The following is a 228,349-nucleotide window of genomic DNA, read 5'->3' on the forward strand; positions in this document are numbered from 1 at the left end:
CGGCGGTGGTCTGCGGGTTGGTAATGACGTCGACCTTTTTGTCGGCCGCGGCGTCGATTTTCGCCTGGCGGTCTGCCAGCGCTTTATCAACGGCTTTGGCGACGATGGCGTCGATCTGTTCCTGAGTAAATTCTTGCGCCATTACGGAAATTGGGCACAGTGCGGCGACAACCGCCAAGGCTAAAGGCAGTTTTTTCACAGTATTCATGGTTATCTCGCTTTAATAATTAATATATTTCAGATAATAACCATCCCATTCTGGCTAAAATAAATAACCAAAATAAGCTGATTTGTTTTTTTTAGGGTACAGCAACGCCGGAGAGTAATATTCTCGCTGACGTTATTCCATATTAATTAACGCTGGTACAGATGGATTAATTCTTCTGAGAACTCGCGGGCCAGCAGCGAATTCATCAGATGATCCTGGGCATGTACCATAATAAGCGTCATAGGCTGACGCGCTTCACCGGCATCCTGCTCGATGAGCTGGGTCTGCATCTGATGCGCCCGGCGGGCGTAACCGTCGGCCTCATTTAAGAGTAAACGCGCTTCGTCGATATTTCCGGTTCGGGCCGCATGCAGCGCTTCAAAACATAATGAGCGTGACTGTCCCGCATTGACGATAATTTCCATTACCGCATCTTCTAATTCAATCATGTGTATTCCTGAGGTCTTTATTATTTAATAATGCAGTGAAAGTCCTTTTTCTGCATTATGACGCTGTCATCATATTATCTCTCCGGGGCGGAGAGGAATTAGCTAACGGTTTCTGCCACCGGAACGCTATTTTTGGTTTTCTCAACTTCGGTTTTCATTAAGGAACGTTCATAGGCGCGCAGGAACGGCAGGTAAATCACCGCCGACATCACCATGCAGATAAGGCACATCACTACCGGGCTCAGCGTCCAGTTGGCCGCCCACGAGGCGCCAATCGGTGCCGGCGTGGTCCACGGAGTGAGAGACACCACCTGGCTCAGCCAGCCAAGACGCGTCGCGCCGTAAGCCAGCACCGCGTTGACCATCGGTACGCAGACGAAGGGGATAAACATCATCGGGTTCATGATGATCGGCGCCCCGAACAGGATCGGCTCGTTGATATTAAAGAAGCTCGGCACGATGCCCATCTTGCCGATGGTGCGCAGATGAGTGGCCCGGCTACGCAGCAGCAGGAAGGCCAGCGGCAGGGTCGAACCGACGCCGCCAATCAGCAGATAGTGATCCCAGAAACCCTGCAGATAGACGTGCGGCAGCACCGTGCCGGCCGCCAGCGCCGCCTGGTTTGCCGACAGGTTGGCCATCCAGAACGGGTTCATAATGCCGGTGACAATCAGCGAGCCGTGGATCCCGGCGAACCAGAAAATCTGGCACATCAGAACGGAGAGCAAAATCGCCGGCAGCGAGTCGGAGGCGGAAACCAGCGGCTCCAGCAGATGCATGATCGCCTGCGGCAGGATCATCCCGGTCTGCGCTTCGATAAACAGGTTCAGCGGATGCAAAGTACCAATCACCACCAGCACCGGGATCAGGATTTCAAATGAACGGGCGACGCCGGTCGGCACCTCTTTCGGCAGACGGATGGTGATGTTGTTTTGCTTCAGCCACGCGTAGACGCGGGTGGAGTAGATGGCGGTGATCAGGGCGGTAAAAATGCCCTGGCCGGACAGATACTGAGTGGAAATTTTACCATCGGCATAGGGCGCGGCGACCAGCAGGAAGGCCATAAACGCCAGCAGACCGGACATCACCGGATCGAGCTGAAACTGACGACCGAGGCTGGCGCCAATGCCGACCGAGATAAAGAAGGTCATTACGCCCATGCTGAGGTTAAACGGCAGCATCAGCTGTTCGCGGTAGTGCTGGGAGAAATCGAGCCAGCCGCGGGCAAAGCCGTTGGTGGTATCGGGTGAAAACGGCGGAAAGATAAATACCAGCATGAAAGAGCCGATGATCATAAACGGCAATGCGGCAGTGAAGCCATCGCGGATAGCGATAACATATTTCTGCTGCCCAAGGCGTCCTGCCAGCGGAGTAATAGATTGCTCGATCACGGCAATCATGGACTGATACAGAGAACTCATTTCAACACCTCTCAGTGCGCCGCTGGGATCAGCGACAGAGCATAATTCAGGACGTTGTCTCCCCGCTGCATGCCGTAGTCCATCGTATCAATGGGCTGAACCGGAATGTTCAGGGAAGCCGCTTTGTCAGACAGGGTTTTCAACATGTATTTCACCTGGGGGCCAAGCAACACCACCTGATACTGCGGAAACTGGATGTCAAATTCGGAAACGCCATAGGCGTCAATCTGCACCGGCAGATCACGTTCATTCGCCGCCTCCACCATCTTTCTGACCAGCAGACTGGTGGACATTCCGGCAGAACAGCACAGCATAATCTTGTACATCGACGACCATCCTCAAAATGTAAAAAGTTATTGCGTGGATGATTTGATATCAGACGGAAACCGGTTTCCATTTATAAAAAGCAGAACTGTGATAGTGGTCAAGATCTCCTGCTTATGGGGCGGATTTATTGGATTTGGCTCACATTATTCTGTCGATTTGGCGATGTTTTGCGCTGAAATGGAAAATCGGTTTCCAAACAAATGGCGAAATGGATATACTGCGCTGGTCATAATTGAAGCGATTCAGGTTTACGGGATTTTAGCGGGGCGCGGCGCCCGCGCAGGGGAAAATGATGTCGACAATCAATGATGTTTCACGACTTGCCGGGGTTTCCAAAGCCACGGTGTCGCGAGTGTTGAGCGGCTCACGTGGCGTGAAGGAGGCCAGTCGTCAGGCGGTGCTGCAGGCGGCGGAAACGCTCAATTACCGGCCAAACATGATAGCCCAGTCGTTGCTTAGCCAGTCCACCGGCTGCATCGGCGTCATCTGCGCCCAGGACAATATCAATCAAACCACCAGCTATCTCTACGCCCTGGAAAAACAGCTCAGCCAGCACCAGAAGCACCTGCTGCTGCGCTTCGCCAACACCAGCAGCGGCGTGATGAACTCGCTGGAGGAGTTGACCTGCGGGCTGTGCGATAACGTGCTGATCATCGGCGCGCGTTTTCCTCTGAATATTAACCGCCCGGACGTGGTGCTGGTGGACTGCCTCGACAGCGAGGGCGAAAACAGCATTCAGTTCGATCACGCCTTCGCCGCTGAAACCGCCTGTCACTATCTGATAAGCCAGGGCAGAAGGCAGATTGCGCTGATCCATCCCCAGAGCAGCGGCTTCGCCGATCAGGTGCTGCTGGGCTACAAGCACGCGCTGGAAAAAAACTTTTTGCCGTTTAATCGCAATCTGGTGTTTCTGGATAACACCTCGCCGTCGGTGGCGGTGCAGGAGCTGGTCAATAACGCCACGACGCTGAACTTTAACGCGCTGCTGGTGAGCGATGAACAGCAGGCGCAGCGCGTGGTGCCGCAGCTGCAGGCGTTTAACCGCGCCGTTCCGCAAAATGTGATGGTGTTTAGCCTCGCCGGATCGTTACAGCTGCCCGGTATCCCGACTATCCCGGCGATTGAATATTCCATGGACGCGATGGCGTCGCGGATCGTCAACTGGTTGACCGAGAAAACGGACAACCCGGGCGGCAGCCCGCTGCGCGGCGATTTAATTATTCCGAAGCACTAAACGCAGCACTCACCGAGATCTCCCGCCGTCTGTCCACGACAGGACGGCGGTCATGCCGAGATGGCTATTTGGCCGGACAGACGATTTTGTCGATCGCGGCCTGGTAGCTTTTCTGGTTATTGCGCTCTTTCGCCAGCGTTGCTTCGCGGACCGCGTTCTTGTTGCCGTCGGTCGCCAGCACGTTATTGGCAAAATCGTTGTCGCTGAGGTGGCTTGCTGGCGCGCATTTTTCCTTCACCGCTTTAAGCACCTGCTGCTTTTGCTGTTCGAACTGCAGGCTTTGCAGCGGTGATTCAGCCCACGCCGACGTGGCGCTCAGGGCGGTGACCAGGCATACCATCCAACATGCTTTCATCAGGCTTCTCCTTCCGTAATCGCTTCCGTCAACTATATGCGCAGGCGGGCAAACACGCAAATAGCGGTTAATTTAACTTGTTGAAAAGGCGTTTGTTATCATCGCCTCAGGCGGCTCTCACCCGCCGCCGCGAGTCGATGGCGATCAGCACCACCGAGGCCAGGATCAGCAGCGTGCCCAGCCAGTCCGGCAGCGTGAAGGTGATCCCCAGTAGCAGAAGCGACAGCAGGGCGCTGCTCAGCGGTTCGGCGCAGCTGAGGATCCCGGCTTTGGCGCCGCCAATCTTCTGCGCGCCGTTAAGATAAAGGCTGAAGGTCAGTGAAGTACCGATCACCACCAGGTAGAAAAAGGCTAACAGCAGGCTGCCGTTAACCACAAAATCGGTGCCCTGGCCGCCGTAAAACGGCAGCAGCATCGCGCCGCCGAACAGCATGCTCCATCCCACGATCGGCAGCGTCCCGTAGCGGGCAATCAGCGTCGAGGGATAGGTGGTATAAAACGCGGCGGCAAACGCCGAGGCGATCCCCCAGAACAGCGCCGCCGGCGAAATCGACAGCGTCGTCGGGTTGCCGTGGGTCACCAGCAGAAAGGTGCCAGCCAGCGAGGTGCAGATAGCTCCCAGCACCAGCGGAGTGGGGCGCGCTTTACGGGCGAGGGCGAACCAGGCGACGATGATCGTCGGGGACAGGAACTGCAGCACCGTGGCCGTGGCGGCATTCGATTTTTCAATGGTCATCAGAAAGGTGAACTGCACGGTTAACGCGCCAAACAGCGAGAAAAACAGCAGGCTGAAGGCGTCGCGGCGGTTTTGCAGCACGCGGAAAATGCGGTCGCCGTGAACAAAGCCGAGCATCAACAGGATCAGCCCGGCGAACAGCAGACGCGTCATGGTCAGAAACGGCGACGACATCTGGCTTTCCTGCATAATAAACTGCGCGCACACCCCGGAACTGCCCCACAGCACGGCGGCAATCAGTACGTTCAGCATCCCTTTTTTGCTGGAGCCCATCTTTTCCTCTGGCGAAATATGACAAAGGGGAATCATAGCATGCGCCCGCCCGGGGCGGCGGGGCAGGAAATGGTAGTCGGGCGCGGCGGTACAACTATTTTGCAGGCCCGGTAAGGCGAAGCCGCCGCCGGGCATTAACCGACAATCGCGCTCTAACTTAAATCGACATTTTTACTGCCGAACAGCCAGGTGAGCGCAAAGCCGCACAGGTAGGAGACCGCCAGTCCGCCGGCGTAGACCGCCATCCCGGCGTAAATCCCGCTGCCGGAGGTCATCAGCGGCAGCGCCACCAGGCCGGACGGACCAAACACCGTGTTCAGGCCGACCGGCAGCCCCAGCCAGGCGATCAGCCCGACGAAGAAGCCGCCGCAGGCGCCGCCGAGGCAGGCGGTGACAAACGGCTTCATCCGCGGCAGGGTGACGCCGTAGATTAGCGGCTCGCCAATCCCGAGGAAGCCCGGAATAATCGCCCCCTTAATCTGGGTTCGCAGCAGCGAATCGCGCTTCGCCCGCCAGAACAGCGCCAGCGCCGCCCCCACCTGCCCGGCCCCGGCCATCGCCAGGATTGGGAACAGCGAGTTAAAGCCCTGGGCATCCACCAGCGCAAAATAGACCGGGACAAACCCCTGATGGACGCCGAACATCACCGCCAGCAGGAACAGACCGGCCAGCACTGCCGAGCCAAACGGATTGCCGTTAAGATGCAGGAACAGCCACGACATGCCGGTAAACAACCAGCCGCCAATCGGCATGATCACCGTAAAGGTCACCGCGCCCATGATCAGCAGCGTCACCGCCGAGGTGAGGATCATATCGAGGTTGGCCGGCATGACCCGCCGCACCTGGCGTTCAACCCACGCCCCAAGGATGGCGGCGATCAATACGCCGATGATATTGCCGCGCGGATCGATACCGTGGCCGAAGAAGGTGGAGATCCCGGCGTAGACGCCGCTGGTCGCCTCCGGGTTGTAGCCCAGCACGAACAGCGAGGCGATAATCGCGCCGTTCACGCCGGAGCCGCCGAACGCCTTCTGGGCGTTATAGCCAATCAGGATACTCAGGAAGGTGAACATCCCTTTGCTGAATACCTTCATATAGCCAATCAGCGCCACCAGGCTGGCGTTCGGATGGGCGTTCTCCAGCACGAAAACCTGTTCCGCCAGGGTGGCGAAGCCCAACAGCAGCCCGACGGCGATAAAGCCGGGGATCAGCGGCGTAAAAATGGTGGCGAATTTGGCGAGAAACTTCTGCACCGCGCTGGTCTGCTTGCCCTTCAGCGCCTGTTTTTTCTCCGCCGCGACGTCGGCCAGCGTCGGCGCGGCGGGCGCCTCCTCCAGCAGGCCGTTCATCATCTCGGCGGCGGTTTGCGCCTTGCCGGGGCCGAGCACCACCTGGAACTGCTCGTCGCTGACGATCACCCCCATCACACCGTCAATCTGGCGGATGGCGGCGGTGTCGGCCAGGCCTTCATCGCGCAGGGTCAAGCGCAGGCGCGTCATGCAGTTGCCTGCCTGCGCGACGTTAGCGGCGCCGCCTGCGTGGGCGAGGATCCGCGCTATCATCTCTTTCGTTATTTTTGCCATTGCCCGTTACCTGTCTGTCGGCGCTCAGGTGTTGCTGAGCGCCTTGCGGATATAGCCGTTGTTCTTCGCCAGCAGCGACTGCGCCGCTTCGGCGCTTAAGTCCGCCAGCACCATCACGATTGCCGTTTTACAGTGGCGGCCGCAGGCCTCCAGCGCCTTCTGGGCAGTGGGACGATCGCAGTCGGTCGCCTCCATCACGATGGACACCTGGCGCTCAATCAGCTTGGCGTTGGTCGCTTCGACGTCGACCATCAGGTTGCTGTAGACCTTGCCGACGCGGATCATCGCCCCGGTGGAGATCATGTTCAGCACCAGCTTCTGCGCGGTACCGGCTTTCAGGCGGGTCGAGCCGGTCACTACCTCCGGGCCGACCACCGGGGTGATGGCGACGTCCGCCAGCTGAGCCATTTCGCCATGCGGGTTACAGCTGACGATGGCGACAAAGGCATTCTGACGATGGGCATACTCCATGGCGCCAATGACGTACGGCGTGCGTCCGCTGGCCGCCAGCCCCACCAGTACATCGCGGTTGCTGAAGTTCAGGTTCTGCAGATCCATCGCCCCCTGCGCTTTGTTGTCTTCCACGTTTTCCACGGCGCTGAGAATCGCTTTATGTCCGCCGGCGATGATCCCCACCACCTGCTCCGGGCGGGTGCCAAAGGTCGGTGGGCATTCGCTGGCATCGAGGATCCCCAGACGCCCTGAGGTGCCAGCGCCGATATAAATCAAGCGGCCACCGGCCTGCAGCGCCGTCGCGACCTTATCCACCACCTCGGCAATCTGCGGCAGATAGGGCGTAATCGCCTGGGCCACCTGCTGGTCTTCCTGGTTTATCACCGTCAGCATCTCGAGGGTGGAAAGGGTGTCAATGTTGGCGCTGTTGGCGTTGCGTCGCTCGGTCAGCAGTTTGCTCAGGTCAATACTCATAGGAACCTCGTTATTCTCAGTCGTGCGCAGTATAAGGAATTATTTATTCCTTGCCTGTGAAGAGTATCACGATTAGTTCGAGGAGAATAATATGAGAATGGTAGAGATGGCGGGAAATAGTGCGGTAATAAATGTGGAATATTTTATTACCGCACCTGCGTTTAGCGCGCGCCGCGCGGCTGGCTGAGGCCCATCAGCAGCGCCAGCAGGTAGCAGATCGCCATCGCGAGGCTCATCTTCAGCATCGTTTCGCCGCCGAGGCCCGCCAACGGCGCGGCGATGCCGCCGAAAACAAACATCAGGGTGCCCATCAGCGCGGACGCGGTCCCGGACTGGGCGGCGTCGACGGCGCTCATCGCTTCCGCGCCGGCGACGGTACTGATGCCGCTCATCAGCGACACGGTAAAAAACAGGCCGACCAGCGCCAGAAGCGGCAGCTGCAGCCAGGCAAACAGCAGCATGATCGCCGCGCAGCCCACCGCCAGCGTCAGGCCGCCGCGCAGCAGGCCTTCGGCGCTGAAGCGGCGCGCCAGACGGGAAAAGATCATCGCCGCGATAATCAGCCCGATACCGTTCAGACCAAACAGCAGGCTGAACTGCATGGCGCTCATGCCGTATTCGCTCTGCATTACGAAGGAAGAGGAGCCGATGTAGGAGAACAGCCCGGCCATCATAAACGCCTGAATCAGGCAGAAGCGCAGAAAACGACGATTCTTCAGCACCGGCTGGCCGGGCCGCTGGCGGGCGGCATGGGTCGCCGCAGCCGGGCGCGTTTCCCGCAGGATAGTCAGGCTCATGACCAGCAGCGCGCCGCCAATGGCGGCCATCGTCCAGAAGAGAATTCGCCAGTCGAAGGCGGTGATCACGTAGCCGCCCAGCACCGGGGACAGGACCGGCGCAATGCCGTTCACCGTCATCAGCAGGGCGAAAAACTGGGTCAGCAGGGTGCCCTGGTATTTATCGCGGGCGATGGAGCGCGACAGCACCGAGCCGCCGGCGCCGGCGAAGCCCTGTAAAAAGCGCCAGACAATCAGCATGTTGATATCCCGGGTCAGGGCGCACATCGCCGAAGAGAAGATAAACAACAGCAGGGACAGCGCCAGCGGTTTCAGGCGGCCAATCCGGTCGCTCAGCGGGCCGAAAAACAGCTGACCCAGGCCGAGGCCAATCAGCGCGGCGGTCAGCGACAGCTGGGTCTGGGTGCTGGTGGCCTGCAGCTGCTGAGTGATCTCCGGCAGCGCCGGCAGATAAAAATCCGTGCACAGCGGCCCAATGCCCGACAGCAGGCCGAGGATCAGCGCCCAGGAGAGGGAAACACGTGGCATAACGATTCCTTACAGAAGCCGGGCGCGGTCGCCCGGCGGGTGAAATTAACTGGCGCCGCCGCCCAGCGACTGCCAGAGAGTGATCCGGTTATTGAGGTCGGTCTGCTGCAGGGACAGCAGCGTCGTCTTCGCCGACCACAGCGTGCGCTGGGCGGTGAGCACCGACAGATAATCGCCGACCCCAGCCTGATAGCTCTTCATGGCGATATCCAGCGAGGTCTGCTCGGCGGCGACATACTGTTGCTGAGCATCGAGCTCTTCATTTAGCGTTTCCCGGCGCGCCAGCGCATCGGCAACGTCCTTAAAGGCGCTCTGAATCGATTTCTCGTAGGTGGCGATCAGCCCCTTCTTCTCCGCTTCCGCATAGCGCAACTGTGCCAGGTTGCTGCCGCCGGTGAACAGCGGCAGGCTGATGGAGGGGGCGAACGACCACACCTGCATCCCGTGGCTGAACAGCGACGACAGCGAGTCGCTGCCGACGCCGGCGCTGGCGGTCAGGGAAATCGACGGGAAGAAGTTCGCCCGCGCCGCGCCGATATCGGCATTGGCGCTCTTCAGATTATGCTCCGCTTCCTGAATATCCGGCCGGCGCAGCAGCACCGATGATGACACCCCCGCCGGCACCAGGGCGATGCAGTTATCCCCGAGACTGTCGAGGGTGCCGGGCAGCAGGCTCTCCGGCACGGTTTCCCCCGCCAGCAGGTTAATAGCGTTTTTATCCTGCGCCACCAGCGTGCGGTAGCTGGCGACGCTGGCGCGCGCCTGCTGATAGACGCTTTCCGCCGAGCTTAAATCGCCGGCGGAGGCGGTGCCCACCGCCATCTGACGGGCGACGATGTTGCGCGAGTTTGCTGCGCTGTCCATGGTCTGCTGCGCCAGCGCCAGATTGCTGTTATCCGTCGCCAGGGTCACCCAGGCGGTGGTCAAATCGGCAATCATCGTCAGCCGGGTATTCTGCGCGGTGAATTCGCTGGCAAGCCAGGTTTCGCGCGCCGCGCGCGACAGGCTCTGGTTCTTGCCAAACAGATCCAGCTCGAAGCTGGAGACCGCGCCGTCGGCCTGCGAAGCGGAGCTCAGGCCGCTGGCCACCGTTTTGCTGCGCGTATGGCTCAGCTCGGCATCGACGGTGGGGAACAGCGACGCCCGCGTCTCGCCGTACTGGGCGCGCGCGGCCTCGATATCGGCCAGCGCCTTTTGCACATCGCGGTTGCTGTTCAGCGCGATACTGACCACTTTTTTCAGCCGCGCGTCATTGACCACTTTCTGCCAGTCGCCGACCACCGCCGTCGATTCGCCGTGCGCCCCGGGGAGGGTAGCCGGCACCGGCGCGGCCGGGCGATCATAATGCGGATCAAGCGAGACGCAGCCCGCGGTCAGGAGCGCGATAAACATAAAACTCAAACGAAACATACCTTACTCCTGAGAAGGACGTTGGCGGGTGAAGAAGCGTTTCACCAGCACGAAGAACAGCGGTACGAAGAACACCGCCAGCAGGGTGGCCGTCAGGGTGCCGCCGATGATGCCGGTGCCGATCGCCACGCGGCTGTTGGCCCCGGCGCCGGTGGCGATGGCCAGCGGCAGCACCCCGGCGATAAACGCCAGCGAGGTCATGACAATCGGGCGCAGACGGGTCTGCGCGGCGCGGATCGCCGCCCGGGAGAGCGAATAACCCTCATCCACTGCGGATTCAGCGAACTCCACGATCAGGATGGCGTTCTTCGACGACAGGCCGATGGTGGTCAGCAGCGCCACCTGGAAGTAGACGTCGTTGCTTAAGCCGCGCAGCGTCGCCGCCAGCGCCGCGCCGAGCAGGCCGAGCGGGATGACCATGATCACCGAGAACGGCACCGACCAGCTCTCATACAGCGCCGCCAGGCACAGGAACACCACCAGAATCGAGATGGCGTACAGGCTCATCGCCTGGCCGCTGGCCAGCTTTTCCTGCAGCGAAATGCCGCTCCACGCCCAGGTGGAGCCTGCCGGCAGGCTGTCGGCCAGCTTTTCCATCTTGTCCATCGCCGCGCCGGAGCTGAAGCCGGCGGCGTTTTCGCCCTGGATCTCAAAGGCGGCGGAGCCGTTGTAGCGCACCAGGCTTTCCGGACCGTATTGCCAGTGGGTGGTGGCGAAGGCGGAGAAGGGCGTCATGCTGTTATCGCTGCCGCGAACGAACCATTTGCCGAGGTCGGAGGGCACGGCGCGTGCGTTGCTCTCGCCCTGGATGTACACCTTCTTCACCCGGCCGCGGTCGATAAAGTCATTCACGTAGGTACCGCCCCAGGCGCTGGAGAGGGTATCGGTCACGTCGCTCAGCGACAGCCCCAGCGAGACCGCTTTGTTGTTATCGATATCCACCTGCAGCTGCGGCATCTGCGGCAGGTCGTTGGCGCGCACCGACTGCAGCTCGCCGCTCTGGTTGGCCGCCGCCAGCAGCTGACTGCGCAGCTTCATCAGGCTGTCGCGGTCGGTACCGCCGCTGGCCATCAGCTCGAAGGTGAAGCCGTTGCTCTGTCCGAGACCGTCCACCGACGGCGGGGTCATGGCGAACAGGGTGGCGTCGCGGATCGTCCCCAGCTCTTTATTGGCGCGCAGGGCGATGGCCTGGGCGGTATTGTCGTCGCCTTTGCGCTGCGACCAGTTGTTCAGCGACACGAAGGCCATCCCGGCGTTCTGACCGCTGCCGCTAAAGCTGAAGCCGTCGACGGTGAAAATGACGTTGGTATTGGCTTTCTCTTTGGTCAGGAACCAGTCGGTGACCTGGCGACGCACCTCGGCGGTACGCACCGCGGTGGCCCCGGCGGGCAGGGTGTACTGGACCATGATCTCGCCCTGGTCCTCCACCGGCAGAAAGCTGCCCGGCAGTTTCCACATCGCCAGCGCCATCGCCCCGCAAATCAGGACGTAAGCGCCCATCATCACCGCGCCACGGCGCAGGCCGCCGAGCACGCGGCGCTGGTAGCCCGCTTCCGTGCGCCCCCACAGGCGGTTAAACGCGCCGAAGAACCCTTTGGTATGAGGCCTGGAGTGGCTAAGCAGCGCGCCGCACAGCGCCGGGGTGAGGGTCAGGGCCACCACCACCGACAGCATCATCGCCGAGATAATGGTCACCGAGAACTGGCGATAAATGACCCCGGTCGAGCCGCCGAAGAAGGCCATCGGCAGAAAGACCGCCGACAGCACCAGGGCGATCGCCACCAGCGCGCCGGAGATTTCGCCCATCGATTTTTCGGTGGCTTCCCGGGCGGGCAGCCCTTCGTCGCGCATAATGCGCTCGACGTTCTCCACCACCACAATGGCGTCGTCCACCAGCAGGCCGATCGCCAGCACCATGGCGAACAGCGTCAGGGTGTTAATCGAGTAGCCGAACAGCGCCAGCACGCCGAAGGTGCCGAGCAGCACCACCGGGACCGCTACCGCCGGGATCAGCGTGGCGCGGAAGTTCTGCAGGAACAGATACATCACGCAGACCACGAGGATAATCGCTTCGAAAAGGGTCTGAATCACGTCTTCGACCGAGATTTTGATGAACTCGGTGCTGTCCTTTGGATAGGCGATATCGTAGCCCTGCGGCATCTGACGCTGGAATTCGGCGATTTTGCTTTTCACCAGGGTCGCGGTGTCCAGCGCGTTGGCGCCGGGGGCCATCATCACCGCGATCCCGGCGGCCGGGTGGCCGTTGAGATTGGCGGTAGCGGTGTAATCCTCGCTGCCCATCTCCACCCGCGCGACATCGCTCAGGCGCACCACCGAGCCGTCGGCCTGGCTTTTCACGATGATCGCTTTGAACTGGTCAGGGGTTTGCAGCCGCGACTGCGCGCGCACGGTGGCGGTCAGCTGCTGGGCGCTGGACGATGGCAGGGCGCCGATTTTACCGGCGGAGACCTGCACGTTCTGCGCCTCAATCGCCGACTGGACGTCGGAAGGCATCAGCGAGTAGGAGGCGAGTTTAGTCGGGTCCATCCAGACGCGCATCGCGTATTCGGCGCCGAACACCTGCAGGCTGCCGACGCCCTCTACGCGCGCCAGCGGGTCCTGCAGGTTGCTGACCAGCCAGTCGGAGATATCGGAGCTGGTGGCGCGGTCGGTTTTGTCATACACCGCGAGGATCAGCAGGAAGCTGCTCTGCGATTTTTCCACCGTCACGCCGGACTGCTGGACTTCGCTCGGCAGCCGCGATTCCGCCTGCTGGACTTTGTTCTGCACCTGCACCTGGGCGGTGTCCGGGTCGGTCCCCTGCTCAAAGGTGACGGTGATGCTGACCGAGCCGTCGGAGCTGCTGGTGGAGCTGAAGTAGAGCAGATGGTCGAGGCCGGTAAGCTGCTGCTCGATCACCTGGGTGACGCTGTTCTCCAGGGTTTCGGCGGAGGCGCCGGTGTAGGTGGCGGAGATTTTCACCGCCGGCGGGGCGACGTCCGGGTACTGGCCCACCGGCAGAGTGCGGATCGCCAGCACGCCGGCGAGCATAATCAGAATGGCGATCACCCAGGCAAAGACCGGGCGACGCACGAAGAAACGGGAGAACATCAGGCGTTGCCTCCGTTATTGTTGACGGCAACGGCCTTCACCGTCTGGCCTGGGGCCACTTTACCCGTGCCTTCGACGATCAGCTTGTCGCCCGCTTTCAGGCCGCTCAGCACCAGCCATTTATCGCCGTAGGTGTCGCCGGTTTCCACGGCGCGCTGCGCAACTTTGTTGTCGGCATCGACCACCAGCGCCGTGGCGTCGCCTTTGGCATCGCGGGTAATCCCCTGCTGTGGGGCGAGGATCGCGTCGTTCATGATGCCTTCATCGATGCGCGCGCGGACAAACATCCCCGGCAGCAGGACGTGCTGCGGGTTGGGGAAGATGGCGCGCAGGGTTACCGAGCCGGTGGATTCATCGACGGCGACTTCGGTGAGCGCCAGACGCCCTTTTTCGCTGTAGGTGCTGCCATCTTCAAGGATTAACGTCACGCTGAGGGTATCGCTGTTGCTGGCCAGGCTTTGTTTGCGTAAACGCAGGAGATCGACGCTGGATCGCGTCAGATCGACATACATGGTGTCGAGCCCGCGGATCGTCGCCAGCGCGGTATCCTGATCGGCGGAGACCAGCGCCCCCGGCGTGACCGACGAGATGCCGATGCGTCCGGCAATCGGCGCGGTGACGGTGGTCCAGTTCAGGTTGATGCGCGCGCTCTCCAGCGCCGCTTTCTTCGATGCCACGCTGGCCTTGTCCTGGGCGCAGGTGGAGGCGGCGTCGTCGGCATCCTGGCGGGAGACGCCGTTATCCCGGACCAGCGACGCGTAGCGCTGAGCCTTCTGGCAATCGGAGACCACCAGCGCCTGGGCCTGTTTCAGCGCCGCCGCCGCTTCATTCCAGGTCGCGCGATAGCTGGAGGGATCGATCTGGTAAAGGGCCTGCCCGGCCTTCACCATATCGCCTTCGGTAAACAGGCGCTTCTGGATGATGCCGCCCACCTGCGGGCGTACTTCGGCGCTGAGCGAGGCGGTGGTGCGGCCGGTGAGCTGGCTGACTACCGGAACCGGCTGGCTTTGCAGAGTGACCACGCCCACTTCCGGCGTGGGTTGCTGCGGGGCAGATGTCTGCGCATTATCGCATCCGCTGAGGAGAAATAATGCTGTCGCGATGGGAGCTATGATGTATTTCATTATATTTTCTCAAGATATAAGACGTCCGCCCCGTTTATTTAAAAACGAGGGAATAGGTTGGGCGCTGAGGCATTTTCGGCTAAGCGAAAATGACAAAAAAGGAACACAGATGTTCCTGAACGTGATTGTTATCGTGTCTCCGCTGAAGCCAACCTCTTCGGCCTTCAGGAGGTGAAAAGCGCATCTCCTCTGGTTTTGTGGTGAGAATGATCATTCTCATTTTTTCCCATTATACGATCCGCCGCGATAATGGAAAGGTTTTTTTGCTTACTTTTAGAACGCAAAAAATTAAGGCAAATAATCATGGAGAAAATAAGAATTTTTTGTGAAAGTGGAGAGGAAAAATAACCTTTCGGCACCGCGATACTGGAGATAGTTAATGGCGTTAATTATTACAAAAAGCATTAATCCCGACGACCAACAAGAATTGTTTACCGGTCTGCGGCACTATAATCAGCAGTATCTTGATGTGGCGCAGTTTGGCGATCTGGGCGTTTACTCCCGCGATGCGCAAGGGGTGATGCAGGGCGGGCTGATTGCCAAACGCAAGGGTAACTGGCTGTGCATTGAGTATCTGTGGGTCAGCGAAGCGACGCGCGGACGCGGACTGGGGAGCGAGCTGATGCAGGAGGCGGAGCGGCAGGCGCAGGCGCAGGGCTGCAGCCATCTGCTGGTGGATACCTTTAGCTTCCAGGCGCTGCCGTTTTATCAGAAATTAGGCTATCAGCTGCAGATGTCGCTGCCCGACTTCCCGCATGCGGGGATGCAGCGTCACTATTTGTCGAAGGCGCTGTAACGATCCTGATATCGCCGGGCGGTCAGGTACCGTACCTGTGATTGTGCCGGATGGCGGCATAAATGCCTTATCCGGCCTACACAGTTCTCCCGTCGTTTCGCCCCAAACAGGACCGGCAAGCGCAGCGCCGCCGGGCAGGATATCAGGCACGGCACCTGTATTCTTGCCGGGTGGCGGCTGCGCCTTACCCGGCCTACGGTTCGTGCTGTGCCCGCCATGATGCCGAGCGGCCTGTTGTTGATATACCCACTTGCGCGACTGAAACTGCCGGTGCTGGCGGCCTCAAAATCGCTGAGACGTTCCCGGAAGGCCGGGGCAGCCCGCATGGATGCGGGCTGAGGGCCGTGTTTTGCATGGACGCTGCCTCGGCCCGACCCGAAGCCTGCAGGGATAAGTCGAAGGTACCGCGTAGCGGCGATTTTGCTGGCCGGAGCCCGGGGGTACAGGGGGCGGCGGCGACTGGCCGCCCCCTGTGCGCTCCCTGCGCCATGCCAGGCATAACGCAGAAGAAATATCGGGAGCGCAATCTGCCCGGACATAACACGGGAGTGCTGGCCCTGCTAAGCGCAGTGCGAGCAGGGAAATTTACGGTTGTGCCGTTATTTCTGTAGCCCTGCTAAGCGCAGTGCGAGCAGGGAAATTTACGGTTGTGCCGTTATTTCTGTAGCCCTGCTAAGCGTAGCGCGAGCAGGGAAAATCCCGGATGGCGGCGCGTGGCGCCTTATCCGGGCTACAAAAGCGTCAAAACCACGCCTTAACCCCCGACGCCATGGCCCATTAACGCCAGCGCGTGGCTGACGATGGTCTGGCGGTCGACCGCCTGTAAACGCGGATCGCTGTGGATGCGCGAAAACGGCACCAGCACCAGGCTAATCACCGTGGTAAACAGCAGCTCCGGCGACAGCGCCGGGTTAATCTTGCCCTCCCGCTGCCAGCGGCGCACCGCCTCCAGCATCACCTGAAAACGCTCCTCGCCGAAGCGGGCGTCCATATGCTGACGCAGGATCGGCATCTCGCCGATGATCTCCTGCATCCACAGCGGCGCGAACCAGGCGTTTTTCTCCGCCATGTGCGCCAGCGTCTCGACCATCATCGTCAGCGCCAGCACCGGGTCCTGCGGATGGTCGACAAAGATGCGGCTGATGTGGTTACGCAGCGGCATAAAGCGCTCCTCGATCAGCTGCGTCACCAGCGCATCCCGCGAACTGAAATAGTAATGCAGCATCGCCGGCGTCACCCCGGCCTCTTTGGCGATGGCATTCAACGACACGCGGGCCGCGCCGTCGCGGGCAAACAGCGTCAGGGCGATGTCCATCAGCTGTTCGCGGTTGGCGGTACCCGGTTTTTTGCCGCGCGGCCGCCCCGGGCGGCGGGGGGTATCCTGATCCTTTTGTGCTGTCATGATATGGCGATCTCTTGACCCGACTCATTCTTTCACTAAATATTAATTATGCATTTAATTAATTTCAAGCGAGTGTTGTGATGACTTCTCAAGTCGCGAACCCACCGGTGCAGTCGATACGCCTCCTGTTTAGCGCCTTGCTGCTGGTGATGCTCCTCTCCGCGCTGGATCAGACCATTGTCTCCACCGCGCTGCCGACGATTGTCGGCGAACTGGGCGGGCTGGACAAGCTTTCCTGGGTGGTTACCGCCTATATCCTCAGCTCCACCATCGCGGTGCCGCTGTACGGTAAATTCGGCGATCTGTTCGGCCGCAAAATCGTGCTGCAGGTGGCGATTGGGCTGTTTCTTGTCGGCTCCGCCCTCTGCGGGCTGGCGCAGAACATGACCCAGCTGGTGCTGATGCGCGGCCTGCAGGGGCTCGGCGGCGGCGGCCTGATGGTCATCAGCATGGCGGCGGTGGCCGACGTCATCCCGCCCGCCAGCCGTGGCCGCTATCAGGGGCTGTTCGGCGGCGTTTTTGGCCTGGCGACGGTGATCGGCCCGCTGATCGGCGGCTTTTTGGTGCAGCACGCCTCCTGGCGCTGGATCTTCTACATCAACCTGCCGCTGGGCCTCTTCGCGCTGCTGGTGATCGGCGCGGTATTCCACAGCAGCAATAAACGCAGCCAGCATGAGATTGACTGGCTGGGGGCGATTTACCTCAGCATGGCGCTGCTGTGCATCATCCTGTTTACCTCGGAAGGGGGCAGCGTTCATGCGTGGAATGACCCGCAGCTGTGGTGCATTCTGGCCTTCGGCATCGTGGGGGTCATCGGCTTTATCTACGAAGAGCGAATGGCCGCCGAGCCGATTATTCCGCTGTCGCTGTTCCGCAACCGCAGCTTCCTGCTGTGCAGTCTGATCGGCTTCGTCATCGGCATGTCGCTGTTTGGATCAGTCACCTTCCTGCCGCTCTATCTGCAGGTGGTGAAGGAGGCGACCCCCACCGAGGCCGGGCTGCAGCTGATCCCCCTGATGGGCGGCCTGCTGCTGACCTCGATTATCAGCGGGCGGATTATCAGCCGTACCGGTAAATATCGCCTGTTTCCGATCCTCGGTACCCTGCTTGGCGTGACCGGCATGGTGCTGCTGACCCGGATCACCATTCACTCACCGCTGTGGCAGCTGTACCTGTTTACCGGCGTGCTGGGGGCCGGTCTGGGGCTGGTGATGCAGGTGCTGGTCCTGGCGGTACAGAACGCGATGCCGGCGAAGCTTTACGGCGTCGCCACCTCCGGCGTGACCCTGTTCCGCTCGATCGGCGGCTCCATCGGCGTGGCGCTGTTTGGCGCGGTGTTCACGCACGTGCTGCAGAGCAACCTGCAAAAGCTGTTGCCGGAAGGCGCGGTACTGCCGTCGGGAATGAATCCGGTGGCGGTGCAGCACCTGCCCGCGGATATCCGCCTCGACTATCTCGACGCCTTCGGCGCGGCGATCCACGCGGCGTTCCTCATGGCGGCCTGCATTATGGCGGTGGCGTTTGTCCTCTCCTGGCTGTTAAAGGAGGCGCCGCTGAAAACCGCGACGCACTAAGCGGCCCCGGCGATGCGCAGCAGCGCCTGACGCAGCGCCGGCGCGGCAAAATCGATAAATTTTCGCAGCTTAAGCGGCGCCAGGTCCCGGGCGGTATACAGCAAATGGACCGGCGCCGGCTCCGGCTCGACGCGCTCCAGCAGCAGACGGAGCTCACCCTGTCGCAGGCCGTCCAGCGCCTGATAGTGCAGTAAGCGAGCTACGCCCACCCCCAGCCGCGCGGCATCGGCAGCGCTCTCCGGCGTGGTGACCGATAACGCCGGCGGCAGGTTAATCAACTGGTCCTCGCGCTCAGCGGCGCGAAAGCGCCAGCCGCGATAGGGCATCGGCGATTCAATGCGGATGATCGGCAGCGCCGCCAGATCGCGCGGCCGCTGCGGCTCGCCGTATTTCGCCAGCAGCGCCGGATGGGCGCAAGCCACGATGCGCATCCTGCCGAGGCGGGTGGCCACCATGCTGCTGTCCGCCAGGTCGCCTATCCGCACCGCCAGATCGATATGGTCGCCCACCAGGTCGGCGTTACGATCGCTGAGCAGCAAACGGACGTGAATCTGCGGGTAACGGGCGATAAATTCAGCAATCACCGGGAGAACGTGCTGGCGTCCAAACATTGTCGGCGCAGAGATCACCAGCTCGCCTTTCGGTTCCTGATACTCGCCAGTCGCCTGGCGTTCGGCGTTTTCCACCTCCTCAAGGATCCGCCGCGCGGCAGCGACATAATCGACCCCGGCGTCGGTGAGCGTCAGTTTGCGGGTGGTCCGCGCCAGCAGGCGCACCCCCAGCGCGTTCTCCAGCTCGCCGATATGGCGGCTGACGGTGGTCAACGGCATATTCAGCGCCCGCGCCGCCGCCGACATACTCCCCAGCTCGGTCACTTTCACCAGCAGCGCCATCGCGCTTAATCGATCCATTATTCTCCCGATTTTTGGAAAGATGATTGCCACTAAACCAGTATTATCATTTTTCGCAGTACAGTCCATGATGGCGCCTGACAACAGGAGGCGCTATGGCAGCAACCTTTCTCGATATCGCCATCACCCCGGACGTGATGGATGTGCAGCATGAAATGGGCAGCGACCAGCTGTGGCAAACGCCGCACAGCCGACGCCAGGCCGACCGCTTCGGCGACAGCGAAGCGGGGATGATCGCCACCCGCGACAGCTTTTATCTGGCGACGGTGTCGCAGAGCGGCTGGCCCTACATTCAGCATCGCGGCGGCCCGCCGGGGTTTCTGCATCTGCTGGACGATACCACCCTGGCGATGGCGGATTTCGGCGGCAACCGTCAGTACATCACCACCGGCAACCTGCGCGGCAGCGACCGGGCCTGCCTGTTTTTGATGGATTACCCGCGCCGTGCCAGGCTGAAAATCTACGCCACCGTCGAGGTCGTGGCGGCAGAGAACCACCCGCCGCTGCTGGCGCAGGTGGCGCCGGCCAACTATCGCGCCCGCATCGAGCGCCTGTTTCTTTTTCATCTGCAGGCGTTTGACTGGAACTGCCCGCAGCACATTACGCCGCGCTACAGCGCGCAGCAGGTGGCGGAGTACAGCCAGAACCTGCAGCAACGTATTCATGACCTGGAGCAGGAGAATCAGCGCCTGCAGCAGCAATTAGCCCGCAGAGGAGAGTCAGCATGACCGAACAACGTCCCCCGTTACCGCCGTTTACTCGCGACAGCGCTATCCAGAAGGTCCGCGCTGCGGAAGATGGCTGGAACAGCCGCGATGCCGAAAAGGTCGCTCTGGCCTACACCATGGACAGCGAATGGCGCAACCGCAGCGAGTTTGTCCACGGCAGGGGGCAAATTGTCGAATTCCTGCAGCGAAAATGGCGTAAGGAGCAGCAATATCGGCTGATTAAGGAGCTGTGGGCATGGCAGGAAAATCGCATCGCCGTGCGCTTCGCCTATGAGTGGTGCGACGACAGCGGCAACTGGTTTCGCTCGTACGGCAATGAAAACTGGGAGTTTGATCAGCACGGGCTGATGCAGACGCGCTACGCCTGCATCAACGACCTGCCGATCGCCGAAAGCGAGCGCCTGTTCTACTGGCCCCAGGGGCGTCGCCCGGACGATCATCCGGGGCTCAGCGACCTGGGGCTGTAAAACCGGCGCTGCGCGACGGATTAATCGGCTTTCGGGAAGTCGACCACCGTGTCGTTAACCCGGTTCACCATATTGGTGAACAGGATCGCGCTGATGGCGCTGATAATCTCAATCACCTGCTGGTCGCTAAAACCGGCGTTGCGCAGCGCGGCGACGTCGGCTTCCGGCAGCGTGCCGGTGGTGGTCACCAGCGTCTGCGCAAATTTCACCAGCGCATCAAGCTGTGCCTCTTCCGCATACTCCCCGCGGCGCAGGGCGTGGATCTGTTCGCTGCTGAAGCCGGCTTTTTTCGCCATCAGCGTATGTGCGGCCAGGCAGTAGTCACAGCCGGTGGCTTCGCTGACCGACAGGTTAATGGCTTCCAGCTGTTGGGCGCTGAGGCTGCCTTTATGTAGCATCGCATTGTGCGCCAGCGCCTGCTGCAGCGCGGCCGGCGAGTGGCCGCCGATGGTCAGGTAGGCATTCGGCACTTTGCCCATCGCTTTTTTGATCCCGGCGAAAATATCGGCGGCTTTGCCGGTGGCGTCTTGTTCACGGATATCAGCTAAACGGCTCATGGTTAACTCCTGTTGTTTTCGAGGGTGTGTGTTGGCATTGGGGTCATCTTAGGCGGTTGCCGCATGCTAGACTGGCGGTCTTCGTCTCACCTTTTTGTCTTATCGTCTCAGGAGAAGCATGGACAGTCTCAGTCATCTGCTGGCGCTGCTGGCGCCGCGCTGCGAAGTGAACCTGCACTGTCGCTTCGGCGGCCGCTGGCAGGCCGGGCACCAGCAAATGCGCAGCGGCGTGGTGCCATGGCACGTGGTGCTGCGCGGCGAGGGGCGGCTCAACGTCGGCGGCCAGACCCATCACCTGCGCGCGGGAGATGTGGTCCTCCTGCCGCACGGTTCGCCGCACCTGATGGAGAGCCTGGTGGAGTGGGGCCAGGTGCTGCCGGTGGCGCATCGCTTTAACGGCACGGTGACGGAAATGCGCGCCGGCCCGGCGGAGGGGGCGCTGGAGATGCTGTGCGGCGAATTCTATTTTGGTCCGCACGTCAGCTGGCTGTTCACTGAGGCGTCGACGCTGATCCATCTCCATACCGATGCGCGCGAAGACTGCCCGGAGCTGCAGCCGTTGCTTAACATACTGGTCCGCGAAAGTCTGGCGCAGCGTCCCGGCGGCAGCGCTATCGTGCGCAGCCTCGGCGATACGCTGCTGGTGCTGCTGCTGCGCATGCTGCTTGGCGAGCAGCAGCCGCCAGGCGGGCTGCTGCGTCTGATGAGCGATGAGCGCCTGATGCCGGCGGTGCTGGCGGTGATGGCGACCCCGGAGCAGCCGTGGACGCTGGAAACCATGGCCGCCCGCGCCTTTCTGTCGCGGGCCACCTTTGCCCGCCATTTTGCCCGCGTTTATCACCTGACGCCGCAGGCGTGGCTGTCGCAGCTGCGAATGGCGCTGGCCGCCCGGCTGCTGCGCCTGGAGCGTCAGACCAACCTCGAGGTCATTGCCGAACGCTGCGGCTTTCAGTCGCTGGCGTCCTTCTCGAAGCGCTTCAAAATGCGCTATGGCGTGACGCCGGGCGAGTGGCGACGGGGCTAGCGCTTCGCGCCTGGCGAAGATGATTTTATTTCCGGTTGCGTGGTTTGCTGTTTATTACCCCACCCGAAAGTCGCTATAGTTTTGCACGAAAAAAACAACGACAGTCAGGACGGACAGGGTGAAGAGGATGAGATTACGTTTACGTGCCGCCGCCGCGGTAATGCTGGCGGGTCTGGCGCTGGTCGGCTGCGACCAAAAGGGTAATGAAGCGAAGCACATTAAGGTCGGCGTGATTAACGGCGCTGAACAGGATGTGGCGGAAGTGGCGAAGAAAGTGGCCAAAGAGAAGTATGGTCTGGAGGTTGAGCTGGTGGGGTTCAGCGGCTCGCTGTTGCCTAACGAATCGACCAACGCCGGGGATCTGGACGCCAACGTCTTCCAGCATCGGCCTTTCCTTGAGCAGGACAACAAAGCGCATAACTACCATCTGGTGGCGGTAGGCAATACCTTCGTCTTCCCGATGGCCGGCTATTCGCGCAAGATAAAGTCAGTCGCCGAACTGAAAGACGGCGCGACGATCGCCATCCCCAACGACCCGACCAACCTCGGGCGGGCGCTATTGCTGCTGCAAAAAGAGAAGCTGATTACCCTCAAAGCCGGTACCGGCCTGCTGCCGACGGCGGTGGATATCACCGACAACCCGCATCACCTGAAAATTATGGAGCTGGAAGGGGCGCAACTGCCGCGCGTACTCGACGATCCTAAAGTCGACGTGGCCATCATCAGCACCACCTACCTGCAGCAAACCGGGCTGTCGCCGGTTCGCGATGGCATCTTTATCGAAGATAAAAACTCGCCCTACGTGAACATCATCGTGACCCGTGAAGACAATAAAGACGCCGAAAACGTGAAAGAGTTTATGCAGTCGTACCAGTCGCCGGAGGTGGCGAAGGCGGCAGAGACTATTTTCAACGGCGGCGCGGTGCCGGGCTGGTAAGCCAACTTACAGGGAGAGGCGCGTATGGTACGCCAACGGCAGGCCGATCTGCTGCTGATTGCCGCGACGGTGATTGCCGCCTGCGGCTGGATTTTTTCCCGCGAGGCGATCGCCGGCATGCCGGTATTCGCGTTCCTTGGGCTGCGCTTTTTCTTCGCCGCGCTGCTGCTGCTGCCGTTTTGCCGCGGGTTTCGCCCGCAAAAGCAGCACTGGCCAAAGCTCATCATCAGCGGGCTATGGTTTGCGCTCAACCTCTGCCTGTGGATCTACTCGGTCTCCACGACGGCATCGCTCGGCGAAGGGGCGTTTATCATGAGCCTGTCGATGATGTTCGTCCCGCTGACCGCGTGGGTGATGATGAAGGTGCGTCCGCCGCGGGCCTGGTGGGAGTGCCTGCCGATCGCGGTGGTGGGCCTGGGCCTGCTCAGCCTGCACATGCCGATAGTCTTCCATCCCAGCCAGGGCTGGTTTTTGCTGACGGCGCTGGTGCAGTCCATCTGGTTCTGTTACACCAGCCGCTGCGCGCGCGAAGTACCGCTGATCCCCCTGACCACCGTGCAGCTGGCGATCACTGGTATCGTCGGGTTGACCCTCTCCGCTGCCGTTGAACGCTGGGACCAGCCGATGACCCTGCCGACCTTCGGCTGGCTGGTGGCCAGCATTGTCATCGCCACCAGCCTGCGCTTCGGTCTGCAGATGAAGGGGCAGAAGTACGCGGCGGTGGCCAGCGCGGCGATCATTATGGTGCTCGAACCGCTGCTGACGGTCATTGCCGCCGCGCTGTGGTATGGCGAACAGCTGCCGCTGCAGAAGATTATCGGCGGCGTGCTGATCCTGGTTGCCCAGCTGTGGTTCCGCTGGCGGATGCTTAAGCCGTAGCCTGCCCGGTGCGCGGTTGCGCCATCAATTGCAGCAGCGGCACCAGCGACAGCCCGTCCGGCATTTCGCCGCGGGCGATCAGCTGGTTTATCTCCTCAAAGGTAAACCAGCCGGTTTCCATCACTTCATCCTGATCCGCATCCATCCCCACCCAGCGTAAACCGGTGGCCAGCCAGGTGATAAACAGCTGGTCGCTGCTGCCGTAGGAGGGGTTGAAGCGAATGATCTCCTCGACGCGTTGCGCCTGCCAGCCGGTCTCTTCCCGCAGCTCGCGCAGCGCGGCCGCCGCCGGATCTTCCCCTTCGTCAACGCCGCCTGACGGAATGGCCCACACCACCTTGTCGATCAGGTAGCGGTAGTGGCGAATCAGCAGCACTTTGTCATCCTGGATAGCTACAATCCCCACCGCCGGGCGCGGATAGTGAATGGCGTAAAAGTCGCGGCGCTCGCCGGGGGCGATATCAATACCCACCTTGCGCATGCTGAACCACGGCGTCTCGGCGATGACCTGCGGGTCGTGCATATCGGCGGCGGTCAGTTTTTTCTTCATCCTGCCACTCCTGTCAAAAATGGAGCCTTCAGAACAACATAGCCGGAGGCGGATAGCAATCGCCGCAGGTTGGCCCGATTTCATCGATCCTTGCCCAAATGCCCCTATTGCGCCAGGCTGGTACTCAGTACGATGTTCGTCAAATCACCCCCCTGAGGAACGCCAACATGAACATCACCCATATCCGTAACGCGACCCAGATTATTGAATACGCCGGGAAAAAGTTTCTGATCGATCCGATGCTGGCGGACAAGGGCGCCTGGCCGGGTTTTCCTGGCACCGCGCGCAGCGAGCTGCGCAACCCGCTGGTGGCGCTGCCTTTTTCCCGCGATAAAATCATCGACGTTGACGCGGTGATCGTCACCCATACCCATGACGATCACTGGGACGAGGCGGCGATCGCCGCGATCCCGAAAACCCTGCCGGTGTTCGTCCAGCATGAAGCCGACGGCGCGTTGCTGCGCAGCCAGGGTTTCCAGGATATCCGCCTGCTGACGGCAGACAGCGAATTTGCCGGCGTGCGCCTGCTGAAAACCACCTCCGGCCAGCACGGCAGCGATCGCACCTACGCGGTGCCGGCGATGGCCGAACGCCTGGGCGAGGCCTGCGGCGTGCTGTTTCGCCATCCGCAGGAGAAGACGCTGTGGCTGGTGGGGGATACCATCTGGCGTGATGAAATTGCAGCCGACCTGCTGAAGCTGCGCCCGGACGTGGTGGTCCTCAACGCCGGCTACGCCCACGTCATCGGCTTTGGCCCGATTATCATGGGCAAAGAGGATCTCCTGAACGTACACTTCACCCTGCCGGAAGCGAAAATCATGGCGATTCACCTGGAAGCGGTCAACCACTGCCTGGTGAGCCGGGAAGAGATGCGCCAGTATGCGCTGGATAATCAGATAGCCGAGGTAGTGTGTATCCCGCAGGATGGGGAAACCGTGGTTTATTAACGTGCGCAAGGGGAAGGAACGATGAAACTCACCGACGTGGCGATTGTTGCCGTAGAGGGCTTTAGCCCGTTTCATTACGCCGTTCCCTGCATGCTGTTTGGCGATTCGGTCTCTGAAAGCAAACGCTTTAACCTGCACATTTGCGCCGAGCGGCCGGGGCTGCTGCGCGCCCGCGACGGCTTTGCGCTGTACGCCAGCGGCGATTACGCCGTGCTGGAACAGGCGGATATCGTGGTGGTGCCTTACTGGGGCGAGGTTGACCGGCGCCCGCCGCAGGCGCTGCTTGATAGCCTGGTGCGGGCCCGGAATAACGGCGCAGAAATCGTCGGTCTGTGCCTCGGCGCGTTCGTCCTGGGCTACGCCGGGCTGCTGGACGGGAAACGCGCGGCGACCCACTGGGAGTTTGAGCAGGATTTTCAGCGTCGGTTTCCGCAGGTGCGGCTGGATATCAACGCCCTGTATGTCGACGACCAGCGGATCATTACTTCGGCGGGCACCGCGGCGGCGCTGGACTGTTGCCTCTACATCATCCGCCAGCGTTTCGGCAGCCTCGCGGCCAACCAGATCGCCCGGCGGCTGATTGTTTCACCTCACCGCGAGGGCGGCCAGGCGCAGTTCATCGCCCAGCCGGTGCCGAAAAACACCCGCGATGCGCGAATCAACTGCCTGCTGGATTATCTGCAGCAGCATATTGCCGAGCCGCATAATCTCGATTCGCTGGCCCGGGTGGTGGCGATGAGCCGCCGCAGCCTGACCCGCCACTTCGCCCGGGCGACCGGGATGAGCATTACCGACTGGCTGACCGCCGAACGCCTGCGCCGCAGCCAGAGCCTGCTTGAGGCGGGCGATCTGCCGGTTGAGCAGGTGGCGGAGGCGGTGGGTTATCTCTCTGCCGTCACCTGGCGTCAGCAGTTTAAAGCGCGCTTTGGCGTCAGTCCGACCGAATGGCGGCGCACTTTTCGCCGCGGCGCTTAGCCGGCGAGGGTCGCGCTGTCGATCACGAAGCGGTATTTCACGTCGCCCTTGACCATTCTTTCCCAGGCTTCGTTGATCTCATCGCCGCGGATCAGTTCGATATCGGCGACGATGCCGTGTTCAGCGCAGAAGTCGAGCATCTCCTGAGTTTCCGCGATCCCGCCAATCATCGACCCGGCAATCGACCGGCGGCGGATGATCAGATTGAACACTTCCGGCGACGGATGCGGCGTGGCCGGAGCGCCCACCAGCGTCATGGTGCCATCGCGCTTCAGCAGCGTGGTGAAGGCATCGAGATTATGCGGCGCCGCCACGGTGTTGAGGATGAAATCGAAGCTTTTGACGTGGGCCGCCATTTCGTCTTCGTTACGCGACACCACCACCTCATCGGCGCCCAGCGCTCTGGCCGCATTACGCTTGGATTCGGAGGTGGTAAAGGCCACCACGTGAGCCCCCATGGCGTGGGCCAACTTGATTCCCATATGCCCAAGGCCGCCGATGCCGACCACGCCGACTTTTTTACCCGGCCCGGCGTGCCAGTGGCGCAGCGGCGAGTACGTCGTGATCCCGGCGCACAGCAGCGGCGCGACGGCGGCCAGCTGCGCTTCGGGATGGGTTATCCGCAGCACGTAGTGTTCTTTAACCACGATCTGCTGTGAATAGCCGCCCAGGGTGTGGCCCGGCGCGTCCTGGGTCGGTCCGTTGTAGGTCAGCACCATATGGTCGCAGTAGTTCTCCAGCCCCTCAGCGCACTCCTCGCACTGTTGACAGCTATCGACCATGCAGCCGACGCCCACCAGATCGCCGACGGCGTAGCGCGAGACAGCGTCGCCGACCGCGGTGACCCGGCCCACAATTTCATGCCCCGGCACGCAGGGATAGAGCGTTCCCGCCCATTCCGATCGCGCCTGGTGGAGATCGGAGTGGCAGACGCCGCAGTAGGCGATGGCGATCTGCACATCCTGCGGCCCCGGTTCGCGGCGGGTGATGGCCATTGATTCCAGCGGCTGGCTGGCGGAGTAGGTACCTATAGCGTTGATCAGCATAGCGAAACCTCTTGATCGAATAGAGCGGGAGATGGATGCGGGTGGTCAGTGGCATCGATAAGGGTAGCCTGGACTGGGAGAGATGCGAGGGGGAAAGCGGCATCAGGCACGGCGTAAGCGAGCGAGTCACCGGAGCCGCAATTTATAAGACAGGTTTATCATTTAAGCGACTAAGCCGTATAAATATTTACGAAAATTATTGTTTTTTAGTGATGGAAAATCGAGGTAAACCGCTTATGCCGATAATAATGCTTACACTCTTTTTATTATGGAAACGACTTGGTTTTTATTCATGATTGCGCGTGTTGATACTATTACCGCTGAAAATCATGCCCTTCAACCTGACTTAATGACACAACACGATGTCGAAACCTGACGCCAACGGCCAGAATTCCCGGTCATTACCCTCTTTTTTTTATGGACGACGGACAAAACCGTTACCTGCGGTGGAATCTTTATTATCCGCGTTCCGGCCTGTCAGCACCCCTTTTGAACTGGCGCAGTCAAACTATTACCATTTTCCCTTGGCCCAAAGCGAATCCGGCTTCATTCTCCTCGAAGAAGGCGTGGCTTCAGTTTGCTTTGCGGAAAATCAACTGGTGATATCGACGATCCTCGCCCCGGCAATATTGGGATTAATTGATAATTATGGCGTGTTTAACGGGCTCCCGGATAAACGCCACTGTTCTCTGTTTGCTGAGACGGATTTAAGCGGGCGCTGGATAGCGCATCAGGCCGCGGTCAATATCCTGAATGAGAAAAACCTGTGGCAGGAGATGGCCCATATCCTGACGCAGCGGTTGATGGTGTTGAGCATGCGCGAGCAGGAGCTGCTGGGGGTGGACTCTTACCAGATGGTGCGCATCCTGTTAATGGAGCTGGCGGTCTATTCGGAGACGTATCGTAGACAGATCAATGTATTAAGGTTTATCCAGCGGCGTACCAACCTGTCGCGTAGCCGCATTATGTCGATTCTGTCGGAGCTGCGCAAAGGCGGTTATATTATTATCCACCGCGGGGTGTTGATGACTATCGCCCAACCGCTTCCCGCCAATTTTTGAGCCTGGCAGGCGAAGGGCGTGATTTGTCGCCCCCCACCTGCTGGTCCGCTTAGGGCTCAATCGCCGTCAGGTAGTCCAGCCGCAGCGGCTCAGCCAGCAGACGCTCCATCTGCATAACAAACGCCTGAAAATAGGGCATCTCTACATGCGCATCAAGGGCGTCCTGCCCACGCCACGCTTCGCGCATGTAGAAAGTGTCCGGCGCGTCGCGCAGCTGGAAAAGCGCGTAGTCGAGATTGCCCGGCTCCTGTCTCGTCGGCAGGAGCAGCTTCTGCAGGGCCTGGCGCAGCGCGGCCGTTTGGCCTGGTTTCGCCTTGAGCACGGCGAGCAGGGTTATCATCTTAAAATCCCTCCAGCACAATCTTGCCCACCGCGCGTCCGGTTTCCAGCTGGCGATGCGCTTTCTGCAGATTGTCGGCAGTGATGGCGCCGTAGTGTTCGCCGAGGGTGGTTTTGATCGTGTGGTTGTCGATCAGGGCCGCCACGCGGGTCAGCAGCTGATGCTGGGCGATCATGTCATCCGTCTCAAACATTGAGCGGGTGAACATAAATTCCCAGTGCAGGGAGAGGCTTTTGGCTTTCAGCGGCACCACGTCCAGGGTCTCCGGATCATCAATCAGCGCCAGCTTGCCCTGCGGGGCGAGGGCGTCAATCAGCGCGTTGAAGTGCTGGTCGGTGTTGGTCAGGCTGGCGACATGGGTCACCGCGTTGATGCCGATTCGCGCCAGCTCGTCGGCGAGCGGCTTGCTGTGATCGATAACATGGTGCGCGCCCGCCTCGCGGACCCACCGTTGACTCTCCGGACGCGAGGCGGTGCCGATCACCGTCATGGCGGTCAGTTTGCTGGCCAGCTGGGTCAGGATCGAGCCCACGCCGCCCGCCGCGCCGACTATCAGCAGCGTGTCGCCCGCGTTACCGCCTTCCGTGACGCCGAGACGGTGAAACAGCAGCTCCCAGGCGGTGATCGCCGTCAGCGGCAGCGCGGCGGCGGAGGCGTTATCGAGGGTGCGCGGTTTGTGCGCCACCAGGCGCTCATCCACCAGCTGATATTCACTGTTGCTGCCGGCCCGGCCCAGGGCGCCGGCGTACCAGACCTCATCGCCTGGCGCGAACAGCGTCACTTCCTCGCCGACGGACTGCACCACGCCAACGGCGTCCCAGCCCAGCACCCGCGGCGTGTCGCCCTGGAAGCCGGCGCGCACTTTGGTGTCTACCGGATTGACCGAGACCGCCTTCACGGCAACCAGCAGGTCACGCCCGTGGGCGGAGGGGACCGGCAGGTCGATCTCGGTTAAAAAAGGGATATTGTCGCCGTCAGCGGCGGCTTGAGTAATGGCGATAGCTTTCATAACTGCTCCGGTCTGTGAATCGGGTGAATAAAGCGATGACGCGATAGTAGACCGGTGCCGGGAGGGGAAAAACGGGTTAACGGCAATAACAGTTATATGCAGAAAGTGAAAATCAGCCCACCTGATAGAAATCGAGCATCACCCCATCCTGAGTACGCCCGCCAGCGCAGATAAACAGCGAGGTGGTTAGCCAGCTGAGCGCGGGGGTATCAACCTCGAAGGTGGGGACGGTGCGAAAATAGATATCTTCCGGCGGAATAGTGCTAAAAAAGCGCATATCGTCGGCGAACAGTTGGTCATGATAGTGGGCCGGCACCCGGCGGATACCGTTGTTTTCCACGTACACCGTCCCTTCCTCCACCTGCAGGGCATAGCGGGCGGATAGCCTGCATGTGCCGTCGGGCCCGATAATCTGGCTATCGACGCCGCCGGGCAGCACGTGGCCGCGCAGTTGACCCGAGACGCTGCCGCCGAGAATCGGGATCAGCTGGCGCTTGCCGGTCTGCGGACTGCGGGAGACTATCACCGGTTTATCAACCTGGATGGTAATGGAAAAACAGTGTCTCAGTTCGGGGGTCATCATGGCTCTCCTGTTTCGGTTGGCAACGACACGCGGCCTTTGCGTCAGTGTAACGGGTTTGCAGGAGACAAAATAACGCAGGGTTTGGATGAAAATGATTGGCTGAGATGATGGGTTTTGCGACTCAGTTTGGTTGGGCGTGGCAGTGGGCGAGCAGAGGCAAACTGGCGGAAGATCACAGGAGTTGAACCTGCCCGGGACCGCTGGCGGCCCCAACTGGATTTGAAGTCCAGCCACCTCACCGGAGATGACGATCTTCCGCGCCTCGATTGCTACATGGAGGCGGGGCGCATTATAGCTACTTTCAGCCGTTTACCACATACCTGAACGCACTTTTTTACTGTTAAAACTGGACTTTGCAGAACAGTCTGAGACAAATCCGTTCAAAATCCATGAGTTACACTTTTTCATACTCTTTTCAGGCTAACGCGATCGCAAAATACATGAAACATATTCCGATAATGACCTAATTCATCTTCCTGCGGCAAAGGCTGATAAAAAATGTAACCCGTACCCATCTGTGGTGCCGCCAAGGGAATTGTGCCCATATGAAAGATCCTGTTTTGTCCGTCAAAGAGAAAATTGGCTACGGCATCATGGGCGACGGCGCCACCCTCCCCATTATTCTCGCCTTGTTCACCCTCGTTCCGGCGGAGAGGGTTTTTTTATTCCATTTTTGTACAAAAAGTAACATTCATTTCAGTCTGGTGACTCAGGCCGCAGACGCTATTCCTGAACGGTGATAGCGTATGCTGCCGCTGAGAGGAGCCCGCCATGGACTTAGAAAATATCTTTCGTGACGTGAAGCTAAGCAAAACGGAAATGACCGTGCTGCGCTTTATCCAGAACGACCCGGAGCTGTGTATCCGCCAGGGGATCCGCGCCGTGGCGGAGCAGTGCTACAGTAACCCCTCTTCGCTGGTGCGGTTGGCGAAAAAGCTTAAGTTCAGCGGCTGGCTGGAGCTGGTCTATTTCATCAAGTTCAATATCACCATGCCGAAGCTCGATGTCACCAACGATATCGACTATATGAGCATTCAGCCGGCGGAGGCGCTGACGCCGCTGCTGGCAAGCCTCGCGCAGCAGCGCATCCTGATCCACGGCAGCGGTTTTTCGCAGTTGATTGCCCAGTATATTTATAACAAGTTTCTCGTCACTGGGGTGAATGCCAGCCTGGCGCTGTGGCCGGATTACGAAATCCTTGAGCAGAAAAACGCCGCTCGCTTCGACTCCATCTGGATCATTTCTAAATCCGGGCGCAGCAGCTCGGCGCTCAACTGGGTGAAGGCCCTGGAGGGGAAGGAGATCAACCTGGTCTGCTTTACCGGTGATTATCAGAGCCCGCTGGCGCAGGCTGCGGATACGGCGTTTATCATTCACGATCCGCAGAAGTTCGACGATGATATTTACTGGAGCAACCCGTTTTTCGGCTACTGCATCCTAGGCTTTGAGCGGCTACTGAAGATGTGGTTTACCCGCGCACCTGGCAATAGGTAGCTCCGCTAAGCGCAGTGCCGCCGGGCAATATATCAGGCGCCGCGCCGCCATGTTGCCGGGTGGCGGCTGCGCCTTACCCGGCCTACGCCTCCAGGTCCGGTCAGTGATTTACCGCCAGGCGGCGAACTGCTTATCGTCGAGATAAGCTTCGACCAGGGTTTTCGCCAGCGACCAGGAACCGATCAGCGGGTGCGCCATCAGCGCCCGCACCGCCAGCGACTTATCCTGCTGCAGGATCGCCGCTACCGCCAGCCGCTCATACTCTTTCACGCAGGAAATCATATTCTTCTGCGCCGTCGGCACCTTCGTCGGCGTGACCGGCTTGAGGCCCTCCCGGCTCAGGTCGCAGCTGATCTCAATCACGTCGTCAGGGCGCAAAAAGTCGAGCGTGCCATTATTCTGGATCGACACCACGATCCGCTTGGTGGTGGTGCTGTTCACCGCTTCCAGAATATCCAGCGCCACCCCGGCATAGCCGCCGGTGTCCGGCTCTTCGATAAACTGCCGCAGCGTCAGCGGCTCGCGGGTATGAAATTTCTCCTGCCGGGATTCGTTCTGCATATAGCTGTTTTCCCGGCGCAGGTAGTGCTGCATCCAGATATTGAAGGCGGCTTCCGGCTGCGTTCTGGCATCCACGGTGCGCAGCGCCTGGCGCATCTCCTGATTGATACGGGCGATCTGCTCCCCGCGCGTTTCGCCTGCCCCCTGAATCGCCTTCAGCGCCTCGTCGCGATAGTAGTAATAATAGAGATATTCGTTGAGTAACTGGTTATCGCACAGCCGCACCAGCTCGGGTGAGAAGTACTGCATCGCGGTCTTCTGGTACAGCGCCGGGCTGGCGATCAGCCGCTCGGTCACCGCTTCCCCGCGCACGGTGAAGTGGGTAAACCAGGAGAAATGGTTCAGCCCATAGCATTCCACGCTCAGGTCGCGCTCCTCACAGCCGAGGATCGCCGGCAGTTCACGAATCAGCTCGGAAGGCGCATCGCAGATCCCATAGACCCGACGCTTAAAGCCGGACTTGACGATCGCTTCCGTCACCAGGCCTGACGGGTTGGTAAAGTTAAACAGAATGGCGTCTTCGGCGGCATGGGCTTCGATCAGCCGGCAATAGTCGAGGATCGCCGGGATCGAGCGCATGGCCATCGCGAAGCCGCCGGCGCCGGTGGTCTCCTGGCCGAGGGTGTTATGTTGCAGCGCAATGCGCTCGTCGCGAATGCGGCTTTCATCGCCGCCGACCCGCAGGGTGGTAATAATATAATTGGCGTTTTGCAGCGCCGCGACCGGGTCGGTGGTGGTCGTGAAATGAATATCCGGGCGAATGGTCGTAAATACATAGCGGGCAATTTCGCCGAATATCGCCAGATTATCCGCAGAGTTATCGAGAAAAACCACCTCCGTTAAACCAATGCGGTGAGCATTATAGGCCAGAGATTTCGCTAAAAATGCAGAGCGAACGCCGCCCCCGCCTAATACGGTTAATTTCATACAAACTCCTCATTAATTTTCTGCTAACCAGTTATCAACCCGGGAACGTACCTGTCCCACTTTTACGCCATAAATAACCTGAACTTCATTACGATTGCGCACCACGCCGTTGGCGCCAGTATTTTTTAATTGCGCGTCATCAACTTGCGCCATATCGCGCACGGCTACGCGCAGACGTGTAAAACAATTATCGACGGAGAGAATATTCTCCTTGCCCCCGAGGCCGCGGATAATGTCATCGGTAACCGACTGCGGCTGTGCGACTTTCTGGCGGTACTCCGCTTTGCTGTAGAGCTTCACGTTCTCGTCATCTTCCCGGCCCGGCGTTTTCAGATTCAGCTTCACCACCAGGGTGCGGAAAATCACGTAGTAGACGGCGAACTGGCCGATCCCGATAAGGACATATCCCGGCCAGCGCGTTAAGGAGACCGGCAGCGGCAGGTTATAGATCAGAAATTCGATCAGGCCCGATGCGCCCCAGGGGCGTACGGTGAAGAGGTCGCAAATGGCCTGCGAGGCGGCGGTTAACGTCGCATGGATCACCCACAGCAGCGGCGAGACAAACAAAAAGGTGAACTCAATCGGCTCGGTGATGCCGGTCAGCATGGAGGTGATAATCGCCGGCAGCAGAATCGCCTTAGCCATTACTTTTTTCTCCGGCTTCGCGGTGTGGTAGAACGCCAGCGAGGCGCCGGCGAGGCCGAAGATAGTGGTCATCCCTTGCTGTGAGAAGCGTAGGGCCTCATTCATCACCGGGGTCAGATCCGGGTGGCGCATATAGGCGAGGAAAATGGCCTGGGTACCCGAAACCACCTGGCCGTCCACGTTCAGGGTGCCGCCAATCTGGGTGAGCTGGAAGGGGGACCAGACAAAATGGTGCAGGCCGGTCGGGATAAGAAATTTTTCAAAGAAACCATAGACGAAGACCCCGGCGACCCCGGCATTTTTCATAAAGCCGGTGAGGGCGGAGATGCCGTGGGTCATAAACGGCCAAATCCAGGTAAAGGCGATGGCGTAGAAGATAACCACCGGCGTCATCGCCACCAGCGTCAGCTTGGCGCCGCCGTACATCGACAGCGCGCCGGGCAGGTCAATGGTAGAGACTTTATTGTGCACCCACGCGATGGTGCAGCCGAGAATAATGCCAAGGAAAACGCCCATATCCACCACCACAAAGCCCAGCAGCTGGGTTTGCCCGGTGCCATAATATTCACCGTTAATTTTTTCGGCGAGTCCGTGGGTGTGTTCCAGCCAGGAGTGGTTGGCGCCAAGAAACATAATGAAGCACATCACCGCAACCAGCGCGACTTCGGTTTTTTTATCTTTTGCCAGACCATAGCTAATGCCGACGCAAAATAATAAGCCGAGGTTGCCAAATAAAGGCCAAAAGGTGTCGCCGAGCATCTGCCCAAGCTGGTGCAGGAAACTGGTTTCAGCAATTAATGTCGGATTAGTTAATACTGAACTGAGGGCCAGAATTAAGCCAATGACCGGCAAGAACAATACGGCGCCGATCATGGCCCGGGAGAATTTTTGCATATTCTCCAGAATACGCTGACGTATTTCAGGCATGATTGATCCTTTTATATTTTTGTAGGGACAGGGAGCGGTTTTTTATCGACTTCCAGTATTTTGGTTATAGCAACTCTGATATTTGAAGGGAACCAGTAGCGGTAAATAGGCACAGATAGCCGCTTATTGCACACAGGTTTCAGAATGCCTGCAGACCCTCTCCCTGACAGGGAGAGGGCGTAGCCAGAGCGGCGTTTTTGCTGAGAAGCCTTCCCTCTCCCGTGGGGGAGAGGATGATGGGATATCGCTATGGCGTGACGGGAGCGGGCGCTGGCGCGGCGGGGGCGGTATTGACCTCGCCGTTGCGCATCGTTTGCGCCACCTGCTGTTTCTCCATGTTCACGGCGCTAAGCTGTGCGTTGACCGTCGGCTTGAGCGGGGCATCGGCCTGCACGCTGCCGCTGGCGGTCAGCTGGAGATTGCCATCCCCGCTGATGGGGAGCGAAGGCCAGCCCCAGGCCTGCAGAATATTCAGCGGCACGCCGCGGCCGTTCAAGCTCAGATTGACCTGGCGCTGCGGCAGCTGGGATACCGCGGCGGTAGCCTGCAGGATACCGCGCTCGGTGAACGCGCTGAGCTCAGTGATATTGAGCGTCGACGCCGTGGCGCTCAGCTTGAGTGAAGGGCGGCGCACGTCAATTCGGTTAAAGGTTGCCGCCGCGGCGTTCAGCGTCGCACTACCGTTCCACACCCCCCAGCTGCCGTTTTTCACCAGCTGAAGCTCGCCGCCATAGCCATCGAGAGCGGTAATTTGCCATGGGAAGGCAGGGTCCACATCGATGATCAGGTTGCGGCTGGCGCTGAATTTTTTCAGCGTCAGGCTTTGCAGCCAGGCCGGCAGCGGCGTCATCCACAGCGGCTTCCAGTTCGCCGGCAGCGTGTACTCCAGCCCGGCGAAGGCGGTGTCGTCGAGCACCAGCGCGTTACCGGCGCGCAGCCAGTTGCCGGAGGTTCGCACCATGCCGCCCTCCCAGCGCGAGGAGAACTGGCGCAGGGCAATACCCTGGGGTGAAAATTCGGCATTCACGATCGGGTCGAAAAAGTGCAGCGAGCCGTAGATAAATTCGCTGGCATTCATCGACAGCGTGCCGTCCTGGCTCTGCCAGTCGCCGTGACTGAGCGTCAGGTTGCGCAGGTTCAGGTCGAGGTCGGTTACCGCCCAGTCCGGCCCCTGCAGGCGGGCGTCGGTGATATCCAGGCGGCCAATCTGCAGAGAGGGGACCGTGGTTAACGGCGCGAAAAAGTCTGCCAGCGAGGCGGCGCTCTGCAGTCGGATCTCATTTAGCTGAAGGTTATCCACCAGCCAGCTGCCGTCGGCGCTGCGTTTCGCATTGCCGGTTAAGGTGCCGCGGGCGACATCGGCGCCGAGGGTGGAGAGGGTGACTTCGCCCTGATCAATCTTGCCCTGAATCAGGACGTTGCTGGCTTCGACGCCGTTGAGCGTCATTGAACCCGCGCTCATCTGGATCTGCGCCGTTTTCCCCAGCACATTGCCTGCCTCCGGCGCCCATGGGCTGACGCCGCCGGTGACGCGCTGCGCGCTGAGCGCCCAGCCGGTTTCCGGACTATTGAAAGCCATATTGCGCAACATCAGCCGGTCGGCAGCGAACGGCAGGTCGGCAGAGTGGGGGGACAGATTCAGGGTGCCGTCGTTAAGGACAATCTCATCCGCATGCAGCGGGTCGCTAAACTGGCGGGTGCTGAAACCAATATCGACCGTTTTCGCCACCAAGGTTGCCGGCTTGCCTTCCCGGCCAAAGGCGACGTTTTGCAACTGCACATGCAGAGGGGAGGAGAAATCATGATCCATCGCATCGAAGGAGACCTGCCAGCCGGTGCCATTGCTGAGCCAGGCGCTGGCCTGGCGGGCGCCCCAGTGGGTTTGCAGCAGGAACCACGCGCCAACCATGACGAGCAGCAGAGCGACTAGCAGCCAGAGAATCAGCTTTCCAAGAAATTTCATGGTCTTCCATTCTGTGAGATGCACATAACCGTGTTATGCCCGATTTAGGCGCACTTCTCAAGGCAGGCGTGGTTTATTTCCGTGACGGAGCAGGCGGTGGAGGACAACAGGGGGAGCGTCCCGGCCGATGGCACGACCGGGGGCGCGTTAAATCAGGCTTTTTCCGGCGGGAAAATTAAATTCAGAACAATCGCCGTGATACCGCCGGCGGCGATGCCGGAGGAGAGCAGATTCTTCAGCCAGTCCGGCGCGAACTGCAGGATCAACGGCTGTTGCGACACGCCGAGGCCCACCGCCAGCGACAGGGCGATAATCAGGATCGCCCGGCGATTCAGCGGCTCGCGGGAGACGATGCGCACGCCGGACGCGGCGATGGTGCCGAACATCACCAGCGTGGCGCCGCCGAGCACCGGCTCAGGGATATGCTGTACGAAACCGCTCACCGCCGGGAACAGCCCGAGGACGATCAGCATCAGCGCTACCACAAAGCCGACGTAGCGGCTGGCGACGCCTGTCAGCTGGATCACGCCGTTGTTCTGGCCGAAGCAGGAGTTCGGGAAGGTGTTGAAGACCGCGGAAACAAAGGAGTTGAGGCCGTTAGCCAGCACGCCGCCTTTCAGGCGTTTCATATACAGCGGACCGGAGACCGGCTGCTCGGAGACATCGGAGGTGGCGGTGATATCGCCGATGGTTTCCAGGGAGGTGATCATAAACACCAGCATCAGCGGCAGCAGCAGGCTCCAGTCGATGCCGAGGCCATAGTACAGCGGCGTCGGAACGGTGATGAGGCTGCTGTTGGTCGGGGCGGTGTTGGCCGGCAGCATATCGAGGAACCACGCCGCCAGATAGCCCGCCGCCATGGCAATCACCAGCGAAGCGATGCGCAAATAGGGATTACGCTGGCGGTTGAGAATGATGATCAGCGCCAGCACGATGCCCGCCAGCAGCAGGTTCTTCGGCGCGCCGAAGGTGTGGTCGGCCATCGCCGCGTAGCCGCCGCCGATGGAGGTCAATCCGACCTGAATCAGCGACAGGCCGATAATCATCACCACCACGCCGGAGACCAGCGGGGTAATGATGCGACGCGCCAGATGCAGGACGCGGGAAAGGACCATTTCCGTGCAGCTGGCCAGCATCAGGGTGCCGAACAGGGCGGCCATCATTGTCGGGACGTCGGCGCCGCCGGTTTTCAGCGCGGTGCCGCCCATGATGAGCGGGGCGACAAAGTTGAAGCTGGTGCCCTGGATGGAGAGCAGTCCGGAACCGACCGGGCCCCAGGCTTTGATCTGAATAATGGAGGCCACGCCCGAGGCGAACAGCGACATGCTGATGATATGTTGAGTATCTTGCGCCGGGAGACCGAGAGCCTGGCAGATTAACAGCGCCGGGGTGATCACCGCGACAAACATCGCCAGCAGGTGCTGGAAGGCGGCGAACAGGGTTTGCGGTAGCGGTGGGCGATCTTCGAGGCGGTAGATTAATTCGCTGGCTGGTTTATGCGCAACCGGTTGCGCATTTTCTGACTCTGCGGTGTTAACGGACATCACAAGCAATCCCAAGGTGGCAAAGCGGGAATTTTATCGGACTGTAGACCAAAAGCAAACGTTTGCCAGCGTTTGCTCATAAAAATTTATGCCGTGAATATGCGCAACGAGATAATTAACATTTTGTATGCTAAATCGCATCATTCAGGATACAAAATATGTTTTTCTGTCATTTTTTCCGCCGTTCTGCGTAAAATCCCCCTCTGACTCCTCATGATGAGAAGCTAAAGACACCAGGAATATCGTCGCGTGTGAATGGATCATGCGCCATAAGGAGCTTTTTATGTTTCATCTCGATACCTTATCGACGCTCGTTGCCGCAACGCTTGTGCTGTTACTCGGCAGAAAACTCGTCCAAACCGTTCCCCTCCTCAAGCAATACACCATTCCTGAACCTGTTGCCGGCGGTCTGCTGGTGGCGCTGGCGCTGCTGGTGCTGAAAAAAAGTATGGATATCGAAATTGATTTCGATATGAGCCTCAAAGATCCGCTGATGCTGGCGTTCTTCGCCACCATCGGGCTTAACGCCAACCTCGCCAGCCTGCGGGCGGGCGGCAAGGTGCTGGGTACCTTCCTGATTGTGGTGGTTGGTCTGCTGCTGCTGCAGAACGCCCTCGGTATCGGCATGGCGAAGCTGCTGGGGCTGGATCCGCTGATGGGTCTGCTGGCTGGCACTATCACCCTTTCCGGCGGCCACGGCACCGGCGCGGCGTGGAGCAAGCTGTTCATTGAGCGCTATGGTTTTGCCAATGCCACGGAGGTGGCGATGGCCTGCGCGACCTTCGGCCTGGTGCTCGGCGGTCTGATCGGCGGCCCGGTGGCGCGTTACCTGGTGAAGCACTCTTCCTCTCCTGACGGGACGCCGGACGATCAGGTGGCGCCGACCGCCTTTGAAAAGCCGGACGTGGGGCGGGTGATCACGTCGCTGGTGCTGATCGAGAGTATCGCCCTGATCGCCATCTGTCTGACGCTGGGCAAGGTGGTTGCGCAACTGCTGGCGGGCAGCGTCTTTGAGCTGCCGACCTTCGTCTGCGTGCTGTTTATCGGCGTGATCCTTAGCAACAGCCTGGCGCTGGCGGGGTTGTATCGGGTGTTCGATCGCGCGGTGTCGGTGCTGGGCAACGTCAGCCTGTCGCTGTTCCTCGCCATGGCGCTGATGAGCCTCAAACTGTGGGAGTTGGCCTCCCTGGCGCTGCCGATGATTATTATCCTGGCGGTCCAGGCGTTGGCGATGGCGCTGTATGCGGTATTCGTCACCTACCGGATGATGGGCAAAAACTACGATGCCGCGGTGCTGGCGGCGGGCCACTGTGGGTTTGGTCTGGGGGCAACGCCGACGGCGATTGCCAATATGCAGGCGATTACCGACCGTTTTGGCCCGTCGCACATGGCCTTCCTGGTGGTGCCGATGGTGGGGGCGTTCTTTATCGATATCGTCAACGCGCTGGTGATTAAGCTGTTTCTGCTGCTGCCGGTGTTTGGCTGATAAAAACCCGGAGGCGGTGCGCTACCTGATTATGCGGTCTGCGGGCTGTGTAGCCCGGGTAAGGCGTTTACGCCGCAACCCGGGGATACCCCGGGATTTATGCGTTGGCGCGGCTTCTCCCCGGCTCGCGCTGCGCTTAGCCGGGCTACGGGGTGTGCGGCCTGCTGGTTGTATCCCGGCCAAGGCGTTTACGCCGCCAGCCGGGAATACCTCAACAATCTTACGCTTCGTCGTGCTCTTCCCACGCCAGGGCGCGTTTCACCGCTTTCTTCCAGCCGCTGTAGCGATAGTTGCGCTCGGTGGTTTCAATTCCCGGACGGAACTCGCGCTCGATCACGGCTTTCTCCTGCAGCTCATCCAGATTCTGCCAGAAGCCGACCGCCAGCCCGGCCAGATAGGCGGCGCCCAGGGCTGTGACTTCGCGCACTTCCGGACGCTCCACACGGGTGCCGAGGATATCGGACTGGAACTGCATCAGGAAGTTGTTGGCCACCGCGCCGCCGTCCACGCGCAGGGCGTGCAGACGGATACCGGAGTCAGCCTGCATTGCTTCCAGCACGTCGCGGGTCTGATAGGCGATGGACTCCAGCGTCGCACGGATAATGTGGTTCGAGTTCACGCCGCGGGTGAGGCCGAAAATCGCGCCGCGGGCATACGGGTCCCAGTAAGGCGCGCCAAGACCGGTGAACGCGGGCACGACATACACGCCGTTGGTGTCCTTCACTTTGGTGGCGAAGTACTCGGAGTCGAACGCATCGCTGATGAGCTTCATCTCGTCGCGCAGCCACTGAATGGAGGCGCCAGCCATAAACACCGCCCCTTCCAGAGCGTAGTTCACCTCGCCGCGCGGACCGCAGGCGATGGTGGTCAGCAAACCGTGAGTGGAGGTCACCGCTTTTTCGCCGGTGTTCATCAGCATAAAGCAGCCGGTGCCATAGGTATTTTTCGCCATCCCTTCCTTGACGCACAGCTGGCCGAACAGGGCCGCCTGCTGGTCACCGGCGATCCCGGCGATAGGAATACGGGTCCCGCCTTTACCACCGATGTTAGTCTGGCCGTACACTTCGGACGACTTGCGCACTTCCGGCAGCATGGCGCGCGGAATATCCAGCGCGTCGAGCATCTTGTCGTCCCAGTCCAGGTCGTGGATGTTGAACAGCATGGTGCGCGAGGCGTTGGTGTAGTCGGTGACGTGCACGCGACCCTGGGTCATCTTCCAGATAAGCCAGGTGTCCACGGTGCCAAACAGCAGCTCACCGCGCTTCGCACGCTCACGGGAACCTTCGACATGGTCGAGGATCCATTTCACCTTGGTGCCGGAGAAGTAGGGGTCCACCACCAGGCCAGTGGCCTTGCGGATATACTCCTCCATCCCGTCACGCTTGAGCTGCTCGCAGATCTCTGCGGTGCGGCGGCACTGCCAGACGATGGCGTTATAGATCGGTTTGCCGGTCTCACGCTCCCACACCACCACGGTCTCACGCTGGTTGGTGATACCGATGGCCGCGATCTGATCGGAGTTGATATCCGCTTTGGCCAGCGCTTCGACCAGCGTCGAGCTTTGGGACGCCCAGATTTCCATCGGGTCGTGTTCGACCCAGCCTGGCTTAGGATAAATTTGTTCGAATTCTCGCTGGGAGACGCTGACGATATTGGCATCATGATCCATCACAACGGCCCGGGAGCTGGTAGTGCCCTGGTCAAGCGCAACGATATATTTTTTGTCGGTCATAGTCGGTGTCCCGTAGTCAGATTACAGCGAAGCTTTATGTTGAGTGGTGGAAGAGGAGGGGCTCTGTTGCTCTTCGTCCACGCAGGTGTCGCAAGGCAGGTGGCGGCCAATCAGCTTACGATAGCTGAACGCGCCCAGCGCCGCGCCGACCACCGGTGCGCACAGCGGCACCAGGAAATAAGGTATATCTTTGCCGCCGGTGAAGGCGACATCACCCCAGCCGGCCAGCCAGGCGAAGGCTTTCGGGCCGATATCACGCGCCGGGTTCATGGCGAAGCCGGTCAGCGGGCCCATGGAGGCGCCAATCACCGCGATGAGCAGGCCGATCAGCAGCGGCGCCAGCGGACCGCGCGGCACGCCGTTGCCATCGTCGGTCAGCGCCAGGATGACGCCCATCAGGATAGCGGTAATCACCATCTCTACCGCGAAGGCCTGCACAAAATTGATATGCGGGTTCGGGTAAGTGGAGAAGATGCCAGCCAGATCAAGGCTCTCCACGCTGCCGCGTACCATATGGTGGGTGGTTTCATAATCGAGGAAAAGATTGTAATAAAGCCCGTAAACTAATGCCGCAGCGCAAAAGGCGCCAGCGAATTGCGAAATAATAAAAGGAACCACTTTGCGGCCATCGAAGCAGGCGAACAGCCAGAGCGCGATGGTCACCGCAGGGTTGAGGTGCGCACCGGATACCCCGGCGGTCAGGTAGATCGCCATGGCGACGCCCAGACCCCAGATGATGCTGATTTCCCATTGTCCGAAGCTGGCTCCCGCGACCTTGAGCGCAGCCACGCACCCAACGCCGAAAAAGATCAACAACCCGGTACCGAGGAACTCTGCGATGCACTGGCCTTTTAAGGTTGATGTTTGGCTCATAATCGAATCCTGAAGCGTGATGATGATTATTGTATGTAGGGTGGTCACAGACGACCATATTGCCATGTAGGCATAGTGTTAATTTATCGTTAACGAGCAAAAACGAGAAATATCGAACTTCAAATGTGTGTACCACGTCAAGAAAATGAGCGTTTTCGCGCCATTCGCGCGCATTGAGCGCGCTGCCGGAGCGTTTCACCTCGCATTTTGTTAACCATAAAATTAACAATGGCTCATGAAGTACGAGCGAACTGCGCTGAAAGTACCAGGTAAAGACTGAAAAGTGTTGCAAACCGCAATCTGCGCGGCTTGCCGCTGGACAGGGGAGGCGGGGATTCATACAATCGACGATAACACCGCTATGTGCGCTAATTTTCGTTAAGGCGGGACCGCGTATACGAAACACCAGTTTCTATCAACGCCTTGCAAGTTCAGGAGAGGTATGACGATGTCATTAGAAGTGTTTGAGAAATTAGAATCTAAGGTTCAGCAGGCGATTGATACCATCACTCTGTTGCAGATGGAAATCGAAGAGCTGAAAGAAAAGAACAACACCCTGGCGCAGGAAGTTCAGAGCGCGCAGCATGGTCGTGAAGAGCTGGAGCGCGAAAACAGCCAGCTGAAAGAGCAGCAGCAGGGCTGGCAGGAGCGTCTGCAGGCGCTGCTGGGCCGCATGGAAGAAGTCTAATCGCTTCGCGCCCTCTCCCGCCAGGGAGGGGGTGTTCCTTATCCCTTCCTTTATTCTCGCAAGTTATAGCCAATCTTTTTTTATTCTTTAATCATTGAATCGCTTTCTGGCACGCTTAGCCCATCACAACACGACATAAAGAGAGCGGTGCGATGAATAAGTGGGGCGTAGGGTTAACTCTGTTGCTGGCATCCGCCAGCGTTCTGGCAAAAGACATTCAGCTATTAAACGTATCTTATGATCCAACGCGCGAGCTGTACGAACAGTACAACAAAGCGTTCAGCGCGCACTGGAAGCAGGAGACCGGCGACAACGTGGTGATCCGCCAGTCGCACGGCGGCTCCGGCAAGCAGGCGACCTCGGTGATTAACGGTATTGAAGCGGATGTGGTTACGCTGGCGCTGGCCTACGACGTCGACGCGATCGCCGAGCGCGGCCGTATCGATAAAAACTGGCTGAAGCGCCTGCCGGATAACTCCGCGCCCTATACTTCCACCATCGTGTTCCTCGTCCGTAAGGGCAATCCGAAACAGATCCATGACTGGAACGACCTGATCAAACCGGACGTGTCGGTCATTACCCCGAACCCGAAAAGCTCCGGCGGCGCTCGCTGGAACTACCTGGCGGCCTGGGGCTATGCCCTGCATCAGAACCATGGCGACCAGGCGAAAGCCCAGGAGTTCGTCAAGGCGCTGTATAAAAACGTGGAAGTGCTGGACTCCGGCGCGCGCGGTTCGACCAATACCTTCGTAGAACGCGGGATCGGCGATGTGCTGATCGCCTGGGAAAACGAAGCGCTGCTGGCGACCAACGAACTGGGCAAAGACAAGTTTGAAATCGTGACTCCGAGTGAGTCGATTCTGGCTGAGCCGACCGTTTCGGTGGTCGATAAAGTCGTGGATAAGAAAGGCACCCGCCAGGTGGCGGAAGCGTACCTGAAGTATCTCTACTCGCCGGAAGGCCAGGAGATTGCGGCGAAGAACTTCTACCGTCCGCGCGATCCGAACGTGGCGAAGAAATATGCTAATGAATTCCCGAAACTGAAGCTGTTCACCATCGATCAGGAGTTCGGCGGCTGGACGAAAGCGCAGAAAGCGCACTTCTCCAACGGCGGCACCTTCGACCAGATTAGCCAGCGTTAAACCTCTCCAGCCCCGCTCCGGCGGGGCTTGCTGCCATCGCCCTGCAGTGGCTGTGCTTGCGCAGGCCTACAGGCTGCCAGCGTAGCCCGGGCAACGCGCCAGACGCCATCCGGAAAAGCGCCCCGCCCGTCATCTGTTTTCATTTAGTCATCAAATTACGTTACTCTTCCGCTTCAGGCTTAACAGGGAATGAAAATGAGAAGAGTAAGATACTTTTTGCTGGCGCTGCTGGTGGCGATCCTCGCGGCGCTGGCCGGCGGCTACTATTGGCTGCACTCTGGCAACCCGGACGCGTTGCGCAAGATTGTTCTGCAGCAGTGCGTTCCCCATCAGCAACAGCAGCAAAACCCGTCGCCGTGCGCCGAAGTGAACCTCAAGGGCGGCTATGTGCTGTTTAAAGACCGTAACGGCCCGCTGCAGTATTTGCTGATGCCGACCTACCGCATTAACGGCACCGAAAGCCCGCTGCTGTTGGATCCGCTGACGCCCAACTTCTTCTGGCAGGCCTGGCAGGGGCGTGAAATCATGAGCCAGCGCCACGGCGCGCCGGTTCCGGATAACGCGGTATCGCTGGCAATCAACTCGCGCAGCGGACGCACACAAAACCATTTCCATATTCATATCTCTTGCCTGCACCCCGATGTGCGCGCGCAGTTAGATAAGGATGCGGCGGCGATCAGCAGCCGCTGGCTGCCGCTACCGGGTGGGCTTGAGGGCCATGAATACCTGGCGCGCCGGGTGACGGAGGCGGAGCTGGCCCAGCGCAGCCCATTCCTGATGCTGGCGGAAGAGGTGCCGGAGGCGCGTCAGCATATGGGACGCTTCGCGCTGGCGATGGCCCAGCAGAGCGACGGCTCGCTGGTGCTGCTGGCGACGGAGCGTAACCTGCTCTCCCTGAACCGGGCGTCGGCGGAAGAGATTCAGGATCATCGCTGCGCCATCCTTAACGCAAACCACTAGTTCTGGCGTTTACCTGTCTTACCTGTCGTCGTATTCTTGCTGAAAAAAACGACAGGAGACAGGCATGTCGCTCTGGCTTACCCACCCGCTGTTCCTCCCTTCACTGATTGTCGGCGTCACCATTGTGCTCTGGGCAACATCGCTGCTGCCGGAGTTTATCACCGCGCTGCTGTTTTTCGCTGCGGCAATGATGGCGAAAATCTCCCCGCCGGAGGTGATCTTTGGCGGCTTTGCCTCCTCGGCCTTCTGGCTGGTGTTCAGCGGCTTTGTGCTCGGCATCGCGATCCGTAAAACCGGGCTGGCGGACCGGGCGGCGCAGGCGTTGTCGGCGCGGCTAACCGACTCCTGGCCGCGGATGGTCGCCAGCGTGGTACTCCTGAGCTACGCCCTGGCGTTCGTGATGCCTTCCAACATGGGGCGCATCGCGCTGCTGATGCCGATCGTGGCGGCGATGGCCCGCCGGGCGGGCATTGCCGACGGTAGCCGCGGCTGGTTCGGCCTGGCGCTGGCGGTGGGATTCGGCACCTTTCAGCTGTCGGCGACCATTCTGCCCGCCAACGTGCCGAATCTGGTGATGAGCGGCGCGGCGGAAGGCTCGTACGGTATCCACCTGAATTATGTCCCCTATTTACTGCTGCATACGCCGGTGCTTGGCTGGCTGAAAGGGGCGGCGCTGGTGGCGCTAATCTGCTGGCTGTTTCCTGGTAAGCCGCATCCGCCGCGCGACCTGGCGCCGCTGCCGGCGATGAGCCGCGACGAGAAGCGTCTGGCGTGGCTGCTGGCGGTGGTCCTCACGCTGTGGGTGACCGAGAGCTGGCACGGCGTTGGCCCAGCGTGGACCGGCCTGGCGGCGGCGGTGGTAACGCTGCTGCCGCGGGTGGGCTTTATCAGCGGCGAGGAGTTTGCCAGCGGCGTGAATATGCGCACCTGCATCTACGTCGCCGGGATTCTGGGGCTGGCGATCACCGTCACCCAAACCGGGATTGGCGGCGTGGTGGGCAATGCGCTGCTGGAAGTGATGCCCCTGGATAAAGACAATCCTTTCACCAGCTTTCTCGCTCTGACCGGGATAACCAGCGCGCTGAACTTTATTATGACCGCCAACGGCGTGCCGGCGCTCTACACCACGTTTGCCCAGAGCTTTGCCGACGCCACCGGCTTCCCGTTGCTGAGCGTAATTATGATTCAGGTGCTGGGCTATTCCACGCCGCTGCTGCCGTATCAAGCGTCGCCGATCGTGGTCGCGATGGGGTTAGGCAAGGTCCCGGCGAGGGCGGGGATGCTGCTGTGTCTGGCGCTGGCGGCGGTGAGCTATTTGATTTTGCTGCCGCTGGACTACGCCTGGTATCAGCTGTTGGGGAAACTGTAGCGGCAAAAAAAGCCCGGCTTGCGCTGTGCGAAGCCGGGCTTCAGAGATTTATCAGTCATCCCGGTCGCGTGTCGCCGCCGGGAAAAGCGGATTAGGCTTTTTTCGCCGCTTCTGCAGCTTTCACGATCACCGCGAAAGCGTCTGCTTTCAGGGAAGCGCCGCCAACCAGCGCGCCGTCGATGTCCGGCTGGGTGAACAGCTCTGCTGCGTTGCCAGCGTTAACGGAACCGCCGTACTGGATGATCACTTGCTCAGCGATTTTGGCGTCAGCTTTAGCAATGTGGTCACGGATGAATTTGTGCACCGCCTGAGCCTGAGCCGGGGTCGCGGATTTGCCGGTACCGATAGCCCATACGGGTTCGTAAGCGATAACCACACCTTCGAAAGCGGCAGCGCCCTGCGTTTTCAGTACCGCGTCGATCTGACGCGCGCAAACTTCTTCCGTTTTGCCCGCTTCGTTTTCCGCTTCGGTTTCACCGATGCACAGTACCGGAGTCAGACCCTGCTCTTTCAGCACGGCGAATTTCTTCGCGATCAGCTCGTCGGATTCTTTGTGGTAGGTACGACGCTCGGAGTGGCCGATGATGATGTACTGCGCGCCGATATCTTTCAGCATTTCGGCGGAGGTTTCACCGGTGAAAGCGCCGGACAGGTTCACGTCAACGTTCTGCGCGCCCAGGTGGATGTGGCTGCCTTCTGCCGCACGCTTAGCCAGGTCCAGATACATTTCCGGCGGGGCGATGGCAACTGCACAGCCGCTTACGCCAGCCAGCTCGGTACGCAGGTTCGCAACCAGTTCGTTTACCATGTGGCGGCTGCCGTTCAGTTTCCAGTTACCCATCACTAAAGGATGTCGCATTTTAATTCTCCACGCTACTTAAGCGAATTAAGGAATATAGCCGCCCCCAGAGGGCAGCATGGTCTGTGAAACAGTATAGAGACTCGTCACTGGAAAGGCTTTGCTTTTTGTCATTTATTGTTACCTTCCAGCGTTTCAGATAGCGCCAGCTTAATCGGTTCAATAGCGAAGGTCAGACCCTTTTCGCCATGATCTGCCACCACATAGCGCACGGCGCCCTCGGTGTCGGCGAAGTAGCGTTTGCCTTTGCCGGCGGTCAGGAGTTTCTGCAGTTTTTGCTGGCTCTGCGCCGGGCTAAGGGTGGGCACGAAGGCGCGGATCATGGCGCTCATATACTCCAGCGCTTTGGCCTTCGCCGCTTTTTGCTCCGGCCCCTGGATCGGTAGCCAGGTGATCTGCATGGATTTGATCTTCAGCGTGCCGCGCTCCAGCGCGGTGGAGGCATAGAGATTTTCGTTTATCTTGCTGGCGGCGCGGGTCAGGTTAGCCCGATCGCGGCTGGTTGATATGGAACGGAATTCATTCAGAGGCAGCTTCGGGTTATCGGCGTTAAATTTTTCCCGGAACTGGCTGATCGACAAGTCAAAGCTCGGCGCGCCGGCGAGCAGGTAGGGGGCAGCGGTCGTCGATTCGCTTTCTGCGGACAACGCGTGCGGGCCGACGGCAAGGCCCATCAGCCCACTGAAACACAAGATTGTCCACTTCTTCATGCCCGTCGTTCCTTTTTTTGCCTGCTGACGATTAAATCGGGAAGCGCGGCGCTTGTCAAAAAGTCACGACGCCAGGGTAAACTACGCAGACGATGATGATAAGGAAAAACGCATGACCCTACAGCAGTGGTTATTCTCAATTAAAGGGCGCATTGGCCGCCGCGATTTCTGGATCTGGATTGCCATCTGGCTGGTGACCATGAGCGCTCTGTTCACCCTGGCAGGGAGCAATCTGCTTAATCTGCAGACGGCGGCGTTTATTATCGTCTGCCTGCTGTGGCCGACGGCGGCGGTGGTGGTGAAGCGACTGCACGATCGCGGCAAATCCGGACTGTGGGCGCTGCTGATGATTTTGGCGTGGATGCTGCTGGCGGGGAACTGGGCGATGCTGCCGCAGGTCTGGCAGTGGGGCGTCGGGCGCTTTGTGCCGACGCTGATTATCGTCATGATGCTGATCGACCTGGGGGCGTTTGTCGGCACCCAGGGCGAGAATAAGTTCGGCAAGGAGACCCAGGACGTGCGCTGGAAAGCAGACGCCTGATTACCAGTAATGCTCCGCCGTCATGTGGCCCGGCCGGCGACGCAGATGTTTGGTCATCTGCCGGGTCTCTTTTAACAGCTGTTGGGTATCGCGCACCATCTGCGGGTTGCCGCACAGCATCACATGGCTGGTGTCGTTGGTCATCGGCAGGCCGACCGCCTCCTCCAGCGCCCCGGTTTCAATCAGGAACGGCACCCGGCCGGTCAGCGAGCCTGCCACGGTTTCGCGACTGACCACCGTCTGGATGCGTAATTTGCCGGCGTAGCGCTGCTCAAGCTCGCGCATCAGCGGCAGATAGCTCAGGTCCGCGGCGTAGCGCACGGCATGGACCAGCACCAGATGGTTAAAGCGCTCAAGATCTTTGCCTTCCTGGAGAATCGACAGGTAAGGCCCAAGCGCGGTGCCGGTCGCCAGCATCCACAGGGTATCGCAATCCGGTACTTCCTCGAGGACGAAGAAGCCAGCCGCTTCGCTCACCACCTGGACCTCATCGCCCGGCTTCAGCGCCGCCAGACGCGGGCTCAGTTTGCCTTCCGGGACGGTGACCAGATAGAACTCGAGATCGGGATTGCCGGGAGCGTTGACGTAGGAGTAGGCGCGCTGCACGCGTTCGCCGTCGATTTCCAGCCCGAGCTTGGTAAATTGCCCGGCGGTAAACGGCTGAACCGGCGCCCGCACGTATAAACTGAACAAGGCGTCCGTCCAGTACTCCACTTTTGTCACTTTGCCGCTAACCCAGTCCGCCATCGTCTTCTCCTGTTGCCAAGCGATGCTTTATCTTCGGCCCAGACGGGCAAGATTTCCACCCCGCAGGCGCAAGAAAGCTCTATTGATCAAATATAAACGAAGAACAGGACAACCGCCCGCGGACGGTTGCCTGGAGGAGAGAAAGCGGTATTACAGGATGTGCTGCTGGACGTCCGGATCTTTACGGTCGAGGTAATGAATCGACTGGATCCGACGGATGGTGCGCGACTTGCCGCGGATCAGCAGCGTCTCGGTGGTGGCCATATTGCCCTTACGGGTGATGCCGTCCAGCAGATCGCCTTTGGTGATGCCGGTGGCGGAGAAGACGACGTTATCGCTGCGCGCCATTTCATCAAGGCGCAGCACTTTACCCGCTTCGATGCCCATGGTTTTGCAGCGCGCCAGCTCGTTTTCACCGATGCGACGATTCTCTTCACTGTCGCCCTTCACGTGGTGACGAGCCAGCAGGCGGCCCTGCATATCGCCGTCGAGCGCGCGGATCACCGCGGCGGAAACCACCCCTTCCGGCGCGCCGCCGATGCCGTACAGCACGTCGACTTCGCTATCCGGCATGCAAGTGAGAATGGAGGCCGCGACGTCGCCATCGGGAATGGCGAACACGCGCACGCCCAGTTGCTGCAGCTGAGCAATCACCGCGTCGTGGCGCGGTTTCGCCAGCACGGTGACGGTCAGCTCGCCCAGCGGCTTGTTCAGCGCGCGGGCGATATTGCGCAGGTTCTCTTCCAGCGGCAGACTGAGGTCGATAGCGCCTTTAGCGCCCGGGCCGACAATCAGCTTTTCCATATACATATCCGGCGCGTTGAGGAAGCAGCCTTTATCGCCGACCGCCATCACCGCCAGGGCGTTAGCCTGGCCCATCGCCGTCATCCGGGTGCCTTCGATGGGATCGACGGCGATATCCACCGCATCGCCCTTGCCGGTGCCCACTTTTTCGCCGATATAGAGCATCGGCGCTTCATCGATTTCGCCCTCGCCAATGACGATGGTGCCGTCGATATTGACGAGGTTAAGCATAATGCGCATGGCGTTCACCGCGGCGCCGTCGGCGGAGTTTTTATCGCCGCGGCCCAGCCATTTATAGCCCGCCAGCGCGGCGGCTTCGGTGACACGCGAAAATTCGATGGCCAGTTCTCGTTTCATAATCCACTCATTGTGTAGAAAAATTGCCCGCAGCGCGGCAAAAGCGCGCTACGCGTTGGAATAGCGTTCGGTTTCCGGCATCCAGCGCTCGATCAGCGCCTGGGCCTGCAGCGGATAGCGTTCATGAATGTGGCGCGCAATGCGCTGAACGTCGGGGATCATCGCCTGATCGCGCAGTAAATCCGCCACTTTAAACTCGGCGTTGCCGGTCTGGCGGGTGCCGAGCAGCTCGCCGGGACCGCGAATTTCAAGGTCTTTCTGGGCGATGACGAAACCGTCGTTGCTGTCGCGCAGCACCTGCAGACGCTTCTGCGCCGTTTTAGAGAGCGGCGATTTATAGAGTAGCACGCAGTGGGAAGCGACCGCGCCGCGCCCGACGCGCCCTCTGAGCTGGTGCAGCTGCGCCAGACCCAGACGTTCCGGGTTTTCGATAATCATCAGGCTCGAGTTCGGCACGTCGACACCGACTTCAATGACCGTCGTGGCTACCAGCAGGTGCATTTCGCCCTGCTTGAAAGCCTGCATCACCGCCTGCTTTTCCGCCGGTTTCATCCGCCCGTGCACCAGACCGATATTCAGCTCCGGCAGCGCCAGCTTGAGCTCCTCCCAGGTGGCTTCCGCCGCCTGGGCCTCCAGCAGATCGGACTCTTCGATGAGGGTACAGACCCAATAGGCCTGGCGGCCTTCGTGGGTGCAGGCGTTGCGCACGCGGTCGATAATATCGCTGCGCCGGGTGTCCGGGATAGCGACGGTGGTCACCGGGGTTCGGCCCGGCGGCAGCTCGTCGATAACCGAGGTATCGAGGTCGGCGTAGGCGGTCATCGCCAGGGTGCGCGGGATCGGCGTGGCGGTCATGATCAGCTGATGCGGATGGAAACCCTGCTGCTGACCTTTCTCCCACAGCGCCAGCCGCTGGTGTACGCCGAAGCGGTGCTGTTCGTCGATAATCACCAGCGCCAGGCCATTAAACTGCACCTGTTCCTGGAAGATGGCGTGGGTGCCGACAATCATCTGCACCTCGCCGCTGGCGATCGCGTCCTGCTGTGCCTGGCGGGCTTTGCCTTTCTGTTTGCCCGCCAGCCAGCCGACTTCAATGCCCAGCGGTGCAAACCAGCTGCGGAAGTTATTGGCGTGCTGCTCGGCGAGCAGTTCGGTGGGCGCCATCAGCGCCACCTGTTTGCCGTGGGCGATAGCGCGCAACGCGGCCAGGGCGGCGACCAGCGTTTTACCGGAGCCGACGTCGCCCTGCACCAGGCGCATCATTGGCACGTCCAGCGCCATATCGCGCTCGATCTCGGCGGTGACCCGCGCCTGCGCTCCGGTGGGCTTAAAGGGCAGGGAGGCCAGCAGCTGATTTTTCAGGGTATCGTTGGCGCCGAGCGGCAGGGCGTGATAGCGCTGGGCGCCTGCCCGCAGCGCCAGCATGCTGAGGTTGTGCGCCAGCAGCTCTTCCAGAATCAGGCGCTGCTGCGCCGGGTGCTTGCCGCTTTCCAGCTCGCTAAGCAATAACGATGGCGGCGGACGATGCAGGGTGCGCAGCGCCTCCGGCAGGCTCATCATCCCCTGCGCCAGCTCCGGCGGCAGGAGTTCGCCGATAGCGCAGGTCTCCAGCAGCTCGAGCGCCTGATCGGTGAGCTTGCGCAGGGTCGCCTGCTTAATGCCCTCGGTAGTCGGATAGACCGGCGTTAGGGTCTCCTGCAGCTCCGGGGTGCTCATATCGCCCTGGACGCGATATTCCGGGTGGATCATTTCGGCGCCGTACTTCCCGCGTTTGGCTTCACCGTAGGCCAGCACGCGTCGACCGGTCGCGAGGCTGTTTTTCATCGCCGCGTTGAAGTTGAAAAAGCGCATGGTGAGGATGCCGGTGCCGTCGCTGATCTGGCAGGTCATCATTCGGCGGCCGCCGAAGGTGATATTGCTGTTGAGCACTTCGCCTTCCACGGTGGCATAAACGCCGGGAAGCAGATCGGCTATCGGATAAAGATGGGTGCGATCTTCGTAGCGCAAAGGCAGGTGCAGCAGCAGATCCTGTACCGTATGCAGGCCGATCTTCGCCAGCTTGCTGCTCTGCGCAGCCCCGACGCCGGTGAGTGAACTGAGCGGAACGGCATCTAACAGGCGGCCTGACATCGGGTTTACCTCGCAGCCTGCATGGTGGCCCACCACGCGGCATCGGCTTCCACTTCGCCCTGCTCGTTAACGTGGGGGTAAGGCAGCCCTTTTTGTCTCGCGACGCGGGCCAGCACCGGATAGCCGCCTTCAAACAGCAGGCGCTGTTGCTCTTCCGGCGGCAGCATGCTGTTGGCGCGTTGGTACATCCCGGCATTCTGTCGCTGCCGCTGGGCTTCATACAGGATCAGCGCCGAGGCGACGGAGACGTTCAGCGACTGCACCATGCCGATCATCGGGATAATAATGTCCTGATCCGCCAGGGCCAGCGCTTCCTGAGTGATGCCGGTTTTCTCCTGACCCATCAGGATGCATGTTGGGCGCGTATAGTCGATTTCACGGAAATCGATGGCTTTGTCGGAAAGATGGGTGGCGAGGATTTGCATACCCTGGCCTTTGAGGTGGCCGACGGCATCTGCGATGGTACGGTGGGTTTTCACCTGCACCCAGCTGTTGCTGCCCGCGGCGGCGGAGGCCATGGTGCGCATCCGGCTGCTCGGCCAGACCGCGTGCACCTCGTGTACGCCAACGGCGTCTGCGGTCCGGATGACCGCAGAGACGTTATGGGGCTTATGGACCTGCTCCATGCAGACCGTCAGGTCAGGCTGACGCCTGGCGAGCATCTCGCAGATACGCGCATAACGCTGTGAATTCATTACTCTTAATCCTTCGAATTACCTCTTTAGCCGCTGCGGATCACGCGGCCCATCCCTGGGCCTCGCCCCTGACGGGGGCGCTGCAGGCAGCGTTCAAATCTGCTCCCGGCAGATTTGTCATTCGCTTGCCGCCTTGATGCAATTCGAATGTTTTGTCTAAAAGCTAATTTCGGTTACGGGTGACTTTAATCACGTCCGGCATGACGCGTATTTTGCGCATGATATTCGCCAGATGCACGCGGTCGCGGGCGGTCAGGCGGATAAAGGCGCTGTATACGCGGCCATCTTTCTCTTCCGTATTCAGGCTCTGGATATTGGAAGAGGCGGTGTTGATCGCCGCCGTCAGGTTAGCCAGTGCGCCCTGGTGGTTAAACATATCCACCTTGATCTCTGTAATGAACTCCTGAGCGGTCTCTTTATCCCACTCAACCGCCATAAATTTCTCCGGCTCTTTCTGGTAGCCGCGGATGTTACGACAGGATTCATGATGGATAACCAGCCCTTTGCCGGGACTGACGTGGGCGATAATCGGGTCACCGGGGATCGGGCGACAGCATTTGGCGAAAGTGATCAGCACGCCATCGGCGCCTTTGATCGGCAGATGGCCGTGGTTTGAGGCATTGGCCGGCACCGGCGCCGCAGCGGCTTCGCCCTGCTGCAGGTTTTTCGCCACCACCACGCTCATGGCGTTGCCCAGACCGATCTCCGCCAGCAGATCGTCAAGCGAGGCCAGCTTCATCCGGTCGAGCTCGCGCTGGATATTCTCCGGCGGGATCTCGGCGAGTTTGCGGCTACCGCCCAGCGCGTGGTTGAGCAGACGACGGCCAAGGCTGACCGAGTCATCGCGCTTGAGGTTTTTCAGCAACTGACGGATCTTGGCGCGCGCCTTCGAGCTGACGACAAAGTTCAGCCAGGCGGCATTCGGACGTGCGCCCGGCGCGGTAATAATTTCGACAGTCTGACCGCTGGAGAGCGGCTGCGACAGCGGATAGGGCTGGCGGTCGACGCGCGCGCCGACGCAGGCATGGCCGATATCGGTATGCACCGCATAGGCGAAGTCCACCGGCGTGGCGCCAGCGGGCAGTTCGACAATGCGCCCTTCCGGGGTGAAAACGTAAATCTCATCGGGGAACAGATCGGATTTAACGCTCTCGATAAATTCAAACGAGCTGCCGGCGCTCTGCTGCAGCTCCAGCAGGCTCTGCATCCAGCGCTGGGCGCGGATTTGCGCGGTGGTGCTGCTTTCGCCGCCGTGCTCTTTATAAGCCCAGTGCGCCGCGACCCCCATCTCCGCCATCTGGTCCATGTCTTCGGTACGAATTTGTACCTCGACCGGGACGCCGTGGGGGCCGATCATCGAGGTGTGCAAAGACTGATAGCCGTTCGCTTTCGGAATAGCGATATAATCTTTGAAACGACCTGGACGCGGTTTATAGAGGCTGTGCATCTGGCCAAGCACGCGGTAGCAGACATCGGCATCATGGACGATAACGCGGAAGGCGTAGATATCCATGATCGAGTGAAAACGCTGCTCTTTAAGCACCATTTTACAGTAGATCGAGTACAGATGCTTTTCACGACCGCTGACGCGGCAGGGGATCCCCGCTTCCTGCAAACGCCCTTCGATTTCCGAGAGAATCTTTTGGATCATCTCTTTACGGTTGCCGCGCGCCGCTTTGACCACCTCTTTAATGACGCGGTAGCGGTTCGGGTACAGCGCCTCAAAGCCCAGCTCTTCGAGCTCGGTTTTGATGTGATGGATACCTAAACGGTGCGCCAGCGGGCTGTAGATTTCCAGCGTTTCGCGGGCGATGCGGCGGCGTTTATCCGGGCGTAGCGAGCCCAGTGTACGCATGTTGTGGGTGCGGTCGGCAAGCTTGATGAGGATGACGCGGATGTCCTGCACCATCGCCATGATCATTTTGCGAAAGTTTTCGGCCTGTGCCTCTTTCTTATCGCGGAACTTGAGCTTATCAAGTTTCGATACCCCCTCAACCAGTTCGGCGACGCTTTTACCAAAAAGCTGTTCCATGTCCTGGTAGGTGGCGGGAGTATCTTCAATCACATCATGCAGCAGCGCGGCCATCAGCGTTTCGTAGTCGAGCTTCATCTCGGCCAGAATACAGGCTACCGCGACCGGGTGCGTGATATAAGGTTCACCGCTTGAACGTGTCTGACCCTCGTGAGCGTCACGTGCAACGAGATACGCCTGCCGCAGACGTTTGATCTGGTCTTCCGGCAGGTAGTTTTGAATCAGCTGATTCAGGCTTTCAAACAGATACAAGGGCGACCCGCTGTGTGATTAACGACGACCTTCAGCAATCGCGGTAACGGCTTGTAATTCAGCGGCTTCCTGCTCTTGCTGTTCCTGGCGCTCACGTACGTCGAGGATCTGGTTGTTGATCAGACCTTCTTCGATTTCGCGCAGTGCGATTACGGTGGTTTTATCGTTTTCTTCCGGTACCAGCGGATCCTTTCCGCCTACCTGCATCTGACGAGCGCGACGCGCGGCGACCAGTACCAGGTCAAAACGGTTACCAATTTTCTCTACAGCGTCCTGAACAGTTACGCGTGCCATACTTAAAATGCTCCACAGGTGAAGAAATGACTGGGCATGATACTGAATGTGGGTTCAGTCTGCCAATAGTTTGGTGATTAAAGCGCCATGTCGCTGCTTTTGGCGGCTCATGCGCAGACGTTCAGCGCGGATGATATTTTTCAGGTCGCTCAGGGCGGTGTCAAAATCATCGTTCACAATCAGGTAATCATATTCGGCGTAATGGCTCATTTCCGCAACGGCCTGGGCCATTCGCTTCGCGATCACCTCTTCGCTGTCCTGGCCGCGGCCGCGCAGTCGACGGTCCAGTTCATCTTTTGACGGCGGCAGAATAAAAATGCTGCGTGCGCCAGGCATGCTTTTACGGATCTGCTGCGCGCCCTGCCAGTCGATATCGAGGAAGACATCAACGCCGGTCGCCAGCACCTGCTCGATCGCTTTACGCGACGTGCCGTAATAGTTGCCAAAGACCTCTGCATGTTCCAGAAACGCGTTTTCGCCAATCATCGAGCGGAATTCGTCGTGATTCACGAAGAAATAATGTTCGCCGTGTACTTCACCCGGACGCGGCGCCCGCGTGGTATGGGAAACCGATACCTGGGTGTCATACAACGGTTGGGTTTTTAATAAAGCCTGAATCAGGCTGGATTTACCCGCGCCGCTAGGGGCGGAAACAATATAAAGCGTGCCTTGAGCCATGAGTGTCTTTTGTATGTGGTTATCGAAAGAGGTCCTACATACGAGCCTATTATACACGTCGCCGCGGCGTGACGCAGTCCTTGTCACACTTTTTGCCGCTGTTTCTTTCATTTTGCCTGCCGTTTTCCTGAATTCGCCAGCCGTTGCTGCAACGAGGTGTAAATCCTGGAAGGCGCTTCGCAGGGTGAAAAAGCGCCCGTCGCGGTTTCCGGCATTCTGCCGCAGACTCTCCGCCAGGTGATGAAGGAGGGGACAGCAATGCGTAAAGGAGGAGGGTGGCTGGCGATAGGGATGTTCTCCGCCAGCGCGCTGGCGACGTGTCCGGACTGGCCGCCGGCCAAAGGCAGACAGGAGATCGCACGTCTACATCAGCAGATTGACGCCTGGAACGAGGCTTACTGGCGACAGGGCGCCAGCGAGGTGAGCGATGACGTTTACGACCAGCTCACCCTGCGCCTGGCGCAGTGGCGGCAATGCTTTCCGGGCGCGACGCCGGAGGATGACGATCTGCCTCCGCCGACCGGCGATACGCGTCATCCGGTCGCCCATACTGGCGTGCGCAAGCTGGCGGATGGGGCCAGTGTGGCCCGCTGGATGAAAAGTAAAGCCGACCTGTGGGTACAGCCTAAAGTGGACGGCGTGGCGGTCACCCTGGTCTATCGCCAGGGGCATCTGGTTCAGGCTATTAGCCGCGGGGATGGCCTGCGCGGTGAGTTGTGGACCGCCCGAGCGCGGCAGATCCCGGCGCTGGCGAAGCTGACGACCGGCGAACTGGCCAACAGCGTGCTGCAGGGGGAGCTATTTCTGCGTCGGGAGGGGCATATTCAGCAGCAGGCTGGCGGAATGAACGCGCGGGCGAAAGTCGCCGGGTTGATGATGCGGGCTGACGCGGCGGCGGCGCCGCTCAGCCAGCTGGACGTTTTTATCTGGGCCTGGCCAGACGGTCCCTCGGATATGCGCCGTCAACAGCAGCTGCTGGCGCAGGCGGGGTTCGGCTACAGCGGACAATACACCCATTCGGTAACGCGCGTTGAGCAGGTGGCGGAGTGGCGCCAGCGCTGGTATCGCTCGCCGCTCCCCTTCGTCAGCGATGGCGTGATTGTGCGTGAAGGACGCGAACCGTCGGGGCGCGTCTGGTCACCGGGAAGGGGCGAGTGGCTGGCAGCCTGGAAATATCCTCCGGCATCGCGGGTGATGGAGGTGCGGGCGATCCATTTCAGTACTGGCCGCAGCGGCAGACTCAACGTAGTGGCTGAGCTTGAGCCCCAGCGGCTGGATGACAAACGCGTGCAGCGGGTTAACGTTGGCTCTGTGAGCCGCTGGCAGGCGCTGGATATTGGGGTTGGCGATCAGCTGCAGATCAGTCTGGCAGGCCAGGGTATTCCACGGATCGACGCTGTTGTCTGGCGGACGGTCGAGCGCCATAAACCGAAGCCGCCGACGGCGAAATTCAATGCGCTAACCTGCTATTTCGCCACCCCCGAGTGCAGCGAACAATTTCTTTCCCGGCTGGTCTGGTTGTCATCAAAGTCGGCGCTGGATATCGATGGCGTAGGGGAAAGCGTATGGCGCGTTATTCAGCAGCAGCACCCGATGGAGCATCTTTTTTCCTGGCTGGCGCTCACGCCGGAGCAGCTGCAGGCGATGCCGGGGATCTCGGCTGCCCGCGGGCAGCACCTCTGGCATCAGTTTGATCTTATTCGTAAACGGCCTTTTATACGCTGGGTGCTGGCGATGGGGATCCCGGTGCCCCAGGGGGCGCTGGCGCAGCCTGGCAGTGAAAACTGGCGCCTCCTCACGGCAAAGAGTGAAGCGCAATGGCGCACGCTGCCGGGCGTGGGGGCGATCAGAGCCCGACAGTTAGTGGCTTTCCTGCATGACCCTGACGTGGCGGCGCTGGCGCAATGGCTTAGCAGGCAGCGCATCCCCGGGTTTTGAGGCGGTTAGTGGGCGTCGTGGGTGTAGTGGAAGACCGGTAGCCCGAGCTTCCAGCGCAGCGCCAGCATGCGGGCGGTAAAGCCGAACAGCAGCGTGGCCAGGACCACCACATCGTGGCTGCTGACGTAGTGTTGCAGCGCTATATAGAGTACCGCTGCGGCAAACGAGATCCCGGCATACAGCTCTTTCTGGAAGACCAGCGGAATGCGCTTGCAGAACATATCGCGCAGTACGCCGCCGAAAACGCCGGTGATGACCGCAGCAATAGAGGCGATAACCGGGCCTTCGCCCATATCCAGGGCGATCTGCGCGCCGATGATGGAAAACACGATCAGCCCCAGCGCATCCAGCACCAGGAAAAGCCGGCGAAGGTGCGGCATTACCGGGGCGGCAATTGTGGTAAGGACGGCGGCGACGGCGACAATGATGACGTATTCCGGATGCTTCACCCAGCCGAGAGGATAGTGTCCCAGCAGGATATCGCGAACAGAACCCCCGCCCAGCGCGGTCGCGGTGGCGATAATAATGACGCCAAACGTATCCATCCGCCGACGACCGGCAGCCAGCGCTCCGGTCATGGCTTCCGCGGTGATACCGATTAAATACAGAACATGAAGCAGCATAGATCCCCCCAGACAGTGGCCGGCAGGTTAACGATTTGTGCGCAGGATCACGATTGATATTTTCTAAAGTGAAGTCGTTAGGCCAGGAAAAAGTAATGACAACATGGCTTACATTGGCTTTATTTGGCGGTTAAGTATTATTTTTTGAATTTTTACAGATTAGAAAAAGTAATGTTTTATTCCCGATCGGTTATCTATATTGAAAACGCTAAGAATACCTAATGTTTAAGTCCCGACCTTTATCCTTTTATTTTCTTTCTCGAGGAGATGAGAAAATGCGTGTCGCCGCCGGGAACAAACATTATCTGACTCGCCTGATGGCCGTAGTATTAACCGGGATTCTGGCCGGTCTCTCCGGTATGGCGCTGGCGCTGATTTTACATGCCATTCAGCACCTGGCTTTTGGCTACAGTCCAGCGCATATCGTCGGTTCGGTATCATTTTTACAGGGCGTCACGGCGTCGCCCTGGCCACGTCGCATCGCGGCAATCGTGGCCGGCGGCATCGTCGCCGGATTTGGCTGGTGGCTGCTTGGTCGCTATGGGCAGAAGCGGGTTTCCATTGCCGCGGCGGTGGCTAACCCTTCCGTCCCCATGCCCGCGGGCACCACGACGATCCACGCTCTGCTGCAGATCGTCACCGTAGCGCTGGGGTCCCCGCTTGGCCGCGAAGTGGCTCCTCGGGAAATGGGCGCGCTGGGAGCGGGGATGGTGGCGCGTAAGCTGCGCCTGCTGGAGGATGAAACCCGTACGCTGATTGCCTGTGGGGCGGGCGCGGGCCTGGCGGCGGTGTATAACGTCCCGCTGGCAGGGGCGTTGTTCACCCTCGAGGTCATGCTGCTGTCGTTTAGCTGGGAAAAAACGCTGGCGGCGATAATGACCTCGGCGATTGCCGCCTGGACGGCCACCCTCGGGTTAGGGGATGAATCGCAATACCATTTTGTTTCCAGCGCGCTTCCGCACACCTTTCTCTGGTGGGCGATTCTGGCGGGCCCGATTCTTGGCGCCGGCGCCTGGCTCTTTCGCAAAGCGACCAGCGCAGCGCGTTCACGCGTGCGAAGTAACTGGCAGATGCCGGTGTTCTGTCTGCTGGCGTTTTCGCTTCTGGCCGTCCTTAGCCTCTGGTTCCCTGCGCTACCGGGCAATGGCAAGGGGCCGATGCAGTTGGCGCTCAGCGACGGGCTGCCTCACTCCATGGTCGCGATCCTGTTAGGGCTGAAGCTGGTGGTGATCCTGGCGGTGTTGCGCGGCGGCGCGGAAGGCGGGTTGTTAACCCCGGGGCTGGCGGTGGGCGGGCTGGCCAGCCTGCTGCTCTGCGCGCTCTGGCAATCAGGGTTCCCTGGCGGAGATGAAAGCAGTTTCGCCCTGGTGGGGGCAGCCGCTTTTCTCGCCGCCTCCATGCAGATGCCGCTGACGGCGGTGGTGCTGGTGATGGAGTTCACCCACATGGATCACAGCTATCTGGCCCCGACGCTGCTGTGCGCGGCAGGGGCGTTTTTGACCTGCCGGGTACTGGATAAAAAATAGTGCTTTTGAAATGAATGAAAAAAGGCCGGTAAACCGGCCTTCAGAAAGGTATCTGAGATTACTCGATATTCTGGATCTGCTCGCGCATTTGCTCGATCAGCACTTTCAGCTCAATCGCAGAGTTGGTGACCTCGGCATTGATCGATTTTGACGCCAGGGTGTTCGACTCACGGTTGAACTCCTGCATCATAAAGTCGAGACGGCGACCCACAGCCTCTTTCTTTTTCAGAATGTTGTAGGTCTCTTTTACGTGGGCTTCGAGGCGGTCCAGCTCTTCGGCAACGTCGATACGCTGCGCCATCAGCACCAGCTCTTGCTCGAGACGGTTATTCTCCAGCTGCACTTCCGCATCTTCCAGCTTGGCGACCAGACGCTCGCGCTGCCACTGGAGAATTTCCGGCATATGAGCGCGAACTTTCGCCACTTCGCCGCTCACGCCTTCAAGACGCTGCTCGATAAGCGCTTTCAGCGCCTGGCCTTCCGTTTCGCGAGCGACGATGAAGTCATCCAGCGCGCCGTCAAGGGCTGCCAGAATGTCGGCGGCGATGGCGTCAAGATCCTGTTCTTTGGCGGCCATCACGCCCGGCCAGCGCAGGATATCAACCGGATTGATTTCCCCTTCATCGCTCTGCATTTTAACCCAGTTGGCGGCGTTAACCAGCTGTTTAGCCAGCTTTTCGTTGAGAATCAGTTCGCCCTGAGCGCTGGGGTCTTGTTCAAAACGCAGGGTGCATTCGACTTTACCGCGAGTCAGGCGGGCGCGAATGCGCTCGCGTACCACGGGCTCCAGGCTACGGAACTGCTCCGGCAGGCGGAAGTACGTTTCCAGATAGCGCTGGTTTACCGAGCGCAGCTCCCATGCGGCGCTACCCCAGTCACCCTTGATTTCACGGCGGGCATAGGCGGTCATACTGCGGATCATAGACGTTCCTGTTTTCGTAATAATGAATGCAAGGATTATAGCTATGCCGGCGGTGACTTAACAGGAATAGTGATGAAATACTTCAAGACTGATTTTTTAAGGGACATAGCTTCGGTGTATTTAATGCGATTACTTTGCTTAGTGAAATGTATCCTTTTATAGCGGATAGGAAATAAGCTTTGATTCTTTCGCGGCTTAAGCATCATTATGCTGTTAATTTTTATCAAATGAATTCTGTCTATTCGCAGTAAAGCTATCTCTCCCTGCTTTCAGGCAGAATAAAAAAGAGTGAAAAACCGTAGGCCTATTTTTATTATTGAATGTGAGTATGATCATCCACATGTTTTTGTATCGTCTTAAAGCTATATCGTGGTATTTTTACAAAGTATAACCGCCAAAAATGTTATGGGGTATTACTTTTAACTATTATGTATGCTTTTTCTGAATTCAATATGACAAAAGTATTAATATCTCTGTTGGGTGCATTCTCTTCATGAATAGAATCAATTTAATTATATTTATTTGTTTTGTAATGGCAATGATTTAACTTTATGTAGTATTGTCCGGCAGCAAGATCGCGAGTATAGTCATTTTAGATGAGTTCTATAAAAAGGATTTTAATATGGACACTATCTTTGATAAAGTCATTAGAGAATTTTTCCCAAATACAAATATACCCTTTTGGAAAAAATGGCTTTTCAGGTCCGCTTTCGGCAATAAGAAATTTACTCGCATAATATATAACGATCGGTTAGTTAATCAAAGTGGAGTCGAATGGGTTAATTCGGTCGTCGATCTCCTTGAATTGCAATGTGCAACCGAACAACATCAATTTAATAACATACCCGAAAATGGGGCCGCGGTTGTTATTTCAAATCATCCAACAGTCATCGATGGTCTTGCTTTAATACATACGGTCTCCCGGGTGAGGAAAGATATAAAAATAATTGCCAACCACATTTTGCCAATTATATTTCCACAGGTGGCAGAACTGACCATTGGTATTGAAAATATGGCCGGTAAGATGAGCCATAAAAAATTTAGAGAGATGAACAATCATCTGCGAGAGGGAGGCGTATTAATTATATGTCCAGCGGGTAAACTGGCTAACTGGTCTCTTTCAGGTTTACAGGAGCATAAGTGGAACCCCGGTTTTGTACAGCTGGCGATGAGAAATAATGCGGCGCTGGTGCCTATTCATATCACGGGTAAAAACAGTAACGTTTATTATCTTACTGCAACGATCTGGCGGCAACTGTCAAATATAATGGTTATTCGTGAAGCTCTCCGCCATCGTGGAAAGACCATGGGAATCAATATCGGACAGCAAATAACCTTATCTTCATTGCAAAAATACAATGAAGATCTTTCTGCAGCAGCTAATGTATGTTTGATGCACCTCCAGAGCATAGGGAAGAATGGAGCAGCTCTTGTCGATACGATTTCGCCACAAGGACTAAAAGAAGATAGAGAGGATTTAATAAGTGCGATAGATGCGTGCGAAATATTAATACAGTTTGATGATGGAAGAAAATTATTGATTTATCGCTGCGATACTGGCCGTTTCTCACCAATTATTGATGAGTTAGGACGCTTACGCGAACGCTGTTATCGCGATATTGGTTCAGGGTCCGGTAAAGATAGAGATAATGATATTTTTGATGAAAGTTATTATCACATTATATTGTGGGATCCTGCTGAAACAGAAATTCTGGGGGCGTACCGTCTCGTTCCTGTTGGCGAGCAACTCGCCCGCCATGGAATAGCTGGCCTCTATAGTAATAGCTTATTTAAATATCATGATAGCGCCTATTTGTGCTTAGAGCAGTGTGTAGAAATAGGTCGTGGCTTTATCCAGAAACCTTATCAAAAAGGTAATGTTCTTGATTATTTATGGCAAGGTATATTCGATTTTATAAAAAGATACCCCAACTATAAATATTTATTAGGTGTGTTGACTATCCCAGGATCTTTTCCTGAAGAGGTACAGAAACTGATTGTGAGTTTTTATAATATGTACTTTCCCACCACGACTGATTTTTGTACACCAATAGCCCTGTTCACGGTAGAAACTACACAAAGCGATAGTCCTTTTAGCGGAAACGATTTTAGCGAAGACTGGAGTATGTTAAATCATCTTCTGAGAGAAAAAGGTTATAAGCTGCCCTGGCCTTTTAAACAGACTGCTAAATGGTTCTCTCCAGGTGGGTCGTCGATTATTTCATTTACTAAAGATGAGGCTTTTAACTCGATAGCTGGTTTAAATCTGAGCGCTATTGATAAATTGAATGAAGTATACGTTAAACATTATTTAAAAGACTGAGTTGACGATGACTAACGGGTACTGGAGTAATAATGCTTTAATCCAGCCGTCAGTAATAAGGGAAATGATATGCGTATGGATACGTTTTAATGCAAAAGCCAGTAACTAAATGTTTTGTCATGATTTCGATGCTAGTACTCTCGGGATGTGATAACAAACCGGATAACATGCTATCCGGTTATTCACATGGTGAATTTGTATACCTTTCTTATTCTGGAAATGAAAAAATAGAACGAATCTTCATTAATAAGGGTGATAATGTCATTCCAGGACAGGAGTTAGTGAAGATTGACTCCTTCGATGCACAAAATTTTTTCCTGCGTGCTGAAGAAAAACTTTCAGCTGAGAGCGCAATATTACGAAATCTGGAATCGGGAGAGCGGCCAGAAGAGCTGGATATTATACGGTCACAGCTAAAAAAAGCCCAATCGGCAGAATCACAGGTAAAGCGGCAGCTTGGGCGATATCGTCATCTTTATGCCAGCCATGCCATATCGCGGGCGGAATGGGAGGATATCAGGGATGAGTTAACGCAAAAAGGCGCACAGGTTGAAGAGTTAATTAATCAACTCAAGGCACGGCAACTACCGGCCCGTCAGGATGAAATTAGCCAACAGCTCTCGATGGTGGCCGCGGCAAAACTCGAACGTGATAAAGCGCTTCGGGATGTTCAGCAAACGACGATTGTATCTCCAATAAATGCCAAAGTTTTTGATATTATATATCGTGTTGGGGAGCGTCCTTCAGCCGGCAGACCAATAATCAGTCTGTTACCACCTGAGAATATAAAAGTACGCTTCTTTATACCTGAGGCGATGCTCGGTAAATTTAATATCGGGACGAAGGTAAGACTTTTATGCGACGGTTGTGCAGAACCTATTCCTGGCGTTATTAATTATATTAGTCCTGAAGCAGAGTTTACGCCCCCGGTTATTTACAGTACGAAACGCCGTGAAAAACTTATTTTTATGGCCGAGGCGATCCCTGTGCTGGAGCAGGCTGAACGGATGAAAATCGGCCAGCCGTTTGATGTGGAGATTATTGGCAATGAATAATCTTTGTATTGATGTGAAAAATCTCAATAAACATTTTGGCGAACATCATGTCGTAAAGGATTTCTCATTACAGGTGGCAAAAGGCGAGATTTATGGTTTTCTTGGTCCGAACGGTAGCGGAAAAACGACATCGATACGGATGATGTGCGGTTTGATTACGCCCGATTCAGGTGAAGGTTTTTGTCTGGGTATGGACATCTTCACTCAGCGGGAAAAAATAAAACAAAAGATAGGCTACATGACTCAGTATTTCTCGATGTGGGGAAATTTAACTATTCGGGAAAACTTATTTTTTATTGCACGATTATATGGCCTCGACCAGCGTAAGGCCCGGGTTGAAGATGCGCTTACAGAATTAGGTCTTACTTCCCGACAGCACCAGCTGGCTAAGGAACTTTCTGGCGGCTGGAAGCAAAGAATGGCCCTCGCCGCCTGCATGTTGCATGAACCTGTTTTGCTGTTTCTGGATGAACCGACCGCTGGCGTGGATCCAAAAGCGCGACGGGAGTTCTGGCAAATGCTGCATCAGCTCTCTGACAAAGGGATCTCAATACTGGTGAGTACGCATTATATGGACGAGGCTGAGCGCTGCCATAAAGTTGCTTACCTCTCTTATGGCCGGCTACTGGCGAATGGCACTATTGCATCGATTATCGCTTCGCAGAATCTTATTACCGTGAGAACCAGCGGCGCTGGGCTGACGGTGCTTGAAAGCCAGCTCCAGCGCTTGCCGGATATTGAACAAACGGTCATTTTTGGCAATCAGCTTTATGTTACTTCCAGAGATGAAGCGAAGTTAGCATCCGCGCTATTTGCTTTTAAACAACAGGGTTATGAGTTCTGCCAGGTCGATACCAATCTGGAAGACGCATTTACCTATCTGATGAAAAACAATTGTGAAAAAAATTAATTTAAACTTCTCTCTAACCCGCTGGTTCGGTGTGGTTATTAAGGAGATCCACGAATTACGTCGTGATAAAGTCAGTATCAGCATGGTACTCCTTACCCCTATTTTTCAGCTGATCATTCTTGGCTATGCGATAAATATGGACCCGCATCATCTTCCTACCGCATTACTGAATTACGATAGCGAACGCATGAGTCAGGTTTTTGTGACAGGAGCGCAAAATACCGGATATTTTTCGATGATACCTGTCGATTCTGAAGAGGCAGCTCAGAAAGCATTTGTTCGAGGTGATGTCACTTTTATCGTAACAATCCCTGAGGGGTTTACGCGCAAGATGCTGCGTGGAGAAAAACCTCAGCTGCTCATTCAGGGGGATGCTATCGATCCGATGACCACGGGAAATGCGTTAAGTGCTCTGGTGCAGGTTGCGAAATCGATGTTTCAGCAAGACTTGCCGGGTGAAATGCGTGTAGAGCAAAAAGAGGATGATTTTGAACTTATTATCCATCGCATGTTTAACCCGGAGGGGATCACCCAGTTTAATACGATTCCCGGTATTATGGGGTCGATACTCAGTACAACCTTGATCCTGATGACCGCTCTGTCGATTACTCGTGAGAGAGAAAACGGTGCGTTAGAAAATTTACTGGTTTCTCCTTTGACCGGGCTTGAGGTCATTGTTGGTAAGATAACACCTTTTGTTATCATTGGCCTGTTTCAGGCGACGTTAATTCTGATTGCCGCCGTTCTGTTATTTGATATTCCTCTTCATGGCAGCGTTTTCCTGCTTTTTTTAGTGTTGTTGATTTATGTCTTCCTCTGCCTGTCAATCGGCATTGGTATTTCTGGCATAGCGCAAAACCAACTGCAGGCGCTGCAAATGTCGTCATTTTATTTTATCCCTTCCATTATGCTGTCTGGCTTTATCAGTCCTTTTATTAGTATGCCCGACTGGGCGAAAGCCATTGGCTCCTGTTTGCCGCTGACCTACTTCATCCGGTTGGTAAAGGGCATTATGCTGAAAGGGTATTCTGCGACGGCATTATTACCCGATCTGTTGCCGCTGATTGGCCTGGCGGTGATAGTGATCGGCGTAGGGTTGAAATCTTATCGGAAAACGCTGGACTGACATTATGTGCGCGCCCGGCAGGTGTTGGCATAGGCTTTTCGCCATGAAATTCGTATAATGCGGCCTTACATTCGTTTCAAGCCGGAGATTTCTATCATGCGTCCAGCAGGTCGTAGCGCCAACCAGGTGCGCCCCGTTACCCTGACCCGTAATTACACAAAACACGCTGAAGGCTCTGTGCTGGTTGAATTCGGTGATACCAAAGTGCTGTGCACCGCCTCCATTGACGAAGGCGTACCGCGTTTCCTGAAAGGACAGGGACAGGGGTGGATCACCGCTGAATATGGCATGCTGCCGCGTTCAACGCACACGCGTAACGCGCGTGAAGCGGCAAAAGGCAAACAGGGCGGCCGGACGATGGAAATTCAGCGCCTGATCGCCCGTGCGCTGCGCGCGGCGGTTGATCTGAAAGCGCTGGGCGAGTTTACCATCACCCTCGACTGCGATGTGCTGCAGGCCGACGGCGGCACCCGCACCGCGTCTATTACCGGTGCCTGCGTGGCGCTGGCCGACGCGCTGAATAAGCTGGTGGCGGCCGGCAAGCTGAAAACTAACCCGATGAAAGGGATGGTGGCGGCGGTCTCTGTTGGGATCGTTAATGGCGAAGCCATCTGCGATCTGGAGTACATCGAAGACTCTGCCGCGGAAACCGATATGAACGTGGTGATGACCGAAGATGGTCGCATCATCGAGGTGCAGGGTACGGCAGAAGGCGAGCCGTTCACCCATGAAGAGCTCCTCACTCTCCTGGCGTTAGCCCGAGGGGGGATCGAATCCATTATTACGACGCAGAAGGCGGCGTTAGCAGATTAGTTTTTAAGGCGACTGAGAAGTCGCCTTTTTTTTGACCGTAAAAAAGTAAGATGAGGAGCGAATCCATGAAGCCGTATCAGCGCCAGTTTATTGAGTTTGCGCTTAGCAAGCAGGTTCTTAAGTTTGGCGAGTTCACGCTGAAATCCGGGCGTAAGAGCCCCTATTTCTTTAACGCCGGCCTGTTTAACACCGGGCGCGATCTGGCTCTGCTGGGCCGTTTTTATGCCGAGGCGCTGGTGGATTCCGGGATTGAGTTCGACCTGCTGTTTGGCCCGGCCTACAAAGGGATCCCGATTGCCACCACCACCGCGGTGGCGTTAGCCGAACACCATGACCGCGACCTGCCTTACTGCTTTAACCGTAAAGAGGCAAAGACTCACGGCGAAGGCGGCAATCTGGTCGGTAGTCCACTGCAGGGCCGGGTCATGCTGGTGGATGATGTGATCACCGCCGGTACGGCGATTCGCGAATCCATGGAGATCATCCAGGCCAACGGCGCGCAGCTGGCGGGTGTGCTGATCTCCCTGGATCGTCAGGAGCGCGGCCGCGGCGAAATCTCCGCCATTCAGGAAGTGGAGCGGGATTACGGCTGCCAGGTTATCTCGATCGTCACCTTGAAAGAGCTGATCGCTTACCTGGAAGAGAAACCGGAGATGGCGGAACACCTGGCGGCAGTTCGCGCTTATCGCGAAGCCTACGGCGTGTAACGAAAAAGCCCGGTAAGCAGAGCGCTACCGGGCAATGCAAAAAAACTACTGCAGCTGTGCGGCGACCAGCGGCCAGCGGGCGTCGAAATCATCCGTCGGACGGTATTTGAACTCGCTGCGCACAAAGCGCGACAGCATGCCCTCGCAGAAGGCCAGCAGCTGGCTGGCCAGCAGCGTTTCGTCGAGAGTGTAGCCTTCGCCTTCGCGCATTTTTTTCTCGCGCATCACCTGACGCAGCTGCACTTCGATGCGTTCAAAAAGCTGGTTGATACGGCCCTGCAGCCGATCCTGTTCGAACATCAGCGCGTGTCCGGTGAGGATGCGCGTCAGCCCAGGATTACGCTCGCCAAACCCAAGAATCAACAGAACAATCAGGCGCAGGCGCGCGGATGTGTCCTTCTCATCTTTCAGAATCAAATTGATGCGCGTAATCAGACTGTCTTCAATGAACTCGATCAGGCTGTCAAACATGCGGGTTTTGCTGGGAAAATGGCGATACAGCGCGGCTTCAGAAACGCCGACGGAAGCCGCCAGTTTCGCGGTGGTAATACGTTGGCTACCATCGCTGGATTCCAGCATTAGCGCCAGAGATTGAAGTATTTCTTCGCGACGATTCCGTTTCGCAGTTTGCTTTTCTGCCATGTTTTAAAATACCCCTGAAAATAAGCACTTGTCAGGCAGACATCCACAACGCGACCGCAAACCAGAGTTTGCGGTGATGTTATTGCATTATGCGCGTTGGGATGCAGATTCCGTGTTGCTGGGCTTATTTACGCCCTGAGTGACCGAAGCCGCCTTCGCCGCGGTCGGTGGCATCGAAAGATTCCACCAGGTTAAATTCCGCCTGCACGACCGGCACAAAGACCATCTGCGCGATACGTTCGCCCGGCTCGATAATAAAGCTCTGCTGACCGCGGTTCCAGACGGACACCATCAGCTGCCCCTGGTAATCGGAGTCGATAAGGCCCACCAGGTTGCCCAGCACCACGCCGTGCTTATGACCCAGGCCCGAGCGCGGCAGGATCACCGCCGCCAGAGAGGGATCGGCGATATGAATCGCAAGGCCGGTCGGCAACAGCGTGGTTGCGCCCGGCGCCAGCTCTACGGCGTCGTCGAGACAGGCTCGCAGGTCAAGTCCGGCGGAGCCGGAGGTGGCATAGGTCGGCAGCGGAAATTGCTGGCCGACACGCGGGTCCAGAATCTTAACGTCGATTTTTTTCATCATAACGGGTCACGATCTCGTCGAGTAATAATTGGCCCAGGAGTTCCTTGCGCTCAAGTGGTAAGCGCTTTTCCCCATCCTGCCAGAAAAGGTGTAATGCGTTGCTATCGCTGTTAAATCCCTGATTAGGCTGGGAAACATCGTTGGCGCAAATCAGGTCGAGGTTTTTGCGGGCACGTTTTTGCCGCGCATATTCTTCCACATTATTCGTTTCGGCGGCAAACCCAACGACGTAGGGGCGATGCGATTTTAGCGCTGCAACCCCGGCGACGATATCCGGGTTTTTAACCATTTTTATTGTTAATTCATCACCTTGTTTTTTTATTTTATCTTCGGCGATGGCGGCGGCGCGGTAATCCGCCACCGCGGCGCAGCCAATAAAAATGTGCTGCTGCTGAGCGCTGGCCAGGACGGCCGCTTCCATTTCCAGCGCGGTAGTGACATCAATGCGCTGCACAAAGGGCGGTGTCGGTAGCGAGACCGGTCCGCTGACCAGGGTCACGTTCGCGCCGCGCTGTGCGGCGGCGGCGGCAATCGCGAAGCCCATCTTACCGGAGCTGTGGTTTGAGATGTAACGTACCGGATCCAACGGCTCACGGGTCGGGCCCGCGGTAATCATGAGGTTGAGATGTTGCAAATCTTTGACAGGGGAGGCGAAATGCTGTGCGACCATCTCCACGATGGTTAACGGATCGAGCATTCGCCCCGGGCCGACGTCGCCGCAGGCCTGGCTACCGCTGTCCGGTCCCCACAGCAGCAGGCCGCGGGATGCGAGCGTCTGCAGATTATGCTGGGTGGCCTGCGCGCGATACATCTGCTGGTTCATGGCTGGCAAGACGGCAACCGGGGAAGGGGTGGCGAGACAGATCGTCGACACCAAATCATTGGCCATGCCTGCCGCCACGCGGGCGATCAAATCGGCGGTCGCCGGGGCGAGGATCACCAGGTCGGCCCATTTTCCGAGCTCAATATGGCCCATGGCCGCTTCCGCCGCCGGATCGAGCAGGCTGTCGGAAACCGGATAGCCGGATACCGCCTGCAGGCTGAGTGGGGTGATGAACGCTTTTGCCGCCTCCGTCATTGCGACACGCACTTCCGCGCCGCGTTCACGTAGTCGCCGTACCAGTTCCGGGGTTTTATACGCCGCGATACCGCCGCTGACGCCCAGGACGATTTTTTTACCCGCCAGAGTCATCATGATGTATTCCTGTTGCCGTAGACCAGAATCCGCGCATCTTATCACAATCCTGCCGCCGTCGTGCCTCTGACGGGCATTCACTTTGCGAGCGGCTACGCAGGGTGAAAAGCGGCGGGTCGGCAGCGTCGTCAGGTTGTGCCAGGATAGGCTGATTCACGCAGGAGGGCGCATGGACGGAACGGAAAATCTGATGCCACGGGAGAAGATGCTGCAATTCGGCATCGAGGCGCTGACGGACGTTGAGCTACTGGCGCTGTTTCTGCGCATTGGCACACGCCGTCAGGATGTGCTGAGCTACGCCCAGGCGTTATTGCAGCGTTTTGGTTCGCTCTACGCTCTGCTTTCCGCTGATAAAGCGCAACTGGTTGCCGTTGACGGGCTGGGGCTGGCGAAATATGCGCAACTGAAGGGGATTGCCGAGCTGGCGCGGCGCTATTTTAGCTCGCAGCTGGTTGAGGAGGCCGCGCTGGTCACCCCCTCGATGACGCGGGAATTTTTGCAAAGCCAGCTGACGGAAGAGGAGCGCGAGATCTTTATGGTGATCTTTTTAGATAATCAGAACCGCGTGTTGAAACATAGCCGCCTTTTTTCTGGTACTCTTAGCCACGTTGAGGTGCATCCGCGAGAAATTGTACGCGAAGCCATCAAAGTGAACGCCGCCGCCGTGATCCTTGCGCATAATCATCCCTCCGGTAGTCCGGAGCCGAGTCAGGCTGACAGGCTGATTACCGAAAGGGTGGTAAAGTGTTGTCGATTCATGGAGATACGTGTGCTTGACCATCTGGTTATCGGCCGCGGTGCGTATGTATCTTTTGCCGAACGTGGCTGGATTTAGCCCCGAACTGGCGATCCTTCGGGATCTTTGTCTGTTCGGGACTTGAGCACATCGCCGAGTCAGCGTATACTACGCCACCTTTGAGAATCTCGGGTTTGGCATTTGGGCCTGGCAGTCGAGAGTTCACATTGAACTGCGATGACCAGGCTGTAAAGCCTGACGAGGCGCCAATACCCCATACGAAGCTCGAGCTAATTTGATTTTTGGAGAATAGACATGTCCCGAGTCTGCCAAGTTACTGGCAAGCGTCCGGTGACCGGTAACAACCGTTCCCACGCACTGAACGCGACTAAACGCCGTTTCCTGCCGAACCTGCACTCTCACCGTTTCTGGGTTGAGAGCGAGAAGCGTTTTGTCACCCTGCGCGTATCTGCTAAAGGTATGCGTGTAATCGATAAGAAAGGCATCGATACAGTTCTGGCTGAACTGCGTGCCCGTGGCGAAAAGTACTAAGTACTTAGAGGAAATAAATCATGGCTAAAGGTATTCGTGAGAAAATCAAGCTGGTTTCTTCCGCTGGTACTGGTCACTTCTACACCACCACGAAGAACAAACGTACCAAACCGGAAAAAATGGAACTGAAAAAGTACGATCCGGTTGTACGTCAGCACGTTATCTACAAAGAAGCTAAAATCAAATAATTTTAGCTTCCTTGTATAAAAACCCCGCTCCGGCGGGGTTTTTTGTTTTTAAAACTCCCCCATATAGCTTTCACACACTCCCTTTTCAGCCACCTGTCCGTGAAGCACAATACGCCGGGTAAATGGAGGAAAATCATGCCTGAATTACCAGAGGTTGAAACCAGCCGCCGCGGCATTGAGCCGCACCTGGTTGGCGCAACCATTCTGCACGCCGTCGTGCGCAACGGACGGCTGCGCTGGCCGGTTTCTGAAGAGATTTATCGCCTGAGCGACGTTCCGGTGCTCAGCGTGCGTCGTCGCGCCAAATACCTGCTTCTGGAACTCCCGAACGGCTGGATCATTGTCCATCTCGGGATGTCGGGAAGCCTGCGCATCCTGAGCGAAGAGCTGCCTGCGGAAAAACACGATCACGTTGATCTGGTTATGAGTAACGGTAAAGTCCTGCGCTATACCGATCCGCGCCGCTTTGGCGCCTGGCTGTGGACCAAAGAGCTGGAAGGCCACCCGGTGCTGGCGCATCTGGGGCCGGAGCCGCTGAGCGACGCCTTCAACGCCGATTATCTCCAGCAGAAATGCGCGAAGAAGAAAACCGCGATCAAACCCTGGCTGATGGATAACAAGCTGGTGGTGGGCGTCGGCAATATCTACGCCAGTGAATCGCTGTTCTCCGCCGGGATCCACCCTGACAGACTGGCGTCCTCACTGTCGCGGGACGAGTGCGAGCAGCTGGTGAAGGTGATTAAGCTGGTCCTGCTGCGTTCGATAGAGCAGGGCGGCACCACGCTGAAGGACTTCCTGCAAAGCGATGGCAAGCCCGGCTATTTTGCCCAGGAGCTACAGGTATATGGCCGCAAGGGCGAACCCTGCCGGATCTGCGGCACGCCGGTTGTCGGGACCAAGCATGCCCAGCGGGCGACCTTTTATTGCCGCCAGTGTCAGAAATAGTCACCGGAACAGGAATGATTGTCGGCAAGGTCAGCGGACCTGCGGGTGCGCATCTGGTGGGCCGGGGACGTTTGTAGGCCAGGTAAGCGCAGCGCCAGCTGGCATAAAGACAGAGACAGAGCCGGTGTGGATGGCCCGGCGGCGCAGCGCCAGCCTGGCTCATGCCCCAGCAGATGCGTTACTTCAGCTTATTCAACAGCGCCTGGTGGACGTTGGCTGGCAGGAAGTGAGAGACATCGCCCTGGTGACGCGCGACTTCTTTGACCAGCGAAGAGGAGATAAACGACCACTCTTTGCACGGCATCAGGAACACGCTCTCAAGGGTGGGCATCAAATGGCGGTTCATATGGGCCAGCTGCATCTCATATTCGAAATCCGCCACCGCCCGCAGGCCGCGGATCAGGATATTGGCCTGCTGCGCGCGCGCGAAGCTGGCCATCAGGTCGCTAAAGCCGACCACCTGAACATTCACCAGGTGGGCCGTCGCCTGCTCCGCCAGCGCAATACGTTCATCAAGGCTGAACATCGGCTTTTTACTCGGGCTGGCGGCGATAGCCAGCACCACTTTATCGAACATACTCGCCGCGCGGGTGACGATATCGATATGGCCATTGGTGATGGGATCGAAAGTACCCGGATAGATCGCTTTTGTGCTCATGATGACTCTTTCTCCGAGTAGCCGTGGCTCAGCGCCCACAGCTCGGTATATTTCGTAAACGTATACTGCGCGTTGACCATCGCCAGTAACCAGCCCTGCTTACCGTCCAGCACCCCACCGCGCAGCAGCAGCGTTTTCAGGAACGCGCCCAGCGTGTGGCTGAATATCCCCGCCATCGAAGTCTTCTTGCCCTTCTGGTGGCGTTCTAGCGCCCATGCGGCGGCATACGCCAGCTGTTTTTGCTGAAAGCCAGCGAAGTCGCGGCACGTCAGATGCAGGAGATCGCCGGTCAACGGAATGACCTCGGCGCCCAGGCTATCCAGCGATTCATGGACCAGATTATCGTTATAGCGGTAACGGGCGCGTTCGTACAGGCGCAGGACGCGATCGGGGTACCAACCGCTGTGGCGCATAAAGCGTCCGAGAAAATAGTTACGGCGGGCGATGCTGTAGATGGCGCCGCGCTGCGGGGCTGCCAGTACCGTAAGAATAGCCTGCCTGAGTTCCGGCGTGACGCGCTCATCGGTATCGATCATCAACACCCAGTCGCCGGTGGCGTAGTCCTGCGCGCGCTGGCGCTGAATGCCATAGCCTCGCCAGTCGGTATGGGTATAGACCTGCGCCCCGAGGCGGCGAGCCAGCTCGACGGTGCCGTCGGTACTGCCGGAGTCGAGGACGATAATTTCATCCGCCCAGCTAACGGAGTCCAGACAATCCGGCAGCAGGTCCGCTGCGTTTTTGGCGATCATCACCACGGAAAGCCGGTTCGACATTAATGACTCCGCTGCGGCAGGTAAGGTTGCAGTAACTGTAGCAGACGCGACAGCGCGCCCTGGTTCTGGTGCAGCACTTCCACCGCGTGACGGCCATACCACAGGCGGTAGTCTTCATCGGTCAGCAGCGTGGAAACCTCTTTGACCAGCGAGTTAGCGTCGGTGACGGTGATCAGGCCATCGTCCTGCTGCAGCTTGGCGCAGATATCTTTGAAATTGAAGGTATGCGGCCCCATCAGCACCGGAATGGCGTGCGCCGCCGGCTCGAGCGGGTTATGGCCGCCGCGCTCCACCAGGCTGCCGCCGACGAAAGCGAGGTCGGCAATGCCGTAGAGCAGCATCAGTTCGCCCATGGTATCGCCAATGACCACCTGGGTACTGGAGGAGGGGATCTCGCCGGTGCTGCGCAGAGTGAAGCTCATTCCGGCTTTTTGCACCATGTCGCGGGCGTCAGGGAAGCGCTCCGGATGGCGAGGAACAAGGATCAGCAGTAGGTTCGGAAAGGTCTCCAGCAGCTTTTTATGCGCCTGGAGGATAATTTGCTCTTCGCCATCGTGGGTGCTGGTGGCAATCCAGACTTTGCGGTGCGGCGCCCATTGCCGGCGCAGCGTCACCGCGCGGGCCGCCAGCTCTGGCGTGACGGAGATATCGAATTTCAGGCTGCCGGTGACCGCCAGCTGGTTGCGCTTCAGTCCCAGCGCGAGGAAGCGGTTGCCATCTTCTTCATTCTGCGCGGCGATAAGCGTAATACGGCTCAACAGGCGGCGCATAAAGCCGCCCAGTTTGGCATAGCCTTTGGCGGAACGTTCGGACAGGCGGGCGTTGGCAATCACCAGCGGGATCTTACGCTTATGCAGCGCGGCTACCATATTCGGCCACAGTTCGGTCTCCATGACGATCACCAGCTTCGGCTGAACGGTGTCCAGGAAGCGGTTCATGGCGCCGGGCAGATCGTAGGGCAGATAGACGTGATGGACATCTTTGCCGAAGGCCGACATGGCGCGCTCGGAGCCGGTCGGCGTCATGGTGGTGACGGTGATCGGCAGAGAAGGGTAGCGGTGGCGCAGGGCGCGAACCAGCGGGATGGCGGCTAAGGTCTCGCCGACGGAAACGGAGTGCAGCAGAATGCCATCCGGCTCTACCTTGTTCTGACAGAAGCCATAGCGTTCCGCCCAGCGTTTACGGTAGGCAGGAGCCTTACGACTGCGCAGCAGCAGCCGCAGCCACACCAGCGGCTGAATAAGGTAAAGTAGGGTGGTATAAAGCAATTCCAAACTATTTATCCGTTCTCTGTTTTGGCGGGCAAATTCTAAGCATTTAGCCCGCGTAAAGCTATCTCTTTGGCGGAAACAGCGGGTTTTTGGTCTATCCCGCGTGGCGATAACGCTTAATACGCAGATAACGGCGTCCCAGGCGCCAGCGTAAACGGAAAGTACAGGCGTTTTTCCAGATTAACCGCCAGATACCACGGTCGAAGAATTCTTTAATGATAACATGCTTTTTCGACTCATCTTTCATACTGTCGAAGGTGTGGATGATCCCCAGGCCTTCTTTGGCGATCTGCCAGCGACAGGCGGCGATATGGCGCACTTTGTCCGGGTAACGCTGGTTGATCGCCTCCAGCATCTCCAGAATTTTCATGTAATGGCGCGCCGAACGCATCAGCGTGTCGTCGTTGTCCGGCTTATGCGACACCGACTCAGAGTGGATGTAGTAATCATAGAATTGCTGACTGGTGTACTGCACGCGCTCCGCGGCAAGCAGCGCCTCTGTGGTCCACGGGATATCCTGATGGCGCAGGCCGGGTTCGAAATGGAAGTGATGCTGGCGGATAAAATCGTGGCGATAGATATTGAGCCAGGTGACGTGCAGAAATTTCCGCGAGTCCAGGGCCTGCTTGAGCCAGACATGGCCCGGCAGCACACTGGTCGAGGGCAAGCGATCCAGCGGAAAGATCGGGTGGCTCTCGCGGCGCTTTTCGTACACGTAGGTGCCGTTGCAAGTGGCGACATCGAGATGTGCTTTCTCCGCCATCTCCAGCAGCGTGCGATACATGCCCGGATAGAGTTTATCGTCGATGTCCGGAAACGCGAGGTACTTGCCGCTGGCAACCGCCAGGCCGGTATTGCGCGCGACCGAGACGCCCTGGTTTTCCTGCTCCAGCACCTGGACGTTCTGCAGCCGATCCCGCCATTCGGCGATCACCGCCAGGCTGTTGTCCGTCGACCCATCGTTCACCAGGATCAGTTCATAGCTGTCCAGCTGCTGCTGTTCAATGCACTCAAAGAATTGCGCAAGAAATTTCTCACCGTTGTAGACGGCAGCCACGATGCTCAGTAAAGGCGTTTGACTCATAAATCTTCGATCCTGGTTAACTAACGGCGTCAGATGCGCTGCAGCTGACGGTACTGCTGACAAATGGACACGACGCTGAATTTTTCCAGCGCGGCATCGTCGATGGCCGGCGGGTTATGGTAAATGCTTTGCATCGTCTGAGCCAGCGCCGGACTGGTGAGATCCGCCAGACCGCGGGCAAGTTCGCCGGTGAGGATCTCGGTGACGCCGCCGGGGCAGCGGGTGCTGGCGACCGGGGTATGCAACAGCAGCGCCTCCACCACCACATTGCCGAATCCTTCGCTATCCGAGCTCAAAACCAGCATCCGCGCGCCTTTGATCCACGGTAAGGGGTTTTCCTGAAAACCTTTGAACCACACCCGGTCGTCAATCTGCAGCGTTTTGGCCAGCTGGCGCAGGCGCTGCTCTTGCTCCGGTTTCCCCTGGCCTAACAGCACCAGCGGCGCGTCGATGCCGCTTTGCGCGTAGGCTTCGAGCAGGCGGTCGTGGCGTTTGCCGGGATGGAAGCGGCCGACGTGAATCAGGTAGTCGCCGTCCGGGCGCTCGCTGTCGGCTTCCGCCCCGGCGCGCAGGGCGGCGATATCGAAGGGGTTATAGATGGTTTTCAGCTGCGCCGGGCGCAGGGCGAAGGCTTCCACCAGATCGCGCCCCACGGCGTCGGAAACTGCCACCACGTTGCGCCCCTGGTAAATCCGCTTAATTTTCTGCTGCTTCATCCAGCGGTCAAAGCCGGTACGGTGACCAAGATAAGAGGCCGAGAAGACGCCGTGCAGGCAGAACCAGACGTTGCGCTCGCGCAGCGCCCGGCTGCGGGCGACGATGCGGTCGGTTTTGTGCAGGTTGGAGAGCACAAGGTCAAATTGTCCCTGCTGCTCGGCCCGGATGACCGCGGCGTCCAGCTGGCGGGCGCGGCGGGACAGCTCGGTCAGCTTGCGCCACGGTTTGCGGCAGCGATCGGCCACCACCTGGTAGTCGAGCCCCTCGGGCAATGGGTACTCGCAGACGTCGCGTAGCGAAATGAGCGAGACCCGATCGCCGTCGCGCAGGAACTGCGCCGCCAGGGTGAGAACCACTTTCTCCGCGCCGCCGCCGGGCAATCCGTCAATCACAAATAAGATGCGCATCGTTATTTCACCAGATCCTGATAAAGGGAAAGCAGCTGGGTTGAGAGGCGCTCGCTGGTGCAGGCCATGATGCGCTCGCGGGCGCGGTCGCCTTCCGCGGAGCCCAGCGCGCGGGCAGGCAGGGCCATCACCGCCTGCTGTAGCGCCGGGATATCCAGGGCGTCGCAGACGTAACCGTTGTGGCCGTTGACGATAAACTCCGCCCCGCCGCAGCCGGTGGTGGTGATCACCGGCAGACCGCAGGCCATTGCCTCAAGGATGACGTTGGGGAACGGATCGTAGAGGGTCGGTAGCAGCAGGCCATCGGCCATCTGATAGAACGGCAGCGTCTCCGACTGCATGCCGAAGAAGCGCACCCGCGCTTCGCAGCCGAGACTCTTCGCCAGCGCCTGATAGCGCGGCTGATCTTTATCTTTGCCAACCACCAGCAGATAGCGATCGGTCGGGGCGATGGCGCGGATCGCCGCCGCCAGCCCTTTACGCTCAAAGCCGGAGCCGACGTAAATCAGGCAGGTCGCCTGCAGCGGCAACTGCCATTTGGCGCGTAAGGCGGCAAAGGTTTCTTCGCCCGGCGGCAGGAAACGCTGGTTATCAATGGCGTTATAGATAACGTGGATCTTGTCCGCCGGCAGGCCAAAGTCTTCGATGATCTCGCGTTTGATCATCTCGGCGTTGCAGATCACCCCGCGCAGATGCGGGTCTTCGTACATCTCCCGTTCCGCTTGCATCACATAACGGTGGTAGCGGTCGGCAAACAGCAGGCGGCTTTTCCAGGCCGGTAAAATGCGCGAGCGCTGTTGCAGCCAGCGGCGATGAACGCCGTCGCCGGCGCGGTAGAGATCGCAGCCGGGAATACGCTCATGGCTCTGCACCAGGTCGAAAGATTCGCGCTGCCAGAGCGCCCGCGCGGCGTTGGCAAACCCGCGCTCGCGGCTGATGCGCCCCCATTTACGTGGGTTACAGATATGGATCTGCCAGTCCGGTTTCACCGGCCCCTGCCATTCGCGGGTGATGACGTTCAGTTGCAAATGACTGCTGTCGAGGGCTTCCAGCGCGCGGGAGACAAACCGTTCTGCGCCGCCGTCCGGGCGGTACTTCTGCCGCACCAGAGCCAGCCTGAATTTACTCATGCCAGTACCTTTTTCGCCGCCGCGATCACGGCGTCGGTAGGAATTAAATCGAGATAACGTTCGTCGGTGTTGGTGTTGATGGCGTCCGGGTCGGGCAGCGGACCGAAGTCGCCTGCCCAGATCACCTCGCCTTTCGCCTGCCATGGACGCCAGAAGGTCAGCTTCGAGGGGCCGAACAGGGCGACCAGCGGGGTGCCGAGAGCCGCAGCCATATGCATCGGCACCGAGTCGACGCCGATAAACAGCCGGGCGTGATCGATCACCGCCGCCAGCTGGCGCAGCGTTAACTGGCCGGCTAAAGAGTGCAGCCGCGCCTGCGGGCAGCCGGCGATGATGGTCTCCACCATCTTCTTCTCTCTATCGTCGGGGCCGGAGGTGAGTACCACCGGGTACCCTTCGGCGGACAGCGCGTTGATCAGCGCGCTCATCCGATCTTCGCGCCAGCATTTGAAGAACCAACGCGACGTTGGCTGGATGACGATGTAGTTATCCCGGAAGTCCTCCGGCAGCAGGGCGCGGCTGGTGGCCCAGTCTGCTTCGCTGTAGCCCATCCGCGCCGGGGCGTCGTTCAACTGGATACCGAGCGGAGCGAGGATAGAGAGATTCTGCTGTACCGTATGCAGCTGATTATGCTGTTGGGTAGCGGCCAGCGCGGTGTGGCAATAGCGCCAGAACGGGTGGCGACGCTTCGGAAAATCAAAGCCGATCCGCGTCGCGGCGCCGGTCAGTTTGCTGATAATCGCGCTCGGCCACTGGTCGGCAAGGTTGAGCACCATATCGTATCGCTGCTGGCGCAGCGTCTGAATGAGCTGCCATTGCATCTTCAGTTGATGCTTTTTCCCCTGCTTTTTCCAGCGGCGGTCGAGACCATAAATATGGTGGATATCGGGGTTGGCGGCGAGCATATCCCGGGTCTCTTCATACAGCAGGACATCCACGCTGGCGGCGGGATACTGCTGTTTCAGCGCGTGAATAAGCGGGGTGATCAGCAGCATGTCGCCATGATGGCGCAGCTTAATGACCAGGATCCGCGCCGGGTTCAAGGGGCTGCGGGAGAGGGTTTCAGGCGTCATACTCTGTTCTTCATCCAGGATAAGGGTTCCGATTCTAGGGGATCAGACAGATTGAGAGAAGCGTTGTATTGCTCTACCATGACCCGATACGTATGGCCTGAGGACGTTTTCGTGCACAATCCCGCATTTCTCATCACGATTGATACAGAGGGCGATAACCTCTGGCAAAAACATGACAGCATCACCACCGAGAATGCGCGTTATCTCCCGCGTTTTCAGCAGCTTTGCGAAAAGTATGGCTTTAAACCGGTCTATTTGACCAATTATGAAATGGCCATCGACCCCTTTTATATCGAATTCGCCAGAGACGTGATTGCCCGCGGCACCGCGGAAGTCGGTATGCATCTGCATGCCTGGAACAGCCCGCCGACCGAGCCGCTGACCGCCGATGACTGGCGGCATAAGCCTTATCTCATTGAATACAGCGATGCCATGATGCGTGAGAAGGTCGACTATATGACGCGTCTGCTGGAGGACACCTTCCAGACCAAAATGGTTAGTCATCGCGCCGGGCGCTGGGCCTTTGACGAGCGCTATGCGCGTCTGCTGGTGGAGTACGGGTATCAGGTGGATTGCTCGGTGACCCCGCGGGTGAACTGGAAGACCGCCAAGGGGGCGCCGCAGGGCGATGGCGGGACCGATTATCGTCGCTTCCCGCAGCATGCCTATTTCCTCGATGAAAATGACATCAGCCGCGAGGGCCGCTCGCCGCTGCTGGAAGTGCCGATGAGCATTCAGTACAAGCACTCCGCGTGGATGAACAGCGTGAAGCAGGGCTACGACCGCCTGCGCGGCAAAGTGCGTTCCCCCTCCGTGCACTGGCTGCGTCCGATGGGCGGCAACGTGGAGACGATGAAAAAAGTCGTCGAACAAACGTTGACGCAGGGCAATGACTACGTGGAATATATGCTCCACTCTTCAGAATATATGCCCGGCGGCAGCCCCACGTTCCAGAATGAACGGGATATTGAGCGTTTATACGCTGACCTTGAAGCCTTTTTTAGCTGGCTGGCGCCGCAGGTGAAGGGCATGACGTTGGCAGAATATTACCAGCGGAAAATCACACAGCGCTAACACAGCTCAAGGTACCGTATGCGTATCCTTAAACAATTGACGCGGAAAAAGAACGCTTTTTTCCGCGGTATAAAATTTAATTTAATTAACTATCGATACAGAAATAAGCCGGCGCGCAAACCCTTCGACCCGGCCCCCGTGCGCCGCGTGCTGCTATTGCGCCTGGACGATAAAGTCGGCGATATGGTGGTGACCACCGGCTGCGCCAGAATACTGGCCGAACGGGGATATCAGGTTTCGGTGTTAACCGGACCAATATGCTGCGAAATATTAGCCGGCTCAGAATTCATTGAGCAAGTATATTTATATCGACCACGCATGTCCTTAAATACGTTACGGGCGGCGGGTTTTGATGCGGTTATCGATTTTGATGACGTGACCAGCTATGAACGCTTTAAATTACTCGCCGATTTACGGGCGACCAGCGTGATTGGCTTTAATAAAGAGCCCTATAAACTTTACGATCATTCGATCGCTTTTTTTGACAGCAACAGCCATATTTCCCTGCGCTATCAGCAGGTGGTGAAGCTTTTTGGCGTCGTTGACGACCAGCCATACGACTATCATCTCCCCGGCTGTCGCCATGAGCGGGAGAAAGTGGCGCGCTTGCTTTCCCAGGCCGGAGAGGTCGCACTGCGCATCGCCATTAACCCTTTTACCGCCTCCGAGGATAAAGACTTCTGTCGTCATCAGGTGGCGACCCTGGTCGAGCGGCTACATGCTCTGCCTTACCGGGTCTGTATCGTGATGGTGGGTCGCAGCGAGAAAATTCAGCAGCTGGGGCTGGATATGGCGCTGTACGTCGCCGACAGCACCATCAACTCCGCCGTGGAGGTGATTCGCAGCTGTGATTTAGTCATTACGCCGGACACCTCGATCGTGCATATCGCCCGCGCTTTCGATAAACCGATGGTGGCGGTCTATAACAAACGCAAACTCAAGGATACCGGGCTGCCCGGCTATCATATCTGGGCGCCGGGCTATGACAAAGCGAGGCAGATCGTTTGTGAAGAAGCGAATGTCGCCGATGTGGCGATTGAGTCGGTATGGCCGGTGATTAAAGAGCAGGCCGACCGGCTGGTCGCCGCCCGCAGTTAATAGAAAAGTGAATATAAAAAAGGGCCGTCAGCGGCCCTTTCTTGTTAACGCTTTTCCGCCAGCCCTTTGCTGAGCGCAATGCCCAGCGGCAGCCAGAACAGCACCCAGGTTTCCCGGGGGTTGCTGATGATAAACATCCCCTGCGAGGCCATAAATACCAGCGCGTAAAACAGGATCGCCAGACTGTAGCGGCTGTCGGAGCGGCGCTTGCGCCACGCCTGCCACAGTCCGCAGGCAATGACCGCCAGCAACAGCAGTAAACCCACGATGCCGCCTTTCAGCAGGGCGCCCATATATACGCTGTGGGTGGTGGTGATGTGTTCGCCGCTGTAGTTGATGAAATCCAGTTCATAGCTGAAACCGCGTCCCAGCCAGGGCTGGCTGGCCATCTCCGACAGCGTATGGTGCCAGATGCTCAGGCGCAGCCCGCTTTGGGTGCCCAACTCTTCGAAACGGGCGAGCAGCATGTCGCCCACCGGCGTCATGACCAAAAGCAGAGCCACCAGCACGGCCAGCGCCGCGGCGATCAGCAGGTTGCGGCGGGTGAAGACGTGCAGGTGCAGCGTACAGCCGACCGCCAGCACCAGGGCGATGATCGGCCCGCGGCTTTGGGTCAGCAGCATCATCACCAGCATGATGGCCACTGGCAGATAGAGCCAGTGGCTGGCTTTTTCTTTCAGTAGCATGCCGCAGATTAAGATGCCGATGCCGCAGTATCCGGCAAGGTCGATAACGTTTGTTGGCCCGGGGTTCTCAGGGGAGACCGCCCGTTCGGTGAGGACCAGGGTGTGGTCGAACATTAGCGTCCACAGCGAGAGCGCGGTGATCCCGCCAACCACCGCCAGCATGGCCAGGCGGCGGGTTCGTTCGTCGCTGAGCAGCATCGCCATCAGCAACAGATAGCCCGTCAGGTACACGCCGTGGGTGATCGGCGAGTCGATATGCTGCGGCGTATGGCCCCACAGGTTACTGAGGGCGTAATAGATAAAGAAGACCGCCAGCAGCGCCCAGGTCTGCCACTGTTCGCGTAACACGCCGGCCAGCGCCTGGCGGTTTTCCGGGCGTACCAGCGAGAGCAAGAGCAGCAGGATCGATAAATGCAGCAGGTTATTGGTCCGGGTGGACATGCAAAAAATCGCGCTGAAAAATAAAAACAAAGGAAAAACAATCGAGTAACCCTGTCTGGCGTAGTTACTCATTTTTAAAGTACTCATTAAACGCAACCTTTTCGAAAATAGTGTCCGGCACAGCGCTTTCTGGTGAAAAATTAATGACCCGGATCTGGCGTTGCTGCAGTACCTGCGCGGCATGCGCAAAGGAGGGCATGACGAGGGTATCCACTTTTGTTGCCAGGTACGAAGGCAATTTTTCTTGTTGTGTTTCGTAGAATCGCGGCTGGTTGAAGTTAGTCATATCCAGACCGCTCACCAGGATAGTGCTGAAGCCCAGCCAGGCGAGGATCTGCAGCGCCCAGTAGACCACCGTGCCGGCATCAAAGACGCCCTGGCGAATATCGGTGCTAAAACAGATATCCGGGCGCTGGGGATGAAAGCACATCGCCGGATTCTGCTGGTAAGTGCGCTTTATCGCTTCGCTGGCGACTTTCGGCTGGTAAATCTTATAGCAACCGTCCTCAATCAACGCCAAACGGCAGCGCAGCGCGTCCGCATGGCGATCGACGATTTTGGCGATCCCATGCATGGTGGTGAACAGAAGAATGTCCGGCTGACTGACGATGGCGCGGATAATGTCCGGCTTCTTATCGAAAAACTCCATGTCGACGATGGTATAGAGCGAAAAGTGCAGTCGGTCGGCAAGATGCCAGGCGCCATTGACGCCCATCACCGGGATCGTTTTCGACAACAGGGAAAAATCGATATTGCGGGTCGAAGGACCGGTGGCGGTCAGCAGGACTTCGCCTTGCATGCTGTTTTTCAGCGCGCTCAGGCTGACCAGCGGCACCGTTTTCCCTTTATAACGCAACGCGCTGATTTCGCCGCTCGGCGCGCGGGTGATGCGGGTAAAAGGCCACAGATTTTCATTGTGACGATAAGCGCGAGGGCGGGTGTAGCGATAGATCTGCTTAAACAGGGATCCCATCAGAGCAGCCCCTGATTTTGCAGAAGAAGATGAACCCGGCTGGCGGTAATATCGCCGGTGCTGGCGCTGTTTTCCGGCCGCACGATGTGCTGGTTTTTACCGTATCCGCCAATCAGCCCCGGATCGGTCGGGCCGTAGAGCGTGAAGTTTGGTTTATCCAGCGCGGCGGTCAGATGACTCAGGCCGGTATCGACCGAGACGACGGCCCGGGCGCTGGCCAGAACCTGCGCCACCTGCTCAAGGCTCATGCGCGGTAGCACTTCAACATACTCCCGGCCTTCCGCCAGCCGCTTCGCCCGCGCCTCTTCGTGCGGGGCGCCCCACGGCAGCTTAATGCGGACGCCGCTGTCGGCCAGCAGATCGAGCAGTTCCTGCCAGCGGTTTTCCGGCCAGTGCTTATCGTCGCGGGTGGTGGCGTGCAGAAACACCAGATAGGGGGCGGCAGCGTTAGCCTCGTGCTGCAGGAAATGGCGCGCAATGGCGTAATCCCCCTGGGTTTGGGGTTTCGCGTAGCCGAGGCTTTTGGCGAACAGCTCGCGGGTACGCTCCACCGCGTGCTGCTGTTTCGCAATGTGGTGGCGGCGGTTGTAAAACAGGCTGGCCAGCGGCTCGCGGGCCGTTTGCCAGTCCATACCATGCTTGACGCCGTGCGCCAGACGGGTGACCAGCGCAGCGCTTTTCACCAGCCCCTGGGCGTCGATAATGGCGTCATACTTGACCGCCTGGACGGCCTCGCGAAAGGCTTTACGCTCCGCTTTGATCGGCGCGGAGAACCAGGCTTTACGCCAGCGGCGGATCGCCACCGGGATCACCCGCTCGACGCTGTCATGCCAGGAGGGGATCTGCGCGAAGCCTTCTTCCACAACCCAGTCGAAGCGGATGCCGGGGATGGCCTGCGCGGCGTCGGTCAGCGCGGGCAGCGTGTGCAGCACGTCGCCCATCGATGAGGTTTTTACAATCAATACCCGCATCCGCTACGCTTCCTCGTGCCCGGTTTTTTCCGTCAGCAATTCGTTCAGCTCTTGCAGGACGCGCTCTGGCGTAATGTCGATCAGGCTCTGATGATAACCTTCCGCGGCATCGCCTTTGCGCACCTTGTGGTAGCCGGTAATCAGGCGGATCACGCGCGCTTTATGCGACAGCGGCGGGGTAAAGTCCGGACTGCTCGGGCCATACAGCGCCACCAGCGGGCGGTCCAGCGCCGCGGCGACGTGCATCAGCCCCGAATCGTTAGTCACCACCGCTTTACAGGCGGCAATCAGGATCACCGCCTGCTCCAGCTGGGTTTCACCCGCCAGATTCCGGCACCAGGCCTGCTGCTCGCTGCTGAGGGCGGCGATGATCTCTTTGCCGGCCTCGTTATCTTTTGCCGAGCCAAATAGCGCAATCTGATAACCATCGTCGATGAGCTTTTTCGCCAGCGCAGCATAGTGATAGTGCGGCCAGCGTTTTGCCGGGCCGAACTCCGCGCCGGGGCAAAAGCCGATGATCGGCCGATCGTTGGACAGGTTAAAGGCGCTGCAGGCCTGCGACTTTTCCCCTTCGTTGACCTGCAGCTGCGGCCATAGCAGCGGCTGCGGCAGATCTTTGGCGCAGCGCATCACGCCGTTGTCGTAGGCCAGCGCCACGTAGCGTTCCACCATCAGCGGCCAGGCGTCTTTGTCCAGCACCCGGGCGTCGTTGAGCAGGCCGTAGCGCATCTCGCCGCGCCAGCCGGTGCGCAGCGGGATGTTGGCGAAGAAGGGGACTAATGCCGATTTAAACGAGTTTGGCAGCACGTAAGCGCGATCGTAGCGACGCTCGCGCAGGCTGTGGCCGAGCTTGCGGCGTTCGCCGATAGCCAGCGCGCCGTGGCCCAGCGGCATCGGGATCGCTTCGTTCACTTCCGGCATGCGCGATAACAACGGACGACACCAGGCTGGCGCCATCACGTCGATAATCGCCTGGGGATAGCGCGCCCTGAGCGTACGATAAAGACTTTGCGACATCATCATGTCGCCCACCCAAGACGGGCCTACCACCAGAATTTTCATGTTATCTCTTACGCATCCCGATTCAGCCAGGCCATATACTCCGTTACGCCTTCGGCAACGGTTTTGAACGGTTTGTCATAGCCCGCTTTACGCAGGTTAGTCAGATCCGCCTGGGTGAACGCCTGGTAGCGGCCTTTCAGTTTGTCCGGGAATGGGATGTACTCGATGCTGCCTTTTTTGTGGTACGCCAGGGTCGCGTCGGCGACGGCCTGGAAGGATTCCGCGCGGCCAGTGCCGAGGTTGAAGATGCCGGAAACGCCGTTTTCCCAGAACCACAGGTTGACGTCAGCCACGTCGCCGACGTAGACGAAGTCGCGCTTGAAGCCGTCGCTGCCTTCGAACAGTTTCGGACTTTCGCCATTATTCAGCTGGGTGTTGAGGTGGAAAGCGACGCTTGCCATGCTGCCTTTGTGGCCTTCGCGCGGCCCGTAGACGTTGAAGTAGCGGAAGCCGACGATCTGCGAATTGGCTTCCGGCAGGATCTGACGAACGTATTCATCGAACAGGAATTTGGAGTAGCCGTAGACGTTTAGCGGCTGCTCATACTCGCGAGACTCGATGAAATCGCTGGTGCGCCCACCGTAGGTGGCCGCCGAAGAGGCGTACAGGAACGGAATTTCGCGCTCCAGGCAGTAGTGCAGCAGCTCTTTGGAGTACTGATAGTTGTTGTCCATCATGTACTTGCCGTCCCACTCCGTGGTGGAAGAGCACGCGCCTTCGTGGAAGATAGCGTCAATGTCGCCGAACTCTTCGCCTGCCATAATCTGGATCAGAAAGTCTTCTTTATCCATGTAGTCAGCGATGTTCAGGTCAACCAGGTTCACAAACTTGGTGCCGTCTTTCAGATTGTCGACAACCAGAATGTCGGTAATGCCCTTGTCGTTCAGCGCTTTAACGATGTTGCTGCCGATAAAGCCTGCGCCGCCGGTTACGATGATCATAACTGTACCTTTGAAGTTGAGAGCCCGGAGACAATCCGGACATGAATGCTCATATCATATCACCACATGAGCAAGCCTACAGCCATTCGCAGAATAAGGTGCTGGGCTGACGTGATTTATGCTGCAAATAATTCATTCAGGCCTGCATCATCTCGTATCAGCGTATAGCTTTGGGTAATATGTGCCAAATTTTGCCGAATCTGGAGAGTTGCAATGCGTGGTGATTTCTACAAACAGTTAACTAGCAATCTGGAGACCGCTCGGGCCGAAGGCTTGTTTAAAGAAGAGCGCATCATCACCTCGGCGCAGCAGGCGGACATTACCGTCGGCGACAGCCACGTGATTAACTTCTGCGCCAATAACTATCTGGGTCTGGCCAACCACCCGGCGCTGATCGACGCGGCGAAATCCGGTATGGACAGCCACGGCTTCGGGATGGCCTCGGTACGCTTCATCTGCGGCACCCAGGATACGCACAAGCAGCTGGAGAAGAAGCTGGCGGATTTCCTCGGTATGGAAGACGCGATCCTCTACTCCTCCTGCTTCGACGCCAACGGCGGCCTGTTTGAAACGCTGCTCGGCCCGGAAGACGCCATTATCTCCGACGCCCTGAACCATGCCTCGATCATCGACGGCGTGCGCCTGTGTAAAGCGAAGCGCTTCCGCTATGCCAACAACGATATGCAGGAACTGGAAGCGCGTCTGAAAGAAGCCCGCGACGCTGGCGCGCGTCACGTGCTGATCGCCACCGACGGCGTCTTCTCGATGGACGGTGTGATCGCCAACCTGAAAGGTGTTTGCGACCTGGCGGATAAATACGATGCGCTGGTGATGGTCGATGACTCCCACGCCGTCGGCTTCGTCGGCGAAAACGGCCGCGGCTCCCACGAATACTGCGATGTGATGGGGCGCGTCGACATCATCACCGGCACGCTGGGTAAAGCGCTGGGCGGCGCCTCCGGCGGCTACACCGCCGCACGCAAAGAGGTGGTCGAGTGGCTGCGCCAGCGTTCCCGTCCGTATCTGTTCTCCAACTCTCTGGCGCCGGCCATCGTGGCCGCCTCCATCAAAGTGCTGGAGATGGTCGAAGAGGGCGCAGACCTGCGCGATCGCCTGTGGGCCAACGCGCGTCTGTTCCGTGAAAAAATGACTGCGGCAGGCTTCACCCTGGCGGGCGCCGACCACGCCATCATTCCGGTGATGCTGGGTGAAGCGGTGGTGGCGCAGAACTTTGCCCGCGAACTGCAGAAAGAAGGGATCTATGTCACCGGCTTCTTCTATCCGGTGGTACCGAAAGGCCAGGCGCGTATTCGCACCCAGATGTCGGCGGCGCATACCCCTGAACAAATTGAGCGTGCGGTGGAAGCCTTTACCCGCATCGGCAAACAACTGGGCGTCATCGCCTAATAAGGGTGTGAGATGAAAGCGTTATCCAAACTGAAAGCGGAAGAAGGCATCTGGATGACCGACGTACCGGAACCGGAAGTCGGCCATAACGATCTGCTGATTAAAATCCGCAAGACCGCCATTTGCGGGACCGACGTGCACATCTACAACTGGGATGAGTGGTCGCAGAAGACCATTCCGGTGCCGATGGTGGTCGGGCACGAATATGTCGGCGAAGTGGTGGGGATTGGCCAGGAAGTGCGCGGCTTTAAGATTGGCGACCGCGTCTCCGGCGAAGGGCATATCACCTGCGGCCACTGCCGTAACTGCCGCGCGGGCCGTACCCACCTGTGCCGCAACACCATCGGCGTGGGCGTCAACCGCCCGGGCTGCTTTGCCGAGTATCTGGTGATCCCGGCCTTTAACGCCTTTAAAATTCCCGACAATATCTCTGATGACCTGGCGTCCATCTTCGACCCATTCGGCAACGCCGTGCACACCGCGCTCTCCTTCGATCTGGTGGGGGAAGACGTGCTGGTCTCCGGCGCCGGTCCGATCGGCGTGATGGCGGCGGCGGTGGCGAAACACGTCGGCGCGCGTAACGTGGTGATCACTGACGTTAACGAGTACCGTCTCGAGCTGGCGCGCAAAATGGGCGTCACCCGCGCGGTGAACGTGGCGAAAGAGAACCTCAACGACGTGATGGCCGAGCTGGGGATGACCGAAGGTTTCGACGTGGGTCTTGAGATGTCCGGCGCGCCGCCGGCGTTCCGCAGCATGCTGGATACCATGAACCACGGCGGCCGTATCGCGATGCTGGGTATCCCGCCGTCGGATATGTCCATCGACTGGACCAAGGTCATCTTCAAGGGGCTGTTTATCAAAGGGATCTATGGTCGCGAAATGTTCGAAACCTGGTACAAGATGGCGGCGCTGATCCAGTCTGGCCTGGATCTTTCGCCGATCATCACCCACCGCTTCGGCATTGACGACTTCCAGAAGGGCTTTGACGCCATGCGCTCCGGTCAGTCCGGTAAAGTGGTTCTGAGCTGGGAATAACGCCTCCGGTCTGTTGTAAACATCAGCAAAAAAGGCGCCTGCGGGCGCCTTAATTTAGATTTGGATAACATTTTTAGCCTGCTTAATATCAAGCGCACAATTTCTACATCGATTTTACGGTTATTCGCTTATACAGTGTGTTTAGTCGCGGTTTAACTTTGAAACGATCATGCTTAAACTCTCCGTATGCTTACTGACCTGTAACTCTGCACGTCTGCTCATGGAGGTGCTGCCCCCGCTGCTGAAGGTGGCTGATGAGTGTATTGTCGTCGACTCCGGTAGCACCGACGAAACGGTCTCTATTTGTCAGCAGTTTGGTCTCACCGTCCATCATCATGCCTATAAAGCCCACGGCGCGCAGATGAACTATGCCATCGGGCTGGCCAGCCATGACTGGGTGCTGTGCATGGACAGCGATGAAATTCTTGATAACGACGTCGTGGCGGCCATTCAGGCGCTAAAAGCGGGGGAAGAGCCTGACCCGGCCTGCGCCTGGCGTTTGCCGCGCTACTGGTTTGTGCTCGGCACGCAGGTGCGGACGATCTACCCTATTTCCTCGCCGGATTACCCGGTGCGCCTCTTTAACCGCCAGCAGGCGCGGTTTAACGACCGGCCGGTGGATGACCAGGTGGTCGGACACGCGCGCTCCGTCAGGCTGCCGGGCTTTGTACGCCATGACACCTTTTATTCGCTGCATGAAGTGTTTAATAAGCTGAACAGCTATACCACCCGGCTGGTGAAGCACCAGCAGATCACACCTTCGCTGACGCGGGGGATCGTCAGCGCCATTGGCGCTTTCTTTAAGTGGTATCTGTTCAGCGGGGCGTGGCGCTATGGCAAAGTCGGCGTGGTCACCGGCCTGTACGCCACGTTTTACAGCTTTCTCAAATATTTTAAGGCGTGGTACGCCCACGAAGATAACCAGGCGCCCGTCGCGCAAAAGCGAACGGACCCCTGAGTGGTCTAGCTGCCGGGATTGTCCCAGCCCTGCCATTTGAGGCGATAGTACTGGACCAGCGCGCTCTGGCTGATGCTGTCGCTGAGGATAGTGAAGAAGCGGCTGGCGTTCACGGGCTCCAGCGGGCGCTTCGGCTTGCAATACTTCACGCCGTGGAACGGATTACGCGGCTTCTGCTGCTGCGGCGTTTGTTGCGCAGGCGGCTGAGCGTAGTTTGGCGTCGAGTTGTCGACCTGCGGCTCGTTGAGCAGGCTGCTCGGGCGCACCAGCGTGATATCCGGCGGCAGGTTATAGACCATCTGCTGCAGCACCCGCACCGTCGTCGGATGCGGATGGCCAATGGCTATCGCCGAACCGTTACGCCGCGCCAGGGCGATGGCGCGGTTGAACTGAGTGCGTATATCGGCTTCATTCTGCGTATCGTCCAGAAACACCTTACGCTTAATCACCTTCACCCCGGTGCCCTGCGCGGCGCGCATGGCCTGGGTATTGCCGATGGTCACGCTGTCGAGAAAATAGAGATTGTAGCGCTCCAGGGCCTGCATCACCTTCTGCATGCCAAACAGGTTGGAGGTCATCGCGCTGCCCATATGGTTATTCAGCCCGACGGCGTAGGGGACTTTGCCATAGGCCTCGCGGATGATGCGCTCGATCTCCTCGCTGCTCATTTCGGGACGCAGGGTGTCTTTTTCCAGCGGCTGTTTGCTGAGCGGCGCCATCGGCAGGTGGATGAGCACTTCATGGCCCAGATTATGCGCTTTCGTGGCCATTTCCCGGGCGTGCGGCGCGTTCGGCAGCACGGCGACGGAGATAGTGGACGGCAGCGCCAGCACCTGATTTTCGGTCTGCGGGCGGTAGCCAAAATCGTCAATAACGATGGAGAGTTTGCCAGCGAACGCTGGCGCCGCCAGAGCCAGCGAACCGGCTACGGCAAGAGCAATTGCGCGAAATTGAAGCAAAACTTATCTTCCCAACCACGGCTGTGGATTGACCGCCTGACCCTGGCGGCGAATTTCGAAATAGAGCGACGGACGGCCCTGACCGCCGCTGCTGCCTACGAGCGCGATAGGCTGACCGGCACGCACCTGCGTACCGACGCTGACCAGCGCGCTTTGGTTATAGCCATACAGGCTCATGTCGCCTTTGCCATGCTCGACCACCACCACCAGACCATAGCCCTGCAGCCAGTCGGCCAGAATGACCCGACCATCGGCAATCGCTCTGACTTCGGTGCCTTCAGACGCGGCGATAACCATCCCTTTCCAACGTAGTTCACCTTGCAGCTGTTCGCCATATCGATGAAGGAGCGGACCGCGAACCGGCCAGAACGCCTGACCGCGCGGCGAGCCCAGCCCACCGGTGCGTGACATCAGCGAACGCTCGCTTTCCGTTGGTTTATAGGTGGTGCCTTTGCGCGATGCTTCCTGCTGGCGGTCGCGCACCGCCTGCGCATCGCGAGCTTCCCGATCGGCACGGGCTTTGGCGGCAGCCTCCGCCTGGGCGATACGACCGCGTAGGCGCGATTCGTTAGCCCGCAATTCACTTAACTGTTGCTGACCCCGCTGAATGGAGGACTCCAGGCCGGAAAGGGTCTTTTTCCGTTCGTTACGCGCCTGCTCCAGCTTCGCCTGCTGGGCTTTTTGCTCGTAGACCAGCGTCTGCTGCTGGCTCTGCTTCTCTTCGAGCATCGACTTTTGCACCGCCATCTCTTCGCGCGTTTTCTTCAGTTCCGCGATGGTTTCCTGGCGGGCCTGGTTGAAATAGCTGAAATAGACCTGCATCCGCTGATTGCGCTGACCCTCTTCACCGCTCAGCACCATCTGGATGCCGGTATGCGGCCCCTGGCGGAACGCCGCGTCAAGCTGCGCGGCGAGGTTACGCTCCTGAGACGCGCGCTGGCGCTCCAGCTTCGCGAGAGAAGCGTTCATCTCGTCAATCTGCTTATTGAGCTGGTTCAGGCTGTCCTGGGTTTCGCGCAGTTTGCGGGCCGCGGCGGCGATCGCCTCTTCCTGCGCTTTGAGCTGAGCGAGCAGGCTTGCGCGCTGCTGCTGCTGTTGCTTAATCGCCCGCTGCCTGGCGGCGATGTCGGCCTGGATGGACTTTAGCTGATCGCGATCGTCGGCGTGCGCAGATGACGCGCACAGTAATACGCCAGCGCTGAGCGCGCTGGCGTAAAGGACGGATCGAACTGCCGTTGCGATCCATGTAGTTGAATACGTCGCCTTTCCCCTCATGGGGAAGGATTATTCCACGATGAACAGCGGCTTGCCAGTCATCTCTTGCGGGATTTCCATTCCCATCAGCGACAGCATGGTCGGGGCGATGTCGGAAAGTTTGCCGCCATTGACCGCTTTGACCGCTTTGTTACCGACGTAGATCAGCGGAACCGGCAGGTTGGTGTGGGCGGTGTGCGCCTGACCGGTGGCCGGGTCGCGCATCTGTTCGGCGTTACCGTGGTCGGCGGTGATCAGCAGCTGGCCGCCAACGGATTCCACCGCCTGCGCCACCTGATCGATACAGTGATCCAGCGCTTCAACGGCTTTCACTGCCGCTTCCATCACGCCGGTATGGCCAACCATATCGCCGTTCGGGTAGTTACAGATGATGGTGTCGTACTGGCCGCCTTTGATGGCCGCGACCAGTTTTTCGGTCAGCTCGGCGGAGCTCATTTCCGGCTGCAGATCGTAGGTCGCCACTTTCGGCGAGTTAATCAGAATCCGCTCTTCGCCTTTGAACGGCTCTTCTACGCCGCCGTTGAAGAAGAAGGTGACGTGGGCGTATTTCTCGGTTTCGGAGATGCGCAGCTGGGTTTTATCGTGCTTCGCCATCCACTCACCGAAGGTATTGGCCAGCGAGGCGGGCGGGTAGGCGCAGGCCACTTTGATGTCGGCGGCATATTCGGTGAGCATCACGAAGTCGAGGTTAACCACTTTCTTACGCGCAAAGCCGTCGAAGTCGGCGTTGACGAAGGCGCGGGTGATTTCGCGTGCGCGGTCAGCACGGAAGTTCATGAAGATCAGCGCATCGCCATCTTCCATCGCGGCATCGGCCTGGCCGGCGGCGCGGATCACGGTCGCTTTCACGAACTCGTCGTTTTCGTCACGGGCGTAGGCAGCCTGCAGGCCGGCGACGGCGGTCTCGGCCTGGAATTCGCCTTTCGCCAGCGTCATCAGATCGTAAGCCTGCTCAACGCGATCCCAGCGGTTGTCGCGGTCCATGGCGTAGTAGCGGCCAATGAGCGACGCGATGCGGCCTTTGCCCAGCGCGGCAAATTTGGCTTCGAATTTTGCCAGCGTTTTTTCCGCGCTGCGCGGCGGGGTGTCACGACCGTCGAGGAAAGCGTGCAGGTAGATCTTCTCAGCGCCGCGCTCTGCCGCCAGCTCCACCATCGCCATGATGTGATCTTCATGGCTGTGAACGCCGCCCGGCGACATCAGACCCATGATATGTACCGCTTTACCCGCGGCAACCGCTTTATCGACCGCGGCGGTCAGTACCGGGTTGGCGAAGAAGGTGCGTTCTTTAATTTCCACATCGAGACGGGTCAGGTCCTGATAGACGATACGACCGGCGCCCAGGTTGACGTGGCCCACTTCGGAGTTCCCCATCTGACGGTCCGGCAGGCCAACTTCCAGGCCGGATGCATCGATCAGGGTATGCGGACGTTTGGCCCACAGGGCGTCCATTACCGGCGTTTTAGCGCTGTAAATGGCGTTATCCTGTTGGTCTTCGCGATAGCCGTAGCCATCCAGAATCACCAGTACCATAGGTTTTTTAGTAACCGACATTGCGACAACCTCATGCTCAAAGACAGAAATTTTGCGTAATTTTACTACAGCTGAATCGTTTAAATCCCCGTGAAAGATCAAAGAAAGGGAGCGGCCGGGCCGCGGCGTGTCAGCGAAAACGGCTTTTTTTCGCCGCCGCCCGCAGAAAATACATTACATCGCGCTCACTGGCTGTAATTGCCGCAAGGCACAGGTATACTCCTTTCCTGGTTTTTTTCTCACTTAGTCGGGAGTTGTAACCCCCCATGCAAGAAATTATGCAATTCATCGGCCGTCACCCTGTTCTGAGCATCGCGTGGATCGCGCTGCTGGGGGCGGTGCTGTTCACCACCTTCAAGGGCCTGATGTCGAAAGTTAAAGTCATCACCCGTGGTGAAGCGACGCGTCTTATCAATAAAGAAGACGCGGTGGTGGTCGACCTGCGTCAGCGTGACGATTTCCGTAAAGGCCATATTGCCGGCGCCATCAACCTGCTGCCCAGCGATATCAAAGCGAATAACGTCGGCGAGTTGGAAAAACACAAATCGCAACCCATTATTGTGGTAGACGGTTCCGGCATGCAGGCGCAAGAGCCAGCCAGCGCGCTGAACAAAGCCGGGTTTGAAAAAGTCTTTGTACTGAAAGAGGGCATTGCTGGCTGGAGCGGCGAAAACCTCCCTCTGGTACGCGGCAAATAACTTACCTCGCGTGGTGATGCCGCCGCGTTTTCCCCTTCGCGCCTGACGTGAGGGGAACACAGGCTGCGGCGTAAAACCCTCAGGGTAATAACAGGAGTGAAGTCATGGCCAATATTGAGATCTACACCAAAGCGACCTGCCCGTTCTGCATCCGCGCGAAAGCGCTGCTGAACAGCAAAGGCGTAACGTTCCATGAGTTGCCGATCGATGGCGATGCCGCGAAGCGTGAGGAGATGATCCAGCGCAGCGGACGGACGACGGTTCCGCAGATTTTTATTGATGCGCAGCACATTGGCGGCTGTGACGACTTGTATGCGCTTGATTCACGTGGTGGACTTGATCCCCTCTTGCGCTAATTTTTGCGCGCTTTCCCTGCCGGAAGCGCGTATTTAAGGACAACACGAAAGGGTTTTACTATGTCAGAACAAAACAGCACCGAAATGACCTTCCAGATCCAGCGTATCTATACCAAAGATATCTCTTTTGAAGCGCCGAACGCGCCGCAAGTTTTCCAGAAAGACTGGCAGCCGGAAGTTAAACTTGATCTGGATACCGCCTCCACCCAGCTGGCTGAAGGCGTTTATGAAGTGGTGCTGCGTGTAACCGTGACCGCCGCGCTGGGCGAAGAGACCGCGTTCCTCTGCGAAGTACAGCAGGGCGGTATTTTCTCCATCGACGGCATCGAAGGCACCCAGATGGCGCACTGCCTTGGCGCATACTGCCCGAACATTCTGTTCCCGTACGCGCGCGAGTGCATCACCAGCCTGGTTTCCCGCGGTACCTTCCCGCAACTTAACCTTGCGCCAGTGAACTTCGATGCGCTGTTTATGAACTATCTGCAGCAGCAGGCTGGCGAAGGTGCAGAACAACATCAGGATGCCTGATGAACGCACTTAATGCTGCAATGACTGTGATCGGTGCCGGCTCTTACGGCACCGCTCTTGCCATCACCCTGGCAAGAAATGGCCACCACGTTGTGCTCTGGGGCCATGACCCGAAACATATCGCGACGCTGCAGCACGATCGCTGCAACGCCGCGTTCCTTCCCGATGTGCCTTTCCCGGATACGCTGCATCTTGAAAGCGACCTGGCCACCGCCCTGGCCGCCAGCCGCGATATTCTGGTGGTGGTGCCAAGCCATGTGTTTGGTAAAGTGTTACGCCAGATTAAACCGCTGATGCGTCCTGACGTGCGTCTGGTATGGGCGACCAAAGGTCTCGAGGCCGAAACCGGTCGTCTGCTGCAGGACGTGGCGCGTGAAGCGCTGGGCGATGATATCCCGCTGGCGGTGATCTCCGGGCCAACCTTCGCCAAAGAGCTGGCCGCCGGCCTGCCGACGGCGATTTCGCTGGCGGCGACGGATCCGCAGTTTGCCGAGGACCTGCAGCACCTGCTGCACTGCGGCAAGAGCTTCCGCGTCTACATCAATCCGGACTTTATCGGCGTCCAGCTCGGCGGCGCGGTGAAAAACGTCATCGCCATCGGGGCGGGGATGTCGGACGGCATCGGCTTCGGCGCCAATGCGCGGACGGCGCTGATTACCCGTGGCCTGGTGGAAATGTCTCGCCTTGGCGCGGCGCTGGGCGCCGACCCGGAAACCTTTATGGGCATGGCCGGTCTCGGTGACCTGGTGCTCACCTGCACCGACAACCAGTCCCGTAACCGTCGCTTCGGCATGATGCTCGGCCAGGGGATGGACGTGCAAAGCGCCCAGGAAAAGATTGGCCAGGTGGTTGAAGGCTACCGCAATACCAAGGAAGTTCGCGTTCTGGCACAGCGTTTAGGTGTCGAAATGCCAATAACCGAGGAAATTTATCAGGTATTGTATTGCGGAAAAATTGCGCGCGAGGCAGCATTGACCTTATTGGGTCGCGCCCGCAAGGACGAGCGCAGCAGCAATTAGCTTTCCTTTGTCACCTGAATGACCCTGCCAGCGCAGAACTGGCAGGTCATTACCATATCGCCTGGAGTATGCAATGCCGTGTGAAGAACTGGATATCGTCTGGAATAATATTAAAGCCGAAGCCCGGGCTCTGGCGGACTGTGAGCCAATGCTCGCCAGTTTTTACCACGCAACGCTACTCAAGCATGAAAATCTGGGCAGCGCGCTGAGCTATATGCTGGCCAATAAGCTGGCTTCCCCGATTATGCCGGCTATCGCCATTCGCGAAGTGGTGGAAGAAGCCTACGCCGCCGACCCGGAAATGATCGCCTCGGCGGCCTGCGATATTCAGGCGGTGCGCACGCGTGACCCGGCGGTGGATAAATACTCGACGCCGTTGCTCTATCTGAAGGGTTTCCATGCCCTGCAGGCCTATCGTATCGGCCACTGGCTGTGGACTCAGGGCCGGCGTGCGCTGGCGATTTTCCTGCAAAACCAGGTGTCCGTCTCTTTCCAGGTGGATATCCACCCGGCGGCGAAAATCGGCCGCGGGATTATGCTCGACCACGCCACCGGTATTGTGGTTGGCGAAACGGCGGTGATTGAGGATGACGTCTCTATACTGCAGTCGGTCACCCTCGGCGGTACCGGTAAAACCAGCGGCGACCGTCACCCGAAAATTCGCGAAGGCGTGATGATTGGCGCCGGGGCGAAAATCCTCGGCAATATCGAAGTCGGGCGTGGGGCGAAGATTGGCGCCGGTTCGGTGGTATTGCAGCCGGTTCCGCCGCACACCACCGCCGCAGGCGTGCCGGCGCGTATCGTCGGCAAGCCGGAGAGCGACAAGCCGGCGATGGATATGGATCAGCATTTCAACGGCATCCACCACACTTTCGAGTACGGCGACGGGATTTAACGTCTTGCCCGGTGGCGCTGCGCTTACCGGGCCTACGGTCTCTGCCCGCCAGCATGTCGCCCGGATAAGGCGCGGTGCGCCGCCATCCGGGAAGGGGTCAGTTAGCTGCGCAGCACGGCGCCTGGATACCCCAGCTGCCGCCAGGCCTCGTACACCACCACCGACACCGCGTTTGACAGGTTCATGCTGCGGCTGTCTGGCATCATCGGAATCCGAATTTTCTGCTCCGGCGGCAGGGCATCAAGGATGCTGGCCGGCAGACCGCGGGTTTCCGGACCAAACATCAAGAAATCGCCATCCTGATAGCTCACCGCGCTGTGCGCCGGCGTACCTTTGGTGGTCAGGGCGAACAGACGCTGCGGCTGCGCGCTGGCGATAAACGTCGCGTAATCGGCGTGGCGCTGCACGGCGGTGAACTCGTGATAGTCCAGTCCGGCGCGTCTCAGGCGCTTATCGTCCCAGGTGAAGCCCATGGGCTCAATGATATGCAGACTGAAGCCCGTGTTGGCGCACAGGCGGATAATATTCCCGGTGTTCGGCGGGATCTCTGGTTCGAATAACACGATGTTCAGCATACTGCCCCCTTAATTGCGGGGGGCAGAATAGCAGATATTTGGTCAACCCTCACCCCGGCCCTCTCCCTGAGGGAGAGGGGGAGGGGGAGAGCAAAACGGCGCAGCTTATGCCGCGTTATGCTGCTTCAGCGCATCGAAGGTCTGCAGCGCCTCCGCGTTCTGCACCAGCGAATCACGGCTAATGTCCGCGATGGTTTTTGCGCCGGTCAGGGTCATCGCCACCTTCATCTCTTTCTCGATCAGATTCAGCAGATTCGCCACCCCCTGCTTGCCGTGGGTCGCCAGGGCGTACAGGTAAGCGCGGCCCAGCAGTACGCTGTCGGCGCCCAGGGCGATCATGCGCACGACGTCGAGACCGTTGCGGATGCCGCTGTCGGCGAGAATGGTAATGTCGCCTTTCACCGCGTCGGCAATCGCCGGCAGGGCGCGGGCGGAGGAGAGCACGCCGTCAAGCTGGCGGCCGCCGTGGTTGGAGACCACAATGCCGTCGGCGCCGAAGCGCACCGCGTCGCGGGCGTCCTCCGGGTCGAGGATCCCTTTGATCACCATCGGTCCGTCCCAGAAATCACGGATCCACTCGAGGTCTTTCCATGAAATCGACGGATCGAAGTTATTCGCCAGCCAGCCGATGTAATCCTCCAGGCCGGTCGGCTGGCCGAGATAGGCGGAGATATTCCCCAGATCGTGCGGACGGCCGTTGAGGCCAACGTCCCATGCCCATTGCGGATGGGTGACCGCCTGCCAGTAGCGGCGCAGGGCGGCGTTCGGGCCGCTCATGCCGGAATGGGCGTCGCGGTAGCGGGCGCCGGGAGTCGGCATATCGACGGTAAAGACCAGCGTTGAACAACCCGCCGCCTTCGCGCGCTCCAGCGCATTACGCATAAAGCCGCGGTCGCGCAGAACATACAGCTGGAACCACATCGGCCGCTTGATGGTCGGGGCGACCTCTTCGATCGGACAGACTGAAACGGTGGAGAGGGTAAACGGAATGCCTTTGTCATCCGCTGCGCCGGCGGCCTGCACTTCGCCGCGGCGGGCGTACATTCCGCACAACCCCACCGGCGCCAGCGCCGTCGGCATCGCCAGCTTCTCGTTGAAGAGGGTGGTCTCGAGGCTCAGATCCGACATATTGCGCAGAATACGCTGGCGCAACGCCACGTCGGAAAGGTCCTCGACGTTGCGGCGCAGGGTATGTTCGGCGTAAGCCCCGCCGTCGATATAGTGGAACAGGAACGGCGGCAGGATACGCTGGGCGGCGGCGCGATAGTCGCTGGCGGCGGAAATAATCATCACGAATTCTCCCTGGAATTATCAATAGCATCGCCGGGCAGGCGGGTAATTCGCGCCTGGCGGGCCTGGTCTTCATCAAAACGTTTAATGGTGGCGTGGACAAAACCTAAGTGGGCCATCATCGCCTGGCGCGCCGCCTCGGCGTCGCCGGCGACAATCGCCTCCATGACGGCCTGGTGCTGTTCGGTCAGGCGGGCAAAAACCGGCGGCACTAGATACATCCGCTGACGGCTCTGCTTGACGGAGGAGTGCAGCAGGTCGAAAAAGCCGCGCATGGTTTGCAGGAGCACCACGTTATGCGAGGCTTCGGCGATGGCCAGATGAAAGCGGACGTCCGCCTGCGAGGCGATATCCGGGTCTTCGCTCTGGGTCGCTTCAAAGCACAGGCGTATTTTTTCTTTATCGGCGTCGGTGGCCCGCATCGCCGCGTGCCACGCGGTGCTGGCTTCGATGGCGTGGCGGGCCTCGAGGATGTCGAAGCTGTAGTCAGGGTCATCGGCCAGCAGCGTCTTCAGCGGCTGGACGATGTTTTGCTCCGACCACGGCTCATGCTGAAAGCGGACGAAAGTGCCGCCGCCGCGACGGCTCAGCAGCACCCCTTCATTGACCAGCATCGCCAGCGCTTCGCGCAGGGAATTGCGCGAGACGCCGAGCTGAGCGGCGAGCTGGCGCTCGGCGGGCAGTCGCATGCCCGCCTCCAGCTGTTGTTCTTCAATCAGCGCCCGGACGCGACGCGCCACGTCGTCGGCCAGGCGTTTAGGCATCACTATCACGGTATCATCCAGGTTAAAACGTAGGCCTGCAGCGTAGTGATCAGACCCACCATGCAGGTGAAGATCAGGCTGTGTTTGACGGTAAAGCGGAACAGATCCGACTCTTTACCCACCAGGCCTACCGCGGCGCAGGCGATGGCGATCGACTGCGGGGAAATCATCTTGCCGGTGACGCCGCCGGTGGTATTGGCCGCGACCAGCAGGATATCGGAGACGCCAATCTGCTGCGCCGCCGTTGCCTGCAGCGCGGCGAACAGGGCGTTAGACGAGGTGTCCGAACCGGTCAGGAATACCCCCAGCCAGCCCAGGAACGGCGAGAAGAAAGTAAACGCGTGGCCGGTATGGGCCAGCGCCAGGGCCAGGGTCGACGACAGCCCGGAGTAGTTGGAGATAAAGGCGAACGCCAGCACCATGCCGATAGAGTAGATCGGCAGCGCCAGGTCCTTCAGCGTTCCGGCGAAGGTGGTCAGCGCGTCTTTCGGCTTCATGCGCAGCCAGACGATGGACAGCAGGGCGGCGAACAGAATGGCGGTGCCGGTTGCCGACAGCCAGTCAAACTTATAGATGGCGGCGTAAGGCGTCGCGGCGCTGACCACCGGCGGCATGCGGGCGACCATTTTGTCGAGGAACGGCACCGAAATATTGATGACGAAGTCATACATCGCGCCGCCCGGTGCGAACAGCGCTTTGAACGGCGGCACGCTCCACAGGGTCACGGTGGCGGTCAGGAACAGGAACGGCGACCAGGCGCGGATCACTTGTCCCGCGGTGTAGCGCGTGCGGGCCAGCGTCATATCCACCTGCGAGGCGCCGATATCGCCAAAGCGGAAGATGCGCACCGGCTGCCAGCGTTTGAGGAACAGGGTCAGGCAGACCAGGGAGACCAGCGATGAGATGATGTCCGGCAGCTCCGGGCCAAGGAAGTTAGAGCTGAGGTACTGGGCGATAGCGAACGAGCCGCCTGCGACCATCACCGCCGGCCAGGTCTCTTTGATGCCCCGCCAGCCGTCCATAATCGCCATGATCCAGAACAGCACGATAATGGTCAGGAACGGCAGCTGGCGGCCCACCATCTGGCCGATGGCGAAGCTGTCGATACCGGTCACCTGACCGGCCACCAGGATCGGGATGCCCATCGCGCCGAAGGCCACCGGCGCGGTGTTGACGATCAGGCACAGGCCTGCGGCATACAGCGGGTTAAACCCGAGGCCGACCAGCAGCGCCGCGGTAATCGCCACCGGCGCGCCAAATCCCGCCGCCCCTTCGAGAAAGGCGCCGAACGAGAAGCCGACGATCAGCATCTGCAGGCGCTGGTCAGGCGTAATCGACAGGATCGACGAGCGGATAATGTCGAACTGTCCGGTCTTCACCGAGATTTTATACACGAAGACTGCGGCAATAATAATCCAGGCGATGGGCCACAGTCCGTAGAAAAAGCCATACACCACCGAGGCCAGGGCGCGGTCCACCGGCATTTTATAGAACAGCAATGCGACGGCCAGGGCGATCGCAACGGTCCAGGTAGCGGCGAGATAGCCTTTCAGTTTGAGCTTTATCAGCGCAAAAAAGAAAAACAGAATCGGTAGCGATGCGATAAGACTGGATAACCAGATATTACCGGCGGGATCGTAGTTTTGTTGCCAGAGATTCATGCAGGGTCTCCATCGGGCCGCCAGGACGGGTGGGCTGAGTCTGCGCTCTTTGCCGACCCGTCGTAGGTAAAATTGGCCCGGCCAATTAGGGATAGCAGGGTTGATGACAACGAATGGTTAACCAGATGTTACTCTTAGGCAACGGGTTTGTGATGTATTTTGATGGATTTGTGAACTGCCGGGGGGTAGATAAAATTATTGGTTGGACCAATCGGCCGGGCAGGGAACGAAAAAGGGGGGTAGGACAGAATAACCCTCTCCGAACGGAGAGGGCTGGGGATCAGAATTCGCTGCGGGCGAAACCGGTCATCTCTTTCAGGCCCATTTCCCGGCCCAGGGCGGTCATCGGATGGACGACCACCAGGCCGCGGACGCTTTTCTTCAGCTTGCCCATATCGGCCTGCTCTTTTTTGGTAATCGCGCGGCGGAACGGCAGGCTCATCAGCTTCTGCGCCTCTTTGCTCAGCTTCTGGCTCTGGACGGAACGCAGACGTTCAATCTCCGTTTCCAGAGTGGCTTTTTCTTTCTCCAGCTCCGCGTATTTATCGGCAGCTTCCACCAGCGACAGCTCGGCCTGCTGGTGGCGGATGGCGTCGAGACGATCGCTCAGACGTTTGATTTCATTCTTTTCGACTTCTTTCATGGTGATTTGATCTGTTAATAAAGGGGCTTCATTCGCCTATAGTATGTGCCGTGACCGCTATTGTTGATAGCTATTTATCAAAAATTCGCCGTTTATCGCCGTCAGAATACGATACCTTAATCTGCTAATAATTTGAATTTTATAATTATTCCTTCCGATACCCGCGCTAATTTCATTTCTGTGAAGCCTGTCGGCAGATAAGCACGTTTTCCTTAACCCACGCCGGTGAATTGGCTAATGCTTAATCAGATTATTCCCAAAAGGAGGACGTGATGGCAAAGATCGGCGACGGCGTACCACGTTTAATCGACAAAGCGGTTGATTTTATGGCTTCCAGTCAGGCGTTTATGGAGTATTTGAAAAAGTCTCCGCGGCTGCAGCATGTACCGCGAGATATCCCTCAGGATAAGGAAGCGTTGTTTCTGCAGCGTCTGGAATATTATCGTCAGCTTTACCGGCCGACCTGCGACCAGACGGAGCCGGAGTCAGAGCGTTGATTTCTGGAAGGCTTTTTTTAAGCTGATTCGTGAAATCAGCTCAGTCAGGGACAACACCATCGTTGAACGCACCATCTGCTGGTAACGCAGTTTCTGCATTGCCAGCAGTTCGGCGTCGCTGTCATCAAACTGCGGCGTTGGCGGCAGGGCGGCGACGCAGTGCAGTTCGCCGAACGGACCGATAATTTCGTCGTCGGTAAAGCTGTACTCATTGCCGTCGTGATTAAGCTCTTCGCGCAGGGCCATCAGCAGCTCGGCGTCTTCATATTCGGCACGACTTATCACCCCAAGGCCATAAATCAGCTTCAGGCGTACTGAGAGATCGCCGAGCGGCCCGCTGCCCTCCAGCAAGGGCTCGACGGCGTATTTCACCGCGTAGTCGTCTTTACGGAACACCTGAAGCACCAGAATATTGACCGCTTCCGTTAACAGCTCGACGGTGGCGATCAGGAAGCTTCGTACGGTTTTGCCAGCATTCAGACGCTCAAGCACACGGTTTTCAAATGCTTGTGTTTCTTCCATCATTGCCTGCATATCTGACAGGAGTCGTAATGGGCGCGACGTCGGCCGCGCCAGGTTGTGCATCATTTTACCGCGTTATAGTCGTTAACGGCCTCCGCGACGACATCGCTTGCCGCGTCAAGGCCGGAAATCTGCGCCAGCGCGGCCTGCGGCCCTTTGTCGGCGATCAGTGTCGCCAGCTCCTGCGCCTGCGGATCGTCTTCGCTACGGAAATGCATCGCCGCCGCAATCCCTTTCACCAGATTGCGGTGCGGCAGGCCGTATTCCAGCGTACCCAGCAGCGGCTTAATTAAACGGTCGCCGGCGCTCAGTTTGCGCAGCGGCTGACGGCCTACGCGCTCGACATCGTCTTTCAGGTACGGGTTCTCGAAACGGCCAAGAATTTTCTGGATATAAGCCGCGTGCTTCTGCGGGTCAAAGGCGTAGCGTTTGATCAGCACCGCGCCGCTCTCCTCCATCGCGCCCTGCACGACGGCCCGAATTTTCTCGTCGAGTATCGCGTCGCGAATCGTCTGGTGGCCCGCCAGTTTTCCGAGGTAGGCGGTTATAGCATGCCCGGTGTTCAAGGTGAAGAGCTTGCGTTCGACAAATGCCATCAGGTTATCAGTTAATTCCATTCCCGGGATGGTCGGCAGTTCGCCCTTGAACTGGGTTTTATCGACGATCCATTCGCTGAAGGTTTCCACGGTGACTTCCAGCGGGTCATGGGTAGCGGACGCCGATGGCGGCACAATACGGTCAACGGCGGAGTCGACGAAGCCGATATGGGTTTCCACCCAGGCCTTATCTTCCTCCGCCAGGGCGTTAAATACGTGGCCTTTTAACTGCGTGGTGCCGCGCACCATGTTTTCGCAGGCGATAATGTTCAGCGGGCGTTCGGTGCCCTGCGCCTTGCGCTTCGCCAGCCCTTTGGCGATGGCCGGGGCGATGCGCTCAAGAACGACGGGACCGACGGCGGTGGTCACCAGGTCGACGCTGGCGATCAACTCCACTACCTCGTCGCCAATGCTGCTGACGGCATTCACGCCGGAGACGGTATCCACCTGCTCATTTTCGCCAACGACGTGAACCTGGTAGCTATGACGGGCATTCAGGGCATCAAGTACGGTCTGATTGACATCGGCAAACGTCAGGTCGATGCCCGCGTCAGCCAGCAGTTTACCGATAAAGCCACGTCCGATATTACCTGCGCCAAAATGTAATGCTTTCATAGTATTAACCTTCAATTAATGTTTTTACCTGAGAGGGCTGGGGTGAGGCTTTTTCCCTCACCCCAACCCTCTCCCAAAGGAGAGGGTTGGATAGCGCTGATTATTTATTCAGCAGCGCCAGTACGTCGTCGACGCTGGTGGTTTTCGCCAGGCGCTCAATCACCGTTTCGTCATCCAGCGCGTTGGTCAGGCTGGTAATCACCTGAATGTGCTCGTTGTTGCGGGCGGCGATGCCGATCACCAGGCGGGCAACATCGTCTTCATCTTCCCCAAAGCGCACCCCTTCCGGGTACTGGCAGAAGACGACGCCGGTTTTCAGCACGCGGTCTTTCGCTTCGATGGTGCCGTGCGGCACCGCGATGGACTCGCCGAGATAGGTCGAGGTCAGTTTTTCGCGGTCCAGCATCGCCTGCACATATTCCGGCTCGACGTAGCCGCCTTTCACCAGCTGCTCGCCGGCGAAGCGAATGGCTTCTTCTTTGGTGGCCGCTTTGCGACCGAGGAAGATGTTATCCGCACCCAGCTTGAACAGGTTTTTGTCCGTATCATCAAAGCTGTCTTTCAGGCTATCGGTGACTTTAACTTCGTTGTCGATGTGGCGCTGGGCCGCCACCAGACGCTCGGTCAGGCTGGTGTACAGACCGCTGTCGAGGAAGTTGGTCAGCGAAATATGCTGCGCCTGCGGTACCTGGCGCATGGCGCGCTCGGTCAGGTCGCGGTGGGTGATCACCAGGTCAACATCCGGCGGCAGGTTATTGATGGCGCTGTTGGTGACCGAGATGTTGCTCAGGCCGGCATCCTGCACTTTCTTGCGCAGTACCCCGGCGCCCATGGCGCTGGAGCCCATCCCGGCGTCGCAGGCGACGATGATTTTACGCACATGGCTCAGGTCGTTGGTGACATTGCCAGCCGCCAGCGGGTTGGCGCCTTTGGATTCCGCTTTCATGTCATGCATACGACGGGTCGCGGCTTCGATATCGTCTTCTTCTTTGACTTTGCTGGTCTTGAGTAGAACCGCAGAGACGACGAAGGAGACCGCCATCGCGGCGATAATGGCTGCGATGTTCGCGAAGTAGGCCCCTTTCGGCGTCATCGCCAGCACCGCCAGGATAGAGCCCGGGGAAGCCGGAGAGACCAGACCGCCGTTGAGGATGGTCAGGGTGAAGACACCGGTCATCCCGCCGAGGATAACGGCCAGGATCAGACGTGGGTTCATCAGCACGTACGGGAAGTAGATTTCATGGATACCCCCCAGGAAGTGGATGATAGCCGCCCCGCCTGCAGACTGTTTAGCGCTGCCGCGGCCAAAGAACATGTACGCCAGCAGAACGCCCATCCCCGGACCCGGGTTAGCTTCAATCAGGAAGAAGATGGATTTACCCAGCTCGTGGGACTGCTGAATACCCAGCGGCGAGAAGATACCGTGGTTGATGGCGTTATTGAGGAACAGGATTTTTGCCGGTTCCACGAAGATAGACGCCAGCGGCAGCATGTCGTGCGCCACCATGAAGTTAACGCCAGCCGCCAGAATTTTCGACAGAACTTCTACCGCCGGGCCGATGCCGAGGAAGGCGAGAATGGCGAGGATCATCCCGATGATGCCGGCGGAGAAGTTATTCACCAGCATTTCAAAACCGGATTTGATCTTACCGTCTACCCAGTTATCGAATTTCTTGATGCAGTAGCCGCCCAGCGGGCCGGCGATCATGGAGCCGAGGAACATCGGCATATCCGCGCCGACGATAACGCCCATGGTGGTGATCGCCCCGACCACGCCGCCACGTTCGCCGCCGACTAATTTACCGCCGGTGTAACCGATCAGCAGCGGCAGCAGGTAGGTGATCATCGGACCGACCAGCTTCGCCAGCGTTTCGTTTGGCAACCACCCTGTCGGAATGAAAAGCGCGGTGATGATACCCCACGCGATAAACGCGCCGATATTCGGCATCACCATATTGCTGAGAAAACGACCAAAGCTTTGCACTTTGATCTTGATATCGGATGACATAAAACACCCCTTCTTCTGTTTTGCGTATCGCGCAGGCTAAAAGCCCGAGGTTTGTTGTTAATGTGGCGGCAGAGGTAGCCGGGCCCTGATTGATAGTGCGAAATCTGGCACTGAATCGTTTAGCTGTCCAGCCAGCGCCCTTAAGTGTGAGTTAGATCACATGAATATAGGGGGCGGAGCGGGTTTTGTAGTGATTGCGATCACATAATGGCTGTGTAAAAAAACAACAGACCGCCGTTTTTGCCGCTAATCTGCGTTTTTGTGTGATATTTGTCACAATTTTGTTTCGTGTTTTTGTTGTTTGTTTGTGATTTTGATCACAAAGAATTTCACGGTGGATTTTTGCCGCTGTGATCTCGGCCCGGTTTTGCGGCCAGGGCGAGGCGGCGCTGTAACTAAGCAACCATGTTTGTTAAATAACTTTTTTCCGCCGGATGGCAAAAATGAAAGGGGTGAATTATGCTCAAATCAGCGGTCCGGATATCAGTGGGCCGTGATTAAAATTTATATAAATTATTAGCGTAAAGCCGAGGGAATTATGTTTCTCAATTATTTTGCGCTGGGCGTTCTGATCTTCGTTTTTCTGGTCATTTTTTATGGGATTATCATTATTCACGATATTCCTTATTTGATTGCCAAAAAACGCAACCACCCCCATTCCGATGCTATTCATGTCGCCGGATGGGTCAGTCTTTTTACGCTCCACGTCATCTGGCCGTTTTTATGGATATGGGCCACGCTGTACCGGCCTGAGCGCGGTTGGGGCATGCAGCATAAGGCGAATACGGACCCCGACGAACCTGAAAAAGAGACGGATATACAACAGCTTCGCCAACGACTGAGCGACCTTGAACATCAGGTGGCGGCCATCCAGCGGCCACAGTCCACCGCTGCGGCGGAGAAATAAACTATGGATCTGTTGATCATTTTGACCTACGTGGCCATCGCTTGGTCGATATTTAAAATCTTCAAAATACCGGTTAATAAATGGACGGTTCCCACCGCGGCGCTGGGGGGCGTATTTATTGTTAGCGCGCTTATTTTATTAATGAACTATAACCACCCTTACACCTTTCTGGCGCAAAAGGCGGTAATATCTATTCCTATTACGCCGCAGGTGACCGGGGTCGTCAGCAGCGTCACAGACAAAGCGAATCAGCGCGTCGAAAAGGGCGAGGTGTTATTTACCATTGACCCGGCGCGCTACCAGGCGCGGGTCGATCGCCTGCAGGCCGACCTGGTGACAGCGCTGCACAGTATTAACACCCTCAAGGCGCAGCTCTCTGAAGCCCAGGCCAACACCACCCGCGTGTCGGCGGAACGCGATCGCTTATACAAGGACTATCAGCGCTACCTGAAAGGCAGCCAGGCGCGGGTGAATCCGTTCTCGGAAAGCGACATCGATAACGCCAGGCAGAATTATCTGGCCCAGGACGCGCTGGTCAAGGCGTCGGTGGCGGAGCAGGCGCAGATCCAGAGCCAGCTGGATAGCATGATCAACGGCGAACAGTCGCAAGTGGCCAGCCTGCGCGCCCAGCTGGCGGAGGCGAAATATAATCTCGATCAGACCACCGTGCGGGCGCCCAGCGATGGGTATATCACTCAGGTGTTGATCCGTCCGGGGACCTACGCCGCCTCGCTGCCGCTGCGGCCGGTGATGGTGTTTATCCCTGAGCAAAAACGGCTGATCGTCGCCCAGTTCAGGCAAAATTCGCTGTTAAGGCTGGAGAAGGGCGACGACGCGGAAGCGGTGTTTAATGCCCTGCCCGGACAGGTGTTCCACGGTAAACTGGTGAGCATTTTACCGGTGGTGCCCGGGGGGACCTATCAGGCGCAGGGGGCGTTGCAGTCGCTGACCGTGACGCCGGGCAGCGATGGCGTGCTGGCGACCATCGAGCTCGATCCGAATGCCGAAATTGATGCGCTACCCGATGGCATCTACGCTCAGGTGGCGGTCTACTCCGACCATTTCGCTCACGTTTCGGTGATGCGTAAAGTGCTGCTGCGCATGACCAGCTGGATGCACTACCTCTATCTCGACCATTAATGCGATCGGCGGCAGGTTGAGCGGGAGGCTCACCTGCCTTTTACCTCGCCCTGAGCCATACTCATATCTTTGTTGGCGATAAGGAGCAGGCTATGAAACTGATCGGCAGCTACACCAGTCCCTTTGTGCGCAAAATATCGGTGATCCTGCTGGAAAAGCGCATCCCTTTTGAGTTTGTCAACGAATCCCCCTACAGCGAAAGCAACGGCGTGGCGCGCTATAACCCGCTGGGCAAAGTGCCGGCGCTGGTGACGGATGACGGCGAATGCTGGTTTGACTCCCCGGTTATCGCCCAGTATCTCGAGCTGCTGGGCGTGGCGCCGCCGATGATCCCCGCCGATCCCAGAGCCGCTCTCAGGATGCGCCAGCTAGAGGCGCTGGCGGATGGGGTGATGGAGGCCGCCCAGGCGCTGGTGCGCGAAAAGGCTCGCCCCGCGGCCCAACAGTCAGAGCAAGAGCTGCTCCGCCAGCGGGAGAAAGTGGCGCGCGGCCTCGACAGGCTGGAAGCCTGCGCGGCGGACGGGACGCTGCGCGGCGACGAGGTCAATCTGGCGACCATCTCCACGGCCTGCGCCATCGCCTACCTGAACTTTCGCCGGGTGGCGCCGGGCTGGTGCGCCACCCGGCCGCAGCTGGTGAAGCTGGTGGATGCGCTGTTCCAGCGCGCCAGCTTTGCGCGCACCGAACCGCCGCGGACTTGACCCAGACAGGTAACAGTTTGCGCAAGGAGGCGTTACAATCGCCGCTGATTGTTGACTCCCTCTCCCGTCGGGAGGGGGGAAAATAACTTACCGCCAGGCCCATTGATGACTACCGAAATTCGTGCGCTTTATACCCGGCTTCCGGCCATTGACCGCTTACTCCGCGACCCCGCTTTTTCCTCCCTGCTGACGCAGCACGGCCATTCGCAGGTGGTGACGCAACTGCGCCAGATGCTGGACGAGGCGCGGGAACAGATCCGCCAGTGTCAGACACTGCCTGACTGGAGCCATGACTGGCTGAGCGCCTGCGCGCAGCGGCTGACCGCCAGAAGGCAGAGCGCCCTGCGTCCGGTGTTTAATCTCACCGGTACGGTGCTGCACACCAATCTCGGGCGCGCCATCCAGGCTGAGGCGGCGGTGGAGGCGGTCGCCAGCGCGATGCGCGCGCCGGTGACGCTCGAATATGATCTCGACGACGCCGGGCGTGGCCATCGCGATCGCGCCATTGCCGATCTGCTGTGCCAGATCACCGGCGCGGAAGATGCCTGTATCGTGAACAACAACGCGGCGGCCGTTCTGCTGATGCTGGCGGCTACCGCCAGCGGCAGGGAGGTGGTGGTCTCCCGCGGCGAGCTGGTGGAGATCGGCGGGGCGTTCCGCATCCCCGACGTGATGCGCCAGGCGGGTTGTCAACTGCACGAAGTGGGCACCACCAACCGCACCCATGCCAAAGACTATCGCCAGGCGGTGAATGACAATACCGCCCTGCTGATGAAGGTCCACACCAGCAACTACAGCATTGAAGGCTTTACCAAAGCCGTCGACGAAGCGGAGCTGGCGGTCATCGGCCGCGAGCTGGACGTCCCGGTGGTGGCCGACCTGGGCAGCGGGTCGCTGGTGGATCTCAGTCAGTATGGCCTGCCGAAGGAGCCGATGCCGCAGGAGATGATCGCCGCCGGGGTGAGCCTGGTCAGTTTCTCCGGCGACAAACTGCTCGGCGGCCCGCAGGCCGGAATTATCGTCGGCAAACGCGCGCTGATTGCCCGCCTGCAAAGCCATCCGCTGAAGCGGGCCCTGCGCGCGGATAAAATGACCCTCGCGGCGCTGGAAGCCACGCTGCGCCTCTATCAGCATCCGGAAGCGCTGCGGGACACCTTACCGACGCTGCGCCTGCTCACCCGCCCGGCGGACGAAATCCGCCGGCAGGCTGAACGCATGCAGCCTGCCCTGGCGGCACACTATGCTGATTTTGCCGTCAACGTGGCAGCCTGCCAGTCGCAGATTGGCAGCGGCTCGTTACCTGTCGACCGTCTGCCTGGCGCGGCGTTGACCTTTACCCCGCATGACGGCCGCGGCAGCCGGCTGGAGGCGCTGGCGGCCCGCTGGCGCGCGCTGCCGTGCCCGGTGATTGGCCGCATTTATGACGGTCGGCTCTGGCTGGACCTGCGCTGTCTGGAAGATGAAACCCGGTTTATGGAGATGTTGTTACGATGATTATTGCCACCGCTGGACATGTTGACCACGGCAAAACGACGCTGCTGCAGGCGATAACCGGCGTGAATGCCGATCGTCTGCCGGAAGAGAAAGCGCGGGGAATGACGATCGATCTCGGCTATGCCTACTGGCCGCAGCCGGACGGGCGGGTGCTGGGGTTTATTGACGTGCCCGGGCACGAAAAGTTTTTGTCCAACATGCTGGCGGGGGTGGGAGGGATCGACCATGCGCTGCTGGTGGTGGCCTGCGATGACGGCGTGATGGCGCAAACCCGCGAACACCTGGCGATCCTGCAGCTGACCGGAAAGCCGACGCTGACGGTAGCGCTCACCAAGACGGACCGCGTGGCGGCCGCCAGGGTGGCGGAGGTTCAGGCGGAGGTCGAGCAGACCCTGCGCGAACTGGGCTTTGACGCCGCCGCTTTCTTCCCCACCGCCGCGGTGGATAACATCGGTATTGCCGAACTGCGCAGCCATCTGCTGCAGCTTGCGGAGCGCCCCCATCCACAGCAGCGGCGTTTTCGCCTGGCGCTGGATCGCGCCTTTACCGTCAAAGGGGCGGGGCTGGTGGTCACCGGGACGGCGCTCTCCGGCGAAGTTCGGGTCGGGGATACTTTGTGGCTCACCGGCGTCAACGCGCCGATGCGCGTCCGCGGCCTGCATGCCCAGAATCAAGCGGTTGAGCAGGCGCACGCCGGGCAGCGCATTGCGCTGAATATTGTCGGCGATGCGCAGAAAGAGGCATTGCACCGCGGTGACTGGCTGCTCTCTTCACCGCCGCCGGAGCCTGCAGAGCGGGTGATTGTCGAACTGCAGTGCCATACGCCGCTCAGCCAGTGGCAGCCGCTGCATATTCACCACGCTGCCAGCCACATCACCGGCCGGGTGTCGCTCCTGGAGGGCGGCCTGGCGGAGCTGGTGCTGGATACTCCGCTGTGGCTGGCGGATAACGACCGGCTGGTGCTCCGCGATATCTCCGCTCGCTTGACGCTGGCCGGCGCACGGGTGGTGACGCTGGATCCCCCGCGCCGCGGCAAGCGTAAACCGGAGTATCTGCAGTGGCTTCACGCCCTGGCGGCGGTCGGCGCTGACGATGCGCAGGCCTTGGAGCTGCATCTGCAGCGGGACGCCGTCCGGCTTGAGCGCTTCGCCTGGGCGCGGCAGCTGAGTGAAGCCGGAATGGCGGCCTTGATCCAGCGACCGGACTATCTGCAGGCCGGACAGCGCCTGCTTAGTGCGCCGCTTGCCGCCCGCTGGCAGCGAAAATTGCTGGATGCCCTGGCGCGCTACCATGAGCAGCATCGCGACGAGCCGGGCCCTGGCCGGGAGCGCCTGCGCCGCATCGCGCTGCCGATGGAAGAGGAAGCGCTGGTGCTGCTGCTGATTGAGCAGATGCGCGAGAGCGGATTAGTCCACAGCCATCACGGCTGGCTGCATCTGCCCGAGCATAAAGCCGGGTTTACCGACGAGCAGCAGGCGGTCTGGCGGAAGGTGGAGACCCTGTTCGGCGATGATCCCTGGTGGGTGCGCGATCTCGCGCGCGAGGTCCATGTTGAAGAGTCCCTGATGCGCGCGGTGCTGCGCCAGGCGGCGCAGCAGGGGATGATTACCGCGATCGTCAAAGATCGTTACTACCGCAACGATCGCATTGTGCAGTTCGCCCAGCGGGTGCGCGAGCTGGATCAGCTGCGCGGCTCAACCTGCGCGGCGGATTTTCGCGATACCTTAAACGTAGGGCGGAAGCTGGCGATCCAGATCCTCGAGTATTTCGATCGGATTGGCTACACCCGTCGTCGCGGCAACGATCATATCCTGCGCGATAAGGCATTGTTTCTTTAATCATTAACGCCTGCTCCCCGGCGGGCTTCGTGCCGGAGAGCAGGCGAAAAGAACGTGCCGCTGCGTGAAACCGCGGAGGCGATCTCGCGTGAGCTGGGTTTCCCGGTGCGTGAAGCGTCAGGCAAATGACCACATCCTGCATGCCATCTGACTAAAAACAGCGCTGATTCCATTCAGGATCAAAGCGCGGGCAGGGATTATTCTGGCACCCTGCGGTTTTATCCCCAGGGAGCAGAGGATGAACCGGTTGCTTATTGCCAATGCCCAGCAGTGTATTGGCTGTCGTACCTGTGAAGTGGCCTGCGCGGTGGCGCACCAGCAGGCGCAGGATCTCTCCATGCTGTCGACAGGCCATTTCACGCCGCGTATCCGGGTGGTGAAAAGCGGCGAGATATCAACGGCGACGGCCTGTCGGCAGTGCGAGGATGCGCCTTGCGCCAGCGTCTGCCCGCAGGGGGCGATTCGTCGGGAGGAGGACGTCTGGTGGGTCGATCAGCGCCGCTGCATCGGCTGTAAAAGCTGCATGGTGGCCTGCCCGTACGGCGCAATGACCGTCACGGTGGTGAACCAGCAGGCGCTGAAATGCGATTTATGTCACCACCGCGCCGAGGGGCCGGCCTGCGTAGCCGCCTGCCCGACGCAGGCGCTGCGGGTGATGGCTCCCGCGGAGCTGGAGGCGCTATGCGCGCAAAAACGCCAGCGGCTGGCGCTGGCGTGAGCGGGTCCGCTAACGGGCGTTTCCCGTCAGCGGCGTCAGGGATTAGGCTTCCTGTTCGCGCCAGGCGAATTCAACCTCTTCGGCGAGAATTTTCACCCCGGCCTCGATTTTTTGCGGGTCCGGCACATAGTTCATGCGCATGCACTGGTGGGTATGCGGCCACGGTTTATCGAGTCCCGGGAAGAAGAAATCCCCCGGCACCATCAGCACGCCGCGCTTTTTCAGCCGCTGATACAGCAGCTCGGTGGAGATCGGCAGATCCTTAAACCACAGCCAGAGGAAGATCGCCCCCTCCGGTTTGTGAATAAGGCAGCGCTCCTCCGGCAGATAGCGGCGAATAATGGCGATGGTCTCCTGCACCCGCTGGTAATAGAAGGGTTTGATCACTGTCTCTGACAGGCGCAGCAGATCCTGACGTTTAATCATTTCACACATCATTGCCGGCCCGATACCGCCGGGCGCGAGGCTGATAATGCCGTTCATGTTGCTGATGGCGGTGATGATTTTCTCGTTGGCGATGATAATCCCGCAGCGACTGCCCGGCAGGCCCAGCTTGGACAGGCTCATACACAGCACGATGTTCGGATTCCACAGCGGTCGGGCGTCGCTGAAAATAATGCCCGGGAACGGCACGCCGTAGGCGTTATCAATCACCAGCGGGACCCCATGCTGATTCGCCAGCGCATCCAGTTTGATCAGCTCTTCATCAGTGATGACGTTGCCGGTCGGGTTGGTGGGACGCGAGACGCAGATCATCCCGGTCTCTTCCGTCACCTGCAGATGCTCAAAATCAACGTGGTACTTGAACTGGCCTTCCGGCAGCAGTTCGATATTCGGCCGGGTGGCAACGAACAGATCCTCTTCCAGGCCGGCATCGGCATAGCCGATATATTCCGGCGTCAGCGGGAACAGCACCTTACGGGTGGTGCCATCTGCCCGACGGCCTGCGAACAGATTAAACAAGTAGAAAAATGCGCTCTGACTGCCGTTTGTTAGCGCAATATTCTGTGGTTCGATCTCCCAGCCCAGCTCGTCGCGCAGCATCTTCGCCAGCAGGCTCAGCAGCTCGCTTTTGCCCTGCGGACCATCATAATTACAAAGCGCATCAAGGGCTTTGCCATTATCCAGCATGTCGGAGAGCAGCTGCTGGAAGTAGTCATTCATCTCCGGGATCTGAGCGGGGTTGCCGCCGCCCAGCATAATAGCGCCCGGCGTGCGCAGACCGTCATTAAGGTCTTCCATCAGGCGGGTAATGCCTGAATGACGGGTGAATTTGTCGCCGAAAAGGGAAAATGTCATCGCGAATCGTCTGTCGGTGGTTCTGGAAAGTGGCTAACCATAACGCCAGCGCCAGCGTGGTGCAAATCGAAGGGAAGGGGGGTGTTTTTGTTTTTATCCTGTGAATCGATTTTTTATCAGCGTATTGTGCTGACTGGCTCCCCGCCGGGCAGGGAGTCACTCCTGCTTTACTGCTGTTGTCCGGCCCAGATGACCATCACTTTGTCTTCACCGCTCTCGCGCACGAATCCGTAACCCCGCGGCATCGACAGCGTTGTCTGTTTGCCCATACCGATCGCCGGATGGCGCGCGCGGAACTGGCCGATCTTCTGCCAGTGGGTAACGCTGCGGGCCGCTTTACCGTTGACATCCTGCCAGTTCATCTCTGAACGGGTGCCCTGCAGCGGGTCCGAGCCGGTGGGGCCGAACGGGCGCGACGACTCGTCACCATAGAAGATCTGCACGGCGCCAGGGGCCAGCAGCAGCAGCTCTGCCGCCGTGGTGCCGCCTTCGCGGAACAGGCGCGTATCGTGCGAGGAGAGGTAGCTCAGGACGTTAAAGCTCTGCAGCTTGTCCGCCATTTGCTGCCAGGTGAGGTCAATGTTGGCCATGCAGTTAGCCGCTTTCGCCGCCTGGTCCTGGTAATCGAAATTGATCATCGCATCAAAACCGTGGCGATAGTAATCGCTCTCCATCACCCCGTGTCCCCAGGCTTCGCCGGTCATCCAGAACGGCGCCGCATCCAGCGCTTTATCCGGATTAGCTTTCTTCCACTCCGCCAGCGCGGCGGTGGCCTGGGTTTTTAACTGCTGCCAGGCGTCCATCTCCACATGTTTAGCGGTATCGACGCGGAAGCCGTCGATGCCGTAGTCGCGCACCCACTGGCTCAGCCAGTGCGTCAGGTAGTCGCGCGGCGTATAGCCCGGGATCGCTTTCGCCGCAGTGTCCGGTTTATGGCTGTAGAAGTTCGGCAGGCCCGATGCCTCCTTCGATTCGGTTTTCAGATCCGGCAGGAAGGCCAGCGACATGGTGAGATCGTCATAGCCCGGGTTGTCGTAATCGCCGATATCGGTGCGGATCCACTTCTTGCCCCACCATTTCTCCCACCCGGCTTTATCGCTGAAGTTGATATAGTCGTTAAAGCTGTGCCAGGTCTGGCCCGCGCCGGGCTTCCAGTCCGTCCAGCGCTCGCCGAGGGTTTTTTTCAGCTCATCCCCTTGCAGATACAGAGAGCCGAACTGGAACTCCTGCATGTCGGCCAGGGTGGCGTAACCGGTATGGTTCATCACCACGTCGAACAGAATACGTATTCCGCGCTTATGCGCTTCATCCACCAGCCGACGGAGATCGGCTTCGGTCCCCATATTGGCGTCCAGTTTCGACCAGTCCTGGGTGTAATAGCCGTGGTAGGCGTAGTGTGGAAAATCGCCTTTCGTCCCGCCGCCGACCCAGCCGTGGATCTGCTCGAGCGGGGAGCTGATCCACAGGGCATTGACCCCCATCTGCTGCAGATAATCCAGCTTGCTGGTTAATCCCTGCAGGTCGCCGCCGTGGAAGGTGCCGATCTCCTGCATGCCGTCTTTGTGTCGGCCATAGCTATTGTCGTTGGCCGGATTACCGTTCACGAAGCGGTCGGTCAGGACGAAGTAGACGGTGGCGTTGTGCCAGTCGAACGGCGCCGGCGCGGCCGTCTCGGCGCGCTCGAGCAGCAGCAGACCATTGCTGCCGAAGGCGGGCTGCAGCGTGATTTTGCCGCCGCTGACGGTCGCGACATTGCCGCTGTAGAAATCGCGAACTTTGCTGCCCTCGGGGAAGGTTTTACTGACGTCGAGGGTGAGAGGTTTTCCATCCCACTTCGGACACTGGCGGATCTGCGGCGCCGCGGCGCTGGCCTCTTTTTCTTCCAGCGAAATCATCATCGTCGGCGTGCCGGAGCGGGTATCCACTTCCAGGGTATACAGACCCTGGCGGAAGATGCGCCATTGCGGCGGCGTGCCGCGACAGGGTTCCATGGAGAGCATCTGGTTGAGCTTAATGCCGCCGGAAGGCTGCCAGCACTGTTGGTCAAAATTTAGCTGCAGGGGACGTGTACCCTTCTCAACCACTTTCTGGCTGATGAAGCGACCCGTCCCTTCTTCGGTAAAAGCAGGGAAGTCGGCGGTAGTCCAGGCGGCAAAGGCCATCCCAGGCACGAATAACGTGGCAAGCGCAGCGAGTTTCATTGCGGGATCCTTGAGCGGTTTTTAGCTAGTGTGCCTTGTTGTCGCGCGAGTGAACTCCTCCCGGCGGACGTTTTACCAGGAGGATGAAAAGGGGTGAGTGACACCGCTCAAAAAATAGGCTAAAAATGAGACGAAGCTAGCATTTTCGCGCTAGCGATGCGGCGCAGAAACCGATTTCAGATGACAGCAATTCGGAATTGGACTATTTCTGTTGATGCTCTCAGTGCGTATTTTTGATACTATTAGCGATTCAGCTATCGTTTTTTTGTGAAAAACAAGGTGTTGGAATGCATATATCCGACCAGGAGACCTGATGATATCGAATCCCATACGACGATATGGGGCCGCCATACTTATGTTACTAACCTGCGTCTTTTCAGGTAGTGTGTTGGCAACAACGCACACAGCAACAAAGAGTCATAAAGCCCCAACGGTTAAGAAGATAAGTAGTACTAAGGTAAGCAGTAAACAAGAGTATTCTCGCAATAGTGTAAAGAGCAGTTCACTTCCTGACTTGCGAAAATACCCTTCCGGAACACCAAGGAAAAAAGCGTTTCTCCGGACGGTCATGCCTTATATTACCAAGCAGAATCAGGCGATTACTGCGGATCGTAACTGGCTTGTATCCAAGCAGTACGATGCTCGCTGGTCGCCGAGCGAAAAGGCGCGCCTGAAAGACATCGCGACACGTTATAAGGTGAAGTGGTCAGGCAATACGCGTCATGTGCCCTGGAACACGCTACTTGAGCGTGTCGACATTATTCCGAACAGCATGGTCGCGACCATGGCGGCGGCGGAAAGTGGCTGGGGTACTTCCAAGCTGGCGCGTGAGAACAACAATCTGTTTGGCATGAAGTGCGGCGCTGGTCGCTGCCGCGGCGCGATGAAAGGCTACTCGCAGTTTGAGTCGGTGGAGCAGTCGGTGCAGGCTTACGTCACAAACCTGAACACCCACCCGGCCTATTCCTCTTTCCGCAAATCGCGCCTGCAGCTGCGCAAGGCGGATCAGGAAGTAACGGCTAGTACCATGATTCATAAGCTGAAGGGCTATTCGACCAGAGGGTCGAGCTACAACAACTATCTCTTCGCGATGTATCAGGATAACCAGCGGTTAATTGCCGCGCACATGTAATGTGCTTATCTACGTGATTATTCATGCCCGGCGCGCAAGCCCGGGCATTTTTCTTTGCTCTCTACATCATGACTTCACTGTGCCGGTCACGGTACTCCTTCGGCGTCACGTCGTACTCTTTCTTAAACACCGAATAGAAATATTGCAGCGACGGGTAGCCGCACATCTGTGAAATTTCATTGATCGACAGGCTGGTGGATACCAGCAGGCTGCGCGCCTTTTCCAGTTTCTCGCTGTGGATCACCGTGTGGATGGTCTCCCCGACCTCCTCTTTAAAGCGTTTCTCCAGGTTGGAACGTGAAATGCCGACGGCGTCGAGCACCTGCTCCACCTTGATGCCTTTACAGGCGTTGTTGCGAATGTAATGCATCGCCTGAATCACGGACGGATCGTTTAACGACCGGTAGTCGGTGGAACGTCGTTCAACGACGCGCATCGGCGGGATCAGCTGGCGCTGCAGCGGGAGCGCCTCGTTATTCAGCAGCCGGTGGAGCAATTTTGCCGCCTGATAACCCATCTGGCGGGTGCCCTGGGCGACGGAGGAGAGGGCGACGCGCGAGAGGTAGCGGGTCAGCTCCTCATTATCGATGCCAATAACGCACAGTTTCTCGGGCACCGGGATATGCAGCAGCTCGCAGGCCTGCAGGACGTGGCGGGCGCGCGCGTCGGTGACGGCGATAATGCCGGTTTGCGGCGGCAGCGTTTGCAGCCAGTCGGCGAGCCGGTTTTGCGCGTGCTGCCAGTTTTCCGGCGCCGTCTCCAGCCCCTGGTAGACCACGCCGCGGTACTTCTCCTTCGCCACCAGCTGGCAGAAGGCATACTCACGCTCTACCGCCCAACGTTTACCGCTGGAGGTGGGCAGTCCGTAAAACGCGAAGCGGTGTACCCCTTTTTCCTTCAGATGAAGAAAGGCGCTTTCCACCAGCGCGGTGTTGTCCGTGGCGATATAGTGGACCGGCGGGTACTGCTCTGGCTGATGATAAGAGCCGCCGACGCCGACGATGGGGACGTTGACATCGGCCAGTAGCTTTTCGATTTCGGGATCGTCATAGTCGGCGATAACGCCATCGCCTAACCACTCTTTGATGTTTTCGATTCGTGCCCGAAAATCCTCTTCAATAAAGATATCCCACTCCAGCTGAGAGGCCTGCAGATACTCGCCGACACCCTCAACCACCTGGCGGTCATAAGCTTTGTTGGCGTTAAATAACAGCGTAATACGGTGACGCTTTTCAAACATAGATGATGTTCCTGCTCTAACCCCGGTCATACCCCTTCATTCATGATGTTGCCGATGGCCTGGCTTTCTCATTCACCCCAGCCACGTACGCGATACGCGGCTGGGATGCGCCGTCTGCAACCCGAATGCTGTTGGGTATACACTACCGGCTAATGCCCGAGATATTTCAAGCGCCTTATGGCGAAGTTTGGTGGTAGCGCAAAGAATTCAGACATTCTTCAGAGAGCGCTTCCTTACGCGCGCCGCTTGGTGGCGGAGTCCATCCACACCGCCAGCAGCAAAATGGCGCCTTTGACGATATATTGCCAGAAGGTGGCAACGTCCATCATGCTCATGCCGTTATCCAGGGCCGACATAATAAACGCCCCCATTACCGCCCCGGCGACACTGCCTATACCGCCCGCCAGGCTGGTACCGCCGATGACGCAGGCGGCGATGGCGTCCAGTTCGGCGATGTTGCCCGCCGAGGGGGAGCCCGCGCCAAGGCGCGAGCTGAGGATCAGTCCGGCAATGGCGACCATCAGGCCGTTAATGGCAAACACCGCCAGCTTGGTACGCTCGACGTTAATCCCGGACAGACGTGCCGCCTCCAGGTTGCCGCCGATGGCGTAGATGCGGCGGCCAAAGGCGGTGCGAGTGGCCATGAACAGGCCTGCCAGCAGCAGGGCGGCGAGGATCAGTACCGGCGTCGGCACGCCGCGATAGTCATTGAGCAGCCAGATTGCGCCCAGCACAATCACCGCGGTAATGGCCTGGCGGCCAACGGTCGCGGTGGAGGACGCGGTCGCCAGACCTAACGCCTGACGGCGCATCCGTCCGCGCCACTGCCAGATAATGAACGCCGCCATGCCGACAACGCCGATGCCAAAGCCAATGCCATCTGGCAGGTAGCTTTGGCCGATCTGCGCCATCGCCGGACTGGTGGGCGAGACGGTGGTCCCGTTGGTGATGCCGATCAGAATGCCGCGAAACGCCAGCATCCCGGCGAGGGTGACGATAAACGAGGGGACCTTGCGATAGGCCACCCACCATCCGTTCCATGCGCCGAGCAGCAGCCCCATCACCAGCGTCACCAGAATGGTGAGCGGCAGCGGCCAGCCGAGCCAGACGTCAAAGATCGCCGCGGCGCCGCCCAACAGCCCCATCATCGAGCCGACGGACAGGTCGATTTCTGCCGAAATAATCACAAACACCATGCCGACGGCGAGGATGCCGGTGATGGCCGTCTGGCGCAGCAGGTTGGAGATATTGCGCGCGCTCAGGTAGGCGCCATCGGTAACCCAGGTGAAAAACAGCATAATGACGACGATCGCGGCGATCATCACGAAGACCTGGAGGTTCAGCCCCTTCAGCGCCGGCAGGGCGGTGGGGGCGGTTGGGGTAAGTTTGATTTCAGACGACGTGTTCTTCGACATGGCGTTCGCTCCTCAGCGCGGCTTCCATCACCTGTTCCTGGGTCAGATGTTGATTAACCAAATTGGCTTTTAGCCTGCCTTCGTGCATGACCAGCACCCGATCGCTAAGACCAAGCACCTCGGGCAGTTCGGATGAAATGACAATGACCGCGATGCCCTGCTGCACCAGCTGGTTAATCAGTTTATAAATTTCATACTTCGCCCCGATATCGATGCCGCGGGTGGGTTCGTCGAGGATCAGAATGCGCGGATTTAGCAGCAGGCAGCGGGCCAGAATCGCCTTTTGCTGGTTGCCGCCGCTCAGGCGGCCAATCGCCAGCTCCGGCGAGGAGGTTTTAATTTTCAATCGCTGAATGGACTGCTCAATACAGTGCTGCTCGGCGGCGTCGTCAAGGCTGCTCATCGCGCCGGTGAACTGGCTGAGCGCCGCCAGGGTAATGTTCTTACCCACCGCCATCACCGGCACGATGCCGTCTTTTTTGCGGTCTTCCGGCACCATGGCGATACCGTGGCCAATGGCCTGCTGACAGTTAGTGATGCTGACCGGCTGGCCATCAATGAAGATCTCCCCCTGCCAGCGCCCCGGCCAGACGCCGAACAGGCACTGCACCGCCTCGGTCCGTCCGGCGCCGACCAGCCCGGCGATGCCGAGGATCTCCCCGCGATGCAGGGAAAACGAGACGTCGTTGACCCGTTTAATATGACGGTTTACCGGGTGCCAGGCGGTTAAATGTTCGACCCGCAGGATCTCCTCGCCGTGGGCGTGCGGTTCGCTGGGATAGAGCGCGGTGAGCTCCCGGCCAACCATCATGGTGATGATGTCGTCTTCGCTCATGCCGCTGGCGTCGCGGGTGCCGATATGCTGGCCGTCGCGGATCACGCAGATCGTATCGGAGATCGCTTTGACCTCATTGAGCTTGTGCGAAATATAGATGCAGGCGATATCGTGGTTTTGCAGATCGCGAACGATCGCCAGCAGCGTCGCGGTCTCTTGTTCGGTTAAGGAGGCGGTTGGTTCGTCGAGGATCAGCAGGCGCACCTGTTTATTCAGCGCCTTGGCGATCTCCACCAGCTGCTGCTGACCGAGGCCGAGGTCGCCGACGCGGGTGTCGGGCGAAATGGGCAGATTGACCTGCGCCAGCAGCTTCTGGCAGCGCAGCGTCATGGTTTCATAATCCAGCAGGCCGTGGCGGGATATTTCGGCGCCGAGGAAAATGTTCTCCAGCACGGTGAGATGTTTCACCAGCGCCAGCTCCTGATGAATAATGGCGATGCCTTTGCGTTCGGTATCGCGAATATGGTTTGCCTGCAGCGTTTCGCCAGCAAAAATAATCTCGCCCTCATAGCTTCCGTGCGGATAGATACCGCACAGCACCTTCATCAGCGTCGATTTTCCCGAACCATTTTCACCGCATAACGAGACCACCTCGCCAGCGTTCAGGCGCAGGCTGACATTATCCACGGCCTTAACGGCGCCGAAGGTTTTGGTGATGTTCTTCATTTCGAGTAGCCAGGCCATAAAGACTCCGCAAAAGTGATATCCGGCGGGATGAAAATGACGCCCCGTAGCGGGGCGTCAGCCATTACAGTTCACTCTTTTTATGGAAACCGTCTTTAATCACCGTGGCGTCGATATTCTCTTTATTCACTTCAATTGGCGTTAACAGGCGCGAAGGGACATCTTTTAAGCCGTTATTCAGCGTGGTGTCAGACTTCGGCTGCTTATCGTTGCCCAGCTCAACGGCGATTTCGGCGGCGTTGGTGGCCAGGGTGGTAATCGGTTTATAGACGGTCATCGTCTGGGTACCGGAAATAATGCGCTTCACGCCCGCCAGGTCAGCATCCTGACCGGAGATCGCCACTTTGCCTGCCAGCCCCTGGGCGGTTAAGGCCTGGATGGCGCCGCCGGCGGTTGCGTCATTGGAGGCCACCACCGCATCGATTTTGTTATTATTCGCCGTCAGCGCGTTTTCCATTATTTTCAGCGCGTTTTCCGGCAGCCAGCCGTCAACCCACTGATCGCCGACAATCTTAATTTTGCCCTCATCGACATACGGCTTGAGGATCTTCATCTGGCCGGCGCGGAACAGCTTGGCGTTATTATCCACCGGCGAGCCGCCCATCAGAAAATAATTACCCTGCGGCACTTTGTCGACCAGGCTTTGCGCCTGCATTTCGCCGACTTTTTCATTGTCGAAAGAAATATAGAAATCAATATCGGCATTATTAATCATGCGATCATAGGCCAGCACTTTAATACCTTCCTGCTTGGCCTCTTTAATAACGTTACTGAGCACCTGACCGTTATAAGGAATAATGACCAAGACATCGACGCCGCGGTTGATCATGTTTTCAATTTGCGACATCTGCGTTTCTTCATTGCCATTGGCGGACTGGACAAAAACTTTGGCGCCTAAGGATTCCGCTTTATTGACGAAAATATCGCGGTCTTTCTGCCAGCGTTCCAGACGCAGATCGTCGATGGCCATGCCAATCTTCACTTCTTTCGCCATCCCCGCCATGCTGGCGAGCAGGAGGGAGCTGGCGCAAAGCGTAAGGCAAAGGTTCTTTATCTTCATAATAACGATACCTTTTTTGTAAGGGTAGGTAAGACGAACGGAAAAATAATGTTTGATACATGAGGTTGCGGATACGTTACAGATTCTTAACGCGGAAAGCAGGGCTGGCAATTACCGGTTCTTATTTTGCAGTTATGAAATTTCGTTTAATGCGCAAATTATGACGGCGATCGTATTTTATTCATGCACACTCTTATTATTGCACTGGACCTCTCTGACAGGACGGCAGAAGAACGCGCCGATATTATTTTTTGCGAGCTGGCGCACGTTTGTGGATTCTCTCAATGGCGGTGTGAAATAACGTAATTGAGGAAAATGAAAGCGAAATTCTATATTGGCTTAAACCCGTCATACTTCAAGTTGTAGGTGTGTTGGTGACATTCGTTGCTTCGCCCCCTGGTTATCGGGGACTCGCGCTCCTGCCGCCTTCCTGCAACTCGAATTATTTAGGGTACCTGATTGGTTATTCGCCGCATCTCTGAATATGGAGTTCTCTATGCAGACCTATTTCGATCAACTCGATCGCGTTCGTTACGAAGGCCCGAAATCCGCTAACCCGCTGGCTTTCCGTCATTACAACCCGGATGAACTGGTGCTGGGCAAACGGATGGAAGATCATCTGCGTTTTGCGGCCTGTTACTGGCACACCTTCTGCTGGAATGGCGCCGATATGTTTGGCGTGGGCTCCTTCGACCGCCCATGGCAGCAGCCTGGCGACGCCCTGGAGATGGCCAAACGCAAAGCCGATGTGGCGTTCGAATTTTTCCATAAACTCAACGTGCCTTACTACTGCTTCCACGACGTTGACGTCTCGCCGGAAGGGAGTTCGCTCAAGGAGTACAGCAATAACTTCGCCCGGATGGTCGAGGTGCTGGCGGAGAAGCAGCAGCAGAGCGGCGTCAAGCTCCTGTGGGGGACCGCAAACTGCTTCACCAACCCGCGCTACGGCGCCGGCGCGGCCACCAACCCGGACCCGGAAGTGTTTAGCTGGGCGGCCACCCAGGTGGTTACCGCCATGAATGCCACCCATCAGCTGGGCGGCGAAAACTATGTCCTGTGGGGCGGTCGCGAGGGCTATGAAACCCTGCTGAATACCGACCTGCGCCAGGAGCGTGAACAGATAGGCCGCTTTATGCAGCTGGTGGTGGAGCATAAGCATAAAATCGGCTTTAAAGGCACACTGCTGATCGAGCCCAAACCGCAGGAGCCTACCAAGCATCAGTATGATTATGATGCCTCTACCGTGTACGGCTTCCTCAAGCAGTTTGGTCTGGAAAAAGAGATTAAACTGAACATTGAAGCCAACCATGCGACCCTTGCCGGCCACTCGTTCCATCATGAGATCGCGACGGCCATCGCGCTGGGGCTGTTCGGTTCCGTCGACGCCAACCGCGGCGATCCGCAGCTGGGCTGGGATACCGACCAGTTCCCGAACAGCGTCGAAGAGAACGCGCTGGTGATGTATGAAATTCTCAAAGCGGGCGGCTTCACCACCGGCGGCCTCAATTTTGATGCGAAAGTGCGCCGTCAGAGCACCGACAAATACGATCTGTTCTACGGCCATATCGGCGCGATGGATACCATGGCGCTGTCGCTGAAGGTCGCGGCGCGGATGATCGAAGACGGTGAGCTGGATAAACGCGTGGCCAAACGCTACGCCGGCTGGAACGGCGAGCTGGGGCAGCAGATCCTTAACGGGCAGATGACCCTCAGCGACATTGCCCAGTACGCCGCTCAGCATCAGCTGGCGCCGCAGCATCGCAGCGGTCAGCAGGAACAACTGGAAAACCTGGTCAACCATTATCTGTTTGACAAGTAATCATGCGGCGGCGCCCGGCGTGACCGGGACCGCCACCAGGATGCTCTGTTCGCGCCACGCTCAGCCGTGGCGCGCGTTTAAGGAGAGGTAGTATGTATATCGGCATCGATCTGGGGACATCGGGCGTCAAAGCCATTCTGCTCAATGAGCAGGGTGATGTGGTGGCATCGCATACCGAAAAACTCACCGTCTCGCGTCCGCATCCGCTGTGGTCGGAACAAGATCCCGAGCAGTGGTGGCAGGCTACGGACACGGCGATGAAAGCCCTGGGCGCGCAGCATAGTCTGCGCGACGTGAAGGCGCTGGGGATCGCCGGGCAGATGCACGGCGCCACCCTGCTGGATAAATCGCTACAGGTGCTGCGTCCTGCCATTTTATGGAATGACGGCCGCTGCGGCGAAGAGTGCCAGCTGCTGGAGGAAAAAGTCAGCGCTTCCCGGCAGATCACCGGCAACCTGATGATGCCGGGCTTTACGGCGCCGAAGCTCTTGTGGGTGCAGCGCCACGAGGCGGCGGTGTTCAGCCAGGTCGATAAAGTGCTGTTGCCGAAGGATTATCTGCGTCTGAGGATGACCGGCGAGCTTGCCAGCGATATGTCTGACGCCGCCGGTACCCTGTGGATGGACGTCGCCCGACGCGACTGGAGCGATGAGATGCTCGCCGCCTGCGATCTCAGCCGGGACGCGATGCCGGCGCTGTTTGAAGGCAGCGACGTCACCGGGCAGCTGCGTCCGGAGGTGGCGCAGGCGTGGAATATGCCACAGGCGCTGGTGGTGGGGGGCGGCGGCGACAACGCCGCCGGCGCGGTCGGGGTCGGCATGGCCGATGCCGGTCAGGCGATGCTGTCGCTGGGCACTTCAGGTGTGTATTTCGCGGTCAGCGAAGGGTTCCTCAGCAAGCCTGAAAGCGCAGTGCATAGCTTTTGCCATGCGCTGCCGGGCCGCTGGCATCTGATGTCGGTGATGCTCAGCGCGGCTTCCTGTCTGGACTGGGCGGCGAAATTAACCGGTCTCGCCAGCGTGCCGGCGCTGATTGCGGCGGCGCAGTCAGCCGACGAGAGCGCTGGTCCGGTGTGGTTCCTGCCCTATCTGTCGGGCGAACGCACGCCGCACAACAACCCGCAGGCCAAGGGCGTCTTCTTCGGCCTGGCGCATCAGCATGGGCCGGCAGAGCTGGCGCGGGCGGTGCTGGAGGGGGTGGGCTATGCGCTGGCGGACGGCATGGACGTGGTTCACGCCTGCGGCATCAAGCCGCAGAGCATCACCCTTATCGGCGGCGGGGCGCGTAGCGCTTACTGGCGACAAATGCTGGCGGATATCAGCGGCCAGCAGCTCGATTACCGTACCGGGGGCGACGTCGGTCCGGCGCTGGGGGCGGCCAGGCTGGCGCAGCTGGCGGTGCACGGCGAAGCCGACCGCGCCGGGCTGTTGACGCCGCTGCCGCTTGAGCAAGCGCATCGCCCGGACGATCGCCGAGTGGCCCACTATGCGCCACAGCGGGAAACCTTCCGCCAGATTTATCAGCAGCTGAAACCGCTGATGTCATAGCCTCAGTCCGTCCGGCAACACCGGGCGGATTACTTCCCTGAATGTCCCGGCTACATCCATCCAAAAAAGCGTATTTGTTTATTCCGAAATCTCCGTTTGGCCGTGCGTAACCTGAGGCATCGCCGGGGGAGTCGGTCATAATCAGCCCCTGTCGACCAGGGAGGTGAGATGAACACAAAACGCAATATTGCCAGGGTGATGATGGCAGCAGGATCGCTGGTTTATCTGCTCGGTATCTGGCGAACCTGCCCGTTGTTTAGCGGTAAAGGTTATTTTCTCGGCGTACTGGTGATGGGGATGTTTGCCGTCCTCGCCCATCAGCGCGCCAGACGGTGGCAGGAACAGGACGACGGTTTTATTGCCTTATGCCGGTTGGTGCTGCTGCTATCGGTCGGCCTGCTGCTGGTGGGCGCCTGGTATGTGCCGGCAGGCTGGCATGAAAAAGCCGTCTATATCGCGGCATGGTTTGTCTGCTTATATGGCGCATCGGCAACCCCCAAACGGATCCGCGTCGCCTGCGCGATGCAAAAAACGGAATAAGCGCCACCCGTGGGCGCGTAAGAGGTAAAAGTAATGGAAAACAAGCACGCGACGTATTCTCCGGCCTTTCATTTAATCTCCTGGATTGCCCTGATCGGCGGCATCGCCACCTATCTGGTCGGCCTGTGGAATGCGGATATGCAGTTGAATGAAAAAGGCTATTATTTTGCTGTCCTGGTGCTGGGGCTGTTTGCCGCAGCGTCTTATCAGAAGACGGTGCGCGATAAATATGAAGCCATTCCGACCACCGCGCTGTACTACACCACCTGTCTGGTGGCCTTCGTCATCGCCGTTGGCCTGCTGGTTATCGGGTTGTGGAACGCCAGTCTGCTGCTCAGCGAGAAAGGGTTCTATGGACTGGCGTACTTTTTGAGCCTGTTTGGCGCCGTTGCGGTGCAGAAAAACGTGCGTGATGCCTGGGACCCGACCCGTGTAAGAGAGCCTCTCAGCGTGCCGGAAGAGGGGCCTGAACTGTGAGTCAGGCCCGCTCTCGGCGGTAGGTCGTTAACTGACCAGCCGCCGGCTATCAACCCGCTGCACCAGGCCGGACAGCAGCAGGCTGCCGAGCAGGGCGGCGCTGAAAATCCACACAATATCCAGCAGCGGCCAGCGGCTCAGTTCCAGATGGCTGGCGCGCAGCGCATGCACAATCAGGGCATGGAAGCCGTAAATTCCCAGAGAATGACGTGCAATACATTCGATACCGGGCAGGGGACGCGCGTTCAGCCAGTTTTTGGCGAGCGTCAGCAGGGCGACCGCGCAAACGAACACCGCCGGCCCGCAGTAGAGATACCAGGTGTCGCCGAAGTCCCCGCGCCAGCGTAGCTCATGCAGCGTGCCGCGGGAGATGACCCACACGGCGGCGAGGAACAGCGCGGCGCAGAGCGGGGTCAGCCATTTTTTATCGGTATCCAGGGTGCCAATGGCCCTGCCCAACACGCCGTAGAGCACGTAATAAAAGGTGTCGCCATTGATATAGAGGTTGACCGGCAGCCACTCAATCCCGGCGGCTTTGACGCCAACCATGTTGGGGTTGGCCAGAATGCCGAGGATCGCCATCAGCGCCAGCAGCATTTTGCCGTTGACGGATTTAACCTGAATAAGCGGCGAGAGCAGATAGATAACGGCGATAGCAAAGAAAAACCACAGGTGGTAGAAGACGGGCTTCTGCAGCAAATTCTTTAACGACAGCTCGACGTTGATATGGGTAAACAGCGCGATATACAGCAGAGACAGCGCGCTATAGAACGCAATGCACAGGCCAATCCGCCAGAAATGGCGCGGCTGGGCGCTGCGTTCCCCAAAAAACAGATACCCCGAGATCATAAAAAACAGCGGCACGCTGACGCGGGAGGTGGAATTGAGCAGATTGGCGATATCCCATTGCAGCAGGGTAATCGTATGCGGATGAGTGATATACCAGCTGGTACTGTGGATCATCACCACCATCATGCAGGCAATGCCGCGCAGGTTGGTGATCCAGTGTATCTTTTCTTGCATCAGTCCCTCAAAGTCTACTGGCGATATAAGGTCTGACCCGCCTTATGCCCCGGTGTCGCACGAGATTAGTCTGAGTTTTTGATCACAGACTTGTCGCTGTTTCATGATATTCGCAAAATACCTGTAATACTGGATCTTTGCGATAACAACTTGCTGACAAGGCGGTGGAGGAGAACGTGGTGAAAGGTGTCGTTTCCATAATGCTGGCGCTGCTCCTTGCGGGCTGCAGCGAGACCGTTTCCCCGCCGGCGCAAAAGGCGCAGCGCGCGCATATTACACCGCAAACTACGCTCAATATGGCGCAGCTTTGCAAGGATCAGGCCGCTATCCGCTATAACACGCAAACGCAGTTAGTTGACGTGAACCATCTTGAACAATTCCAGGCGAGCTATGAGCTGTCGGGTCGTACCGGCAAGAATGAACGTTTCATCTGTTCCTTTGACCCCGACGGCCAGTTTATGCATCTTTCGATGCGCTGAATCGACCCCGCCTGGCGTAAATTTCGTCCGTTTTCCTGAAACTACGCCGTTTCGTACTGTATATCTCGCAGCCAGCGGGTATACTGACTCCTTCCTTTAAATCCACACGTATCCAGCACGAAATCATATGCAAAAGTTTGATACCAGGACCTTCCAGGGCCTGATCCTGACCTTACAGGATTACTGGGCTCGTCAGGGCTGCACCATTGTTCAACCACTGGACATGGAAGTCGGCGCCGGCACCTCTCACCCGATGACCTGCCTGCGCGCGTTAGGGCCGGAGCCGATGGCGACCGCCTACGTACAGCCTTCCCGTCGTCCAACCGATGGCCGCTATGGCGAAAACCCGAACCGTTTACAGCATTACTATCAGTTCCAGGTGGTGATTAAGCCTTCTCCGGACAACATCCAGGAGCTGTACCTCGGGTCGCTGAAAGAGCTGGGTATGGACCCGACCATTCACGACATTCGCTTCGTCGAAGACAACTGGGAAAACCCGACGCTGGGGGCCTGGGGTCTGGGTTGGGAAGTGTGGCTCAACGGCATGGAAGTGACGCAGTTCACCTACTTCCAGCAGGTGGGCGGCCTGGAGTGTAAGCCGGTGACCGGCGAGATCACCTACGGCCTGGAGCGTCTGGCGATGTACATCCAGGGCGTCGATAGCGTCTACGACCTGGTCTGGAGCGATGGCCCGCTGGGTAAAACCACTTACGGCGACGTGTTCCACCAGAACGAAGTGGAGCAGTCCACCTATAACTTCGAATACGCCGACGTCGATTTCCTCTTCTCCTGCTTCGAGCAGTATGAGAAAGAGGCCCAGCATCTGCTGGCGCTGGAGACCCCGCTGCCGCTGCCGGCCTACGAGCGTATTCTGAAAGCGGCTCACAGCTTCAACCTGCTGGATGCGCGTAAAGCCATCTCCGTCACCGAGCGTCAGCGCTATATCCTGCGCATTCGCACCCTGACGAAAGCAGTGGCGGAAGCGTACTACGCTTCCCGTGAAGCGCTCGGCTTCCCGATGTGCAACAAGAATAAATAAGAGGCGGCCATGTCTGAGAATACTTTTCTGGTGGAAATCGGCACTGAAGAGCTGCCACCAAAAGCGCTGCGCAGCCTGGCGGAATCTTTTGCTGCGAACGTGACCGCGGAGCTGGATAACGCCGGCCTCGCGCACGGTAAAGTGGAATGGTTTGCCGCCCCGCGTCGTCTGGCGCTGAAGGTGGCCAACCTGGCGGCGGCGCAAGCCGATCGCGAAGTGGAAAAACGCGGCCCGGCCGTTGCCCAGGCGTTCGATGCCGAAGGCAAGCCAAGCAAAGCGGCCGAAGGCTGGGCGCGCGGCTGCGGTATTACCGTCGATCAGGCCGAACGTCTGACTACGGACAAAGGCGAGTGGCTGCTGTATCGCGCCCATGTGAAGGGCGAAAGCACCGAAGCGCTGCTGCCGAACATGATTGCCAGCTCGCTGGCGAAGCTGCCGATCCCGAAACTGATGCGCTGGGGCGCGTCTGACGTCCACTTCGTGCGCCCGGTTCACACCGTCACGCTGCTGCTGGGCGACAAGGTGATCCCGGCTACTATCCTCGGTATCCCGTCCGATCGCGTGATCCGCGGCCATCGCTTTATGGGCGAGCCGGAATTCACCATCGACCATGCCGACCAGTACCCGCAGATCCTGTTGGAGCGCGGTAAAGTCATCGCCGATTACGAACAGCGTAAAGCCAAAATCAAAGCCGATGCGGAAGAGGCGGCGCGTAAGATTGGCGGTCAAGCCGATCTGAGCGAAAGCCTGCTGGAAGAAGTCACCTCGCTGGTGGAATGGCCGGTGGTGCTGACGGCGAAGTTCGAAGAAAAATTCCTCGCGGTGCCGTCTGAAGCGCTGGTTTACACCATGAAGGGCGACCAGAAGTACTTCCCGGTTTACGACAACGCCGGTAAGCTGCTGCCGAACTTTATCTTCGTCGCCAACATCGAGTCGAAAGATCCGCAGCAGATCATCTCCGGTAACGAGAAGGTGGTCCGTCCGCGTCTGGCCGACGCCGAGTTCTTCTTCAACACCGACCGTAAAAAACGTCTGGAAGACAACCTGCCGCGTCTGGAAACCGTGCTGTTCCAGCAGCAGCTGGGTACGCTGCGCGACAAGACCGATCGCATTCAGGCGCTGGCGGGCTGGATTGCCGAGCAGATTGGCGCTGACGTGAACCACGCGACCCGCGCGGGCCTGCTGTCCAAGTGCGACCTGATGACCAACATGGTCTTCGAGTTCACCGACACCCAGGGCGTGATGGGGATGCACTACGCCCGCCACGATGGCGAAGCGGAAGATGTGGCCGTGGCGCTGAACGAACAGTATCAGCCGCGCTTTGCCGGCGACGCGCTGCCGTCTAACCCGGTGGCCTGCGCGGTGGCGATTGCCGATAAGATGGACACCCTCGCGGGTATCTTCGGTATCGGCCAGCACCCGAAAGGCGATAAAGACCCGTTTGCGCTGCGCCGCGCCGCGCTGGGCGTCCTGCGTATCATCGTCGAGAAGAACCTGAACCTCGATCTGCAAACGCTGACCGAAGAAGCGGTGCGTCTGTACGGTGAGAAGCTGACCAACGCCAACGTGGTTGATGACGTGATCGACTTTATGCTGGGCCGCTTCCGCGCCTGGTATCAGGACGAAGGCTACGGCGTCGACACTATCCAGGCGGTACTGGCGCGTCGTCCAACCCGCCCGGCGGATTTCGATGCGCGCATGAAAGCCGTATCGCACTTCCGTACCCTGGAAGAGTCCTCTGCGCTGGCGGCGGCGAACAAACGTGTCTCCAACATCCTCGCGAAATCCGACGAGACGCTGAACGACATCGTTCACGCTTCCGTGCTGAAAGAAGCGGCGGAAATTAAGCTGGCGGGCAATCTGGTGGTGCTGCGCGACAAGCTGCAGCCGTACTTCGCCGCAGGCCGCTATCAGGATGCGCTGATTGAGCTGGCCGCTCTGCGCGAGCCGGTGGATGAGTTCTTCGAAAACGTGATGGTCAACGCCGAAGACAAAGATGTCCGCATCAACCGTCTGACGCTGCTGTCCAAACTGCGTGAACTGTTCCTGCAGGTGGCGGATATTTCTCTGCTGCAGTAAGCGTATCGGTAATAATAAAAAACCTGCCTCAGGGCAGGTTTTTTTATACCTGAAATATAAGTAGTCGAACCGCTAATAATTCAGTCATTGATATTTTCATTATTTGCATTGATCAATAAAAATATTTTAAGAATATATAAACATAATTCCGCAAGTTATTTACGCTAGAATGGCGGCGGGTGCTTGAGACTGTGTGTCTCAGGTATTCAGCGGGAGACAGACAGAGAAAAGCCCCACCTGATAGTCATCAAAGTGAGGCTCCCCTAATGCATGAACACCATAAACGTAGCCTCTTACTTGTTGAAAATCAACACGGGAGGCGAGGAGTGCTGCGAAACTATCTGTTGTTTGGCTTAATAGTGATTTGCTTCACTGTTTTATTATTGACCTGGATGGTTCGTGATTCGCTATATGAATTACCGCTCAGGCAGGGAAATAGTGAGCTGGTGGCATTCTTAGCCTGTGATAGTAAACAGTAAGAGCATCTGGTGGGGATCTATCCCCACTATGCTTGCAGTGTCAGGCATTCTCAATGCACCCTTTCATTGTTCACCAAATAAATCATTTGCCTCCTGATATCAGGAGGCCTTTTTATTTTTAAACGATTGTTGAATTAAACGGGCTTGAAATTCATAGCGGAGTGTGGCTATCCTATGCCCCGACGAATCCCTCGTCTCACTGGAGCGCGCCCTACAAATGAACAAACACGACTGATGAACTTCACGCCTTACCTCGCAGACGTTGCGGGTAGGGAAGTATTGATTTCATTCAGGAGTGCTTATGGCTCATTGCGACCACATCCCCGCTTTTGTTTTACATCAGGTCACCTGTCAGTTTGCGACGGGGCAGACCCTGTTTGGTCCTCTCAACGTCTCGCTGGAACCGTCCCTTTGCGGTCTGGTCGGCCGGAACGGCGTCGGTAAGTCGCGTCTGTTGCGCCTGCTGGCGGGCCTTGATTCTCCTGCCGGTGGCCATATCGAGCGCGCGGCTTCCATTGCCTGGGTGGCGCAGCAGCCGACGCTTACGCCGGAGACCACCCTCGCTACGCTGCTGGGCTATGCGCCGGTCTTTGACGCCTTGTTCCGCCTTGAGCAGGGCCATGGACTGGCCGACGATTTCGAGCTATTGGATGGCCACTGGGATCTCCCCGATCGGCTGAGTTTAGCTTTCCGCGATGCCGGTCTCCCGCCGTTCTCTGCCGATCGTCCCGCTTTTTCACTCAGCGGCGGCGAGCGGATGAAGGCCCTGCTGTGCGGCGCCTTTGTTTCGAGCGCCGATTATCTGCTGCTGGATGAGCCCACCAACCATCTGGACAGTGAGGGGCGAGAGTGGCTCTATCAGCAACTGGAAAACTGGCACGGCGGAGCTTTGATCGCCAGCCACGATCGTCAACTGCTGGCGCGGATGCCGAGGATCATCGAGCTGACGCCGACGGCGCTGCGCAGCTACGGCGGCAACTATGACGAATATCAGCGGCAGCGCGAGGCGGAGCAGCAGGCGGCGCGCGCGGCGCTGGACCATGCGACGACCGAGCGGCGACGCACCCGCGCGCGAATGCAAAAAGAGCATGATGCTGCCCAGCGGCGCTCGGCGCAGACACTGCGTACCGTTGATACCCTGAATATCGCCTCTTTCGAACGCGTGAAGTACAAAGGCGCGGCAAAAGAGCGTCCGGGAACGCTGCGCCGTCAGCATCGTGAACAGAACAGCAGTCTGAATGGCGCTGTGCAGCAGGCGCGAGAGCGGGTGGAAGAGGATACGCCGGTGATGTTCACCCTGCCAGGCAGCGAAGTGGCGGCGGGCAAGCAGGTGCTGGTCGTGGAAGCATTGCAGCTCGCCCATTCCCCCGCTGCGCCGCTGGACTGGCGCGTGGATGGTCCGATGCGCGTCGCGCTGCGAGGGCCGAACGGCTGCGGCAAAACTACCTTGCTGAAAACGCTGCTGGGGCTGGAGCAGGCCGCCTCAGGCGATGTCCGGCTGTCGGTGAGCGCCGCTTATCTGGATCAACATCTGACGCAGCTGGATCTGTCGTTATCGGTGATAACGCATCTGAGCCTGGACGATACTCCGCTGGATGAGGGGCTGCTGCGGACCCGTCTGGCGCAGCTGCAGCTGGGCGCCGATAAGGTCAACCTGCCGCTGGCGGCGCTCAGCGGCGGCGAACGCCTGAAAGCGGCCCTGGCCTGCGTGCTCTGGCGACGCGATCCTGCCCAGCTGCTGTTGCTCGATGAGCCGACCAACCATCTCGATTTAGCGTCGACACAGGCCATTGAGTGTGCGCTGGCGACGTTTCCCGGCGCGTTGGTGGTGGTGTCGCATGACGAGGCGTTTCTGCAGGGGTTGAAACTCACCCACAGCCTGACGTGGGGGGAAACGGGCTGGCACGATACCCGACTCTGAATGCCCGGCAGCCGCCACCGTATGCTGGCGGCGGCTGGCGACAGATAAAAAAAATCCCCGCCATCAGGCAGGGATTCTCGATTCTTAGCGGCTTGAACTTACAGAGAAGTTACGTTGCCAGCTGCCGGGCCTTTAGCGCCGCTTTCGATGGTGAAGGAGACTTTCTGACCTTCGTCCAGGGATTTGTAGCCATCGTTCTGGATAGCAGAGAAGTGTACGAACACGTCTTTAGAGCCATCGTCAGGAGTGATGAAGCCGAAGCCTTTGTCAGCGTTGAACCATTTTACGATACCAGTCATTTTACCGGACATAGTGAATTACCTTTAAAAAAATAAGTGAGCCTTGCGGCGTAGCGGTCTGGACTACAGATTTAAAGCGATAAAGGGAAAGTTCACTACGGGGGTATCTTTGGATAACCTTAGAAGGACTGCTCTATTCGACTGCTCTGTGGTCTGTACATCAAACCTGCGAGCATTAACGCACGTTCAGCACCTGATAGCAAACTTTTTTTTACGGCGCAGCGGCAAAAGCTCCCTTACTGGCCCTTGCCGCTGCGCGCTGGATTAATCGAGTAACTGTCTTGAAAGCTGCGGATTGGCCTGAATCAGGCGCATTAATTTCAGCTCTGTGGGGGACGGTCTTACCCGTCTCGACTCCCACTCTCTTACCATGGCGACGCTCACGCCCATGGCGTTGGCGAAGTCGTCAATCTTAAGTCCAGTGCCTTTACGCAGCTGTTCAAATTCACTAAACACAGTGGACTTACGGTTTGAGGTAAGTGTCTGATTATCGTCCTTAAAAACGATGTGTTCCAGGCTGCTCAGCAGTTCAAACACGGGATCTTTATATTCCATTGAGAACTCCTTTTATCACACAGCGGAAGAGATTTTTCTAAAGCTCTTTAAGAATAGTCAGAAAAAGGCGTAAAGGATGGTAACGTCCGTGATTATTTGCCAGCAGGTTATCGAATCGGCCCCGTCAGCCAAACGGCAACGGGGCCTAAGAGAATGATTACTAACGCGATGGCGTGGCTTCGAAAATTTTTGTAAACGGATAAGAAAAAAGCGGCAAAGCCGGCGCGGGCCGCCGGCTTATCGATCAGGCTTTCTGCAGACCTCTCGCGTCCTCTGTCGCCACGGGCGCTGATTTACTGACCCGGTATTTAATCAGCAGCGCGATGGCTGACAGGAACGCCGGGATGGCCAGCAGAGTGAAAATGGTCTCAAAAGAGAGCTGGGCCTGCATCAGGAAGGCGCCGCTGAACGCACCGAGGATCCCGCCGAAGCGGCCGATACCCAGCATCCAGGCGACGCCGGTGGCGCGCCCTTGCGTCGGGTAGAAGCCTGCCGCCAGCGCCGGCATCGACGACTGCGCGCCGTTCATAATACTGCCGGCGATAAACACCATCACTCCCATCAGCGCCAGGCTGCTGGTGGAGAAGCCGACCAGACAGACGAAAACGCCGGTCAGCAGCCAGCCGACGGCCACTACCTTATTGGGGTTGATCTTGTCCATCAGGGCGCCGAGGATCAGCACGCCAATTCCGCCGCCGAGCGGGAACAGAGCGGTGATAATTGAGGCCTGACTCATCGATGCGCCGGTTTCACGGATCAGCAGCGGCAGCCAGCTGGTCAGGAGATAGAAGATCAGCAGACCCATGAAGTAGGTCAGGCACAGCATCACGGTACCCACTGCGTAGCGCGGGGAGAAAATGACGCCGATAGCCGACTTCTCTTTCACCTGGCCTGCTTCGCGCAGCTCAAATTCCACCGCCTCCGGCAGCGGCGCGATACGCCGCAGGATGGCGGCAATGCGCTGCGCCGGCTGACGCTTCACCACCAGATAGCGGGCGGATTCCGGCAGCAGGAAAATTAAAGCCACCGCCAGCAGGAGAGGCATCACGCCGCCCAGCACCAGTACGCTCTGCCAGCCATAGTGCGGGATCATCCAGGCGGATAAAAAGCCGCCCAGCGACGATCCCATCGGAAAGCCGACGAACATCAGGTTCACCAGCAGCGCCCGACGGCGCTCCGGCGCATATTCGCTCATTAACGTGGCGGCATTGGGCATCGCTGCGCCAAGGCCCAGGCCGGTCAGAAAGCGCAGCAGCGTCAGTTGGTTAAGGCTGGTGGCAAAGGCGGTGAGCAGGCTGAATCCGCCGAACACCACGATCGACATAATCAGCACTTTCTTGCGGCCGATACGATCAGCCAGCGGTCCCGCGGTTAACGCGCCGACGGCCAGGCCCACCAGCGCGGCGCTCATCACCGGGCCGAGGGCGGATTTTTCCACGCCCCACTCCTGGACCAGGTCGGAGGCGATGAATCCGATGATCGCGGTGTCGAACCCGTCCATCGCGACGGTGATGAAGCAGAGCGCGAGGATCATCCACTGGTAGCGGGTGAAGGGGTGCTCGTTGATAAAGGCCTGAATGTCGATGGTTGTCTTAGTCATACGGCTTTCCTGGCAGACTGAGCGAGGGACAGAGGTTTGTTATTATCGTCGCCTTCGCGTCATTGAGTTTGATTTGTGCGATAATCGAACGCATCGCCGTTAATCGCTCATTCATCAAATCATTGAAGCGCTGACCAGGCAATCCGGGCGCGCGCCAAAGCGTGCGATTATCGTCCGCTTCCGGGCGAGGCGCCGGTTGATGGATTTTTTGTTTAAAGAATATCAATAAGTTACGTGATATGCGTCGGCCTGATTTAAAGCGCATATTTGTGATGCGCATAACAGACGCGCCAGGCGGCGATAGCGGCGTATGGAATGGCGTTTTTCCTGCGTAAGATTAGCAGTAAAGGGTATCCTGCGAGGCCGAGCTGGACTATCCTTGTCAGCGTCTGGCACGTGTGTGTCTTTGTGCGCTTTTTTTGGCTGAAAGGAGTAAAAAAATGGCGACAGGAAAGTCCTGCTCTCGCTGGTTTGCGGCTATGGCGGCCTTATTAATGGTGGTTAGCCTGAGTGGGTGTTTTGATAAAGAGGGCGATCAGCGCAAAGCGTTTATCGACTTCCTGCAGAATACGGCGATGCGTAGCGGTGAACGACTGCCGACGCTGACCGCCGATCAGAAAAAACAGTTTGGGCCATTTGTCTCTGACTACGCGGTGATCTACGGCTACTCGCAGCAGGTGAGCCAGGCGATGGACGCTGGTCTGCGCCCGGTGGTGGATAGCGTCAATGCGATCCGCGTTCCGCAAGACTATATGACCCAGCGCGAGCCGCTGCGTCAGGCGAACGGCGCGCTGGGCGTGCTCAGCCAGCAGCTGCAGAATGCCAAAATGCAGGCTGATGCCGCGCATGGCGCTCTGAAGCAGGCTGACGATCTCAAGCCGGTCTTCGATCAGGTATACGCTAAGGTCGTCACCGCGCCAGCCGACGCGCTGCAGCCGCTGATCCCGGCCGCGCAGATCTTTACCCAGCAGCTGGTTCAGGTGGGGGATTTTGTCGCTCAGCAGGGGACCCAGGTGAGCTTTGTGGCCAACGGCATTCAGTTCCCGACCTCGCAGCAGGCCAGCCAGTATAATGCGCTGATTGGGCCGCTGGCGGCGCAGCATCAGGCGTTTAATCAGGCATGGACGGCGGCGGTGAACGCCACCCGCTAATGCCCCGTCTGGCTGACGTGAGCTGCGGCGAACGGGCTGGATGACGGACAGAATGCAAAAAGAACCCGGGGAGGGCGATGGCCGCCGCTACCCGGGTTTTTTTATGGCTTATTTTACCTGCGGATTGACGCAGTTTTTCTCGACCTTGCCGTTCAGGGCATCGATCAGGTTATCCACCGCGCAGGCCGCCATGTTGTAGCGCGTCTCATGGGTGGCGGAGCCGATATGCGGCAGCGCGACGACGTTCGGCAGGCTCAGCAGCGGCGAATCTTTAGCCAGCGGCTCGTGCTCGAAGACATCAAGGCCGGCAGCGTGAATCTCCCCCGCCTGCAGGGCGGCGATCAGCGCCTGCTCATCGACCACCGGGCCGCGCCCGGCGTTAATAAAGATGGCGGAAGATTTCATTTTGGCGAACTGCGCCTGACCGAACAGATGGTGGGTCTCTTCGCTCAGGGGCAGGATCAGGCAGACAAAATCGGCTTCCTGCAGCAGGGTATCGAGATCGCAATAGCGGGCGTTGAAGCGCTCTTCTGCCTGCGGATGCTGGCGGCGCGCGTTGTACAGGATCGGCATGCCGAACCCGAAGTGGGCGCGCTGCGCCAGCGCCATGCCGATGCGGCCCATGCCGACGATACCTAAGGTTTTATGGTGTATGTCGGTGCCGAACCAGTCTGGCCCAATGCTCTTCGTCCACTCGCCCGCTTTGACGCGCTCCGCCACTTCCACCACCCGGCGGGCGGTGCTCAGCACCAGCGCCATGATCGTGTCGGCGACGGTCTCGGTCAGCACGGTCGGGGTATGCATCAGCAGCACCCGGCGGGCGTTCAGCGCCTCGACGTCGAAGTTGTCATAGCCAACGGACACGGTGGAGGTCGCACGCAGCTTCGGCATCTTCTCCAGCAGCGCGGCGTCAACCTTTTCGCTGGAGCCCAGCAGGCCCTCAGCCTGGGCGAAGGCCTCAGCGTGCTGCGAAACGGTCTCCGGCCGCAGGTTTTTCACCTGAGTGACGGAAAAGTGCTCCTCCAGACGCTGTAGCAGGTCGTCGGGAAGCGTTTTATAGAGAATGACAGACGGCTTCATGCGAATCTCCGTAGTGTGAGTCGTTCAGGCGTGATGAGCGCCAAGTGGAAGGTTTTGATTATTAGCAGGCTTAACAATCAAAGTCAGCCATACTGAGGCGAAAAGCGCCACCCCCATAAAAATATAGGAAGCTGCGGGGCTGCCGGTGGCGCCGTTCAGGTAGCCGACAAACCACGAGCCGCAGAAGGAGCCCAGGGCGCCCATGCTGTTGATCAGCGCCATCGCGCCGCCGGCGACGTTGCGTGGCAGCATTTCCGGAATAATGGCGAAGAAGGGGCCGTAAGGCGCATACATTGCCGCACCAGCCACCACCAGCAGGGTGTAAGAGACCCAGAAGTGGTTGGCGCCGACCGCCCAGGAGCCGATGAAGGCCAGTCCGCCAATCAGCAGCAGCGGCCAGACGAACAGTTTACGGTTCTGCATTTTATCGGAGGCCCAGGAGACCACGATCATGGCGATAGTCGCCGCCAGGTACGGAACCGAAGAGAGCCAGCCCACTTCCACCATCCCCATATTTTCGCCGCCGCTGCGGATAATCGACGGCAGCCACAGTACAAAACCGTACACGCCGATGCTCCAGGCAAAGTACTGAGCGCAGAGCAGGATCACGTTGCGGGAGCGGAAGGCCTCGCCATAGTTACGCACCGCTTTGATGCCCTGCTGTTCACGATCCAGTTGTTCCTGCAGCGCGGCTTTTTCACTCTCCGCCAGCCAGGATACCTGCGACGGTTTATCTTTCACCAGCACCCACCAGCAGAAGGCCCAGATCACCGCCGGCACCCCTTCGATGATGAACATTTCCCGCCAGCCGAAGGCCTGAATCAGGTAGCCGGAGACCACCGACATCCACAGGACCGTCACCGGGTTGCCGAGGATCAGGAAGGTATTGGCCCGCGAGCGCTCGGATTTGGTGAACCAGTTGCTGATATAGATCAGCATCGCCGGCATCACCGCCGCCTCGACGACGCCGAGGATAAAGCGAATGGCCGCCAGCGCCGGGATATTATGCACAATCCCGGTCAGGGAGGCGCAGCCGCCCCACAGGATCAGGCAGATAAAGATCAGTTTGCGAACGCTGCGGCGCTCCGCATAGATAGCGCCGGGGATCTGGAAGAAGAAGTAGCCGAGGAAGAACAGGGCCCCCAGCAGGGAGGAGATCCCCTTGGTGATGCCCAGGTCTTCGGTAATGCCTGCCGCGGAGGCGAAGCTGAAGTTGGCGCGGTCGAGGTACGCCAGGCTATACGTGATAAACACGATAGGCATGATGTACCACCAGCGTTTCGTTGCATTTGTTGAGCTATTCATAGGCTTGCCTCTGTCAATGAGGTGACATACGTCCGTCGAAACGGACGCTGCTGTGCCGCGCTGCAGGTAGGGTACAGGACGGCTGTTATTGTTGCGTATAAATGTTATTCGCCCAGCGCGTCGCGGGTGGGCAGCCCCTCGCTGTCGCCCTGGACCTGAATGGCCAGCGAACCGATTTTATTGCCGCGGTTCACCGCCTGAAGCAGGGTTTTGCCTTCCAGCAGGGCGCTAATCACCCCGACGGCAAAGCCGTCGCCGGCGCCGACGGTATCGACGACGTTTTCGACTTTAATGGCATCAACCGTTCCCTGTTCGCCGCTGGCGCTCTTGAACCAGGCGCCGTCGCAGCCGGTTTTAATGACCACCGCCTTGACGCCGCGCGAGAGATAGAAATCGGCGATCCCCTCCGGGGTCTGCTGGCCGGTGAGGATGACGCCCTCTTTTAAGCCTGGCAAAACCCAGTCAGCCTGGAAGGCGAGACGGTTGAGTTTCTCCACCATCTCGGCTTCGCTTTTCCACAGCACCGGCCGCAGATTGGGGTCGAAAGAGAGGGTTTTGCCCTCGGCTTTCATGACCTTCGCCGCATGCTCCAGCAGCGCATATGAGCTTTCAGAGAGCGCGGCGGCCACACCGCTCAGGTGCAGATGACGGGCGCTGGTGAAGTAGTCGGCGCGAAAATCGTCCGGCGACAGATGGCTGGCGGCAGAACCTTTACGGAAATATTCCACAATGGGATCGGTTCCATTTTCAACTTTCGATTTCATCTGGAAACCGGTAGCGAAGCGGTTGTCGATGGCGACAGCGTGGCTATCGATCCCCTCTTTCGCCAGCGATTGCAGTACGAAGCGGCCAAAGCTGTCGTTGCCGACGCGGCTGACCCAGCCGACCTTCAGACCCAGGCGCGCCAGGCCGGTGGCGACGTTCAGCTCAGCGCCGGCGACACGTTTCATAAAATGCTCCACCTCGGCCAGATCGCCGGTTTCGGTGGCGACAAACATGGCCATAGCTTCGCCGATGGTGATGACATCTAAATTTTCCACGGCTTATTCCTCGCGTAACAGGTTGACGTAGCGGCGGGTCACGGCCGTCAGGTCATGGCCAGTCAGCGGAAACTCGATTCCACGCGGCGCGTCGGCGGGAAGATTATCGAGCAGGGCCAGCCAGCGGTCGGCGGCCTGATCCGGCGGCACAGCGCGGAACTTCTCCTGATGAGGCTCCGCCGCTTTTACATGAATATAGCTGACCGCCGGCGCAAGATGGCGGGCGGCCTCTTCCGGCGAATCGCCGACCCACAGCCAGTTGCCCATATCAAACGTTAAGGTGATCGGCAGCTGATGGACCCGACAGGCGGCTTTGAAGCGCTGCATCGGCGCCAGCTGGCCGCAGTCGGTCTGGTCATTCTCCACCACCAGCGCCATGCCGCTGTCGCTGAGGATATGGCGCAGTTCGTCGAGCTGCTGGTTGTGGCGGAAATGGCCAAGGGAGAGCTTCAGCCACAGGGCGTTAAGAGTCTGCGCTTCCGCGAGCAGCGTCGGGAGATGCGGGTTAAGCTCGCCGTTGTCGGCGAACAGCGCCTGGGGCGCGGAGTAGCAGGCCAGCAGGCCGTGGCGCTCAATGGTGGCCGCCAGCGTCGGCAGGGCGTTGAGCTCTTCGGCGCTGAACAGCTCGCGGCGGATTTCGACGCCGTCCGCGCCGGCGTCGGCGATAAACGGCAGGACGGCGGCCTGGCCGCCTAAGGATTTAACATGGTCATTACCATACGCAGCGGTAACGACAATAATTTTTCTGGCCATCGCGCTCTTACTCCCGGCGTTTGTTGCTTAATCTCCTTATTACGCTAGATGGTATCGGTTCCATAAGAAAGGGCGAGATGTTTAATTTATGATCGGCATCACGAAGGATCGTTAACGGGAAGTTGATCCGCGGACGATAAGCTCGCCGGAGAAGACCCGCTCGCAGATGGGGTCGTTACTGCCAGCAATGCGCCGAATCACCTGTTCCACCGCCGCGTAGCCGATCTGCCACGTCGGCTGTTTGAGGGTGGTGATGCCGACGCCAGCCAGCTCCGCCCACTCCAGTTCGTCGAAGCCCAGCAGGCCGATATCGCTGCCCCAGATCAGGCCGACGCGCTTCAGGGCGCGGGCCACCTGCAGCGTCAGTGCGCCGTTGGCGGAGATCACCGCTTTGCGCATCCCGCGGTGGCGGGCGTGGAACTGGCGCAGGACGTTGTCCATCATCGCGCCGTCGTTGAGCTGCACTTCGGCGTTTTCGGCCACCACGCCGTGGTGGCGGGTGAGCGTGGCGCGGAAGGCGCTCAGGCGCTCGCGGCGGGTATTGACTGACCCCAGTGGTTCGCTAAGAAACAGGATGGCCTCAAAGCCTTTCTCCACCAGGTGTTCGGTGGCGGTGGTGGCGGCCTGGGCGTTATCAAGCCCGACCACATCGCAGGCGAAATCGGGGATTTTACGGTCAATCAGCACCATCGGCAGGGCCGACTGCTGCAGGCGGTTCAGGCCATCCTCCCGCATGCCGACCGCGTTGACGACGATGCCTTCCACCTGGTAGCTGCGCAGCAGGTCGAGGTAGTGCAGCTCCTGATCCAGCTCGTTATTGGTGTTACACACCAGCAGAGTGAAGCCCTTTTCCCGGCAGGCCGCTTCAATGCCGCTCATAACGTTGACCGAATAGGGGTTGGTGATATCGGCGATGATCAGGCCGATGAGGCGGGTTCGGCCGTGCTTGAGGCCGCGGGCCATCAGGCTGGGGCGGTAGTCGAGTTCGGCAATGGCTTGTTCAATACGTGATAACAGATCGTCGGAAAGCAGATGCTTCTCGCCGTTAAGATACCGTGAAATGCTGGTTTTGCCGGTCTTTGCGGCTTTCGCCACATCGCTAATGGTTGCACGCGCCGCTTTCGCCATGGTGGCTTCCTTTGCTGAAAATCTGCCAACACCTTAGCGCGAAAAATAGCGATATCAAGTATTTTGCCCGGCAGAGGCGCGGCCGGGCAACATGAGGATGCGCTTATTGCAGCGGGCTGAGGGTGATTTCCACGCGACGGTTCTGCGCCTTGCCTTCCGCCGTGCTGTTGCTGGCGATGGGGTTCGCCGGGCCCATGCCGGTGGTGCGAATGCGGTTGGCCGCCACGCCCTGGGTGATCAGCGCGCTGGCGACGCTGTCAGCACGCTGCTGCGACAAACGCATATTCAGGTCTTTACTGCCGGTGCTGTCGGTGTAGCCGACGACGTTAACGGCGGTTTTCTCATACTCTTTCAGCACCATGGCCACGCCGGTCAGGGTGTTGGCGCCGGCCGGTTTCAGGTTGGCGCTGTTGCTGTCGAAAGTGACGTTATTCGGCATGTTCAGCACGATGTTGTCACCATTTCGCGTCACGCTGACCCCGGTTCCCTGCATTTTGTCGCGCAGCTTCGCTTCCTGCACGTCCATGTAGTAGCCAATGCCGCCGCCCAGCGCCGCGCCTGCCGCTGCGCCAATCAGCGCGCCTTTGCCGCGGTCGTGTTTGGAGGAGGAAAGCGCGCCGACGCCAGCGCCCACTAAGGAGCCAATACCTGCGCCAATACCGGATTTGCCAGCTTCACGCTCACCGGTATAGGGGTTGGTGGTGCAGCCGGAAACGGCCAGGGTGCCGCTGACCAGAGCCGCAATCATAAGTACGCGTTTTTTCATTTAATGTCCTTAATCCTTTTTATTCTTTGCCACAGCGAACGTGACGGTTGATTATGACGCGCGAATACGTAGAAAATTCCCCGCATACCATCTCATTTTGTAAATAACATTGAACGGCGTCGATCGCGCCGTCACCACACCTGCCTTCGCTGACCAGGAGCCGCCTTTGCCAACCTCATCTGCAACCAAAACCATTTTAACCGCCGCCCACTGGGGACCGATGCTGGTGGAAACGGACGGGGAAAACGTCCTCTCCTCCCGCGGCGCGCTGGCGACGCCGTTTGCCAATTCGCTGCAAACGGCGGTGCGCGACCAGGTGCACAGCAAAACCCGCGTGCGCTACCCGATGGTGCGCAAAGGCTTTCTCGCCTCTCCGGACAAGCCCCAGGGGCTCCGCGGTCAGGATGAATTTGTGCGGGTGAGCTGGGAGCAGGCGCTGGATCTGATCGATGCCCAGCATCGTCGGATCCGCGAAAGCTACGGACCGGCCTCCATTTTTGCCGGCTCCTACGGCTGGCGTTCTAACGGCGTCCTGCATAAGGCGGCCACCCTGCTGCAGCGCTATATGAGCCTGGCGGGCGGCTACACCGGCCATCTCGGGGATTACTCCACCGGCGCGGCGCAGGCGATCATGCCTTACGTCGTGGGGGGCAATGAGGTGTATCAGCAGCAGACCAGCTGGCCGCTGGTGCTGGAGCACAGCGAGGTAGTGGTGCTGTGGAGCGCCAACCCGCTGAACACGCTGAAAATTGCCTGGAACGCCTCCGACGAGCAGGGTATCCCGTGGTTCGACCGGCTGCGCCAGAGCGGCAAGCGCTTGATCTGCATCGATCCGATGCGATCGGAAACGGTCGATTTCTTTGGCGATTCGATGGAGTGGATCGCGCCGCATATGGGCACCGACGTCGCGTTGATGCTGGGTATCGCCCATACGCTGGTGGAGAATGGCTGGCAGGACGACGAGTTTCTTGCCCGCTGCGCCAGCGGCTACGAGATTTTTGCCCGCTATCTGACCGGTGAAAGCGACGGCGTGGCGAAAACCGCCGACTGGGCGGCGGCTATTTGCGGTGTCTCAGCAGATAAGATCCGCGAACTGGCGAAACTTTTCCACGAAAACACCACCATGCTGATGTCTGGCTGGGGCATGCAGCGCCAGCAGTATGGCGAGCAGAAACACTGGATGTTGGTCACCCTGGCCGCGATGCTGGGGCAGATTGGCACCCCGGGGGGCGGGTTTGGGCTTTCCTACCATTTCGCCAACGGCGGCAACCCGACCCGCCGCGCGGCGGTGCTGGGCTCGATGCAGGGGAGCGTGGCCGGTGGCGTGGACGCCGTGGAGAAGATCCCGGTCGCGCGGATTGTCGAGGCGCTGGAGAAACCGGGTGCGGAGTATCAGCACAACGGCATGGCGCGGCGCTTCCCCGATATTCGCTTTATCTGGTGGGCCGGCGGCGCCAACTTTACTCATCACCAGGATACCAATCGCCTGATTCAGGCCTGGCAGAAACCAGAGCTTATCGTCATCTCCGAATGCTTCTGGACCGCCGCCGCGCGTCATGCCGATATCGTTCTGCCGGCGACCACCTCGTTTGAGCGCAACGATCTGACGATGACCGGGGACTACAGCAATCAGCATCTGGTGCCGATGAAACAGGTGGTCGCCCCGCGGGGTGAAGCGCGCGATGATTTCGCGGTCTTTGCCGACCTCAGCGAACGTTGGGAGGCGGGCGGCCGCGAGCGCTTTACCGAAGGGAAGAGCGATCTGCAGTGGCTGGAGACCTTCTATCAGATGGCCGCCCGGCGCGGCGCCCAGCAGCAGGTGACGCTGCCGCCGTTTGCCGAATTCTGGCAGGCTAACCAGCTGATTGAGATGCCGGAGGCGCCGGAGAATGCCCGTTTCATCCGCTTCGCCGCCTTCCGCGACGATCCCCTGGCCAACCCGCTGAAAACGGCGAGCGGTAAAATTGAGATCCACTCGCCGACCATCGCCGCCTTTGGCTACGCCGACTGCCCGCCGCACCCGATGTGGCTGGAGCCCGACGAGTGGCATGGCAACGCCGAGACGGGGCAGCTGCAGCTGCTGTCGGCCCATCCGGCACACCGTCTGCACAGTCAACTGAACTACTCCGCGCTGCGCGAACGCTATGCCGTCGCCGGACGCGAACCGTTGACTATTCATCCGCAGGATGCCCGGGCGCGGGGGATTGCCGATGGCGATCTGGTGCGGGTGTGGAACGCCCGCGGTCAGGTGCTGGCCGGCGCGGTGGTGACGGAGGGGATCCGCCCGGGGGTGATATGCCTGCATGAAGGGGCGTGGCCCGACCTGGATCCGGTGGCGGGCATCTGCAAAAACGGGGCGGTAAACGTCTTAACCAAAGATATCCCGACATCCCGTCTGGGCAACGGCTGTGCCGGGAACACCGCCCTGGCGTGGCTGGAGAAATATACCGGCCCGGCGCTGCCGCTTACAGCATTTGATCCGCCGGCCAGCGCATAATCCAGGTGGGGTGCTGAGTATCGTCCTGCCATGCGCAATCTTCAATGCGGAAGCCTTGCGCATGGTAGAAACTGACCGCTGATTCGTTTTTCTGATAAACCTCAAGGCTAAGCCAGGCGTAGTGCTGCTTGACTTCATCCAGCAGCGCCCGGCCAATGCCCTGGCGAATGGCGTCCGGCGCGACGAACAGCGCGCCGACGAAGCGGGACTCCAGCACGCTGACAAAGCCTTTTAGCTCTCCGTCGCGCTCCCAGACCCAGGTGCTGGCGGCGGGAAGATAGACGTCCCGTACCACCGCGACGCTGTCGCGCCAGTAGCTTTCGCTGATAAAGGGATGGGCATGGATCGTACTATCCAGCCACAGGGCCAGCAGCGGTGTATTATCTTTAGCGACCCACTTGCGGATCATCCTGACCTCCCGGGTGACAGAAGCAGCCGGTGACATGGTCGTTGACCAGCCCGCAGGCCTGCATAAAAGAGTAACAGATTGTCGAACCGACAAACTTAAAGCCGCGTTTTTTCAACGCTTTAGAAAGCGCATCAGAGGCCGGCGTCGTGGTCGGGATCTCCGCCAGTGTCGCCGCGCGGGTGACCTGCGGCGCATTGTCGACGAAAGACCAGACAAAATCAGTGAACGACTCGCCATTTTCCTCCATCGCCAGATACGCCCGGGCGTTGCCGATAATGGCCTGGATTTTTCCCCGATGGCGGATAATCCCGGTATCCTGTAGCAGCCGCTCGACATCATCGTCCCCCATCGCCGCCACGCGCACCGGATCGAACTGGTGAAAAGCCTGGCGATAGTTCTGCCGTTTTTTTAACACCGTGATCCACGACAACCCGGCCTGCTGGCCTTCAAGGCAGATCATTTCAAACAGCCGCTGGGACGCTTTTTGCGCGACACCCCATTCGGTATCGTGATACTCGATATATAACGGATCCTGACTCACCCATCCGCAACGCTGCATAGCTATTTCTCCCTCTGCGCTAAAAAAGTGGACGCCCCGGCTTGACGACTGAAAGATAAAGATAATAGTTAATACAGGGAAATCGTATCCCCAAAAAAACACAGCAATAATGCCGATTCGGCTCTTTTCTGGAGTCGCATTAATGATAATAAAGAAATGCAATGGCCTCCGGGGGTTCTTGTTCCCGGTGTGCGTATCCGTCTGGGTATCGTGTGTCTCTGGAGCGAATGCCTGGCAACAGGAATATATCGCTATCGATACAAAAAGTAATACGTCGGAACGTTATACATGGGATAGCGATCACCAACCACGCTATGAAGATATCCTCGCCGAGCGGATGAAGTCGTCTGAAACGCCGGGCGGACTGGCGTTAAACCAGGGGCTGGCGCCGCCGGACAGCAGCCGTGGGATGAGCGTCGGCTGGAATTATCTGCTGGCAAACGGCATGACCTCCGGGCCGGTGGCCAGCCTGCGCAGCGACTACAGCGCGCCGGCGACGAAAAGCGTTGGCGAGATGGGATATGTCAACACGCTCGGCTGGCGTATGGATTATCAGTCGCTGTGGGGTGTGCACCCCTGGGCTCAGGTGAGCTATAACCAGTCGCTCGCCAGCGATGCCTGGTCGCCGACCACTCGCGCCAGAGAGGGCGGCTGGAGTGATGTCACCCTGGGCGCCGATATGCCGCTGGGATCGCATGTGGCGGCATGGGCCACCCTGTCGCAGGCGGATAATGTCCCGTCGGGGGAAAATACGCTCTATCTGATGGGGGTCAGCGCCAACTTTTGAGCGGGGATTGTTACGCGTTTGAAACGATGCGGTTATTGTTAAATCTCAGTAATGGCGCATTTCTGTGAGATAGCGCACACTAACTTTTTTGCTGATATTCGCGGAATGAATGTCATGCAATGCCATTCATTCCGCCATTAATGCATTTCATTCCCTGCTGATGGCAGTTCATGCCTTTTTCCCCCACTGGATGAGGGGCCTTCGCTATTGTGGCGGCAGTTAATTTATCAGGACAACTGCTATGAACGCTGCAAACCGTCAATCGACCCGCTGGCTTACGCTTATCGGCACCATCATCACCCAATTCGCTCTCGGTTCGGTTTATACCTGGAGCCTGTTTAACAGTTCACTGTCTGACAAACTGGGCGAACCGGTCAGCCAGGTCGCCTTCTCCTTTGGCCTGCTGAGCCTCGGGCTGGCGCTCTCCTCGTCGGTCGCCGGCAAGCTGCAGGAGCGTTTCGGCGTGAAGCGCGTCACCATGGCCTCCGGGATCCTGCTCGGACTGGGCTTCTTCCTGACCGCGCACTCCAACAGCCTGATGATGCTGTGGCTGAGCGCGGGCGTGCTGGTGGGGCTGGCGGACGGCGCCGGTTATCTGCTGACCCTGTCGAACTGCGTGAAGTGGTTCCCGGAACGCAAAGGGTTGATTTCCGCCTTCTCCATCGGTTCCTATGGTCTCGGCAGCCTGGGGTTCAAATTCATTGATACTCATCTGCTGGCCACCGTCGGTCTGGAAAAAACCTTCGTCATCTGGGGCGCTATCGTGCTGGTGATGATCGTCTTTGGCGCGACCCTGATGAAAGATGCGCCAAATCATACGGCGACCACCGCGGCCAACGGCGTCGTGGAAAACGACTTTACTCTCGCCGAATCGATGCGTAAACCGCAGTACTGGATGCTGGCGGTGATGTTCCTGACGGCCTGCATGAGCGGTCTGTATGTGATTGGCGTGGCGAAAGATATCGCGCAGGGGATGGTCCATCTGGATGTCGCCACGGCGGCTAATGCGGTAACGGTTATCTCAATCGCTAACCTTAGCGGTCGCCTGGTGTTAGGTATCCTGTCCGATAAAATCTCCCGCATTCGAGTGATCACCCTCGGTCAGGTGGTGTCGCTGGTGGGGATGGCCGCGCTGCTGTTCGCTCCGCTGAATGCCATGACCTTTTTCGCCGCGATTGCCTGCGTCGCCTTTAACTTTGGCGGAACCATCACCGTCTTCCCGTCGCTGGTCAGTGAATTCTTCGGTCTGAACAACCTGGCGAAAAATTATGGCGTCATTTATCTGGGCTTTGGTATCGGCAGCATCTGCGGTTCCCTCATCGCTTCGCTGTTCGGGGGCTTCTACGTCACCTTCTGCGTGATCTTCGCTCTGCTGATTATTTCGCTGGCGCTTTCCACCACCATTCGTCAGCCGAAAGGCAGTGTCTATAGCGAGGCGCACGCCTGAAACCTGCAGCGTGAAACGTGCCCCTGATTAATACCCTAAGCAAATAGTGCCAATCCAGCCAAATGTTTTGTAAATGTTTGGCTGGATCACATTCCCTCCTGATACTTTTCCCGTTCCCTGTGGTCTACTTATCGCGCTTTGTAGAGGTTTCTGATAACCAACCCTAACGCACCCTATTAGCCTACTGACTCATGCCACAGCGTCAGGCGGTGTTTTATTCTTCTTTTTCCAGGTTTGCTTGCATGAAATATATTAGAACGATGACGCAGCAGAAGCTTAGTTTTTGGCTGGCGCTGTACATCGGCTGGTTTATGAACGTCGCCGTTTTTTTTCGGCGTTTCGATGGTTATGCTCAAGAGTTCACTATCTGGAAAGGGCTTTCCGGTGTCGTTGAACTGGTGGCCACGGTCTTTGTCACCTTCTTCCTGTTACGTCTTCTGTCGCTGTTCGGCCGCCGTATCTGGCGCATTCTGGCGACGCTGATTGTTCTGTTTTCCGCCGCCGCCAGTTATTACATGACGTTCCTCAACGTGGTGATTGGCTACGGGATTATCGCCTCGGTGATGACCACCGATATCGACCTGTCGAAAGAGGTCATCGGCTGGCATCTGATCCTCTGGCTGGCGGCGGTGAGCGCCCCGCCGCTGCTGTTTATCTGGAGCAACCGTTGCCGTCATACGCTGCTGCGCCAACTGCGTACCCCGGGCCAGCGGGTTAAAAACGTGCTGATCGTGGTGCTGGCCGGCCTCATCGTCTGGGGCCCCATCCGCCTGCTTGAGCTGCGCCAACACGATGTAGAGCGCCATTCTGAAGTGGATATGCCGAGCTACGGCGGGGTGATCGCCAACTCCTACCTGCCATCGAACTGGCTGTCGGCGCTGGGGCTGTACGCCTGGGCGCAGGTGGATGAATCCTCAGACAACAAATCGCTGATTAACCCGGCGAAGAAATTTACCTACGTCGCCCCGGAAGGGCTCGATGACACCTACGTGGTGTTTATCATTGGCGAAACCACCCGCTGGGATCATATGGGCATCCTCGGCTATAGCCGCAACACCACGCCAGAGCTGGCGAAAGAGAAGAATCTGGTCGCCTTCCGCGGCTACTCCTGCGATACCGCCACCAAGCTGTCGTTACGCTGCATGTTTGTGCGTCAGGGCGGGGCAGAGGATAATCCGCAGCGGACCCTCAAAGAGCAGAACGTCTTTGCGGTGCTGCATCAACTGGGCTTCAGCGGCAATCTGTACGCCATGCAGAGTGAGATGTGGTTCTACAGCAACACGATGGCTAACAATATCGCCTATCGCGAGCAGATTGGCGCCGAACCGCGTAACCGCGGCAAGAGCGTTGACGATATGCTGCTGGTGGATGAGATGAAGCGCGGTATGGCGCAGGGCAACGCCTCCGGTAAGCACCTGATCATCCTGCATACGAAAGGCTCGCACTTTAACTATACCCAACGCTATCCGCGCAGCTTCGCCCAGTGGAAGCCGGAGTGTGTCGGCGTCGACAACAAATGTTCTAAAGCGGAGCTGATTAACTCCTACGACAACAGCGTGACCTATGTCGATCACTTTATCGTCAGCGTCCTCGACCAGCTGCGGGATAAGAAAGCGATTGTCTTCTATGCCGCCGACCATGGCGAGTCGATTAACGAGCGCGAACATCTGCACGGTACGCCGCGCAAGATGGCGCCGCCGGAACAGTTCCGTGTGCCGATGATGGTCTGGATGTCGGATAAATATCTGGAGAATCACGATCATGCCGCCGCGTTCGCCCATCTGCAGCAGCAGGCCGCGATGAAGGTGCCGCGACGCCACGTCGAGCTGTACGACACCATTATGGGCTGCCTCGGCTATACCTCGCCGGATGGCGGGATCAATGAGAATAACAACTGGTGTCGCGTGCCGGCTTCGAAGAAAGCGGCGAAGGAATAGCAATAGTGGCGAGATTCTCGCCGCTTGATTGATTTTTTGCTAATAAGGCATTGACGGGGGTGCATCCCAGCAGTAAGATGCGCCCCGCATTCGGTGATTGGCGCAGCCTGGTAGCGCACTTCGTTCGGGACGAAGGGGTCGGAGGTTCGAATCCTCTATCACCGACCAAATTCGAAAAGCCTGCTCAACGAGCAGGCTTTTTTGCATCTGCGGCCAGGGAGGATGAGAACCTCCGGGGGCAGGAGGTTCGACTCGAGCGGAGCGAGAGAACGTTGCGTCAGCAACGGCCCGCAGGGCGAGCCACAAAGTGGCGAGTCATCCTCTATCACCGACCAAATTCAAAAAGCCTGCTCAACGAGCAGGCTTTTTTGCATCTGCGGCCAGTGAGGATGAGAACCTCCGGGGGCAGGAGGTTCGACTCGAGCGCAGCGAGAGAACGTTGCGTCAGCAACGGCCCGCAGGGCGAGCCACGTAGTGGCGAGTCATCCTCTATCACCGACCAAATTCGAAAAGCCTGCTCAACGAGCAGGCTTTTTTGCATCTGCGGCCAGTGAGGATGAGAACCTCCGGGGGCAGGAGGTTCGACTCGAGCGGAGCGAGAGAACGTTGCGTCAGCAACGGCCCGCAGGGCGAGCCACAAAGTGGAGAGTCATCCTCTATCACCGACCAAATTCAAAAAGCCTGCTCAACGAGCAGGCTTTTTTGCATCTGTAGCCAGTGAGGATGAGAACCTCCGGGGGCAGGAGGTTCGACTTGTGTTCCGTAGGCCCGCGCAAGCGCAGCGCCGCCGGGCATCATCAGCGCGCTACTGGCCAAAACCCCATCAAAATCACAAAAAACGTCTTTATCCCCATTTCCAGCCAGCTGTTCGCTATTTTGTGACATCTTCCATTGCATTTTTTTATCGATGAACAGATCTTTTTTCGCGAAGCTTATGGCTAAATGCAGCATTTTCCGCTGTGCGTTTTAACGTTCACGCTATTAATCGCTCACATATTGGTCACATAGTAAGAAATTTTTCTCATTTGCTGGCATTGTTTCCCACTGGGTGTCGCACCTTAATAAGGTCTTTATTCTGCATATTCGCCTGTAGCATAAATTTCTCTGCTGAAAATAGCGTCTTGAAGTTTTTTTAATCTTTGCCTGCCGTTTCTCACGCTGGATGTAAAACCCGGCTGGCTGTATTGACGTTTCCCCATTCTGTTGACAGATTGTAGGGCATGAGGGGCATTTCATGGAGAATCCGTACTGCAACTCAGTCGTTTTTGCGAAAGGAATCCCCATCTCTCTCTACGCCTTCGGGCACCACCGACCGGACCGGGTATATTCTAAATAGTTCGCGCTGCGGGAAGGCGGCAAGTTTGCGAATCCCCAGGAACATAGATAACGATGTGACTGGGATAATCGAGCGCAGCCAACGCATCCGTGGTTCGAATTATGACGAATAAAAATAAATAAAGGTCTGGCGGATATATGCAAACAACATCACAGTTTTGGAGCAGAATAATGAGTATTTCCTTGAAGAAATCAGGGATGCTGAAGCTTGGTCTGAGCCTGGTCGCCATGACCGTCGCCGCCAGCGTGCAAGCGAAAACCCTGGTTTATTGTTCAGAAGGCTCGCCGGAAGGCTTTAACCCACAGCTCTTCACCTCTGGCACCACCTATGACGCCAGTTCCGTACCCATCTACAACCGCCTGGTCGAATTCAAAACCGGTACGACGGAAGTTATTCCGGGGCTGGCTGAGAAATGGGAAGTTAGTGCGGACGGTAAAACCTATACTTTCCACCTGCGTCAGGGCGTGAAGTGGCAGGATAATAAAGACTTTAAACCAACCCGTGACCTGAACGCCGATGACGTGGTGTTCTCCTTCGATCGTCAGAAGAATACCAATAACCCGTACCATAAAGTTTCTGGCGGCAGCTATGAATACTTTGAAGGGATGGGGTTACCAGACCTGATTAGCGAAGTGAAGAAAGTGGACGATAAAACCGTCCAGTTCGTCCTGACCCGCCCGGAAGCGCCGTTCCTCGCTGACCTGGCCATGGACTTCGCTTCCATTCTTTCTAAAGAGTATGCCGACAACATGCTGAAAGCCGGCACGCCGGAAAAAGTAGACCTCAATCCTATCGGTACCGGTCCATTCCAGCTGCTGCAGTACCAGAAAGATTCCCGCATTCTGTATAAAGCCTTCCCGGGCTACTGGGGCACCAAGCCGAAGATCGATCGTCTGGTCTTCTCCATCACCCCGGATGCCTCCGTGCGCTACGCCAAGCTGCAGAAAAATGAGTGCCAGGTGATGCCGTATCCTAACCCGGCGGACATCGCGCGCATGAAGGAAGATAAAAACATTACCCTGCTGGAACAGCCGGGTCTGAACGTCGGTTATCTCTCCTTCAACACCGAGAAGAAACCGCTGGACGATGTGAAAGTTCGTCAGGCGCTGACCTACGCGGTTAACAAAGAAGCGATCATCAAAGCGGTTTACCAGGGCGCAGGCCAGGCGGCGAAGAACCTGATCCCGCCGACCATGTGGGGCTATAACGACGACGTCAAAGACTACACCTACGATCCGGAGAAGGCGAAGCAGCTGCTGAAAGAAGCGGGCCTGGAAAAAGGCTTCACTATCGACCTGTGGGCGATGCCGGTACAGCGTCCGTATAACCCGAACGCCCGCCGTATGGCGGAGATGATCCAGGCCGACTGGGCCAAGATTGGCGTCCAGGCCAAGATCGTCACCTACGAGTGGGGTGAGTATCTGAAACGCGCGAAAGCGGGCGAGCACCAGACCGTCATGATGGGCTGGACCGGCGACAACGGGGATCCGGACAACTTCTTCGCGACCCTGTTCAGCTGCGCCGCGGCGAAAGACGGCTCCAACTACTCGCGCTGGTGCTATAAGCCGTTTGAAGATCTGATTCAGCCGGCCCGCGCCACCGACGACCACAACAAGCGTATTGAACTGTACAAACAGGCTCAGGTAGTGATGCATGACCAGGCTCCGGCGCTGATCATCGCTCACTCCACCGTTTACGAGCCAGTGCGTAAAGAAGTCAAAGGCTATGTGGTGGATCCGCTGGGTAAACACCACTTCGATAACGTCTCTGTCGAATAATAAGCACGATGCCTGACCCCCTCTCCCCGCGTGGGAGAGGTGGGGGGCGTATTCCCGCTATTCCGGGGAATGCTTTTGTGAGCAATACAGACGCCCTGTCGCCAGGCGGGGCGTCACTAGAGAGAATCCGGGTTATGTTGCAGTTTATTCTCCGACGTCTGGGACTTGTCATCCCGACATTTATCGGTATCACCCTTCTCACCTTTGCCTTCGTCCATATGATCCCCGGCGATCCGGTGATGATTATGGCGGGCGAACGTGGTATTTCCCCCGAACGTCACGCGCAGCTGCTGGCCGAAATGGGCCTTGATAAGCCGCTGTGGCAGCAATATGCCCACTATATCTGGGGCGTGCTGCACGGCGATTTAGGCATCTCGCTGAAAAGCCGCATTCCCGTGTGGCAGGAGTTTGTCCCGCGCTTTAAAGCCACCCTTGAGCTGGGCGTCTGCGCGATGATCTTCGCCGTCGCCGTCGGCATTCCGGTGGGCGTGCTGGCTGCGGTAAAACGCGGCTCCATCTTTGACCACACCGCGGTGGGCCTGGCGCTGACCGGCTACTCGATGCCTATCTTCTGGTGGGGCATGATGTTGATTATGCTGGTTTCGGTACAGCTGAACCTGACGCCGGTCTCCGGGCGCATCAGCGATACGGTGTTCCTTGACGATACCCTGCCGCTGACCGGCTTTATGCTGATCGACACCGCCATCTGGGGCGAGCAGGGCGACTTTATTGACGCCTTAATGCATATGATCCTGCCCGCCATCGTGCTGGGCACCATTCCGCTGGCGGTGATTGTGCGTATGACCCGGTCGTCGATGCTGGAAGTGCTCGGCGAAGACTACATCCGTACCGCGCGCGCCAAAGGCCTGACCCGGATGCGGGTGATTGTGATCCACGCGCTGCGTAACGCGATGCTGCCGGTGGTCACGGTGATTGGCCTGCAGGTGGGCACGCTGCTGGCGGGCGCCATCCTGACGGAAACCATTTTCTCATGGCCTGGTTTAGGCCGCTGGCTGATCGACGCGCTGCAGCGTCGCGATTATCCGGTGGTGCAGGGCGGGGTGCTGCTGGTGGCGACGATGATTATCCTCGTCAACCTGCTGGTCGACCTGCTGTACGGCGTGGTGAACCCGCGTATCCGGCATAAGAAGTAAGGGGCCATCATGTCACAAGTTACTGAAAATAAAGTTATCGCTGCGCCGGTGCCCATGACCCCGCTGCAGGAGTTCTGGCACTATTTCAAGCGCAATAAAGGGGCGGTGGTTGGTCTGGTGTACGTGGCGGTGATGATCATTATCGCCGTGTTCGCCAACTTCCTCGCCCCGTATAACCCGGCGGATCAGTTCCGTGATTCGCTGCTGGCGCCCCCGTTCTGGCAGGAGGGCGGCAGCCTGGCGCATCTGCTCGGCACCGACGACGTGGGCCGCGATATTCTGTCTCGCCTGATGTATGGCGCGCGCCTGTCGCTGCTGGTGGGCTGCCTGGTGGTGGTCCTGTCGCTGATCCTCGGCGTGGTGCTCGGTTTGGTGGCGGGCTATTTCGGCGGGGTGGTGGACTCGGTCATCATGCGCGTCGTCGATATTATGCTGGCGCTGCCGAGTCTGCTGCTGGCGCTGGTGCTGGTGGCTATCTTCGGGCCCTCCATCGTTAACGCCTCGCTGGCGCTCACCTTCGTGGCGCTCCCGCACTACGTGCGTCTGACGCGCGCGGCGGTGCTGGTGGAGGTCAACCGCGACTACGTGACCGCCTCCCGCGTGGCGGGCGCCGGGGCGATGCGCCAGATGTTCGTCAATATTCTGCCTAACTGTCTCGCGCCGCTGATCGTTCAGGCGTCGCTGGGCTTCTCTAACGCCATTCTCGACATGGCCGCGCTGGGGTTCCTCGGCATGGGCGCGCAGCCGCCGACGCCGGAGTGGGGCACCATGCTCTCCGACGTATTGCAGTTCGCACAGAGCGCCTGGTGGGTGGTGACCTTCCCGGGCGTGGCGATCCTGCTGACGGTGCTGGCATTTAACCTGATGGGTGACGGTCTGCGTGACGCGCTCGATCCCAAACTGAAGCAGTAAGAGGTTCGAGATGGCGTTATTGAATGTAGATAAATTATCGGTGCATTTCGGCGATGAAAACGCGCCGTTCCGCGCCGTGGACCGCATCAGCTATAGCGTGAAGCAGGGCGAAGTGGTCGGCATCGTCGGGGAGTCTGGATCCGGTAAATCCGTCAGCTCGCTGGCGATTATGGGCCTGATTGATTACCCCGGCCGGGTGATGGCGGACAAACTGGAGTTTAACGGCCGCGATCTGCAGCGCATCTCTGAAAAAGAGCGGCGCCAGCTGGTGGGGGTGGAGGTGGCGATGATCTTCCAGGATCCGATGACCAGCCTCAATCCGTGCTATACCGTCGGCTACCAGATTATGGAAGCGATTAAAGTCCATCAGGGCGGTAATAAGCAAACCCGCCGCCAGCGGGCCATCGACCTGCTGAACCTGGTGGGCATTCCCGATCCGGCGTCGCGGCTGGACGTCTATCCGCATCAGCTTTCCGGCGGGATGAGCCAGCGCGTGATGATCGCGATGGCCATCGCCTGTCGGCCAAAACTGCTGATTGCCGATGAACCGACCACCGCGCTGGACGTGACCATTCAGGCGCAGATCATCGAGCTGCTGCTGGATCTGCAGCAGCAGGAGAATATGGCGCTGGTGCTGATCACCCACGACCTGGCGCTGGTGGCCGAGGCCGCGCATAAAATTATCGTTATGTATGCCGGTCAGGTGGTGGAGACTGGCGATGCGAAGGATATTTTCCGCGCGCCGCGCCATCCATACACCCAGGCGCTGCTGCGCGCGCTGCCGGAGTTCGCCCAGGATAAAGCGCGTCTGGCGTCGCTGCCGGGCGTGGTGCCGGGGAAATATGACCGTCCCAACGGCTGCCTGCTGAACCCGCGCTGCCCCTATGCTACGGATAAATGTCGTAGTGAAGAGCCGGCGCTCGCGGATCTCACTGGCGGCCGCCAGTCTAAATGTCACTACCCACTCGATGATGCCGGGAGGCCTGGATTATGAGTACGCAAAAGGCCGCCACGCCACAACCGCTGTTGCAGGCCATTGATCTGAAAAAACACTACCCGGTGAAGAAGGGGTTATTCGCCCCGGAACGGCTGGTGAAGGCGCTGGACGGCGTCTCCTTTACCCTTGAGCGCGGTAAAACGCTGGCGGTGGTGGGGGAGTCGGGCTGCGGTAAATCGACCCTCGGTCGTCTGCTGACGATGATTGAAATTCCCACCGGCGGCGAGCTCTATTATCAGGGGCAGGATCTGCTTAAGCACGACCCGCAGGCGCAGAAGCTGCGGCGGCAAAAAATCCAGATTGTGTTCCAGAACCCCTACGGTTCTCTGAACCCGCGTAAAAAAGTGGGGCAGATTCTGGAAGAGCCGCTGCTGATTAACAGCAGCCTGAGCAAAGAGCAGCGCCGCGAAAAAGCGCTGGCGATGATGGCGAAAGTGGGCCTGAAAACAGAGCATTACGATCGCTACCCGCATATGTTCTCCGGCGGCCAGCGCCAGCGTATCGCCATTGCCCGCGGGCTGATGCTCGATCCGGACGTGGTGATTGCCGATGAGCCGGTCTCCGCGCTGGACGTTTCGGTACGCGCTCAGGTGCTGAACCTGATGATGGATCTGCAGCAGGATTTAGGGCTGTCCTACGTGTTTATCTCCCACGACCTGTCGGTCGTCGAGCATATCGCTGATGAAGTGATGGTGATGTATCTCGGCCGCTGCGTGGAGAAGGGCACCAAGGAGCAGATCTTTAACAATCCGCGTCATCCATACACCCAGGCGCTGTTGTCGGCGACGCCGCGTCTGAACCCGGACGACCGTCGCGAGCGGATTAAGCTGACCGGCGAGCTGCCGAGCCCGCTGAATCCGCCGCCGGGCTGCGCCTTCAACGCGCGCTGCCGCCGGCGCTTCGGCCCCTGCACCCAGCTTCAGCCGCAGCTGAAGGATTACGGCGGCCAGCTGGTGGCCTGCTTTGCCGTCGACCAGGATGAGAATCCGCAAAAGCCCCACGCCTGATGGCACGCTCCCGGTCCGATGACCGGGAGTTTCTCTCCCGCCGGAGATGAAATCCGACGATATCGCCTTTTATCGCAGTGAATGCCACGCTCTCGGAGCATTCTTCGTCGATTATCCGAAAAAATAAGACTTTCAGTCCATTTTTATAGAATTAAAGAGAAATTAAAATGGTTCAGGTTTATTCTTTCACTTATCTGACGCTATGATTCTATCATCGCGAAATACCTTTATATAAAAACGAATGGGAAGCGCGGTGGTTGCGGGGCTTGAGGATGTACGCATACCTAAAAAATGGGGCTATTCTTCTCAAAGGGAAATGTTAGTGTAGCGATACTTCTGCCGTGGAATCACACCGAAAATCAAAATCTAAACTATTATAACCCTGTCAATCGTGTGTATTGGTACGTCTCCACCGGCGCTTTTTCTGCCATACCAGAGACGTCACGATATTTTAAATATACCCAGAAAATAACAACAAACGTAATATGAAATTTTTAAAATCATGAGGTTATCAATGAACCATTATGATGATCTGCAGCGCTTTCAGGAAAAAACGCGGACGCAAAACCTCAAATTTCAGGATCTTTCATCGCAAGCCGCCACGCGGGAGCATGGAGACTGGGCGATCCTCAATCAGCTGAATCCCGGCGCAGAGAAACCCTCTTCCCTGGCGCTGGGAGGCTCGGTCTCCGCGCCGTTGCCGCAGTCGGTGCCTGCGGATCTGTTCCGCCAGGTAGAGGCGGCCGTAGCAGCGGCGCCAGCCTCTGATCCTGTTGCGTCTGCCGCGCCAGCGGCCCCGCAGCCGGTCGTGGAGACCGCCGCAGCCGCGCCGGAGCCGGTCAGGCAGGAGCCTGCGGTGGCCCCTGCGCCTCCCATCCCGGCGCCTGAACCGGCAATGGCTCCGCCGCCGAGAATGGCCCCCCGACCCGCGCCCGCCGCCGAGAACTATGCCCACCTGTTCGCGGCGAAAAGCGCAGAGCCGGTGACGAAAAATAAAGACCAGCCTTTGAAATCACTTCTGGAAAGGATCGCAACATGCCGTTGATTTGCGTCTGTTCACCGAAAGGTGGCGTAGGGAAAACGACCCTGGCGGCCAATTTAGCCTATGCGCTGGCGCGGACCGGCAGCAAAGTTCTGGCGCTGGATTTTGACGTCCAGAACGCCCTGCGTTTGCATTTTGGCGTACCGCTGAACGATGAGCGCGGCTACGTGGCGAAGGCGCTGGAAATGCACGACTGGAGCCAGTGCGTGCTGAGCGCCGGCAGCAATATTTTCGTCCTGCCGTATGGCGAAGTGAGCGAAGCGCAGCGTCAGGCGTTTGATGAGCAACTGACTCACAACGACCATTTTCTCCAGCGCGGTCTCTCCGCGCTGCTGAATTATCCCGGGCTGATCACCATCGCCGATATGCCGCCAGGGCCTTCGCCGGCGCTAAAGGCGCTGACGGGTCTGGCGGACCTGCATCTGATCCCGCTGCTGGCGGATACCGCCTCGATGTCGACCCTGGCGCACGTGGAAAAACAGCGCCTGACCGGCGCGGCGCTGAATCACAAGCATGGGCACTATTTCGTCATTAACCAAAGCGATAGCCGTCGCCAGGTCAGCCGGGACGTCACCAGCCTGATGGAAGAAAAACTGGGCGAACGACTGCTTGGCATTGTCCATCGTGATGAAAGCGTGGTGGAGGCCAATGCGTCGCAGAAGTCGATTCTGGACTTTAACGCCTCCTCGGCAGCGGCCTTCGATATTGAAATTATTGCTAAAAAAATATCTTCGCTGTTGGGTATCCATATTGGCGATGGCACGGTGCACAGCCAGCCACGCATGTCAGGGCTTTAACTTATTGCAGGGCTGCTGAATGAAAAAATCTCTTTTTTGGTTGCTGGCGCTGGTGCTCTCTCCGGTCGCCGTGCTGGTAGTGATCACGCCGATGGACAGCCAGAAGCAGTACATCTTTGGTCTGCTGAGCATTGGTATTCTGTTTCTGATGGGTTTCAGCAAACGGCGCAGCATCTCGGTGATTATGGTCGTCACTTCGCTGCTGATGTCCACCCGTTACATGTATTTTCGCCTCACGCAGACCCTGCACTTCAACTCAGCCATTGAAACCATTCTCGGCATGGGGCTCTTTCTGGCGGAAGTCTATATCTGGGTGATGCTGCTGCTTAACTATCTGCAGACGGTCTGGCCGCTGAAGCGCGGCATTGTTCCGCTGCCGGATGATATGAGCAAGTGGCCGACGGTCGATATCTATATTCCGAGCTATAACGAACCGCTGGAGGTGGTGCGTGACACCGTCCTCGCGGCACAATGTATTGATTATCCAAAAGATAAAATGAAAATCTATCTTCTGGATGACGGTAAGCGCAGCGAGTTTGCCGTGTTCGCCGCCGACGTCGGAGTGGGCTATATTACCCGCAACGACAACAAGCACGCCAAAGCGGGGAACCTCAACCACGCGCTGACCCTGACCCAGGGAGAGCTTATCTGCGTCTTCGACTGCGACCACGTCGCCACGCGCGTGTTTCTGCAGGCCACCGTCGGCGGCTTTCTGAAAGATCCGATGCTGGCGCTGGTGCAGACGCCGCACTACTTCTATTCCCCGGATCCTTTCGAGCGCAACCTCTCCGTCGGGCGCAATATCCCGAACGAAGGGATGCTGTTCTATGGCCCGATTCAGCAGGGTAACGATAACTGGAACGCCACCTTTTTCTGCGGCTCCTGCGCGGTGATCCGCCGCGAGGCGCTGGCGCAGATCGGCGGTTTCGCCGTCGAAACGGTCACCGAGGACGCCCATACGGCGCTCAAGTTCCAGCGCCTTGGGTGGAAATCGGCCTTTCTCGATATTCCGCTGGCGGCTGGCCTCGCCACCGAGCGCCTGGTGGTGCACGTTATCCAGCGTACCCGCTGGGCGCGCGGAATGACGCAGATTTTTCGCGTTGATAACCCGCTGTTTGGCCGCGGGCTGACCTTCCAGCAGCGCTTGTGCTATCTCAGCGCCATGCTCTACTACCAGTTCGCGCTTCCGAGGGTGGTGTTTGTCACCGCCCCGCTGGCTTACCTGCTGTTTAACCTCAATATTATTTACTCATCAGCGAGCCTGATCGTCTCTTATGCGCTGCCGCACCTGTTTCTCGCCATCTACGTCGGTTCGCGAATGAACGGCCGCTATCGCTACAGCTTCTGGGGGGAAATCTACGATATTGTGCTGGCTTTCCACCTGGTGCTGCCGACCCTGGTGACGATGATTTTCCCCAAGCGCGGCAAATTCAACGTCACCGATAAGGGCGGCCTGCTGGACGTCGGCTACTTCGATTTCACCGTGGTGCGCCCGCATCTGGTGGTGGCCTGCCTGCTGGCGCTGGGGGTGATCGTCGGCATCGTCCGGGCGATTGGCCATGACTACTTTGGCTCGGACCCCAACGTTATCGCCCTCAACGTCGGATGGGGGATCTACAGTCTGATCTTCCTGCTGGCGGCGATTGCCGTAGCGCGCGAAACGCGGCAGGTGCGCAAAACCATTCGTATCGATGTCGATATTCCGGTGGTGATCCATTACGCCAGCGGCATCGTTTCCCGCAGCCATACCGAGGATCTGTCGATGGGCGGCTGCCGCGTGGTGGCGCCGGATACGCGCCATCTGGAGGATGATATCGAAGAGATTGAGCTGATCCTGCAGTCCGGGGCTATTTCGATCCCGGCGCAGCTGGTCACCTCTGACGAGCGCTTCCTGCGCCTCAAGTTTGATGAAGATATTCCGCTTTCGCGCCGCCGTGAACTGGTGCGCGTGGTGCTGGCCCGCGCGGATGCCTGGATTAATCCGCCGCGCCCGCAGGATAACCCGTTCCGCTCCTTCTTCACCATTTTACGCTGCGTGTTCGAACTGTTCTGGCTGACGTGGAAAACCCGTCGCAGCCAGCGCAATCGGGCAACAGTGGCGAAAACGGCGCAGGAGGATGGCACGTTATGAAGCGATTAACGACGCTGGCGCTGCTGGCAGGGATGCTCTCTGCGCCTGCGCTGCACAGTGAAGAACCGGGCGCCGCCGCCCCGCTGAGCTTCCCGCAGCTCAACGGCGCGGCGGACAGCGAGCCAGGCGACGAACCCCCGGCTGCCTCGCCGGAGGAGGGCGCCTCTCCGGCAGCCCCCGCCACCGCCGGCGATGCGGCGACGACGGCCCCTGCGCCGGATATGCCGGACTTACCCCCGCCGGTGAGCGCTACGGCCGCGCCGGAGGTCATTCCTGTCGCCCCGGTCTGGGGAGGCGACCTGAATCTGGCGCAGATGGGGATGCCGGACGGCATTATCCTCAGCGGCGGTCAGCGGCAGGGGGGCGTCAGCTTTACCCTGCCTTCCGATCAGGTGGTGATCCATTCGCAGCTCAGCCTTGCCGTTCGCGTATCGCCGGAAATGGCGAGCCGCAACGCCACCCTGCAGCTGATGCTCAACGGTCAACCGCTCGGCACCCTGCCGCTGGGCGCCGATGGCGAGGATGTCTCCCATTATCAGCTGGATATCCCGCCCGCGCTGATGGTCTCCAGCAATAACCTGAGCGTGAAGATCAACGATGGCGATACCCTGCAGTGCCAGCGTGACATTCATGATTCGTCGCGGGTCACGGTGCTGCCCACGTCGCATTTCAGCTGGGAAAGCCAGCAATTGAACATCAGCGACGATCTGAGCCACTTCCCGCGTCCCTTCTTCGACAGCATGCAGATGACGCCGGCGGACATCGCCGTTTCCTATGGAGCGAAGCCGTCGGCCGACGTCTTCAGCGCCGCGGCGCTGGTCTCCTCCTGGCTGGGTATCCAGGCGGACTATCGCGGCATCGCCTTCAGCGCGCTGCGCGACCGCCTGCCGGAACGCCACGGCATCGTGATTGGCCATCCGGGCGAGCAGGTGGGCGGTATGACGCTGCCGGAAACCGATAAGCCGCTGCTGCGCATCATCGCCAATCCCGCCAATCCGGCCTATAAGCTGCTGTTGATCGTCGGCAAAAACGATACCGCGCTGCGCATGGCAGCCTGGCGGTTAACCCGCGGCAACTTTGCGCCGCAAACCGCGACGCTGGATGTCGAACCGCAGACCATCCCGGTTGGCAAAGCGTATGATGCCCCGCGCTGGATCCCCACCGATCGTCCGGTCAGGCTCAGCGAACTGCTGCGTAAGGATCAAAGCCCGACCGTCAGCGGCGTCTGGCATGAACCTTTACGTATCGCCTTCCGCGCCGCCCCGGACCTCTATCTGTGGGATGGCGAGACGATCCCGCTGCAGGTTGGCTACCGCTTCCCGTCGGAAAGCTGGATCAATGAGGATAAGTCCCTGCTGAGCGTCACGCTCAATGGCACCTTCCTCAACAACCTGCCGATGAACAAGCAGGGGCCGCTGGAGAAAGTCTGGCGCCACCTCGGCGGCGATGCGCGCCAGGAGCGCTTTACCATCCCGCTGGCCCCCTACCTGATCTACGGCGATAACCAGCTGTCGATGTACTTCAATGTGGTGCCGAAGGACGATGTTCCGTGCCAGGTGCTGCTGAATAACAATATCAAGAGCCGCATCACTGACGACTCCTGGATTGATTTGAGCAAGACGCGACACTTCTCGCTGCTGCCAAACCTTTCCTATTTCGTCGGCGCCTCGTTCCCCTTCTCGCGGCTGGCGGACTATTCGCAAACGACGCTCCTGCTGCCGGCGGAACCGTCTGAGACCCAGGTGGCGACCCTGCTGAATCTGGCCGCGCGCTCCGGGAACGCGACCGGCACCGCGCTGGCGAATAACCGCGTCGTTCTCGGGATGCCCACCGGCGGCGGGGATTTGCAGTCGCTGCGCGAACGTGACGTGCTGGCGGTCACCGCTCTCGATCAGCAGGCCTTCAACCAGAGCCTGCTGGCCGATTCACCCTACCGCCCGGTGGATAATGTGCTGAGCGTCCGCGAGCCCGATCTGTGGCAAAAAGCGCAGCGCCGGCTCACCGGGGACTGGACCTCCGCCAGCCTCGACGCCGATCGCTACTTCTCGTCCAGCAGCGCCTGGCGCGGGTTTATCAGCTATCGTTCGCCGTGGAACCCCGCCCGCCTGGTGGTGGTGGCGATGGCCAGCAATGATGACCAGCTGGCGCGACTGAAAAACGATCTGGACTCGCCGCGTATCAACGCCGGGATCCGTGGCGATACCGCGGTGATCACCAGCGATAACGGGGTGCGCAGTTTCCAGGTGAGTACGCCGTTCCCCAGCGGTCAGATGCCGTGGTACATGATGGCGGTCTGGTATGCCAGCCAGCACTCCGGTTTCCTCGCCCTGCTGGGGCTGATTGCCACCTCGATAATGGGACTGGCGCTGACCGCGATGTTTAAACGTCACGCCCGTAAGCGTCTGGGTTCGGGGGATAACCAATGAAAAGAAAGATAACGATAACGATGAAAAGCTCCCGGCGGCTCACCACATTCTGCCTCACCGGCGCCCTGGCTCTCGGCGCCTCTGGCGGCGCGCTGGCGGCGGGTAACGACGCGGCGCTGCAGGCGCTGTTCGCCCAGGCCAACTATTGGCATGAGAAATCCCACGACGAGCTGGCGATGGAGTCCCTGCAGAAGGTGCTCTCGGTGGATGCCAACAACACCCAGGCGCTGTATCTGATGGCGCTCTGGTCGCAGCAGGGCGGCGATATGCAGGCGGCGGCGCAGTGGCGCGCGCGGCTGGCGAAAGCGGCGCCGGATAGCCCGGGTCTGCAGGATCTGGACAACGCCAAAAAGATGTCGCAGGTGCCGCAGGGCCAGCTCAGCCTGGCCCGCCAGCAGGCGCGCGGCGGCAATATCCCCGGGGCGCTGGCGACCTGGCGCAGCATGTTCAATGGCAATACGCCGCCCGCCGGGCTGGCGGCGGAATATTACCTGACCATGGCCAGCGACAAATCGCTTTATCCGCAGGCCATCAGCGAACTGCGGCAGTACGTGGCGCAGCATCCGCAGGAGAACGCCCCGCGGGTGGCGCTGGGCAAAGCGTTAACCTGGCGGGAAGAGACCCGTCGGGAAGGGATCGCCCTGCTCGAGCCGATGGCCAGCGGCAATAAAGAGGCGGACAGCGGCTTGCGTCAGGCCTTGCTCTGGCTGGGCCCGCAGGCCGGGGATGAGCAGTATTACGATACCTGGATGCAGCGGCATCCGCAGGATAGGGAAGTTCAGAACTACTTTCGTGAACGGCGCAGCGGTCAGGCGCGCGGTCAGGGCTACGCCAATCTCAACAGCGGCAATACCGCTGCCGCGAAACAGCAGTTTGAAGAGGTATTGCAGACCAACCCGCAGGATGCCGATGCGCTGGCGGGCATGGGCTATATCGCCCAGCGCAGCGGCGACTACCAGGCCGCGTCACAATATCTGAGCCGGGCGGCCGATCTCGGCGGCGACGCCTCGGCGACCCGCCGTCAGCAGGCGGCCGATGCCCTGTTCTACGGCCAGCTGGCGCAGGCCCAGCAGGCCTATAAGCAGGGCAATATCAGCCAGGCGCTGGCGCTCTCCGCGCCGCTGGCGCAGCAGAGCGGGGCGCGGGGCGCCTCGGCGAAGCTGTTTCGCGCCGATGTGCTGCGGCATAACAAAGATTTACCCCAGGCCGAGCAAACGCTGCGCTCACTGTTAAACGACGATCCGCAGAATGCGGCGGCGCGGGAAAACCTCTACTACGTGCTGCGCGAGCAGAATAAATCCGCCGAGGCGCAGGCGATGCTGCAGACGCTGCCGCAGAGTCTGCAGCAAAAACTGCAGCCGCGAGTGGTGGCCGGCGTCCCGGGCGACGCTCTGCGCCGCCAGGCCCAGGCGCAGGTCAGCAGCGGTAACCCAGCCGGCGCCATTGCCACCCTGCGCCAGGGCGTCGCCCGCTATCCGGACGATCCCTGGCTGCGTCTCGATCTGGCCCGACTGCTGCAAAAATCGGGTAACGCCAGCGAGGCCTCTTCGCTGATGTCGGCGGCCTATCGCCCCGGCGCCAGCAACAGCGCGCTGTATGCCGCCGCGCTGTTCGCCAGCGAAAACGGCGCCTGGCAGCAGGCGCAGACGCTGCTGTCGCGCATTCCCGGCGGCAGCCAGACCAGCGACATGCGCGATTTACGTCAGCGGGTGAACTACAACCTGCAGCTGGTGACGGCCGAAAACTACCTGGCGCAGGGCAATACCATCGCCGCCAGCAATACCCTGCGGGCGATGGCCTCTACGCCGCCGAAAGCTCCGGCGGACGCTGGCAAGCTGGCGCGGCTGCTGGCCGAGAGCGGCGACCTGACCACCGCGGTATCGCTGGTGCGCAACAATATCAGCGGCGGGGTGTCCGGCAACGCCGGCGATTACGCCGATCAGATCGCCGTCCTGAACCAGGCCGGGCTGACCGGCGAGGCGCAGAACCTGATCAGCAATCCGCAGCTGCAGGCCAGCAGTACGCCGACGCAGCTGGCGAGCATTCGCAATGGCTATGTGATCAACGAGGCCGATCGCCTGCGCGAGCAGGGCAATTACGCCGCGGCGTATGACAAGCTGATCCGCGCCATGCAAAGCGATCCGCAAAACACCGATCTGATGTTCGCCATGGCGCGGCTGTACCAGAGCGGCAAAATGAACAAAGAGGCCGGGGTGGTCTATGACTACCTGATGACGCGCGATACGCCGAACCAGGATGCGCGCGCCGGGGCCATCGACGTGGCGCTGTCGGCGGGGAACAACGATCGCGCTGAACAGCTGGCCGGCGGCTTGCGTCAGGATAACTCCCCGGATCGCCTGCTGCTGCTGGCGAGAGTGGCGGAGGCCCAGGGTCATCATCAGCAGGCGATGACCTACCTGCGCAGCGCCCGCGGCAAACTGCTGGGCATGCAAAGCACCAACAGCAGCGAAACGCCGACCGTCGGCGGGGTGCTGGCGGCGGATAACCCCTTCATCGGCGTGTCGCAAACGTCGGCGCCGACGCGGACGGCCTCCGCCTACGGCCAGTATATGCCGTGGCAGGTAGCCCAGTCGGCCGCCGCACCCGGCTCCTCGCTGCCGGGGATCCAGCGCACCGACCTGCCGGTGGACACCGCCCAGACGCGGATGCTGCGTCAGGTGGACACCATGATGGAGTCGCTGCAGGAGAAAACCGGCAGCTGGCTGCAGGGGGGAATGGACGTGCGCGGACGCGACGGCGAATCGGGCACCAGCAAGCTGACGGAGCTCAGAACGCCGCTGACCTGGTCCTCCTCGCCGTTTGGCGACTCGCGCTTTGACTTTACCGTCACCCCGGTGTCGTTAAACGCCGGGACCGCCAGCGGCGACGCCTGGCGTCGCTACGGCGCCAACCCGCTGGCCAATGCGGTCTCCAATATGGTGAGTACCGCCACCAGCGAACAGGCGGCGATCGCCGCGATGACCGAGGCGGAGCGGACGGCCTATTTTGCCAGCAATCCGGGCGCGGAGGCGTTAAGCGGCCTCGGCACCCTGAACGCGGCGGATTTCAATCCGACCACCAGCAGTGGGATGGAAAACCTGGCCAAGCTCGGGAGCTATGATTCGGGGCAGGTGGCCAGCTATCTCTCCTCGTCCAGCCGCAAGCCGAACGTTGACCAGACCAGCGGCTCGACCGATTCGCAGAAGGCCAACGGCGTCGAACTGGCGCTGGCGCTAAGCGGCGACGATTACCGGGTCGATATCGGCAGCACGCCGCTGGGCCAGGATCTTAATACCGTTGTCGGCGGGGTGAAATGGTCGCCCAAGCTGACCAACTATCTGTCGCTGATCCTCACCGGCGAACGCCGCTCGCTGACCGACAGCCTGCTTTCTTATGTCGGTCTGAAGGATGCCTATTCCGGGAAAAACTGGGGGCAGGTGACGAAAAACGGCGGCACCCTGCAGCTGAGCTATGACGACGGCGATGCGGGCTTCTACGTTGGCGGCGGCGGATATAGCTATCTCGGACAGAACGTCGCCAGCAACACCAGCATCAACGCCAATGCCGGGGTCTATCTGCGGCCCTATCATGACGAATACCGCCAGCTGCAGGCCGGGTTGAGCATGAGCTATATGGATTACTCCAAAAACCTCAGCTACTTCACCTATGGCCAGGGGGGCTACTTTAGTCCGCAGAACTACGTCAGTGTGTCGCTGCCGGTCAGTCTGACGGAGAAATATGATAACTGGACCATGAAGCTCGGCGGCTCGGTGGGCTACCAGTCTTACAGCCAGGATAAGAGCGCCTATTTCCCGACCAATTCGGAGTGGCAGCAAACCCTGGAGACGGCGGTAAGCAACGGGTTTGCCAAGGAAGCCTACTATTCCGCAACCTCGAAGAGCGGCATCGGCTATACCCTGCGCGCCGGGGCGGATTACAAGGTCAACAAACAGATGACGCTGGGGGGCCAGATTGGCTATGACACCTTCGGGGATTATAACGAAAGCACCGCCGGGCTCTATATTCGCTATATGTTAGGAGATCATTGATGATGACGGAGAACAATAACCCGGTGGTGATGACCTGGTTTCAGCAGCAGCAGACGCCTGCCGGATGGTTCGATCTGTTGATTATTATGGTCGAAGGTATGCTCAATAATGCCGGCGAGCTGGAGAGCCAGCCGTTCCTGCGTCAGATGGGCGCTTCGCTGGCGGAGACCCATCCGCTGCCGGCGTCGGAGACCGTGGGGGAGCTGGAGGCGAATATCAACCGGCTGCTGACCCATTTCCACTGGGGGGTGGTGACCATCGACGTCGGCGAGGACGGCCTGCGCCTGCGCCATCAGGCGTTGCCGGTCAGCCGCGACGACGCGGGGCGCGTGCGCTGGTGCAACGCGTTCTGTGCCATACTCGAGGGGTTATATTCTCGCTGGCTGCAGAGTCAGGGAGGCAGTGCTCACGTGATATTGCAGCGTGAGCGGGTGTTCTCCGTCTCTGACGTTCAGTTTCTTTACTACCATCCATAAAGAGTGAATTTATGCCCCTGCGTGCTTTAGTGGCGGTGATAGTGACAACGGCAGTGATGCTGGTGCCCCGGGCGTGGGCGGATACGGCATGGGAGCGCTATAAGGCCCGTTTTATGATGCCGGACGGTCGTATCATTGATACCGCCAATGGCAATGTGTCACATACGGAAGGCCAGGGCTTCGCCATGCTCCTGGCGGTGGCGAATAACGATCGCCCGGCGTTCGACAAACTGTGGCAGTGGACGGACAGCACCCTGCGCGACAAGTCTAACGGGCTGTTTTACTGGCGCTATAACCCGGTGGCGCCGGACCCGATCGCCGATAAAAATAATGCCACCGATGGCGATACCCTGATCGCCTGGGCGCTGCTGCGCGCGCAAAAGCAGTGGCAGGACAAGCGCTACGCGGCGGCCTCCGATGCCATCACCGCCTCCCTGCTGAAATATACGGTGGTGACTTTCGCCGGTCGCCAGGTGATGCTCCCGGGGGTGAAGGGGTTCAACCGCAACGACCACCTGAACCTTAACCCCTCCTATTTCATCTTCCCGGCCTGGCGCGCCTTTGCGGAGCGGACGCACCTGACCGCCTGGCGGACATTGCAGAGTGACGGGCAGGCGCTGCTGGGGCAGATGGGCTGGGGGAAATCGCACCTGCCCAGCGACTGGGTGGCGCTGCGGGCGGATGGCAAGATGCTGCCGGCCAAAGAGTGGCCGCCGCGGATGAGTTTCGATGCGATCCGTATCCCGCTGTATATCTCGTGGGTCGATCCGCATAGCGCCTTGCTCGCGCCATGGAAAGCCTGGATGCAGAGTTACCCGCGTCTGCAAACCCCGGCGTGGATCAACGTTAGCACCAACGAGGTCGCCCCGTGGAATATGGCCGGCGGCCTGCTGGCGGTGCGTGATTTAACGCTTGGCGAACCGCAGGAAGCGCCGCAGATTGACGACAAGGATGATTATTACTCCGCCAGCCTCAAGCTGCTGGTCTGGCTGGCGAAACAGGATCAGCGCTAGCGCGGTGATGGCTTTGCAGGCCTCTCAGCCCGTATGCCTGCGGGCTGAGAGGGAAGAGCAGGAACGTCTCACGATGTCAGGCCGCCAGCATGGGCGGCCTTGTCGCTTATTGCGGATAAGGCACCCAGCTTCCGCCATTCAGCTGGACATACGGCTTGCCCTGATACTGGATAACGATGGCGTTGGCGTTTTCGGACACCGCCGCGCTCTGCGGCAGGTTGGCGACATACTGCTGCCAGTTGACGCTCTCTTCGCTGAACATTTTGCCGTCGAGGGCGCGTACCACCAGCTCCGACACCGCCAGGTAGCTGCTGGGCTGATCGATGATAATCGGCGCGCCTTCATGCGGCGCCTTCATGCCGAAGAATTTCACCGCCGTCGGGACGTTAGTGATCGACGGGCTCGGGATATCCCGCAGGCCAGACACCTGCATCTTATCGCCCTTCAGCGCGCCGCCGTGTTCCGGCACCACCACCACCATCACCTTCCGCCCCGATTTTTCCAGCTCGGTGAAGAAGTTATCCAGGTCGTCAAACAGCTTTTGCGCGCGCACTTTGTAGTCCGCGGTTTTGCTTTGTCCCGGGAAGTGGTTGCCGTCATGCAGCGGCAGGGTGTTATAGAAGGTGGCGCTCCGCGGATTGCTGCTGGCCTCTTCGGTCTTCAGCCAGCGGTTGAGGACCGCCAGATCCTCGTACACCGGCGAGCCGTCAAACGCCTGCAGGCTGACCGGCAGACCGCTCTGGTCCATCAGCGGGCTCTGCATGCCGCCCAGCGAACGCAGCTCTTTCAGGAAGTCGCCGAACAGGCCGTTGTGGCCGAGCATCAGCTGCTGGTTGAAGCCGAGTTTCGCCAGGTTTTCAAACAGGTAGCAATCGGCGCCGGACGGCTGATACAGGTTGGTATGCGACAGCTGGCCGCAGCTGGCGCGCAGCAGGCGCACCGCCGCCGGTCCGCTGTAGGAGGTCGCGGAGTTAAAGTTTTTGAAGACGATATCGAAATGCTTCCACAGCGGGTGGTCCATCAGCCCGGCGGCTTCAATATCCGACCAGGAGAGCGAGCAGATATTGATCACCAGCAGGTCAAACGGCTGCGCATCCGCCGGCAGCTGGTCCGGGAACGGCGTCTTGCGCTTCTGCTCGGCGGCATAGAAACCGTTCAGCCAGTTGGTGAGATTGGCCGAGGTCGGCGGCTCGGTCTGCGGCGGAATATCGCTGCTGGCCGGGCTGGCCGGGCTGGACGCGGCGCCAGCGGCGGCGTTGGTCCCGACGTTGGCCGGCGCGGTGGCGGCGGCGGTGGTGGGCTGACCGGCAGGCCAAATGGTAAAGGCCGGCAGCAACGGGCTGACCGCCTGCCAGACGACCATCGCGGAGACAAACACGGTAACGCGCAGCCACTGGCTGATAAACAGCCATAGCACCAGTAAAACAAAGAAGGCGCCGACCATGCTCCAGTTGATAAAGCGGACAATCAGATCCCAGATATAGCTGGCGCTGAAGCCGGCGATTTGCGAGCCCTGGCTAAGCAGCGTCTCCGGCCCGGGCAGCCAGGTATCATGCCAGAACAGCGCGAAGCCGAGCGGAATGGCGATCCAGTGGCGGATGCGGTGCAGCTTTTCACGCGGGATCGGCACCAGCAGAAAGGCGAGAAACACCAGGTTCAGCATCGGGTGGAAATTGAGATACCCGGCCCACAGCAGGGCAAACTTGACCAGAAAGTATAAGTTCCAGCCGCCAAGGCCGCGCCAGTACTGCCAGAGCGGAAGCGGTGCCGCGGTCGTTTTTTTATTTGTCATTTATTCGCTTTGCCTTGCTTAACCGTTGTTCCCCGGCGTAATACCCCTGCCGGTTTCACGTAACGGGGTTTAAAGAACATCAATCTTAACGTCGTGCGGATCCGGCGCTGATAGTGGCGCGTCAGGTAGCCCAGCGGAAAAAACAGCAGGGCGCAGAGCACCACCAGTTGCAGAATATCGGCGATAGACATCATCAGGCTTGCTCCTCACGGGTGGTTAACCGGTGTGGTTCGGGATAGCGTCGCCAGTGGCGTCCATCATGGGTGGCGTTGATGGTTTCGTTTTTACCGACCGAGAGGGGCAGCGGCGTGTTCCAGCGCGCCGGCTCGACGCCGCGCATGATCACGATTTCCGAGAGGATCTGTTTGTCTTCAAACCACACCATACGGTTAGAAAAAATATCGCCGGTCGGCAGCGGGAAAATATGATTTAGCGCGGTGTCGAGGTCATTGATTCGGCAAAATGACAAGAACAGCACCAGCCGGTTATTGCCGATGGTCATGATGTCGCCCATCCGGTTGGGTTTGCATAACGTCAGCGCCTGCTCGACGCGCAGCCCCGGCGCCGGGCGCAGGGCCACCATCACGCCTTTGCTGTCGGCCGGCAGCAGGGTATTGGTCATCACGTTGTGCACCGCTTCGCAAAAGGCGTCCCATTTCTGATAGCCCCGCAGCTTTAACGGCTGGCTCCAGGTGAGCAGGGTGGCAAAATCTTCCGGGATACGCCGGGAGAACTTTTGGTTCTGTACGCTTTCAATCAGCGTCAGGCAGCGGGAAAGCGACGCGCTGTTGGGGATCACCAGGCTGGCGCCGCTGCTGAGCAGCAGCCGCTCATCGGTCGCGCGCAGGCTGGGGGTTTGTTCGCGGACAATAATTTTCAGCGCGGTGCCGCGCTGACGACGCAGGGTATGAATATAGCGCCCCAGCTGTTCAATTTGCGTATTCTGGGTAATGGAGAAGAGGATCGTCGCCGCCTGCGCAGTGCGCCCGGCGTTGAAGACTTCGTCATTGGTATCGAACAGGGTCCAGTATTCCGAGAGCGGCGGGGCGCCTTCGAGGACGCGCACATGGCTGAGGATCGCTTTTTCGTCGCTACGCGGCTGCACGCTGGTTTCAGCATCCTGCGCTAATCGCCAGCCGGCGTCGTCGTGTTGCACCATCAGCTGCTGCTGGGCGCTGATGCCTTTATCGCTTCCCCACCAGGCAATATCAAAAAGATGGCGGTCGCCCTGGTAGCGAATACTTGCCAGACCGGAAAGGGATCGGTACGCGCGTAATAACGGGGTGAGTTGCCGATCGATATCCTGGGCGGGATTGATCGCTAAGAACGCGCAGCGATGATATTGCGCCCAGCGACTGGTTTTTTCCACCCAGGCGCATAACTTTTCATTATTTATATTTTGCCAGGCATTTTCAGCGCATAGCAGAATAAACAAATAATTGCCAGGCTCGAGGGAGCAGACTAAATCACGATGTATTTCTTCCAGCGCCTCCGGGCGATTCGGCAGGGTAAACAGCGCGATATTATTCGGGCCATGAATGCTATCTAATGAAATGATATCATCAGGTTTATCACCCATGACCAGCGCGGCAACTTTGCTGTTTTTCGCCTGCGCGGCCAGCGTCTGATTAACCAGACTGACGGCATCGGCATAACGGTCAACGTTGAGCCACCATACCCCGCCGACTGGCATATGGCACACTTCATCCCATAATGATGAAATACCCAAAGTAAATACACTATCCACGGCATCCCTCGTGCGCCCTGATTCACACTGGATAAGTTTACTAGCGAAACTGACAGAGTAAACCTAACATTGAAATTAAAGGTCATCAGTTTTAGCATGTACACCTGCTTTTTAAGGAAGCGCTGTATACGTCCTCTGGTTTAATAATAAATTTCGAACGGACAGAGATATGCCAGCAAAAGATCCTGTCGTACCCACGGACGCCACGCTGGGGTACACCTTTCAAAATGATTTTTTGGCGCTAAGCCGGGCATTTTCCCTGCCGGATATTGATTATCATGATATTTCGAGGCGTGAACAGCTGAACGCAGCGCTGAAGCGCTGGCCGCTGCTGGCAGAGTTTGCAGAGAAAAAATAAGGAAGCCGGAGATGGCTATTCTGGGGTTACAGGGCGTGCGCGGGGGAACTGGCGTCACGTCCATTACGGCTGCACTCGCCTGGGCGCTGCAATTGCTCGGTGAAAGCGTGCTGGCGATCGACGCCAGCCCGGATAATATGCTGCGCTTTTTTTTCAACACCGATATCCATCATCAGGACGGCTGGGCCCGGTCGCTGCTTGACGGCCGTGACTGGCGCGACGCGGGTCTGCGCTATACGCAACATATCGATCTGCTGCCGTTTGGCCAGCTCAGCGCGGGCGAAAGAGAAAACGTCGACCAGCTGCTGCCCACCCTGGGAGCGATGACGGAAGCGGTACAGCAGCTGCAGGGCCAGTACCGCTGGCTGCTGCTGGATCTGCCGGCGGGCTATTCGCCGTTGACCCGCGAGCTGCTGACGCTCTGCGACCGCTCGCTGGTGGTGGTCCATCCCGACGCCAACAGCCATATCCGTTTGCACCAGCAGCCCTTTCCGGCCAACAGCGATATTCTGATTAACGATCTGCGGGTCGGCAGCCAGCTGCAGGAAGATCTCTACCAGCTGTGGCTCGAGAGCCAGCCGCGGATCCTGCCGGTGACCATTCACCGCGACGAGGCGATGGCCGAGTGCCTGGCGGCAAAACAGCCCCTTGGGGAGTATCGCCAGGACTCTCTGGCGGCGGAAGAGGTGCTGACCCTGGCGAACTGGTGCCTGATCCACTATGCCGGCGGGAGGCCGGTATGATCCGCCTCAGCACGCTGCTGTTGGCCCCGCCGGTGGGGGAACGGCTGCGCGCGCGCTATGACGACTACCGGCAGCATGGCGCCTCCTGGCTGTCGGCGTCGCTTGGCTGCCTGTGGGCATCGCTGGTCTGGGCGCTCATGCCGCTGGAGACGCCGCGCTGGCAGGCGATTCTGGCGCACCATGACACCTATTTCCCCCATATTAATCCGCACCGGCCACGGCTCCTGGATCCGCTGCGCTATCTGTTGCAATCCCTGTGGCTGCTGGCGACCCGCGTGCCGGAGCCGGAGAAAAAGGTCAACTGGCGTTCGCTGGCGGCGCTGGAAGGGGTGCATGGTCGCTACGCGCAATGGATGGAGAAACTGCCTGAGCAGGTTAACGCCCGCACCCGCCATCTGGATAAACAGAAAGAGCTGGCGCACCTCAATCCTAAACTGCGCCGGGCAATCCTCGGGGTGGTGACCTGCTGCTCGCTGGTGCTGGCGCTGATGTGTATTACGCAGCCCTTTAACCCGCTGTCGCAATTTATCTTCCTGATGCTGCTGTGGGGCGTGGCGCTGCTGGTGCGGCGCATCCCCGGCCGCTTCTCGGCGCTGATGCTGATCGTGCTGTCGCTGACGGTCTCGTGCCGCTATATCTGGTGGCGCTACACCTCGACGCTGAACTGGAACGACCCGGTAAGCCTGGTGTGCGGGATTATTTTGCTGTTCGCCGAAACCTACGCCTGGGTGGTGCTGGTGCTGGGCTACTTCCAGGTGGTCTGGCCGTTGAACCGCCAACCGGTGCCGCTGCCGGAGGACATGGATCTGTGGCCGACGGTGGATATCTTCGTCCCCACCTACAACGAAGATCTCAACGTGGTGAAAAACACCATCTATGCCTCGCAGGGCATCGACTGGCCGAAGGACAAGCTCAACATTTGGATCCTCGACGACGGCGGACGGGAAGCGTTTCGCCAGTTTGCCAAAGATGTCGGGGTGCACTACATCGCCCGAACCAGCCATGAGCACGCCAAGGCCGGTAACATCAACAATGCGCTGAAATACGCCAAAGGGGAGTTTGTCTCGATCTTTGACTGCGACCACGTGCCGACGCGCTCGTTTCTGCAGATGACCATGGGCTGGTTCCTGAAAGAGAAAGAGCTGGCGATGATGCAGACCCCGCACCATTTCTTCTCGCCAGACCCCTTTGAGCGCAACCTTGGCCGTTTTCGCAAAACGCCGAACGAAGGCACCCTGTTCTACGGCCTGGTGCAGGATGGGAACGATATGTGGGATGCCACCTTCTTCTGCGGCTCCTGCGCCGTGATCCGCCGCGGCCCGCTGGATGAGATTGGCGGCATTGCCGTCGAAACGGTGACCGAAGATGCCCACACCTCGCTGCGCCTGCACCGGCGCGGTTACACCTCCGCCTATATGCGTATTCCGCAGGCGGCGGGGCTGGCGACGGAGAGTTTGTCGGCGCACATTGGCCAGCGCATCCGCTGGGCGCGCGGCATGGTGCAGATTTTCCGTCTCGATAACCCGCTGTTTGGCAAGGGGCTGAAGCTGGCGCAGCGCGTCTGCTACGCCAACGCCATGCTCCACTTCCTCTCCGGTATTCCGCGCCTCATCTTCCTCACGGCGCCGCTGGCCTTTTTGCTGCTCCATGCCTATATCATTTATGCGCCGGCGCTGATGATCGCGCTGTTCGTGCTGCCGCATATGATCCACGCCAGCCTGACCAACTCGAAGATTCAGGGCAAATACCGCCATTCGTTCTGGAGTGAAATCTACGAGACGGTGCTCGCCTGGTATATCGCGCCGCCCACCTTTGTGGCGTTGATTAACCCGCATAAAGGCAAATTCAACGTCACCGCGAAGGGTGGGCTGGTGGAAGAGGAGTATGTCGACTGGGTGATCTCCCGGCCCTATATCTACCTCGTGCTGCTCAACCTGGTCGGCGTCGCGGTGGGGATCTGGCGCTTTATGTACGGCCCGGAAAACGAAATTCTCACCGTCTGGGTGAGTATTGTCTGGGTGTTCTACAACCTGATTATTCTTGGCGGCGCGGTGGCGGTCTCGGTCGAAAGCAAGCAGGTCCGCCGGTCGCATCGTGTCGAAATGAGCATGCCGGCGGCCATCGCCCGCGATGACGGCCATCTGTTCTCCTGCACCGTTCACGACTATTCCGACGGCGGGCTGGGGATCAAAATTCACAGCGACGCGCAGGTGCTGGAGGGGCAGAACGCCAGGCTGCTGCTCAAACGGGGACAGCAGGAGTATGTCTTCCCGGTGCGGGTCGCGCGGGTAAACGGCAACGAAGTGGGATTGCAGCTGCTGCCGTTGACCAACCAGCAGCATATCGATTTTGTGCAGTGTACGTTTGCCCGCGCCGATACGTGGGCGCTTTGGCAGGATAGCTTCCCGGAAGATAAGCCGATGGAAAGCCTGCTGGATATCCTCAAGCTGGGATTCCGTGGTTACCGTCACCTGGCGGAGTTTTCGCCGCCGTCGGTGAAGGTCATTTTCCGCGCGCTCACCTCGCTGGTGGCATGGATAGTGTCGTTTGTACCCCGACGCCCTGAACGCGCCGCGCCGACGCTCTCCGCAGACCCGGCAATGGCTCAACAATGATGATAATGCGATGAAAAGAAAACTTTCCTGGATGTGTGCAGTAGCGGTGGGCATGTGCAGCTGGTATCCGCTGGCCTCTTACGCGGCGCCGGCCGCCGTGGTGAACCCGGCTCCTGGCGTTCAGCCGCAGGCGGCCACCCCGCCCGCGCCGGTGACGATTGGCGAGCCGACGGCGACCCTCGCCGAACCGACCGCTCCGGCGGTGGTCGCCGAGAATATCCCGCAGCGGGAGGTGAAGCTGACCTTTGCCACCATCGCGCCGCCTCCGGGCAGCATTGTGCTGCGCGGCTCACGGCCTGACGCCTCGGTCGAATTCGGCATGCGCAGCGATGAGCTGGTCGCCAACGCGCTGCTCAATCTGGAATATACCCCGTCGCCCTCGCTGCTGCCCGTGCAGTCGCAGCTGAAAGTCTATCTCAACGATGAGCTGATGGGCGTTCTGCCCGTCACCAAAGAGCAGCTGGGGAAAAAGATCCGCGCGCAGTTGCCGATTGACCCACTGTATATCACCGACTTCAACCGCATACGGCTGGAGTTTGTCGGCCACTATCGCGATGTCTGCGAAAACCCGGCCAGCAGCACGCTGTGGCTGGACGTCGGGCGCGAAAGCTATCTGGATCTCACCTACCAGTCGCTGAAGGTGCATAACGATCTGTCGCACTTCCCGGTGCCGTTCTACGATCCGCGCGACAACCGCCCGCTGACGCTGCCGATGATTTTCCCGGGTTCGCCGGCGGTGGCCCAGCAGCAGGCGGCGGCGATTATCGCCTCATGGTTCGGCAGCAAGGCCGGCTGGCGCGGCCAGCAGTTCCCGGTCTATTTCAACGAACTGCCGGATCGTAACGCCATTGTCTTCGCCACCAACGACAAGCGTCCGGATTTCCTGCGCGATCATCCGCCGGTCAACGCGCCGACCATCGAAATGATCGACAACCCGAACGATCCTTACGTCAAGCTGCTGGTGATTTTCGGCCGCGATGATAAAGACCTGCTGCTGGCGGCGAAGGGGATTGCTCAGGGCAATATTCTGTTCCGCGGCAGCAGCGTCACCGTGGACGGCATCAAAACCCTGCAGCCGCGGCAGCCATACGATGCGCCAAACTGGGTGCGCACCGACCGCTCGGTCACCTTTGCTGAGCTGAAAACCTATGAGCAACAGCTGCAGTCCAGCGGGCTGGTGCCGGATGCCATCACCGTGGCGCTTAACCTGCCGCCGGATCTCTATCTGCTGCGGGCCAACGGCATCGATATGGATCTGAAATATCGCTACACCATGCCGCCGGTGAAGGACAGTTCGCGGATGGATATCAGCCTCAACGACCAGTTCCTGCAGTCGTTCAGCCTTAACAGCTCCCAGGACGTGAACAAACTGATCCTGCGCCTGCCGGTGCTGCAGGGGCTGCTGGACGGCAAATCGGAGGTCACCATCCCCGCGCTGCGTCTTGGGGCGGTGAACCAGCTGCGCTTTGACTTCCAGTACATGAACCCGATGCCCGGCGGCTCCATCGACAACTGTATTACCTTCCAGCCGGTGCAGAACCATGTGGTGATCGGCGACGATTCGACCATCGACTTCTCGAAGTATTATCACTTTATTGCGCTGCCGGACCTGCGCGTCTTCGCCAATGCGGGCTTCCCTTACAGCCGAATGGCTGACCTCGCCGACACCCTGGTGGTGGTGCCGAAGGCGCCGACCCAGGGCCAGGTGGCGACGCTGCTGCAGGCGCTGGGCGGCATCGGTTCGCAGACCGGCCTGGCGGCGATTAATCTGCAAATGACCGACGATGGCAACCAGATCAAGAATAAAGATGCGGATCTGCTGCTGATCGGCGCGATCCCCTCGTCTCTCAAGGACGATACCAAAATCAACCTGCTGGTCGAGGCGACCAAAAGCTGGGTGAAAATGCCGATGCGCCACTATGACCTGGCGAGCATTTATCCCGATGACGAGGCCCGCACGCCCAACACCCGCACCGACATCACCTCTTCCGGACCGATGGCGGCAGTGATTGGCTTCCAGTCGCCCTACAACGATCAGCGTAGCGTGGTGGCCCTGCTGGCCGACAGCCCGCGAGGTAATGAATTGCTGACCAACGCCCTCAACGACAGCGGTAAGCGGGCGGCGATGTTTGGCTCGGTGGCGGTGATCCGTGAATCCGGCGTCAACAGCCTGCGGGTGGGCGATGTTTACTATGTTGGCCATCTGCCCTGGTTCGAGCGCATCTGGTTCGCGCTCTCTAACCACCCGATACTGCTGGCGATCTTCGCCGCGGTCAGTATCGTGCTGCTGGCGTGGGTGCTGTGGCGCATGCTGCGCATTATCAGCCGCCGCCGCCTTAGCCTGGATGATGAATAAACGATGATGAAAGTACTTTGCGGCGCGGTGCTCTCCGCGCTGGTACTGGCGGCGGGCCAGGCGAGCGCCGCTTGCCAGTGGCCCGCCTGGGAGCAGTTTAAGAAAGCGTACGTCAGCCCCGAGGGGCGGGTGATCGACCCCAGCGATGCGCGCAAAATTTCCACTTCCGAAGGACAGAGCTATGGCCTGTTCTTTGCACTGGCGGCTAACGATCGCGCGGGGTTCGACAAGCTGCTGACCTGGACGCAGAACAACCTGGCGGAAGGCGACCTGCGGCAGCATCTGCCGGGCTGGCTGTGGGGGAAAAAGGACGACGAACAGTGGACGCTGCTGGACAGTAATTCGGCATCCGACTCGGATCTGTGGATAGCCTGGGCGCTGCTGGAGGCGGGGCGCCTGTGGCAGCAGCCGCAGTACACCGAGACCGGGAAAGCGCTGCTGGCGCGGATTGTCGACGAAGAGACGGTGGCGGTGCCGGGCCTTGGCACGATGCTGCTGCCGGGAAAAGTCGGTTTTGCCGATGACAGCGGCTGGCGGTTTAACCCCAGCTATCTTCCGCCGCAGCTGGCCACCTATTTTGTGCGTTTTGGCGCGCCGTGGCCCACCCTGCGCGACACGAACCTGCGTCTGCTGCTGGAGACCGCGCCGAAAGGCTTTACCCCGGACTGGGTGCGCTATGAGAAAGGGAAAGGCTGGCAGCTGAAAACGGAGAAGCCGCTGATCGGCAGCTATGACGCGATTCGCGTCTACCTGTGGGTGGGCATGCTTCATGATGGCGATAAGCAAAAAGCGCGTCTGCTGGCCCGCTTTGCGCCGATGGCGGCGCAGACCACGGAACAGGGGGTACCGCCGGAGAAAGTGAATATCGCCACCGGTAAAACCAGCGGCCAGGGGCCGGTGGGCTTCTCCGCGGTGATGCTGCCGTTTTTACAGAACGACGAGGCCCGGTCGGTGCAACGACAGCGCGTCGCCGATAACTATCCCGGCGCGGATGCCTACTACAGCGCGGTCCTGACGCTGTTCGGTCAGGGTTGGGATCAACACCGTTTTCGTTTCACTGCGGGTGGCGAATTACAACCTGACTGGAACCAGGAATGCGCAAGCTCTCACTAAGTTTACTCACGCTGTCCCTCGGCGTCGCGCTGCTGCCGTTAGCGCAGGCGGCGACGACGCCCGCCCAGGAACATCTGCTGGAGCAGGTGCGCCTCGGCGAGGCCAGCAATCGTGAAGACCTGGTGCGCCAGTCGCTATACCGTCTGGAGCTGATCGACCCCAACAACCCGGACCTGATTGCCGCGCGGATGCGCTATCTGCTGCGCCAGGGGGATACCGCCGGGGCGCAAAAAGAGCTGGAGCGACTGACGAAGCTGGCGCCGGATTCCCCTGAGCTGAAGGCGTCGCGCAATGAGATGAAAAGCAACACCGGCGAGGGCCGTCAGGCGCTGCAGCAGGCGCGACTGCTGGGCGTGGCCGGGAAGGTCGATGAAGCCATCGCCGCCTATGAAAAACTGTTCGGCGGCGTGCCGGATGATGTTGATGCCGCTATTGAATACTGGACGCTGGTGGCGCGCCTGCCGGCCCGTCATAGCGAAGGCGTCAGCCAGCTGAAAAAACTGAACGCCAGCGCGCCGGGCAACGTCAGCCTGCTGACGGCGCTGGCGAAGCAGATGTTTGCCGATAACAAACCGCAGGAAGGGTTCGCCTATCTGGCGGAAATGGCCCGCTCAGCCTCAGGACGCGGTATCGCCGCCGATATGTGGTTCAGCGAAGTGAAAAGCATGCCGGTGAGCAAAGCCAGCGTGCAGGCGTTGCAGCAATTCCTGCTGCAGTTTCCTACCGGCTCGGTGGCGGCGAACGCCCGCGTCCTGCTTGACCAGCAGCAGGCGCAGCTGCAGGATCCGACGTTCCGCGCCCGCTCGGAAGGGCTGGCGGCGGTCAAATCCGGAAATACCTCGCAGGCGGTGGCGGATCTGCAGAAAGCCGTTCAGGCCGACAGCCGCGACAGCGATGCGGTGGGCGCCCTCGGCCAGGCCTATTCCCAGCGCGGTGACCGCGCGCGAGCTGTGTCGCAGCTCAATAAAGCGATTGCCATGGACCCCGACAGCCCGAACCGCGGCAAATGGGACAGCCTGCTGCAAACCAACCGTTACTGGCTACTGATCAAGCAGGGGGATAATGCCCTGAAGGCCGGCCAGCTTTCGCAGGCGCAAAACTATTATGCCCAGGCGCAGCGGGTCGATCGGACCGACAGCTATGCCGTGCTGGGGCTGGGGGACGTCGCGGCGGCGCGCAAAGAGGCGGCGGCGGCGGAGCGCTATTACCAGCAGGCGTTGCGCCTGGATCGCGGGAATAATCTGGCGGTGCGCGGCCTGGCCAACCTCTATCGCGCCGAATCTCCGGAGAAAGCCAGCGCCTGGATCGCCGGCCTCCCTCCCGCTCAGCGGCGGAGCATCGATGATATTGAGCGCAGCCTGACCAACGACCGGCTGGAGAAACAAGCGCAGGCCCTGGAGAGCCAGGGCAACTGGGCGCAGGCGGCGGAAGTTCAGCGTCGGCGCCTGGCGCTGGATCCGGACAGCGTGTGGATAACCTACCGTCTGGCGCGGGATCTGGTCAGCGCCGGTGAGCGCCAGGAAGCCGATGCGCTGATGCGGGCGATGGTCAACCGCCAGCCGCAGGATGCCGAACGGGTCTACGCCTCGGGGCTCTACCTGTCGGGGAACGACCAGGACGATCTGGCGCTGGCGCAAATCGCCGCTCTGCCGCGCAGCGCATGGACGGATAACATTCGTGAACTGGAGGCGCGTTTGCAAAGCGACCGGGTGCTGCGCCAGGCGAACCAGCTGCGCGACAGCGGCGAGGAAGCGCAGGCGATCGCCCTCATCAAACAGCAGCCGGCCTCGGTGCGCTATGACCTGACGCTGGCCGACTGGGCCCAGCAGCGCGGGGACAACCAGACGGCGATTGCCGACTATCAGCGGGTGCTGCGTCAGGAAGCCGACAACGGCGATGCGCGCCTCGGCCTTGCGGAAGTCTATCTGGCCGAGGGCGATAAACAGGCCGCCCGGGCGCAGGTCATGCAGCTGAAAGGCGCAGAGGCCGAATCCATGAATATGCAGCGGCGGGTCGCCCTGGCGCGAGCTGGCCTTGGCGATACCGCTGACGCCCAACAGATTTTTAACCAGATTGTGCCGCAGGCGAAGGCGCAGCCGCCCTCGATGGAGAGCGCGCTGGTGCTGCGCGATGCCGCGCGTTTTGCCACCCGGAACGGGGAGCCGCAGCAGGCGCTGACCCACTACCGGGAGGCGATGGTGGCCTCCGGCATCACCCCCGCGCCGCCGCAGGATAACGATACCTTTACCCGGCTGACGCGCAACGACAGCCGGGATGACTGGCTGAAGCGCGGGATCCGCAGCGATGCCGCCGACCTTTATCGCCAGCAGGATCTGAACGTCACCCTGGAACACGACTTTTGGGGATCCAGCGGCACCGGCGGCTATTCCGACCTCAAGGCGCATACCACCATGCTGCAAGTGGATGCCCCGCTGGCGGATGGCCGGATGTTCTTCCGCACCGACCTGGTCAATATGGATGCCGGCAGCTTTTCCACCCACAGCGACGGCAGCTACTCGCCCAGCTGGGGCACCTGCGGGGAGATCGCCTGTACCAGCGGCAGTAAAAATCAGACCGACAGCGGGGCCAGCGTAGCGGTCGGCTGGAAGAATGACACCTGGAGCGGCGATATCGGCACCACGCCGATGGGCTTCAATGTCGTCGATGTGGTCGGCGGCCTGAGCTACAGCAGCGACGTCGGGCCGGTGGGATACACGGTCAACGTGCACCGGCGGCCCATCTCCAGCTCGCTGCTCTCCTTTGGCGGGCAGAAAGACAGCAACAGCCATACTGGCACCACCTGGGGCGGCGTTCGCGCCGACGGCGGCGGTGTGAGCCTCAGCTATGACCGGGGCGAAGCGCACGGTATCTGGTCCTCGCTGGGGGCCGACTCGCTGACCGGTAAAAACGTGGCGGATAACTGGCGCGTGCGCTGGATGACCGGCTACTACTATAAGGTGATTAACGAGAATAATCGTCGCGTCACCGTCGGCCTCAACAATATGATCTGGCACTACGACAAAGATCTCAGCGGTTACACCCTCGGCCAGGGCGGCTATTACAGCCCGCAGGAGTATCTCTCGTTCGCTGTGCCGGTGACCTGGCGTCAGCGCACGGAGAACTGGTCCTGGGAACTCGGCGGATCGGTCTCATGGTCCCATTCGCGTACCCAGACGCAAGCCCGCTATCCGCTGCTGAACCTGATCCCGTCCGACTACCGGCAGCGCGCCAGCGAACTGACGGAGGAGGGCGGCAGCAGCCAGGGATTCGGTTACACCGCCAGAGCGCTGGTGGAGCGGCGGGTGACCAGCAACTGGTTCGTTGGCGCCGCGGTCGATATTCAGCAGGCGAAGGACTACACCCCGAGCCATGCGCTGCTTTACGTGCGCTATTCGGCGGCCGGCTGGCAGGGGGATCTGGATATGCCGCCCCAGCCGCTGGTGCCTTACGCCGACTGGTAGCAGAATAGGCTGAATTACGTCACAGAGCACCACTCCACGGCGCGCTTCGCGTATACTCGTGAGGCGTTGCCCACCGTCGGCCGCCGGGGAGGTCTCTCCGGCGTCTGCGCCACCGCGCGGAGCTATCCCGTCACTTCATCCCTCGCGGGCGTGGGCGAAGGATTTAAGTATATAATCAGCCTGAAACGACCGGGATTGAAGGATTAATGCCGGGTATGCATTCAGTATCAGTGGAGAACACCGTTGCGCGTCAGCCGTTCACTTACAATCAAACAGATGGCGATGGTCGCGAGCGTGTCCATGGCCTTTGTATTGGTTTTTTGCACTATTTTGCTGTTTCACTTTGTGCAACAGAGTCGCTTTACCACGGCCACGCAGTTAGAAAGTATCGCGCGATCCGTTCGCGAACCGCTGTCTGCGGCTATTCTGAAAGCCGATATTCCGGAAGCGGAAGCCATTTTAAGCCGTATCCAGCCTGCTGGCATCGTCAGCCGGGCGGATGTCGTCTTGCCCAACCAGTTCCAGGCGCTGCGGATGCGGTTTATCCCTGAGCGGTCGGTGCCGGTGACCATCACCCGGCTGTTTGAGCTGCCGGTGCAGATTTCGCTGCCCATTTATTCGCTGGAGCGGCCGGCCAACCCGCAGCCGCTGGCCTATCTGGTGCTGCAGGCCGACTCCTATCGCATGTATAAATTCGTCATGAGCGCCCTTGCTACGTTGGTGACTGCTTACTTACTTCTGGTGCTGATGCTGACGGTGGCGCTTACCTGGTGCATCAACCGGCTGATGGTTCGCCCCCTGCGGCGTATCGCCCGCGAGCTGAACGATCTCTCCCAGCAGGAGCGTCTTGGCCATCAGCTGACCCTCCCGCGCCTGCACCATGACGACGAGATCGGCATGCTGGTGCGCAGCTATAACCGCAACCAGCAGAGCCTGGTTCGCCAGCATGATGAGCTGTCCATCCAGTCGACCCGCTTCCCGGTCTCCGAGCTGCCGAATAAAGCCTTTTTGCTGGCGATGCTGGAGCAGACGGTGGCCCGCCCGCAGAGCGCCGCGCTGATCGTCGTCGCCTGTGAAACCCTGCAGGACGCCGCCGGCGTGCTCAAGGAGAGCCAGCGCGAAATGCTGCTCCTGACGCTGGTGGAGAAGCTGCGCGCCGCGATCCCGCCGCAGATGGTGCTGGCCCAGGTAAGCGGCTATGACTTCGCCATTCTCGCCGATGGCCTCGCCGAATCCTGGCAGGCGGTGACGATAAGTAAGCAAGTGCTCACTATTATTAATGAACGTTTACCGCTGCATGGTCTGCAGCTGCGGCCCTACGCCAGCGTGGGGATCGCCATGTTCCACCCCGGTCTCAGCGCCGAACAGTTTTACCGGCGCGCGGTCTCGGCCGCGGTCACCGCAAGACGCAAAGGTAAAAATCAGATTGAGTTCTTCGATCCCGAGCAGATGGAAAAGGCTCAGCGCCGCCTGATGGAAGAGCACGAAATTATGACCGCCCTCGACAACCAGCAGTTCGCGATCTGGCTGCAGCCGCAGGTGGCCTGCGCCAGCGGCGAGCTCTGCGGCGCCGAGGTGCTGCTGCGCCAGCGGCAGGCGGATGGCAGCTGGTCGCTACCGCCGGCGCTGATTGAGCGCATTGAGTCCTGCGGGCTGATAATCCCGGTCGGCTACTGGGTGATGGAAGAGGCCTGCCGCCAGCTGGCCGCCTGGCAAAGCCAGGGCATTATGCTGCCGCTGTCGGTCAATGTTTCCCTGCTCCAGCTGCTGGAGCACGACCGTGGCGAGGAGATGCTGAAGCTGATCGCCCGCTACCGCATTGCGCCGGGCACCCTCATCCTTGAGGTGACGGAGAGCTGCCGGATGGACGATCCGCAGGATGTGATGGCGCGGTTGCGGCCTCTGCGCGAGGCCGGCGTGCGGATTGCGCTGGATGATTTTGGCATGGGTTATGCCGGGTTGCACCAGCTGCAGCAGATGAAGGCTCTGCCGGTGGATATTCTGAAAATTGATAAGGTATTCATCGATATGCTGCCGGAGGATGTCAGCATGGTGCCGGCGATCATCCAGCTCGCGCGCGGCCTGTCGCTGCGCATTGTGGCGGAAGGGGTGGAAACGGAAGACCAGTCTCGCTGGTTGCAAGCCGCCGGCGTCGAGGTGCTCCAGGGCCACCTGTTCGGTTGCGCTTTACCGCAGGAGGCGTTCAGCGCCCGCTATTTATCCCCGGTCCGGGAAGATGCAAATTTGTAAATGTTTTGTTGACTTGTGCGAGTCAGCTCAAAGATTTTAACAATCGCGTTGCACTTTCGACGTTAGTTATTTCTGAAATGTTTCCAGGGTGTTATTTTTAAGCCACAGACGCCAAATATCCCTTCTTGCTCTGTGGTTATTCCCAAAGGACACCCTATGAAAACCTCTATCTTTAAAAGCCTCTATGTCCAGGTTCTGACGGCCATAGCGATCGGTATTCTGCTGGGCCATTTTTACCCGGAACTGGGCGCGCAAATGAAACCCTTCGGCGACGCCTTCGTTAAGCTGATTAAAATGGTGATTGCTCCGGTTATCTTCTGTACCGTCGTGACGGGGATCGCCGGAATGGAGAGCATGAAAGCCGTTGGCCGTACCGGGGCGGTGGCGTTGCTCTATTTCGAAGTGGTCAGCACCATCGCGCTGATTATCGGTCTGGTTATTGTCAACGTGGTGCAGCCGGGGGCCGGGATGAACGTCGACCCGTCGACGCTCGATGCGAAAGCGGTGGCGGTGTACGCTGAGCAGGCGAAAGACCAGGGGGTGGTGGCCTTTTTACTGGATGTGATCCCGGGCAGCGTCATTGGCGCCTTCGCCAGCGGCAACATCCTTCAGGTTCTGCTGTTCGCCGTTCTGTTTGGCTTTGCCCTGCATCGTCTGGGCAGCAAGGGCCAGCTGATTTTCAACGTCATTGAAAGTTTCTCGCAGGTCATCTTTGGCATCATCAATATGATCATGCGCCTGGCGCCGATCGGCGCCTTCGGGGCCATGGCCTTCACCATCGGTAAATATGGCGTCGGCACCCTGGTGCAGCTGGGCCAGCTGATCATCTGCTTCTATATCACCTGTATCCTGTTCGTGGTGGTGGTGCTGGGGTCAATCGCCAAAGCCACCGGCTTCAGCATCTTTAAATTTATCCGCTATATCCGCGAAGAGCTGCTGATCGTGCTGGGGACCTCCTCATCCGAATCGGCGCTGCCGCGCATGCTCGACAAGATGGAGAAGCTCGGCTGTCGTAAATCGGTGGTGGGCCTGGTGATCCCGACCGGCTATTCGTTCAACCTCGACGGCACCTCTATCTATTTGACGATGGCGGCGGTCTTTATCGCCCAGGCGACCAACAGCCATATGGATATTTTCCATCAAATCACCCTGCTGGTGGTGCTGCTGCTCTCCTCGAAAGGGGCGGCGGGAGTGACCGGCAGCGGCTTCATCGTGCTGGCGGCGACCATCTCGGCCGTCGGGCATTTGCCGGTGGCTGGCCTGGCGCTGATCCTCGGTATTGACCGCTTTATGTCCGAAGCCCGTGCGCTGACTAACCTGGTGGGTAACGGCGTCGCCACGGTGGTGGTCGCGAAATGGGTTAAAGAACTCGATGCCAAACAGATGGATGATGTGCTGAATAACCGTGTTCCCGCGAACAAAACGCACGAATTATCCTCTTAAATCCTCCTCTTAGGCCCGTACTCCCTTGCTGGAGTACGGGCTCCTGCGCATAATTAGAGGTCATTTCCGCCCGGCGGGAATGACACGAAATGATTATTTTACGTTGTCATGCGACATTTTCGTCTCCGTGTGGTCTAACCGACGTATTTCACTCTCACTTTTTTCGGCAGCCCGTCAGTGGGATGCTGTTGTAACCAGGAATGTTCATCAGGGGTTCACATGCAGGGCACAACAATTAAACTCTTAACGGGCGGTTTGCTGATGGTAGCGGCGGCCGGTTATGTGCAGGCAGAAGCGCTCCAGCCTGATCCGGCCTGGCAACAAGGGACCTTAGCGAATGGGTTGTCGTGGCAGGTGCTGGCCACGCCGCAGCGTCCCAGCGACCGTATCGAAGTCCGTCTGTCCGTGAATATTGGCTCGCTGAGCGAAAGCACTCAGCAGAGCGGTTTCAGCCGTTTTATTCCCCGTCTGGCGTTGACGCAAAGCGGCAGCCTGCCGACGATGCAGGCGCGCTCGCTGTGGCAGCAGAGTATTGACCCGAAGCGTCCTCTGCCGCCGGCCATCGTCTCCTACGATTACACGATGTTTAATCTCAGCCTGCCGAATAACCGCAACGATCTGCTGAAAGAGGCGCTGAGCTGGCTGGCGGACGCCAGCGGTAAACTGACCATTACGCCTGAATCGATCAATCACGCGCTGCAGGGCAACGACATGGTGGCGACCTGGCCGCTGGATACCAAAGAGGGCTGGTGGCGCTATCGCCTCAAGGGCTCCACCATGCTGGGCCACGATCCCGCCGCGCCGCTGAAGCAGCCGATCGACGTGGCGCATCTGAAAGACTTTTATCAAAAATGGTACACCCCCGACGCCATGACGCTGATCGTGGTGGGTAACGTCGACAGCCGCAGCGTCGCTGAGCAAATCAGCAAAACCTTTGGCGATCTGAAGGGCAAGCGGGAAACGCCCGCGGCGGTGCCGACCTTATCGCCGCTGCCCACCGTGCCGGTCAGCATCATGACCAGCGCCGTGCGCCAGGACAAACTGTCCATCATGTGGGACGCCCCCTGGCAGCCGATCCGCGACTCCGCGGCGCTGCAGCGCTACTGGCGCGACGACCTCGCCCGCGAAGCGCTGTTCTGGCACGTGCAGCAGAGCCTGAGCAAAAATAACGTCAAGGATATTGGTCTTGGTTTTGACTGCCGGGTGCTCTATCAGCGCGCGCAGTGCGCCATCAATATCGAATCGCCGGGCGAGCGCCTGAATAACAACCTGAGCGTGGTCTCGCGCGAGCTGGCGAAAGTGCGCGACAACGGCCTGCCGCAGGAGGAGTTTGATGCGCTTATTGCTCAGAAAAGCCTCGAGCTGCAGAAGCTGTTTGCCACCTATGCGCGCACCGATACCGACATTCTGATGAGCCAGCGCATGCGCTCCCTGCAAAATCAGGTGGTGGATATCGCGCCGGAGCAGTACCAGAAGCTGCGTCAGGAGTTCCTCAACTCCCTGACGGTGGACATGCTGAACCAGTACCTGCGTCAGCAACTGTCTCAGGATATGGCGCTGGTGTTGCAGCAGCCGAAAGGCGAACCGGAATACAACATGAAGGAGCTGCAGGCCACGTGGGAAAAACTGATGGCGCCGAGTCCGGCGACCGCAGCGACCAGCGGCAGCGCCGATACGGTTGACGCCCACAGCGAGGCCAGCGACATCCCGTCGGGGCAGTAACCTGACGCCTCTCCGGCGCGCCAGCGGCGGCCGGAGAGCGCTTACAGGTGAGGATTATTGCGGCATTGCTTCCCGGGGGATGATCGCCCCGCGATACTGGATCACCGTGCTGGCGGTCAGATGTCCGCGTCTGGCGGCGGATTCAGCATCGCCGCCGGTCAGGCGCACGGCCAGATAGCCGGCGCTGAAGGAGTCGCCAGCGGCGGTGGTATCCACCACTTTCTCTTTGGCCAGCTTGACGGCCGGCACTTCCCGCAGCGGTTGCCCGCTCACCGAGACCAGGCAGGCATCCGCTCCGCGCTTCACCACCACCTCTTCCACGCCGGCGGCGTGGGTGCGGGCGATCACCTCGGCGACCGGTTTTTCCCCCCACAGCGCGTCTTCATCATCGAGGGTCAGAAACGCGATATCGGTGCAGGCGAGCATCTCCTGATAGACCTGCTGCGTCTCCGCCTGGCTGGCCCACAGGCGCGGGCGATAGTTGTTGTCGAAGATCACCTTGCCGCCGTTGCCGCGGCACTCACGCAGCAGCGTGAACAGCCTGGCACGACTGGCCGGGCTGAGAATGGCGAGGCTGATGCCGCTCAGGTAGAGATAGTCGAACGTGGCCAGCTCTTCGCAAATCGCCGCCGCGCGATCGCTCTCCAGCCAGAATTTTGCCGCCGCCTCGTTGCGCCAGTAGTAGAAGGTGCGCTCGCCGGCGTCATCGGTTTCAATGTAATACAGCCCCGGCAGGCGGTCGGCCATCCGCTGGATCAGGCTGGTGTTGACGTTTTCCTGCTGCCAACTGTCGAGCATCTGCTGGCTGAACGCATCGGTTCCCAGCGCGGTGACGTAGTGGACGCTCAGCGCGCTGGCATCCGTCTGCCGCGCGATATAGACCGAGGTGTTTAAGGTATCGCCGCCAAAGCCGCGGTTAACGGCCCCGTTCTTCTCTGACAGCTCAATCATGCATTCGCCAATGACGGCAATTTTTTTAGACATAGCCAGAACCTGCAATGGAATCGATATAAGCGCTAGTGTGCGCTGCGCTGTTTTGCTGGTCAATCATATTAAAACATCGTTCCATTATTTTTTTGACCTGACGCGCGTAATGTGACGAAAAGCGCATTTCCAGGAGAAACGCCGCTTTTTGACTATATTCAGGACTGACGTGATGCAAAAGGAGCGGAGTAGGGATGAGCAGAACCCGTAAAACGTTGGTTATCATCACAGGAACGATACTGTTGCTGATCGTTCTCTTCTTTATCGTGTTGGCCACCTTCGACTGGAACCGGCTGAAGCCGACGATTAATCAGAAAGTGTCTGCCGAGCTGAACCGCCCGTTCGCCATCCGCGGCGATCTCGGCGTGGTCTGGGAGCGGCAGCCGGAAGAGCGCGGCTGGCGCAGCTGGATCCCGTGGCCCCATGTGCACGCGGAAGATATCGTGCTGGGCAACCCGCCGGCCATTCCCCAGGTGACCATGATCCACCTGCCGCGGGTGGAGGCGACCCTCGCCCCGCTGGCGCTGCTGAGCAAAACGGTGTATCTGCCGTGGATCAAGCTGGAACAGCCCGACGTGCGGCTGATCCGCCTGGCGGAAGACAACAATAACTGGACCTTTCAGCTGGCTGGCGATCAGCGTGCCGCGGGGGACAGCGCCCCCTCCAGCTGGTCTTTCCGCCTCGATAACATTCTCTTCGATCGCGGGACTATCGCCATTGATGACAAGATCACCCGCAGCGATATCACCATTCTCGTCGATCCCCTCGGCAAACCGCTGCCGTTCAGCGAAGTCACTGGCACGAAGGATCGGCATAGCGCGGCGAAACCAGGCGACTACGTCTTTGGCCTGTCGCTGAAGGGCCGCTATAAGGACCAGCCGGTCACCGGCAACGGTAAAATCGGCGGCATGCTGGCTCTGCGCAGCGCAAGCACGCCTTTCCCGCTGCAGGGCGACTTCCGCTCCGGCAATACGCGGGTGGCGTTCAGCGGCACGGTCAGCGATCCGCTCAACGTCGGCGGCATTGACCTGCGGCTGAAATTCGCCGGCGATTCGCTGCGCGATCTCTACGACCTGACCGGCGTGCTGCTGCCGGAGACGCCGTCGTTCTCCACCGACGGCCGTCTGCGCGCCGACTTTAAGCAGAAAAACAGCATGCGCTTTGACTATCAGAATTTTAACGGCCGGATCGGCGATAGCGACATTCATGGCTCTCTGACCTATACCACTGGCAAACCGCGGCCGAAGCTCAGCGGCGACATGGAGTCGAAGCAGCTGCGGCTGGCGGATCTCGGGCCGTTAATCGGCGTCGACTCCGGCAAAGGGACGAAGAAAAGCGCTGCGCGCCAGGCGGGCGATCGGCCGCAGCCGGCGGGTAAAGTGCTGCCGGCGGACCGCTTTGAAACCGATAAATGGCAGGTGATGGATGCCGATGTGCGCTTTAAGGGCCGGAGAATTGAGCACGGCGGTACGCTGCCGATTAGCGATCTGGCGACCCACGTGATCCTGGAGGATGGCGACCTGCGCCTGCAGCCGGTGCGCTTTGGCCTGGCCAACGGGTCGATTGCCGGCAGCGTGCACCTGCAGGGCGATAAAAAGCCGCTGCAGGGTGAGGCCAATCTGCAGGCGCGGCGACTGAAGCTGAAGGCGCTGATGCCGAACGTCGAGATGATGCAGAAAACCCTCGGCGAGATGAATGGCGACGTTCAGCTGCGCGGCAGCGGCAACTCGGTGGCGGCCCTGCTCGGCAACAGCAACGGCAACCTGAAGCTGCTGATGAATGACGGCCTGATCAGTCGCAACCTGATGGAAATTCTCGGCCTTAACGTCGGCAACTACCTGATCGGCCAGATTTTTGGCGATGAGGAGGTTCGGGTGAACTGCGCGGCGGCCAATATCGACGTGACCAACGGCGTCGCCCGGCCGCAGATTTTTGCCTTCGATACGGAAAACGCGCTGATCAATGTGACCGGGACCGCCAGCTTCGCCTCCGAACAGCTGGACCTGACCATCGATCCGGAAAGCAAGGGCTTCCGGGTGATCACCCTGCGTTCCCCGCTGTATGTTCGCGGCACCTTTAAATCGCCGCAGGCGGGGGTGAAGGCCGGGCCGCTGATTGTCCGCGGCGCGGTAGCGGCGGCGCTGGCTACTCTGGTGACGCCGGCTGCCGCGCTGCTGGCGCTGATCTCCCCGGCGGAGGGCGATAGCAACCAGTGCCGGACCATATTGTCGCAGATGAAAAAGTAGGGGAGAGCCCTGACGCCAGCGGCGTCAGGGCGAAGGATCACAACGACTGGTGGCGGGTCTCGTGGGTCAGCAGCAGGGCGATCAGCGTCAGCGCCGCCATCGCCGCCAGATAGGTGCCGACCGCCGCGAGGCCATAGTTGCCCTGCAGCCAGGCGGCAATGTACGGCGCGACCGAGGCGCCGAGGATCGACGACACGTTATAGGAGAACGACGCCCCGGTGTAGCGCACTTCCGTCGGGAACAGCTCTGGCAGCAGCGCGCCCATCGGGCCAAAGGTCAGTCCCATCAGGCTTAAGCCCAGCAGCAGGAAGGCAAAGACCAGCAGCGGGTTACCGGAACCCAGCAGCGGTTTAAAGGCGAACAGGGCGAACAAAATAATCATCGTGGTGATGATAATCATGCTCTTACGACGACCAAAGGCGTCCGCCAGCAGGCCGGCGATCGGCACCATTACGCCAAAGCCAATCACCGCCATCATCAGCATCCACAGCACTTCGTTACGCGGCAGGCCCAGGCCATTCGGCGCCGCGCCGGTGCTGAAGGTCATCGAGTAGACGGTCATGATGTAGAACAGGGTATAGGTTGCCAGCATGATGAAGGTGCCCAGCACCGTCACGCGGACGTGTTTGGTCAACAGGGTACCCAGCGGGATTTTGACCTGTTTTTTCGCCGCCGCTACTTTGGCGAAGACCGGGGTCTCATGCAGCGAAACGCGAACATACAGACCGATGATCACCAGCACCGCGGAGAAGATAAACGGCACGCGCCAGCCCCACTCCATAAACTGCTGATCGGTTAACAGCCAGGAGAGCAGCAGGAAGGTGCCGTTGGCGAAGAAGAAGCCGATCGGCGCGCCCAGCTGCGGGAAGGAGCCATACAGGGCGCGCTTGCGCGCCGGGGCGTTTTCCGTTGCCAGCAGCGCTGCGCCGCCCCACTCCCCTCCGAGGCCAAGTCCCTGACCGAAGCGCGCCAGCGCCAGCAGCATCGGCGCGACAATGCCAATGCTTTCATAGCCGGGCAGCAGGCCGATCACCACAGTGGAGATCCCCATGGTTAACAGCGAGGCCACCAGGGTGACCTTCCGGCCGACGCGATCGCCGAAGTGGCCAAACAGCGCGGAGCCGATTGGCCGGGCGACGAAGGCGATGGCGAAGGTGGCCAGCGACTGCAGGGTGGCCGCGGCGGCATCGCCCTGCGGGAAGAAGATATGCGGGAAGACGATGACCGCGGCAGTGGCATAGATGTAGAAGTCGAAAAACTCAATGGCGGTGCCAATGAGCGAGGCGACAACGACTTTATTGCGTGAGTTGACCGGGGCGGTTTCCTGCGTGTTTTCGAGTGTGGTGGCTGTGGCTTGCATAGATCTTTCTTATTTTTGCGCGAACGAAAAGCCATATAGCCACAGCCACCGGGACATTTCAATCTGTAACAAACGCGGAAAATGAGCAAAAAAGAGGCAAAAAGCGGATAATTTTTACGCCAGAAAAAATAGTTCTATGAAATGCTTCACACAATTAAAAAGATAGAGAATAAAACCAGTTTTTCGTTAAATAAAAGTTACGTCCTGGATTTATCTGCTGAAATCAAGCGCGAGGATGAATTTTGCCTCTTTTATTCATCCTCGCAATACCTCAGCGGTGGGTTTTGCCCGGCATCCGCCGGTCGTCTTTATACTCCGCGGTGGCGATCCACGCGGCGCAGAACAGCGTCAGGCGGGCAAAGAAATAGAAAAAGGCCATCAGCCCCAGCACCGATCCGAACGCCGCCCCGGAAGGGGATTTCACCAGCGCCGGCAGCGTCCAGGTCATGACGATTTTGATGATTTCAAAGCCAATCGCCGCGATAAGCGTGCCGCGAAACAGGGCTTTGCGCCGCGGACGGTGGCGCGGCAGCCGCCAGAAGATCCAGAAAAAGAGCAGATAGTTGGCAAAAATCGAGATGGCGAGACCGATCAGCCGCCAGGCGGGTTTCAGCCATTCAATATTGTCCAGATACAGCGCGGAGATAATCAACTGCTGGGCGGAACCGGCGACAGAGGTGATCGACAGCGTAATAATCAGCGCCACCAGCAGACCGATCAGCGAGATAAGATCGCGGAAGTATTTTATCCAGATTTTCTCCTCGTCCTGCGGCCGGCGCTCCCAGACGTCGCGCGACTGAGCGCGGATCGCTTCGCGCAGGTTGCCCATCCAGTTAATACCGGAATAGAGCGCCACCAACAGGCCGACGAGGCCGACGGCGGTGCGCTGCTGCACCGCGGTGTTGATGGTGTTTTTCAGCGTCGCCGCCAGCGTCGGGTCGCTGACGTTTTGCAGAATTTTGTCGAAAATGTCCTGCAGCAGGGTCGGATGCCAGGCCAGCACGAAGCCGGCGGCGGCAAACGAGACCATCAGGATCGGGATCATCGACAGGAACGAGAAGTAGGTGATGGCCGCGCCGAACTGATTGCCCAGCCGGTCGTTGAAGCGCTCTGCGGCGCGTATCAGGTGGGCGATCACCGGGTTGCGCTGCACTTTGGCCGCCGTTCCGGTGACGGTCTTCAGCGCCTGGCTGGCTTTTTGCCCGACGGCCGTGTCATTGAGAGCGTCGAGGGGGCTTTTGTTTTTCTCCGGCTGCGTGTCCGGTTCCTGTGGGGGGCGTCGATCGTCGTTTTCCGGCGTCATACGTGATTTCTTCCTTTTTTACCGCGAGATTCAGCAAAAAGTATACCTTAAATGCCGTATCCTGCAGGAACGCATCTGCCCGCCCCCCGTTCACCCTCCGCGCGGATCAATCGACGTAATCTTTCATTAGCCCGCCCAGCCACTCCATAAACAGATGCACGCGGCGGGAGAGATTGCGCCGGTGCGGGTAGATAAGCGAGACCGGCAGCGGCTCAGCGCGGTACTGGGGCAGGATCTCAATCAGTTCGCCGGCGCGTAACGCCTCGCGCACGCCGGTGCGTGGCACCTGAATAATTCCCAGCCCGGCGATACAGGCCGCCTGATAAGTTTCCGTGCTGTTGACCGTCAATATGCCGCCGCTTTTTACCCAGCGCACGGCGCCGTCGATCACCACCTCGAAACCGGAAGGACGGACCCCGAGGGTGCTGGCGTAGTGGATCAGGGCATGATCCGCCAGATCCTCCAGGGCTTGCGGGTAGCCAAAACGGGTCAGGTAGTCCGGGCTGGCGCAGTTAATTTGCGTCAGTTTGCCCAGCGGGCGAGCGATAAGCCCGGAGTCTTTGAGCGCGCCGACGCGCACCACGCAGTCAAACCCCTCGCGGATCACGTCCACCAGCCGGTCGCTGCTGCTCAGTTCCAGTTCGATGCCCGGATACTGCTGCAAAAAAGCCGGCAGGTGCGGGATCACCAGCTTTTTGGCAAAACCGACCGGCATATCCACCCGCAGCCGGCCGCTGATGCTCGCCGGATCGTGCTGGAACATACCGTCCAGTTCGTCGAGGTTGCTCAGCAGATCCTTCGCCCGCTCGTAGTAGACCATTCCATCCTGGGTGAGCTGAACCCGGCGGGTGGTGCGGTGCAGGAGGCGCACGCCAAGATGGCTTTCCAGAGCCTGAATCTGCCGCGAGACGCTGCCTTTCGGCAGCGCCAGGGTCTCGGCGGCGCGGGAGAAACTCTCCAGATCCGCTACGCGAATGAATAACTGCATTGCATGAATTTTATCCATGCCGATGGCCTATTGTTGTTGTGAATGAAACAGTAAAACGTAATGTAGCGTATTTATTGTTTCACTGGCAGTTAATAAGCTGGAACACAATCACAACGCAACCTGAAAGGGGTCTTCTGATGACACAACGTATCGCTTTAGTGACCGGCGGCAGCCGCGGTCTGGGTAAAAACGCCGCGTTGAAGCTGGCGGCGAAGGGAACCGACATTCTTCTGACCTATCACAGCAACCGCCAGGCGGCGCTCGAGGTGGTGGCGGAGATTGAGCAAAAAGGAGTGAAGGCGGCAGCATTGGCGCTGAACGTCGGTGATCCTTCAACATTCGACGCTTTCGCCAGCGAGGTGGCGCAGGTGCTGGCGCAGAAGTGGGGACGCACCACCTTTGATTATTTACTGAACAACGCCGGGATCGGCCTCAACGTCCCCTTCGCCGAGACCAGCGAAGCGCAGTTTGACGAGCTGATGAACATCCAGTTCAAAGGCCCGTTTTTCCTGACCCAGCGGCTGCTGCCCCTCCTGCAGGACGGGGGGCGCATCCTCAACGTTTCCAGCGGCCTGGCGCGCTTTGCCCTGCCGGGCTATGCGGCCTACGCCGCGATGAAGGGGGCGATGGAGGTTCTGACCCGCTATCAGGCGAAAGAGCTGGGCGGACGGGGGATATCGGTGAACATCATCGCGCCGGGGGCCATTGAGACCGACTTTGGCGGCGGGGTGGTGCGCGATAACGCCGAGGTGAATCGGCATATCGCCGCCCAGACCGCGCTGGGGCGCGTCGGGCTGCCGGATGATATCGGCGACGCCATCGCCGCCCTGCTCAGCGATGAGCTGGCGTGGATGAACGCGCAGCGCGTGGAAGTCTCGGGAGGGATGTTCCTCTGAACCCCGCTGTCGTCAGACCGTGAGCGGCGGTGCGCTAGGGCGCATCGCCCTCCGCGCGCAGCCGACCGAACAGCCAGTCGTTGTGCCAGCGCCCGTTGAGCCAGTAGTTCTCCCGCAGCTCCCCCTCCAGCCGGAACCCGGCTTTGAGCAGTAACTGCCTGGACGCCTCGTTGCCGGCGGTGACGCTGGCGGTCAGGCGGCGGACGCCGCCGGTAGTGAAGGCGTAGTCGCACAGCGCGCGCAGCGATTCGTAGCCGTAGCCACGCCCCTGCGCCGCCGGAGCGAAGAGAAAGCCGACCTCGGCAATGTCGCGCTGATGATGTTGGTAACCGGTGAGGCCGAGCGGGGTATGGGTCAGCCTGTCGCGCACCACCAGGCACAGCCAGTGTTCATCCCCGGGCGTCCACGGCGGCAGCCGCGAATCGAACGCCTCGCGGATGGCCGCCTGCGGCCTGGGGTCGGCCACGTAAAGCATGACCTGCGGATCCTGCTGCAGGGAAAGAAAAAACGACCAGTCGTCTAGCTGCAGCGGTGAGCAGCGCAGGCGCGGCGTCAGAAGTTCAGGCATAAGCGTCATTCCGGGCAGGGCGAATCCTCTGAACATAGCAGGAGAAGGCCGCCGGGAACAGCCCGACTAGGTTGGCTCGCCGTAGAGGCCAATCAGCCGGCGCACGACGCCGTTGGTCCAGCCGAAGCCATCCTGCAGGGGATACTCCCCGCCGCCGCCCTCATGCGGAACGCCGGTGGCGATGTGGTATTTCTCAATCAGCTTGTGGTGCTGCTTGTAGAAGTGGTTGACCGTCTGCAGCCAGCTCCAGGCGATCTCATCGCCCAGCGGATCCTGGCCGTAGCGTTTAAATCCCTGCACCGCCATCCACTGCAGCGGCGCCCAGCCGTTGGGTTTATCCCACTGCTCGCCGCTCTCGTATTCGGTGGCCATGATCCCGCCGGGGGTGAGCAGGCGGGCCCGCACCGCATCGGCAAGGCGTTCCGCCTGTTCGTGGGTCGCCAGGCCGACGTAAAGGGTGACAATGCTGGCGGCGGAAAACAGCGCCAGCTGTTCGCGGCGCCAGTCATAATCGCGAAAACAGCCGTTCTCATCGTCCCACAGATAGCGGTTAACCGCCGCCCGCCGATCCTGAGCCTTCTGGCGGAAGGCCGCTTCCGTCTCGCGATCGCCCTTCAGGCCGGAGAGGTTGGCGATGGTCGTCTCCAGCTTGAACAGGAAGGCGTTCAGGTCGATGGGGATAAACTGCGTGGTACGGATACTGGCCAGTCGCGTGATATCCCGCAGCCAGCGGCTGGAGTAGTCCCAGCCGGACGCGGCGCCCGCCCGCAGGTCGCGGTAGACTTCATTGGCCGGCCGTCCGGAGTGTCGGGCGGTCTCCACGTCCTCGCGCCACGATTCATCCCGCGGCGTGTCCCGGTCGTCCCAGTAGCGATTGAGCAGGGAGCCATCCGGCATGCGCACCACGTGCCGATACGCCTGATGCGGGATCAGCGACTCGGCGCCGTCCATCCAGAAGGCATGCTCCATCTTCAGATGATCCAGATAGCGCTTCGCGCCGCGCACGCCGTCCTCTTCAAAGAGTTCGACCATCAGGGCGAACACCGGGGGCTGCGAGCGGCTGAGGTAGTAGGTGCGGTTGCCGTTCGGAATGTGACCGTAGGTTTCAATCAGCCAGGCGAAGTTATCGGCCATGCATTTCAGCAGATCTTCCCGGCCGCTCTCCGCCAGCCCCAGCATGGTGAAATAAGAGTCCCAGTAATAGGTTTCGCTAAAGCGACCGCCGGGCACGATATAGGCCTGCGGCAGCGCCAGCAGCGATGACCAGGGGATATGATCCTGAGGCTCGCGGGTCAACACCGGCCATAGTTTATCGATATGCTCTTTCAGCGTCAGGCTGGGGTCGGAGGTGTAGACGTCGGTATGGCTCTCCGGCAGCCAGAAATTATCCTCAACGAACTGCCGCAGGTCGAAATCGGGCTGGCGTTTGACCTTCCGGTAGTTCCGCAGGATGTCCAGCGGGTCGTGTTTCGGCGCGCAGTCGGGAAAAGTTTTGCTGTCGGCAAAAATGCGTGATTTCTGCACGTTGGTAAACAGCTCAAGATAGCGATCCGCCGGGGTGAGGGCATCGGAGGCCGGAAGCCCCTCGATCACCTCAGGCTCCGGTTCAGCGTCAATCATCTCATCCAGCTTTAATTCGTACGGATCGGCTTCGTAGCAGGGATCGATGTCGATCCTTAACTCGTCGTCTTCAACGTGGCGTAATTTCTGGCTGAACATAGCGATACGGACCTCCGGATAGCGTGAGTTCGCGGCCGGGCGTACCCGGCCTTGTCTTTTAAGCGTAGACAGTCGCTTCGGTGAGTGTGAAGTAAACTGTGCGTTAGATCACGCTTTTCCGCCGGCAGGGGACGCCGTGATTTCTAATTAACACGTTGATAAATAATAAATAAATCCGCGATTAGGTGAAGATAAAATTCGGAGCATTCATTATGCAACAAAATTTTATCCCGGCGCGCTCACTCCCACGCCGCCTCCAGCATCTCCAGCAGCTGTTCGCTGCTCAGGCTGACCGGATTGGCCTTCATCGACGAGGAGGTGCTGGCGGCCAGCGCCGCCGGCTCCAGGGCGTCGCGCGCCACGCCGAGGTCGCGCAGGGTGCCGAGACCGGCGCGATGGCTCCATTCCCGCAGACTGTCCCAGACCCGATCCGCCGGGACCTCCAGCCCCTCGGCCAGCCAGCGGCGAACGTCGTTGAAGCGCTGGCGCAGAGCGGGGTCGTTTATCTGCGACTCATTCAGCGCCAGCCCAAACGGCAGCAGGCTGCCGCATAAGGCGCCGTGCGAGGCGCGGCTCAGGCCGCCCAGCGGGCCGGCGAGGCCGTGGATCACCCCCAGCCCGGCGTTCGCCAGCGCCACTCCGCCGCACAGGCTGACCCAGGCCATCTCGTCGCGGCTGGCCGGGCACTCTTTTTCCATCAGAACCTTCAGCGCGCGGATGCCGCGCGGGATCGCCTGCTGACAGAGGGCGTCGGTGAAAGGGGTGGCCCGGCTGCAGAGCCAGGGCTCGATCACCTGGGTCAGGGCGTCGAGGCCGGAGCTCAGGGTGATGCTGCGCGGCGCGTTGTCGGTTAGCGCCGGGTCGACAATGGCCAGGTCAGGCAGCATCCGGTCGTCGCGCAGGCTCACTTTCCGCTGCTGTTCCACGACGTTGATCACCGCGTTTTTAGTGACTTCCGCGCCTGTGCCCGCGGTGGTGGGGATCGCCACGAACGGCAGCGGGCTGGCTTCCAGCTGACGGCCGGTTCCCACGACTTCCAGATAGTCGATCAGCGGGCCGGTGGCGGGCGCCAGCGCCGCAATCGCCTTACCGGCGTCAATCACCGCGCCGCCGCCGAGGCTGACCACCGCCCTGATCCCTTTCTCGCGCGCCAGCTGGACGCCCTGCTCAATATCGATAAGCCAGGGTTCGCGGCTTATCGCCAGCGTCGTGACCGCCAGCTGCAGCGCCTCCAGCTGATGGCGGAGAAACGCCGCCCGCTGCGGGCTGGCGCCATGCACCAGCAGAACAGGACCGCCCTGCTGCGCCAGCCAGGGGGCGGCGCTCTGGGCCTGACCGCGGCCAAAACGAATATTTTCAGGCATCAAAACGGTAAAAGGGGTCAACATGTCGGGTTCCTTTTCGGCAAACAGGCTGGAATCAACTATACACATTATCCAGCGCTCTGCCTTGTTGCTGGCTGGCAATAGAGTAGAGTGAATGAACTCTCTTTTATGGCTGAGGAATCGCTGACGATGCTAACAATTCTGGGCAAACGCTCTTCAATCAATGTACGGAAAGTGCTGTGGACCTGCGAGGAGATCGGGCTGGCGTACCAGCAGGAGGATTACGGCAGCGGGTTTAAGCCCCTGGACACCCCCGAATTTCAGCGCCTGAATCCTAACAGCCTGGTGCCGGTGCTGCTGGACGATGACTTTGTGCTCTGGGAGTCGAACAGTATCTGCCGCTATCTGGCGCGAAAAGCGGAGCGCTGGGATCTGCTGCCCGCCGGGCCGCAGCCCGCCGCCGAGGTGGAGCACTGGATGGACTGGCAGGCGACCGAGTTCAATAATGCCTGGCGCCATGCTTTTATGGGGCTGGTGCGTAAAGATCCCCGCTTTCAGGATCCGGCGGCGATTAAAGAGAGCATTGCCGCCTGGACCCACTGCGTGCGCATTGTCGAAGCGCAGCTGCAGCGGACCGGGGCGTGGGTCGCCGGCGAGCGCTTCACCCTGGCTGATATTGTGCTGGGCCTGTCGGTGCATCGCTGGAAGATGACGCCCTTTGCCCATCCGGAAATGCCGGCCGTGGAGCGCTGGTATATGGCGCTCAATCAGCGCCCGGCGTTTATGCGCCATGGAAATAACGGCGTGGCGTAGCGAACGGGCCAGGGCCTTATCGATTTTTCAGCGTATTCGCTTTGCACTGGTGGGGTAATGCCGCTACGATCCCGCGTCTGTTTTTTATCCCATCCCAAATAACGTGTGGCAGGCAGGTGCAGTTTGAAAAAACGGTTAGGCCTTGTGCTACTGGCATTACTGTTGATTTCAGGCTGTTCCGGCACGCTGTCGCAAATGAGCCCGCCCAGCAATGAAACCAGTCTGACAGGGCGCAACGGTCAGCGGCTTTCCGTCGATGATTATGTCAGGCATTACATGCGCGAGAAGCAGGTCAGCGGCATGGTGGTGGCAATTATTCATCATAACGGCCCGGCGGAGTTTCACTGCTTCGGCGTGACCGATGACCAACATCGCTACCCGATAACCCCGCATACGCTGTTTGCCCTCGGCTCGCTGAGCAAAGGGGTTACCGCCGAAGTGGTCACGATGCTGGTGAACGAGGGCCGTTTCCACTGGCACGACACGCTGCAGACCCTGCTGCCGCCGGGTACCGCGCTGAGTGAGGATGCCAGTAAGATAACCTTGCTGCAGCTGGTGACGCATACCTCAGGGCTGCCGCGGCAACCGATGAATATGCTGTCGCTTGAGCACCTGCTGGCCTATCTCAACGATGGCGAGAACTTCTACCATGAGCTCGATGCCGATGGCGTACTGAGTTATCTGCAGAATTTCCAGGCCCCGGCGGAACCGGCGCCGAGTTACTCCAACCTCGGCTACGCGATCCTCGGCTATCTTCTCCAGTACCAGACTGGCGAATCGATTGAGACGCTGGCCTCGCGGATGATCTTCCGCCCGCTGGCGATGGGGAACACCAGCTTCCTGCCGCAAACGCTGCGTGATTATCCGTGGCGGGCGCTGGGCCATGCTGGCGATCAGCCGAAGTTTAAACCCCGCGGCGCGCTGACGCCGGACTGGCAGTTCCGTCATAACATGGTCGGCGCGGCGAGTTTGTACAGCGACGCCGGGGATCTGATTCACTATGCCCGCGCCCACTTCGCGCCCACCGGTCAGGCGGCGCTGGATCAGGCGTTCCGCGACGTTAGCGTCGACTATTATCCGCGACGGATTGAAGCGGCGAATATCGCCTGGGTAACAGACACGTTCGGCGAGCAGCAATTAACCTATCAGGTGGGGTACATCGGCGGCTATTCGAGCTATATCGGTTTTGATAAAGCGAATCAGAATGCGGTGGTGGTGCTGCAAAACAGCTTTAACTGGAGCAACTATATCGGCCACCAGATCCTGCGTCACCTGGCGGTGCAATAAAAAAGCCCCGTCCGGAGACGGGGCTGTGCGCCTTAGCGCATGGTGACAAACTCTTCTGCCGCCGTTGGGTGAATGGCGACGGTGTTGTCGAAGTCTTTTTTGGTGGCGCCCATCTTCAACGCCACCGCAAAGCCCTGCAGCATCTCATCCATCCCGAAGCCGATGCCATGGATACCGACAATCTTCTCTTCCGGGCCGACGCACACCAGCTTCATGCGGCACGGCTGGCGGTGCGAGGTGACGGCGGTGTACATCGCGGTGAAGGAGGATTTGTAGACCTTCACGGCGTCGTCGCCATACTGCTCGCGCGCCTGCGGTTCGGTTAAGCCGACGGTGCCGATAGGCGGGTGGCTGAAGACCACGGTCGGAATGTTGTTGTAGTCCAGATGCTCTTCCGGTTTGTTGTTAAACAGGCGTTCGGAGAGACGACGGCCTGCGGCCACGGCCACCGGGGTCAGCTCAACGGCGCCGGTGTTATCGCCCACGGCGTAGATGCCCGGCACGCTGGTGTTCTGGAACTTATCGACGACGATGTAGCCTTTATCGTCAGTTTTCACGCCGGTAGCCGCCAGGTTGAAGTTATCGGTCGCCGGTTCGCGGCCAATCGCCCAGATCAGGCAGTCAACGGTCTGGCTGCGGCCATCTTCCAGCTCAAGGGTCAGGCTGCCGTCGGCATGCTTCACCAACGCTTTCGGGATGGCGTTGGTATGCAGCTGCGGGCCTTCGGCGTTCATCACTTCCACCAGCGTTTCGACGATCAGCGGATCGAAGCTGCGCAGCGGCGCGTGCTTGCGCACGAACAGGTGGGTTTCAGCGCCGAGGCCGTTAATCACCCCCGCCAGCTCAACGGCGATGTAGCCCGCGCCGACCACCGCCACGCGCTTCGGCAGCGCCGGCAGTTCGAAGAAACCGTCGGAATCAATACCGTATTCCACGCCCGGAATGGTCGGGTGGCTCGGACGGCCGCCGGTGGCGATCAGGATATGATCGGCCGTAATGGTTTCGCCGTTCACTTCCACGGTGTGGGCATCGACAAAGCGCGCAAAGCCTTTGATCACGTCGACGTTGTTCTTACCCAGCACGTTGTCGTAGGAGGTATGAATGCGGTCGATATAGGCGCTGCGGCTGGCGACCAGCTTCTCCCAGTCGAAATGGTTGATGGTGGTATCGAAACCGTAGTCCGGGCCGTAAAGATGAATCGCTTCGCGGATCTGCGCCGCATGCCACATCACTTTTTTCGGCACACAGCCGACGTTGACGCAGGTGCCGCCCAGCGCTTTGGCTTCAATCAGCGCGCACTTCTGGCCGTACATGGCCGCACGGTTAATCGAGGCGATACCGCCGCTACCGCCGCCGATGGCGAGGTAATCATAATGTTTGCTCATGCCCATATGTCCTTAATCGTTGATTGCCGCGATTGTAACGCGAGGCGTAAAAGGTTCCACCGATGGTTGCGATTACTCCGGCACGATCCAGCTGACGGTCGTGTGACCGGTACCGGCCGGCACCAGCTTGCTGTGCAGCCACGGCAGCACATTGTTCATCTGCTGCTCCAGCTTCCACGGCGGGTTGATGACGATCATCCCGGAGGCGGTCATGCCGCGCTGGTCGCTGTCAGGACGTACCGCCAGCTCAATCTGCAGAATCTTGCGAATGCCAGTGGCTTCTAAGTCTTTGATCATGCGTTTGATCTGCGCGCGCAGCACCACCGGGTACCACAGCGCGTAGGTGCCGGTGGCGAAGCGTTTGTAGCCTTCGTTAATTCCGGTCACCACCGCCTGATAGTCGGTTTTAATTTCGTACGGCGGGTCGATCAGAATCAGACCGCGGCGCGAGACCGGCGGCAGTTTGGCTTTCAGCTGCTGGTAGCCATCGGCTTTATCGACGCGCGCGCGGCTGTCTTTCTGAAACTCGGCGCGCAGCAGCGGGAAGTCGCTCGGGTGCAGCTCGGTCATCTGCAGGCTGTCCTGCTCGCGCAGCAGCTGGCGGGCGATCAGCGGAGAACCCGGGTAGTAGCGCAGCTGGCCGTTACGGTTGAAGTGTTCGACCACCGAAATATAGGGCTCAAGCTCTGCCGGCAGGTCGTCCTGCTGCCAGATGCGGGCGATGCCTTCGAGATACTCGCCGGTACGCTCGGCGTGCTCGCCGCTCAGCTGATAGCGGCCCGCGCCGGCGTGGGTGTCCAGGTAGAGAAACGGTTTTTCTTTCTCTTTCAGCGCTTCAATGATCAGGCTCTGAACGGTGTGTTTGAGGACGTCGGCGTGGTTGCCTGCGTGAAAGCTGTGGCGATAACTGAGCATGGATGCAGAGATTCCGGGAAATAAACAAGTTAACCGATAGTTTACCGCAGATCGGCCGAGATTACCGCTGCGCCGCCGCGCTGTTTCATTTCTGCCAAAAGCGTTGCAAAACATAACGCTGTCATAAAAGCGTCAAACGGCCGCGCTAGCGTCGGAGACAGGCAAGGTAATTGTTTGAATAAAAGGAAAAATAATGAAAAAGCAACTCTCGCTGCTGGCCGTCGCGCTGCTGCTGGCGCAACCGGTTCTGGCTAAAGACATCCCGCTGAACAGGGCGGCGGCCCTCGCCAATAGCGTGACGCCGGCTGCCTCCAGTCAGGCGTATGACGATCTTGAGCAACAGGCGCTGGCGCAGTTGCGCCACGCGCTGCAAGGGGATGCCGCGACGCTGACCCGCGATCGGTTGGCGCACACGAAACAAAACAAAACCCAGGCCGATACCGCCTGGCTGAAGGCCAGCGGCTACGACTTCCAGACCCGGGCAAACCAGCAGGCGGATATTGCGCTATTGTCGGCGTTCAGCCGTCTGCCGGAGACCGTCGAGAAGCAGAACCTGGCGACGGTGACCGCCATCAACCGCGACGCCGTGCAGACCACCCGCCGTCAGGCGCTGGCCGATGCGCAAGGGATTAGCTACCTCTATTTCCTCAGCGACGCGCTGGGGCCTCGTCTGGGCAACGCGTTTCTGACCGCCTATGACCAGGGCGCGCTGGGGAAAGCGGCGGCGCTGATCAAAGCCTCGGAAGTCAGCACCGGCGAGGCGAAAAAGCACTTCCACAATCCGCGGCCGTTCCTGGTCCAGGGCAACACCATTCACCTGGTGCCGGACGACGTGGTGGTGAAGGATAACCAGCCCTATACCGCCGACGGCGGCTCGTTCCCCAGCGGCCACACCAACACTGGCTATACCGATGCGCTGCTGCTGGCGGCGATGATCCCGGAGCGCTACGACGCGCTGGTGGCGCGCGGCGCCCGCTATGGCTACTCGCGCATTGTGCTGGGCGTCCACTATCCGCTGGACGTGATCGGCTCGCGGATGGTGGCCGAGCGCAACGTGGCCCATTATCTTAACGATCCGCGCTACCGGGTATTATTTAACGAAGCCCGCGATCAGCTGCGCGCCGCGCTGGCGAAAGCCTGCGGTACGTCGCTTGCCGAGTGCGCGAAGAGCAGCGTGAAAGACGATCCCTGGCGCGATCCGGCGATGCGTGATTTCACTCGTTTCGCCATGACCTACGACCTGCCGCGGCAGAAGGGGCCGCAGCCGCGCCTGCAGGCGCCGGAGGGGGCGGAAGTGCTGCTGGAGGCTGCTCTGCCGCAGCTGTCAGCGGCCCAGCGTCGGGCGCTGATGGTCAACACCGCGCTGCCGGCGGGCTACCCGCTGTCCGGCGCCACCCCCGAACAGCAGTTCTGGCTGCGGTTGAATCTGTCGGCGGCCTGGGAGATGGCGCAAAAAAGGCATTAATGCGGTTTCCGGCACGCTGCGCCGCGTGTCGCGCTTTTCCGGCAACGGGCGGACTTATCGCAGCAATACCCAGGCTGACGCACCGCCCGTCATTGAAATTCCCCCAACTATCCCCCATTCTAGATCTCATGCATAAGCGCCGGACGCGCGCTTCACTCACCCTTTTCAACAGGACAGCGCATATGACCAATCCATTACTGACGCCTTTTTCCCTGCCGCCTTTTTCTGCGATCAAACCAGAGCACGTGGTCCCAGCGGTCACCAAAGCGCTGGAGGATTGCCGGGCCGCGGTGGAAAGCGCAGTGGCGCACGGCGCGCCGTATAGCTGGGAAAATCTTTGCCAGCCGCTGGCGGAAGTGGACGATGTGCTGGGACGCATCTTCTCGCCTGTCAGCCATCTCAATTCGGTAAAAAACAGCCCGGAACTGCGCGAGGCCTACGAACAGACGCTGCCGCTGCTCTCCGAGTACAGCACCTGGGTCGGCCAGCATGAAGGCCTGTATAAAGCCTACCGCGATCTGCGCGATGGCGATAACTACGCCACGCTGAATACCGCGCAGAAAAAAGCGGTGGATAACGCGCTGCGCGATTTCGAATTATCCGGTATTGGCCTGCCGCCGGAGGCGCAGAAACGCTACGGTGAAATCGCCGCGCGCCTCTCTGAGCTGGGCAACCAGTACAGCAACAACGTCCTTGACGCCACCATGGGCTGGAACAAGCTGGTGACCGACGTCGCCGATCTGGCCGGTATGCCGGAAAGCGCGCTGGCCGCCGCTCAGGCGCAGGCCCAGGCCAAAGAGCAGGAAGGGTATCTGCTGACCCTGGATATCCCGAGCTACCTGCCGGTGATGACCTACTGCGACAATCAGGCGCTGCGCGAAGAGATGTACCGCGCCTACTCCACGCGCGCCTCCGACCAGGGGCCAAACGCCGGTAAATGGGATAACAGCCCGGTGATGGCGGAGATCCTCGCCCTGCGCCACGAGCTGGCGCAGCTGCTGGGCTTTGACAGCTACGCCTTTAAATCCCTCGCCACCAAAATGGCGGAGGATCCGCAGCAGGTGCTCGATTTCCTCACCGACCTGGCAAAACGCGCCCGTCCGCAGGGCGAAAAAGAGCTGGCCCAGCTGCGCGCTTTCGCTAAAGCCGAGTTCGGCGTCGAAGAGCTGCAGCCGTGGGACATCGCTTACTACAGCGAAAAACAGAAACAGCATCTCTACAGCATCAGCGATGAGCAGCTGCGCCCCTATTTCCCGGAAAACAGAGCCGTTAACGGTCTGTTCGAAGTGGTGAAGCGCATTTACGGCATTACCGCCAAAGAGCGTACCGATGTCGACGTGTGGCATCCGGAAGTGCGCTTCTTCGAGCTGTATGACGAACACAACGAGCTGCGCGGCAGCTTCTATCTCGACCTGTATGCCCGCGAGCACAAGCGCGGCGGGGCGTGGATGGACGACTGCGTCGGCCAGATGCGTAAGCTGGATGGTTCCCTGCAGAAGCCGGTCGCCTACCTGACCTGTAACTTCAACCGTCCGGTCAACGGCAAACCGGCGCTGTTCACCCACGACGAAGTGATCACCCTGTTCCACGAGTTTGGCCACGGTCTGCACCACATGCTGACCCGCATCGATACCGCCGGAGTTTCCGGCATCAGCGGGGTGCCGTGGGACGCGGTCGAGCTGCCGAGCCAGTTTATGGAAAACTGGTGCTGGGAGCCGGAAGCGCTGGCCTTTATCTCCGGTCATTATGAAACCGGTGAACCGCTGCCGCAGGCGCTGCTGGAGAAAATGCTGGCGGCGAAAAACTACCAGGCGGCGATGTTTATTCTGCGCCAGCTGGAGTTCGGCCTGTTCGATTTCCGCCTGCACGCGGAGTACAAGCCGGAGCAGGGGGCGAAAATCCTTGAGACCCTCGCGGAGATTAAAAAGCAGGTCGCCGTGGTGCCGGGCCCAACCTGGGGCCGCTTCCCGCACGCCTTCAGCCATATCTTCGCCGGCGGTTACGCGGCGGGTTACTACAGCTACCTGTGGGCCGACGTGCTGGCGGCAGACGCCTTCTCACGCTTCGAAGAAGAGGGGATCTTCAATCGCGAAACCGGTCAGTCGTTCCTCGATAACATCCTGAGCCGCGGCGGTTCTGAAGAGCCGATGGTGCTGTTCAAACGCTTCCGCGGGCGCGAGCCGCAGCTGGATGCGATGCTGGAGCATTACGGGATCAAGGGTTAAGTCTGCGGTGAAGATCTGCTTAATTGATGAAACGGGCGCCGGAGACGGCGCCTTATCTGTTTTAGCCGCCCGCTGGGGGCTGGAGCAGGATGACGATAACCTGATGGCGCTGGTGCTGACCGCTGAGCATCTGGAGCTGCGTAAGCGCGATGAGCCCAAACTCGGCGGTATCTTCGTCGATTTCGTCGGCGGGGCGATGGCCCACCGGCGCAAGTTTGGCGGCGGCCGCGGTGAAGCGGTGGCCAAAGCGGTCGGTATTAAAGGCGATTATCTGCCGGATGTCGTCGATGCCACCGCCGGATTGGGGCGTGACGCCTTTGTGCTGGCGTCGGTCGGCTGTCGCGTGCGGATGCTGGAGCGTAATCCGGTGGTCGCCGCGCTGCTCGACGATGGCCTGGCCCGCGGCTATGCCGATGCGGAAATCGGCGGCTGGCTGCAGGAGCGGCTGCAGCTGATCCACGCCTCCAGCCTGACGGCGCTGACCGATATTACCCCGCGTCCGCAGGTGGTCTACCTCGACCCGATGTTCCCGCATAAGCAGAAAAGCGCGCTGGTGAAGAAAGAGATGCGCGTCTTTCAGTCGCTGGTGGGGCCCGATGTAGACGCCGATGGCCTGCTGGCCCCGGCGCGCCAGCTGGCGACCAAACGGGTGGTGGTGAAGCGCCCGGATTACGCGCCGCCGCTGGCGGAAGTCGCCACGCCGAACGCGGTGGTGACCAAAGGGCATCGGTTTGATATATACGCCGGCACGCCGGCGTAAATTTGCAATCTATCAGGCAACGCGCCGTCATGTTGCCGGGTGGCGGCTACGCCTTACCCGGCCTACATAATCATTTATATATCAGATGGATATCATTCCCGCATGCCGGGCGAGCGGAGCGCCGCCGGGCAAGATATCCAGTGCCGTACTCGTCATGTTGCCGGGTGGCGGCTGCGCCTTACCCGGCCTACATAATCATTTATATATCAGATGGATATCATTCCCCCAGGCCGGGCTGAGAAAGGCGTAAACCGACGATCATCTCTACCGCTCAGCTTCCCCCGGGGTATTAATCATCCGGTTCAGCCACGGCACCATCAGCGCCATCACTACCGTGACCCCCAGGGTCACCAGGCCAATTTTACTGAACACGCTGGTGTAAACGGGCAGCGTCTGCAGCGGGTCGGTGATATTTTCCGGCACCGCGGTGAAGGTCGCCACATAGCCGCCGAGCAGGAACGCGGCGGCCTGGGTCAGGAACCACATCCCCAGAATAAAGCCCATCAGATGCTGCGGCACCAGCGCGGCGACCATCGCCAGCCCCAGGGCGCTGATCAGCAACTCGCCCAGGCTCTGGAACAGATAAACCAGCACAATAAACCACGGCGAGGTTAATCCCTGGGCGTCGGCGAACCACATCCCGGCGGCCGCGGCGGTAAGGAAGCCCAGCGCGCAGAGGAACATCCCGAGGGTAAATTTCACCGGCATGGTCAGGTCTTTACCCTTGTGGCCGAGATGGGTGTAGATCGCCGCCAGCACCGGGCTGGCCACCACCACCCAGAAGGGGTTCAGGGCCTGGAAACTGACCGGGTTGATGGTAAAACCCAGGATCTGATGATGGACGTTATTGATGGCGAAGAAGTTCAGCGAGGTCGGCATCTGGGCGTAGAGAATGTAAAACAGCACCGCCTCGATCATCAGGATAAAGGCGACGAACATTTTGTTGCGGCCGGTTTTATCAAGGCGAAACGCCTCGCGGAAAAAGAACGCAATGACCACGACCGACAGGACAATCAGCACCAGGTTGGCGATCATCACGTTATGCATCAGCCAGGCGCAGAGAAAAATCATTACCACCGTACCGGCCAGCACCAGCGCCAGATTGCGCAGGCTGAGGGGGCGATGATCGGGCTCGGAACCAATCTCTTTCACCATCCCGCGGCAGGCGAGGTAGACCAGCAGCGCGATAATCAGCCCCGCGCCGCACAGGTTATAGGTCACCGCGTAGCCAAACTTTTCCGCGATCACCGGCGCCAGCGACAGCGACAGCAGCGAACCGATGTTTATCGACATATAAAACAGGGTAAACGCCCCGTCGAGACGGGCATCCTTCGGCGGATAGCATTTTGACAGCAGGCTCGCCGGGTTGGCTTTAAACAAACCGTTGCCGACGGCGATGGTGCCGAGGGCGATAAAGATCAGCTGCGGTTTCAGCAGCGACATCCCGGTCATAAAGTAGCCGATGGCCAGCACAATCGCGCCGAGCACCAGCGTGCGTTTGGTCCCCAGCAGATGGTCGCCCACGTAGCCGCCGATGGAGATCAGCCCGTAAACCAGCGCCGCGAAGGCGCCGAAGGTGATAAAGGCCTGTTCCTGAGAGAAGCCCAACTGTTTAACAAAGAAGACCGCCAGGATCCCCTGAACGCCGTAATAGCCAAAACGTTCCCAGAGCTCCACAAAGAAGATCATAAAGAACGGACGAGGTTGCTGCAGCAAGCCCGTAGGTGCAGTTGTATTCATATTCCTTCGCCTTGTATTACTTTCCCAAAAAGTATGAACGCGTATGCCAGAACGCGCCGAAAATGTCTGATAACTCGCCATGCTGCGGTTATTGGCTTATTGAATAGATTATTATATAGATGTTTTAGTGAATAACTGGTTGATCACACTAATTGAATGGCTTTTTTATGGAGTTAAGCTCTATTGTCTGGCGAGGCGGAAGCGAAAATAAAAACGCCCGCAGCGGCGGGCGTCTGGCATGACACAACGGGACGGTTATTCGTCTTCTTCGTCGCGTAGCGGGACAATCAGCATGTCGACATGGACGGTGTTGATCAGCTGACGGGCAGAGGACATCAGCTTGCTCCAGAAGTCCTGATGGTGGCCGCAGACCACCAGGTCCATATCATATTTTTTAATCGCATCAACCAGCACCTGGCCCAGGTCGCCGCTGCCGCTCAGGGTCTCGGTGATCGGGTAGCCGGCGTTGGTCGAGAGCTCGGTCAGCGCGTGATGGGTCTCTTCGGAGATGCGTTTTTGCATGTCGCCGAGGTTCACGTCAATCAGCCCGGTGTAGAGGTCGGAGTAATTCACATCCACGTGGATCAGGGAGACTTTCGCGTTATACGGGCGGGCCATAGAAACGGCTTTTTCAACCAGTACTTTACTCTCCGGGGACAGGTCTACTGCAATCAGAATATGTTTGTAAGCCATAGTGTTACTCCTTCCATAAGTTTGTCGATGACCATTGGACCTGACAGCTGGCGCTGCCGTTTCGCCCGCGTCCTGCGTGCTACATTCGCGGGAGGGTAGCCTTTAAGGACTTCATTGTAGAAGATATTTCTTACCTTATAGCGCCCCCCGCACTCCGTCAATGCACTGGGTTCACCTAAAAGTTAAACAAATTTATCCGTCTTACGTATTGATAACGAATAACCTTGTGGTAAAAAAATTAATGGATCTCCTACACTATTTAATGAGCCGGTCGGAAAAATAAATGTGATCGGAATCGCACTCTTTACGGTATTGTCGTCGGTTATTTGGGGAGCGGTAGCCGCGGAGGGTTTCTCCGTGGGCGGGTCGCCGGGGAGGAGGTATGATCAGCACTATTGCGCTGTTTTGGGCCCTGTGTGTCGTTTGTGTGGTGAATATGGCACGCTACTTCTCATCGTTGCGTGCATTATTGGTTGTGCTACGTGGTTGCGATCCCTTGCTCTATCAGTACGTCGATGGCGGCGGCTTTTTTACCTCGCACGGGCAGCCCAGCAAACAGATGCGCCTGGTGTGGTATATCTATGCCCAGCGCTACCGTGACCATCATGACGATGAATTTATTCGTCGCTGCGAACGTGTTCGTCGCCAGTTTATTCTGACCAGCGCCCTGTGCGGCCTGGTGGTGGTGAGCCTGATTGCGTTGATGATCTGGCACTGACGGCATCTTCGGGATAAAAAAACGGGCCAGCAAGCTGGCCCGTTTTGAACGAATAGCGCTTAAATCAGCTTCAGGGAGAGCCAGTAAAGGACGCCTGAAAGGATAATCGCTGCCGGCAGGGTCAGCACCCAGGCCATCAGAATGCTCGTCACCGTCTTTTTCTGCAGACCACCGCCATCCACCAGCATCGTCCCCGCTACCGAGGAGGAGAGTACGTGGGTGGTGGAGACCGGCATCCCGGTGTAGCTCGCCAGACCGATAGACACCGCCGCGGTCATCTGTGCCGACATCCCCTGGGCGTAGGTCATGCCCTTCTTACCAATCTTCTCACCGATAGTGGTCGCCACGCGGCGCCAGCCGATCATGGTGCCAATACCCAGCGCCAGCGCGACCGCCATGATAATCCAGATTGGCGCGTACTCGATGGTGCTCAGCATATCGGTTTTCAGTTTCTTCAGCAGACGCTGGTCGTCAGCGCTCACGTCCGGCAGTTTCGCCACTTTGTCGGTAGTGTCGGAGATGCAGAGCATGATGCGACGCAGCTGGCCGCGCTGTTCCGGTTTTAGCGACTCGTAGTTCTCAACGCCGGTCAGCATGGTCTTCACGCGGTCAAGGGCGTTGATGGTGTTCGCCGGATGACAATGAAACTCGCCGTTGGCCGCGGTATTGGTGTCCGGAGAGGGAACCAGCTGGTCAACGCCGGTGGCTTTCTTCAGCAGGTCAGGGCGCTGCTGGAAGAAGGTTTCCACGTTGTTGACCGCATCGCGGGTACGGGTGATTTCGTAACCGGAGGCGTTCATATTCACCACGAAGCCCGCCGGGGCGACGCCGATCAGGACCAGCATCACCAGACCAATGCCTTTCTGTCCATCGTTAGCGCCGTGAGAGAACGACACGCCGATAGCGGACAGGATCAGGGCGATACGGGTCCAGAACGGCGGCTTTTTCTTGCCGTCTTTCTTTTCACGCTCCGCTGGGGTCAGGTGGATACGCGCCCGTTTCTTGGTGCCGCTCCAGTAGCGACGCAGCAGGAAAATCAGGCCGCCCGCGATCACCAGGCCGACGATAGGCGAGATAATCAGCGATCCAAAAATGCCGATGACTTTCGGGATATTCAGCGCGTCAACGACCGACGTACCGGTCATTAAGGCATTGGTGAGACCGATCCCGATGATAGCGCCGATCAGCGTATGGGAACTGGATGCCGGCAGGCCGAAGTACCAGGTGCCGAGGTTCCAGATGATCGCCGCCAGCAGCATAGAGAACACCATGGCGAGGCCATGTGCGGAACCCATGTTAAGCAGCAGATCGGTCGGCAGCATATGCACGATGGCATAGGCTACGCTGAGACCCCCCAGCAGAACGCCGAAGAAGTTGAAGAGCGCCGCCATCGCCACAGCGAGCTGTGAGCGCATAGCGCGAGTGTAGATAACCGTAGCCACCGCGTTTGCGGTATCATGGAAACCGTTAATCGCTTCGTAAAACAGTACAAAAGCTAAAGCAAGCAATAATAATAGTCCGGTATGTAAATCCAGACCGGCAAATAAATGTAGCATAGGACGTTACGCCATTTTGAGGACATGAACGCGGCGCATTATCAGTGACTTTAGCGGCGCGGGCAAAGTGAAATATAGACTTTTTTTGATTTTCTTCCTGTTTAGGTTTTACCCTGTTGGGAGTAATCCTATATCTTTCAATGATGTATCTAATGCGGGATTTTTCCCGCTGGTGTGACCAGAGTGAAATATTTACAAAACCCGACAATTGGGGAACGAGGAATGCGCTGTGGAAAGGTTTGATGCCATTGTCGTTGGCGCCGGAGCGGCGGGAATGTTTTGCGCAGCGCAGGCGGGGCAGCTCGGCTGTCGCGTTCTGCTGCTCGACAACGGCAAAAAGCCGGGGCGAAAAATTCTGATGTCCGGCGGCGGTCGCTGCAACTTTACCAATATGTATGTTGAGCCGGCGGCCTATTTGAGCCAAAACCCGCATTTTTGCAAATCTGCCCTGGCGCGCTACACCCAGTGGGACTTTATCGAGCTGGTCGGCAAATATGGCATCGCCTGGCATGAGAAAACCCTCGGTCAGCTGTTTTGCGATGATTCGGCGGAACAGATCGTCAATCTGTTGCTGGCGGAATGCGAAAAGGGCGGCGTGCAGATCCGCCTGCGCAGCGAAATCCTCAGCGTCGAGCGCGACGAGCAAGGCTACCGGCTCCAGGTGAACGGCGAAACGCTGGCGACCAAAAAGCTGGTGATCGCCTCCGGCGGCTTGTCGATGCCGGGCCTTGGCGCCTCGCCGTTCGGCTATAAAATCGCCGAACAGTTCGGCCTGAAGGTGCTGCCGACCCGTGCGGGTCTGGTGCCGTTTACCCTGCACAAGCCGCTGCTTGAGCAGCTGCAGGTTCTCTCCGGCGTCTCGGTGCCGTCGACCATCACCGCCGAGAACGGCACCCTGTTCCGCGAAAATCTGCTGTTCACCCATCGCGGCCTTTCCGGACCGGCGGTGCTGCAAATTTCCAGCTACTGGCAGCCCGGCGAGTTCGTCACCGTGAATCTGCTGCCGGACTGCAATCTTGAAGACTTCCTTAACGAGCAGCGCGGCGCGCATCCCAACCAGAGCCTGAAAAACACCCTCGCGATGCAGTTGCCGAAGCGGCTGGTGGAGTGCCTGCAGCAGCTGGGGCAAATTCCTGATGTCACGCTGAAGCAGCTGAACGTTCGCGACCAGCAGGCGCTGGTGGAGACGCTGACCGCCTGGCGCGTGCAGCCGAACGGCACCGAAGGCTACCGTACGGCGGAGGTGACCCTCGGCGGCGTGGACACCAATGAGCTCTCGTCGCGTACTATGGAGGCGCGCAAGGCGCCGGGCCTCTACTTTATCGGCGAAGTGATGGACGTCACCGGCTGGCTCGGCGGGTATAACTTCCAGTGGGCGTGGTCTAGCGCCTGGGCCTGCGCGCAGGCGCTGGTGGACGCTTAAACTAAGGGCCCGGGCATTCGGCGCCCGGGCGTGTAGGTTAGTTCAACCCAAGAAAATACTGGGCGATTTTAAAATAGATGATCAGTCCGGTGCCATCGATCAGCGTGGCGATAAACGGCGCGGAAACCACCGCGGGGTCGATGCCGATCCGTTTAAGCACCATCGGGATGACCGACGAGACAATCGCGCTCCACAGGGTAATGCATACCAGCGTCAGGCTGACGATCAGCGTGATTTCCATGCCGATGCCCATCATCCAGGCGCGCAGGCAGCCCGCCAGCCCCAGCGTTAAGGCAATCAGAAAGGAGGTCGATACCTCTTTGCGGATCACCCGCCCCATATCGCGCAGCCGTACTTCTCCCAGCGCCATCGAGCGCACCAGCGTCGAGGTGATCTGCGTTCCGCTGTTGCCGCCGGTACCGATGAGCAGCGGAATAAAGAAGGCCAGCGCGATGGCCGATTCCAGCGCCTCTTCGAAATGCTGCAGCACGCTGCTGGTGTAGGCTTCGGCCACAAACAGCAGCAGCAGCCACACCGAGCGTTTCTTCCACAGCGTCCAGGGGCTGATGTCCAGATACGGTTTTTCCAGCGGCAGCGTCGCCCCCTGCAGCTGGGCGTCCTCGGTGACGTCATCCTCCAGCAGATGGGCGATCTCCTTTTCCATCAGGCAGCCGACCAGCTCGCCTTTATCGACGACGGGAACCAGGTCGAGGCCGCGCTCGTTGAGCTCGGCTATCACCTGCGGGCGTTCATCGTCAGGTTTGACGCGGAACAGGCAGCTGTCCATCAGGTAGCGGATAGACTGCCCGACATCCCCTTCCTGCAGTAGCTTTTTGACCGACAGGCTGCCGCGCAGCTTCTTGCCGGCGACCACAAACACCTGGCCGGGAATATCATCGCTGGTGAGCTGTGAGATAAAGTGCTCCCGCGCTTCATGGACGCTGAGATGTTCCTGCAGCGTAATAAAGTCGGTACGCATGTACTGGGCGATGGCATCGCCGTCGAAGCCAGAGGTCGCCTGATGAGCGGCGCAGAGTTGAATGGAAGACATGATTAAAATCCCTATAAAAAATCACTCATAGGGGCGAACAAGACAGGGTTAGCGCAGGCAGATCCCTACGTCCTGGTTTTAGCACTGCATAACGTATCTGAACGGTCATGACCGCCAGAAGTTACCTTGGCAACACCTTGATTCGATGGAAGCCTGTATTTCCCTGAGTGGTCTCTCTCGATACCAACAGGGCGGTAACTTGTATTTATGCAGGAGCCTCGCCATAACGAGATCGTTAAATGAGGCGCCATTATTGGCGAAGAGGGATAATTCACAAGGCGTATAGTTTAGGTGGTTTATCAACTGTTGATAAACCACCCAGGCATTTTCAAATAGTTAATCATCCGCTAAACACTGCAAATGCCCATGGCGCACACCGCGCTGGGCAATCACGTCGTCGGCAAAATGCTGCACCTCGGCCATGTCTCCCTTCAGCACCGCAATCTCCAGGCAGTCGTCATGGCTGATATGCACATGCAGCGTGGCGACGGAGAGATCGTGATGATGATGCTGGGTGGCCACCAGCCGGCTCGCCAGTTCGCGTTTTTCATGCTCGTAGACATATGACAGGACGGCATAACCGCGCCGCGGCTCCGACGGTGCGGGATCCTGGTTGAGGGCGTCGCGCAGAATATCGCGTACCGCCTCCGAACGGTTGTGGTAGCCGCGGCGGGCGCTGAGCGCATCGAGAGCGGCCAGCAGGTCATCATCAAGGGTCAGGGTTACGCGCTGCATGGCATGGCCTCGTTGAGCAGAGTGGCAGGAAAAGGTGGCAGCACCGCCTGCTGGAGCGCCTGTCCGGCAGGGGAGCGCAGGCGCAGCGGTAGACTGACCGTTGCGGTTTCGACGATGCGTCCGTGCTCCATCACCAGCACCCGCTGGCAAAAGCGCTCCACCAGCCGCAGATCGTGGGTAATGAACAGGCAGGCGGTGCCAAACCGGGCCTGCAGGCGCTTCAGCAGGGCGATAATCTCCGCCTGCAGCAGCAGATCGAGATTCGAGACCGCTTCATCCAGGATCAACAGCTGCGGCCGCACCGCCAGGGCGCGAGCCAGGCAGACGCGCTGCAGCTGTCCGCCGCTGAGCTGCGCCGGGCGTTTATCGAGCAGCGTCGTGGAAAGGTCGACCGCGTGCAGCATCTCTTCCACCCGCCGTGCGCGCTCCTCGCGCGACAAGCGGAACAGATGGCGCAGCGGCTCGCTGACGATCTCGCGCACCGTTTTGCGCGGATTCACCGCGCTGAAGGCGTCCTGAAACACCAGCTGAATATCACGGCGGAAGGCGCCGACGGCCTCGCCCTTCAGGGCGGTCAGCGGTGTGCCGCGCCAGACAATATCGCCGTGCTGCGGCGTTTCCAGGCCCACCAGCATCCGCGCCAGGGTGCTCTTGCCGCAGCCGCTGCGCCCGAGCAGGGCCACCGTTTCGCCGGGGGCGATGGCGAGTTGGATCTCGTGCAGGACCCTGCCGTGGTGGGGGTAATCGTGGCTCACCCCGTTGACGCTGAGTAAATTCATGCTGTTTTCTCCAGTCCGTACAGCGCCAGATGCGCCGCCAGCAGGCGCTGGCTCAGCGGGTGCTGTGGGGCGCTGAACAGCGTGTTTACATCGCACTGTTCAACGAGGCGACCGTTCTCCATGACCGTCACGTCATCCGCCAGCCGCGCCACAACGCCCATGTCATGCGTCACCAGCAGCAGCCCCAGACCGCGGCTGGCGACGATATCCGCCAGCAGATCGAGGATCCGCGCCTGGGCGATGGCATCGAGGTCGGTGGTCGGCTCGTCGGCGATGATAAAGGGCGCACGGCTGAGCAGGGCGAGGGCGATCATCATCCGCTGCAGCATGCCGCCGCTCATCTCGAAGGGATAGCGGCTGAGCAGCGAGCGCGGATTATCCAGACCCACCTCTTCCATCACCGCCAGCAGGGCGGCGTCATTCGCTTCGCGTCCCGCCGCCCGGCAAGTTTCCCGGGCGTGGGCGGCCATGGTATGCAGCGGATTAAAGGCGCTGCGTGGGTTCTGCATGATGGTGGCGATAGTCGCGCCGCGCAGCTGTTCGCCGTGCACCGGCATGCCGTCAAGCAACACCCGGCCGGCGGTCTGGCTGACGCCGGGCGGCAGCAGGCCCAGCGCGGCGGCGCAGGTAAGCGATTTCCCGCTGCCGCTGCTGCCGAGCAGCGCCAGCACCTTGCCGCGGCGCAGGGTAAGAGAGACGTCGCTGACCAGCGGGCGGTCGGCGGCAAGGGCGATCTGTTGCAGTTGGATCTTTTGCGGCATCAGTGGCTATGCTCCGCGATCAGGTGAGGATCGAGGCGATCGCGCAGCGCGTCGCCCAGCAGGTTAAAGGCCATCACGCTGATGAACAGCGCCAGCCCCGGCCAGACCATCTGCAGCGGCTGGGTCCAGATATACTGCCGGGCATCGTTGATCATCACCCCCCATTCCGCCGTCGGCGCGCTGACGCCGAGGCCAAGGAACGACATGCCGGCCACGTGAAGCATCATATGGCCGATATCCAGTGAGGCGAGCACCAACAGCGAGGGGATCACCGCCCCTGCCAGATGGTCGCTGAACAGCCGCCACTGGCTGGCGCCGCTCAGGCGGGCGGCGAGGATAAATTCGCGCTGGCGCAGGGAGACCACCAGATTACGCACCATTCTGGCGTACCAGGCCCAGTGCGATAGCGCAATGGCGAGGATCACGTTGGTCAGCCCGGTGCCGAGCACCCCCACCATAAAGAACGACAGGATCGAGGTTGGAAAGGTCATAAACAGTTCGGCAAGGCGCATCAGGCCGCGGTCGGCGCGGCCGCCCAGCAGCCCGGCGCTGCCGCCAACCGCCAGACCGATCAGCAGCACCAGCAGCAGGCAGGCCATTACCGCCCCCAGCGAGACGCGGGTGGCGGCCAGCAGGCGCGAGAAAATATCCCGTCCTAGATGATCGGTCCCCAGCCAGTGCGCTGCCCCTGGCGGCAGCAGCCGCTGCTGCAGGTTAATCGCCGCCGGATCCCAGGGTAGCCACCAGCCGCTGCCGATGGCGATGACCGCCAGCAGCGCAATAACCAGCAAGGCCAGTTTCACCGGCCAGCGGAAGTTTCGTAGCCATCTCATACGCTCACCTCCTCATGGCGGCGCAGGCGCGGGTCGAGCGCCGCGTTGAGCACATCCACCGCCAGGTTAGCCAGCACGAACACCGTGACCATCATCAGCGTAAAGCACTGAATCACCGGGTAATCGCGATTGAAGATCGCGGAAACCGCGTAGCGGCCGACCCCCGGCCAGGCAAAGATATTTTCAATAATCATGGTGCCGCCGATCAGCTCGCCAATGTGCATGCCCATGGCGGTCACCACCGGCAGGGTGGCGTTGCGCAGGATATGCCGCCGCTCCACCTGGCGCGCGCTCAAGCCGCGCAGCCGCGCCCACACCACGTGACGCTGACTGGAGACCTCCAGCATGCTGGCGCGCAGCAGGCGGGCGTTGATCGCCAGCGACATAAAGGCGATGGAGACGGCGGGCAATATCAGGTGCTGCCAGTCGCCGTACCCCATCGCCGGAAGCCACTGCAGATGCACGGAAAAGAGCATCACCAGCAGAAAGGCCAGCCAGAAGTTCGGCATCGACACGCCGAGGAAGGCAATCAGCCGCACAGCAAAGTCCGGCAGGCGATCGCGATGGCGCGCCGCCCAGATCCCTAGCGGCAGCGAGGTGACGAGGATCAGCGCCAGCGCCGCGCCGGTGAGCAGCAGAGTGGCCGGCAGGAAGTGCAGCAGGTCATCCAGCACCGGTCGCCGGGTGGCATAGGAGAGGCCAAAGTCCAGGTGCAGCGCCCGCCACAGCCAGTGCAGATACTGCATCGCCAGCGGCTGGTTGAGCCCCAGCAGTTCGCGGGTCGAGGCGACCATCTCTTCAGTGGGCGGCAGGTTCGACAGGCGTAAATAATCCAGCGCCGGGTCGCCGGTGCCGAGCCGCAGCAGCAGAAAGATGATGGCGGAGGCGGCGAGCAGCAGCGGGATCAGCAGCAGCAGGCGGCGTAAAATATAGCGTAACATTATGGCGTTACCGGTTTAATCTGGTCGAAAGGGATCTCGGTGCTCACCGGCGCGAACGGGATCTCCCCGACCTCCTGGCGCGCAACCGACATCAGCGAGACATAGCTGATGGGCAGGTACACCGCGTCCTGGTGCAGGCGGCTCAGCACATCGTGGTACAGCCGTTTCCGCTGCGCCTCGTCGCTGGTGGTCAGCACCTCGCTAATCTCTTTATCAATCAGCGCCTTGTCGGGCAGGCCGCGCTGGGCCTGATAATCGGCATGGGAGGGCACGCGCATCGAGCTTAAAAAGGCATGCGGATCGTAGGGGGCGCCCCAGGTGCGATTGAAGATCATGCCGAACCGCCCTTCGCGCTGGCGCGCATAGATGCTGCTCTCCTCCTCGCCGACCAGGGTGACGCGGATGCCGACCTCCCGCAGATTGGCCTGAATAATTTCGGCCATCGATTTAGCCAGCGCGTCGGTGCCGATAAACGCCAGCTCAATCGCCAGCGGTTGCCCGGCCTTTTGTCGCCAGGGCTGGCCTTCCGGTTGCTGCCAGCCGGCCTGCGCCAGCAGGGCGCGGGCTTTTGCCGGATCGTAACGGCGCGGCGTCAGATCCTGCGGGGCGTAGGGGACCGAGGGCGCAAACAGGGTGTCGGCAACCTGCTGGGTGCCGTAGAGCACGCTATCAACGAGGGTCTGCTTGTCGACGGCGTAGTTGAGCGCCTCGCGCACCGCCTGCTCGCGGGTCGGGCCCTGGCTGGCGTTCAGCGCCAGCATCACCGTCTCCGCCGGGGCGGAGAGACGAGCCGCGTAGCCGGGGTGATGACGAAAGCGTTCGAAGGTATCCAGCGGCAGCAGCCCCTCGTCGCCGTAGAGCATGTCGATTTCCCCGGTTTCGAACGCCACAGCGCGGCTGGTGGCGTCGGGGATCACTTTGATGGTGATTTGCTGTAGCGCGGGTTTATTACCCCAGTAGCGTTCGTTGCGTACCAGCACGTCGCGCTGATTGAGCTGCGAGCTCGCCAGTCGCCACGGCCCGGTGCCGATCGGGGCTTTGATGCCGTTGGCGGTGCCGCCATCGATAAACTGCGAGGGGGCGATAAAGCGGAACGGGCGCGGCAGGGCCAGCTCTTGGAGTAAGGGGGCGTAGGCGCTTTTCAGGGTGAGCTGCAGCTCGCTGGCGCTGAGCGCCCGCACGTCGGTTATCTGATTGGCGAGCTCAAGCCAGGCGTGGCGTTGGCGGTTGGCGAGCACCGCCTGGAAATTAGCCGCCGCGGCCTGGGCGTTAAAGGGTTCGCCGTTGGAGAAGGTCACATCCTCGCGCAGGGTAAACCACCAGGTTTTACCATCGGCGGAGTGGCGCCAGCGGGTCGCCAGCCAGGGCTGCACGCTGCCGTCAGCCTGATACTTCACCAGCGGTTCATAGACCATGCTTTGGGCAAATATCTGGTTGGGCGTATAGAGATGCGGATTCAGCGGGCCGACGTTCACCGGCCAGGCGGTAGTAAGCGAGTGCTGCGCGGCCAGAGCCAGCAGAGGGGCGCAGGCGACCAGCGCCAGCAGAGTGAGGCGGAAAATAGACAAGACGGCGTTCTCAGCGACAGGAAAGTATGACGATTTTAGTGATTCATCATACTTTCGGAGTAACCTGGATCAATATTGCGCCGGAAAGTATAAGTAATCCGTATGATTATGCGCAGGGGCAGGCGCCGCCTTACCCCTCAGGGCGCCCGGAACAACCCCAGCAGCGTGGCCACCTGTTCGTCGATCGGCGCCAGATCCCGCTTGACGATCAGATGCAGCGGCGTCGCGCGGCGCGCGCCGTGGCTGAGGGGCAGCCGCTTCAGCACGCCCTGATCGAGATGGGAACGAATGCGCTCTTCCGGCAGCCAGCCGAAGCCGACCTGATACATCACTGCATCAATGGCCGCGTCAATGGTGGAGAAGGTCCAGGCGTCACGCGTCGCCTGGCCATCGCCGGTCTGGTCGGCAATGCGCACCAGCGGCCATGGCGCCAACGCGCTATCCTCCAGCGGACCGTCGAGGGCGGCGAGAGGATGGTCGCGGTGGGCGACGGCGATAAAATCAATATTCATCAGCCACTCTCCGCGGCCGGTAATATCCTGGCGGCGGGTCAGAACCATGACATCGGCTTCCGTTCGCGCCGCGCCCTCGTCATCAATATTTTCCAGCACTTCGGTGAGTCTGACCTGAGTCTGCGGATAACGCTGCTGAAACTGGCGCAAAATGGCGAACAGCCGCTGGCGCGGGAAAATGCTGTCGACCACCAGGTCCAGACGGGTGCGCGCCCCGTTGCGCAGAGTGGCAGCATGCGTCTCAACGTAGGCGAAGGCCTGCAGCAACGGTTTGACCTGATTCAGCAGCAGTTCGCCGGCCGGGGTCAGCACCGCCCGCCGACCGGACGGCGCCAGCAGCGCCACCCCTAAGCGCTCCTGCAGCAGCGCGAGGTTATAGCTCACCGAAGACTGACTGCGGTTGGTCTCCTCCGCCGCTCTGGCAAAGCTCCCGAGATCCACTACCTTTTCCAGTAATGCCCACTGCTCCAGGGTTGTCTTGTGCATAATCAATCTAAAATTTGGATGTATTTAATCCAAACATAGCGTTATTCATTCAATTTTTAAAGACGTATGCTGTCCTCAACAACACAGAGGAGAATAAATGATGAGCACTTTCGACAAACATGACCTCAGCGGCTTTATCGGTAAACATCTGGTCTACACCTACGACAACGGCTGGAACTACGAAATTTACGTCAAAAACGGCCACACCCTCGACTACCGTATTCACAGCGGCATCGTCGGCAATCGCTGGGTGAAAGATCAGGAAGCGTACATCGTGCGGGTAGGGGAAAGTATCTACAAAATCTCCTGGACCGAACCGACCGGTACCGACGTGAGCCTGATCGTCAACCTGGGCGATAAACTGTTCCACGGCACCATCTTCTTCCCGCGCTGGATCATGAATAACCCGGAAAAAACCGTCTGCTTCCAGAACGATCACATTCCGCTGATGAATTCTTACCGCGATGCCGGCCCGGCCTACCCGACAGAAGTGATTGACGAGTTCGCCACCATCACCTTCATTCGCGACTGTGGCGCAGATAATGATGAGGTAATTAATTGCCCGGCGAGTGAATTGCCTGCGGATTTTCCTGCAAATTTGTAATTAAGCAGAAATAATTTTGTGATCTGCGCTAACTTTTTGTCATCAAGCGTGACAAAGACAGCGTCATTAATTGTTATCTGGTTTAACCCCCGTTTACTTTCCGCGATAGCGTTCCTGTTTGCTTTTCCAGACAGGAACGTTTTTTTGTCAAACTTCTGCCATAAATAAAACCTATCATTCTGTTTCTTAATGATTTATTTGGCCATGCTGAGAAAAGATTAATTTCTTAATATTATCCTAAGCAAGGTCAACTACATTAATAGTTGTCGAAATACCCTGAAATGGAATGCCGCGCTGAACTCACTTCATTTTAATTTCGTTTAAGTCCACAGGCGCAGGATATTTTATTCTAACGACCCTGATTTGTGCGTGGGTCATCTACAGAACAGGATGATGATGAGCGATTTTTTGCCTTTTTCGCGCCCGTCGATGGGCGACGCAGAGCTGGCAGCGCTGCGTGAAGTTTTAGCGTCGGGCTGGATCACCACCGGGCCGAAGAATCAGGCACTTGAAGCGGCATTCTGCCAGTTGACCGGCAACCGCCACGCGATTGCCGTCAGTTCAGCGACCGGCGGGATGCACGTGACCCTGATGGCGCTGGGTATTGGCCCCGGCGATGAAGTCATTACGCCGTCCCAGACCTGGGTCTCCACCCTCAATATGATCTGCCTGCTGGGCGCCACGCCGGTGATGATCGATGTCGATAACGACAATCTGATGATCACCCCTGAGGCGGTGACAGCGGCGATCACCTCGCGGACCAAAGCGATTATTCCTGTGCACTACGCGGGGGCGCCAGCCGATATTGACGCCATTCGCGCGGTGGGCGAGCGCCATGGCATTCCGGTGATCGAAGACGCCGCCCATGCGGCGGGGACCCACTATAAAGGCCGCCACGTAGGCTGGCAGGGGACCGCGATTTTCTCGTTCCACGCGATCAAAAATATGACCTGCGCTGAAGGCGGGCTGGTTGTCACCGACGACGACGAGCTGGCCTCCCGCATCCGTAGCCTGAAATTCCATGGCCTCGGCGTGGACGCCTATGACCGCCAGACCCACGGCCGCGCGCCGCAGGCGGAGGTGATCGCTCCGGGCTTTAAATACAACCTTGCCGACATCAACGCCGCGCTGGCGCTGGTCCAGCTGGAAAAACTGCCTCACGCCAACCAGCGCCGGGCGGAAATTGCCCAGCGCTATCTGCGCGAACTGGCGGACACGCCGTTTACGCCCCTGAGCGTCCCGGCCTGGGATCACCAGCACGCCTGGCATCTGTTTATCATCCGCGTCGATGAGGCTGCATGCGGCATCAGCCGCGACGCGTTGATGGAAAAGCTGAAGGCGATGGGTATCGGCACCGGTCTGCACTTCCGTGCGGCCCATACGCAAAAATATTACCGCGAGCGCTTCCCTGAGGTTTCCCTGCCGAATACCGAATGGAACAGCGCCCGCATCTGTTCTCTCCCGTTGTTCCCGGACATGACCGATGACGATGTCACTCGCGTCATTTCCGCACTGCGCCAGCTGTCAGGACGTTGATATGCTTACTTACCCTCCCGTGAAGAAGGTCTCGGTGGTTATCCCGGTTTATAACGAACAGGATAGCCTGCCGGAGCTGCTTCGTCGTACGGAAACCGCCTGCGCCACGCTGGGGCGGCAATATGAAATTCTGCTGATCGACGATGGCAGCAGCGATGACTCGGCGCGCATGCTCACCGAAGCCGCCGAGGCGGAAGGCAGTCACGTCGTCGCCGTGTTGTTAAACCGTAACTACGGCCAGCACTCGGCGATCATGGCCGGCTTCAGCCATGTGACGGGCGATCTGATTATTACCCTTGATGCCGACCTGCAAAACCCGCCGGAAGAGATCCCGCGGCTGGTGGCGAAGGCGGATGAAGGTTACGACGTGGTGGGCACCGTCCGTCAGAACCGTCAGGACAGCATCTTCCGCAAAAC

The 228,349-nt window shown here is 59.2% G+C and carries 203 protein-coding genes, 2 tRNA genes, 3 other RNA genes, 4 pseudogenes and 1 riboswitch (1 of these 213 cut by a window edge); of the genes and pseudogenes, 104 read left to right on the plus strand and 108 right to left on the minus strand.

Translation table 11 applies throughout. From position 1 onward, the window contains the following. The 4 genes and pseudogenes from ABLV52_RS08275 to ABLV52_RS08290 form a co-directional block, all read right to left on the minus strand. Positions 1-208 (minus strand): annotated as a pseudogene (locus ABLV52_RS08275) (hypothetical protein); the annotation flags it as partial. 146 nt (positions 209-354) lie between these two features. Continuing rightward, a complete protein-coding gene (locus ABLV52_RS08280) occupies positions 355-657 on the minus strand; it encodes a PTS lactose/cellobiose transporter subunit IIA (protein ID WP_004205145.1) in 303 nt (100 codons plus the stop codon). 98 nt (positions 658-755) lie between these two features. Further along, a complete protein-coding gene (locus ABLV52_RS08285) occupies positions 756-2,078 on the minus strand; it encodes a PTS sugar transporter subunit IIC (RefSeq protein ID WP_023291424.1) in 1,323 nt (440 codons plus the stop codon). A gap of 11 nt (positions 2,079-2,089) precedes the next feature. Then, the gene (locus tag ABLV52_RS08290) at positions 2,090-2,404 is read right to left on the minus strand and encodes a PTS sugar transporter subunit IIB (RefSeq protein ID WP_023291423.1); all 315 of its coding nucleotides are present in this window, start codon (positions 2,402-2,404) and stop codon (positions 2,090-2,092) included. Here ABLV52_RS08290 and ABLV52_RS08295 point away from each other — a divergent pair. Together ABLV52_RS08295 and ABLV52_RS08300 are read left to right on the plus strand one after the other, a co-directional pair. Continuing rightward, the gene (locus tag ABLV52_RS08295; protein ID WP_124070018.1) at positions 2,397-2,714 is read left to right on the plus strand and encodes a hypothetical protein; all 318 of its coding nucleotides are present in this window, start codon (positions 2,397-2,399) and stop codon (positions 2,712-2,714) included. The two genes, ABLV52_RS08290 and ABLV52_RS08295, sit on opposite strands and share 8 nt — an antisense overlap. After that, positions 2,698-3,639, plus strand: a complete 942-nt coding sequence (locus ABLV52_RS08300; RefSeq protein WP_032429020.1) for a LacI family DNA-binding transcriptional regulator — start codon at positions 2,698-2,700, stop codon at positions 3,637-3,639. Before ABLV52_RS08295 ends, ABLV52_RS08300 begins: the two co-directional genes overlap by 17 nt. A 64-nt stretch (positions 3,640-3,703) precedes the next feature. Here the strand turns inward: ABLV52_RS08300 and ABLV52_RS08305 are convergent, their stop codons facing one another. The 8 genes from ABLV52_RS08305 to eefA form a co-directional block, all read right to left on the minus strand. Further along, positions 3,704-3,994, minus strand: a complete 291-nt coding sequence (locus ABLV52_RS08305; protein WP_023291415.1) for a YicS family protein — start codon at positions 3,992-3,994, stop codon at positions 3,704-3,706. 106 nt (positions 3,995-4,100) lie between these two features. Further along, positions 4,101-5,003 carry a DMT family transporter gene (locus ABLV52_RS08310; protein ID WP_279615762.1) on the minus strand — a complete coding sequence of 301 codons (903 nt, stop codon included), beginning with the start codon at positions 5,001-5,003 and terminating at the stop codon, positions 4,101-4,103. Between the two features lie 152 nt (positions 5,004-5,155). Further along, positions 5,156-6,586 (minus strand): PTS N-acetylmuramic acid transporter subunit IIBC, encoded by a 1,431-nt coding sequence (murP, locus tag ABLV52_RS08315; RefSeq protein WP_023291414.1) that lies wholly within the window; start codon positions 6,584-6,586, stop codon positions 5,156-5,158. A gap of 24 nt (positions 6,587-6,610) precedes the next feature. Continuing rightward, positions 6,611-7,513 carry an N-acetylmuramic acid 6-phosphate etherase gene (gene murQ, locus ABLV52_RS08320; protein WP_023291413.1) on the minus strand — a complete coding sequence of 301 codons (903 nt, stop codon included), beginning with the start codon at positions 7,511-7,513 and terminating at the stop codon, positions 6,611-6,613. A gap of 161 nt (positions 7,514-7,674) precedes the next feature. Next, the gene (locus tag ABLV52_RS08325; RefSeq protein WP_335892758.1) at positions 7,675-8,838 is read right to left on the minus strand and encodes a multidrug effflux MFS transporter; all 1,164 of its coding nucleotides are present in this window, start codon (positions 8,836-8,838) and stop codon (positions 7,675-7,677) included. 45 nt (positions 8,839-8,883) lie between these two features. Beyond that, positions 8,884-10,248: a multidrug efflux RND transporter outer membrane subunit EefC gene (gene eefC / locus ABLV52_RS08330; protein WP_032454402.1), complete on the minus strand. Its 1,365-nt coding sequence runs from the start codon at positions 10,246-10,248 to the stop codon at positions 8,884-8,886. Positions 10,249-10,251: 3 nt separating this feature from the next. Further along, complete coding sequence (eefB, locus tag ABLV52_RS08335) at positions 10,252-13,359, minus strand: multidrug efflux RND transporter permease subunit EefB (RefSeq protein ID WP_348890267.1); 3,108 nt, start codon at positions 13,357-13,359, stop codon at positions 10,252-10,254. Continuing rightward, positions 13,359-14,483 carry a multidrug efflux RND transporter periplasmic adaptor subunit EefA gene (eefA, locus tag ABLV52_RS08340; protein ID WP_032454398.1) on the minus strand — a complete coding sequence of 375 codons (1,125 nt, stop codon included), beginning with the start codon at positions 14,481-14,483 and terminating at the stop codon, positions 13,359-13,361. Before eefA ends, eefB begins: the two co-directional genes overlap by 1 nt. Positions 14,484-14,689: 206 nt before the next feature. Here eefA and ABLV52_RS08345 point away from each other — a divergent pair, with 206 nt between their 5' ends. Next, positions 14,690-14,812, plus strand: coding sequence for a hypothetical protein (locus ABLV52_RS08345; protein WP_032454401.1), 123 nt, complete (start codon positions 14,690-14,692; stop codon positions 14,810-14,812). Here ABLV52_RS08345 and ABLV52_RS08350 read toward each other — a convergent pair. Beyond that, positions 14,772-14,888: a hypothetical protein gene (locus tag ABLV52_RS08350; protein WP_032429230.1), complete on the minus strand. Its 117-nt coding sequence runs from the start codon at positions 14,886-14,888 to the stop codon at positions 14,772-14,774. The genes ABLV52_RS08345 and ABLV52_RS08350 overlap by 41 nt on opposite strands. Here ABLV52_RS08350 and ABLV52_RS08355 point away from each other — a divergent pair. Beyond that, positions 14,863-15,279: a GNAT family N-acetyltransferase gene (locus ABLV52_RS08355; protein WP_348890268.1), complete on the plus strand. Its 417-nt coding sequence runs from the start codon at positions 14,863-14,865 to the stop codon at positions 15,277-15,279. The genes ABLV52_RS08350 and ABLV52_RS08355 overlap by 26 nt on opposite strands. Before the next feature lie 754 nt (positions 15,280-16,033). On the opposite strand, the gene ABLV52_RS08360 is transcribed toward ABLV52_RS08355, so the two are convergent. Next, positions 16,034-16,681 carry a TetR/AcrR family transcriptional regulator gene (locus ABLV52_RS08360; protein WP_023291407.1) on the minus strand — a complete coding sequence of 216 codons (648 nt, stop codon included), beginning with the start codon at positions 16,679-16,681 and terminating at the stop codon, positions 16,034-16,036. Between the two features lie 80 nt (positions 16,682-16,761). Here ABLV52_RS08360 and ABLV52_RS08365 point away from each other — a divergent pair, with 80 nt between their 5' ends. Continuing rightward, on the plus strand, positions 16,762-18,255 hold the full coding sequence (locus tag ABLV52_RS08365; protein WP_348890269.1) for an MDR family MFS transporter: 1,494 nt from the start codon (positions 16,762-16,764) through the stop codon (positions 18,253-18,255). On the opposite strand, the gene ABLV52_RS08370 is transcribed toward ABLV52_RS08365, so the two are convergent. Next, positions 18,252-19,166 (minus strand): LysR substrate-binding domain-containing protein, encoded by a 915-nt coding sequence (locus ABLV52_RS08370; protein ID WP_023291405.1) that lies wholly within the window; start codon positions 19,164-19,166, stop codon positions 18,252-18,254. The two genes, ABLV52_RS08365 and ABLV52_RS08370, sit on opposite strands and share 4 nt — an antisense overlap. Before the next feature lie 95 nt (positions 19,167-19,261). Between ABLV52_RS08370 and ABLV52_RS08375 the strand changes: the two genes are divergently transcribed. Together ABLV52_RS08375 and ABLV52_RS08380 are read left to right on the plus strand one after the other, a co-directional pair. Continuing rightward, on the plus strand, positions 19,262-19,894 hold the full coding sequence (locus ABLV52_RS08375) for a pyridoxamine 5'-phosphate oxidase family protein (protein ID WP_048298581.1): 633 nt from the start codon (positions 19,262-19,264) through the stop codon (positions 19,892-19,894). After that, entirely contained in the window at positions 19,891-20,361 is a 471-nt protein-coding gene (locus ABLV52_RS08380) for a nuclear transport factor 2 family protein (RefSeq protein WP_348890270.1), read from the plus strand. Before ABLV52_RS08375 ends, ABLV52_RS08380 begins: the two co-directional genes overlap by 4 nt. A 20-nt stretch (positions 20,362-20,381) precedes the next feature. Here the strand turns inward: ABLV52_RS08380 and ABLV52_RS08385 are convergent, their stop codons facing one another. Next, positions 20,382-20,918, minus strand: a complete 537-nt coding sequence (locus ABLV52_RS08385; protein WP_004145017.1) for a peroxidase-related enzyme — start codon at positions 20,916-20,918, stop codon at positions 20,382-20,384. Positions 20,919-21,036: 118 nt separating this feature from the next. Between ABLV52_RS08385 and ABLV52_RS08390 the strand changes: the two genes are divergently transcribed. The 3 genes from ABLV52_RS08390 to ABLV52_RS08400 all read left to right on the plus strand — a co-directional run bounded on the left by ABLV52_RS08390 (position 21,037) and on the right by ABLV52_RS08400 (position 23,758). Then, on the plus strand, positions 21,037-21,942 hold the full coding sequence (locus tag ABLV52_RS08390) for an AraC family transcriptional regulator (RefSeq protein ID WP_023291401.1): 906 nt from the start codon (positions 21,037-21,039) through the stop codon (positions 21,940-21,942). A gap of 127 nt (positions 21,943-22,069) precedes the next feature. Then, the gene (nlpA, locus tag ABLV52_RS08395) at positions 22,070-22,879 is read left to right on the plus strand and encodes a lipoprotein NlpA (RefSeq protein ID WP_023291400.1); all 810 of its coding nucleotides are present in this window, start codon (positions 22,070-22,072) and stop codon (positions 22,877-22,879) included. A 24-nt stretch (positions 22,880-22,903) separates the two neighbouring features. Further along, positions 22,904-23,758, plus strand: a complete 855-nt coding sequence (locus tag ABLV52_RS08400; RefSeq protein ID WP_023291399.1) for a DMT family transporter — start codon at positions 22,904-22,906, stop codon at positions 23,756-23,758. Here the strand turns inward: ABLV52_RS08400 and ABLV52_RS08405 are convergent. Continuing rightward, entirely contained in the window at positions 23,748-24,308 is a 561-nt protein-coding gene (locus tag ABLV52_RS08405) for an NUDIX hydrolase (protein ID WP_072421076.1), read from the minus strand. The two genes, ABLV52_RS08400 and ABLV52_RS08405, sit on opposite strands and share 11 nt — an antisense overlap. Positions 24,309-24,475: 167 nt before the next feature. Here ABLV52_RS08405 and ABLV52_RS08410 point away from each other — a divergent pair, with 167 nt between their 5' ends. Together ABLV52_RS08410 and ABLV52_RS08415 are read left to right on the plus strand one after the other, a co-directional pair. Continuing rightward, entirely contained in the window at positions 24,476-25,255 is a 780-nt protein-coding gene (locus ABLV52_RS08410; RefSeq protein WP_023291397.1) for an MBL fold metallo-hydrolase, read from the plus strand. A gap of 21 nt (positions 25,256-25,276) precedes the next feature. Beyond that, positions 25,277-26,230 carry a helix-turn-helix domain-containing protein gene (locus ABLV52_RS08415; protein WP_023291396.1) on the plus strand — a complete coding sequence of 318 codons (954 nt, stop codon included), beginning with the start codon at positions 25,277-25,279 and terminating at the stop codon, positions 26,228-26,230. Here ABLV52_RS08415 and ABLV52_RS08420 read toward each other — a convergent pair. Further along, positions 26,227-27,276 (minus strand): NAD(P)-dependent alcohol dehydrogenase, encoded by a 1,050-nt coding sequence (locus ABLV52_RS08420; RefSeq protein WP_044525064.1) that lies wholly within the window; start codon positions 27,274-27,276, stop codon positions 26,227-26,229. The two genes, ABLV52_RS08415 and ABLV52_RS08420, sit on opposite strands and share 4 nt — an antisense overlap. A gap of 362 nt (positions 27,277-27,638) precedes the next feature. Here ABLV52_RS08420 and ABLV52_RS08425 point away from each other — a divergent pair, with 362 nt between their 5' ends. Beyond that, positions 27,639-28,337: a winged helix-turn-helix transcriptional regulator gene (locus ABLV52_RS08425; protein ID WP_102005801.1), complete on the plus strand. Its 699-nt coding sequence runs from the start codon at positions 27,639-27,641 to the stop codon at positions 28,335-28,337. 49 nt (positions 28,338-28,386) lie between these two features. Here the strand turns inward: ABLV52_RS08425 and ABLV52_RS08430 are convergent, their stop codons facing one another. The 4 genes from ABLV52_RS08430 to ABLV52_RS08445 all read right to left on the minus strand — a co-directional run bounded on the left by ABLV52_RS08430 (position 28,387) and on the right by ABLV52_RS08445 (position 30,526). Then, on the minus strand, positions 28,387-28,677 hold the full coding sequence (locus ABLV52_RS08430) for a putative quinol monooxygenase (protein WP_348890271.1): 291 nt from the start codon (positions 28,675-28,677) through the stop codon (positions 28,387-28,389). A 1-nt stretch (position 28,678) separates the two neighbouring features. Further along, a complete protein-coding gene (locus tag ABLV52_RS08435; protein WP_044525062.1) occupies positions 28,679-29,686 on the minus strand; it encodes a zinc-binding alcohol dehydrogenase family protein in 1,008 nt (335 codons plus the stop codon). Positions 29,687-29,798: 112 nt separating this feature from the next. Continuing rightward, a complete protein-coding gene (locus ABLV52_RS08440; protein WP_032454383.1) occupies positions 29,799-30,266 on the minus strand; it encodes a DUF3237 domain-containing protein in 468 nt (155 codons plus the stop codon). A 165-nt stretch (positions 30,267-30,431) separates the two neighbouring features. Then, positions 30,432-30,526: transfer RNA gene (locus ABLV52_RS08445), tRNA-Sec, on the minus strand. Positions 30,527-30,814: 288 nt separating this feature from the next. Here ABLV52_RS08445 and ABLV52_RS08450 point away from each other — a divergent pair. Next, entirely contained in the window at positions 30,815-31,009 is a 195-nt protein-coding gene (locus tag ABLV52_RS08450; RefSeq protein WP_101989326.1) for a hypothetical protein, read from the plus strand. Between the two features lie 31 nt (positions 31,010-31,040). Next, positions 31,041-31,763: an SIS domain-containing protein gene (locus ABLV52_RS08455; RefSeq protein WP_348890272.1), complete on the plus strand. Its 723-nt coding sequence runs from the start codon at positions 31,041-31,043 to the stop codon at positions 31,761-31,763. A 108-nt stretch (positions 31,764-31,871) separates the two neighbouring features. On the opposite strand, the gene ABLV52_RS08460 is transcribed toward ABLV52_RS08455, so the two are convergent. From ABLV52_RS08460 to ABLV52_RS08475, 4 genes are all read right to left on the minus strand, one after another. After that, positions 31,872-33,251: a glycoside hydrolase gene (locus ABLV52_RS08460; RefSeq protein WP_048335591.1), complete on the minus strand. Its 1,380-nt coding sequence runs from the start codon at positions 33,249-33,251 to the stop codon at positions 31,872-31,874. Between the two features lie 12 nt (positions 33,252-33,263). Next, positions 33,264-34,823, minus strand: coding sequence for a PTS transporter subunit EIIC (locus ABLV52_RS08465; protein ID WP_060589887.1), 1,560 nt, complete (start codon positions 34,821-34,823; stop codon positions 33,264-33,266). Positions 34,824-35,070: 247 nt separating this feature from the next. Continuing rightward, positions 35,071-36,786 (minus strand): AsmA family protein, encoded by a 1,716-nt coding sequence (locus ABLV52_RS08470; protein WP_348890273.1) that lies wholly within the window; start codon positions 36,784-36,786, stop codon positions 35,071-35,073. Positions 36,787-36,938: 152 nt separating this feature from the next. Continuing rightward, a complete protein-coding gene (locus tag ABLV52_RS08475; RefSeq protein WP_004150226.1) occupies positions 36,939-38,330 on the minus strand; it encodes a uracil-xanthine permease family protein in 1,392 nt (463 codons plus the stop codon). Between the two features lie 283 nt (positions 38,331-38,613). Here ABLV52_RS08475 and gltS point away from each other — a divergent pair, with 283 nt between their 5' ends. After that, the gene (gene gltS / locus ABLV52_RS08480) at positions 38,614-39,816 is read left to right on the plus strand and encodes a sodium/glutamate symporter (protein WP_032454381.1); all 1,203 of its coding nucleotides are present in this window, start codon (positions 38,614-38,616) and stop codon (positions 39,814-39,816) included. Positions 39,817-40,036: 220 nt separating this feature from the next. Here the strand turns inward: gltS and glpK are convergent, their stop codons facing one another. Both glpK and ABLV52_RS08490 read right to left on the minus strand, forming a co-directional pair. Next, a complete protein-coding gene (glpK, locus tag ABLV52_RS08485) occupies positions 40,037-41,548 on the minus strand; it encodes a glycerol kinase GlpK (protein WP_004873089.1) in 1,512 nt (503 codons plus the stop codon). Positions 41,549-41,569: 21 nt separating this feature from the next. Further along, a complete protein-coding gene (locus ABLV52_RS08490) occupies positions 41,570-42,421 on the minus strand; it encodes an MIP/aquaporin family protein (protein WP_012967047.1) in 852 nt (283 codons plus the stop codon). Positions 42,422-42,863: 442 nt separating this feature from the next. On the opposite strand from ABLV52_RS08490, the gene zapB reads away from it, so the two are divergent. The 4 genes from zapB to ABLV52_RS08510 all read left to right on the plus strand — a co-directional run bounded on the left by zapB (position 42,864) and on the right by ABLV52_RS08510 (position 46,580). Continuing rightward, positions 42,864-43,109, plus strand: coding sequence for a septal ring assembly protein ZapB (gene zapB, locus ABLV52_RS08495; protein WP_086075620.1), 246 nt, complete (start codon positions 42,864-42,866; stop codon positions 43,107-43,109). Positions 43,110-43,261: 152 nt separating this feature from the next. After that, positions 43,262-44,251: a sulfate ABC transporter substrate-binding protein gene (locus tag ABLV52_RS08500; protein WP_348890274.1), complete on the plus strand. Its 990-nt coding sequence runs from the start codon at positions 43,262-43,264 to the stop codon at positions 44,249-44,251. A gap of 189 nt (positions 44,252-44,440) precedes the next feature. Next, positions 44,441-45,211 carry a CDP-diacylglycerol diphosphatase gene (locus tag ABLV52_RS08505; protein WP_181404705.1) on the plus strand — a complete coding sequence of 257 codons (771 nt, stop codon included), beginning with the start codon at positions 44,441-44,443 and terminating at the stop codon, positions 45,209-45,211. A gap of 64 nt (positions 45,212-45,275) precedes the next feature. Then, the gene (locus ABLV52_RS08510) at positions 45,276-46,580 is read left to right on the plus strand and encodes an SLC13 family permease (RefSeq protein WP_348890275.1); all 1,305 of its coding nucleotides are present in this window, start codon (positions 45,276-45,278) and stop codon (positions 46,578-46,580) included. 91 nt (positions 46,581-46,671) lie between these two features. On the opposite strand, the gene tpiA is transcribed toward ABLV52_RS08510, so the two are convergent. Together tpiA and ABLV52_RS08520 are read right to left on the minus strand one after the other, a co-directional pair. After that, positions 46,672-47,439: a triose-phosphate isomerase gene (gene tpiA / locus ABLV52_RS08515; RefSeq protein WP_002922909.1), complete on the minus strand. Its 768-nt coding sequence runs from the start codon at positions 47,437-47,439 to the stop codon at positions 46,672-46,674. A 110-nt stretch (positions 47,440-47,549) separates the two neighbouring features. Further along, a complete protein-coding gene (locus ABLV52_RS08520) occupies positions 47,550-48,149 on the minus strand; it encodes a YiiQ family protein (RefSeq protein ID WP_023291378.1) in 600 nt (199 codons plus the stop codon). Positions 48,150-48,261: 112 nt separating this feature from the next. Here ABLV52_RS08520 and ABLV52_RS08525 point away from each other — a divergent pair, with 112 nt between their 5' ends. After that, a complete protein-coding gene (locus tag ABLV52_RS08525; protein WP_004173894.1) occupies positions 48,262-48,690 on the plus strand; it encodes a DUF805 domain-containing protein in 429 nt (142 codons plus the stop codon). Here ABLV52_RS08525 and fpr read toward each other — a convergent pair whose 3' ends face one another. The 7 genes from fpr to gmk form a co-directional block, all read right to left on the minus strand. Then, positions 48,691-49,437, minus strand: coding sequence for a ferredoxin--NADP(+) reductase (gene fpr, locus ABLV52_RS08530; RefSeq protein ID WP_048298571.1), 747 nt, complete (start codon positions 49,435-49,437; stop codon positions 48,691-48,693). 150 nt (positions 49,438-49,587) lie between these two features. Beyond that, entirely contained in the window at positions 49,588-50,598 is a 1,011-nt protein-coding gene (gene glpX, locus ABLV52_RS08535) for a class II fructose-bisphosphatase (protein ID WP_023291376.1), read from the minus strand. Between the two features lie 48 nt (positions 50,599-50,646). After that, on the minus strand, positions 50,647-52,728 hold the full coding sequence (gene recG / locus ABLV52_RS08540) for an ATP-dependent DNA helicase RecG (protein WP_023291375.1): 2,082 nt from the start codon (positions 52,726-52,728) through the stop codon (positions 50,647-50,649). Between the two features lie 5 nt (positions 52,729-52,733). After that, positions 52,734-53,423: a tRNA (guanosine(18)-2'-O)-methyltransferase TrmH gene (gene trmH / locus ABLV52_RS08545; RefSeq protein WP_017900060.1), complete on the minus strand. Its 690-nt coding sequence runs from the start codon at positions 53,421-53,423 to the stop codon at positions 52,734-52,736. A gap of 163 nt (positions 53,424-53,586) precedes the next feature. After that, a complete protein-coding gene (gene spoT / locus ABLV52_RS08550; protein ID WP_004205080.1) occupies positions 53,587-55,707 on the minus strand; it encodes a bifunctional GTP diphosphokinase/guanosine-3',5'-bis pyrophosphate 3'-pyrophosphohydrolase in 2,121 nt (706 codons plus the stop codon). Positions 55,708-55,725: 18 nt separating this feature from the next. Further along, complete coding sequence (gene rpoZ, locus ABLV52_RS08555) at positions 55,726-56,001, minus strand: DNA-directed RNA polymerase subunit omega (RefSeq protein WP_000135058.1); 276 nt, start codon at positions 55,999-56,001, stop codon at positions 55,726-55,728. Positions 56,002-56,055: 54 nt separating this feature from the next. Next, on the minus strand, positions 56,056-56,679 hold the full coding sequence (gmk, locus tag ABLV52_RS08560; RefSeq protein ID WP_002922664.1) for a guanylate kinase: 624 nt from the start codon (positions 56,677-56,679) through the stop codon (positions 56,056-56,058). A gap of 258 nt (positions 56,680-56,937) precedes the next feature. Here gmk and ligB point away from each other — a divergent pair, with 258 nt between their 5' ends. Then, positions 56,938-58,617, plus strand: a complete 1,680-nt coding sequence (gene ligB / locus ABLV52_RS08565; RefSeq protein WP_348890276.1) for an NAD-dependent DNA ligase LigB — start codon at positions 56,938-56,940, stop codon at positions 58,615-58,617. Positions 58,618-58,622: 5 nt separating this feature from the next. Here the strand turns inward: ligB and ABLV52_RS08570 are convergent, their stop codons facing one another. Then, positions 58,623-59,240 (minus strand): trimeric intracellular cation channel family protein, encoded by a 618-nt coding sequence (locus ABLV52_RS08570; RefSeq protein ID WP_002922654.1) that lies wholly within the window; start codon positions 59,238-59,240, stop codon positions 58,623-58,625. A 275-nt stretch (positions 59,241-59,515) separates the two neighbouring features. Here ABLV52_RS08570 and ABLV52_RS08575 point away from each other — a divergent pair, with 275 nt between their 5' ends. After that, entirely contained in the window at positions 59,516-60,766 is a 1,251-nt protein-coding gene (locus tag ABLV52_RS08575) for a chloride channel protein (protein ID WP_049013292.1), read from the plus strand. 58 nt (positions 60,767-60,824) lie between these two features. On the opposite strand, the gene ABLV52_RS08580 is transcribed toward ABLV52_RS08575, so the two are convergent. Beyond that, positions 60,825-61,688, minus strand: a complete 864-nt coding sequence (locus ABLV52_RS08580) for a YicC/YloC family endoribonuclease (protein ID WP_002922636.1) — start codon at positions 61,686-61,688, stop codon at positions 60,825-60,827. Positions 61,689-62,310: 622 nt separating this feature from the next. Here ABLV52_RS08580 and ABLV52_RS08585 point away from each other — a divergent pair. The 6 genes from ABLV52_RS08585 to pyrE all read left to right on the plus strand — a co-directional run bounded on the left by ABLV52_RS08585 (position 62,311) and on the right by pyrE (position 68,622). Next, positions 62,311-64,011: a lysophospholipid acyltransferase family protein gene (locus ABLV52_RS08585; RefSeq protein ID WP_348890277.1), complete on the plus strand. Its 1,701-nt coding sequence runs from the start codon at positions 62,311-62,313 to the stop codon at positions 64,009-64,011. Positions 64,012-64,100: 89 nt separating this feature from the next. Further along, entirely contained in the window at positions 64,101-65,066 is a 966-nt protein-coding gene (locus ABLV52_RS08590) for an HlyD family efflux transporter periplasmic adaptor subunit (RefSeq protein WP_348890278.1), read from the plus strand. Then, complete coding sequence (locus ABLV52_RS08595; RefSeq protein WP_064158068.1) at positions 65,059-65,976, plus strand: ABC transporter ATP-binding protein; 918 nt, start codon at positions 65,059-65,061, stop codon at positions 65,974-65,976. The genes ABLV52_RS08590 and ABLV52_RS08595 overlap by 8 nt, the downstream gene beginning before the upstream one ends. Further along, the gene (locus ABLV52_RS08600) at positions 65,963-67,102 is read left to right on the plus strand and encodes an ABC transporter permease (RefSeq protein WP_064158067.1); all 1,140 of its coding nucleotides are present in this window, start codon (positions 65,963-65,965) and stop codon (positions 67,100-67,102) included. The genes ABLV52_RS08595 and ABLV52_RS08600 overlap by 14 nt, the downstream gene beginning before the upstream one ends. 96 nt (positions 67,103-67,198) lie before the next feature. After that, complete coding sequence (gene rph, locus ABLV52_RS08605) at positions 67,199-67,915, plus strand: ribonuclease PH (RefSeq protein ID WP_023319338.1); 717 nt, start codon at positions 67,199-67,201, stop codon at positions 67,913-67,915. 65 nt (positions 67,916-67,980) lie between these two features. Further along, positions 67,981-68,622 (plus strand): orotate phosphoribosyltransferase, encoded by a 642-nt coding sequence (pyrE, locus tag ABLV52_RS08610; RefSeq protein WP_004205073.1) that lies wholly within the window; start codon positions 67,981-67,983, stop codon positions 68,620-68,622. Positions 68,623-68,667: 45 nt separating this feature from the next. Here pyrE and slmA read toward each other — a convergent pair whose 3' ends face one another. The 3 genes from slmA to coaBC form a co-directional block, all read right to left on the minus strand. Then, positions 68,668-69,264: a nucleoid occlusion factor SlmA gene (slmA, locus tag ABLV52_RS08615; protein WP_004205072.1), complete on the minus strand. Its 597-nt coding sequence runs from the start codon at positions 69,262-69,264 to the stop codon at positions 68,668-68,670. A 124-nt stretch (positions 69,265-69,388) separates the two neighbouring features. After that, entirely contained in the window at positions 69,389-69,847 is a 459-nt protein-coding gene (gene dut, locus ABLV52_RS08620; protein WP_004145270.1) for a dUTP diphosphatase, read from the minus strand. Then, positions 69,825-71,039, minus strand: coding sequence for a bifunctional phosphopantothenoylcysteine decarboxylase/phosphopantothenate--cysteine ligase CoaBC (gene coaBC / locus ABLV52_RS08625; RefSeq protein WP_348890313.1), 1,215 nt, complete (start codon positions 71,037-71,039; stop codon positions 69,825-69,827). Before coaBC ends, dut begins: the two co-directional genes overlap by 23 nt. A 172-nt stretch (positions 71,040-71,211) precedes the next feature. Between coaBC and radC the strand changes: the two genes are divergently transcribed. The 4 genes from radC to mutM all read left to right on the plus strand — a co-directional run bounded on the left by radC (position 71,212) and on the right by mutM (position 73,463). Then, positions 71,212-71,877 (plus strand): DNA repair protein RadC, encoded by a 666-nt coding sequence (gene radC / locus ABLV52_RS08630; RefSeq protein WP_017900054.1) that lies wholly within the window; start codon positions 71,212-71,214, stop codon positions 71,875-71,877. Positions 71,878-72,093: 216 nt separating this feature from the next. Then, entirely contained in the window at positions 72,094-72,330 is a 237-nt protein-coding gene (gene rpmB / locus ABLV52_RS08635) for a 50S ribosomal protein L28 (RefSeq protein WP_000091955.1), read from the plus strand. A gap of 20 nt (positions 72,331-72,350) precedes the next feature. Continuing rightward, positions 72,351-72,518: a 50S ribosomal protein L33 gene (gene rpmG / locus ABLV52_RS08640; protein WP_002922510.1), complete on the plus strand. Its 168-nt coding sequence runs from the start codon at positions 72,351-72,353 to the stop codon at positions 72,516-72,518. Positions 72,519-72,653: 135 nt separating this feature from the next. Further along, positions 72,654-73,463 carry a bifunctional DNA-formamidopyrimidine glycosylase/DNA-(apurinic or apyrimidinic site) lyase gene (gene mutM, locus ABLV52_RS08645; RefSeq protein WP_032454367.1) on the plus strand — a complete coding sequence of 270 codons (810 nt, stop codon included), beginning with the start codon at positions 72,654-72,656 and terminating at the stop codon, positions 73,461-73,463. Between the two features lie 178 nt (positions 73,464-73,641). On the opposite strand, the gene coaD is transcribed toward mutM, so the two are convergent. The 7 genes from coaD to rfaQ all read right to left on the minus strand — a co-directional run bounded on the left by coaD (position 73,642) and on the right by rfaQ (position 80,576). Then, positions 73,642-74,121, minus strand: coding sequence for a pantetheine-phosphate adenylyltransferase (gene coaD / locus ABLV52_RS08650; RefSeq protein WP_004205067.1), 480 nt, complete (start codon positions 74,119-74,121; stop codon positions 73,642-73,644). Further along, complete coding sequence (locus ABLV52_RS08655) at positions 74,118-74,894, minus strand: glycosyltransferase family 2 protein (protein WP_032454366.1); 777 nt, start codon at positions 74,892-74,894, stop codon at positions 74,118-74,120. The genes coaD and ABLV52_RS08655 overlap by 4 nt, the downstream gene beginning before the upstream one ends. Beyond that, positions 74,894-76,168, minus strand: coding sequence for a lipid IV(A) 3-deoxy-D-manno-octulosonic acid transferase (gene waaA / locus ABLV52_RS08660; protein WP_004205065.1), 1,275 nt, complete (start codon positions 76,166-76,168; stop codon positions 74,894-74,896). The genes ABLV52_RS08655 and waaA overlap by 1 nt, the downstream gene beginning before the upstream one ends. 91 nt (positions 76,169-76,259) lie before the next feature. Continuing rightward, positions 76,260-77,249 carry a glycosyltransferase gene (locus tag ABLV52_RS08665; RefSeq protein ID WP_348890279.1) on the minus strand — a complete coding sequence of 330 codons (990 nt, stop codon included), beginning with the start codon at positions 77,247-77,249 and terminating at the stop codon, positions 76,260-76,262. Between the two features lie 29 nt (positions 77,250-77,278). Next, positions 77,279-78,373, minus strand: coding sequence for a glycosyltransferase (locus ABLV52_RS08670; RefSeq protein WP_124073614.1), 1,095 nt, complete (start codon positions 78,371-78,373; stop codon positions 77,279-77,281). Between the two features lie 2 nt (positions 78,374-78,375). Then, positions 78,376-79,503 carry a glycosyltransferase family 4 protein gene (locus tag ABLV52_RS08675; protein ID WP_023291363.1) on the minus strand — a complete coding sequence of 376 codons (1,128 nt, stop codon included), beginning with the start codon at positions 79,501-79,503 and terminating at the stop codon, positions 78,376-78,378. Further along, positions 79,500-80,576: a putative lipopolysaccharide heptosyltransferase III gene (rfaQ, locus tag ABLV52_RS08680; RefSeq protein ID WP_132134547.1), complete on the minus strand. Its 1,077-nt coding sequence runs from the start codon at positions 80,574-80,576 to the stop codon at positions 79,500-79,502. Before rfaQ ends, ABLV52_RS08675 begins: the two co-directional genes overlap by 4 nt. Positions 80,577-80,687: 111 nt before the next feature. Between rfaQ and ABLV52_RS08685 the strand changes: the two genes are divergently transcribed. Both ABLV52_RS08685 and ABLV52_RS08690 read left to right on the plus strand, forming a co-directional pair. Then, positions 80,688-81,650: a polysaccharide deacetylase family protein gene (locus tag ABLV52_RS08685; protein WP_023291361.1), complete on the plus strand. Its 963-nt coding sequence runs from the start codon at positions 80,688-80,690 to the stop codon at positions 81,648-81,650. Between the two features lie 18 nt (positions 81,651-81,668). Continuing rightward, the gene (locus ABLV52_RS08690; RefSeq protein ID WP_032454363.1) at positions 81,669-82,748 is read left to right on the plus strand and encodes a glycosyltransferase family 9 protein; all 1,080 of its coding nucleotides are present in this window, start codon (positions 81,669-81,671) and stop codon (positions 82,746-82,748) included. Between the two features lie 44 nt (positions 82,749-82,792). Here ABLV52_RS08690 and ABLV52_RS08695 read toward each other — a convergent pair whose 3' ends face one another. The 5 genes from ABLV52_RS08695 to rfaD are packed head-to-tail and all read right to left on the minus strand — an operon-like array spanning position 82,793 to position 87,822. Next, positions 82,793-83,962, minus strand: coding sequence for an O-antigen ligase family protein (locus ABLV52_RS08695; protein ID WP_348890280.1), 1,170 nt, complete (start codon positions 83,960-83,962; stop codon positions 82,793-82,795). Beyond that, complete coding sequence (locus tag ABLV52_RS08700; protein ID WP_023291358.1) at positions 83,940-84,848, minus strand: glycosyl transferase; 909 nt, start codon at positions 84,846-84,848, stop codon at positions 83,940-83,942. The genes ABLV52_RS08695 and ABLV52_RS08700 overlap by 23 nt, the downstream gene beginning before the upstream one ends. Next, the gene (gene rfaC, locus ABLV52_RS08705) at positions 84,848-85,819 is read right to left on the minus strand and encodes a lipopolysaccharide heptosyltransferase RfaC (RefSeq protein ID WP_086075612.1); all 972 of its coding nucleotides are present in this window, start codon (positions 85,817-85,819) and stop codon (positions 84,848-84,850) included. The genes ABLV52_RS08700 and rfaC overlap by 1 nt, the downstream gene beginning before the upstream one ends. 3 nt (positions 85,820-85,822) lie before the next feature. Then, positions 85,823-86,881, minus strand: coding sequence for an ADP-heptose--LPS heptosyltransferase RfaF (rfaF, locus tag ABLV52_RS08710; RefSeq protein WP_044525043.1), 1,059 nt, complete (start codon positions 86,879-86,881; stop codon positions 85,823-85,825). Between the two features lie 8 nt (positions 86,882-86,889). After that, positions 86,890-87,822 carry an ADP-glyceromanno-heptose 6-epimerase gene (gene rfaD / locus ABLV52_RS08715; protein ID WP_023291355.1) on the minus strand — a complete coding sequence of 311 codons (933 nt, stop codon included), beginning with the start codon at positions 87,820-87,822 and terminating at the stop codon, positions 86,890-86,892. A gap of 213 nt (positions 87,823-88,035) precedes the next feature. Between rfaD and kbl the strand changes: the two genes are divergently transcribed. The 3 genes from kbl to ABLV52_RS08730 all read left to right on the plus strand — a co-directional run bounded on the left by kbl (position 88,036) and on the right by ABLV52_RS08730 (position 91,225). After that, entirely contained in the window at positions 88,036-89,229 is a 1,194-nt protein-coding gene (gene kbl / locus ABLV52_RS08720; protein WP_017900044.1) for a glycine C-acetyltransferase, read from the plus strand. 12 nt (positions 89,230-89,241) lie between these two features. Further along, entirely contained in the window at positions 89,242-90,267 is a 1,026-nt protein-coding gene (gene tdh / locus ABLV52_RS08725) for an L-threonine 3-dehydrogenase (protein WP_004205051.1), read from the plus strand. 169 nt (positions 90,268-90,436) lie between these two features. After that, entirely contained in the window at positions 90,437-91,225 is a 789-nt protein-coding gene (locus tag ABLV52_RS08730) for a glycosyltransferase family 2 protein (RefSeq protein ID WP_023291354.1), read from the plus strand. Between the two features lie 5 nt (positions 91,226-91,230). Here the strand turns inward: ABLV52_RS08730 and ABLV52_RS08735 are convergent, their stop codons facing one another. Genes ABLV52_RS08735 through gpmM form a run of 3 tightly spaced genes read right to left on the minus strand, consistent with a single transcriptional unit; the run spans position 91,231 to position 95,013 of the window. Continuing rightward, positions 91,231-92,184: a divergent polysaccharide deacetylase family protein gene (locus ABLV52_RS08735; RefSeq protein ID WP_065882886.1), complete on the minus strand. Its 954-nt coding sequence runs from the start codon at positions 92,182-92,184 to the stop codon at positions 91,231-91,233. A 3-nt stretch (positions 92,185-92,187) separates the two neighbouring features. Further along, positions 92,188-93,459, minus strand: coding sequence for a murein hydrolase activator EnvC (envC, locus tag ABLV52_RS08740; RefSeq protein ID WP_023291352.1), 1,272 nt, complete (start codon positions 93,457-93,459; stop codon positions 92,188-92,190). A 9-nt stretch (positions 93,460-93,468) separates the two neighbouring features. Next, entirely contained in the window at positions 93,469-95,013 is a 1,545-nt protein-coding gene (gene gpmM / locus ABLV52_RS08745; protein ID WP_348890281.1) for a 2,3-bisphosphoglycerate-independent phosphoglycerate mutase, read from the minus strand. A 245-nt stretch (positions 95,014-95,258) separates the two neighbouring features. Between gpmM and ABLV52_RS08750 the strand changes: the two genes are divergently transcribed. The 5 genes from ABLV52_RS08750 to cysE all read left to right on the plus strand — a co-directional run bounded on the left by ABLV52_RS08750 (position 95,259) and on the right by cysE (position 98,488). Beyond that, a complete protein-coding gene (locus tag ABLV52_RS08750) occupies positions 95,259-95,690 on the plus strand; it encodes a rhodanese-like domain-containing protein (RefSeq protein ID WP_023291350.1) in 432 nt (143 codons plus the stop codon). A 104-nt stretch (positions 95,691-95,794) separates the two neighbouring features. Then, positions 95,795-96,046 (plus strand): glutaredoxin 3, encoded by a 252-nt coding sequence (gene grxC / locus ABLV52_RS08755; RefSeq protein WP_002922429.1) that lies wholly within the window; start codon positions 95,795-95,797, stop codon positions 96,044-96,046. 60 nt (positions 96,047-96,106) lie between these two features. After that, entirely contained in the window at positions 96,107-96,574 is a 468-nt protein-coding gene (gene secB / locus ABLV52_RS08760) for a protein-export chaperone SecB (RefSeq protein WP_002922428.1), read from the plus strand. Next, positions 96,574-97,593: an NAD(P)H-dependent glycerol-3-phosphate dehydrogenase gene (gene gpsA / locus ABLV52_RS08765; RefSeq protein ID WP_348890282.1), complete on the plus strand. Its 1,020-nt coding sequence runs from the start codon at positions 96,574-96,576 to the stop codon at positions 97,591-97,593. Before secB ends, gpsA begins: the two co-directional genes overlap by 1 nt. 73 nt (positions 97,594-97,666) lie before the next feature. Beyond that, positions 97,667-98,488 (plus strand): serine O-acetyltransferase, encoded by an 822-nt coding sequence (gene cysE, locus ABLV52_RS08770; protein WP_002922426.1) that lies wholly within the window; start codon positions 97,667-97,669, stop codon positions 98,486-98,488. Positions 98,489-98,589: 101 nt separating this feature from the next. Here cysE and trmL read toward each other — a convergent pair whose 3' ends face one another. The 5 genes from trmL to ABLV52_RS08795 form a co-directional block, all read right to left on the minus strand. Then, a complete protein-coding gene (gene trmL / locus ABLV52_RS08775) occupies positions 98,590-99,063 on the minus strand; it encodes a tRNA (uridine(34)/cytosine(34)/5-carboxymethylaminomethyluridine(34)-2'-O)-methyltransferase TrmL (protein ID WP_180264128.1) in 474 nt (157 codons plus the stop codon). A 105-nt stretch (positions 99,064-99,168) separates the two neighbouring features. Next, a complete protein-coding gene (gene lldD / locus ABLV52_RS08780; protein WP_004205042.1) occupies positions 99,169-100,353 on the minus strand; it encodes an FMN-dependent L-lactate dehydrogenase LldD in 1,185 nt (394 codons plus the stop codon). Continuing rightward, positions 100,353-101,126, minus strand: a complete 774-nt coding sequence (gene lldR, locus ABLV52_RS08785) for a transcriptional regulator LldR (protein ID WP_004205041.1) — start codon at positions 101,124-101,126, stop codon at positions 100,353-100,355. The genes lldD and lldR overlap by 1 nt, the downstream gene beginning before the upstream one ends. After that, the gene (gene lldP, locus ABLV52_RS08790) at positions 101,123-102,778 is read right to left on the minus strand and encodes an L-lactate permease (protein WP_044525040.1); all 1,656 of its coding nucleotides are present in this window, start codon (positions 102,776-102,778) and stop codon (positions 101,123-101,125) included. Before lldP ends, lldR begins: the two co-directional genes overlap by 4 nt. A 280-nt stretch (positions 102,779-103,058) precedes the next feature. Next, complete coding sequence (locus tag ABLV52_RS08795) at positions 103,059-103,421, minus strand: YibL family ribosome-associated protein (RefSeq protein WP_002922410.1); 363 nt, start codon at positions 103,419-103,421, stop codon at positions 103,059-103,061. A gap of 272 nt (positions 103,422-103,693) precedes the next feature. Here ABLV52_RS08795 and ABLV52_RS08800 point away from each other — a divergent pair, with 272 nt between their 5' ends. Further along, positions 103,694-103,918, plus strand: coding sequence for a hypothetical protein (locus ABLV52_RS08800; protein ID WP_002922402.1), 225 nt, complete (start codon positions 103,694-103,696; stop codon positions 103,916-103,918). On the opposite strand, the gene mtlR is transcribed toward ABLV52_RS08800, so the two are convergent. The 3 genes from mtlR to mtlA form a co-directional block, all read right to left on the minus strand. Further along, the gene (mtlR, locus tag ABLV52_RS08805) at positions 103,907-104,503 is read right to left on the minus strand and encodes a mannitol operon repressor MtlR (protein WP_002922401.1); all 597 of its coding nucleotides are present in this window, start codon (positions 104,501-104,503) and stop codon (positions 103,907-103,909) included. The two genes, ABLV52_RS08800 and mtlR, sit on opposite strands and share 12 nt — an antisense overlap. Then, complete coding sequence (gene mtlD, locus ABLV52_RS08810; RefSeq protein WP_023291346.1) at positions 104,503-105,651, minus strand: mannitol-1-phosphate 5-dehydrogenase; 1,149 nt, start codon at positions 105,649-105,651, stop codon at positions 104,503-104,505. Before mtlD ends, mtlR begins: the two co-directional genes overlap by 1 nt. A gap of 100 nt (positions 105,652-105,751) precedes the next feature. After that, the gene (gene mtlA, locus ABLV52_RS08815; protein WP_023291345.1) at positions 105,752-107,659 is read right to left on the minus strand and encodes a PTS mannitol transporter subunit IICBA; all 1,908 of its coding nucleotides are present in this window, start codon (positions 107,657-107,659) and stop codon (positions 105,752-105,754) included. 538 nt (positions 107,660-108,197) lie between these two features. Here mtlA and ABLV52_RS08820 point away from each other — a divergent pair. The 7 genes and pseudogenes from ABLV52_RS08820 (at position 108,198) to ABLV52_RS08850 (ending at position 114,457) form a co-directional block, all read left to right on the plus strand. Then, the gene (locus ABLV52_RS08820; RefSeq protein WP_023291344.1) at positions 108,198-108,566 is read left to right on the plus strand and encodes a DUF3302 domain-containing protein; all 369 of its coding nucleotides are present in this window, start codon (positions 108,198-108,200) and stop codon (positions 108,564-108,566) included. A 3-nt stretch (positions 108,567-108,569) separates the two neighbouring features. Continuing rightward, positions 108,570-109,706, plus strand: a complete 1,137-nt coding sequence (locus ABLV52_RS08825) for an HlyD family secretion protein (protein WP_023291343.1) — start codon at positions 108,570-108,572, stop codon at positions 109,704-109,706. A gap of 92 nt (positions 109,707-109,798) precedes the next feature. Then, positions 109,799-110,407: a glutathione S-transferase gene (locus tag ABLV52_RS08830; protein WP_004152043.1), complete on the plus strand. Its 609-nt coding sequence runs from the start codon at positions 109,799-109,801 to the stop codon at positions 110,405-110,407. 105 nt (positions 110,408-110,512) lie between these two features. Beyond that, a complete protein-coding gene (selA, locus tag ABLV52_RS08835; protein WP_348890283.1) occupies positions 110,513-111,901 on the plus strand; it encodes an L-seryl-tRNA(Sec) selenium transferase in 1,389 nt (462 codons plus the stop codon). Next, on the plus strand, positions 111,898-113,739 hold the full coding sequence (selB, locus tag ABLV52_RS08840; RefSeq protein ID WP_023291341.1) for a selenocysteine-specific translation elongation factor: 1,842 nt from the start codon (positions 111,898-111,900) through the stop codon (positions 113,737-113,739). The genes selA and selB overlap by 4 nt, the downstream gene beginning before the upstream one ends. 33 nt (positions 113,740-113,772) lie before the next feature. Continuing rightward, positions 113,773-113,868: pseudogene (locus ABLV52_RS08845) on the plus strand (IclR family transcriptional regulator); the annotation flags it as partial. A gap of 109 nt (positions 113,869-113,977) precedes the next feature. Further along, positions 113,978-114,457 (plus strand): 4Fe-4S dicluster domain-containing protein, encoded by a 480-nt coding sequence (locus tag ABLV52_RS08850; protein ID WP_348890284.1) that lies wholly within the window; start codon positions 113,978-113,980, stop codon positions 114,455-114,457. Between the two features lie 42 nt (positions 114,458-114,499). On the opposite strand, the gene avtA is transcribed toward ABLV52_RS08850, so the two are convergent. Both avtA and ABLV52_RS08860 read right to left on the minus strand, forming a co-directional pair. Beyond that, complete coding sequence (avtA, locus tag ABLV52_RS08855) at positions 114,500-115,756, minus strand: valine--pyruvate transaminase (protein WP_023291339.1); 1,257 nt, start codon at positions 115,754-115,756, stop codon at positions 114,500-114,502. 167 nt (positions 115,757-115,923) lie between these two features. Then, entirely contained in the window at positions 115,924-117,957 is a 2,034-nt protein-coding gene (locus tag ABLV52_RS08860) for an alpha-amylase (protein WP_044525030.1), read from the minus strand. A gap of 313 nt (positions 117,958-118,270) precedes the next feature. Here ABLV52_RS08860 and ABLV52_RS08865 point away from each other — a divergent pair, with 313 nt between their 5' ends. Then, positions 118,271-119,089 carry a protein bax gene (locus ABLV52_RS08865; protein ID WP_060589859.1) on the plus strand — a complete coding sequence of 273 codons (819 nt, stop codon included), beginning with the start codon at positions 118,271-118,273 and terminating at the stop codon, positions 119,087-119,089. A 61-nt stretch (positions 119,090-119,150) separates the two neighbouring features. Here the strand turns inward: ABLV52_RS08865 and xylR are convergent, their stop codons facing one another. The 4 genes from xylR to xylF all read right to left on the minus strand — a co-directional run bounded on the left by xylR (position 119,151) and on the right by xylF (position 124,323). Then, positions 119,151-120,329, minus strand: coding sequence for a D-xylose utilization transcriptional activator XylR (xylR, locus tag ABLV52_RS08870; RefSeq protein ID WP_023291336.1), 1,179 nt, complete (start codon positions 120,327-120,329; stop codon positions 119,151-119,153). A 233-nt stretch (positions 120,330-120,562) separates the two neighbouring features. Then, positions 120,563-121,744 carry a xylose ABC transporter permease XylH gene (xylH, locus tag ABLV52_RS08875; protein ID WP_023291335.1) on the minus strand — a complete coding sequence of 394 codons (1,182 nt, stop codon included), beginning with the start codon at positions 121,742-121,744 and terminating at the stop codon, positions 120,563-120,565. Then, positions 121,722-123,263, minus strand: coding sequence for a xylose ABC transporter ATP-binding protein (locus ABLV52_RS08880; RefSeq protein WP_044525029.1), 1,542 nt, complete (start codon positions 123,261-123,263; stop codon positions 121,722-121,724). The genes xylH and ABLV52_RS08880 overlap by 23 nt, the downstream gene beginning before the upstream one ends. A 64-nt stretch (positions 123,264-123,327) precedes the next feature. Further along, the gene (gene xylF / locus ABLV52_RS08885; RefSeq protein WP_023291333.1) at positions 123,328-124,323 is read right to left on the minus strand and encodes a D-xylose ABC transporter substrate-binding protein; all 996 of its coding nucleotides are present in this window, start codon (positions 124,321-124,323) and stop codon (positions 123,328-123,330) included. A 496-nt stretch (positions 124,324-124,819) separates the two neighbouring features. Between xylF and xylA the strand changes: the two genes are divergently transcribed. The 4 genes from xylA to yiaA all read left to right on the plus strand — a co-directional run bounded on the left by xylA (position 124,820) and on the right by yiaA (position 128,706). Next, the gene (gene xylA / locus ABLV52_RS08890; protein WP_023291332.1) at positions 124,820-126,142 is read left to right on the plus strand and encodes a xylose isomerase; all 1,323 of its coding nucleotides are present in this window, start codon (positions 124,820-124,822) and stop codon (positions 126,140-126,142) included. Between the two features lie 92 nt (positions 126,143-126,234). Then, complete coding sequence (gene xylB, locus ABLV52_RS08895; RefSeq protein WP_348890285.1) at positions 126,235-127,689, plus strand: xylulokinase; 1,455 nt, start codon at positions 126,235-126,237, stop codon at positions 127,687-127,689. Positions 127,690-127,857: 168 nt separating this feature from the next. Continuing rightward, positions 127,858-128,229, plus strand: a complete 372-nt coding sequence (yiaB, locus tag ABLV52_RS08900) for an inner membrane protein YiaB (protein WP_348890286.1) — start codon at positions 127,858-127,860, stop codon at positions 128,227-128,229. 33 nt (positions 128,230-128,262) lie between these two features. Beyond that, the gene (gene yiaA / locus ABLV52_RS08905) at positions 128,263-128,706 is read left to right on the plus strand and encodes an inner membrane protein YiaA (RefSeq protein ID WP_032454340.1); all 444 of its coding nucleotides are present in this window, start codon (positions 128,263-128,265) and stop codon (positions 128,704-128,706) included. A gap of 27 nt (positions 128,707-128,733) precedes the next feature. On the opposite strand, the gene ABLV52_RS08910 is transcribed toward yiaA, so the two are convergent. Continuing rightward, a complete protein-coding gene (locus ABLV52_RS08910; RefSeq protein WP_348890287.1) occupies positions 128,734-129,729 on the minus strand; it encodes an acyltransferase in 996 nt (331 codons plus the stop codon). Between the two features lie 179 nt (positions 129,730-129,908). Here ABLV52_RS08910 and ABLV52_RS08915 point away from each other — a divergent pair, with 179 nt between their 5' ends. From ABLV52_RS08915 to ABLV52_RS08935, 5 genes are all read left to right on the plus strand, one after another. Further along, positions 129,909-130,208, plus strand: a complete 300-nt coding sequence (locus ABLV52_RS08915) for a YsaB family lipoprotein (RefSeq protein WP_072096573.1) — start codon at positions 129,909-129,911, stop codon at positions 130,206-130,208. A gap of 127 nt (positions 130,209-130,335) precedes the next feature. Continuing rightward, positions 130,336-131,247: a glycine--tRNA ligase subunit alpha gene (gene glyQ, locus ABLV52_RS08920; protein ID WP_023291326.1), complete on the plus strand. Its 912-nt coding sequence runs from the start codon at positions 130,336-130,338 to the stop codon at positions 131,245-131,247. Positions 131,248-131,256: 9 nt separating this feature from the next. Continuing rightward, a complete protein-coding gene (glyS, locus tag ABLV52_RS08925) occupies positions 131,257-133,326 on the plus strand; it encodes a glycine--tRNA ligase subunit beta (RefSeq protein ID WP_023291325.1) in 2,070 nt (689 codons plus the stop codon). 326 nt (positions 133,327-133,652) lie between these two features. Then, positions 133,653-133,805 carry a Hok/Gef family protein gene (locus tag ABLV52_RS08930; protein WP_348890288.1) on the plus strand — a complete coding sequence of 51 codons (153 nt, stop codon included), beginning with the start codon at positions 133,653-133,655 and terminating at the stop codon, positions 133,803-133,805. Positions 133,806-134,106: 301 nt separating this feature from the next. After that, positions 134,107-135,726, plus strand: a complete 1,620-nt coding sequence (locus ABLV52_RS08935; RefSeq protein ID WP_348890289.1) for an ATP-binding cassette domain-containing protein — start codon at positions 134,107-134,109, stop codon at positions 135,724-135,726. A gap of 98 nt (positions 135,727-135,824) precedes the next feature. Here the strand turns inward: ABLV52_RS08935 and cspA are convergent, their stop codons facing one another. The 4 genes from cspA to ABLV52_RS08955 all read right to left on the minus strand — a co-directional run bounded on the left by cspA (position 135,825) and on the right by ABLV52_RS08955 (position 138,460). After that, complete coding sequence (cspA, locus tag ABLV52_RS08940) at positions 135,825-136,037, minus strand: RNA chaperone/antiterminator CspA (RefSeq protein WP_000014594.1); 213 nt, start codon at positions 136,035-136,037, stop codon at positions 135,825-135,827. Between the two features lie 252 nt (positions 136,038-136,289). Further along, positions 136,290-136,580, minus strand: coding sequence for an HTH-type transcriptional regulator (locus ABLV52_RS08945; RefSeq protein ID WP_004205010.1), 291 nt, complete (start codon positions 136,578-136,580; stop codon positions 136,290-136,292). A gap of 244 nt (positions 136,581-136,824) precedes the next feature. Continuing rightward, positions 136,825-138,180 carry an MFS transporter gene (locus tag ABLV52_RS08950; RefSeq protein WP_023291321.1) on the minus strand — a complete coding sequence of 452 codons (1,356 nt, stop codon included), beginning with the start codon at positions 138,178-138,180 and terminating at the stop codon, positions 136,825-136,827. Beyond that, a complete protein-coding gene (locus ABLV52_RS08955) occupies positions 138,173-138,460 on the minus strand; it encodes a hypothetical protein (protein ID WP_064158052.1) in 288 nt (95 codons plus the stop codon). Before ABLV52_RS08955 ends, ABLV52_RS08950 begins: the two co-directional genes overlap by 8 nt. 160 nt (positions 138,461-138,620) lie before the next feature. Between ABLV52_RS08955 and ABLV52_RS08960 the strand changes: the two genes are divergently transcribed. After that, a complete protein-coding gene (locus ABLV52_RS08960) occupies positions 138,621-139,331 on the plus strand; it encodes a DUF3053 domain-containing protein (RefSeq protein WP_002921929.1) in 711 nt (236 codons plus the stop codon). A 108-nt stretch (positions 139,332-139,439) separates the two neighbouring features. Here ABLV52_RS08960 and ghrB read toward each other — a convergent pair whose 3' ends face one another. From ghrB to ABLV52_RS08990, 6 genes are all read right to left on the minus strand, one after another. Beyond that, positions 139,440-140,411, minus strand: coding sequence for a glyoxylate/hydroxypyruvate reductase GhrB (gene ghrB, locus ABLV52_RS08965; RefSeq protein ID WP_348890290.1), 972 nt, complete (start codon positions 140,409-140,411; stop codon positions 139,440-139,442). A 24-nt stretch (positions 140,412-140,435) separates the two neighbouring features. Beyond that, positions 140,436-141,716 carry an MFS transporter gene (locus ABLV52_RS08970; protein WP_004205006.1) on the minus strand — a complete coding sequence of 427 codons (1,281 nt, stop codon included), beginning with the start codon at positions 141,714-141,716 and terminating at the stop codon, positions 140,436-140,438. Between the two features lie 104 nt (positions 141,717-141,820). Further along, entirely contained in the window at positions 141,821-142,756 is a 936-nt protein-coding gene (locus ABLV52_RS08975) for a sugar kinase (protein WP_008806889.1), read from the minus strand. Positions 142,757-142,759: 3 nt separating this feature from the next. Beyond that, positions 142,760-143,509: a xylose isomerase gene (locus tag ABLV52_RS08980; protein WP_044525022.1), complete on the minus strand. Its 750-nt coding sequence runs from the start codon at positions 143,507-143,509 to the stop codon at positions 142,760-142,762. Between the two features lie 111 nt (positions 143,510-143,620). Beyond that, positions 143,621-144,637, minus strand: coding sequence for a LacI family DNA-binding transcriptional regulator (locus ABLV52_RS08985; RefSeq protein WP_023291318.1), 1,017 nt, complete (start codon positions 144,635-144,637; stop codon positions 143,621-143,623). A 103-nt stretch (positions 144,638-144,740) separates the two neighbouring features. Continuing rightward, on the minus strand, positions 144,741-145,403 hold the full coding sequence (locus ABLV52_RS08990; protein WP_023291317.1) for an OmpA family lipoprotein: 663 nt from the start codon (positions 145,401-145,403) through the stop codon (positions 144,741-144,743). A 166-nt stretch (positions 145,404-145,569) separates the two neighbouring features. On the opposite strand from ABLV52_RS08990, the gene ABLV52_RS08995 reads away from it, so the two are divergent. Further along, positions 145,570-147,900, plus strand: a complete 2,331-nt coding sequence (locus ABLV52_RS08995) for a molybdopterin guanine dinucleotide-containing S/N-oxide reductase (protein WP_348890291.1) — start codon at positions 145,570-145,572, stop codon at positions 147,898-147,900. On the opposite strand, the gene ABLV52_RS09000 is transcribed toward ABLV52_RS08995, so the two are convergent. Together ABLV52_RS09000 and tag are read right to left on the minus strand one after the other, a co-directional pair. After that, positions 147,869-148,309 carry an N-acetyltransferase gene (locus ABLV52_RS09000; RefSeq protein ID WP_032454332.1) on the minus strand — a complete coding sequence of 147 codons (441 nt, stop codon included), beginning with the start codon at positions 148,307-148,309 and terminating at the stop codon, positions 147,869-147,871. The genes ABLV52_RS08995 and ABLV52_RS09000 overlap by 32 nt on opposite strands. Further along, positions 148,287-148,868 carry a DNA-3-methyladenine glycosylase I gene (gene tag, locus ABLV52_RS09005; protein WP_064158048.1) on the minus strand — a complete coding sequence of 194 codons (582 nt, stop codon included), beginning with the start codon at positions 148,866-148,868 and terminating at the stop codon, positions 148,287-148,289. The genes ABLV52_RS09000 and tag overlap by 23 nt, the downstream gene beginning before the upstream one ends. 142 nt (positions 148,869-149,010) lie before the next feature. Here tag and ABLV52_RS09010 point away from each other — a divergent pair, with 142 nt between their 5' ends. From ABLV52_RS09010 to ABLV52_RS09040, 7 genes are all read left to right on the plus strand, one after another. Then, positions 149,011-149,655, plus strand: a complete 645-nt coding sequence (locus tag ABLV52_RS09010; protein WP_348890292.1) for an autotransporter outer membrane beta-barrel domain-containing protein — start codon at positions 149,011-149,013, stop codon at positions 149,653-149,655. A gap of 241 nt (positions 149,656-149,896) precedes the next feature. Next, a complete protein-coding gene (locus ABLV52_RS09015; RefSeq protein ID WP_023291312.1) occupies positions 149,897-151,102 on the plus strand; it encodes an MFS transporter in 1,206 nt (401 codons plus the stop codon). A gap of 242 nt (positions 151,103-151,344) precedes the next feature. After that, a complete protein-coding gene (gene eptB, locus ABLV52_RS09020; protein WP_348890293.1) occupies positions 151,345-153,039 on the plus strand; it encodes a kdo(2)-lipid A phosphoethanolamine 7''-transferase in 1,695 nt (564 codons plus the stop codon). A gap of 91 nt (positions 153,040-153,130) precedes the next feature. Beyond that, positions 153,131-153,207: transfer RNA gene (locus ABLV52_RS09025), tRNA-Pro, on the plus strand. 33 nt (positions 153,208-153,240) lie between these two features. Next, positions 153,241-153,374, plus strand: a non-coding RNA gene (locus ABLV52_RS09030) — RtT sRNA. Between the two features lie 34 nt (positions 153,375-153,408). Further along, a non-coding RNA gene (locus ABLV52_RS09035) (RtT sRNA) lies at positions 153,409-153,541 on the plus strand. Between the two features lie 34 nt (positions 153,542-153,575). Next, a non-coding RNA gene (locus ABLV52_RS09040) (RtT sRNA) lies at positions 153,576-153,708 on the plus strand. A gap of 3 nt (positions 153,709-153,711) precedes the next feature. Here the strand turns inward: ABLV52_RS09040 and ABLV52_RS09045 are convergent. After that, the gene (locus ABLV52_RS09045; RefSeq protein WP_232711961.1) at positions 153,712-153,990 is read right to left on the minus strand and encodes a hypothetical protein; all 279 of its coding nucleotides are present in this window, start codon (positions 153,988-153,990) and stop codon (positions 153,712-153,714) included. A gap of 555 nt (positions 153,991-154,545) precedes the next feature. Between ABLV52_RS09045 and dppA the strand changes: the two genes are divergently transcribed. The 13 genes and pseudogenes from dppA to ABLV52_RS09110 all read left to right on the plus strand — a co-directional run bounded on the left by dppA (position 154,546) and on the right by ABLV52_RS09110 (position 172,157). Then, positions 154,546-156,153 (plus strand): dipeptide ABC transporter periplasmic-binding protein DppA, encoded by a 1,608-nt coding sequence (dppA, locus tag ABLV52_RS09050; RefSeq protein ID WP_032454329.1) that lies wholly within the window; start codon positions 154,546-154,548, stop codon positions 156,151-156,153. A 134-nt stretch (positions 156,154-156,287) separates the two neighbouring features. After that, positions 156,288-157,307: a dipeptide ABC transporter permease DppB gene (gene dppB / locus ABLV52_RS09055; protein ID WP_002921786.1), complete on the plus strand. Its 1,020-nt coding sequence runs from the start codon at positions 156,288-156,290 to the stop codon at positions 157,305-157,307. Between the two features lie 9 nt (positions 157,308-157,316). Next, positions 157,317-158,219, plus strand: coding sequence for a dipeptide ABC transporter permease DppC (dppC, locus tag ABLV52_RS09060; RefSeq protein WP_023291309.1), 903 nt, complete (start codon positions 157,317-157,319; stop codon positions 158,217-158,219). 10 nt (positions 158,220-158,229) lie between these two features. Continuing rightward, positions 158,230-159,213, plus strand: coding sequence for a dipeptide ABC transporter ATP-binding protein (gene dppD / locus ABLV52_RS09065; RefSeq protein ID WP_348890294.1), 984 nt, complete (start codon positions 158,230-158,232; stop codon positions 159,211-159,213). Further along, complete coding sequence (dppF, locus tag ABLV52_RS09070) at positions 159,210-160,223, plus strand: dipeptide ABC transporter ATP-binding subunit DppF (RefSeq protein ID WP_023291307.1); 1,014 nt, start codon at positions 159,210-159,212, stop codon at positions 160,221-160,223. The genes dppD and dppF overlap by 4 nt, the downstream gene beginning before the upstream one ends. 18 nt (positions 160,224-160,241) lie before the next feature. Then, positions 160,242-160,421 (plus strand): annotated as a pseudogene (locus ABLV52_RS09075) (hypothetical protein). Positions 160,422-160,737: 316 nt separating this feature from the next. Further along, positions 160,738-161,268, plus strand: a complete 531-nt coding sequence (locus ABLV52_RS09080; protein WP_048298551.1) for a cellulose biosynthesis protein BcsO — start codon at positions 160,738-160,740, stop codon at positions 161,266-161,268. Position 161,269: 1 nt separating this feature from the next. Next, positions 161,270-162,062: pseudogene (locus tag ABLV52_RS09085) on the plus strand (cellulose synthase operon protein YhjQ/BcsQ). Positions 162,063-162,081: 19 nt separating this feature from the next. Next, complete coding sequence (gene bcsA / locus ABLV52_RS09090; RefSeq protein ID WP_023291304.1) at positions 162,082-164,193, plus strand: UDP-forming cellulose synthase catalytic subunit; 2,112 nt, start codon at positions 162,082-162,084, stop codon at positions 164,191-164,193. Beyond that, positions 164,190-166,619, plus strand: coding sequence for a cellulose biosynthesis cyclic di-GMP-binding regulatory protein BcsB (bcsB, locus tag ABLV52_RS09095; protein WP_348890295.1), 2,430 nt, complete (start codon positions 164,190-164,192; stop codon positions 166,617-166,619). Before bcsA (ABLV52_RS09090) ends, bcsB (ABLV52_RS09095) begins: the two co-directional genes overlap by 4 nt. Then, a complete protein-coding gene (locus tag ABLV52_RS09100) occupies positions 166,616-170,668 on the plus strand; it encodes a cellulose synthase subunit BcsC-related outer membrane protein (RefSeq protein WP_348890296.1) in 4,053 nt (1,350 codons plus the stop codon). Before bcsB (ABLV52_RS09095) ends, ABLV52_RS09100 begins: the two co-directional genes overlap by 4 nt. Continuing rightward, positions 170,668-171,144 (plus strand): cellulose biosynthesis protein BcsD, encoded by a 477-nt coding sequence (gene bcsD, locus ABLV52_RS09105; protein WP_004204979.1) that lies wholly within the window; start codon positions 170,668-170,670, stop codon positions 171,142-171,144. Before ABLV52_RS09100 ends, bcsD begins: the two co-directional genes overlap by 1 nt. Positions 171,145-171,155: 11 nt before the next feature. Next, positions 171,156-172,157 (plus strand): glycosyl hydrolase family 8, encoded by a 1,002-nt coding sequence (locus ABLV52_RS09110; RefSeq protein ID WP_072413830.1) that lies wholly within the window; start codon positions 171,156-171,158, stop codon positions 172,155-172,157. A gap of 106 nt (positions 172,158-172,263) precedes the next feature. Here the strand turns inward: ABLV52_RS09110 and bcsG are convergent, their stop codons facing one another. The 3 genes from bcsG to bcsE are packed head-to-tail and all read right to left on the minus strand — an operon-like array spanning position 172,264 to position 175,696. After that, the gene (gene bcsG / locus ABLV52_RS09115) at positions 172,264-173,949 is read right to left on the minus strand and encodes a cellulose biosynthesis protein BcsG (RefSeq protein WP_048298548.1); all 1,686 of its coding nucleotides are present in this window, start codon (positions 173,947-173,949) and stop codon (positions 172,264-172,266) included. After that, a complete protein-coding gene (gene bcsF / locus ABLV52_RS09120; RefSeq protein ID WP_004204976.1) occupies positions 173,946-174,143 on the minus strand; it encodes a cellulose biosynthesis protein BcsF in 198 nt (65 codons plus the stop codon). The genes bcsG and bcsF overlap by 4 nt, the downstream gene beginning before the upstream one ends. Further along, the gene (gene bcsE, locus ABLV52_RS09125) at positions 174,143-175,696 is read right to left on the minus strand and encodes a cellulose biosynthesis protein BcsE (protein WP_101993034.1); all 1,554 of its coding nucleotides are present in this window, start codon (positions 175,694-175,696) and stop codon (positions 174,143-174,145) included. Before bcsE ends, bcsF begins: the two co-directional genes overlap by 1 nt. Before the next feature lie 169 nt (positions 175,697-175,865). On the opposite strand from bcsE, the gene bcsR reads away from it, so the two are divergent. The 9 genes from bcsR to ABLV52_RS09170 all read left to right on the plus strand — a co-directional run bounded on the left by bcsR (position 175,866) and on the right by ABLV52_RS09170 (position 191,757). Next, positions 175,866-176,054: a cellulose biosynthesis protein BcsR gene (gene bcsR, locus ABLV52_RS09130; RefSeq protein ID WP_023291297.1), complete on the plus strand. Its 189-nt coding sequence runs from the start codon at positions 175,866-175,868 to the stop codon at positions 176,052-176,054. A gap of 11 nt (positions 176,055-176,065) precedes the next feature. Further along, entirely contained in the window at positions 176,066-176,797 is a 732-nt protein-coding gene (bcsQ, locus tag ABLV52_RS09135) for a cellulose biosynthesis protein BcsQ (protein WP_023291296.1), read from the plus strand. After that, entirely contained in the window at positions 176,794-179,412 is a 2,619-nt protein-coding gene (gene bcsA / locus ABLV52_RS09140) for a UDP-forming cellulose synthase catalytic subunit (RefSeq protein ID WP_023291295.1), read from the plus strand. The genes bcsQ and bcsA (ABLV52_RS09140) overlap by 4 nt, the downstream gene beginning before the upstream one ends. Before the next feature lie 10 nt (positions 179,413-179,422). Next, the gene (gene bcsB, locus ABLV52_RS09145; protein ID WP_032429225.1) at positions 179,423-181,768 is read left to right on the plus strand and encodes a cellulose biosynthesis cyclic di-GMP-binding regulatory protein BcsB; all 2,346 of its coding nucleotides are present in this window, start codon (positions 179,423-179,425) and stop codon (positions 181,766-181,768) included. Between the two features lie 3 nt (positions 181,769-181,771). After that, on the plus strand, positions 181,772-182,881 hold the full coding sequence (gene bcsZ / locus ABLV52_RS09150) for a cellulose synthase complex periplasmic endoglucanase BcsZ (protein WP_023291293.1): 1,110 nt from the start codon (positions 181,772-181,774) through the stop codon (positions 182,879-182,881). Further along, a complete protein-coding gene (gene bcsC / locus ABLV52_RS09155; protein WP_348890297.1) occupies positions 182,863-186,342 on the plus strand; it encodes a cellulose synthase complex outer membrane protein BcsC in 3,480 nt (1,159 codons plus the stop codon). The genes bcsZ and bcsC overlap by 19 nt, the downstream gene beginning before the upstream one ends. 243 nt (positions 186,343-186,585) lie before the next feature. Beyond that, a complete protein-coding gene (hmsP, locus tag ABLV52_RS09160; protein ID WP_064154933.1) occupies positions 186,586-188,592 on the plus strand; it encodes a biofilm formation regulator HmsP in 2,007 nt (668 codons plus the stop codon). A gap of 156 nt (positions 188,593-188,748) precedes the next feature. Next, complete coding sequence (locus ABLV52_RS09165; protein ID WP_023291290.1) at positions 188,749-190,035, plus strand: dicarboxylate/amino acid:cation symporter; 1,287 nt, start codon at positions 188,749-188,751, stop codon at positions 190,033-190,035. Positions 190,036-190,254: 219 nt separating this feature from the next. Beyond that, positions 190,255-191,757 carry a pitrilysin family protein gene (locus ABLV52_RS09170; RefSeq protein WP_023291289.1) on the plus strand — a complete coding sequence of 501 codons (1,503 nt, stop codon included), beginning with the start codon at positions 190,255-190,257 and terminating at the stop codon, positions 191,755-191,757. Between the two features lie 54 nt (positions 191,758-191,811). On the opposite strand, the gene ABLV52_RS09175 is transcribed toward ABLV52_RS09170, so the two are convergent. Next, the gene (locus ABLV52_RS09175; RefSeq protein WP_044525007.1) at positions 191,812-192,741 is read right to left on the minus strand and encodes a sugar kinase; all 930 of its coding nucleotides are present in this window, start codon (positions 192,739-192,741) and stop codon (positions 191,812-191,814) included. Positions 192,742-192,935: 194 nt separating this feature from the next. On the opposite strand from ABLV52_RS09175, the gene ABLV52_RS09180 reads away from it, so the two are divergent. Beyond that, the gene (locus ABLV52_RS09180) at positions 192,936-194,987 is read left to right on the plus strand and encodes an AsmA family protein (RefSeq protein WP_064158038.1); all 2,052 of its coding nucleotides are present in this window, start codon (positions 192,936-192,938) and stop codon (positions 194,985-194,987) included. A gap of 37 nt (positions 194,988-195,024) precedes the next feature. Here ABLV52_RS09180 and ABLV52_RS09185 read toward each other — a convergent pair whose 3' ends face one another. The 3 genes from ABLV52_RS09185 to ABLV52_RS09195 form a co-directional block, all read right to left on the minus strand. Further along, the gene (locus ABLV52_RS09185) at positions 195,025-196,347 is read right to left on the minus strand and encodes an MFS transporter (RefSeq protein WP_017900001.1); all 1,323 of its coding nucleotides are present in this window, start codon (positions 196,345-196,347) and stop codon (positions 195,025-195,027) included. 271 nt (positions 196,348-196,618) lie between these two features. Then, entirely contained in the window at positions 196,619-197,650 is a 1,032-nt protein-coding gene (gene yhjD, locus ABLV52_RS09190) for an inner membrane protein YhjD (protein ID WP_012967097.1), read from the minus strand. 106 nt (positions 197,651-197,756) lie between these two features. Beyond that, on the minus strand, positions 197,757-198,656 hold the full coding sequence (locus ABLV52_RS09195) for a LysR family transcriptional regulator (protein ID WP_032454302.1): 900 nt from the start codon (positions 198,654-198,656) through the stop codon (positions 197,757-197,759). A 119-nt stretch (positions 198,657-198,775) separates the two neighbouring features. Between ABLV52_RS09195 and ABLV52_RS09200 the strand changes: the two genes are divergently transcribed. Further along, positions 198,776-199,534 (plus strand): SDR family oxidoreductase, encoded by a 759-nt coding sequence (locus tag ABLV52_RS09200; protein WP_023291284.1) that lies wholly within the window; start codon positions 198,776-198,778, stop codon positions 199,532-199,534. A 34-nt stretch (positions 199,535-199,568) separates the two neighbouring features. On the opposite strand, the gene ABLV52_RS09205 is transcribed toward ABLV52_RS09200, so the two are convergent. The 3 genes from ABLV52_RS09205 to ABLV52_RS09215 form a co-directional block, all read right to left on the minus strand. Continuing rightward, positions 199,569-200,102, minus strand: a complete 534-nt coding sequence (locus tag ABLV52_RS09205) for a GNAT family protein (protein WP_086076077.1) — start codon at positions 200,100-200,102, stop codon at positions 199,569-199,571. 66 nt (positions 200,103-200,168) lie between these two features. Then, positions 200,169-201,821: an alpha,alpha-trehalase gene (locus ABLV52_RS09210; RefSeq protein WP_023291282.1), complete on the minus strand. Its 1,653-nt coding sequence runs from the start codon at positions 201,819-201,821 to the stop codon at positions 200,169-200,171. 239 nt (positions 201,822-202,060) lie between these two features. Beyond that, positions 202,061-203,209 (minus strand): iron-containing alcohol dehydrogenase, encoded by a 1,149-nt coding sequence (locus ABLV52_RS09215; protein WP_072422200.1) that lies wholly within the window; start codon positions 203,207-203,209, stop codon positions 202,061-202,063. Positions 203,210-203,335: 126 nt separating this feature from the next. Here ABLV52_RS09215 and ABLV52_RS09220 point away from each other — a divergent pair, with 126 nt between their 5' ends. Next, a complete protein-coding gene (locus ABLV52_RS09220; protein ID WP_023291280.1) occupies positions 203,336-203,959 on the plus strand; it encodes a glutathione S-transferase in 624 nt (207 codons plus the stop codon). 195 nt (positions 203,960-204,154) lie between these two features. Beyond that, positions 204,155-205,246 carry a serine hydrolase domain-containing protein gene (locus tag ABLV52_RS09225; protein WP_348890314.1) on the plus strand — a complete coding sequence of 364 codons (1,092 nt, stop codon included), beginning with the start codon at positions 204,155-204,157 and terminating at the stop codon, positions 205,244-205,246. 32 nt (positions 205,247-205,278) lie between these two features. On the opposite strand, the gene gorA is transcribed toward ABLV52_RS09225, so the two are convergent. Together gorA and ABLV52_RS09235 are read right to left on the minus strand one after the other, a co-directional pair. After that, on the minus strand, positions 205,279-206,631 hold the full coding sequence (gene gorA / locus ABLV52_RS09230) for a glutathione-disulfide reductase (protein ID WP_348890298.1): 1,353 nt from the start codon (positions 206,629-206,631) through the stop codon (positions 205,279-205,281). 72 nt (positions 206,632-206,703) lie between these two features. Continuing rightward, a complete protein-coding gene (locus ABLV52_RS09235) occupies positions 206,704-207,546 on the minus strand; it encodes a 23S rRNA (adenine(2030)-N(6))-methyltransferase RlmJ (RefSeq protein ID WP_004204945.1) in 843 nt (280 codons plus the stop codon). A 193-nt stretch (positions 207,547-207,739) separates the two neighbouring features. Between ABLV52_RS09235 and ABLV52_RS09240 the strand changes: the two genes are divergently transcribed. The 3 genes from ABLV52_RS09240 (at position 207,740) to rsmJ (ending at position 211,996) form a co-directional block, all read left to right on the plus strand. Beyond that, positions 207,740-209,011: a phosphatase PAP2 family protein gene (locus ABLV52_RS09240; RefSeq protein ID WP_348890299.1), complete on the plus strand. Its 1,272-nt coding sequence runs from the start codon at positions 207,740-207,742 to the stop codon at positions 209,009-209,011. 182 nt (positions 209,012-209,193) lie between these two features. Beyond that, a complete protein-coding gene (prlC, locus tag ABLV52_RS09245) occupies positions 209,194-211,236 on the plus strand; it encodes an oligopeptidase A (RefSeq protein ID WP_044524999.1) in 2,043 nt (680 codons plus the stop codon). A 7-nt stretch (positions 211,237-211,243) separates the two neighbouring features. Continuing rightward, positions 211,244-211,996, plus strand: a complete 753-nt coding sequence (gene rsmJ, locus ABLV52_RS09250; RefSeq protein ID WP_186977370.1) for a 16S rRNA (guanine(1516)-N(2))-methyltransferase RsmJ — start codon at positions 211,244-211,246, stop codon at positions 211,994-211,996. A gap of 264 nt (positions 211,997-212,260) precedes the next feature. Here the strand turns inward: rsmJ and dtpB are convergent, their stop codons facing one another. Continuing rightward, the gene (gene dtpB, locus ABLV52_RS09255; RefSeq protein WP_032454295.1) at positions 212,261-213,736 is read right to left on the minus strand and encodes a dipeptide/tripeptide permease DtpB; all 1,476 of its coding nucleotides are present in this window, start codon (positions 213,734-213,736) and stop codon (positions 212,261-212,263) included. A gap of 255 nt (positions 213,737-213,991) precedes the next feature. Then, a complete protein-coding gene (gene uspA / locus ABLV52_RS09260) occupies positions 213,992-214,429 on the minus strand; it encodes a universal stress protein UspA (RefSeq protein ID WP_004145166.1) in 438 nt (145 codons plus the stop codon). Between the two features lie 382 nt (positions 214,430-214,811). Between uspA and uspB the strand changes: the two genes are divergently transcribed. Then, positions 214,812-215,147, plus strand: coding sequence for a universal stress protein UspB (gene uspB, locus ABLV52_RS09265; RefSeq protein WP_002921203.1), 336 nt, complete (start codon positions 214,812-214,814; stop codon positions 215,145-215,147). A 59-nt stretch (positions 215,148-215,206) separates the two neighbouring features. Here uspB and pitA read toward each other — a convergent pair whose 3' ends face one another. After that, positions 215,207-216,703 (minus strand): inorganic phosphate transporter PitA, encoded by a 1,497-nt coding sequence (gene pitA / locus ABLV52_RS09270; RefSeq protein WP_004204940.1) that lies wholly within the window; start codon positions 216,701-216,703, stop codon positions 215,207-215,209. A 229-nt stretch (positions 216,704-216,932) separates the two neighbouring features. Between pitA and ABLV52_RS09275 the strand changes: the two genes are divergently transcribed. Then, positions 216,933-218,126, plus strand: a complete 1,194-nt coding sequence (locus ABLV52_RS09275) for an NAD(P)/FAD-dependent oxidoreductase (RefSeq protein ID WP_032454294.1) — start codon at positions 216,933-216,935, stop codon at positions 218,124-218,126. 37 nt (positions 218,127-218,163) lie between these two features. Here ABLV52_RS09275 and ABLV52_RS09280 read toward each other — a convergent pair whose 3' ends face one another. The 8 genes from ABLV52_RS09280 to ABLV52_RS09315 form a co-directional block, all read right to left on the minus strand. Further along, positions 218,164-219,177, minus strand: a complete 1,014-nt coding sequence (locus ABLV52_RS09280) for a magnesium transporter (RefSeq protein ID WP_023291272.1) — start codon at positions 219,175-219,177, stop codon at positions 218,164-218,166. A 56-nt stretch (positions 219,178-219,233) separates the two neighbouring features. Further along, a riboswitch (M-box (ykoK) riboswitch) is annotated at positions 219,234-219,415 on the minus strand. Between the two features lie 98 nt (positions 219,416-219,513). Then, positions 219,514-219,912: a nickel-responsive transcriptional regulator NikR gene (gene nikR, locus ABLV52_RS09285; protein WP_023291271.1), complete on the minus strand. Its 399-nt coding sequence runs from the start codon at positions 219,910-219,912 to the stop codon at positions 219,514-219,516. After that, positions 219,900-220,691, minus strand: coding sequence for a nickel import ATP-binding protein NikE (nikE, locus tag ABLV52_RS09290; protein ID WP_023291270.1), 792 nt, complete (start codon positions 220,689-220,691; stop codon positions 219,900-219,902). The genes nikR and nikE overlap by 13 nt, the downstream gene beginning before the upstream one ends. Then, entirely contained in the window at positions 220,688-221,452 is a 765-nt protein-coding gene (gene nikD, locus ABLV52_RS09295; protein WP_023291269.1) for a nickel import ATP-binding protein NikD, read from the minus strand. The genes nikE and nikD overlap by 4 nt, the downstream gene beginning before the upstream one ends. Then, the gene (gene nikC / locus ABLV52_RS09300; protein WP_044524993.1) at positions 221,452-222,285 is read right to left on the minus strand and encodes a nickel ABC transporter permease subunit NikC; all 834 of its coding nucleotides are present in this window, start codon (positions 222,283-222,285) and stop codon (positions 221,452-221,454) included. The genes nikD and nikC overlap by 1 nt, the downstream gene beginning before the upstream one ends. Beyond that, on the minus strand, positions 222,282-223,226 hold the full coding sequence (nikB, locus tag ABLV52_RS09305) for a nickel ABC transporter permease subunit NikB (protein ID WP_023291267.1): 945 nt from the start codon (positions 223,224-223,226) through the stop codon (positions 222,282-222,284). The genes nikC and nikB overlap by 4 nt, the downstream gene beginning before the upstream one ends. Further along, a complete protein-coding gene (gene nikA, locus ABLV52_RS09310; RefSeq protein WP_348890300.1) occupies positions 223,226-224,794 on the minus strand; it encodes a nickel ABC transporter substrate-binding protein in 1,569 nt (522 codons plus the stop codon). The genes nikB and nikA overlap by 1 nt, the downstream gene beginning before the upstream one ends. A 137-nt stretch (positions 224,795-224,931) precedes the next feature. After that, positions 224,932-225,792 (minus strand): LysR family transcriptional regulator, encoded by an 861-nt coding sequence (locus ABLV52_RS09315; RefSeq protein WP_348890301.1) that lies wholly within the window; start codon positions 225,790-225,792, stop codon positions 224,932-224,934. Positions 225,793-225,889: 97 nt separating this feature from the next. Here ABLV52_RS09315 and ABLV52_RS09320 point away from each other — a divergent pair, with 97 nt between their 5' ends. From ABLV52_RS09320 to arnC, 3 genes are all read left to right on the plus strand, one after another. Continuing rightward, positions 225,890-226,396, plus strand: a complete 507-nt coding sequence (locus tag ABLV52_RS09320) for a phenolic acid decarboxylase (protein ID WP_012540376.1) — start codon at positions 225,890-225,892, stop codon at positions 226,394-226,396. Positions 226,397-226,792: 396 nt separating this feature from the next. Next, positions 226,793-227,932 (plus strand): UDP-4-amino-4-deoxy-L-arabinose aminotransferase, encoded by a 1,140-nt coding sequence (arnB, locus tag ABLV52_RS09325; RefSeq protein WP_348890302.1) that lies wholly within the window; start codon positions 226,793-226,795, stop codon positions 227,930-227,932. A gap of 1 nt (position 227,933) precedes the next feature. Then, positions 227,934-228,349, plus strand: the start of a protein-coding gene (gene arnC / locus ABLV52_RS09330) for an undecaprenyl-phosphate 4-deoxy-4-formamido-L-arabinose transferase (protein ID WP_023291263.1). 568 nt of this gene lie beyond the right edge of the window; 416 of the gene's 984 nt are visible here — the first part of the coding sequence; its start codon is at positions 227,934-227,936; its stop codon lies off the right edge, out of view.

Source organism: Klebsiella sp. GB_Kp056, assembly GCF_040064755.1.
GTDB classification, from domain to species: Bacteria; Pseudomonadota; Gammaproteobacteria; order Enterobacterales; family Enterobacteriaceae; genus Klebsiella; species Klebsiella quasipneumoniae.

Excerpts from the sequence above, each read along its gene's own strand:
- coaBC (WP_348890313.1), bottom strand. The coding sequence starts at position 71,039 with ATGACTCTGGCGGGTAAAAAAATCGTCCTGGGCGTCAGCGGCGGTATC.
- envC (WP_023291352.1), bottom strand. The coding sequence starts at position 93,459 with ATGAGGGGAAAGGCGACGTATTCAACTACATGGATCGCAACGGCAGTT.
- ABLV52_RS09320 (WP_012540376.1), top strand. The coding sequence starts at position 225,890 with ATGATGAGCACTTTCGACAAACATGACCTCAGCGGCTTTATCGGTAAA.
- prlC (WP_044524999.1), top strand. The coding sequence starts at position 209,194 with ATGACCAATCCATTACTGACGCCTTTTTCCCTGCCGCCTTTTTCTGCG.
- trmL (WP_180264128.1), bottom strand. The coding sequence starts at position 99,063 with ATGCTGAACATCGTGTTATTCGAACCAGAGATCCCGCCGAACACCGGG.
- ABLV52_RS09080 (WP_048298551.1), top strand. The coding sequence starts at position 160,738 with ATGAACCATTATGATGATCTGCAGCGCTTTCAGGAAAAAACGCGGACG.
- ABLV52_RS09220 (WP_023291280.1), top strand. The coding sequence starts at position 203,336 with ATGCTAACAATTCTGGGCAAACGCTCTTCAATCAATGTACGGAAAGTG.
- ABLV52_RS09195 (WP_032454302.1), bottom strand. The coding sequence starts at position 198,656 with ATGGATAAAATTCATGCAATGCAGTTATTCATTCGCGTAGCGGATCTG.
- dppB (WP_002921786.1), top strand. The coding sequence starts at position 156,288 with ATGTTGCAGTTTATTCTCCGACGTCTGGGACTTGTCATCCCGACATTT.
- grxC (WP_002922429.1), top strand. The coding sequence starts at position 95,795 with ATGGCCAATATTGAGATCTACACCAAAGCGACCTGCCCGTTCTGCATC.
- eefB (WP_348890267.1), bottom strand. The coding sequence starts at position 13,359 with ATGTTCTCCCGTTTCTTCGTGCGTCGCCCGGTCTTTGCCTGGGTGATC.
- xylA (WP_023291332.1), top strand. The coding sequence starts at position 124,820 with ATGCAGACCTATTTCGATCAACTCGATCGCGTTCGTTACGAAGGCCCG.
- bcsF (WP_004204976.1), bottom strand. The coding sequence starts at position 174,143 with ATGATGTCTATCGCCGATATTCTGCAACTGGTGGTGCTCTGCGCCCTG.
- ABLV52_RS08360 (WP_023291407.1), bottom strand. The coding sequence starts at position 16,681 with ATGACAGCACAAAAGGATCAGGATACCCCCCGCCGCCCGGGGCGGCCG.
- ABLV52_RS08985 (WP_023291318.1), bottom strand. The coding sequence starts at position 144,637 with ATGGCGAAAGCGGCGCGTGCAACCATTAGCGATGTGGCGAAAGCCGCA.
- ABLV52_RS08345 (WP_032454401.1), top strand. The coding sequence starts at position 14,690 with ATGATCATTCTCATTTTTTCCCATTATACGATCCGCCGCGATAATGGA.
- bcsA (WP_023291304.1), top strand. The coding sequence starts at position 162,082 with ATGAAAAAATCTCTTTTTTGGTTGCTGGCGCTGGTGCTCTCTCCGGTC.
- nikC (WP_044524993.1), bottom strand. The coding sequence starts at position 222,285 with ATGAGATGGCTACGAAACTTCCGCTGGCCGGTGAAACTGGCCTTGCTG.
- ABLV52_RS08350 (WP_032429230.1), bottom strand. The coding sequence starts at position 14,888 with ATGCTTTTTGTAATAATTAACGCCATTAACTATCTCCAGTATCGCGGT.
- glpK (WP_004873089.1), bottom strand. The coding sequence starts at position 41,548 with ATGACCGACAAAAAATATATCGTTGCGCTTGACCAGGGCACTACCAGC.
- ligB (WP_348890276.1), top strand. The coding sequence starts at position 56,938 with ATGCGTAAAGGAGGAGGGTGGCTGGCGATAGGGATGTTCTCCGCCAGC.
- yiaA (WP_032454340.1), top strand. The coding sequence starts at position 128,263 with ATGGAAAACAAGCACGCGACGTATTCTCCGGCCTTTCATTTAATCTCC.
- ABLV52_RS08460 (WP_048335591.1), bottom strand. The coding sequence starts at position 33,251 with ATGAAATTAACCGTATTAGGCGGGGGCGGCGTTCGCTCTGCATTTTTA.
- ABLV52_RS08950 (WP_023291321.1), bottom strand. The coding sequence starts at position 138,180 with ATGACTAAGACAACCATCGACATTCAGGCCTTTATCAACGAGCACCCC.
- mtlR (WP_002922401.1), bottom strand. The coding sequence starts at position 104,503 with ATGCACAACCTGGCGCGGCCGACGTCGCGCCCATTACGACTCCTGTCA.
- ABLV52_RS09280 (WP_023291272.1), bottom strand. The coding sequence starts at position 219,177 with ATGTCTTCCATTCAACTCTGCGCCGCTCATCAGGCGACCTCTGGCTTC.
- recG (WP_023291375.1), bottom strand. The coding sequence starts at position 52,728 with ATGTCAGGCCGCCTGTTAGATGCCGTTCCGCTCAGTTCACTCACCGGC.
- nlpA (WP_023291400.1), top strand. The coding sequence starts at position 22,070 with ATGAGATTACGTTTACGTGCCGCCGCCGCGGTAATGCTGGCGGGTCTG.
- pitA (WP_004204940.1), bottom strand. The coding sequence starts at position 216,703 with ATGCTACATTTATTTGCCGGTCTGGATTTACATACCGGACTATTATTA.
- ABLV52_RS09240 (WP_348890299.1), top strand. The coding sequence starts at position 207,740 with ATGAAAAAGCAACTCTCGCTGCTGGCCGTCGCGCTGCTGCTGGCGCAA.
- ABLV52_RS08415 (WP_023291396.1), top strand. The coding sequence starts at position 25,277 with ATGAAACTCACCGACGTGGCGATTGTTGCCGTAGAGGGCTTTAGCCCG.
- gpsA (WP_348890282.1), top strand. The coding sequence starts at position 96,574 with ATGAACGCACTTAATGCTGCAATGACTGTGATCGGTGCCGGCTCTTAC.
- ABLV52_RS09010 (WP_348890292.1), top strand. The coding sequence starts at position 149,011 with ATGATAATAAAGAAATGCAATGGCCTCCGGGGGTTCTTGTTCCCGGTG.
- ABLV52_RS08690 (WP_032454363.1), top strand. The coding sequence starts at position 81,669 with ATGCGTATCCTTAAACAATTGACGCGGAAAAAGAACGCTTTTTTCCGC.
- ABLV52_RS08365 (WP_348890269.1), top strand. The coding sequence starts at position 16,762 with ATGACTTCTCAAGTCGCGAACCCACCGGTGCAGTCGATACGCCTCCTG.
- ABLV52_RS08585 (WP_348890277.1), top strand. The coding sequence starts at position 62,311 with ATGGACACTATCTTTGATAAAGTCATTAGAGAATTTTTCCCAAATACA.
- nikD (WP_023291269.1), bottom strand. The coding sequence starts at position 221,452 with ATGCCGCAAAAGATCCAACTGCAACAGATCGCCCTTGCCGCCGACCGC.
- ABLV52_RS09000 (WP_032454332.1), bottom strand. The coding sequence starts at position 148,309 with ATGATCCGCAAGTGGGTCGCTAAAGATAATACACCGCTGCTGGCCCTG.
- zapB (WP_086075620.1), top strand. The coding sequence starts at position 42,864 with ATGACGATGTCATTAGAAGTGTTTGAGAAATTAGAATCTAAGGTTCAG.
- rph (WP_023319338.1), top strand. The coding sequence starts at position 67,199 with ATGCGTCCAGCAGGTCGTAGCGCCAACCAGGTGCGCCCCGTTACCCTG.
- ABLV52_RS09315 (WP_348890301.1), bottom strand. The coding sequence starts at position 225,792 with ATGCACAAGACAACCCTGGAGCAGTGGGCATTACTGGAAAAGGTAGTG.
- ABLV52_RS09210 (WP_023291282.1), bottom strand. The coding sequence starts at position 201,821 with ATGTTCAGCCAGAAATTACGCCACGTTGAAGACGACGAGTTAAGGATC.
- avtA (WP_023291339.1), bottom strand. The coding sequence starts at position 115,756 with ATGACATTTTCCCTTTTCGGCGACAAATTCACCCGTCATTCAGGCATT.
- secB (WP_002922428.1), top strand. The coding sequence starts at position 96,107 with ATGTCAGAACAAAACAGCACCGAAATGACCTTCCAGATCCAGCGTATC.
- cspA (WP_000014594.1), bottom strand. The coding sequence starts at position 136,037 with ATGTCCGGTAAAATGACTGGTATCGTAAAATGGTTCAACGCTGACAAA.
- ABLV52_RS08980 (WP_044525022.1), bottom strand. The coding sequence starts at position 143,509 with ATGGCCAGAAAAATTATTGTCGTTACCGCTGCGTATGGTAATGACCAT.
- tag (WP_064158048.1), bottom strand. The coding sequence starts at position 148,868 with ATGCAGCGTTGCGGATGGGTGAGTCAGGATCCGTTATATATCGAGTAT.
- ABLV52_RS09235 (WP_004204945.1), bottom strand. The coding sequence starts at position 207,546 with ATGCTCAGTTATCGCCACAGCTTTCACGCAGGCAACCACGCCGACGTC.
- coaD (WP_004205067.1), bottom strand. The coding sequence starts at position 74,121 with ATGAGCACAAAAGCGATCTATCCGGGTACTTTCGATCCCATCACCAAT.
- lldP (WP_044525040.1), bottom strand. The coding sequence starts at position 102,778 with ATGAATCTCTGGCAACAAAACTACGATCCCGCCGGTAATATCTGGTTA.
- yiaB (WP_348890286.1), top strand. The coding sequence starts at position 127,858 with ATGAACACAAAACGCAATATTGCCAGGGTGATGATGGCAGCAGGATCG.
- gmk (WP_002922664.1), bottom strand. The coding sequence starts at position 56,679 with ATGGCTCAAGGCACGCTTTATATTGTTTCCGCCCCTAGCGGCGCGGGT.
- ABLV52_RS08430 (WP_348890271.1), bottom strand. The coding sequence starts at position 28,677 with ATGATAACCCTGCTCGCCGTGCTCAAGGCGAAACCAGGCCAAACGGCC.
- ABLV52_RS08505 (WP_181404705.1), top strand. The coding sequence starts at position 44,441 with ATGAAAATGAGAAGAGTAAGATACTTTTTGCTGGCGCTGCTGGTGGCG.
- ABLV52_RS08665 (WP_348890279.1), bottom strand. The coding sequence starts at position 77,249 with ATGAGTCAAACGCCTTTACTGAGCATCGTGGCTGCCGTCTACAACGGT.
- ABLV52_RS08410 (WP_023291397.1), top strand. The coding sequence starts at position 24,476 with ATGAACATCACCCATATCCGTAACGCGACCCAGATTATTGAATACGCC.
- ABLV52_RS08795 (WP_002922410.1), bottom strand. The coding sequence starts at position 103,421 with ATGAAAGAAGTCGAAAAGAATGAAATCAAACGTCTGAGCGATCGTCTC.
- ABLV52_RS08700 (WP_023291358.1), bottom strand. The coding sequence starts at position 84,848 with ATGGGATCCCTGTTTAAGCAGATCTATCGCTACACCCGCCCTCGCGCT.
- bcsD (WP_004204979.1), top strand. The coding sequence starts at position 170,668 with ATGATGACGGAGAACAATAACCCGGTGGTGATGACCTGGTTTCAGCAG.
- ABLV52_RS08590 (WP_348890278.1), top strand. The coding sequence starts at position 64,101 with ATGCAAAAGCCAGTAACTAAATGTTTTGTCATGATTTCGATGCTAGTA.
- ABLV52_RS08820 (WP_023291344.1), top strand. The coding sequence starts at position 108,198 with ATGTTTCTCAATTATTTTGCGCTGGGCGTTCTGATCTTCGTTTTTCTG.
- ABLV52_RS08910 (WP_348890287.1), bottom strand. The coding sequence starts at position 129,729 with ATGCAAGAAAAGATACACTGGATCACCAACCTGCGCGGCATTGCCTGC.
- bcsB (WP_348890295.1), top strand. The coding sequence starts at position 164,190 with ATGAAGCGATTAACGACGCTGGCGCTGCTGGCAGGGATGCTCTCTGCG.
- bcsB (WP_032429225.1), top strand. The coding sequence starts at position 179,423 with ATGAAAAGAAAACTTTCCTGGATGTGTGCAGTAGCGGTGGGCATGTGC.
- uspB (WP_002921203.1), top strand. The coding sequence starts at position 214,812 with ATGATCAGCACTATTGCGCTGTTTTGGGCCCTGTGTGTCGTTTGTGTG.
- murP (WP_023291414.1), bottom strand. The coding sequence starts at position 6,586 with ATGGCAAAAATAACGAAAGAGATGATAGCGCGGATCCTCGCCCACGCA.
- xylF (WP_023291333.1), bottom strand. The coding sequence starts at position 124,323 with ATGAAGATAAAGAACCTTTGCCTTACGCTTTGCGCCAGCTCCCTCCTG.
- mtlA (WP_023291345.1), bottom strand. The coding sequence starts at position 107,659 with ATGTCATCCGATATCAAGATCAAAGTGCAAAGCTTTGGTCGTTTTCTC.
- ABLV52_RS08955 (WP_064158052.1), bottom strand. The coding sequence starts at position 138,460 with ATGCGCATCACAAATATGCGCTTTAAATCAGGCCGACGCATATCACGT.
- tdh (WP_004205051.1), top strand. The coding sequence starts at position 89,242 with ATGAAAGCGTTATCCAAACTGAAAGCGGAAGAAGGCATCTGGATGACC.
- ABLV52_RS08520 (WP_023291378.1), bottom strand. The coding sequence starts at position 48,149 with ATGAAGAAGTGGACAATCTTGTGTTTCAGTGGGCTGATGGGCCTTGCC.
- glyS (WP_023291325.1), top strand. The coding sequence starts at position 131,257 with ATGTCTGAGAATACTTTTCTGGTGGAAATCGGCACTGAAGAGCTGCCA.
- eefA (WP_032454398.1), bottom strand. The coding sequence starts at position 14,483 with ATGAAATACATCATAGCTCCCATCGCGACAGCATTATTTCTCCTCAGC.
- dppF (WP_023291307.1), top strand. The coding sequence starts at position 159,210 with ATGAGTACGCAAAAGGCCGCCACGCCACAACCGCTGTTGCAGGCCATT.
- ABLV52_RS08525 (WP_004173894.1), top strand. The coding sequence starts at position 48,262 with ATGACCCTACAGCAGTGGTTATTCTCAATTAAAGGGCGCATTGGCCGC.
- ABLV52_RS08325 (WP_335892758.1), bottom strand. The coding sequence starts at position 8,838 with ATGCCACGTGTTTCCCTCTCCTGGGCGCTGATCCTCGGCCTGCTGTCG.
- bcsG (WP_048298548.1), bottom strand. The coding sequence starts at position 173,949 with ATGACAAATAAAAAAACGACCGCGGCACCGCTTCCGCTCTGGCAGTAC.
- selB (WP_023291341.1), top strand. The coding sequence starts at position 111,898 with ATGATTATTGCCACCGCTGGACATGTTGACCACGGCAAAACGACGCTG.
- ABLV52_RS08450 (WP_101989326.1), top strand. The coding sequence starts at position 30,815 with ATGAAAGATCCTGTTTTGTCCGTCAAAGAGAAAATTGGCTACGGCATC.
- ABLV52_RS08425 (WP_102005801.1), top strand. The coding sequence starts at position 27,639 with ATGTCGAAACCTGACGCCAACGGCCAGAATTCCCGGTCATTACCCTCT.
- ABLV52_RS08830 (WP_004152043.1), top strand. The coding sequence starts at position 109,799 with ATGAAACTGATCGGCAGCTACACCAGTCCCTTTGTGCGCAAAATATCG.
- nikR (WP_023291271.1), bottom strand. The coding sequence starts at position 219,912 with ATGCAGCGCGTAACCCTGACCCTTGATGATGACCTGCTGGCCGCTCTC.
- ABLV52_RS08880 (WP_044525029.1), bottom strand. The coding sequence starts at position 123,263 with ATGGCCTGGCTACTCGAAATGAAGAACATCACCAAAACCTTCGGCGCC.
- trmH (WP_017900060.1), bottom strand. The coding sequence starts at position 53,423 with ATGAATTCACAGCGTTATGCGCGTATCTGCGAGATGCTCGCCAGGCGT.
- rpmG (WP_002922510.1), top strand. The coding sequence starts at position 72,351 with ATGGCTAAAGGTATTCGTGAGAAAATCAAGCTGGTTTCTTCCGCTGGT.
- radC (WP_017900054.1), top strand. The coding sequence starts at position 71,212 with ATGGACGGAACGGAAAATCTGATGCCACGGGAGAAGATGCTGCAATTC.
- murQ (WP_023291413.1), bottom strand. The coding sequence starts at position 7,513 with ATGAGTATTGACCTGAGCAAACTGCTGACCGAGCGACGCAACGCCAAC.
- ABLV52_RS08800 (WP_002922402.1), top strand. The coding sequence starts at position 103,694 with ATGGCAAAGATCGGCGACGGCGTACCACGTTTAATCGACAAAGCGGTT.
- slmA (WP_004205072.1), bottom strand. The coding sequence starts at position 69,264 with ATGGCAGAAAAGCAAACTGCGAAACGGAATCGTCGCGAAGAAATACTT.
- mtlD (WP_023291346.1), bottom strand. The coding sequence starts at position 105,651 with ATGAAAGCATTACATTTTGGCGCAGGTAATATCGGACGTGGCTTTATC.
- ABLV52_RS08655 (WP_032454366.1), bottom strand. The coding sequence starts at position 74,894 with ATGTCGAACCGGCTTTCCGTGGTGATGATCGCCAAAAACGCAGCGGAC.
- ABLV52_RS08465 (WP_060589887.1), bottom strand. The coding sequence starts at position 34,823 with ATGCCTGAAATACGTCAGCGTATTCTGGAGAATATGCAAAAATTCTCC.
- bcsQ (WP_023291296.1), top strand. The coding sequence starts at position 176,066 with ATGGCTATTCTGGGGTTACAGGGCGTGCGCGGGGGAACTGGCGTCACG.
- ABLV52_RS08500 (WP_348890274.1), top strand. The coding sequence starts at position 43,262 with ATGAATAAGTGGGGCGTAGGGTTAACTCTGTTGCTGGCATCCGCCAGC.
- ABLV52_RS08945 (WP_004205010.1), bottom strand. The coding sequence starts at position 136,580 with ATGGAATATAAAGATCCCGTGTTTGAACTGCTGAGCAGCCTGGAACAC.
- ABLV52_RS08280 (WP_004205145.1), bottom strand. The coding sequence starts at position 657 with ATGATTGAATTAGAAGATGCGGTAATGGAAATTATCGTCAATGCGGGA.
- ABLV52_RS08825 (WP_023291343.1), top strand. The coding sequence starts at position 108,570 with ATGGATCTGTTGATCATTTTGACCTACGTGGCCATCGCTTGGTCGATA.
- ABLV52_RS08400 (WP_023291399.1), top strand. The coding sequence starts at position 22,904 with ATGGTACGCCAACGGCAGGCCGATCTGCTGCTGATTGCCGCGACGGTG.
- ABLV52_RS08470 (WP_348890273.1), bottom strand. The coding sequence starts at position 36,786 with ATGAAATTTCTTGGAAAGCTGATTCTCTGGCTGCTAGTCGCTCTGCTG.
- bcsA (WP_023291295.1), top strand. The coding sequence starts at position 176,794 with ATGATCCGCCTCAGCACGCTGCTGTTGGCCCCGCCGGTGGGGGAACGG.
- ABLV52_RS09100 (WP_348890296.1), top strand. The coding sequence starts at position 166,616 with ATGAAAAGAAAGATAACGATAACGATGAAAAGCTCCCGGCGGCTCACC.
- ABLV52_RS08935 (WP_348890289.1), top strand. The coding sequence starts at position 134,107 with ATGGCTCATTGCGACCACATCCCCGCTTTTGTTTTACATCAGGTCACC.
- dtpB (WP_032454295.1), bottom strand. The coding sequence starts at position 213,736 with ATGAATACAACTGCACCTACGGGCTTGCTGCAGCAACCTCGTCCGTTC.
- bcsC (WP_348890297.1), top strand. The coding sequence starts at position 182,863 with ATGCGCAAGCTCTCACTAAGTTTACTCACGCTGTCCCTCGGCGTCGCG.
- ABLV52_RS08510 (WP_348890275.1), top strand. The coding sequence starts at position 45,276 with ATGTCGCTCTGGCTTACCCACCCGCTGTTCCTCCCTTCACTGATTGTC.
- nikB (WP_023291267.1), bottom strand. The coding sequence starts at position 223,226 with ATGTTACGCTATATTTTACGCCGCCTGCTGCTGCTGATCCCGCTGCTG.
- xylH (WP_023291335.1), bottom strand. The coding sequence starts at position 121,744 with ATGTCGAAGAACACGTCGTCTGAAATCAAACTTACCCCAACCGCCCCC.
- ABLV52_RS08305 (WP_023291415.1), bottom strand. The coding sequence starts at position 3,994 with ATGAAAGCATGTTGGATGGTATGCCTGGTCACCGCCCTGAGCGCCACG.
- ABLV52_RS08290 (WP_023291423.1), bottom strand. The coding sequence starts at position 2,404 with ATGTACAAGATTATGCTGTGCTGTTCTGCCGGAATGTCCACCAGTCTG.
- bcsR (WP_023291297.1), top strand. The coding sequence starts at position 175,866 with ATGCCAGCAAAAGATCCTGTCGTACCCACGGACGCCACGCTGGGGTAC.
- dppC (WP_023291309.1), top strand. The coding sequence starts at position 157,317 with ATGTCACAAGTTACTGAAAATAAAGTTATCGCTGCGCCGGTGCCCATG.
- ABLV52_RS08730 (WP_023291354.1), top strand. The coding sequence starts at position 90,437 with ATGCTTAAACTCTCCGTATGCTTACTGACCTGTAACTCTGCACGTCTG.
- rpmB (WP_000091955.1), top strand. The coding sequence starts at position 72,094 with ATGTCCCGAGTCTGCCAAGTTACTGGCAAGCGTCCGGTGACCGGTAAC.
- ABLV52_RS08570 (WP_002922654.1), bottom strand. The coding sequence starts at position 59,240 with ATGCTGCTTCATGTTCTGTATTTAATCGGTATCACCGCGGAAGCCATG.
- ABLV52_RS08440 (WP_032454383.1), bottom strand. The coding sequence starts at position 30,266 with ATGACCCCCGAACTGAGACACTGTTTTTCCATTACCATCCAGGTTGAT.
- ABLV52_RS08990 (WP_023291317.1), bottom strand. The coding sequence starts at position 145,403 with ATGAAAAAACGCGTACTTATGATTGCGGCTCTGGTCAGCGGCACCCTG.
- kbl (WP_017900044.1), top strand. The coding sequence starts at position 88,036 with ATGCGTGGTGATTTCTACAAACAGTTAACTAGCAATCTGGAGACCGCT.
- ABLV52_RS09175 (WP_044525007.1), bottom strand. The coding sequence starts at position 192,741 with ATGTCTAAAAAAATTGCCGTCATTGGCGAATGCATGATTGAGCTGTCA.
- xylR (WP_023291336.1), bottom strand. The coding sequence starts at position 120,329 with ATGTTTGAAAAGCGTCACCGTATTACGCTGTTATTTAACGCCAACAAA.
- ABLV52_RS09110 (WP_072413830.1), top strand. The coding sequence starts at position 171,156 with ATGCCCCTGCGTGCTTTAGTGGCGGTGATAGTGACAACGGCAGTGATG.
- ABLV52_RS08695 (WP_348890280.1), bottom strand. The coding sequence starts at position 83,962 with ATGAGTACTTTAAAAATGAGTAACTACGCCAGACAGGGTTACTCGATT.
- ABLV52_RS08970 (WP_004205006.1), bottom strand. The coding sequence starts at position 141,716 with ATGAATAGCTCAACAAATGCAACGAAACGCTGGTGGTACATCATGCCT.
- ABLV52_RS09180 (WP_064158038.1), top strand. The coding sequence starts at position 192,936 with ATGAGCAGAACCCGTAAAACGTTGGTTATCATCACAGGAACGATACTG.
- eefC (WP_032454402.1), bottom strand. The coding sequence starts at position 10,248 with ATGTTTCGTTTGAGTTTTATGTTTATCGCGCTCCTGACCGCGGGCTGC.
- ABLV52_RS08675 (WP_023291363.1), bottom strand. The coding sequence starts at position 79,503 with ATGAGTAAATTCAGGCTGGCTCTGGTGCGGCAGAAGTACCGCCCGGAC.
- eptB (WP_348890293.1), top strand. The coding sequence starts at position 151,345 with ATGAAATATATTAGAACGATGACGCAGCAGAAGCTTAGTTTTTGGCTG.
- ABLV52_RS08750 (WP_023291350.1), top strand. The coding sequence starts at position 95,259 with ATGCAAGAAATTATGCAATTCATCGGCCGTCACCCTGTTCTGAGCATC.
- ABLV52_RS08435 (WP_044525062.1), bottom strand. The coding sequence starts at position 29,686 with ATGAAAGCTATCGCCATTACTCAAGCCGCCGCTGACGGCGACAATATC.
- ABLV52_RS08490 (WP_012967047.1), bottom strand. The coding sequence starts at position 42,421 with ATGAGCCAAACATCAACCTTAAAAGGCCAGTGCATCGCAGAGTTCCTC.
- ABLV52_RS09205 (WP_086076077.1), bottom strand. The coding sequence starts at position 200,102 with ATGCCTGAACTTCTGACGCCGCGCCTGCGCTGCTCACCGCTGCAGCTA.
- rpoZ (WP_000135058.1), bottom strand. The coding sequence starts at position 56,001 with ATGGCACGCGTAACTGTTCAGGACGCTGTAGAGAAAATTGGTAACCGT.
- ABLV52_RS08670 (WP_124073614.1), bottom strand. The coding sequence starts at position 78,373 with ATGCGCATCTTATTTGTGATTGACGGATTGCCCGGCGGCGGCGCGGAG.
- ABLV52_RS09200 (WP_023291284.1), top strand. The coding sequence starts at position 198,776 with ATGACACAACGTATCGCTTTAGTGACCGGCGGCAGCCGCGGTCTGGGT.
- cysE (WP_002922426.1), top strand. The coding sequence starts at position 97,667 with ATGCCGTGTGAAGAACTGGATATCGTCTGGAATAATATTAAAGCCGAA.
- ABLV52_RS08285 (WP_023291424.1), bottom strand. The coding sequence starts at position 2,078 with ATGAGTTCTCTGTATCAGTCCATGATTGCCGTGATCGAGCAATCTATT.
- ABLV52_RS08580 (WP_002922636.1), bottom strand. The coding sequence starts at position 61,688 with ATGATCCGCAGTATGACCGCCTATGCCCGCCGTGAAATCAAGGGTGAC.
- rfaQ (WP_132134547.1), bottom strand. The coding sequence starts at position 80,576 with ATGACGCCTGAAACCCTCTCCCGCAGCCCCTTGAACCCGGCGCGGATC.
- ABLV52_RS09165 (WP_023291290.1), top strand. The coding sequence starts at position 188,749 with ATGAAAACCTCTATCTTTAAAAGCCTCTATGTCCAGGTTCTGACGGCC.
- rfaF (WP_044525043.1), bottom strand. The coding sequence starts at position 86,881 with ATGAAAATTCTGGTGGTAGGCCCGTCTTGGGTGGGCGACATGATGATG.
- nikE (WP_023291270.1), bottom strand. The coding sequence starts at position 220,691 with ATGAATTTACTCAGCGTCAACGGGGTGAGCCACGATTACCCCCACCAC.
- ABLV52_RS08850 (WP_348890284.1), top strand. The coding sequence starts at position 113,978 with ATGAACCGGTTGCTTATTGCCAATGCCCAGCAGTGTATTGGCTGTCGT.
- ABLV52_RS08455 (WP_348890272.1), top strand. The coding sequence starts at position 31,041 with ATGGACTTAGAAAATATCTTTCGTGACGTGAAGCTAAGCAAAACGGAA.
- xylB (WP_348890285.1), top strand. The coding sequence starts at position 126,235 with ATGTATATCGGCATCGATCTGGGGACATCGGGCGTCAAAGCCATTCTG.
- ghrB (WP_348890290.1), bottom strand. The coding sequence starts at position 140,411 with ATGAAGCCGTCTGTCATTCTCTATAAAACGCTTCCCGACGACCTGCTA.
- ABLV52_RS08380 (WP_348890270.1), top strand. The coding sequence starts at position 19,891 with ATGACCGAACAACGTCCCCCGTTACCGCCGTTTACTCGCGACAGCGCT.
- ABLV52_RS08390 (WP_023291401.1), top strand. The coding sequence starts at position 21,037 with ATGGACAGTCTCAGTCATCTGCTGGCGCTGCTGGCGCCGCGCTGCGAA.
- gltS (WP_032454381.1), top strand. The coding sequence starts at position 38,614 with ATGTTTCATCTCGATACCTTATCGACGCTCGTTGCCGCAACGCTTGTG.
- ABLV52_RS08865 (WP_060589859.1), top strand. The coding sequence starts at position 118,271 with ATGATATCGAATCCCATACGACGATATGGGGCCGCCATACTTATGTTA.
- rfaD (WP_023291355.1), bottom strand. The coding sequence starts at position 87,822 with ATGATCATCGTAACCGGCGGCGCAGGCTTTATCGGCAGCAACATCGTT.
- fpr (WP_048298571.1), bottom strand. The coding sequence starts at position 49,437 with ATGGCGGACTGGGTTAGCGGCAAAGTGACAAAAGTGGAGTACTGGACG.
- uspA (WP_004145166.1), bottom strand. The coding sequence starts at position 214,429 with ATGGCTTACAAACATATTCTGATTGCAGTAGACCTGTCCCCGGAGAGT.
- ABLV52_RS08405 (WP_072421076.1), bottom strand. The coding sequence starts at position 24,308 with ATGAAGAAAAAACTGACCGCCGCCGATATGCACGACCCGCAGGTCATC.
- yhjD (WP_012967097.1), bottom strand. The coding sequence starts at position 197,650 with ATGACGCCGGAAAACGACGATCGACGCCCCCCACAGGAACCGGACACG.
- tpiA (WP_002922909.1), bottom strand. The coding sequence starts at position 47,439 with ATGCGACATCCTTTAGTGATGGGTAACTGGAAACTGAACGGCAGCCGC.
- bcsZ (WP_023291293.1), top strand. The coding sequence starts at position 181,772 with ATGATGAAAGTACTTTGCGGCGCGGTGCTCTCCGCGCTGGTACTGGCG.
- ABLV52_RS08300 (WP_032429020.1), top strand. The coding sequence starts at position 2,698 with ATGTCGACAATCAATGATGTTTCACGACTTGCCGGGGTTTCCAAAGCC.
- glpX (WP_023291376.1), bottom strand. The coding sequence starts at position 50,598 with ATGAAACGAGAACTGGCCATCGAATTTTCGCGTGTCACCGAAGCCGCC.
- ABLV52_RS08355 (WP_348890268.1), top strand. The coding sequence starts at position 14,863 with ATGGCGTTAATTATTACAAAAAGCATTAATCCCGACGACCAACAAGAA.
- ABLV52_RS08475 (WP_004150226.1), bottom strand. The coding sequence starts at position 38,330 with ATGTCCGTTAACACCGCAGAGTCAGAAAATGCGCAACCGGTTGCGCAT.
- arnB (WP_348890302.1), top strand. The coding sequence starts at position 226,793 with ATGAGCGATTTTTTGCCTTTTTCGCGCCCGTCGATGGGCGACGCAGAG.
- ABLV52_RS08960 (WP_002921929.1), top strand. The coding sequence starts at position 138,621 with ATGGCGACAGGAAAGTCCTGCTCTCGCTGGTTTGCGGCTATGGCGGCC.
- ABLV52_RS09215 (WP_072422200.1), bottom strand. The coding sequence starts at position 203,209 with ATGTTGACCCCTTTTACCGTTTTGATGCCTGAAAATATTCGTTTTGGC.
- ABLV52_RS08385 (WP_004145017.1), bottom strand. The coding sequence starts at position 20,918 with ATGAGCCGTTTAGCTGATATCCGTGAACAAGACGCCACCGGCAAAGCC.
- dut (WP_004145270.1), bottom strand. The coding sequence starts at position 69,847 with ATGATGAAAAAAATCGACGTTAAGATTCTGGACCCGCGTGTCGGCCAG.
- ABLV52_RS09170 (WP_023291289.1), top strand. The coding sequence starts at position 190,255 with ATGCAGGGCACAACAATTAAACTCTTAACGGGCGGTTTGCTGATGGTA.
- ABLV52_RS08370 (WP_023291405.1), bottom strand. The coding sequence starts at position 19,166 with ATGGATCGATTAAGCGCGATGGCGCTGCTGGTGAAAGTGACCGAGCTG.
- dppA (WP_032454329.1), top strand. The coding sequence starts at position 154,546 with ATGAGTATTTCCTTGAAGAAATCAGGGATGCTGAAGCTTGGTCTGAGC.
- rfaC (WP_086075612.1), bottom strand. The coding sequence starts at position 85,819 with ATGCGGGTATTGATTGTAAAAACCTCATCGATGGGCGACGTGCTGCAC.
- ABLV52_RS09015 (WP_023291312.1), top strand. The coding sequence starts at position 149,897 with ATGAACGCTGCAAACCGTCAATCGACCCGCTGGCTTACGCTTATCGGC.
- ABLV52_RS09045 (WP_232711961.1), bottom strand. The coding sequence starts at position 153,990 with ATGCTGCATTTAGCCATAAGCTTCGCGAAAAAAGATCTGTTCATCGAT.
- selA (WP_348890283.1), top strand. The coding sequence starts at position 110,513 with ATGACTACCGAAATTCGTGCGCTTTATACCCGGCTTCCGGCCATTGAC.
- ABLV52_RS09185 (WP_017900001.1), bottom strand. The coding sequence starts at position 196,347 with ATGCAAGCCACAGCCACCACACTCGAAAACACGCAGGAAACCGCCCCG.
- ABLV52_RS08860 (WP_044525030.1), bottom strand. The coding sequence starts at position 117,957 with ATGAAACTCGCTGCGCTTGCCACGTTATTCGTGCCTGGGATGGCCTTT.
- ABLV52_RS08375 (WP_048298581.1), top strand. The coding sequence starts at position 19,262 with ATGGCAGCAACCTTTCTCGATATCGCCATCACCCCGGACGTGATGGAT.
- dppD (WP_348890294.1), top strand. The coding sequence starts at position 158,230 with ATGGCGTTATTGAATGTAGATAAATTATCGGTGCATTTCGGCGATGAA.
- mutM (WP_032454367.1), top strand. The coding sequence starts at position 72,654 with ATGCCTGAATTACCAGAGGTTGAAACCAGCCGCCGCGGCATTGAGCCG.
- ABLV52_RS09225 (WP_348890314.1), top strand. The coding sequence starts at position 204,155 with ATGAGCCCGCCCAGCAATGAAACCAGTCTGACAGGGCGCAACGGTCAG.
- gpmM (WP_348890281.1), bottom strand. The coding sequence starts at position 95,013 with ATGTCGGTTACTAAAAAACCTATGGTACTGGTGATTCTGGATGGCTAC.
- gorA (WP_348890298.1), bottom strand. The coding sequence starts at position 206,631 with ATGAGCAAACATTATGATTACCTCGCCATCGGCGGCGGTAGCGGCGGT.
- ABLV52_RS08310 (WP_279615762.1), bottom strand. The coding sequence starts at position 5,003 with ATGGGCTCCAGCAAAAAAGGGATGCTGAACGTACTGATTGCCGCCGTG.
- ABLV52_RS08595 (WP_064158068.1), top strand. The coding sequence starts at position 65,059 with ATGAATAATCTTTGTATTGATGTGAAAAATCTCAATAAACATTTTGGC.
- glyQ (WP_023291326.1), top strand. The coding sequence starts at position 130,336 with ATGCAAAAGTTTGATACCAGGACCTTCCAGGGCCTGATCCTGACCTTA.
- lldD (WP_004205042.1), bottom strand. The coding sequence starts at position 100,353 with ATGATTATTTCCGCCGCCAGCGACTATCGCGCCGCCGCCCAGCGTATC.
- ABLV52_RS08420 (WP_044525064.1), bottom strand. The coding sequence starts at position 27,276 with ATGCTGATCAACGCTATAGGTACCTACTCCGCCAGCCAGCCGCTGGAA.
- ABLV52_RS08575 (WP_049013292.1), top strand. The coding sequence starts at position 59,516 with ATGCGTGTCGCCGCCGGGAACAAACATTATCTGACTCGCCTGATGGCC.
- pyrE (WP_004205073.1), top strand. The coding sequence starts at position 67,981 with ATGAAGCCGTATCAGCGCCAGTTTATTGAGTTTGCGCTTAGCAAGCAG.